The sequence below is a fragment of the Rhodanobacter sp. G2-10 genome, assembly GCF_055809185.1.
In genome coordinates this window covers 1,826,258-2,051,795 of sequence record NZ_CM147900.1, presented here as the reverse complement: position 1 = coordinate 2,051,795, position 225,538 = coordinate 1,826,258, and the positions used below count along the sequence as shown (strand labels likewise).

The window sequence follows — 225,538 nt, the reverse complement described above, 5'->3', positions numbered from 1 at the left end:
GTGAGGTTGGCGAGCAGGTCCAGCGGGAACACGGCGGCCAGCAACGCAATCATGCTGCCGGTGATCAGGGTGTTGATGTGCGGCGTGCGGTAGCGCGGATGCACCTTGGCAAACACCTTCGGCAGCATGCCGTCTCGCGCCATGATCATGAAGATGCGGGGCTGCGCGATGATCATCACCAGGATCACCGACGACAGGCCGATCATTGCGCCGATTTCCACGATCAGGCGCAGCCAGCCGAGCTGCGGAATGGCTGCCACCGCGGTGACCACGGGTTCGGCGGTATCCAGCATCGTATACGGAACCAGACCGGTCAGCACGGCAGCCATCGCCAGATACAGCACGGTGCAGATCACCAGCGAGACCAGGATGCCGAACGGCAGGTCACGCTGCGGCGTCTTGCATTCCTGGGCGGCGGTCGAGGTCGCCTCGAAGCCGATGTAGGCAAAGAACACCATCGCCGCGCCGCGCATGATGCCGGACCAGCCGTACTTGCCGTCACCCTGGGGCTCCGGAATGAACGGGTGCCAGTTTTCCGGGTTCACGTAACGGTAGCCGGCCACCACCACGATGATGATCAGACCCACCTTGACCAGCACCATCAGCGCATTCAGGGTGGACGATTCACGGATGCCGATGTAGCAGAGCCAGGTGAGTGCCATCACGATGCCGACAGCCGGCAGGTTGAACAGGTGGCCGGTGGCCACGAGCTGGCCATTGGTGAATGCCAGCGGCGCCTCGGTCAGCGCCTGGGGCAGATGCAGGCCCATGTGATCGAGCAGGCTGGTGAAGTAGCCCGTCCAGCTGGCTGCCACGGCCGAGGCCGAGATGCCGTACTCGGCGACCATGTTCCAGCCGATGAACCAGGCGGCCAGTTCGCCCAGCGAGGCGTAGGCGTAGGAGTAGGAACTGCCCGAGATCGGGATCAGGGTGGCGAACTCGGCATAGCACAACGCGGCAAAACCGCTGCAGATCGCCGCGATGATGAAGGAGATCAGCACGGCAGGGCCGGCATGTTCGGCGGCGGCCGTACCCGTGACCACGAAAATGCCGGTACCGATCACGGCGCCGATGCCCAGCGCGGTAATGCCCCATGGTCCCAGCGTGCGACGCAGCGCCGGGCCGTGCGCGTGGTCGTCGTTGCTGAAATCGGTCTTGCGCGCGAGTAGCTGATTGAGCATGGGCTGAAAGTCTTGGCGAGGCGGGGCGGAGCAGAAACGTTGCGGCCGGCGCTTGGGGCGTCGGCCGCGTTCGAGGTCAGTTGGCGTTCGTGCGCAACTTGCTGTTGCGATAGCCGTAGAAGCCGTAGATCAGGAACCCGATGGCAATCCAGCCGACCATCAGCGGCCAGCGTACCTCGAATGCCTGCCAGAACAGGAACAGGCAGGCGATGGCGCCGAGCGGGCATACCAGCCACGGTAGCGGTACGCGGAATGCGCGCGGAATGTCAGGGCGTGTGCGGCGCAGCACGAGCACGCCGATGCATACCGTCGCAAACGCCAGCAAGGTGCCCATGGAGACCAGGTCGCCCAGGACATCGACCGGAAACAGGCCTGCCAGCGCCGCCGCGATCACGCCAACCAGAATCGTGCCGACGTAGGGCGTGCGGTGTTTTGCATGCAAGCGCCCGAGTGCCGGCGGCAACAGGCCATCGCGCGACATCGAATAGAAGATGCGTGGCTGGCCCATCAACATCACCAGCACCACCGAGCTCAAGCCGGCAAGGGCGGCGAAGATCACCAGTATCTTCAGCGTGCTCAGGATGTAACTGGAGGCACCACCCGGGGTAATCGTGCCCATCACGTAATTGATGGCGGTGGCCACGGGTTCTGGCGTATTGAGCATGCGGAAGGGAGTGGTGCCCGTCATCACGGCAGCCATCGCGATGTACAGGATCGTGCAGATCAGCAGCGAGCCCAGGATGCCAATCGGCATGTCACGTTGCGGATTCTTGGCTTCGCCGGCAGCAGTGGAGACCGCATCGAAGCCGATGTAGGCAAAAAACACCAGGGTTGCTCCGCGATAGATGCCGCTCCATCCGAACTTCGAGCCGCCCTCGTTCGGCGGGATGAATGGATGCCACAGCTCGGGGTGGATGTAGTTGAACATCACGATCAGGAACAGCACGATCACGGTCACCTTGATCGCCACGATGATGGCGTTGACGGTGGCCGATTGGGTGATGCCGAGGTAGCACAGCCAGCTGATGGCGCCGACGATCAGGATGGCGGGCAGATTGATCAGTGCGCCGGTGAAAACCAGCTTGTGGCCGCCGTCGGCAAAAGTGAGCGGCGCCGAGGAAAGCGCCGCCGGCAAGTTGAAGTTGATGCCGGTTCCCGCGGTGAGCATGCGCAGCATTTCGCCGAAGTAGCCTGACCAGGCCACGGCGACAGTCGAGGCGGCGAACAGGTATTCGAGCACCAGCGCCCAACCGACGAACCAGGCAACCACTTCGCCGAGGGTGGCGTAAGAGTAGGAATATGCGCTGCCGGATACCGGCAGCATCGCGGCAAACTCCGCGTAGCACATGCCGGCCAGACCGCAGGCGACTGCGGCAATCAGGAAGCTGAGAATCAGCGCGGGCCCCGCGAACTGGGCGGCTGCCGTGCCGGTGATGGCAAAGATGCCGGCGCCGATGACCGCGCCGATGCCGAGCATGACCAGATGTCGTGCGGTCAAGACGCGCTTGAGGGTGACTTCACCCTCGGCACTGCCTTCGACCGGTTCGCCCGCGTCGACGTGAGGCATCGCCTCGATGGCATGAGTGGCAAAAAGACCTTTTGTCATCGAGCTCCCCTCGGGTGATTTCGTGTGCCGGCGTCCGCTCTGTGGCGGATGAATGGACGAGCCGGGCAATGGCGCGCCAACATATCCCATGCAGCAAAGGATGTACAAGCATCATTCATGTTGCGGCGAAACATGCCGCGACCGGTTCCATGCCAGGGCAACACAAACGCATGCAAACGTCCCGCGAGATCCTGATCGACGCATTCCAGCGCTACCGTGACCAATGGCATGGTGAGGCAGCGACCGTCGCAATGTTCAAGGACTTTCTCCATGCGCATCGGGATGCCTTCGAGCGCAGCAACCAGGCCGGCCATTTCACAGGCTCGGCATGGTTGGTCAGTGCCGATGGCATGCGCGTGCTGTTGATGCATCACCGCAAACTCGATCGCTGGCTGCAACCTGGTGGTCATGCCGATGGCGATACGGATCTCGCAGGCGTCGCCTTGCGCGAGGCGCAGGAAGAAACCGGCGTGACGGGTCTTTATCTGGACGGCGGCATTTTCGACCTCGACCGCCATCGCATCCCCGCTCGGGGCGGCGAGCCGGAGCACTGGCACTACGATGTGCGTTTCGTGATCCGTGCGACCGGGAGTGAATCGTTCGCGCCCAATGCCGAATCGCGTGCGCTGGCATGGCGACCGATAGCCGAGGTGGCCGAGGATCCGAGCCTGGATGTGTCGCTGCGACGCATGGCGCAAAAATGGATGGCGTAGGGCGGGCATCGCCCGCCGATTCCCGTGCGCCACTACGACGAATCGCGGGCGGAGCCCGCCCTACGTGTATTTTTCGGGGGCGGGGTGGAGGTGGCCGCAGGCGTTGCAGGTGCGGGCGTCGGTTGAACGATAGAAGCGTTCGAACACGGGCGGGAAATCGCTTTCGATGCTTTCGAGGGTGAAGTACTCCTCGTACAGCTTGTGATTGCACTTTTCGCAGAACCACATCAAACCATCCTTCTCGCCAGAAGTCCGGCGACGCTCGATGACCAGGCCGATCGAGCCGGCGGCGCGGTTGGGCGAGTGCGGCACGCGTGGCGGAAGATAGAAAATTTCGCCGGCGCGCAGCGGGATGTCGCGGGCAACGCCGTCGTCCTGCACTTTCAGCGTGATCTCGCCTTCGAGCTGGTAGAAGAACTCCGGCCCTTCGTCGTAGTGGTAGTCGGTGCGCGCGTTCGGGCCGCCGACGATCATGATGATGAAGTCACCGTCGACGATGCACTTGTTGCCTACGGGAGGTTTGAGCAGGTGGCGGTGTTCGTCGATCCAGCGCTCGAGGTTCAGGGGCGGCAGCAGGGCCATGCGGGTTGCTCATCGAAAGTCAGGGCAAACCATAGCGCTGCCATCACCACAAAAAAAGCCGCCCGACGATGAAGTGGGCGACTTGTTGTGGTTGTTGCAGGTTATGTGATTACGGCATCAGCACCTTGTCGATCACGAAGATCACACCGTTGGACTGCATGACGTCGGCAATGGTGATGTCAGCCACATTGCCCTTGGCATCGGTCACGGTCCAGTTGCCGTCATGTTTGGCGATGGTGATCGAGTCACCCTCGACCGTTTTCAGCATCGCCTTGCCGCCATGCGCCTTGGCCAGCTTGGCCAGGTCGTGCGCGGTGTATTTGCCCGGTACCACGTGGTAGGTGAGGATCTTGGTCAGCGTGGCCTTGTTGGCCGGCTTCAGCAGGTTGTCGACCGTGCCAGCCGGCAGTGCCGCAAATGCCTCGTTGGTGGGCGCGAACACCGTGAACGGGCCGGAGCCTTCCAGCGTGTCGACCAGGCCGGCGGCCTTCACGGCGGCGACCAGGGTGGTGTGATCCTTCGAGTTCACCGCGTTCTGGATGATGTTCTTCGACGGGTACATCGCGGCGCCACCGACCATCACGGTCTGCTGCATGCTCATCGAATCCATCTGGCCGGCCATGGCCATCGGCGCCACGGCAGCGGTGGCCAGAACCATCGACAGACCGAATGTGAGTGCGCGTGTGCGGGAATGAGTCTTCATAGGTGTTCTCCAGGATTTTCCGCTTCGCGGATTGGAAGCACCTGGAGATACGGCACCGGCATGGATATGGATGCATGGCGCTGCGTGGAGTTCAGCAAAATGAACTCCACGCGAAGACCCAAGACGGTCAGACTTCGAGCGTGGCCAGGTCGCCTTTCTCTTCCAGCCAGGCCTTGCGATCGCCCGCGCGCTTCTTGGCCAGCAACATGTCCATCAGTTTGCTAGTGCCTTCCTTGTCGTCGACGGTCAATTGCACCAGGCGGCGGGTGTCGGGATGGATCGTCGACTCGCGCAACTGTGGCGGGTTCATCTCGCCCAGGCCCTTGAAGCGCGTGGTGCTGACGGCGCCCTTCATCTTTTCGCGCTCCACCTGCTGCAGCATCGCCTCCTTCTCGCCCTCGTCCAGGCAGTAGAACACCTGCTTGCCCACGTCGACGCGGAACAGCGGCGGCATCGCCACGAACACATGACCTTCGCTGACCAACTTCGGGAAGTGCTTCAGGAACAATGCGGAGAGCAGGGTGGCGATGTGCAGGCCGTCGGAGTCTGCATCGGCGAGAATGATCACCTTGCCGTAGCGCAGGCCGGACAGATCGTCCTTGCCCGGATCGCAGCCGATCGCCACGGCGAGGTTGTGCACTTCCTCCGAAGCAAGCACCGAGGTCGACTCCACCTCCCAGGTGTTCAGGATCTTGCCACGCAGCGGCAGGATCGCCTGGAACTCCTTGTCGCGCGCCTGCTTGGCGCTGCCGCCGGCCGAATCGCCCTCGACCAGGAACAGCTCGGTGCGGGTCAGGTCGGTGGCGGTGCAGTCGGCCAGCTTGCCGGGCAGCGCCGGGCCCTGGGTGATCTTCTTGCGCACGATCTGCTTGGCGGCCTTCAGGCGCGCGCTGGCGCGCTCGATCGCCAGCTGGGCGATGCGTTCGCCGGTACTCACGTTCTGGTTCAGCCACAGGCTGAAGGCGTCGTGGATGACGTTTTCGATCAGTCCGGCGGCATGGCGCGAGGACAGCCGCTCCTTGGTCTGGCCAGCGAACTGGGGATCCTGCAGGCGGGCGGACAGTACGAAGGCAATACGCTCCCAGATGTCTTCCGGTGCCAGCTTCACGCCGCGCGGCAGCAGATTGCGGATGTCGCAGAACTCGCGGATCGCGGTGGTCAGCCCGGTGCGCAGGCCGTTGACGTGGGTGCCGCCCTGCATGGTGGGAATCAGGTTGACGTAGCTTTCCTGCACCAGCTCGCCTTCGGGCAGCCAGGCCAGCGCGACTTCCATGCCCTCGGTGTCGCGTGCCATCTGGTGCACGAACAGTTCCGGCGGCAGCAACTCGTTGCCACCCAGTTCGTCGCGCAGGTAGTCGCGCAGGCCGTCTTCGTAGTGCCATTCGACGACTTCACCGGTGGCTTCGTCGGTGAGCTTCACGTTGAGGCCGGCACACAGCACCGCCTTGGCGCGAAGCAGGTGCTTGAGCTTGCCCAGCGAGATCTTCGCGGAGTCGAAATACTTCGCCTCCGGCCAGAAGTGCAGCGTGGTGCCGCTGCGCTTCTTGCCCACCGTGCCGATCACTTCCAGCGGGCTGACGATGTCGCCGTGCTCGAACGCCATCGCGTATTCGGAGCCGTCGCGGCGGATGTTCACCTCGACGCGATCGGACAAGGCGTTCACCACCGATACGCCGACGCCATGCAGGCCGCCGGAAAAGCTGTAGTTCTTGCCACTGAATTTTCCGCCCGCGTGCAGCCGGGTCATGATCAGCTCGACGCCGGAAACACCTTCCTCGGGATGGATGTCCACCGGCATGCCGCGGCCATCGTCGCTGACCGAGACCGAGCCATCCGGATGCAGCGCCACCTCGATGGTTGTCGCGTAGCCGGCCAGTGCCTCGTCCACGGAGTTGTCCACCACCTCTTGCACCAGGTGGTTCGGGCGACTGGTATCGGTATACATGCCCGGGCGGCGTTTGACCGGGTCCAGGCCGGACAGGACTTCAATATCGGCGGCGTTGTAGCGACTGCTCATGCGTGAGTTTCGATCGGGTAAAGACGACGAAGCATGGAGCGCACAGGCGGGGCTGGTCAAGCCGACATGGCTGACTTACCGATATCCCTGCGCCTGCAACGAAAACAGATGGGCATAGTGTCCGTCCAGCGCCATCAGCTGCTCGTGGTTGCCGCGCTCGATGATGCGGCCGTCCTGGATCACGATGATCTGGTCGGCCATGCGCACGGTGGAGAAGCGGTGCGAAATCAGGATCGCGATGCGCCCGCCGGAGAGTTCGCGGAAGTGTTCGAAGATGGTGGCCTCGGCCTGGGCGTCCATCGCGGCGGTGGGTTCGTCCAGCACCAGGATGTCGGCGCGTGAGCGCATGAACGCGCGGGCCAGGGCGATCTTCTGCCACTGGCCGCCGGACAATTCGCGGCCATCGTTGAACCACTTGCCCAGTTGCGTATCGAAGCCGGCCGGCAGGCTGTCGATGAAATCGCTGGCCATGCCCTTGTCGCTGGCCTCGCGCCAGCGCACCTCGTCGTCGAAATGGGTGACGTCGCCGGCGCCGACGTTCTCGCCCACGCGCATCTGGTAGCGGGCGAAGTCCTGGAAGATCACACCGATGCGCTGCAGCAGCACCGCTTCGTCCCAGTCGCGCAGGTCGGTGCCGTCGAGCAGGATACGGCCGCTGTCGGGCGGATACAGGCGTGTCAGCAGCTTGATCAGGGTGGTCTTGCCCGAGCCGTTCTGGCCGACCAGGGCCAGCGATTCGCCGGGGCGGATGTGCAGGTCGATATCGCGCAATGCTGGCTCGCTGGCGCCGGGATAGCTGAAGCTGACCTGCTCGAAGCGAATGCCATCGTCGGGTTTTGCGCCTTTTTGAACGGTGCCGACCGCTGGCGGCACGGGTGTCTCCAGATATTCGTACAAGGTCGACAGATACAGGTTGTCCTCGTACATCCCGCCGATCGCGGACAGTATTGCCGACACCGCCGACTGGCCCTGGCGGAACAGGGCCAGGTACATCGTCATCTGCCCCAGGGTGATGCGCGCGACCACGGTGCTGGCGGCGATCCACGCGTAGGCGCCGTACAACGTCAGCGTGCCGAGCAGGCCCAGCACGAAACCCCAGCTGTCACGACGCACGGCAAGGTCGCGATCGGCGCGATAGAGGGTGTGGAAGATGTCGCGGTAGCGCTGCAGCAGCAAGGGACCGAGGCCGAACAGCTTCACTTCCTTGGCGTGATCCTCGCGCGCCAGCACGGTCTCCAGATACAGCTGCATGCGCGTCTCGGGCGAGCGCCAGCGGAACAGCCGGAACGCGTCGCCGGAAAATTTCGTCTCGGCGAAGAACGAGGGCAGGCCGGCCAGCAGCAATACGGCAACGGCCCACGGCGAGAACTGGTACAGCAGACTGCCGTAGCTGACCAGCGAGATCGCGTTCTGGCCCAGCCCGAACGTGCGGGTGACCAGCGACAGCGGGCGGCTCGACGCCTCGCGCCGGGCCCGGGTCAGCTTGTCGTAGAACTCCGAATCCTCGAAGTGCGCCAGCTCCAGGGTCAGCGCCTTCTCCAGGATCATCACGTTGACGCGCTGGCCGAGCTGGGCGCGCAGCAGCGACTGGCACAGCGACAGGCCACGCTGCGCACCGGCCAGTGCCGCGACCAGCACACCCTCCAGCGCCACCCATTCGAACAGCGCTCGCAGTGATGCCTGGCCGTCGGCTGCCCACAGACGGCTGGCGGCCACCACCGCGTCGACGATATGTGCCCCGACGAACGCCACGCCAGCCGGCAGCAGGCCGGCGATCAGGGTGAGCAAGGCCAGCGCGACGGTCAGCCCGCGGCTGGTGCTCCAGACCAGCTGCAATGCGCGTCCGCTGTAGCGGAATACGCCCAGGAAGCTGCGGCTTGGCCCGGTGGATGGATTGGCAGGAATGGTTGCGTGAGGCGGCACGTGGGGGTCATGTCAGGAGGCGCGCGGCAGGACGCGAAGTTCCCGACATGGGGGCCGTGCCGCCTCACGCAAGTCGAAGCTCGGTGCACTCCGGCAATTCGACGAACGCGCACTCGACCATGCAGTCAGCGGATCAATGCAGCGTGACCTCGACGAACTGCTGTTCGGGTCGGTAGAGCTTGGGAAACAGTTGTTGCAGGTGTTCCACTTTCGGCCGGTCGTTGTAGACGATGTACGGATTGTCCGGATGCAGGTCGTAGTAATGCTGGTGGTAGTCCTCGGCCGGGTAGAACGCCTGCAGTGGCACGACCTGGGTCACGATCGGCGCGGCGAAGGATGTCGCGCTGGTAAGTTGGGCGATGTAGCTGTCGGCGATCTTCTTCTGCTCGGCGTTGGCATAGAAGATCACCGAACGGTACTGCGTGCCGTAGTCAGGGCCTTGCCGGTTCAATTCGGTGGGATTCAGGGCGACCGAGAAGAACACCTGCAGCAAGGTGCCGTAACTGACCTGCGACGGGTCGAACTCGACCCTCACCGATTCCGCATGGCCCGTGCTGCCGGTGCCAACCATCCCGTAGTGGGCGGAGGCGGCGCTGCCGCCGGAATAGCCGGCCGTGACCTTGCGCACGCCTTTGACGTGCTCGAATACCGCCTCGACGCCCCAGAAACAGCCGCCCGCGAGCACGGCCACCTGATCGTGCCCGTCGGACGGTGTGCTGGCATCCACGATGGGATCAGGCAGCCGGCTGACTGCCCTTGCGCTTGCCACGGGCTGGCACGCGGCCAGGCCGACGAGCAGCATGGCGGCGACCAGGGGAAAGATCCGGAATACGCGATGGCGAATCATGGGTGACCTCGCTGGCGATGGGCCTGCACGAACCGTGGGCGTGCATGGCTGGTTACGTTGACGGGGCGAAGATGGATGCACCTGCATCGAAGTCCGCTCGTGGGGTTATTCGTCACCGCGTACCTGGCGGTTACCTGCAGCGCCTGGTGATGGATACCATGTGCGGGCGATTGCCCGGAGCACGACATGACTGACGAAATCGACCTGGATGCCTATTTGCGCCGTATTGGTTGGCGTGGCGCCGTGGCGACCGATCTGGCGACCCTGCGCGGATTGGCCATGGCACATGTCGCGACGATTCCTTTCGCCAACCTCAATCCGCTACTGGGCTTGCCAGTGGATCTGGAGCTGGTGGCACTGCAGCGCAGGCTGGTGCAGGAGGGGCGCGGCGGCTACTGTTTCGAGCAGAACCTGTTGTTCGAGGCGGTGCTGCGAGCGGTCGGCTTCGAGGTCACCGGCCTGATTGCGCGTGTCTTGTGGGGGCAGCCGGAGGATGCGCAGACCCCGCAGAGCCACATGTTGCTGCGTGTGGAGCTGGGTGGCGAAGGCTGGCTGGTCGATGTCGGATTCGGCGGTCATGTGCTCACCGGTGCGTTGCGGTTGCAGCCGGATATCGAGCAGGCGACCGGGCATGAACCGTTCCGCTTGCTCAGGCGTGACGCCGAGTGGCGCATGCAGTCGCTGACGCACGGCGAGTGGCGCACCTTGTACCGCTTTGAGCTGCGCCCCACGCCGATGATCGATTACGTGGTGGCCAACCACTACGTATCGACCCATCCCGCCTCGCGCTTCGTCAACAATCTCATGCTCGGGCGCACGCCGCGTGACAGTCGGTTGAGCCTGTTCAACCGCGAATTCACGCTGCGTCGGCGCGGACGCGAGCCTGAACATCGCATCTTGCGCGACGTGGCGGAGCTGCGCGAGGTGGTCGAGCAGGAGTTTCTGCTGCGCATCCCTGCCGGCGCGGAGATCGACCGGCGGCTGGAGAATCTGCCCTGAATCGGCCAGGCCAGCCCTCACGCTGGGTCAATGTGGCCGATGGCTCCCGGGACGGCCATCGTTCGAGCCCTCCGGGTCAGCCATGACGTGGATTTCGGTGTCGTCGATGACGACCACCTGTCCCGCATAGACCTTGCATGTCTTGCGCAGTTCGACCGCGCCACCGATCTTGACTGCACCGGTCGCGACGATCGCCTTGCCGGCGCCGCCGCTGTCGCAGAGCCCGACCAGTTTCAGCAGCATGTTGAGCTCGACGTAATCGCCTTCCAGTTCAAATTCGATGGTTTGCATGGTGTTCCCGTGTGGACGTGGTGGCCTGCGCGCGGCAGCCGGGCGCGGAGTGTCGAATGCCGCGTCGGGCAGGGCGAGGAAGGCGAACCACGGTTTGTCGTGGTCGCTGCCGAAGGTCGCGGCATCATCGAGGATGCCGAGCAGGATGTCATGTTCGATCGGCGCGGCCTGGCGCCATTCGTCGACGTGCTCGAACAGCAACACGTGGCCCCAGCCGGGCAACCAGCCCAGGTCGCGCAGGCAGTCGGCCAGTGCATCCCAGTTGTGGCCGAAGCTGGCGGGAAACCGCAGGGACGAGGCCAGCCGGTGCAACAGATCGTCCTTGTCGTGGCACCCGGCCAGATCGATGCGGGCTGCGTGCAGTTCATGGCGCGTGGCGTCGCGAGCCATACGATCCAGATCGCCGGTGCCGACGAAGTAGACGCCGTTCTGGCTGGGCCGGGTCAGGTCCAGCTCGGCGTCGCGCCGGCTCATCGGCTGGCCTCGATGCGGCGGAAGCTGCGGTAGTGGTCGTCTGTGTAATACCAGGTCACCGGTGGGGTGCCACCGGTAATGATGCGCTGTGCCCCGCGGCTGCGCAGTCCGGGAGTCTCCACCGTGTACTCGTGGTAGTAGCCGCGCGGCTGTTTCGGCAGCAGGCCTTCGTGGTTGCCGAACACGGTGCCATCCTGGCGGTGCTCGAATGGGCCGCCGCGGGCGATCCGTTGCAGCATCGCATGCGCTTCGGGTGGCAAGCCATCCTGTGTGGTGCCCGGTGGCTGGTGCTGAGTGGTCGGGGCTGGCGCATCCGTGATCGGCGGCGTACCGGAGTGGCGCTGCCAGGCGGTCACCGCCAGGGCGATGAAGACCAGCACCATCAGTGGTTTGAGCAGGCGCATGCGGTCTCGCGGTCGAAGGGGCGGGGCACGAGCTTAGGGCAACGTTGACCAAGTATCGACCGTGCAGAGCTGCGCAATCATGTGGCGGGGCGTGCGAGTTGCGTTGTTCCGGGGAGCTGCCCCCATCCGCCCTGTCGGGCACCTTCCCCCGCCTTGCGGGGGAAGGAACGTCTCGGGCGATCCGCGCCGCAAAAAAGCCGTCACGGCTTCCCCTTCCTCCGTTCACGGGGGAAGGTGCCCGACAGGGCGGATGGGGGCGCTTTGCGCTTCCCCCGCATCACTACCTCGGCCCGACGCAAAGATGCTTCGGTGCGAGCGGGGTTCCACGATCGCAAAAAATTGCGCACACTCCGGCATCCGCGTCTGCGCCGAGCGCTGCCACCCCGATCCCGGAGTCGAGATGAGCACCACCCCCGAGCACGCCGAGGGCCGTCTGCCGCGGCAGATTGGCTACATCATCGGCAACGAAGGTTGCGAGCGCTTCTCGTTCTACGGCATGCGCAACATCCTCACCCCGTTCCTGATCACCACGTTGCTGCTGTACATGCCCGAGGGGCAGCGCATCCTGGCGGCGAAGGATGTGTTTCACACCTTCGTGATCGGCGTGTACTTCTTTCCCTTGCTGGGCGGCTGGATCAGCGACCGCTTCTTCGGCAAGTACAACACCGTGCTGTGGATGAGCCTGATCTACTGCGCCGGCCATGCCTGCCTGGCGATCTTCGAAAATAACCGGCTGGGCTTTTTCACCGGGCTGGGTTTGATCGCGCTGGGCGCGGGCGGGATCAAGCCGCTGGTTGCGTCCTTCGTGGGCGACCAGTTCGACCAGTCGAACAAACACCTGGCGAAGATGGTGTTTGACGCGTTCTACTGGATCATCAACTTCGGCTCGTTCTTCGCGTCCCTGCTGATGCCGTTGTTCCTGCGCCACTACGGCGCCGCGGTGGCGTTCGGCATTCCGGGCGGCCTGATGTTCATCGCCACGGTGGTGTTCTGGCTGGGCCGCAAGCAGTACGTGATCGTGCCGCCGGGGCCGCCGGACCAGCACGCGTTCTCGCGCGTCATCCGAACCGCCTTGGTGACGCAGCGCCCGGGACAAAGGCGACCGGGTTTGTGGATGGCGGTGGCGGCGGTGGTGCTGGCGGTGGCTTCGTTTGTGCTGGTGCCTGCGCTCGGCTTTGTTATCTCGGCCTGCATCGCGCTGGTGGTGCTGATCGGTGGAGTCGGCGGTGGTGCCTGGATGCAAATGGACCGGGCGCGCGGGGTGCATCCGGATCATACTGTCGATGGCGCGCGCAACGTGCTGCGCGTGCTGGTGATCTTCGCGCTGACCACGCCGTTCTTCTCGCTGTTCGACCAGAAGGCTTCGACCTGGGTGATCCAGGGTGGCGAGATGACCATGCCGTCGTGGTTCGAGCCGGCGCAGATGCAGGCGCTGAACCCGATGCTGGTGATGCTGCTGATTCCATTCAACAACCTGGTGCTGTACCCGTTGTTGCGCAGGCTCGGCTACGAGCCCACCGCGCTGCGCCGGATGACCGCCGGCATCGCGTTCAGTGGCCTGGCGTGGATCGTGGTGGGCGGCTTGCAGATCGTCATCGAAGGCGGCGATCCGCTTTCCATCGTGTGGCAAGTGCTGCCTTACGCGCTGCTGACTTTCGGCGAGGTGCTGGTCTCGGCAACCGGTCTGGAGTTCGCCTACAGCCAGGCGCCTGCGTCGATGAAGGGCGTGGTGATGAGTTTCTGGAACCTCACCACGACGGTCGGCAACCTGTGGGTGCTGCTGGCCAATGCGGCGGTACGCAACAAGGCGGTGACGGGATCCATCGCCTCGACCGGCCTGAGCGTCACCGCCTTCCAGATGTTCTTTTTCGCCGCGTTTGCGCTGCTTGCCGCACTGGCCTTCGGTTTGTACGCGCGTCGTTATCGGGAAATGGACTACTACCGGCCAGGCTGAGTTCCCTGTCAGGCTCGGGGCGCGTAGGGCGGGCTCCGCCCGCCGCCTTCCCGCATCGCCGTGAAGCAAGAGCTGGCGGGCAGAGCCCGCCCTACGTGTCGAGGCGGAATTGCAGGGATTGGCGAATGAAATGCCCGGATCGTTCATGGCGAGGTTCCGCTCCTGGTGCGAAGCACTTCGGCGGCCCCGATGCACAGCACCAGCCAGGCTGTGCCGGCGGTATATCCCGCCAATACGTCACTGAAATAGTGCACCTGCAGCAAGATGCGGCTGATGCCGACCACGCCGATCAGGAGTACCGCGGTAGCAATGATGATTCGATGGTAGCGGGGCGACAAACGCAGCATCACGTAGGCGAGCATGCCGTAGAACACCACGGCACCAAAGGCATGGCCGCTGGGGAAACTCCAGCCAGGCTCGATGACAAAGCCGTGGTCGTGCAGCGGTCGCACGCGCTGAAAGAGCGCCTTGAGACCGCCGTTGATCGGCACAATGCCAGCCAGCGCCACCGCCCAGGCGAGCGCGAGCTGCCAGTGCCGTCGCAACAGCAGCGTCATCAATACCAGCACCGCCACCGAACCCACCCACAGCGAGTCTCCCAGGTGGGTGAGCGCGGCGACCGTCCGCAGCACGGAGGGCGGCATTTGATCGCGCAGACTTTCGGCCAGGCCGGCATCGAAGCCCGCCAGTACCGCGCCATGCCTCCCGAATATCGCCAGCGCGATCGCAGTGAAGAACAAGGCCAGCACCACCAGCAGGAATACGCCCACCTGCCAGCGCAGTACTGTCGGCGCCTGGCCGGACTGCGCCGCGCGACGATGCCAGCGTGCGTTATGCCGCCAGGCAAGATCGCCGCCGAGCAAGGCCAGCAACAGCAGCAGCGCCCACAGCAGCAGGGCGTGGGCAGCGATCCATTCCACCATGGGGTTCATCCGGGCTTTCGCTTTGTGGTCGTGAGCGGATGATCGGTGCTGGCACCGGCCGCGTCGAGTGAACCGCGCACATGACTTTCAGCGCTGGTCTTGCGCGCGGTTTGCCGCGATAGTTGGGGGATCGTCAACAGGGGAGCCTCCGATGTCTCAGCGATTCCTTTCCGCACGCCCGCTCTCGGTGAAGTTGGCCGGCTGCTGCACCCTGCTGATGGTCGCCACCGCGGCGCTGGCACAAGCGCCCGCACCGCAGCAGTTGCCGCCGCCGGTATCGACCGGCGACATCGTGCGACCGTTGCTGCCGGCGCAACTGAACGATTTCGATGCGTACATGGCGGACACCCTGAAGACGTTCGAGGTGCCCGGCATCGCCGTCGCCATCGTGAAGAACGGCAAGGTGATCATGGAACGCGGCTTCGGCGTGCGCGAGCTGGGCAAGCCGGCGAAGGTCGATGCGCACACCTTGTTTGCCATCGCCTCCAACACGAAGGCATTTACCGCGGCGGCACTGCAGCAACTGGCTGACGCGGGCAAGCTGAACATGGACGACCGGGTGATCGACCATCTGCCGTGGTTCCGCATGTCCGATCCCTATGTGACGCACGAGATGCGCATCCGCGACTTGCTGGCGCACCGCAGCGGACTGAGCCTGGGCGCGGGCGATCTCTTGTACTGGCCACCAACGTCCTACACCACGAAGGACGTGGTCGAGCGGCTGGCGCAGGTACCGCTGAAGAACGGTTTCCGCAGCCACTACGCCTACGACAACATCCTGTTCGCGGTGGCCACCCTGGTGATCGAACAAGCGTCCGGCCAGAGCTATGCCGATTACGTGCGTGAGCACCTGTTCAAGCCGGTCGGCATGGACGAGTCGCTGATCGACATGACCTACCTCCAGCCCGGCATGGACGTGGCCACCGGCCATGCGCCGTACGAATTCAAGGACATCAAGCCGGTACCGCCGATGGCCTGGCTCAATGACCCGGGTGCCGGCGGCATCTATGCCAGCGTGCACGACCTGGCGAAGTGGATGAACGTGCAGCTGGCTGGCGGCGCGCTGCCGAATGGCGGGCGCGTGTTTTCCGAGAAGAGCCACCACGAGATGTGGTCGATGCTGACTCCGATTCCGATCAAGAAGCCGTCGATTCCCGAGATGGCCCAGCTCACGCCCGATTTTTACGGCTACGGCGAGGGCTGGTTTCTCGGCGACTACATGGGCCACAAGCTGGTCTGGCATACCGGCGGCTGGCCGGGCTTCGTGTCGCGCGTGACGATGGTGCCGAAACTCAAGCTGGGCGTGGTCGTGCTGACCAACCAGCAGTCCGGCGCCGCGTTCAATGCGGTGACTTACCGCGTGCTGGATGCGTACCTGAATCCGTCGAACAAGACCGATTGGGTCGCGGTGTACCAGAAGGCCGTGAAACACGCCGAGGCCAAGGCCGACGACAGCGTGGCGAAGCACGAGAAGGCGCGCGACAAGCACAGCAAGCCGTCGTTGCCGTTGGCCGATTATGCCGGCACGTATCGCGACCCGTGGTACGGCGATGTCGTGATCAGCCAGGAACACGGCAAGCTGCGCCTGCGCTTCAGCAAGACCAAGCAGCTGGTGGGCACGATGACGCCGTGGCAGCACGACAGCTTCACCGTGCGCTGGGATGACCGCTTGCTGGATGCCGACGCGTTCGTCTATTTCTCGCTGGACATGGACGGCCATATCCGCGAGATGCGCATGCAGCCGATCTCGCCGCTGACCGATTTCAGCTTCGACTTCCAGGATCTGCGGCTGGTACCAGTGAGCACCGCTGAAGCCAAAGCGTCCAAAGAATGAATCACCACGGTGCCTTCCGCGGCACCCTCTGCAAGGGGAAGCTCATGGATTATCGTCGTCATGCGGTAGCTATCCTGCTGTCATTCGGTCTGCTGGCGGGTGTTGCCCAGGCGCGCACCGACAACGCCGTCGCGCACCGCTTCTTTCACGTCCAGCTCGGCGCGGCCAGTACGCAGCCAACTTCGGGGCGACTGCTGCTTTTTGCCACCGACGCAAAGACGGCGGAAGCGGTGGCAAAGGCTGCATCCGATGGCAAGAGCAGCGAGGTCGAGTCGGTCGATGCCGACCCGTTCCGCGCCACCGAGACCAGCGTGGCCGCACGCGAAGTGAGCCATTGGGTGCCGGGGCAGGGGGTCGATATCGACACCGACCGCATGGCGTTCCCCGCGAACTGGTCGACCCTGCCGCCGGGTGACTACATGGTGCAGGCGGTGCTGGATGTGAACCACGATTACAACTATGGCGGGCGCGGCGCGGGCGATCTGGTCAGTGACGTGGTCAAGATCCATCTGCCTGCCACGAGCATCCCGACGCTGACGCTGGTGAAAGCGTTGCCGGCTGATGGCGATCCCTGGGCCATGCCTTCTGCGTCGCAGGCTGTTCGCGATGGCCTGGCGGCGGCGCGTCCGCATGCGCACCTGGTCGATTTTGTCAGTCCCGCATTGAGTGCGTTCTGGGGGCGGCCCATCCACATGCGCGGCTGGGTGCTGACTCCCCCCGGCTACGATGCGAAGAGCGTCACGCGCTATCCGACCGTCTATTACACGCAGGGCTTTGGTGGCAGCAACGATCGTGTGATCGGACCGGTCTACAACGTCTACACCGCGATGACCAGGCACGAGATGCCGCCGATGATCTGGGTGTTCCTGGATGAATCCGGCCCCACCGGCACCAACGAATTCGCCGATTCGGTCAACAACGGCCCGTGGGGCCAGGCGCTGACCACCGAGTTGATTCCGCACCTGGAAGCGCAGTACCGCATGGATGGCAAGGTGACCGGCCGCTTCCTGAATGGCCATTCCTCCGGCGGCTGGGCCACGCTTTGGCTGCAGACGCGCTACCCGAAGGTTTTCGGCGGCACCTGGTCGACCTCGCCCGACCCCAGCGATTTCCATGATTTCACGGGCATCGATCTCTATGCGCCCCATGCCAACGTGTATCACCGACCGGATGGCTCGGCCTATCCGCTGGTGCGTGATCACGCCAAGGTACTCGGTACTTTCGAACAGTTCGCCAAGCTCGAACGCGTGCTCGGCAGCTACGGTGGCCAGCTGGCCTCGTTCGAGTGGGTGTTCTCGCCACGCGGCAAGGATGGCCGGCCCGAGCCGATGTTCAATCGCGACACCGGCGACGTCGATCCGGCGGTGGTGGCCTACTGGCGCGACCACTACGACATTGCGTACCGGCTGAAGCAACACTGGCCCGAGCTGAAAGCCGACCTCGACGGCAAGATCCATCTCTACGTCGGCACCGCCGATACCTTTTATCTCGACGGCGCCGCGCACAAGCTCAAAGCCGTGCTCGATGGCCTCGGCGCAAAATCGGACATCCGCTTCCTGCCCGATCGGACCCACTTCGACCTGTACAAGAACGGCAAGGACCGCCACGGTCTGCTCAAGCAAATAAGTTGGGCGATGTATGCCGTTGCGCGACCACACTCGAAACTCAAGCCACCCGCCGTGGCGCCGTGACCTGAAAGCCCGTAAGGCGGGCTCCGCCCGCCGGCTGTTCCAGGGGTGCGGGTGGCGGGCAGAGCCCGCCCTACGTATCAAGCGCTCGTGCGGCCCGCCTGAAGTGGGCACTGGAAACCGCCTGGAACCGGTAGGGCGGACTCTGCCCGCCGTTTCGGTCCATCAACGAGAGCAGGCCGGCATTGCCGCCCTGCGCGTCAAGGCGAACGTGACCATGTGGCGCCCTGCTACTCGGCCTGCCACGGGTCGTAGCTGCCGAAGTACCACAATCGACCTTCGAGGTCATGGCAGCTGTAGCCGCCGCCGCCGTAATCCTTCTCCGAATAATCGTTGACGATCACCGCGCCGGCGGCCTTGGCCTGCTCATAGTGCGCCTTGCAGTCGGCCACGATCACGCAGGCGCACTGGGTCTCGCGGCCGCCGATCTCGTCGGGCTGCGCAATGTGCTTGCCGAAATCGTCATGGCGTACGCCGCCGAGCATGATCATGCCATTGCCGTAGACCAGCTGGGCGTGTTCGACGCCCCCTTCATCGTTCTCGTAGACGGCGTTTTTCTCGAAACCGAACGCCTTGCAGAGCCAGGTGATGGCCGCATGCGGATCGCGATAGCGCAGGCAGGGGATGATGGTGCTGCCGCCAGGGTGGGACATGGTTGCCTCCTCGTGGTTGGACTGACGCCAGAATAAGTTGGCGATGACCCACGGTCTTGTAGATTTCTGTCGCTCAAGCCAGTGGCAGATGATTGATGTGCGGACCACGTGCGGCCATGAACGCGGAAGGGGTGACGCCCGCGAATCGCCGGAATTCGTGGGACAGGTGGGCCTGGTCGCAGTAACCGCAGTCCGCGGCCACGTGGCTCCAGTTCACCGACTGCGGGCCATGCGTTTGTGCCACCACGGCGCGAAAGCGCAGCAGCCTGGCGTAATGCTTGGGGCGCATGCCCACCTGGCGCTGGAACAACAGGCCAAGGCGACGTTCCGAAAGCCCGGTATCACGTGCCAGCTGCGCGATCCGCAGCACCTGTGGCTGCTCTGCCAGCGAGCGTAGTGCGTGGGTCACGACCGGGTGCAGTTGGCGCACGCGCATGCGCTGGCGCAGCCATTGCAACAGTATTATCAGCCGGACCCGTGGCTCGGGCGTCTCCAGCAATTGTTCGCGGAGCAGCCCTGCACTGCTGCCGAACAGATCCGCCAGGTCGATATCATTGCCCACCAGGCGATTCGCATCCTCGCCAGTCAGGGCGTGGGCGCCGCCCGGCAACAGCACGGCCCCCATCACGCGAATCTGTTCGGCCGTGTCGATGATCTCGCTGCGCAAGGACGGACCACCAAGCACGCTGCCGGAAGATCGAATGCAGCGACGGCTGTCGTCATCGGTATAGACCCGAGTCTCGTCCTCGTGCAGGTTGATGATCAGCTGTGCGCCTGGTTGCGGCAGCACCCGCTCGTGGCCATGGGCGGCCGGCGGCATGTCCCAGTCCCACACCTTCGCTATCAAAGCATTCAGCGGCGGCTCTGGCAGGTATTGCAGAAATCCCATCGGCTTTGCTCCGTGGATCGCCGGCAGTCTATCGCGCCGGCTCAGCCCGTGCGTTCGCCGTCTTCGGCCAGCGGCGGCAGGGTGCGGATCAGCTGCGCGCGGATCAGCGGCAGGTGTGCCGCGCGCAGGCGCTCGAGCAGGTCGAACAGCAGCTCGCTCTTCACGCCGCCGGCGTCGCGCGGACTGCTCACATAGGCCACGCAGTTGAATGTCATTGCGCCGTCGTCGAGGTTCTCCAGCCGCACATACGGAGCCGGCGCAGCCAGCGTGCCCGGGTGGGCGTTCAACACGTCCAGTACCAGCGTGCGCACCTTGCCGGCATCGGTATCCAGAGGCATTGGCAGCTTGACCTGCACACGTCCCAGCGCGTTGGGCTGGGTCACATTGCGCACGTTCTCGGTGATCAGCTGCGAGTTCGGCACGATCACGGTGGAGCGGTCCCACAGCTGGATTTCGGTGGCACGCACGTTGATCCGGCGGATGTCGCCCTCGACCGTGCCCAGACTGACCCAGTCACCGACTTTCACCGGCCGCTCGACCAGCAGGATCAGGCCGGAAATGAAGTTCTGCACGATCGCCTGCAAGCCGAAGCCGATACCCACCGAGAGCGCGCTGACGATCCAGGTGATGCTGGTGAGGTTGACGTTGAGCGTGGCCAGGGTCAGCACCAGCACCAGCAGCCCGCCGAGGTAGCCGAGCAGGGTGACGATGGAGTCCTGCATGCCCGGTTCCATCGTGGATTTCGGCAGCAGCTGGTCGCGCAGCCAGCGCTTGAGTATGCGCAGCAGCAGGATGCCGATCACCAGTACCAGCGCGGCCCGGAAGATGCTGCCGGGGTCGATCGACAGCGTGCCGAGCTTGAGGTTGCTCAGGGTGCGGCCGGCGCTGGCCAGCAGGTCGCCGGGGCCTGCACCGAACGGGGTCAGCACGGTGGCCAGTACCAGCAGGGTCAGCAGCACCCGACTCAGGCCGGCGAGCAGGGTCGCGGCCTGATCGAGCGTGTGCGGCGCCAGCTGGAAAGTGGCCTGCAGGCGCTGACCGCCGCGCCCGCGTGGTGACAGCACGGTATGGATCAGGTCATTCAGCAGGTGAAACAGCAGGTAGGTGCTGGCCACGATCACGCCGATCCACAGCATCTGCACTGCCACGAAAAATGCCAGCGCGATATAGCCCAGCGCCACGCCCAGCCAGCTCGTCAGCACGCCGAGCACTGCCGCCGCGCCGAGCAGGCCGATCCACAGCGGGTGATGCTCCACTTCGCCGTCGTCGGCCTGTTGCTGTCGCGCCTTGCGCAGGCGCAGCCAGGCGGAGCCGATCAGGCCACTGATCACCAGCGCCATCAGTCCGCGGGTGGCGACCGTGGCCGGCAGGCTCGAACCGATGGTGCGACTGATCCGCTCGATCAGGCCGAACAGCAGCGCAGCTGCGCCGAGCAGCCAGGGAATTCGGCGCAGACGCTGGGCGGCCAGATCGGACAGCGCCGGCAGACGCCATGACGGCCGTTTTACCGACAGCAGGGCACGGCCAAGACCGGTGACGAAGGCGGCAAAACACACCAGACGCACTGCCGAACTGGCCAGTGCATCAAGATCCGGGTCGAGGATGTCGTTCCAGTTGAGCCCCAGATAGACCAGTTCCGCGGCCAGTCCGGTGGTGAGCACGGCGGTCAGTGCCACCGCCGTCGCCATCGCGCTGCGACGCAGATGGCCGTCCGGTACGCGCCGCGTCGCCAGTTGCAGCAACAGCCGTTCGAGCAGCCAGCGACCGACGCCGAGCAGGAGTGCCGCGCCGAGCAGGCACAGCACCAGCGGCTGCCGATTCGATGGTTGCCAGGCTTCGCGCCACGCTGCCGCACCACGTCCGGCGAGTCGAGCCAGGCGGGCCTTGTCGTCCGGGAATGCGCGTGCCGGATCGGCCCAGAATGTGCGACTGAATGGCGTGGCCGTGCGCGAGGCCAGTCGCGCCTGGAACTCGTCGTTGCGCAGACCGGTGAGTTGTGCGGCCAGCTGCAGCGCGTTCTGGTCGAGCAGCTGCGCCTGCTTGATTTGCGCGTCGAGGTTGGCCTGCGCCTTGTCGAGCTGTCGCCGTTTCGTGGCGACCTCGGGTGCCTCCGGTGGGGCTCCCTTGCCCGGCGGCGGTCCGAGCACGGCCAGTTGTGCCTGCAGGGCAGCCATCTGCGGAGTGAGGCTGCCGGCCAGTTGACGGGCTTGATCCTGCACTCCCAGAGCCGCAGTGCGCAGCTCGGCCAGCGGGGTGTCCGCATGCTTGTCCTTCAGCGTGGCCCGGAGCGTGTCGAGGCGATCACCAAGTTGATCCAGTGCCTGTGCGGGGGTCGCGGCGGACACGGCGGATGCGGGCAAGGCATCGCTGTTCTGTGCATGTGCGGCAAGGCTGCCGAGGCTGAGCAGTGCGAGCAGGAGGATGCGAAGCGAGATGGGCATCCGGGCATGATCGGAGCGATGCGACAGGCGGTCAATCGCGTTGGCCACGGTGGCGTCATGTGGCATGGCAGCCGTTCAGATTGGCCGCGAGCCGGCAGTCAAGGCGAGAGTGCCTTGCGCCGGGCCAGACTGGCCGCCGGCCAGTGCGCCTCGCGGTCGTAGTATTCCTCCACTGCGGGAATGTTCGACGACAGCACCACCCACGGTTGTTTAGTGGAAGTGAAGATGTGTATGTCCGGCGGCAACCGGTACGGCTCGTTCAAGGTGCCTACACGCACGAAGGACACTGCCTTGCCGGCACCGGCGTAATGGCTCCACAACGCCACACGGCAGCGCGGGCAGCGCGCGATGAGTTGGCCCTTGCCGCTGTTCGATGGCGTGTCGACCAGTTCCGGTTCGCCCTGCAGCAGCTCCAGCCGGTCGCTCTCGATCATCGCGTTCAATGCAAACGCTGCACCGGATTCGCGCTGGCACCAGCGGCAGTGGCAGCAGTGCACGAACAGTGGCTTGCTGGTCATCCGGTAGCGGATCGCGCCGCAGGTGCAGGCGCCTTCGAATGTGCTGTTGACGGACATCGTGGGTTCTCCCGTGTATCGATCCGGCCGAGCCATGAGCGAGCCGGCGTTCGCCCGAAAGGGTCTGCGGATTCTGCCACGGCCGGATGGCCGCCCAAGGTGCTGAAGGCATCTCTCGACGGGTGCTTGACTCAATAAGGTTTGTACGGCAAACTAATTTGCACTTGACTGATTGGAGCGCACCCATGTCCCCGAAAATTCAAACTCGGCTCCAGGAACTGGAAGCGTTGACGCGAAGGTATGCGCGCTATTCGCGTAGTGCAGGTGGCATGTCGTCGGTACTCGGAGGCGTACTCTGTCTCGTCGCCTACTTCTGCGGCCCGTTGTTGCCGTCGACCCCATTGTCAAAGGCGATGCTGATCGCCATTCCGGCTGTTTGGTTGCTGGCCAAGGGTTTGATGATGCGTCGTTACTATCAGCAGTTGGGCCACGTCGAACAACAGGAAACGCCGCTGGAGCGGCGGATGCACCGACTCAACCTCGTCGTGGTCGTGCTGGTGGCGCTGGCGATCACCGCCGGCCTCGCCACGGCGGCATGGGAACACCAGGGGTCGCTTGACGCAGGTGCGCTCGGTTACCTTGCGTTGATATGGCTGCTCGTTCTGGCAACGTGGCGTTGGTTGCGCAGCCCACTGGATTTCATCGTCGGTGTGTTCCTTTTCTGTCAGGCGGCGATGGTCAGCGCCGGCAGCTCCTATCCGCTGGTGGGTATGACACACACCCATGAAGCGATGCTGATGTCGCTGGTGGCGTTGATATTCCCGCTGGCGGGGCTGGCCATGATCGCCAGCGGCATCGCCGAGCATCGCCAGTTCCGCGTCCTGCGCCAACACCTGGAGCAGCTGCGCCAGCCGGCATCGGCCGAATCATGAGCGCGCCGGGCCCCCTGGGTGAAGTGATGGCACTCGATCGGCTGGTGCACGAACCGGCTCGACTGCTGATCCTGGCCGTGTTGGCTGGCGCCAAGCAGGTTGAGTTCGGATTCCTTGAGAACATGAGCGGGCTGAGCAAAGGCAATCTGTCCAGCCACATGAGCAAGCTCGAAGCGGGCGGTTTGATTGCAGTGAAGAAGAGCTTCCGCGGCAAGCGCCCGTTGACCGAACTCAGCATTACCACGGCCGGCCGCAGCGCGCTGGCAGCGTATCGACAACAACTGGCGATGGTGATGCAGGAACTGCCTGAATCGACCGCCACCCCGAAAAGGAAGTGACGCCATGAATCACGCATTGAAACTGACATGTGGCGCTGCGTTGGCCATCTTGCTGCCCGCCGCTGCCATGGCCAACTCGCCGGTGTTGCCGACCCGCATCGCCAAGGTGGCGCAGCAGTACACCGACGACGGGGTCTACCCGGCGATGGTGGTGGCGATGGTGGACGATGGCCGTGTCCAGCTGGCCGGGTTCGGCAAATTGGCCGACGGCAAGGTTCCGGATGGCCGGACGGTGTTCGAGATCGGTTCGGTCACCAAGACCTTCACGGCGCTGTTGCTGGCGCAAGGTGTGCTGGCCAAACGCTGGACCCTCGACACGCCGGTGGCGACCTTGCTGCCGGGTTACGAAATTCCCACGCGCGATGGCAAGTCGGTCACCCTCGGCCTGCTTGCGGAGCAGTTTTCCGGTTTGCCGCGGCTGCCGGGCAATCTGCAACCGGCCGACCTGGGCAACCCTTATGCCGACTATGGAAGCGATCGACTGAAGGCGTTTCTTGCCAGCTACAGCCTGCCGCGCGATCCCGGTGCCTCCTACGAATATTCGAACCTCGGTTTTGGCTTGCTTGGCGAGGCATTGGCGCAGCGCGCGCATCTTTCCTACGGTGCGTTGATGCAACGCGACGTGCTGGCGCCGCTGGGCATGGATTCCACCGGCGTCCAGCTGACCGCGTCGATGCGCAAGCGCATGGCCATCGGCCACGACGAGGAAGGCAAGGCCGCCGGGCATTGGCAGTTTGATGTTCTGGCTGGTGCCGGTGCCTTGTCGAGCACGGGCGAGGACATGTCGCGTTACCTGCAGGCCAACATGGGCGTGATGAAGACGCCGCTGACGGCGGCGATGCAACTGGCGCACCAGCCGCGGCGTAACATCGGTGGCGGTGATCGCATCGGTCTGGCCTGGATGACCCACCACACGGCGCATGGCGACGTGGTGTGGCACAACGGGGAAACCGGCGGGTACAGCAGTTTCGTCGGCTTCACCAGCGACGGCCGTCGGGGCATCGTGATCCTGACCAATGGGACCGGTGCGCCGCAAGACCTGGGCTTTGCTGCATTGTTGCCGTCCTTGCCGCTGCCCGAAGTACACAAGGCGATCGCCGTGCCGGCAGCGCAGCTCGACGCGTATGCCGGCGAGTACACGCTTGCGCCGGGTTTCGTGTTGTCTGTGACGCGACAGGGCGATCAGCTGTTTGCCCAGGCAACCGGGCAGGGCGCGTTTCCCTTGTTTGCCAGCGGCCCGGATGCCTTTTTCGCCAAGGTGGCGCCGATCACGATCGACTTCGAGCGTGGCCAGACCGGCAAGGTCAGCGCGCTGGTGCTGCACCAGAACGGACACGACCAACGCGCGGCTCGCACGGGTGACGCCCACGCCCGCAACAGCGTCCAGCTCGACTCCGCGCTGCTGCGCGAATACGTGGGACGCTACACGTTGGCGCCGGGTGCGCAGTTCGCCGTCACCGTGAAGGACGATCAGCTATATGCGCAATTGACCGGCCAGGCGGCTTTTGCCGTATATGCGAAGTCGAAGGATCACTTCTTCTATACCGTGGTTGATGCACAGCTCGACTTCGAGCGGGATGCCAGCGGCAAGGTCAACGCACTGGTGCTGCATCAGAACGGACAGGAGCGACGCGCACCACGCGAACCGTGATGAGCGCAAGCTGGGCCATTCACAGCGATGGTTGCCGCCCGCTCCACGGCTGCGCCTGCTCCAGTTGGGCGGCGAGTTGGAGCAGGGTGGCTTCGTCGCCAAAGCGTGCCACGAACTGCACGCCGAACGGCAGCTCGGGACCGTCGGCTTCGACCGGTGCCCAGTGCAGCGGCACCGACATGCTCGGCGTGCCGGTGAGGTTGGACAGCTGGGTGAACGGCACGCGTTGCAGGCTGGTGGTCACCAGCTGGTCGACGATGCCGCTCTTGAGCAGCAGGCGGCCGGCATGCAGCGCCAGTACCACGCTGGCCGCGGCGCGCTGGGCAGGCGGGGTGGCAAGTTCACCGATGTGGTTCGGTGGCTGCGCCGTGGTCGGGGTGAGATACAGGTCCCAGGTCTGGTGGAACGTTCCGAGCGCGCGGGCGTAGTCGTTCCAGCGCAGCCGCTCGTCCACGTAGTCGCCGGCACTGAGAGTGCGCCCGAGCAGGGCGAGCACGCGCGTCTCCAGTTCGAATGCACGCTCGTGGGCTCCGGTGAGTCGACGCGCCTGTGCCATGGCGGCCGCGGTCTGGCCGAAGTACATGCTGATGTAGCTGCGCGCCAGCGCGTGGCCATCGTATGCGGGCGCCGCTGGTTCGACCGAGTGCCCCAGTCCCGCCAAAAGTTTCGCCGCGGCGAGCAGGGCCTGCACGCATTCGGCGTGTACCGGCGTGCCCAGCGGCGAGTCGGTGCAGTAGCCGATGCGCAATGGGCGAAGTGGTTGCCCGATGGCGTCTGCAAACGGTCGCTCCGGAGCGGCAATCGTGAACGGATCGCCGCTCTCGGCTCCGGCGATGGCGTCGAGCATGCGCGCGGAGTCGCGCACGCTGCGGCTCAGCACGTGTTGGCTGGAGGCGCCGTCCCATATTTCGCCTTGCCCGGGGCCACTGGGCACGCGGCCGCGCGACGGACGCAACCCGAACAGCCCGCAGTACGCCGCCGGAATGCGGATCGAGCCGCCGCCATCTGAGGCACCCGCCGCCGGCACGATGCCTGCCGCCACCGCCGCGGCGGAGCCGCCGGACGAACCGCCCGGCGTGCGCGTGAGGTCCCACGGGTTGCGGGTGGGCTGCTCCCAGATCAATGGCGCCGTCTCCGCACGCAAGGCGAATTCGGGCGTGGTGGTCTTGCCGAACACCACCAGGCCGGCGTCGAGGAAGCGTTGCACGATTGCCGCATGCTGTTGCGGCACCCAGTTGCGCAGAGCGCGGCTGCCCGAGGTGCTCGGCACACCGGCGTAATCCTGCCCGATGTCCTTGAGCAGGAACGGCACGCCGGCAAAGGGGCCTTGCAGTTTGAGCTGCGCGCGCTTCCGCGCGATCGCCTCCATCGGCAGGCAGACCGACGCCAGCTGCGGATCGACTTCCGCTGCCCGCGCCAGTGCTGCGTCCAGCACTTCACCGGCCGACACTTCGCCACGTTCGATCAGTTCAGCCAGCCCGGTGGCATCGTGGAGCCGGTATTCCTTGAACATCGCAGATCCTCTCAGTAGTGCCCGGGCCGGCGTCAGTACCCCGCCCGGCATGACCTCGCGGCGGCTACACGACGACGATGTGTTCGATCGGCACCTTGGCAGTCAGCTCGTAGATGTCGTGGCGGCGATCCAGCAGTGGACGCACCGAGGCGGACTGGCGCTGGATGTCGAGCGCGCCCAGGTCGAGATCGGCGATGACTACCGTTTGCGTGTTGACGATGCCTTCGGCGGCGACGCCATCCTTGGGAAAGGCAAAGTCGCTGGGCGTGCAGATCGCCGCCTGGCCGAAGTTGATCGTCATCGACGGGCTGTGCGAGAGCCCGCCGACGTTGCCGGACATCACCACATAGACCATGTTCTCCACCGCGCGCGCTTGCGCGCAGTAGCGTACGCGCAGGTAGCTCTTGCGCTCATCGGTGGCGAACGGGTTGAGAATGATGTCGACACCGTTCTCGACCAGCATGCGCACCAGCTCCGGAAACTCGATGTCGTAGCAGACCACGATCGCCAGCCGGCCCAGCGCGGTCTCGAACACCTTGACCCCGTCGCCCGGGGTGATGCCCCAGTATTCCCGCTCGGCCGGAGTGATGTGCAGCTTTTCCTGGGTGTAGCTGCTGCCGCCCGGGGTGTAGAGGTGGGCCACGTTGCGCATGCCTTCTTCCGTGCGCACCGGCGTGGTGCCGCCCACCACATGCAGCCGGTGTCGCACGGCCACGTCGCGGAACAGGGCGTCGATACGCGGCGCCAGCGCGGCAAGTTGTTCGACCGCATCGAGCAGGGCAATGCCGCGGGTGAAGGTGGAATACAACTGGGCGGTGACGAATTCCGGGAACAGCAACAGATGACTGTCGTAGGTCGCTGCGTTCTGCGCGAAGTACTCGATCTGGTCGGCGAAATCCTCGAACGAGCTGATCCTGCGCTGGTCGTACTGGGTGGCGCAGACGCGCACATGGCGCGCCATGCGGCGCACCGGTGCGCCTGCGATCAACCGCCGACGAGGATGAAAGTCCGGATTGGTCATCACCAGATGAGTGGCATAACCCAGGCTCTCCTGGTCGTCCAGGTAGCCGTAGTGCACGCCGTGCACCGCGTACCCGGCTCGCAGATGTGCATTCAACGCCGGGTCCGTCAGCTCCCCGGCCACCACCTTGTCCACGTACTCCTGCGCGGTCAGCTGGCCGCGATGCGACGCATAGCCGGGGATCCGTCCGCCCGCCACCATCTGCTTCAGGTTGTGCCGCTTCATCAGGGCGCGTCGAGCCTGGTACAGCGCGCGCGAAACACCTTTGCCTTGCCAGTCCGGGAGCACTGCGATGTCCGCGCCGTACAGGGTCTGGCCTGACGGATCGTGGGTGCGAAACGTCCCGTTGCCGGTGATCTCCGCGTGGTTGTACCAGGGACTGTCATCGTCGATCTGCACGATCAGGCTGGTGGCATAGCCGATGATCTGGCCGTTCGCCACGGCGACCAGCTGGCCGCTGGGAAAGGTGGCGATCTGCAGCGCATAGTTGCGCTCGTTCGCAATGCTGGTGGCCGGCCAGGCCGCGTAAGTGGCCTTGGCGACCGCGGCGATCGCCGCGGCGTCCTCCGCTTTGGCGGTGCGAACCTTGATCGGGGAAGTCTTGCCGGATGTAGGCATCAAACGGGCCTTGAAGTGATGGTTGGCCGGACTTGTCGGGTCGGACGAGGGAGTTGGTGTTGCGACACGACGGTCCGGCAGGGAAGTCTGTCTTCCCGATGTTGCGCAGGGATTGCCTGCGCAAATCCGGGGCGAGACGAGGTCGACGCGGGCAGGCTGGCGCGCCCGCCGCCAATCCCCCGACTCAGAGATCGACGAGGATCTTGAACCCGCCGAAAAACATGCGCTTGCCGTCGAACGGCATCGCCTTGGGGTCCATCATCGCCGCCAGCCTTGGATCAGCCATCACTTTCTTGTTGACGCGATTGCGATCGCGTTTCGAACGAAAAATGATCCACGAAAACACCACGACCTCTCCCTCCTTGAGCTTTACCGCCTGCGGGAACGAGGTGTGCTTGCCCGGCTGGACGTCTTCGGCAACGCACTCGACGTATTCCAGTGCGCCGTGCTCACGCCAGACCGTGCCCGCCTGACGCGCCATGCGGCGATAGGCAGTCAGGTTCTTCTGCGGAACGGGTACCACGAAACCATCGACGTAACTCATGCATGTTCTCCCGGGCGTTGAGGTGCTGCGGCGTGCCGCGGATTCGAGTCTAGCGAGGTTCGCGGGTACCGGGCGTGATGACTTGCCCAGCGGTTGGGCGGTACTGTGGGCCACCCCCTTTGAATGGAAGCGAATCCATGCCGACTCGCCTGATTCTCGCCATGCTGCTGGCCGGTCTTGCGTTTCCCGCACTGGCAAGAGCCGATGCGGTAGCCGACGTGCGGGCCACCCTGGCCCGACTTCAGCCCACCCAGCCGCTGGCGGCAACCTTGCGGGTCTCCAGTACCGTCAAGGACGACGAGGGCAAGACCACGCACGCCCAGTTGCAACTCAGCGTGGCCAGCGGCAGCGAAGGTCTGAACCTTGGCTTTTCACCCGCGCTCCTGCAGCGAGCTGCGCGCGAAGCGGCGATCAACGCCAAGAACAAGGACGCACCTACCCCGATCGGGGATCTGCTCGGCGAGCTCAGCCCGGTCAGCGTGCAGCCGATGGTCGATTTTGCGCCCGTGCTGTTGCGACAGCTCGATGGCGCCACGCTGGCCAGCCAAAGCGACGAGGCATATGACGGCAAACCGGCTCACCTGCTGCTCTTCGATGTGCCACTGCCGGCTTCGGCCAGCAAGCAGATGACGATCAAGCATTACACCGGCCAGATCAAGGTCTGGCTGGGTGCCGATGGCGTGCCGGTGGCGGTGCAGAGGGTGGTGCAGGTAAAAGGACGCAAGCTGCTGATCAGCATCGACATCGGCAACACTACCCGTTACACGTTGAAGGTCATCGGCACGCGCCTGTTTGCCGTGTCGCGTCACAGCGAGGAGAGCCACTCGGTTTTTGGCAAGGCCGGCAGCAGCGTCACCGACGCGGTGCTGGTGCCGGTGGCGTCGAAGCCTGCTTCCTGATTCGATGGGCACGCGTGTCGATGTTTCCTCTCATGCGGGCGCAAACGACGCCCCTAGGGGACGAAAAGCGTGCCGTGCATGCCGGAGTGTTTGGGGCCAACACCGCCAATCCAACAATGATATTTTTCGGCAAGAGATGGCCGTGGCGCAAAAGCTGGGACGCGCTTGCTATCACATGCTGCGCGAAGGCACGACGTTCGGTCTGACGCGCGCCTTTGGCTGATCATTCTGGCGGTGGCAGGCCGGCACCGGGGTTTGGCTTCGAGCCAGTCACTCTGAAAGGTCGCGACCTTCGGCACCCGTGTTGTACGCAGGACCGCGCGTGGACTCAGCCATCAAGGCCACGCACGACGTGCACTGGGACGGGATCCACTATGACCGATGAGTGTTTGGCAAGCAGCAAGGGCCGTTGACGAAGCTCTGACCAGAACGGTGACTGGTGCGATCTTAGCGCCGCGTGAGACACCGCGGCTGGTGGTCAGCGGCAGGACGGAAACATGCTCTTCGGCGTGGCCGGAGAAGAGCAAGTGCATGCCTATTGAATCCAGCGGCGAAATGGTGACTCCGTTTTTGCAGAGCCCTCAGCGAGAACGCTTCGGCGGTACCACACTGAGACCGCGGGGAAGTCCAAGGTCCTTCGGTCGTAGCAATTCTTCGACCATGTGGGGCTCCAACGGAAACGAATAGAGAAAGCCCTGTCCCTCGTCACAGCCCGCCAGACGCAGAAACTTGTCTTGCTCTTCCGTTTCTATTCCCTCGGCGACGGTTGCCAAGCCGAGGCTTTGAGCCATCGCCAAGATTGCTTTCACGATCGCTGCGTCGTTGAAATCTTTGGGCAATCCGGTCACGAACGAACGATCAATCTTGAGGTAAGCCACCGCCGGGAGCTTCAGGTACGCCATGGACGAATAACCCGTACCGAAGTCATCGATCGCGACGGCTACACCGTTTTTCTGAAGTATCTCCATGGTGCGTTCGACACTATCTCCGAGGCGCAGCATCGCGCTTTCGGTAATCTCCAGAACAATCCGGTTCGGCGGTATGCCACTTTCTTGCAAGGTACGAGTAACGCTTCGGACAAAGCCCGGATGGCCAAACCACCGGGCGGAAACGTTCACTGCTACGCGAATGGGCGGCATGCCACTGCTGTCCCATGCCTTGATCTGCGCGCAGGCTGCCCCCAACACCCACTCGTCGACGTTCCGGATCAGGCCAAGCTCTTCGGCTACGGCGATGAACTCGACAGGCATCAGCAGGCCGCGATCAGGATGCTGCCAGCGCACGAGCGCCTCACAAGCCACGATGCGCCCATGCTTCAGGTCTACGCTGGGTTGGTATACCACCCGCAATTCATCGCGTTCCAAACCTTGACGTAGCTCGGTTGCAACTTGCATGCGCCGCCGCGAATCGGCGTGCATTACGGGGGTGTACAACCGAACAGCATTGCGCTCTTCGGTCTTGGCTGCATACATGGCCGCGTCGGCATTGGCAATCAGTGATGGCGGGTCGGCGCCATCGAGTGGATAGGCCGCCGCGCCGATACTGGCGGTCAAGACGATCTCCTTGCCCTCAACGGTGATCGATTTCGCCAAAGCCGCCAGCAAGCGGTCTGCGATCACGCGCACGTCTTCGCGTGTGACAAGGCCCCGTATCAGGACAGTGAATTCGTCTCCTCCTATGCGTCCTGACACAGCGTTTTCGCCGAGCTCGCCGCTGATGCGCGCTGCCACGGCGACCAAGAGACGATCACCTACCGCATGGCTATAGCTGTCGTTGACGTTCTTGAATGCGTCCAAGTCGATGAAAAGTACAGCCACCGCTGTGCCATCCCGCTCGGCCTCGACAATGGCTTGGGCGCACAAACGTTCAAACTCGCCACGATTGACGAGACCAGTCAGTGGATCGTGGCGTGCCAAGTGTTCCAGTCGACGCTCGTTGGCCTTGGCCGATGAAACATCGGTGAATACCGCAACATAATGCTGGACATCGCCGTGCTCGTCGCGAATTGCGCTGATACTCAATTGCTCCGGATAGCGCGTGTTGTCAGCTCGGACAGTCTCCACTTCACCGCGCCAGTAGTCACCCTTGGCCACGCGTTCCCATACCGACGGCGGTATTGGTGAGCCATCGGGCATGGTGCGCATCGCGGCCCACGACCGCCCCAACATGGCATCGCGACTGTAGCCAGTAAGCAGCTCGTGCGCGGCATTCACGGATGTAACGCGATACTTGGCGTCGCTGATGATGACGGCTTCGGCGATGGAGGCCAGGGCCTCGGCGGCTACGAGGCGCTCCTGTTCCATCTTCACTCGTTCGGAGATGTCGCGAATGATCGTCTGGCGTATCGAGCGGTCAGCCCAGGTGACCAGGTTGCTTTGAATCTCCACCGGTCTGAACGAGTCATTCTCAGTCCACAACACGTTGATTGCCGCATGTCCCGGAACGTTGCGCAGCGGGTATTGGAATAGGTGCACGAAGCGGTCGCCGAGCAAGTCGGTGCGCGGACGTCCGGTCCAGTTCAACATGGTCTGGTTCGCGTCCACGATATAGCCTGTGGACTCATCGACCATCGCGATGGCGTCGGCGGCGCTATCAAAAAGCAGCCGATAGCGTTCCTCGGTCCCACGGACACTCGTCAAGATGCGCTTCGCCATGGTGAACCACAACAGCAACGCGGTCAGAGCGATAGTCACAACGCCGCCGTACAATATTGATCCGACCCACACCGCCCCCTCGGCAACCTCCACCGAAAACACCTTGGCGAGAGGTTCGATGTGGTTGTTGAGCGCCAAGATGCGTTGGCGCATTTTCAGTGAATAGCTGAGCGGAACCGTACCCGCGGCGTAGGCCGTTTGTAGCTCATTGGCGATCACATCCAATTCTGCGATGGCATCGTCCGATGCCTGCCAGGCTGCCAGGGCCTGTTTCATGTGGGGTGCCCAAGCGAAATGCCTGAACATGAAAATGATCCCTGGCACGGCGCTCGGAATGACGCCACCTTCGTGGAACGCGGCAGTCAAGTCGGAATTTTTATAATGACCCGCGGCGATGGTGTGTCGTATCCAGCTATCGGCCGCTAGAATCTTCGCGTTGCGGCGAAAAGCCTCGAGTTGCTCGGGATTTCCAGTCGACGCATAGGCTTCGAGGTCAATGATTTGCTGCTTTTGGGCTTTCGACCAAAGGCTCTCGCCGTTGAGAAAACCGGCGAGAGTGACTTGGACCTGCAGCGACACCCACGTCAACGTCAGGATCAGCCCGATCATCACCACCAGCGCATAGGCCAAGGGCATTAAGCGGCGTGATAGCGGCCGCTGCAAACCGGTCGGGAAGGTCTCCATTCGTCTCTTTCAACACCTCGGATATGGCTACATCCAATATCGACTGGCTGGGAGCCAACTTGAACTATGCCACTGCTCCGGCGGCCAGGGCCACTGGAAGCGAGTGTTCCAAGCAACGACTCACGCTCACGAGCTGGCTGGTGTAAGTGCGCTTGATGCACTCGTGGATGTGCTTGACCTCCTCTACCTTCGGGTTGCTTCCCATGGCCGTACAAACGATCTCCAGTGCTTCCCATGGGTGCACATCGTCGTAGACTGCATGCAATTCGAGCCAGCGCAAAGCCGCTTTGCGCTCGTTGTCCGGGAAACTGTCTTTATACACCTTGCTTTCGAAGACAAGTTTAGCCCATTCGCCGGCAACCCCTTCGACCGCGTAGTTGCTCGCCGCGACACTAGCCGCCAGGCTGTCCCTTGTGCAGACTTCTTCCAGCCAGTTGGCGAGCGTTTGAGTGCCCGCCGGGGTCCGCTGATGGAACACATCGTTACGCGCTATACCCTCGCCTTCGGCCCATTTCAGCCAGTACTCGGCATGGTTTTGTTCTACACGGATATTGCGAACCAACCAGCGCCGCGCCAGATCGTCAGCGGGGCTGCGGCCAAAACGTGTCTTGAGGAGGCTTAGCGCCATGTAGCCGGGAAAACGCTCAATCACCGGCCAGATACCGATCAGAAAATTGGCGGTTGAGTTATGGTCAAGCTCGGCCATCCGCATGAGTTGAAATAGCTCGTGCGTCACGCATTTCTCCTTGGCAGGCGCGCAGTCAGCCACGATGTCCTGCATCCATGACGGATAGCTGTTCAGCGAGGTCAGCGGTCCGGCAAGTTCAAAACTTTTGCTCATCTCTTTCTCCTAGGGTTGTGCGTTGCTGCTTTCAATGCCCAGCACCGAAATGATGCTTGGCAGTCTGGCGTACCGACAGGGGCACCAGAAATCCTTTAATAGTGTCGGCCTGTAAAGGCAATGCCCGCGCGGTCACATCAAATGGCCGTCCTTGAGCGTGAAACCAGGGTCTTCGTTCCGGCACACTCTGCGCGCGCGAAGAAAAAGGAAGGGTAAAAGCGGGGGGGATCCGACGCGCGGGCGCGCTTGCCGATCAATGATCCCTCTGTGCCCACCATCCGGAACATCATGCGGCGACCACTTCTGCATGGCGTGCACCCGTTGCTGGTTTCGGGCGCCCATATGCGACGCGGTTGATCGCTGGAAATCCTGGCGCTTACCCTGACCCTAGTGCTAGTGAACCACACCTCTTGTGTCCCCCGCGATCGGTCGCCTGACAGCGCGCATTACTCGCGCATCGTCGATCCCTCATCCCTGCATTTCGGTGCGGCGCCTTCGAGCGGCGTTAGTTTGACGACCCGGCGCGTGTGCCAGTAATTTGACGCCCGCCGCGCGGATTGATCGTAGTGGCGTGTTGCGCGGCTCGTCTAGTGCCAAAGTGCGTTTTTCATGGACTTCGTCACAGCCGCACTGGCCGCGGCTACGACTGGCCGGCTCGTGGGGGTCTCCACGCGCTCCAGATCTCGGGCAACGCCCGGCGCATGGGTGCGCGGCGAGGCGGAAGGCGTCGCTGCCAGGCGCGGGTTGCAGGACGTCAGGCTTGGCCTCGACGGCCCTGATATCTTCGGCCATCGCATCATCGAACTAGATGCTTTGCGCTTGATTCATCCTGGTGGTGTCGGCGTGGCGCTCAGTGATTGTTCGCTCGTCGCGGGATCGATAGCACCGCTGCCGAAATCCTCGCCGACATCCTCTTCAGCGTGCGCCGCCCGTAACCCAAGCTGGGAATGCTCAAACTATGCTCACGACAGTACGACGCGTGCGTCAGGTTACTGTTGCGCCACTCGACCAGATGACTATTCCAGAGATCCACCTTCACGCCCATGCCATCGCTCCACCATGAACAGGAAGGACGAATGGCGGCCGAGGCCCTCGCCAGTATCGCCTAAGACGCGATCGTTGCCGACGATGACACCCAGCGCACCATGCAGACGCTGTCTTTGCTGAAGGTCGACGTGGCCATCGATGATTTCGGTACCGGCTATTCCTCGATGGCCTACCTGAAGCTGCCGGCGGTGACCTACCTGAAGATCGACCGCTCCTTTGTCACGGGTCTGCCGGGTGACACGAACGATGCGGCGATTACCGAGGCGATGCTGGCGATGGCCAGAAGCCTGGACCTGATCACCATTGCCGAAGGTATCGAGACCGAGGCGCAGCATGAGTTCCTGCAGCGCGCCGGTTGCGCCGAGGGGCAGGGCTATCTCTACTCGTATCCGTTGAAGGCGGAGGAGATCCAGGCCTTGCTCAGCCCGCTTCAGCCCGGTGCATCCACCAAGCTGAGGCTGGCGCCGCCCAAACGCGGGTAGGCGCACTGCGCGGCGAGGGGACTCAGAGCGGTGCGCAGTGACGGTTCAACCATTCCCGATCGGCATCCTCGAGCAGCGGGCTGAGCGCGGCACGCACGGTGGCGTGGTAGTCGTCGAGCCAGGCACGCTCCTCCGGACTCAGCAGCCCGGGTTCCAGCGCGCGACGGTCGAACGGGCACAAGGTGAGCGTCTCGAACGCACGGAATTCGCCGAACTCCGATTGCTCCGCCTCGACCACCACCGCCAGGTTTTCGTGGCGAATCCCGTGCCGCCCGGGTTTGTACACCCCCGGTTCGATCGACGTGATCATGCCCGGTTCTAGTGGCACCAGGGCGCTGCCTTCCCGCGGTGGACGGATGCTGTGCGGTCCTTCGTGCACATTGAGGAAGTAGCCGACCCCGTGGCCTGTACCGTGGCCGTAATCCATGCCAGCAGCCCACAAGGGCGCACGCGCCAGCGCATCCAGCTGCGGGCCACTGGCGCCCTTCGGAAAGCGCGCCCGTGACAAGCCGATCATGCCTTTCAGCACCAGGGTGGCGTCCCGGCGCTGTTCCGCCGTGGTTTCACCCAGCGCAAGGACGCGGGTGATATCGGTGGTGCCGCCCAGGTACTGACCGCCCGAGTCCACCAGCAGCAGGCCCTTGGCCTGCAGCGTGCTGTGCGCTTCGGGCAGGGCGCGGTAATGCGGGAGCGCGCCATTGGCCTGATAGCCGGCAATCGTGGCAAAGCTCTCGCCGACCCAGCCGGGTTGGGCCGAACGCTCCTCATGCAGCAAGCTGTCGACGTCCAGCTCGGTGACAGTCATTCCGGCAGCCAGGCGTTGTTCCAGTCGACGGAAGCCGCGCACCAGCGCAGCGCCATCGCGGCGCATCACCTCGCGGATATGGTCGAGTTCGGCACCGGTCTTGACGGCCTTGAGCGCAGTGCTCGGATTGGCGCCCTGAATGCGCTGCACGGCAGGCGCGACGGCCGCCGCGATCGTGCTGACGACACGGCTCTCGTCCAGCAGCAGGCTGTCCGACTCACCCAGCTCGGCCAGGGTCGATGTAACCGAGGCATAGTCGGCGATGCCGATGCCGTCGGCAGCCAGGGCGGCAACCAGTGCGTCATCCAGCTTGCTGCGCTGGACGAACAACGTGGCGCGCTCGTGGGGTTGCAGCAGCAGATGGGCAAGGAAAACCGGATTGCACTCGACGTCGCTGCCACGCAGGTTGGTCAACCAGGCGATGTCGTCGAGACTGGACAGCAGATGATGACTGGCGCCGAGCTTGTGCATCGCCTGACGCACGCGCTTGAGTTTGTCGGCCCGGCGGGTGGTGGCGTAGGCGGGGTCGTGTGCCACCACCGGGGCCAGCGGCAGCGGTGGGCGATCAGGCCAGATCGCGCCAGGCAGATCCAGATCCGTGCGCAAGCTGGCACCGCAGGCAGCGAGCCGCTGCTCGATCTGCCGCTGCATGCCCAGCGCAAGACTGTCGCCGGCCACGGCCAGCACGTCGCCCTTGCGCAGCTGCTGCGCCAGCCAATCCATGTGCTCGGGTGTATGTGGCACGCGCAGCTTCATCAGTTTGATGCCGCTGTCGCGCAACTGATCCTCCGCCTGCGAGAAATAGCGCGAATCGGTCCACAGACCGGCGTAATTGGCGGTGACCACCAAGGTACCGGCCGAGCCGGTGAAGCCGGACAGCCACTCGCGCGCCGACCAGTGTGCCGGCAGGTATTCGGACAGGTGGGGGTCGGCGCTCGGGACCAGGACCGCGGCGACGCCATGTTGCTGCATGGCGCCGCGCAGGGCGAAGAGGCGGGGCGGGGCGGGGTTCGTCATGCGCGAAATGCTAGCAGAGCCAGCAGGGCCTGCATGGCGAGGGCGCGTAAATGAACCAACCACCGGAAATTTTCGCCTGCCATCTCGCAGTGGAACGCTTCTGCGGCTAAAATGCCAATTTCCAGCACGGCTGCTTTCCATGACCCCCCTGATTTTTGTCACCGGCGGTGTGGTGTCCTCGCTTGGCAAGGGCATTGCTGCGGCGTCGCTCGCTTCCATCCTCGAAGCGCGCGGCCTTTCGGTCACCATGATGAAGCTCGATCCCTATATCAATGTGGATCCGGGCACGATGAGTCCTTTCCAGCATGGCGAGGTCTATGTCACCGACGACGGTGCCGAAACCGACCTCGATCTTGGCCACTACGAGCGCTTCGTGCGTACCCGCCTGGCCGGCAAGAACTCGATCACCACTGGCAAGATCTACGAAGCGGTGATTCGCAAGGAGCGCCGGGGCGACTATCTTGGCGCCACGGTGCAGGTGATTCCCCACATCACCGACGAGATCAAGCACTGCATCCACGAGGCGACGCGGGGTTTCGACGTGGCGCTGGTGGAAATCGGCGGCACCGTGGGCGACATCGAGTCGCTGCCATTCCTGGAGGCGATCCGCCAGTTGCGCATCGAACACGGGCCGGAGAAAGTGGTGTTCATGCACCTTACGCTGGTGCCGTTCATCAAGGCCGCCGGCGAGATCAAGACCAAGCCGACCCAGCACTCGGTGAAGGAACTGCGCTCGATCGGTATCCAGCCGGACATCCTGTTGTGCCGCTGCGAGGAGCCGCTGCCCGAAGGCGAGCGGCGCAAGATCGCCTTGTTCACCAACGTGCCGGAGAAGGCGGTGATCAGCGCCGCCGATGTCGACGTCATCTACAAGCAGCCGTTGTGGTTGCATCAGCAGGGCCTCGACGAGATCGTGGTGAAGCAGCTGGGTCTGGACGCGAAGCCGGCGGATCTGTCCGAGTGGCAGCGCACGGTCGATGCGGTCGAGCATCCCAGGGACGAGATCACCGTGGCCATCGTCGGCAAGTATGTCGAGCACAAGGATGCCTACAAGTCGCTGGGCGAGGCCTTGCGCCATGGCGGCATCAAGCAGCAGGCACGGGTGAACCTGGACTGGATCGATTCCGAGCAGGTCGAGGCCGAAGGTGCGGCCAAGGTGCTGGGCAAGGCCGATGCGATCCTCGTGCCCGGTGGCTTCGGCAAGCGCGGCTTCGAGGGCAAGGTGCTGGCATCGAAGTTTGCCCGCGAGCATGGCGTGCCGTATTTCGGCATTTGCTACGGCATGCATGCGGCCGTGGTGGATTTTGCCCGTCACGTGGCTGGCCTGGCCGATGCCGACTCCAGCGAGAACGATCGCAATACGCCCAACCCCGTGATCGGCCTGATCACCGAATGGACCACCGCCAGTGGCGAGATCGAACAGCGCAGCGACCGCTCCGACCTCGGCGGCACCATGCGTCTGGGTGCGCAGGAGTGCCGCCTGAAGGCCGGTACCCTGGCGCGCGAGCTGTACGGCCAGGACGTGGTGCGCGAGCGGCATCGACACCGCTACGAGTTCAACAATCGCTACCGGCAGTCCTTCGAGGACCTTGGCCTGGTGATCTCCGGCAAGTCGATGGACGACCTGCTGGTGGAAATCGTCGAGCTGCCGCAAAAGGAGCATCCCTGGTTCCTCGGCTGCCAGGCGCATCCGGAGTTCACCTCGACCCCCCGCGATGGCCATCCGCTGTTCATCGGCTTCGTGCGTGCCGCGCGCGAGTACAAGGCGGTTCGCGAGGGCGAGCGACTGGCCGGCAAGCAGGCCACGGCGTGAACGCAAGGCTCGCAGGAACGCATCTTGTCCGCCAGGGACTGCGCCATGCTCTTCGGCCCGCGATCGCAATCGCGCACAGGGTGCGCTCCTACAAGCAAGGTGAAAGGGCATGAAGCTGTGTGGATTCGAGGTTGGACTGGACCAGCCGCTGTTCCTGATCGCCGGTCCCTGCGTGATCGAGTCCGAACAGCTGCAGGTGGACACGGCCGGCACCTTGAAGGAAATCACCAGCAGGCTCGGGGTGAATTTCATCTTCAAGTCGAGCTTCGACAAGGCCAACCGCTCCTCCGGTGAAAGCTTCCGTGGCCCGGGACTGGAGGAGGGACTGCGCATCCTCGGCGAAGTGAAGCGCCAGATCGGCGTGCCGGTACTCACCGACGTGCACGAATACACGCCGATGGACGAGGTCGCGGCGGTGGTCGACGTACTGCAGACGCCGGCGTTCCTGTGTCGCCAGACCGATTTCATCCAAAAGGTGGCGCGCGCCGGCAAGCCGGTGAACATCAAGAAGGGCCAGTTCCTCGCTCCCTGGGACATGAAGCATGTAGTGGCCAAGGCCCGCGCCGTGGGCAACGACGACATCATGGTGTGCGAGCGCGGCGCCAGCTTCGGCTACAACAACCTGGTCTCGGACATGCGCTCGCTGAGCGTGATGCGCGAGACCGATTGCCCGGTGGTGTTCGATGCCACCCACTCGGTGCAGTTGCCGGGCGGGCAGGGTGCCAGCTCCGGTGGCCAGCGCGAGTTTGTGCCGGTGCTGGCACGCGCCGCGGTGGCCGTGGGTGTGGCCGGGCTGTTTGCCGAGACACATCCTGATCCGTCCAGGGCGCTCAGCGACGGCCCCAACGCGTGGCCGCTGGACAAGATGGAAGCGCTGCTTGAAACCCTGATGGAGCTGGATGCCGTGACCAAGCGCCGTGGCTTCCTCGAACAGGACCAGTAACCTGCACGGCGCGCACCTGATGCGCCGTTGCAACGAGAGATACAGCAGTACCTCACCTCGTATGGGACCGATATGACGACCAACATCACACGCATCCACGCCCGTGAAATCCTTGATTCGCGCGGCAATCCCACGCTGGAAGCCGAAGTCACCCTGGCCGACGGAAGTTTCGGTCGCGCGGCGGTGCCCAGCGGCGCCTCTACCGGATCGCGCGAGGCGGTCGAGCTGCGCGATGGCGACAAGTCCCGCTACGGCGGGAAGGGCGTGAAGAACGCGGTGGCCAACGTCAACGGCGGCATTGCCGAGGCGCTGAAAGGCTTCGACGCGGCTGACCAGAAGGGCCTGGACGCGAAGCTGATTGCGCTGGACGGCTCGTCGAACAAGGGCAAGCTGGGTGCCAATGCCTTGCTCGGTGTATCGATGGCGGCCGCGCACGCCGTTGCCGCTTCACGCGATGAGCCGCTGTGGAAATACCTGTCGCACGGCAAGCCGGGCGCGCTGCCGGTGCCGATGATGAACATCATCAACGGTGGCGAGCATGCGGACAATAATATCGACGTGCAGGAATTCATGGTGCTGCCGGTTGGCCTGCCCACGTTTTCCGAAGCGTTGCGCGCCGGCGCGGAAATATTCCATGCGCTGAAGAGTGTGCTGAAGGGCCGTGGCTTGAGCACCTCGGTGGGCGACGAGGGTGGTTTCGCGCCGAACCTGCGCTCCAATATCGAAGCACTCGACACCATACTCGAGGCGATCCACAAGACCGGCTACAAGATCGGGCACGACATCCTGCTCGGCTTGGATGCGGCCAGCTCGGAGTTTTATCGCGACGGCAAGTACGATCTGGCCGGCGAGGGCAAAAAGTACAGTTCGGCCGAATTCGTCGACCTGCTGGCGGGCTGGGCGAAGCAGTACCCGATCGTCACCATCGAAGACGGCATGGCCGAAGGCGACTGGGACGGCTGGAAGCTGCTCACCGATGCGATCGGCGACCGCGTGCAGGTGGTCGGCGACGATCTGTTCGTCACCAACCCGGCGATTTTCCGCGAAGGCATCCAGAAGAAGATCGCCAATTCGATCCTGATCAAGGTGAACCAGATCGGCACGCTGTCCGAAACACTGGAGGCGATTGCGATGGCCGATGCGGCGAAGTATTCGGCGGTGATTTCGCACCGCTCCGGCGAAACCGAGGACACCACCATCGCGGATATTGCGGTCGCCACGACCGCCACCCAGATCAAGACCGGCTCACTGTGCCGCAGCGATCGGGTGGCCAAGTACAACCAGTTGCTGCGTATCGAGGAGCAGCTGGGCAGTGCTGCCCGCTATGCTGGTCGCGACGCGTTCCCCAACCTGACCCGTTTGCCCGTTTGAGCGGGACCATTGACTGCCCATGCTGCGTTGGCTTGCCCTGCTCTTGCTCCTGCTGCTGATCGGCTTGCAACTGAAGCTGTGGACAGGCAATGGCAGCATGCGCGAGGTGGACAGTCTGCGCGTGGCGGTGAAGAAGCAGTCGCAGGAGAACGACACGCTGCAGAAACGAAATCAGGCGCTGGCCGCCGACGTGCATGATCTCAAGCACGGCGATCAGGCGGTCGAGGCACGTGCACGTACCGAATTGGGGCTGATCAAGCCGGGCGAGGTGTTTTATCAGGTCGTTGATCCACCGGCCCGCCCGGCCAGTGCCGCCACGCCTGCAGCGTCGACCGGATCGCCATGACGGCGCCCGCGCTGTGGTGCGTGGTGCCGGCGGCGGGACGCGGCACGCGGGTCGGCGGCGATCGTCCGAAGCAGTATCAACTGCTGGCGGGGCGACCGTTGATCGAGCACACGCTGGCGCGCCTGGCCGCGCACTCTCGGATTGCCGGCTTGCTGGTCACTGTGGCGGCGGCGGATGCGTACTGGACAGGGTTGGAAACGCTGCACGACAAACCGGTGCTTGCCGTGGTCGGTGGCGCGGAACGCAGCGATTCGGTGCTTGCCGGGCTGGAGGCCTTGCCCGCAACGGTGGGCCCGGATGACTTCGTGCTGGTCCACGATGCAGCGCGCCCTTGCGTGCGCGATGCCGATATCGGCAGGCTGATCGAGCTTGCCGCGGCGGTCGATGGCGGTCTGCTCGGAGCGCCGCTCCGGGATACGCTCAAACATGCCGATGCGGCAGATCGGGTGGAACGGACTGAACCCCGTGAGCGCCGCTGGCGCGCGTTCACGCCGCAGATGTTCAGGCGTGGCCAGCTGTCGGCGGCGCTGCGCGAGGCCGCCCGGGACGGCGTGAATGTCAGCGACGAAGCGATGGCGATGGAGCGCGCCGGTTTCATGCCCTTGCTGGTCGAGGGTGCCGAGGACAATATCAAGGTGACCACGCCGGCGGATTTCGCGCTGGCCGAATTCCTTCTCACGAGAACCGCATGATGCGCATAGGCACCGGATTCGATGTACATGCCTTTGGCGACGGCGACCATGTCGTCGTCGGCGGCGTGCGTGTGCCGCATCGCCGGGGGGTGCTGGCGCATTCCGACGGCGATGTGGTGATTCACGCGCTGTGCGATGCAATCTTCGGGGCGCTGGCGCTCGGTGACATCGGCCAGCATTTCCCACCCTCTGATCCACGCTGGCGCGATGCCGACAGTCGACAGTTCCTGCGCCACGCGGCGTCGCTGGCCGCGCAGCACGGTTACGCGCTGGGCAATGCGGACGTCACGGTGATCGCCGAGGCGCCCAGGATCGGTCCGCACGCGCAAGCCATGCGGGAAATCCTGGCTGCCGATCTGGGTTGTGAAGTCGATCGCATCAGCGTCAAGGCCACCACGACCGAGCAGTTGGGCTTCTGTGGTCGCGCCGAAGGCATCGCCGCCCAGGCCTGCGTGTTGCTGGAGCGGGTGTGAACGAGACCGAGGCCAGGCGCACCACCCATCGGTTGCACGACCAGCTGGAAGCTGTCGTCGAACTGCTGCGCCGTCCTGACGACGAGGCCTTGTCGGCCACGGCGCAGGCAAAGTTGTGCGAGCAGCTCGACGAACTGCATCCGGCCGACATCGCCTTCATACTGGAATCGTTGCCGCTGGATGACCGCCTGGCGATCTGGCAGCTGGTCAGGGCAGATCGGGACGGCGAGATCCTGCTGGAAGTCTCCGACGCGGTGCGCGATTCGCTGATCGCGGACATGGATCGCCACGAGATTCTGGCCGCCGTCGAGCCGCTGGACGCCGACGAACTGGCCGACCTGGTCGAAGATCTGCCCACGGCGATGCTGCCCGAGCTGATGGCGAGCCTCGATTCGCAGCAACGCGAACAGGTGCAATCGGCGCTGTCCTATGAGGAGGATGAGCTCGGCGCGCTGATGGACTTCGAGATGGTCACCATCCGCGAGGACGTGAGCCTGGAAGTGGTCCTGCGCTACCTGCGCCGATGGGACGAGCTGCCGCCGCAGACAGACAAGCTGTTCGTGATCAACCAGGACAACCTGCTCACCGGGGTACTGCCGCTGCACTGGTTGCTGGTGAACTCGCCCGACAAGATGGTCAGCGAAGTGATGGCGCCGGACGTCAACACGTTCCACCCCACCGACGATGCCTACGAAGTGGCGCAGGCGTTCGAACGCTACGACCTCGTGACCGCGCCCGTGGTCGACTATCGGGGCCATCTGATCGGCCGCATCACCATTGATGCGATGGTCGACGTGATCCGGGAAGAAAGCGAGAGCGAGGCGCTCGGCCGCGTCGGCCTGCGCGAGGAAGAGGACATCTTTGCCTCCGTATGGGCTTCGCTGCGCAATCGCTGGATGTGGCTGGCGATCAACCTGATGACTGCCTTCATCGCCTCGCGCGTGATCAGCTTGTTCGAAGGTTCGATCGAGCGCCTGGTGGCACTGGCTGCGCTGATGCCGATCGTGGCCGGTATCGGTGGCAACTCGGGCAACCAGACCATCACCATGATCGTGCGCGCGATGGCGCTCAATCAGATCAGCCCTGACAGTGCCAAGCGACTGTGGCGCAAGGAACTGACCGTCTCGCTGCTGAATGGCGTTGTGTGGGGCGGTGTCATCGGCATCGTGGCGTGGCTCCTGTATGACAGCGCCTCGCTCGGCATGGTGATGACAGCGGCGATGACGCTGAACCTCCTGTTGGCGGCGTTTGCCGGTGTCGGCATCCCGATGCTGATGACCCGCTTCGGCCGCGACCCGGCGCTGGGTTCCAGCGTGCTGATCACGGCCATGACCGACAGTGGCGGGTTCTTCATCTTTCTCGGACTGGCTTCGATCTTCCTGATGTAGCGGGATACCGTTCTGGGTGGCGCGCCACGCGCAGACTGCGACTCATCCGTTGTTACGATAGGCGCCTGTTTTTCTCATCGTCACTGGATATCCATGTCCGAGCTCCCTCACGCCTGCGGCACGCCGTCCCTGACGGCACGCATGCGCGCCATCCCTGAAGATTTCCGGGTCGAGGAAATTCTTGGCTACGACGCCGATGGTGCGGGCGAGCATCTGTTGCTGTGGGTGGAGAAGCGCGGGGCGAATACCGACTGGGTGGCCCGCGAGCTTGCCAAATTTGCGGGGGTGCCGCAGGTCGCGGTCGGTTTTGCGGGCATGAAGGACCGCCAGGCGGTCACCCGTCAGACCTTTTCGGTACAACTGGCGGGTAAACCCGATCCGGACTGGTCGACTTTTCCGCATCGGGAGGTCAGCGTGCTGGCAGCCACCCGACATTCGCGCAAGCTCAAGCGCGGCGCCTTGCGTGGCAATCGCTTCGTGCTGGTGCTGCGCGAGGTCGAAGGCGATCGGGCGCAAGCCGAGCAGGTGTTGCAGCAGATCGCCACGCGTGGCGTGCCGAACTACTTCGGCGAACAGCGCTTTGGTCGCGAGGGTGGCAACGTGGCCCAGGCGCGGGCGATGTTCGAGGGACGCCGCGTCGACCGGAGCAAGCGTTCGTTGCTGTTGTCTGCGGCGCGTTCGCAAATCTTCAACGACGTGTTGGCGGCACGGGTCGAACGCGGTTGCTGGGACACGCCGCTGGAAGGGGAGGTCTGGTGCCTGGCCGGCTCGCGTTCGTGGTTCGGCCCCGAATCGTTCAACGACGCCTTGGCCGATCGCCTGGCGCGTGGTGACATCCACCCGTCCGGTCCGCTGTGGGGACGGGGTGAACCGCCGACCAAGGCAGATGCCGGCGCCCTCGAGCGCGAGATCGGTGCGACGCACGGCGACCTGACAGCCGGGCTGGCGGACGCGCGGATGGATCAGGATCGCCGCGCCTTGCGCCTGCTGCCAGAGCGCTTGCGTTGGCGCTGGCTGGGTGATGGTGCGCTTGAACTGTCGTTCGAACTGCCGGCCGGCGCGTATGCCACGGTGGTCGTGCGTGAGCTGGCCGCCATGATGTAGGAGAGCGCCCTGTGCGCGACTGCAGGTGCGGTCACGCCCTCAGCAACACCACGACCGCGCCTGTGCCCCCCAGCGCCGGTTGCGCCGAGGCGAAGGCAACGATGTCGTCGCGTCGACGCAGCATGCGGTCGGTGAGTCCCTTCAAGACCGGCCCGGCCGCCTTCGAGCGCAGGCCCTTGCCATGGATGATCCGCACGCAGCGAATGCCGGCACGTCGGGCTTCGGCCAGGAAGTCGATGATGCTGGCCTGTGCCGCTGCCGCATTCATCTGATGCAGGTCGAGATCGTCCTGGATGCTGAACTGACCGCGCTTGAGCTGGCGCAACAGCTTCGGTGGATAGCCATCGCGCAGGAAACTGAGTTCCTCGCCCACTTCGAGCAGAGCCGGATCAAAGACCATGTCCAGCAATTCGCCTGGCACGGCTGCTTCATCTGCATCGCGCATATGCGGATGCGGCACCGGTTTGGCGGCTGCCGGCGGCGGTGCCACGGCGGCGAATCGCTGGACCTCGCCGATCGCCTCACGGAACAGGCGGCGGTCGTCGTCGCTGATCATGGTGCGGGTGCGATGCTTCATGGCCCCATCCTAGCCAGAAGTCGGCGTCTCGTGGGATGAATCGAAGTGAAACAGTGGGCACGCTACGGTAGACTTGCAGCCATCATGCAGTTGCCACGATCAGGTCGTGTGGCGCAGGCAGGCAGTTTTCGACGGAGCATCATGCGAGTTCTGGTCAGCAACGACGATGGCGTGGATGCGCCAGGCATCCGCGTGTTGGCAGAGCGCCTCCGCGCCGTGGGTGAGGTCACCGTGGTGGCGCCGGACCGTGATCGCTCCGGGGCGAGCAATTCGCTGACTCTGGATGCGCCGATCAGGGTGCTGCCGATGGGCGACGGCTATTTTCGCGTTGCCGGCACGCCGACCGACTGCGTACATCTGGCCTTGGCCGGCCTGCTCGACGAAGAGCCGGACATGGTGGTTTCAGGCATCAACAACTCCGCCAATCTCGGTGATGACGTGATCTATTCCGGCACGGTGTCGGCGGCGATGGAGGGGCGCTTCCTCGGTCTGCCGGCGATCGCCGTGTCCCTGGTCAGCCGGGATCACAAGGGCGAGCACTACGATTCGGCGGCCCAGGCGGTGCTGCTGCTGATGCAGCGGCTGCTGGTCGATCCGTTGCCGGCCGACACCATCCTCAATGTGAACGTGCCGGATCGCCCCTGGGCCGATATCCAGGGGTTCGAGGTCACCCGGCTGGGGCGGCGGCACCGCTCCGGGCCATGCATCGCGCAGACCGATCCGCGCGGGCGGCCCATCTGGTGGATTGGTCCGGCCGGCGAGGTCGATGACGCCGGCCCGGGTACGGATTTCAACGCGGTGCGCCGCGGGTTTGTCTCGGTCACTCCCATCCACGTCGACTTGACGCGGTTCCAGGCGCTGGAGAAGGTGAGCAGCTGGATGCAGACATTGAGCGACGGCATGAGCCGGGCCAGCACCAGCGACGACGAGGCAGCCTGACCAATGAACACTTATCCTTTGCCACCGGCCGCCCTCAAGGGCGAGGGCATGACCTCCCAACGCGCACGCGACCGACTTGCAGCCGTGCTGCAGGAGGCAGGCATCCGCGATTCGCGCGTGATCGAGGTCATTCGCAACCTGCCGCGCCATCATTTCATCGATCAGGCCCTGCATTCGCGTGCGTACGAGAACGATGCATTGCCGATCGGCCATGGCCAGACCATCTCGCAGCCCTGGGTCGTGGCGCGCATGACCGAATCCATGCTCGAGCATTTCGAAGGCCAGCGGGAGATGCCGCGCAAGGTACTGGAGATCGGCACGGGCTCGGGTTACCAGGCCGCCGTGCTGGCGGCGCTGGTCGGTGAGGTTTACACGGTCGAGCGGATCGAAGCCCTGCTGCGCCAGGCGCGTCGCCGGTTCCGTCAGCTTGGGCTGACCAATCTGCGTTCGCGCCATGACGACGGCAAGCTGGGCTGGCCCGACGAGGCGCCGTTCGACGCGATCATCCTTACCGCGGCCGGCGACACCATTCCCAGCCGTATCCTCGATCAGCTCAGCCCCGGCGGCGTGCTGGTGGCGCCGGTGGGTTCGCCCAGCCGGCAGAACCTGATCCGCATGCGCGGCGATGGCCGGGGGGACTTCGCACTGGAAGAACTCGGTCCGGTCAGTTTCGTTCCCCTGCTTGGCGGTATTGGTTGATGCGCCTGTTCGGAACACTTTATGCGCGCGCACTGGTCTGGGCCCGCGCACCGCATGCCGTGTACTACTTGTGCGGGCTGAGTTTCGTCGAGGCATTCATCTTTCCGATCATGCCGGAGGTGATGCTTGCGCCGATGATGCTGGGCAAGCGCGCCAAGGCTTTCTTCTACGCCAACATCTCGCTGCTGTTTTCCCTGCTGGGCGCGCTGGTCGGTTACGCCTTGGGACACTGGGCGTACGAGGGGCTGAAGCCGCTGCTGAGCGTGCACATGCAGCAGGTCATCACGGTCTGGGTAGACACGTTGCGGGCAGACATGAACCAGCATTGGCTGGCCATGCTCGGTGCCTTGACGCTGGCGGCGCTGCAGCCGGTGATACCGATGAAGCTGGTGACCTGGGCTGCCGGCATCGTTGGCGTGCCGCTGCTGCCGTTTCTGGCCTGCATGGCGATCGGGCGGGGCAAGCGCGTCTGGCTGCTGGCGTTGCTGATTCGCCTGTTCGGCGAGCGCGCCGAGCGCATGTTGCACAAGCATATCGAATGGATCGGCTGGGTCGCGCTGGCGGTGCTGGCGTTGCTGCTGGCGTGGTGGCTGTGGTCGCGCTGAACATCCGGGCGAAGGGAGCGTGAGCATGAAAAAGACCAGCCGTCTGGTTATGCTCAGGCGCATGAATGGATCGTTTCGCTGGTTGTCCCTGCTTCTTGTATCGGTATGGCTCGCCGCCTGCGGCACCATGCGCAGTTCGGTGGTGGTTGAGCCTGCCGGCGGCGTGGCGGCCCGTGGTCAGGCGCACCCGATTCAGCAGGCGCGAACGCCGATCCCGGGCGGCAGCTATGTCGTGCTGAAGGGCGACACGCTTTACTCGATCGCCTTTCGCAAGGGCGTGGATTTTCGCGATCTTGCACACTGGAACGGTATCGCCGCGCCCTACACGATCTGGCCGGGTCAGCGTCTGACCTTGTCGCCAACCACGTCGGTGGCGACTGCGCCCAACACCGCGTCCCCATCTCATTCCGCGGTTCCTGCGGCGCCGGTATTCGAGCCCGTGGGCAAAGCCCCATCCGCATCGGCGGCGACCCCATCGGCCCAGGTGCCGGCGGCTCCTGTCGCATCCGCCGTGCCAGCGTCGCATCCGGTTGCGCCGGTCCCGGTCGAGTCGGTACCTGTGGCTGGTGTCTCCGCTGCCCCGCCACCGCCCGCTGCACCCGTTTCCAAACCGGCATCCGCAGGCCCTGCGCGCGCTGTGGGTGGGGTGAGTTGGAGCTGGCCGGTCGAGGGCAAGCTGATCAGCCGGTTCAACAGCAGCGATGCCATCCCCGGCATCGAGATCGCCGGGAACTCAGGCGATCCGGTCCGTGCGGCTGCCGATGGCGTGGTGGTGTACAGCGGCAATGGTCTGGTCGGCTACGGTGAGCTGGTGATCATCAAGCACAACGACAGCTTCCTGTCGGCCTATGGGCACAATCGCAAACGCCTGGTCAAGGAAGGGCAGCAGGTGAAGGCGGGGCAGCAGATCGCCGAGATGGGATCCACCGGCGCTACCCGCAACGAGCTGGAATTCCAGATCCGGAAGAACGGCAATCCGGTCGATCCGTTGAGCTACCTGCCGCCGCGCTGATCAGGATACGAGCGCTTTGCTGGATGGTGGTGATCAGGACGCTGCGAGGATGAACCCGGCAACCACGTGGCGATCTTCACTGGCCAGCAGGTTGTAGGTGCGCGCGGCGGCGGCATTGTCCATGACTTCGATGCCGATTCCCTGGCGCAGGAAGCCCGCCATGAAGGCGGCCGCGGGGAACACCTGGCGTTGGCCGGTGCCCAGGATCACCACTTCCGGTTTCAACGCGAGCAGGGCGTCGACGTGGTTGGCGTCCAGCGTGGTCGCCGCCTCGACGGGCCAGTGTTCGGTGATATGGGTCGGGGTGAGCAGGAAGCTGTCGTCGACCACGCGGTCGACCAGCGTGATGCTGCCCGGGGCGACGCGGCGTACGAACAGGTAGCCTTCGGGGAGATCGAGTGACAGGTCCATCCGGACGTCCTACCGCGGCAACGCGATCTTGGGCTCGTTGGCGTTGCGCCTGAACAACACCGCGACATGGCCGATCTGGTGGACTTGTTGCGCCTGGGTGCCCGCGGTAAGCACGGCGATCTGGGCCTGTCGACCGTCCTTGTCGCCGCCGGAAAGCTTCACTTTCACGAGTTCGTGGATGTCCAGCGCCTGGTTCAGCTCTTTCACGACGGCTTCAGTGGCGCCTTTGTTGCCGAGCAGCACCACCGGACTCAGGTCATGGGCGAGGCTGCGCAGGTAACGGATCTGCGAGGGAGTGAGGGGCATCTGACGGGGCTCGGTTCACGATCGATTGACTGCACAGGGTATCATGTAGCGATCCCGTCCCTTCGATTCATTCCAACGACATGGCACGCAGCAAGAGCAGCGCCGTCTGGCTGCGCGAACATTTCAAAGACGAATTCGTCAAGAAGGCCCAGGCCGAGGGCCTGCGTTCGCGTGCCGTTTACAAGCTGGAAGAGCTGATCGAGCGGGACCGGCTGCTGAAGCCCGGCATCAACGTGGTGGACCTGGGTGCAGCGCCGGGCAGCTGGTCGCAACTGGTACGCAACCGGCTGGGCGACAGCGGCAAGGTGTTTGCCCTGGATATCCTGCCGATGCAAAGCATCGCCGGCGTGGATTTCCTGCAGGGCGACTTCCGCGAGGAGTCCGTCCTGCGCGAGCTGGAGGCCCGGCTCGAAGGATGCCGGCTGGATCTTGTACTGTGCGATCTGGCCCCCAATATGAGTGGTGTGGCGCTGGCCGACCAGATCCGTGCGATGGCGTTGGCCGAGCTGGCGCTGGATTTCAGTCGGCAGTGGCTCAAGCCCGGCGGCTCCTTCTTGATCAAGTTGTTCCAGGGAGTCGGTTTTGACGATTATTTGCGCAGCTTGCGTGCAGACTTCAGTCGCGTGACCATGCGTAAACCCAAAGCCTCGCGCGCCCGTTCGCGCGAGGTGTATGCACTGGCGACCGGGCGCAAGCCCGGCGCGGTGCCACCGGCGAGAACCGTGCATGAATGAAACAGCGAAAAATGTGTTGCTCTGGGTGATCATTGCGGTGGTCCTGTTCACCGTGTTCGAGAGCTTCAATCCGCGGGACGGAGCTTCCTCCAACCTGCCCTACAGCGCGTTCGTGCAGAACGTGGAGAGCGGCAACGTCTCCAGCGCCAAGATCGGTGCCGATCAGCCCGCCACCATCAGCGGCAAGCTGAAGGATGGCAGTGCGTTTCGCACGGTCGTCCCCATGCTCGGCTATTCCACCAATGCGGTGGTCAAGGAAATGCAGAGCAAGGGCGTGGAAGTGCGCCAGGATCCTTCGGAAGGATTCTCATTGATCGGTTTGCTGATCAGCTGGCTGCCGGTATTGTTGATCGTGGGTGTTTTCATCTGGTTCATGCGCCAGATGCAGTCGGGCGGTGGTGGTCGTGGCGCGATGAGCTTCGGTCGGTCGCGCGCCAAGCTGCAGGGCGAAGACCAGATCAAGGTCAATTTCAGCGATGTGGCCGGTTGCGACGAGGCCAAGGAGGAGGTCGGCGAACTGGTCGAGTTCCTGCGTGACCCGTCCAAGTTCCAGAAGCTCGGCGGAAAGATTCCCCGCGGTGTGCTGATGGTCGGCCCGCCCGGCACCGGCAAGACCCTGCTGGCGAAGGCCATTGCGGGCGAAGCCAAGGTGCCGTTCTTTTCGATTTCCGGCTCGGATTTCGTGGAAATGTTCGTCGGTGTCGGTGCCAGCCGCGTGCGCGACATGTTCGAGCAGGCCAAGAAACACGCGCCGTGCATCATCTTCATCGACGAAATCGACGCGGTGGGTCGCCATCGCGGCGCCGGCCTGGGCGGTGGCCATGACGAGCGCGAGCAGACCCTGAACCAGTTGCTGGTCGAGATGGACGGCTTCGAGGGTACCGAAGGCGTCATCGTGATCGCCGCGACGAACCGTCCCGACGTGCTTGATCCGGCCCTGCTGCGCCCGGGCCGCTTCGACCGCCAGGTCGTCGTCGGCCTGCCCGATGTGCGCGGTCGCGAGCAGATCCTCAAGGTGCACATGCGCAAGGTGCCGATCTCCAGCGACGTCAATGCAATGACGATTGCGCGTGGCACACCGGGCTTCTCGGGTGCCGATCTGGCGAACTTGGTCAACGAGGCGGCATTGTTCGCGGCGCGCGAGAACGCCCGCGAGGTCCGCATGATTCACCTGGACAAAGCCCGCGACAAGATCCTGATGGGCAGCGAGCGTCGCTCGATGGCGATGAGCGAGGACGAGAAGAAGCTCACCGCCTACCACGAGGCAGGTCACGCCATCGTGGGCCGGCTCGTTCCCGAGCACGACCCGGTGTACAAGGTCACGATCATTCCGCGCGGTCGTGCGCTGGGCGTCACCATGTATCTGCCCGAGGGCGACAAATACAGCATCAACCGGGTGGCGATCGAGTCGCAGTTGTGCTCGCTGTATGGCGGTCGCGTTGCCGAGGAACTGATCTTCGGTGCGGACAAGGTCACCACCGGTGCCTCCAACGACATCGAGCGCGCCACCAAGATGGCTCGCAACATGGCGACCAAGTGGGGGCTGTCCGAGGAACTCGGTCCGATCACGTATGGGGAAGACGAGGACGAGGTGTTTCTCGGCCGTTCGGTGACCCAGCACAAGAGCATTTCGAACGAAACCGCCAGCAAGATCGACGAAGTGGTACGCGGCATCCTCGATCGGGCCTACGCCCGAAGCCGCGAACTGCTGACCGAGAATCTCGACAAGCTGCACACCATGGCCGAACTGCTGTTGCAGTACGAGACGATCGACGCGCACCAGATCGACGACATCATGGCTGGACGCGAACCGGGGCCGCCGGCGGACTGGAACAGGGATGCTCCAACTGGCTCGACGCCACCACCCCCGCCGCCCAAGGGCGGGGCAGGTGCACCGGTAGGCAAGGTCGGCGAACCGGCTGCTCAGAGTCGCGCGGGCCTGGACGATTGATGGATTTGGACGGCCATACCAGTTCCTTGGCCGGGTAGCGCAGGGCAAGCGAAAAGGGGCAGCCACGGCTGCCCCTTTCGTCTGATGGAGCAGGCAGGGCTCGATCCCGTCGGTACGATGTTGCAGGTTTCGATGAACAAATTTCACGAAAAGGGTTGACGCCTGCGCGCAGAGTCTGAATAATTCCGCTTCTTGCTTCAGCGCGGCGATGCCAAGGCATCAACGCATGGAGTGAGAGTTTTTTTTCAGTGCGCCCGTAGCTCAGTTGGATAGAGTACCTGGCTACGAACTAGGTGGTCGGGAGTTCGAATCTCTCCGGGCGCACCATTTTTATTCAATGAGGCGGGGTGCATGCACCCCGTTTCGTTTTCATCGAGACGGATGCTTCGTGACGATGGAAACAGTGGGTTCAGGTGGCATGGTGTGCTTCGACACGGATTGACTGAGCGAGGCGTCACCCGTAACATTTGAAGGCTTCGGTGGCGGAAGTGATCGAGGATTCGAAAGCGGGGTATAGCTCAGTCTGGTAGAGCGTTGCGTTTGGGACGCAAAAGTCGGGGGTTCGAATCCCTCTGCCCCGACCAGCAACACGTTCTGCCGGTAATGACTGCGCCTGTAGCTCAACCGGATAGAGCATCGGCCTTCTAAGCCGAGGGTTGCAGGTTCGATTCCTGTCGGGCGCGCCAGTATCAAACGATGGTGGATGTAGCTCAGCTGGTTAGAGTCCCGGATTGTGATTCCGGTTGTCGTGGGTTCGAATCCCATCATCCACCCCAGTTTCACCCCGGTTTTTCGGGTACATCCCAGTTCATGGGCCGTTAGCTCAGTTGGTAGAGCAGTTGACTCTTAATCAATTGGTCGAAGGTTCGAATCCTTCACGGCCCACCAACAGGCAAAACGCCGACCGCCAGACCAGCGGTCGGCGTTTTGCTTTGCGGCCTTTGAATCGGTCACGGCGCTTGTGCTTGAAGGCCTGGCAATCGTAAAATGGTCTGCTTTCGTACAAGGGAATCATTGACTTGGACGATGCCGCGAGTGGGGTGTGAGTGGTGATCCTCAGTATGGTCCGAGGGGTGCCCGCTACCAGGCTTCTGGCACGTCGGGTCGTGGCGACAACGCGAGAGTGGCGGAATTGGTAGACGCACCAGTTTTAGGTACTGGCGGTTAACCCCGTGGGGGTTCGAGTCCCCCCTTTCGCACCATGTTCGCCCGGGTTCCTCAATTTGGCAGGCGGCAATCCCGCCATGGCGCCTGTGGCAGGGCCACAACATCAAGCAGTACCAGGAGACGTCATGCAGGTTTCGGTTGAGAATGTCGGTTCGCTGGAGCGCAAGCTCACGGTGAAGTTCCCCGCGGAGCGGTTCGAGACGCAGGTCAGCGCGCGGATCGCGGAGATGGGCCGCACCGTGCGTTTGAAGGGTTTCCGTCCGGGGAAGGTGCCGGCGACGGTGATCAAGCAGCGCTTCGGCGAGCAGGTTCGTGGCGAGGTGTTGTCCGACCTGATCGGCAGCACGTTGCGCGAGGCGGTGGAGCAGGAAAAGCTGCAGCCGATCGCGAATCCGGCCATCAACACCACCGGCAAGCCCGAGAACGGCGAGATCGCCTATACCGCGACGTTCGAGATCATGCCGGAGCTGCCCGAAGTCGACGTGTCCGCGCTGGAGATCAATCGTGTCGTTGCCGAGGTGACTGACGGCGATATAGACCGGATGCTGGAGACGCTGCGCATGCAGCGGCGCAGTTTCGACGAAGTGGAGCGGGCATCGATCGAAGGCGACTTCGTGATGTTCGAGTACTCGGCGACGGCGGGTGATTATCGTTTCCCGGCCGAGGGGCTGGAGCGCGCCGGCAGCGTGCTGGGTTCGGGCACGCTGTTTGCGGCGCTTGACGAGGCTCTGACGGGCCATGTCGCCGGCGACACGTTCGATGCCGAGATCGCCTTTCCGCAGGACTTCCGCAACGAGCAACTGGCCGGCAAGACCGCCAGTGTCAGCTTCCACGTGATCAAGGTGCAGGAGCCGAAGCTGCCCGAGATCGACGGCGAGTTTGCCAAGCTGTTCGGGATCGAGGACGGTGATCTGGAGACCTTCCGCAAGGAAGTCCGGGCCAATCTGGAGCGCGAGCTCAAGGCGGCGCTGATGGCTCGCTTGAAGTCCGAAGTGGCCGAGAAGCTTGCCGAGACGCACGGTCAGCTGGATGTGCCGAAGATGATGGTGCAATCCGAAGCGCGCAGCCTGGCGGCCGGCAGCGTCCCGCAGGGTCAGCAGCCTCCGCAGCAGTTGATCGACTCCGCTATCCCGATTGCCCGCAAGCGCGTCATCGCCGGCCTGCTGATGGGCGAGATCGCGCGCAAGCAGGAGCTCAAGATCGACAGGAAGCGCATTGCCGAGCAGTTGGCTGCGATAGCTTCGACCTACGAAGAGCCCGAGAAGGTCATTGAACTCTACAATGGCGACCCCCAGTTGATGTCAGGGCTGCAGAATCGCGTGATGGAAGACCAGGTGGCCGAATGGGTGGCCGAGCATGCCAAGACCACCCGACAGGACCTGAGCTTCGACGACGTGATGCGTCCCGCCAACGCCTGACCAATGCCAGGCCACTCCATCCTTGAAGGCGCGAGCATGACCATGGACCCCATCACGAATCTCAACCTGGTACCGATGGTCGTCGAGCAGACGGCTCGCGGCGAGCGTTCCTACGACATCTACTCGCGCCTGCTGAAGGAGCGCGTGATCTTCCTGGTCGGCGAAGTCAACGACCAGGTCGCGAACCTGATCGTGGCGCAGATGCTGTTCCTGGAGTCGGAAAACCCGGACAAGGACATCAACTTCTACATCAACAGCCCCGGCGGCGCAGTGACGGCCGGGCTTGCGATCTACGACACCATGCAGTTCATCAAGCCGGCGGTCAGCACCATGTGCATCGGCCAGGCCTGCAGCATGGGCTCGTTCCTGTTGATGGCCGGTGCCGCAGGCAAGCGTTTCGCCTTGCCGAACTCACGCATCATGATCCATCAGCCATCCGGTGGTGCGCAGGGACAGGCGACCGATATCGAGATCCAGGCGCGCGAAATCCTTTACATCCGCGAGCGGTTGAACAAGCTCTACGTGCAGCACACCGGCCAGCCGCTGGAAAAGATCGAGTTGGACATGGAGCGGGACCGCTTCATGAACGCGCAGGACGCAAAGACCTACGGTCTGATCGACGAAGTACTCGACAAGCGCGCCGTCGATACGGTCAAGTCGGCCTGATTCACCGGTTTCACCCCAAGTTCGCGAGATGGGCTCTGCGTCTGCAGGCAGACGCGGGGCCCTGTGGTATTCTCGCGGCGCATCCAGATTGACCAGCGGGATCGAGAGTATGAGCGACGACCGGCAGGGGCGTTCCAGCGACAGCGGCAAGATTCTCTATTGCTCGTTCTGTGGCAAGAGCCAGCACGAAGTACGCAAGCTGATCGCGGGTCCATCCGTGTTCATCTGCGACGAGTGCGTGGAGCTGTGCAACGACATCATCCGTGAGGAGCTGGAGGAGAAGGCCGCCTCCGGCCGTACCCATTTGCCCAAACCTCGCGAGATCCGCGAGTCGCTGGATCAATATGTGGTGGGTCAGACTCGCGCCAAGAAAGCGCTGGCCGTGGCGGTCTACAACCATTACAAGCGCATCGAGTCGCGCCAGAAGAGCGACGACATCGAGCTGGGCAAGTCGAACATCCTGCTGATCGGTCCCACCGGTTCGGGCAAGACCCTTCTGGCCGAAACCCTTGCACGCCTGCTGAATGTGCCGTTCACCATCGCCGACGCCACCACGCTCACCGAGGCGGGTTACGTGGGCGAGGATGTCGAGAACATCATCCAGAAGCTGCTGCAGAAGTGCGACTACGACGTGGACCGGGCGCAATCGGGCATCGTTTATATCGATGAGATCGACAAGATCTCGCGCAAGAGCGAAAACCCGTCGATCACGCGGGATGTTTCCGGTGAAGGCGTGCAGCAGGCACTTCTGAAACTGATCGAAGGCACGCTGGCGTCGGTGCCGCCGCAAGGTGGGCGCAAGCACCCGCAGCAGGAATTCCTGCAGGTCGACACCAAGAATATCCTGTTCATTTGCGGCGGTGCGTTTGCCGGCCTTGAAAAGGTCATTCAGCAGCGTTCCGAAAACACCGGTATCGGTTTCGGGGCGGAGGTGCGCAGCAAGGAGCGCACCCAGAATCTGGGCAAGGTACTGGCCGACGTGGAACCGGACGATCTGGTGCGTTTTGGCCTCATCCCCGAGTTTGTAGGGCGGCTGCCGGTGGTGGCAACGCTGGACGAGTTGGACGAGACGGCGTTGGTGAAAATCCTCACCGAGCCGAAGAACGCCGTCACCAAACAGTTCAAGAAGCTGTTCGAGATGGAGGAAGTCGAGCTGGAATTCCGCCCGGAGGCGTTGCTGGCGATCGCGAAGAAGGCGCTCAAGCGCAAGACCGGCGCTCGTGGTTTGCGCACGATTCTGGAGCAGGTCCTGCTCGACACGATGTACGAGCTGCCCTCGCTGGAGCACGTCAGCAAGGTCGTGGTGGACGATGCGGTGATCGAGGGCCAGGCCGAGCCCTATCTGATCTATCGCGGCAACATGCAGCAGCGCGTGGCAGGCGAGGGTGGCGACGCCGCCGCCTGATCCATCGCGCGCCTTTGATCCGTGCGGCTCCGGTGAAATCACCGGAGCCGCTCTGTTTTGTGCGGCCCGCACACCTTGAGCCGCCAGCCCTTCGCCTCCACTTGACGTGTAGAGAGGCCCGGTGCAGTGTCGGGACAAAGCCAGGTTCGATTACGAGGAATTGATCTTTCATGCCCCAGCAAGCCCCCCTTCCCGTTGCGCTGGACGCCCTGCCGGTATTGCCGTTGCGCGATGTGGTGGTCTATCCGCACATGGTTATTCCTCTGTTCGTCGGCCGTGACAAGTCGATGCGCGCGCTGGAGCGCGCCATGGACGGCGAGCGGCAGATCCTTCTCGTGGCCCAGAAAAGCCCGGATATCGATGATCCGGAGATTTCGGATCTGCATGAGGTGGGTACGTTGGCCGGCGTGCTGCAGCTGCTGAAATTGCCCGATGGCACGGTCAAGGTGCTGGTCGAAGGACAATCGCGGGTGGCAATCGAGGATTTCAAGGAATCCGACGGCATGCTGACGGCACGATCGCGCCTGATTGAGCCGGCCTACAACGCCAAGGAGCGCGAGCTGGATGTGGTGTCGCGCACCTTGATCTCGCTGTTCGAGCAGCTGGTCAAGCAGAGCCGCAAGTTGCCGCCGGAGGTGCTGGCCAGCTTGTCGGGCATCGACGATCCTTCGCGCGTCGCGGACTCCATCGCGGCCCATCTTTCCGTGCGCATGGCCGACAAACAGAAGGTGCTGGAGACGGCCGATGTCGGCAAGCGGCTGGAGCTGTTGATCGGTTTGGTGGATGGCGAGATGGACCTGCAACAGGTCGAGAAGCGCATCCGTGGCCGGGTCAAGTCGCAGATGGAAAAGAGTCAGCGCGAGTATTACCTGAACGAGCAGATGAAGGCGATCCAGAAGGAGCTCGGCGACGGCGAGGATGGCCCGAACGAGATCGAGGAGCTGCAGAAGAAGATCGACGCCGCCGGCATGCCCAAGGCGGTGCTTGGCAAGGCGCGCCAGGAGTTCAACAAGCTCAAGCAGATGTCGCCGATGTCCGCCGAGGCTACCGTTGTCCGCAACTACCTCGACTGGCTGGTTGGCGTGCCCTGGAAGAAGCGCAGCAAGGTGCGCAAGGACCTGCAGATGGCGCAGGAAGTGCTCGACGCCGATCATTTCGGCCTGGAGAAGGTCAAGGAGCGCATCCTCGAGTACCTCGCCGTGCAGCAGCGCGTGTCGGTCATGAAGGGCCCGATCCTCTGCCTGGTCGGTCCCCCGGGCGTGGGCAAGACCTCGCTGGGACAATCGATTGCCAAGGCGACCAATCGCAAATTCGTGCGGATGAGCCTCGGTGGCGTGCGCGACGAGGCCGAGATTCGCGGGCATCGACGCACCTACATCGGGTCGATGCCCGGTCGTATCGTGCAGAACCTCAGCAAGGCTGCTGCCAGGAATCCGCTGTTCATGCTGGACGAGATCGACAAGATGTCGATGGATTTCCGCGGTGATCCTTCGTCGGCGCTGCTTGAAGTGCTCGATCCGGAACAGAACCACGCGTTCAACGATCACTATCTGGAAGTCGACCTGGACCTGTCCGAAGTGATGTGGATCGCGACGGCCAACTCGCTGAATATCCCCGGTCCGTTGCTGGACCGCATGGAGGTCATCCGCATTCCCGGCTACACCGAGGACGAAAAGCTCGGGATCGCCCAGAAGTACCTGTTGCCGAAACAGCTGAAGGCGAACGGCTTGAAGCCCGAGGAACTCAGCATTGCCGAAGATGCGCTGCGCGACATCGTGCGCTACTACACGCGCGAATCGGGCGTGCGAAATCTCGAGCGCGAAATTTCCAAGATCTGTCGCAAGGTGGTCAAGGAGTTGACCCTCGGCCAGGTGAAGAAGGCCAAGGCCAGGGCGTCGTCCGCGAAGGCTGCTGCCTCGAAGTCCTCCAGGAGCAGCACGAAGTCGGGACCGGACAGCGTCAAGGTCAAGTCAGCCAACCTTGACCAGTACCTCGGCGTGCGCCGCTTCGATTTCGGCCGCAAGGAACTGCAGAACGAAATCGGCTTGGTCACCGGACTGGCGTGGACCCAGGTCGGCGGTGAACTGCTCAGCATCGAAGGTTCGGTCGTACCCGGCAAGGGTCGCCTGGTGCACACCGGCCAGCTCGGTGACGTGATGAAGGAGTCGATCCAGGCGGCGCTTTCCGTGGTGCGCGCCCGCGCGGATCGGCTTGGCATCGATCCGGACTTCCACCAGAAGCTGGACGTGCACATCCACGTACCCGAGGGCGCCACGCCGAAGGACGGCCCGAGCGCAGGCATCGCCATGTGTACGGCGCTGGTGTCGGTGTTGACCAAGGTGCCGGTACGATCCGAAGTGGCGATGACCGGTGAGATCACCCTGCGCGGTCGCGTGCTGCCGATTGGCGGCTTGAAGGAAAAGCTGCTGGCGGCACACCGGGGCGGAATCACCACCATCGTCATCCCGGATGACAACAAGAAGGATCTGGTCGATATGCCGAAGAACATCACCTCGTCGCTGGACATCCATCCGGTGCGCTGGATCGACGAGGTGCTCGATATCGCCCTGGAACGACCATTGCAGCCGAGGTCCGCTGAAGAACCTCCTGCGGCCGGGATTCCGGAAAAGTCGGCAAAGGGTCCTTCCCTGACGCACTGATTGCCACGGTCAGGTCTGGCTGGTCGCGCCGCCTCGCGTGCGCGATCAGCCGGCATTCCGAGTTTTTCGCCGCTGGTCGGCGAAGTTGTCCAGTGGTCTTTCGGCACAGGTTCTGCTAGCAAGTTTGTGGGTCGCCAATCTGGCGAAAACGTTGCTGTGACTTGTGTTGCGGATTGCGGCAAGGCACTGGTATAAAGGCGTTGCCGCAGCCCCTGCATTGCCTGACAGCGCAGCGATGCGGAGTTGCGTTACGGTCCTGGCGACAGCCAACCATCCATGCCTGCGATGACCACCTCCGGGACCGGTCACGCGGGCGAAATCCGAACATGGGAGCTTCTCAATGAACAAAACCGATCTGATCAATGCCATTGCCGAGAAGGCCGAGCTGACCAAGGCTGATGCCGGGCGTGCGCTGGAAGCGTATCTGGAGGCCGTGCAGAAGTCGCTGAAGAAGGGCGAGGATGTCTCGGTGGTGGGCTTCGGTACGTTCACGGTGCGCAAGCGTGCTGCCCGTACCGGTCGCAACCCGCGTACCAATGAAACGATCAAGATCAAGGCCTCGAAAGTGCCTGCGTTCAAGGCTGGCAAGAGCCTGAAGGATGCCCTAAACTAAGCGGCTTGCGCTTGGTTTCGGGGTGCTTAGCTCAGCGGTAGAGCGTCGCCCTTACAAGGCGGTGGTCGTAGGTTCGATCCCTACAGCACCCACCAAATAGTGCGGAGTGGTAGTTCAGTTGGTTAGAATGCTGGCCTGTCACGCCGGAGGTCGCGGGTTCGAGTCCCGTCCACTCCGCCACATTTCGCAAGGGCGCCCGCGTGGCGCCCTTGTCATTTGAGTCATGCGTGCCCGGTGCTGCCCCAGGCGATCGGACATGCATTGGCGAGGCATTCCGGTGCCTCGCATGCATCATGCGCTTCACGCGCTTTCAACCACGTTGCGGGAAGATTTCAATGCTGCAGGCAATGCGTAACAAAATGCACGGATGGCCATCCATCATCGTGCTTGGCCTCGCCGTCATCGCGATGTCTCTGTTCGGCATGGAGAGTTATTTCAGGTCCACCAGTGATACGTATGTGGCGAAGGTCGGCAAGCGCGAGATCAGCCAGAATGCGTTTCAGGATCGCATGAACCAGTTGCGGCAGCAGGCCAGCGCCCAGCAGGGTGAGCACTTCGATGCGAAGATTTTCGAACAACCTGAAACCAAGATGCGCGTGCTGGATTCCATGATCGACCAGCAATTGCTGCTGCAGGCGAACGAAGACTGGGGCATGCGAGTGTCCAGTCAGGCACTGCGCGACACCATTGCGGGAATCCCCGCGTTTCAGGTGAACGGCAAGTTCGACGCCAACAGCTATCGTGCGTGGCTGACCAGCAGCGGCAAGACACCTGCGATGTTCGAGGACGAGATCCGCTCCTCGCTGGCCACCCAGTTGTTGCCCGAGGCGATTGCAGACAGCACCATCATCAGCAACGGCAGCGTTGATGCTTTCCTCGGTTTGCTTACGCAGCGTCGCGATCTGCGTTACTTCGTACTGCCCAAGCCGGACGTGTCCGACAAGGAGGTCACGGACGCCGAGATCGAGGCCTGGTACAAGTCGCACCAGGCCCAGTACATGAATCCGGAACAGGTCTCGGTAAAGTACATCGAAGTGGATGGCGCCAAGCTTCAGCCCAAGGCAGCGCCGAGCGACGAAGAGTTGAAGAAGCGCTACGAGGACGAAAAGCAGCGATTCGTGCAGCCAGAGCAGCGCCTGGTTTCGCATATCCTGGTTGACGTGCCGCCCAATGCCACGCCCGAACAGCAGAAGGCGGCGCTGGCGAAGGCTGACAAGATCGCGGCCGAGGCGACGCCCGCCAATTTCGCCAAGCTGGCCGAAAAGGATTCGCAGGATCTGGGCTCGAAGCGGCAGGGCGGCGACCTGGGCTGGCTGGAGAAGGGCGTCACCAATGCAGCGTTCGACTCGGCCATGTTCTCGCTGCAGAAGGGGCAGATTTCCAAGCCGGTGCTGTCGTCCGACGGGTATCACATCATCTGGCTGCGCGATATCCGCAGCGGGGAGTCGAAGCCGTTTGCCGAAGTACGCGATCAGCTGGTCAAGGAGGCGACCTCGGCCCAGCGCGATCGGCAGTACAACGAGCTGGCCGGCAAGATGGCGGACAACACCTATTCCAATCCGAGCTCGCTTGAGCCGGCATCGGTGGCGTTGGATCTGCCCATCAAGACCACGCCGTTGTTCTCGCGCACCAACGGCCAGGGCATCACGGCCAATCCCAAGTTTGTCGCTGCCGCGTTCAGCGATGACGTTCTGGTCCAGGGCAACAACTCCGGCTTGATCGATCTGGGTAACGACCACTCGGCGGTTATCCACGTTGACAAGCATGTGCCTGCCGCGGTCAAGCCGTTGTCAGAGGTCCAGGCCAAGATCAAGGTCAGTATTCTCGAGTCGCGCGTGGCGGCGGCCGCGAAGAAGGAGGCTGACGAGGCGCTGGCGCGGCTGCGCAAGGGCGAGGCCATGGCGGCGGTCGCCAAGTCGCTCGACGCGTCCGTGGTCACCGTACCCGAGGCGGTGCGCGAGCAGTCGCTGCAAGTGCCGGCGCCACTGCTCAAGGAAGCATTCCTGTTGCCACATCCGAAGTCGACTGACAAGCCGGAGTACGCGACAGTGGATATGGGCGACGGCGGCTTTGCGCTGTTGGCCGTGGACAAGGTCCAGGGTGGTGACTTGTCGAAGATTCCCGCGGATCAGCGTGAGGCCCTGAGTCACCAGATGTCCCAGGCCTACGGTTCAGAGGCAACGCGCGAACTCCTGGAGATGCTGCGCGCCAAGACCAAGATCGAGATCAGCAAGGACCGGATGTAGTCGAGTTCTTCGCGCGGTCGGCTGCGAAATGGATAGGTGAGAAAAGGAACGGGGCGGCCATGGGTCGCCCCGTTCCTTTTGGCGAGGGATCGCCGCTTGTCAGTGTAGTTGGAGTGGCCTGACCGATTCAGTCGTCGTCATCGAGCTGCAGCACCTCGCCTGGCTGGATCGAGTGTCCCTTCAGGTTGTTCAGTTGCTGCAGCGCTGCCACGCTTGTCGCGTTGTGGTGCGCAATTTGCCAAAGGCTTTCGCCACGCTTGACGACATGGGTTCGGTGTTGATGCTGGACACCCGGTGTCCGCTTGGTCGTGGTGGCCGGCGACGTCGGGCCGACGGCAGCGACGTCTGATGCTTCCCGTGCGGCAGTACGGAAACGTTCGGCACGGTTCGAGGGCAGAATCAGGTACGACGCATAAGCGGTGTCGATCGTTTTTCCGTGAAATGCCGAGTTGAGTTGCTTGAGCGGGGCTACCGGCATGTCGGCGAGCTCGGCGGCTCGGGCAAATGTCATGGACCGTGTCAGAGGTACCTGTACCAGACGTTCGGTATCCGGCAGCAGCGGCAACTGCACATGGAAGCGTTCCGGCTCGCGCACGACGCAGGCGATCGCCAGCAGTTTGGTCAGATGCTCACGCGTGATCCGGGGTACCGGCAGATCGGGAATCACCGGCTCGTCAGCTGGCGAACCGTATTGGCGGACAAGCTTGCGCAGCTTGAACTCGCCCGTGTTGTAGGCGTAATCGGCCATTCGCCAATCCTTGAAATGCTCGTGGTATTGCTCCAGCAACTTCATCACGGCATGAGTGGCGGCAGGTATGTCGAATCGACCGTCGTAGTGGCGATTCACCTGCAAACTCAGTGACCGGGCAGTGATCGGCATGATCTGCCACATGCCGGCAGAGTGATACCTGCGTCCCGGAGCGGGCCGGTAGTGGCTCTCGACCCACGGCAGCAGCACGAATTCGCCGGGTACATCGTATTGCGACGCCACCTGCTGCACGTAGTCGAGGCGCGGCAGCGCCTGACGCATTGTTTGCTCGAAAAGCTTGTGGTTTCGCGTGTAGCGGTTCGCCCACTTGAGCACCGACGGATCGGCGTTGCAGTCAGGCATGGCGAAACTGCGACGCAATCGGTCCCAGACGTCGGTGGCGGCTGCCGGCGCGGGCATGCTCTCCGTGGCAGGCGGCGCCGGGAGTTTCGCCGAGACGGGGGCAGCGGCGGCAGGAGGAGTGGAAGGTGTCTTTGGAGCGACACCGGCGCAGGCCGCCAGCAAGGCAGGAATGACCAACGGGAGAATAAGTCGCGTCGGCCTGTTCATGCGCGGTAGGCATCTTTTGCTGCACGTATGGCCGCAAAGCGGGCGACACGGTCGCCCGTGACTCCACGTTCGGTGCACCACTTGATCACGCCGGCGGAGTCGGCGCGCAGGAACGGATTGGTCGCCAACTCCTCGGCCAGTGCGATCGGCAACGTTGGCTGGTCGTTGTTGCGCAGGCGGGCAACTTGCTGTCGCCGTGATTGCAACCGGAGATTGTCCGGCTCCACCTCGTTCGCGAAGTGACCATTGGCTTCGGTGTATTCATGGCCGGCGCATACGAGAGTCGCGCCCGGCAGTGCGGCCAGGTGATCCAGCGAAGAGAGCATTTGCGCTGGCGTACCCTCGAACAACCGGCCGCAGCCGAGGCTGAACAGGGTGTCGCCGCACAACAACAACCCGGCACCGACGTAGCCGACGTGGCTGAGTGTGTGCCCGGGTATGGCCAGCACATCGAAACCGACCTCCGGCGCGGTCAGTTCGATGCGGTCGCCATCGGCTACCCGGTGTGTCGTACAAGCGGTGCGGTCGTCAGCGGGCGCGTAAACGGGGGCCGCATGGCGATGCTGCAGCGTGGCGGCGCCACCGATGTGGTCAAGATGGTGATGAGTCAGCAGGATGGCTCGCAATTGCAGCTGTCGAGCGCGCAGTGCGCGTTCCACCACCTCGGCGTCACCTGGATCGACGACGATGGCGTGGCCGTCATCGTCGTGAATCAGCCAGATGTAGTTGTCAGCCAGGGCCGGTAGCGGTATCAGTTGCAAAGCGGTTCCCGCGGTGTTCGATTGGCAATGGGCAGGATGTCCGATGCCGCCTCGATCAACGACAGATGAAGGCTTGTCGGTGCGCGTGAGGCGGTTGACTATAGACGGGCATCGGCGGCAGTTCGTTAGCGTGACGTTAACGTGCGACCTGGGTGTTCAGTTGCGTGCGGTAGTTCGCTTGCAACTGCGATCATGCGCAATGAGCCGCTAAACTGACGGTTCGCGAGCCAATCCGGAATTGCGTGAATGCATCAGCATGACAACGACCTCTATGTCAGTGCCCCGCTGCGCCAATTGCGGGCGGCACAGGCACGGGTGCTGATGCCCGAATTGCAGCGCTGTTTCGGTGAGCATGCGTTGCTGTTGAGTGCCGCGCGCGATGACACGCCGCCGCCATTGCCGATGTTGAGCTGCTGGACCCGGCTGTGCCTGGAGCGGGATCGCTATACGGGTGATTTGCGGGCGGCGGCAGATGAGCCCTTGCCGTTCGTCGACGATGCGTTCGACCTGGTACTGCTCAGGCACGCGCTGGAGGTTTCGGCGACGGCACCGGCATTGCTCACTGATGCGATCCGGGTGTTGGCACCCGGTGGTGTTCTCGCACTGACGGGTATTCACCCCGTCAGCGGGTGGACGCCGTGGTTACGCTGGCAGCCACAGGGACGATCACTCAGCCTGCAAATGCCGTTGCAACTGCAGCGGCATCTGCGGCAGGCCGGGCTTGATGTCGAACTGACACAGAGAGTGGGCCGGGGTTGGCCGGGACAACTGAAATCAGATGGGATGTCGCGGAACGTATTTGGTGGAGGCTATGTCTTGATCGCACGAAAGCACAGGCGGCAAGGCACGCCCCTGAGAATCAAGCCGATCAGTGTGGCAGTACCTGCCGCCCGCCAGTTGTCGCCGAGCACCCGGCGCAGTGCGGCCATGCAAACAACGGGAACAGCGTGAACAGCAATGAGTGAAGTGGAAGCATTTACTGACGGAGCATGCCTGGGCAACCCGGGCCCGGGCGGCTGGGCCGCGCTGCTGCGTGCAAAAGGCAATGAACGCCTGCTGGCTGGTGGCGAGGCCGACACCACCAATAACCGGATGGAGTTGATGGCGGCCATTGGCGCATTGGAAGCGCTCAAGCGCCCGTGTGTGGTGACCCTTACCACCGACTCGCGCTATGTCATGCAGGGCATCGAGCAATGGATGCCGAAGTGGCGCGCCAATGGCTGGCGCACGGCCGATCGGAAGCCGGTAAAGAACCAGGACTTGTGGCTGCGCTTGTCAGACGCCGTGGGCGCGCACCAGGTACGTTGGAAATGGGTCAAGGGACACAACGGCCATGTCGAGAACGAGCGCGTGGACCAGGCCGCTCGTGAGCAAGCAGAGCTGATCAGGGAAAGCGCATGAGGCAAGTCGTGCTTGATACGGAAACCACCGGTCTCGAAGTCCGTCAGGGGCATCGACTGGTGGAAATAGCCTGTGTCGAGATGGTCGAGCGCCGGCTCACCGGACAGACCTATCAGACCTACCTCAACCCGGATCGGGCGATCGACGAAGGGGCCCGTCAGGTGACCGGCATCGAGGATGAGTTCCTGCTCGACAAACCGCGTTTCGGCGATGTGGTGGATGAATTCCTGGCCTTCATCGAAGGCGCGGAGCTGGTGATCCACAACGCCAGTTTCGATATCGGGTTTCTCGATGCCGAGCTGGCGCGGCTGGGCCCCGCGCGCGGCTGCATTGGCGATCATTGCACCGTACTCGACACCCTTGCGATGGCTCGGGAACGTTATCCCGGCCAGCGCAACAGTCTCGACGCCCTGTGCAAGCGGCTTGGGGTGGACAGCTCGCGCCGCGAGCTGCACGGTGGTCTGATCGACGCCCAGTTGCTGGCCGATGTCTATCTGGCCATGACGTCGGGGCAGGTGGGCCTCGATCTCGGTTTCGATGCAGCCACGGAACAACGCGCCGCCGCCACGGTAGCTCCGGTCATCCTGCAGGTTCGTCCGCGCGTACTGCGTGCCTCGGTCGAAGAGCTGCGAACTCACGAGCAGCGCCTCGATGCGCTGGACAAGAGTGCCGGTGGTCAATGCCTTTGGCGTCGCCCAAACTGACCGATATCAGAGACCTTCGCGTTTGTCAGCGACAGCGGACGATGACAACCGTGATGTTGTCATCGCCGCCGGCATCGAGGGCCGCCAGCAACAGTTGATCGACACATTCCTGCGCAGCCAATTCAGAACGCGCGATGGTTCGCGCGATCGCTGCCTTGTCGACACACTCCGTCAGTCCGTCCGTGCACATCAGGAACGCCATGCCGGGTTCGATCGTGCCCCGGGCGATGCCGATCTGCAGTTGTTCGGTCGCAGTGACCCCGAGCGCCTGGGTGAGCAGGTTGCGTTGTGGATGTCGCGAGGCTTGTGCGGGATCGAGCTGTCCCGCTTCGACCAGGGCTTGCACCAGCGAGTGGTCGTGGCTGATCTGACGCAGGGTCTGCTTCCACAGGTAGATCCTGCTATCGCCGACCCAAGCCACTTCGTAGCTGTCACCGATGATGCGCAGGGCGGCGATCGTGGTCCCCATGGGCAGCATGTCGAAACTGGGTCGGGCATGCGCGAGCAGGCGATCGGCAGCGCCATTGACCGCCTCGATCAGCCCGCATCCCGATTCGACCAATTCGACCAGCGCGTCACGAACAAGCGCCGATGCCACTTCACCGTGCTGGTGCCCGCCCATGCCGTCAGCGACCAGAAACAGGCCGAGCGAGGCATCGGCGTAGTACGTATCCTCGTTGCGCGTACGGCGCAGGCCGACGTGTGTTCCGTGTCCGAGTTCGATCATTGGGCTTCAATCAAGACAAGCTGCCGCAGCATGCCGCAAGCTCGGGTTATTGTCACGATACTCAGGCTCGCGTATGATTCCCGGCTCGCATGCGCCACCATGCATCCCATCGGAGAGGTGGCAGAGTGGTCGAATGTACCTGACTCGAAATCAGGCGTAGGTGAATAGCCTACCGTGGGTTCGAATCCCACCCTCTCCGCCAGATACGCAAAGCGCCCCAGATGGGGCGTTTTGCGTATCTGGCGGAGAGGGTGGTGTGGACGAACCCACCGGTGACACGGCACCTCCTGTGCCTCGCCCTTCGGGCCATCGACTACGTCGATGCTCGCTCCGGCATCCTGCCTGCGCAGTCGACAAATTCGTCTGGAACGACAAGGCCAGCCGCAGGCTGGCCCCGGAGCGCGCAGCGCGTAGGGGTTTGGCCCATGGATGGGCCAAACAATCCCCGCAGACCCCACGCCGCCCCGCGCTCCATCGAAGCTCGCGTTTTGCGTATCTGGCCGAGAGGCTGGTGTGGACGATCCCGCTAGGCACGTCAGCCACCCCGCCTCCCAAAAATCAGGGGCCGCATTCGCGGCCCCTGCTCCTGTAACGGCTCACTCTATCTTCAGAACTTGTACGTACCCGTCAGGCTGACCACGTCGCCCTTGTCCTTGAACTTGCCATCCATGTGTCCGGCACCCAGACCAAGCTGGTTGGTCATGTGTACGCGAGCGTCGCTGACGAACTGGTGCTGGTAGCCGAAATCGATCGCCAGGTGGTTGGTGGGCTGGTAGCCGAAACCGAAGCCGAGCAGTCGACGATTGCCGTCGGGGATGCGCGGATCGCGGCTGACGATGTTGGTCGGTGACTGGTCGTAACCCACACCGGCACGCAAGGTCCACTGGTCACTCAGCTTGTAGTCGCCGCCCACCGAGTAGACCCAGGTGTTCTTGTACTTTTCCGGCAGGGTGATCAAGGTCTGCCCGTTGGATTTCAGCGTGAGGTTCTTGAAGTTTGACCAGCCGGTCCACTTGATCGACGCGGCCAAGCTGAACTGGTCATTGAATGCATGCAGCCAGTCCAGGCTGGCAAAGGCAGGCGTGTTGAGCGTCGCGCTCGCCTGGCCGCCGTTCGGATCGAGCACCGGCAGCCCCGCAGTCGGAGCGAGGAGCGGGCCCCCAACGATGAGCTGCTTGCCCAGGGAGCCACCGTAGATCGCGTAATCGCCACCCAAGGTCTGGTTGATCCTGGAGTGGTAGCTCAAGCCAATGCTGTCGGCAGCAGTCGGTTTGAACTCGAAGCCGGCAAAATAGCCGACCGCAGTTTTCTTGAGATTTACGTTGAGCTGCTCATCGGCGCCTTGCGGAGGTCCATACGGCGACGGCGCGCCCATGGCACCGAACAAGGCTGTCGCGGTGCCGGTGGTGTCCAGTACGGTGTTCAGTTGGGCCTTGGTGCGCTGGCCGACCACGCCCACGCCGATGGAGAACTGGTCGTTGACCTTGAAGCCGGCGGACAGGCTCAGGGCGATCGACTGCAGGCTGGTCTTGGTACCAAAGTAGCGTCCTTGCCAGGTGGGGCTGTATTCGCTGGCCAGGCCAAATGGCACGGAGAGGCTGCCGCCCACGCTCAGGCGATCGGTGATCGGCGCCACGAACGCGATATTGGGAAACGGGACGAACTTGCCGAAGCCGTCGGGGTTGTCGCCAGTGACGGGGGCGCCCGTCACGTCGGTGAAGCTGCCTTCGAATTTGGCGCTGGGCCGAATGCCGGTACCGGTGATCTGCAGGACTGGCGCGTCGAAGAAAGCCATCGCCGCCGGGTTGTTGTAGGCCGCGGTCGGGTCATTGGCGAACAGCGAACCACCGGCGTTGGCGCGAGCCCAGCCAGCGGCGTTGTCTGTCGGCAGTTGGAACGAACCGGCTTGCGCTTGCAGAGGCATGGCCAATGCGCCGGCAACTGCCAGGGCGAGGCTGGCCTGCGTTCCAAGTCGGACTAGGCGTTGTGGAATTTGACGGTTCAAGTGGATTCTCCTGTGACTTGATGATCCGATTCGTATGGTTGTCGTCGGATTGAGATGAGGCGTTGGTCGGGGTACTGCTTTCGATGATGATTGTCGTGTTACCGGTACGGGTTGTTCAGGAGGTCAGCCCTCCTTCTTTCAGCCACTCCAACGGGGTCGCTTGCTGGGGTGGTTCCTGCTCTGGCGAGACCTGGGCTTCGGCGCTGGCTTGGGCGGTGCTGCTGTCGAGCTCCAGCACGCGCTCGATCACGTTGAGCTGCTCCGGCGTGCCGAACGGTGCGGTGAGGATCGGCGCCAGCAGGGAAACCAGTCGGGCCAGCAATTCGGTGTCATTGATCTCTTCGCCCTGGCTGATGCTGGCGATCAGAGCTTGCATGTCCTCGCCGGCCAGCATTCCGGAGAGTGCCTTCAGCGCAAAGTGCAGGCGTAGTCCGAGCTCCTGACGCGGCAACGCGGGCAGGGCGCGTGAAAAGGCCTCGAAGAAGCGTCCGGAGATCGGGCGGTAGTGGGCTTCCAAGTAGGTACGGATGAATGGCGATGGGTCGCTGTAGACGCGCCCCAGCAGTCGCATGAAGGCCGGCCCGGAGGTATCGCCGTGACTGAGTCGAAATGCAGGGATGAACAGCATCGCAAGCACAGCAGCTGCGTCCAATCCGATCGCCGGTTCCTGCTCGCAGGCGCTGAGCAACTGCAGGCGTTCGCGGTTGAGTCGGTCCAGGCGCTGCGCCAGCACTTCCTGCATCAGCGCCTCCTTGCTGCCGAAGTGATAGTTCACCGCGGCCAGGTTGGCGCCGGCACGTGCCGTGATATGGCGTAGCGACATCGCTTCGTAGCCACTCTCGATGAACAGCCATTCGGTGGCTTCGAGCAGGCGCTTGCGCGTGTCGCTTTGGCTGGTGCGTTGAGTCCTGCCCAAAGTGTGCCCCCGTGACGCGCCGTGGAAACATCGTTCACTACCGCTTCAAATGCAAATTTGAAACATGTGTATGAACGTTAACTGGGGCCCACGACACAGGCAAGTTGCAGCGCAAGGTAGTTCCAGTGCCGTCAACTGCCCCGCGGGAGAAGAGGCCTTGACCCCCGGAAGTATTGCCCAGCCTGCAGGACGGCGCGACGTCCTGCCCTGCCGACAAGCAATAGGGCCGGATATGTTCGGCCCTATTGCTGCGATGCAACATCAATCGCTGGGGAGCTGTTCAGCCAAGTCGTATCAGCTGGCCTTCTTTTTCGCCAGTCGCAGCCAGGTATCGACCACCGTATCGGGATTGAGGGAAATCGACTCGATCCCCTGTTCCATCAGCCATTCAGCCAGATCGGCGTGATCGCTAGGGCCCTGGCCGCAAATGCCGATGTACTTGCCCTTGCTACGTGCCGCCTTGATCGCCATCGCCAGCAGCTTCTTCACCGCCGGATTGCGCTCGTCGAACAGGCTGGCGACGATGCTCGAGTCGCGATCCAGGCCAAGCGTGAGCTGGGTGAGGTCGTTGGAGCCGATCGAGAAGCCATCGAAGATGTCGAGGAACTCGTCGGCGAGAAGCGCATTCGAGGGTACCTCGCACATCATGATGACCTTCAGTCCGTGCTCGCCCTGCTTGAGGCCATTGCTGGCGAGGACGTCGATCACCTTGCGGCCTTCGTCCAGGGTGCGCACGAACGGGATCATCGCCCATATGTTGTCCAGCCCCATCACCTCGCGCACGTGCTTGAGGGCTTTGCATTCCAGGCTGAATGCCTCGGCAAAGCTGGGGTCGACATAACGGCTGGCGCCGCGGAAACCGATCATCGGGTTCTCTTCGTGCGGCTCGTATTTGGAACCGCCAAGCAACCCGGCGTATTCGTTGGACTTGAAGTCGGACAGGCGCACGATCACCGGCTTCGGATAGACCGACGCAGCGATGGTGGCAATGCCTTCACCCAGTCGCTGCACATAGAACTCGACCGGACCGGGGTAGCCGGCGATGCGCTCGTCGATCTTCGCCTTGATCTCGGCATCCTGCTTGTCGTATTCCAGCAGTGCCTTGGGGTGCACGCCAATGTGGCTGGCGATGATCATCTCGAGGCGGGCCAGGCCGATGCCGGCGTTGGGCAGTTGGCCAAAGTCGAACGCGCGCTCGGGGTTGGCCACATTCATCATGACCTTCAGTGGCGCCTCGGGCATGTCGCCCAGATCGGCGGTAATGCGCTCGAACTTCAGGATGCCCTCGTAGATGGTGCCGGTGTCGCCCTCTGCGCAGGATACCGTGACATCGACACCGTCGGGAATCAGTTCCAGTGCGTTGCCGGTACCCACTACAGCGGGTACGCCAAGCTCGCGGGCGATGATCGCCGCATGACAGGTACGCCCGCCACGGTTCGTGACGATGGCCGAGGCGCGCTTCATAACCGGCTCCCAATCGGGGTCGGTCATGTCGGCGATCAGCACGTCACCGGCTTGTACCTTGTTCATGTCGGAGAGCGAACGGATCACCCGCGCCTTGCCGGCGCCGATCTTCTGGCCGATCGAGCGACCTTCGGCCAGCACCTGGCCCTTTTCGCTCAGGTGGAAGCGCTCAAGCTGGGTGGCGTGCGAGCGGGACTTCACGGTTTCCGGGCGCGCCTGCACGATGTAGATCTTGCCGGTGTTGCCGTCCTTGGCCCACTCGATGTCCATCGGACGATCGTAGTGCTTCTCGATGATGAGGGCCTGGCGGGCAAGTTCCTGCACATCCTCGTCGTCGATGCAGAATTTGTTGCGTAGGTCGTTCGGCGTGTCTTCGGTGCGAACCCGTTCGCCGGGCGCATCGGAATACACCATGCGCAATTGTTTGGCGCCCAGGTTGCGACGCAGGACAGCTGGCTTGCCATCGCGCAGGGTCGGCTTGAACACGTAGAACTCGTCGGGATTGACGGCGCCTTGCACGACCATTTCACCGAGGCCGTAGGAGCCGGTGACGAATACCACGTCGCGGAAACCTGATTCGGTGTCCAGCGTGAACAGCACGCCGGAAGCACCGATATCCGAGCGCACCATCAATTGCACGCCGGCGGAAAGGAACACGTCCTCGTGCTTGAAGCCCTGGTGCACGCGATAGGCGATGGCACGGTCGTTGTACAGCGAGGCAAAGACTTCCTTCACCTTGTGCAGCACATCGTCGATGCCGACCACGTTGAGGAAGGTCTCCTGCTGGCCGGCGAACGAGGCATCGGGCAGATCTTCGGCCGTGGCCGAGGAACGAACTGCCACGGCGATGTCGTCGGCACCCGCGTCCTTGCACAACGCGACGTAGGCCTCCCGAATGGCTTGCTCGAGTTCGGCAGGCAAGGCGGTGTCGACGATCCAGCCGCGGATTTCCTTGCCGGCTGCCACCAGGGTGTCGACATCGTCGACATCGAGGTGTTCCAGGCGATCCTGGATGCGTTTGGCCAGGCCGCTTTTTTCCAGATACTGCTGGAACGCATCCGCCGTGGTCGCAAAGCCCCCGGGTACGGAGACGCCGAGCTTGGCCAGGTTGCCGATCATCTCGCCGAGCGAGGCGTTCTTGCCGCCGACCTTGCCCAGGTCAGTCATGCGCAGTTTGTCGAGCCACAGCACCAGATCGTTCAAGGGTGTCTCCTCGGGAATGCCTGAAGGTAGGGATGATGGAGGTGAAGCGCAGTCGCCGGGCGGCCTGCGAAGAACTGGTATTGTCCGCTGTCGATGGTGCATAGCACAAGAAGACCAATGTCAGGCGATGTCATTCCAACCCGATACCAGTCAGCGGGCGGTCAATCGGCGACAGCGTTTGATGCTTGCGCTAAGGTGCCGGAAAGTGCCCTCTGGTCGACGGAATTCCGCATGCAGCGAAACGTGTTTTTCATCTCCGATTCCACTGGTATTACCGCCGAGACGATCGGCAACAGCATCCTTGCGCAGTTCGAGGGCGTGAAGTTCGACAAGCATCGGCTGCCGTTCATCGACAATGCGCACAAGGCTGAGGTGGCCGCGCTGCGGATCAAGACCAATTACGCGCAAACCGGCAGGCGTCCCATCGTGGTCAACACCATGGCCGATCGCGCGCTGTGCGACATCGTAGCGACCAGCGGCGCCCTGATGCTGGATGTGTTCGCGCCGTTCATTGGTCCGCTGGAGGAGGAATTGGACACGCGGCGTTCCGGTGCGGTCAATCGGTCCCATGGCATGGTCGACTTCGACAAGTACGAGGCGCGCATCAACGCCACGAATTACGCCTTGTCGCACGACGACGGCATTGACGTGAATTACGAGGATGCCGACCTCATCCTGGTCGGCGTGTCACGCTCAGGCAAGACGCCTACCTGCCTGTACATGGCCTTGCATTACGGCGTCAGCGCCGCCAACTACCCCCTGACCGACGAGGATCTCGAAAAGCTGGAATTGCCCGCGCGACTCCGACCTTACAAGGATCGGCTTTACGGATTGACGATCGACTCGGTTCGCCTCGCGCAGATCCGCGAACAACGTCGCGCCGGCAGTCGCTATGCCACGCTCAAGCAGTGTCGCTGGGAGCTGGAGCAGGCGGATCGCCTGATGCGCCAGGCCGGCATTCCCAGCCTGAATACCACTCACGTGTCGATCGAGGAGATCGCCAGCAAGATCTTCGACCGCTTCGGAATCGAGCGGACGATGTTCTAGATAGCAGATTGGAGTTTTCGCACCACGCATGAGCGCCGTACTGGACAATCGCCACAGCCTTCTGCCGGGACGTTTCGAGTTCCTGATGGGGCTGTATGCGGAAAACTATCATCGGCTGAGCCGGTTGTTCGCGCCGCAGGAACTGGCGCCGGGTCGCTACGTTTCGCGCGTGGAGGACAGCCTCGACGTGCATCTGCATGTGCAGGAGCGCCACCCGTACACGCTGGAGCTTGAGCTGACCTACGACTTCGTCGATGCGCAAACGGGCAATCGGGCGCCGTCGGCGCAGTTGCGCATGTATACCGACGCGCATGTGGCCGAGGCTCTGCATTGCCATCCGGGCCGGCACCTGTGGCAGGTATTGGGGCCATTCTCGCCTGCGCATACGGTATTCGAGCATCGCTTGCGCATGAGCCGTTTCCTGTCGCGCTGGCTGGAGTATCTGGCCGGACAAAGGCACGGCATCGACACGCTGAAGCCCGTGGAATGATTCGCTGGTGAAGGCTGGTATTCGTGTGCTTGGCTCGGCGCCGAAGCGGCCGGTTTCGACATTCCAGACTCGAAAGGTTGAACGAAGCCGAACGAGAGCCGGCGGGCAGAGCCCGCCCTACGGCCGCGATGTCCGTGGGTTCCGTGCATCAGTGCAAAATGTGATCGCGAGAGAGCTTGGCCGCGGATCAACTGCAGGCAACAAAAAGCCCGCGCGAGGCGGGCTTCTTGTCTGGATAGTGGCGGAGTGGACGGGACTCGAACCCGCGACCTCCGGCGTGACAGGCCAGCATTCTAACCAACTGAACTACCACTCCGCAGTTGCAACTTGTCTTCCAGCTTTGCGAGCCAACTTGGCGTCCCCACGGGGATTCGAACCCCGGTCGCCACCGTGAAAGGGTGGTGTCCTAGGCCTCTAGACGATGGGGACAGATCAAGTTGGTGGAGCCAGGCGGGATCGAACCGCCGACCTCCTGCATGCCATGCAGGCGCTCTCCCAGCTGAGCTATGGCCCCGCCGCTGGAAGCCGCAAAGAATAGGTTGGACCTTGCTATCCGTCAAGCCTTTTTTCGCCAAACCGGACAATGGCGTCGTCGGGATCGTGCCGTGCCCATCGCCAGCGGAACAGGATCTTGCCCGGCACTCGTTTATGCTGCCACGACGAGCGTGACTGCATAAGGTGGACGATGCACGAAATCGGCTTCATCCGTGACCTGGCCCTGGTGATGCTGGTGGCAGGGGCTACCACGATCCTGTTCCAGCGCATGCGCCAGCCGGTGTTGCTGGGTTACATCCTTGCCGGCGTGCTGATCGGCCCGCATACGCCGGGCGTGCTGGTTGGCGATGCGCAGGCGATCGACGACATCTCCAATCTCGGCGTGGTGCTGTTGATGTTCACGCTGGGACTGGAGTTCAGTGTGCGCAAATTGCGCGAAGTCGGCATCGGGGTGCTTGCGGTCGCGGTGGGCGAAGTGGGGCTGATGCTGTGGATCGGCTTCGGCATCGGCAGCGCTTTCGGCTGGAAGGGCATGGATGCGCTTTTCCTCGGTGCCATCATTTCCTTGTCATCGACCATGGTGGCCACGCGCACCTTGTCCGAGAACGGCCAGCGCAGCCAGCCATTCGCGCAATTGGTAGTGGGCCTGCTGGTGGCCGAAGACATGCTGGCGATCGTGATGCTGACCCTGCTCACCGCCGTGGCGATCGGCGGCTCGGTACAGGCAGAGGCCGCCTTCACGCTGATCGGCCATCTGGGCCTGTTCGTGGTGGTGGGAATGATCCTGGGCTTGCTGCTGCTGCCGCGGCTTGTGGACTACGTGGCCGGGTTCGGACGTGATGAAACACTCCTGGTCAGCGTGCTGGGCATCTGTTTCGGCGCCAGCCTGATGGCCGTGTGGATGGGTTTCAGTGTTGCGCTGGGCGCCTTCCTGGCCGGCGCGGTGGTGGCCGAATCGCGCAGCGTGGGGCGCGTGATGCATCTGGTGGAGCCCTTGCGCGACATGTTTGCGGCGCTGTTTTTCGTGGCGATCGGGCTGAAGATCGATCCAGCCATGCTGCTGCAGTACGCCTTGCCGGCGCTGTTGATTGCCGGCGTGGTGATTGTCGGCAAGACCGTGGCATGCAGCCTGGGTTTCTTCGTGGTCGGACGCGAGCCGCGGACCGCCATGCGGGCCGGATTGGGGATGGCGCAGATCGGTGAATTCTCGTTCGTGATTGCCACGCTGGGGCTTTCGCTCGGCGTCATCAGCGACTTCATCTATCCGGTGGCCGTGGCGGTCTCGGTGTTGTGCATGGCCGTGTCGCCATACATGTCGCGTTCCGCCAACAGCCTGGTCTCGGGGCTCAGGGCAATAACGCCACGGCCCGTGCTGCTGCTGGCAAGCAGCTACAGCGGTTGGCTGGAACACCTGAAGCCGGTGAACGAGAATGCGGCGCTGGCAGCGATTTTCCGTCGGCTGCTGTGGCATATCGGGGTCAATATCCTGTTTGTCGTCACCCTGTTTATGGTCGGCGCCTACGTCAACGCGCACGGCTGGACCTGGTTTTCCACCATCGGCATCGGGCGCGAGATGCGCCATACCCTGATCTGGGCGTGCGCGCTGTTCCTTTCGCTGCCGATGCTGATTGCGGTGTACCGCAAGGCCGAGGCGCTGGGCATGCTGCTTGCCGAGATCGGCATCCGTGAGCGGTTTGCGCGCTCCTATACCCACGCCATTCGCAATGTGCTGGCGCGACTGATTCCGCTGGCAACGCTCGTGCTGCTGGCCATATTGCTGAGTGCGCTGAGCTCGGCCATCCTGCCGCCGCGCGGCATTGCGCTGTCCCTGATCGTGGCAGGCGTGGTCTTGGCCGTGGTGTTGTGGCGGGGGCTGGTACAGATGCACGCGCGCCTGCAGGCCGCCTTGAAGGAAACCCTGAGCAAGCCGGAGCTCCCTGGAGACGGGGAGGGCTGAACCTTTATCCCGAGTGACGGTCACAGCGTCCAGTCGTTGCCAAGAGAGGATTGGCACCGCACAATGCGTGGCCTGCCTCCACCGGGGGGCTCTGGCCGGTTCTGCCGGCGTTTCCATTTAATGAGGGAGTTACGAATGAAGCACTTTTCGCATCCCATGCTGACGGCGGTTGCGCTGACCGTTGCGCTGGGCATGACCGCGGGCGCTTACGCCCAGACTGCCAAGACCGGCACCGCCGCTCCCGTTGACAAAGCCAAGGCCAGTTACGTGTTCGGTTACTACAAGATGGGCGAGGCCGTGCCGCCGATCTTGCGTGAAGAGCTGGATCCAGCCGCCGTTGCTCGTGGTGTGCAGGCTGCACTGTCAAATCAGAAATCGACGGTGAGCGAGGACGACGCCAAGCAGGTGTACGAAGCGTTCATGACCAAGGTGCAGAACAAGTTCGAGGCCGAGCGCGCCAAGGAAGCAGCCAAGAACAAGGCCGAAGGCGACGCCTTCTTCGCCAAGAACAAGAAAGCTCCGGGTGTGAAAACCACGGCATCCGGCCTGCAGTACAAGGTGATCACTCCGGGTACTGGGGCGCGTCCGGGCCCGAACGACACGGTGGAGATCAACTACACCGGCTCCTTCCTCGACGGTCAGGTGTTCGATTCATCCGCCAAGCATGGCCCCAAGCCGGCGTCGATCCCCGTTGCGAACGTGATTCCCGGCTTCCGCGAAGGCCTGCAGCTGATGCAGGTTGGTGGGCATTACAAGCTGTTCATTCCGTCGTCGCTGGCCTACGGTGCCGAACCGCAGCCGCCAATGCCGCCGAATCAGACGCTGATTTTTGACGTGACCCTGGTCAAGACGGGCCCGACTCCGGCGGGCGCAGCGCCCGCGGACGGCCAGTAACTCCGCAGATTCCTAGCGGCACGCAGAAGGGCGCGAAGCGATTCGCGCCCTTCTGCTTTTCTTCGGCGGCGAGCCCCACGGTGCCCTTGCGGCGTTAGAATAGGCGGTTCAATTCCAAGGGAATCGTCACGAAGATGATGAAGGTCACGATCTTCGGCACTGGCTATGTGGGACTGGTAACCGGCGCTTGCCTGGCCGAGATGGGCAACCAGGTGCTCTGCGTCGATGTCGACAGCTCCAAGGTGGAGCGCCTGAGACGCGGTGAAATTCCGATCTACGAACCCGGCCTCGAATCCATCGTGCGTCGCAACCACGCGGACGGGCGACTGGACTTCACCACCGAACCGGAAGCAGCCATCACCCATGGAGAGCTGATCTTCATTGCAGTGGGTACACCCCCGGACGAGGATGGCAGCGCGGACCTCAAGTATGTCCAGGAAGTGGCCAGGACCATTGGCCGGCACCTGGATCGGTATGCCGTGGTGGTGAACAAGTCGACGGTGCCGGTCGGTACGGCCGACAAGGTGCGCGAGACGATCACCGCGGAGCTCGCCGCGCGTGGCGCCAGCGTCGAGTTCGACGTGGTGTCCAACCCCGAGTTCCTGAAGGAAGGCGCCGCCGTGGACGACTGCTTGCGTCCGGATCGCATCATCGTGGGGTCTTCAAGCGCGCGGGCGGTAGACGTGTTGCGCAAGCTGTACGCGCCGTTCAATCGCAATCACGATCGCATGGTAGTGATGGATGAGCGCTCGGCCGAACTGACCAAGTACGCCGCCAATGCGATGCTGGCCACCAAGATCAGCTTCATGAACGAGATCGCCAACATCGCCGAACGGGTGGGCGCCGATGTGGAGCTGGTGCGACAGGGTATCGGCTCCGACCCCCGCATCGGTTATCACTTCATCTACGCCGGTGCCGGCTATGGCGGCTCGTGCTTTCCCAAGGACGTGCAGGCGCTGGAGCGTACTGCGCACGGCCATGGCTACCAAGCGCGCTTGCTCGGTGCGGTCGAGGCCGTCAACCGCCAGCAAAAGGGAAAGCTGTTCGATTTGATCTCTCGCCACTTCGACGGGCAACTGGCGGGCAAGACGATTGCGCTGTGGGGTTTGGCGTTCAAGCCGAACACGGACGACATGCGCGAGGCGCCCAGCCGGCGGCTGATGGAGGCGCTGTGGGAGGCGGGGGCGAAGGTCCGCGCCTACGACCCGGAAGCGCGGCAGGAAGCGGGCCGGTTGTATGGCGAACGTCCGGACCTGGTGCTGTGCGATGAGGCTGCTGCGGCGCTGCAAGGTGCCGACGCGCTGGTTGTCGTCACGGAGTGGAAAGCCTTCCGCAGTCCGGACTTCGCCCGTATCCGCGCGGCTTTGTCGGTACCGGTGATCTTCGATGGTCGCAATTTGTACGATCCGGCCACGGTGGAAGAGGCCGGTCTGGCTTATTACGGAATCGGCCGCGGTCGCAGTTTGAGGGTGTCACGATGAGTAGTGGCCGCGAAGAGCTGGATCGGCGGTTCGATGAGATGGAGGTCAGGCTCACCTTCATGGACGATACCGTGCAAGCGCTGACGTCGGCCGATGCCGACCTGTCGCAGCGCATAGCGGCCCTGGAGCGCGCCTTGCGAGACTTGCGCGGCGAGATGGCTTCCATGCGCGTTGCCCAGGGCGGCGACCCGCATGACGAGCCACCTCCGCCACACTACTGACTAGGAGCCTGTCGGACTTTGGTGGTCGAGGCGAGAATTCGGCTGTGCGAGGATAGACTTTCGACGGTTCGCCGGCCCATGGTGGTTCCATGGGCCAAGAATCGGCGGAAATATAGACCGCACAGGCGGATTCGCAGGCCGGCCAACCAAAGTCCGACAGACTCCTGGGGTTCTCCTAACCATCGATCATGGAATACACGCATGGCTGAATCCCTGCGCGATCAATTGCTCAAGAGCGGTCTCGTCAAGAAAGTTCAGCAGGAGCGGATTCGCGAACCCAAGCGACCGACCGCTGGCGCATCAGGCAAGCCGGGGCGAGGCGGCGGCAAGCCGCGCGCCGCCGCGGCGCAGCCCCAGGACCAACAGGAAATCGACCTGGCCAAGGCCTATGCACTGCGCACCCAGGTCGAAGCGACCGAGCGCAAGCGCGCCGAGCGCGAGGCGGCCGAGCAGGCCCGGTTGCGACGCGAGCGCAAGCTGCGCCTGCAGAAGTTGCTGGATGGCAAGGCCTTGAACAAGACCGATGCCGACCAGGTGCGAAACTTCGAGTACTCGGCGAAGATCCGCCGCATCCATGTCGATACCGCGCAGCTGGCAGCGCTCAACGCCGGCGAACTTGCCGTGGTGCAGCACGCCGGCAGGTACCTGCTGGTGAGTCGGGAGATTGCCTTGCAAGTGCGCGACATCGAGCCCCGCCAACTGGCGCTGCTCGTCGAGCCCGGCGCAGCCAGCGCCGATGACGATGGCGTGCCGGACGACCTCATGTGGTGACACCGCCGGTTCTTGAATCTGCGGCAGGATTTTGCTTGGCGGCATACGCGCGGCGGGCGAAGCCCGCCCTGCGGTTCTCGCAAGGGTGTCGCGCGGGAGACCTTGATGTCGGCGTAGGGCGGGCTCTGCCCGCCGGCCCTTGAATGTGAGCGAGTTTTTCCTGCGCGGCAAACAAGCGGCGGGCAAAGCCCGCGCTACGTTTGGCGATCCGTCGTTTGCACGAGGGCAGGGTGATCCCAACCGCTTTTCGGTGTGAAGCGGTCGCCGTAGCGTTGGGCGAGCTCCTGCAGTTTCGACTTCAAGGTGTCGGCACCTTCGCTGCGCACGTACTGGATCGGGCCACCGCGGAATGGCGCAAAACCGGTGCCGAAGATCACGCCGGCGTCGAGCAGGTCGGCGTCGTCGACGACACCGTCCGCCAGGCAGGCGACCGCCTCGTTGATCATCATCAGGATCATCCGGTCCTGCAGGTCCGGTGGCGTGACGTACTCCTTGTCCACTTCAGGTTTCTGTGGCTTGCCGTCCTGCCAGGTGTAGAGGCCTTGGCCATCCTTCTTGCCGCGTTTGCCGGATTCCAGTGTGTCGTCCATGCCCGGCGGCAATTCAAGACCCAGGAAAGGCGCCAGTTCCTTGCCGACCGAAGCGCAGACATCGAGTCCGACGGTGTCGGCCAGTTCGATCGGCCCCATGGGCATCCCGAATTTCCTTGCTTCGCGATCAAGCACCGGGCCGGGGACACCCTCGCTGTAGAGCCGCATGGCTTCGAGCAGATAGGGCATCAGGATGCGGTTGACCAGAAAGCCCGGCGTTCCCTTGACGGCAACCGGCAGCTTGCCGATCGCCTTGCAGAACGCCAGTGCACGCTTTTCGATGGCCGGGTCAAGCTTGTCGTGGCGCACCACTTCGACCAGCGGCATTTGCGCCACGGGGTTGAAGAAATGCAGGCCCAGGAAACGCTGTGGCGCGCCGAGCTTGCTGCGCAACTCGTCCAGCGGAATGCTCGAGGTATTGCTGGCCAGGATCTGGTCAGCCTGGAATTGCGGCTCGATGGTGGCGTACAGCGACTCCTTCGCTTCGGCGTTCTCGTAGATCGCCTCGATCGCCAGGTCTGCCGAGGCGATACCCTTGCCCTCGACATCCGCACGCAGCCGCCTCATTGCGGCATCGACCTTTTCAGTGGTCTTCAGCTTTTTCTCATACAGCTTGCGCGCCCGATCCAGCGCGGGCTGGATGTATTTCATCTCGCGATCCTGCAGGGTCACGTCAAAACCCTTGAAGGCAGCCCACGCCGCGATATCGCCGCCCATCACGCCGGCACCGACCACGTGCACATGCTTGATCGCCGGATCGATCCCGCTGCCCTGGTTCTTCAGCTGCTCCTGCAGGAAGAAGATGCGGATCAGGTTCTGCGCCGTCGGGGTTTGTGCCAGCTTCGCTACCGAGCGTGCCTCAAGCTTCAGGCACTGCTCGATGTTGCCGCCGCCACGTTTCCATACATCAATCAGCGCAAATGGCGCCGGATAATGTTCCTTGCGCACCTTGGCAGCCGTCTGCTTCAGCATCACGGGGGCCAGGATCTGGCGTGCCAGCCAGGTATTGCTGGCCCAGGCCTTGGCGCGACGCGCGAACGGCCGCGCCGGTGCCCGGCGCAGGAGTATGCGTGCCTCGGCCAGCAGTTCCTGTGGACGTGCCACGGCATCGACCACGCCCAGACTGAGGGCGCGACGCGCGGAGAGCGGTTTGCCGGTCAACATCATCGGCATGGCCTCGGTCGCGCCGATCAGTCGTGGCAGCCGCGCCGTGCCGCCCCAGCCCGGATGGATGCCCAGCATTACTTCGGGCAGGCCGATACGGGTCTTTTCGTCGTCCGCCGCAATACGCTGACGGCAGGCCAGGATCAACTCGGTGCCGCCGCCCATGCAGGCGCCGTGCACGGCCGCCACCGTGGGGCAGGCCAGGCGTGCCAGCGCCTCGTAGACTCGTTGGCCGTGCTCGATGTTTTCGCGTACGGAATCCTGCTTGGCGAATTCCACGAACTCGTGGATATCCGCGCCCACCGCGAAGCCCGACGATTTGGCCGAATGGATGATGACTCCGAGCGGCATGTCGATCGCCAGCCGTTCGACAATCTGCTCCAGCTCATCCAGCACGGCCCGGCAGATCGCATTGACGCTGCTGTCCGCGCGGTCGAGCGTGAGCGTGACCACGCCCTCGTCGTCATGGGTTTGCCAGTGTTTGAATCGCAATCCTTCGAACATGGGGATAGAGGCATGAGGAGGAGGCCTGAACCATACCGTTCCGCCGCCACGAATGCGAGATATGAAGCCCGCGCTTGACCCGGCCGTGAAGGCGGTGTGAAATCGGGCTGCTGCGAAAGACATGCGCTGAAACCAGCCAGGTGTGGCGACACCGTGGTGATCACATACGGGAGGCTGGACACCTTGATTGCGAATTATCCGGATCCATCGAAGCCCAGGCGGCATCCCATGGGTGGCCGCGGCCATCTGCCGCGTCCGATTCCATCATCGCGCGAGCACCAGCGGCGCGGGACGGATACTTGATGAATATCGCGATGGCTTCCGCGCCGCCGCAAGCGGGCGCCGAAATTTTCGAGCGGATACTGACTGCATCAACCGGGCTGGTCGTGCTCGAAAGCAACGACGTGGAAGCGCTGATCGAGCAGATGCGCGCACTGGCCAGGCACAGTGGGCAAGCGGTGTATCTGTGGCAGCCCGACACCGGGCTTGGCAGCCTGCGCGACGCCCATGCGCGTGTGCCGGACTGCGATCGTCTGGGCAATGCCTTGCGCTACATGCAGCAAAGCATGCACTTCGGTGTCTATTTCCTGCGCGGCCTGGAGTTGCCACTGTCGGCCGTCGATGCAGCCGTCTTGCGACAGTTGGCGCGGGCGCCCAAGGGGCATTTGCGGCGAGTCGTGCTCATCGATACTCCGCCGGCACTGGTTGCCCATCTGGGCGATCTCGCCGCGCAACTGAGCAGCGAGGACGGCAAGCCACGAAAATTGCGCCTTCGCGATGGTCGCTGGCTTGCATGAAATGGCGGCCCGCATGAGTGCCGGGATCTTGCTGGTGGCCGCGGAGCGCGAGTTGCGTCGCCGTCTGTTCGACGTGCTCGATCAGGCGGGGTATTCGAAGATACACAGCGCACGCGATCTCTCCCACGCCGCGATCCTGATGGAAGGCGTGGCTTCGCAGCAGCCACTGCAATTGATCGTGCTGGTGCACGATGGCGACCAGAAGCAGGTATGCAGCCATTGTGAGCAATTGAGTCGTCTGCCAAATGCCTCCGAAGCGCCCCTGATCGTGGTGTTGGCCGACGGAGCCAGTTGCAGCCCTTCGGAGCTGCCGCCGCAAATCGCGGATTGGCTTTGCGCCGGACAGATCGGGACGGAACTGCTGGCGCGTTGGCGGCGCGTCCGTCCCGGTGGGACGAGAACGCAGGTGAGGGTGGTCGTCGACAGCGATCCGGATGAGGAGGACTGTCGCTGCGCTTTCGAGGAAGGCGACGGCGAGTGGTTGATGGTGGACGTGCAGACCGATTGTCTGCTCGAGGTGAGTCCCAGCGTCGCTCGTCACAGTCGCTTGCCGGCCAGCCAGTGGACCGGGATGGCATTGTCCGAAGCGATCAGTTTCGAGGGCGGTATGCCGCAGGGTATTTACTCCGAGGCCGACCGTCGCTGGCATCCGGCCCGACGCAAGTCCGCCCACGGATACGATGCCGGCCAGGTGAATGTGCGGCGTGTCCGACACGGCGGGCGTGGAGCGCTGGCAGTGCAGTTCCGCAGCGACCGCGCTGACCTCCGGGCCGAAGCGGCACTGTCGCTGTTGTCACGCTTCTTTGTGTCGAGCAGCGGGGTCGATGCCCCCGTAGCCGCGAGTCGGCTGTTGTTCGACGAACTGGCATTGGACTATCTCGCCGTATGGTCCTCGCGCAGCGACGCCGCCGACGCACCGGTACAGATGCTGCAGCTTTGCCGGAGTGAACCGGCGCAGTGGCCATCCTCCTATCTGCAGGGTTCTCTGCAGGTAGTGCTTGGCGGCAAGGCGATGCATTATCAGAACGATGCCGGCAAGCTGGCCGCAACGGACCCGCTGCTGCAGCAGCTGGATCTGGCCGGGTTTGTCGGGCTGCCCCTGTTCGACGAGCGGAATGCCGTGATCGGTGCGATGTTGGCCGGCAGTCGCCGTGGCTTTTCCGAAATGAGCGTGGTTGAACCCGTGTTGCGTTGCGCCGCTGCCCGCTTTGCGCGCGTGATCGAGCTGGAACGCACGCGCGAACAAGGGCGCGCCGAAGGCCTGGTCGATTCGCTCACCGGTCTGCCCAACCGGCTGCTGTTCAACGACCGCCTGGAGACGATCCTGCGCGAGGCGGTCCGCAACGGCGAATGCTTCGCTTTGCTGTTCGTCGACCTGGATCGCTTCAAGGCGATCAACGACACCTACGGTCATGCCACCGGCGACCAGGTCCTGCGAACCGTCACGCAACGGCTGCGCGGCAGTATCCGCGCGTCGGACACGGTGGCGCGCTACGCTGGCGACGAGTTCACCGTCGTATTGCGGCACATCGTGAAGAACGATGACGTATTGCGGGTCGCCGAGAAAGTCGTGCAAACGATGGAGTCGCCGATCTTCCTGGACGACGGCACCGAGTTGCAGGTCACCGTGTCGATGGGGTTGAGCTTTTTCCCCGACGATGCCGGCGACGCGGAAACGCTGCTCAAGCACGCCGATGAGGCGATGTATTCGGCCAAGCATCTGGGCCGCAACAACTTCCAGATCTACGAAGTCAGCCCGGAGTATGCCCGGGAGCACGGCATGGCGCTGAAGACCCGCCTGCGCCACGCCGAGGGCAACGGCGAGTTGCGGGTGGTCTATCAGCCGCAGGTGGACACCCAGACCGAGGACATCGTGGGGATGGAGGCGCTCGTGCGCTGGGAGCATCCCGAGCTGGGCATGATCAGCCCGGCGGTGTTCATTCCGCTGGCCGAGGAGACCGGTCTGATCGTGTCGATCGGCGAGTGGGTGATGCAAACAGCCTGTCGCCAGGCGCGGGAATGGGAACAGCGCTACGGCCTGCGGCTTAGGCTGGGCGTGAACCTCTCGGCGGTACAGCTGATGGAACCGCAGCTGCTGGACATGGTGGCCCGGGTGCTGCGCGAGACCGGCCTGGATCCAACCCTGCTGGAACTGGAAATCACCGAGAGCATCAGCATCAAGGCAGCGCCGAACCTGGTCGAGAACCTCAACGCGCTGCATCGCCTGGGAAGCCACATCGCGATCGACGACTTCGGGACCGGTGCCGCCTCGCTGGACTACCTGCGTCGACTGCCGGCGGACCGGATCAAGATCGACCAGAGCTTCGTGCGCAATATCGGCGTGGACCCTGACGACGAGGCCATCGTGCGTGCCACCATCGAGATGGCGCATCGCTTGAACCGTGCGGTAGTCGCCGAAGGGGTGGAGACCGAGCAGCACATGCAGTTCCTGCGCAATCATCACTGTGACGAGTTGCAGGGTTATCTGTTCTGTCGCCCGCTGCAGCCGGTCAGCTTCGACAAATTGCTGGCCGAGCGCCAGCGGCTGCTGGACGTGCGCCTGGCCGAACCGGCTTGAGCCGGAACCAGGCGACCCCATAACGGACAACGGCGCCCCGGTTTTGGCCAGCGGGCAACTTACGCAGTGTTCCGACAGGGCCTTGAGCATGAGTAAACTGAACTTGGGCGGTTCCCGGTGGTCTGAGCGCCGGGTTCAGTTCCCCTCAGGCACCCTCAGCGGATGACGGCATTGACGATGGACACAGCCCGCGTGGGCGAAAACGAACTGGACCGGGCGCTCGTGGAGCGGGTGCAGCAGGGGGACAAGCGCGCCTTCGATCTGCTGGTGCGCAAGTACCAGCACAAGCTGATCGGCCTGATTTCCCGTTATGTACGCAGTCATGCCGAATGCGAGGACATCGCGCAGGAGGCCTTTATCCGCGCCTGGCGGGCGATCGGCTCGTTCCGCGGGGACAGCGCGTTCTACACCTGGCTCTACAAGATCGCCGTGAATACCGCCAAGAATCACCTGGTGGCGATGAGTCGGCGGCCGCCGTCGGGCGACGTCGACGCCGACGATGCCGAGTTCATGGCCGGCGCCGAGCGCATGCATGACAGCGCCACCCCCGAACACGAACTGATGCGCCAGGAAATTGAACAATCGGTGTTTTCCACTGTCCAAGCCCTGCCCGAAGAGCTGCGGACGGCCATCACCCTGCGGGAAGTGGACGGCCTCAGCTACGATGAAATTGCCGAAGCCATGGGCTGCCCGATCGGTACGGTGCGTTCGCGCATCTTCCGGGCGCGCGAGGCGATAGATGAAAAGCTGCGGCCGCTTTTGCCTGGTCGCGAGGATCACACATGAAGCAGGCAGACATGAATCAGGACGCCCGTGAAAGTCTTTCGGCTGGCATGGACGGCGAGTTGCCGGTCGAACAGATGCGTTTCCTGTTGCGCCGACTCGACCACGATGACTCGCTGCGGCAGGCATGGTCGGGCTACCACATCACCCGCGATGGCTTGCGCCGGGAAGACGTGCGAATGGCGTCTGCCGGCTTTGCGGCACGGGTAATGCTGGCAATCGAGCAGGAGTCGCATGCGACCCCGGCCGTCAGCCGGCGCCATCATTGGCTGCGCTGGTCCGGTGGCGGCGTGATCGCAGCCAGCGTGGCCGCCGCCGCATTGATGATCAGTCAACCTGCCGGGGATCCCGGGCGAATGAACCCCGCGGCCAACTCCGGCGCCAGTCATATGGCTGTCGCCTCTCCGGCGGTGCAGCCGGCGGCGCCGCCGTCAGTGCCGCCATGGTTGAGTGGCAATTCCGCCGGGCTGCTGAGTCAGCAGGCTTCCGCCACGCTGGGAGATCCGCTGGACAACAGCCGTCCCCGGAACCTGCGCCGATTGTCGTCATACCCGGCCATACATCGCTACCGCACCCTCGACAACAACGATGGCAGCTATCTGCTGTTGCTGGATCCAGCGCAGCCCGGCATGCCGAATGCGCCACGTCAGGCGGGTGTCGGCGCGCAGCAGTAAGCCGATCCCGCATGTGACGGCATGCGGCGCTCCCGGTTGATCGTTCCCCTCGGCTGCGTGCATGTGCCGACGGTGAAGTGCGGGCGAGCGGCGCATGTCTCCGGCGAAGTCTTCCACGAGTCGGCCCGGCTGACTCGAGTACAACCCAAGGAGGAGTCATGAATCATTCCATCTTGCGTACCCTGGCATGCTGCGCGCTGCTGGGTCTGGCCGGAGTCGGCGGCGCGCAGGCGCAGCCCGCTGCCACGGTTGCGGCGTTGCCGGATTTCACCGGTATCGTGCAGAACAATGCTCCCGCCGTGGTGCACGTCGAGGCGAAATACACCGGTGAGCGCCAGCAGCAGGTGACGCAATCCATGCGCGGCCGGATGATGCCGGGTCCCAACGACCCGGGTGCGGAAATGCTCCGGCGCTTCTTCGGCATGCCGATGATGCCGTCACCCGAGGAGCAACGGCATACGTCGCTGGGTTCCGGCTTCATCATCTCCAAGGATGGCTACATCCTCACCAACAACCACGTGGTCGATCACGCCGACAAGGTGACCGTGCGGTTGCAGGATCGCCGTACGCTGACTGCCAAGGTGGTTGGCACCGATCCCACCTATGACATCGCCCTGCTCAAGATCGATGCGGGCGACGATCTTCCCGCCGTGAAGATTGGCGATTCCCGCAATCTCAAGCCGGGTCAATGGGTTTTGGCAATCGGTTCGCCGTTCGGTTTCGACTACACCGTGACGCAGGGCATCGTCAGCGCGGTGGGCCGCAACCTGGGCCAGCGTGACCAGCCCTATACCTCGTTCATCCAGACCGATGTGCCGATCAATCGCGGCAATTCCGGTGGTCCGCTGTTCAACCTGCAGGGCCAGGTAGTCGGGGTCAACTCGCAGATCTATTCCAACACCGGCGACTACATGGGCGTGTCGTTCTCGATCCCGATCGATGTGGCCATGAATGCTGTGCAGCAGCTGAAGACCAAGGGCTACGTGTCGCGCGGTCTGCTCGGCGTGACGGTGCAGCCGGTCAGCGATGACATCGTCAAGGCATTCAAGCTGGACAACGGGGTAGGCGCGGCAGTGGTCGACGTTGATCCGGCCAGCGGCGCCGGCAAGGCCGGCATCCAGGCCGGCGACATCATCCTGGCGTTCAACAACCATGTGGTGCAGCAGTCTTCCGATCTGCCGCCGCTGGTCGGCATGACCAAGCCGGGCAGCAAGGTGCCGGTCGAAGTGCTGCGCAATGGCAAGAAGCAGACTTTCCAGGTCACCATCGGTGAGGCCAAGCGTGACCGCGACGCGGTGGACAACCGCTCGGCCAGTTCGCCCTCGGCGCAAAGCGGGTCGGCAGCGCTGGGGATTGTCGTCGAGTCGCTGGACAATGACACCCGCAAGCAATTGGGACTCAAGTCCGGGCAGGGCGTGGTGATCAGCGATATCACCGGTCCGGTGGCGGGGCAGGCAGGCCTGCGCGCTGGCGACGTGATCCTGATGGTCAACCAGCAGAAGATCGGCAGCGTGCCCGACTTCGAGGCGGCAACCAAGGGCGTCAAGGCCGGCAGCACGGTCCTGCTGCTGGTGCGTCGCGGCGACCAGAGCCAGTTCATCGGACTGACCGTGCCAACTGACAAGTAGTTGAGTACCCCCTCACGGCAAGGGCGTCGTCGCCGGTACGGGACGATGCCCGCGCGGTTCCACGTGACCGGGTTCCGCGGCTGGATGCCAGTGGCCAGTTCCGTGCGATAATGTGGGGTTAGCGTCGCCCGAAGGTGACGCGTCGCCACGCATGGTGCGTGGTGGCGAACCCACGTCCGAAAGGCCGCCAACGCTCCATGGAATTGATCCGCAACTTCTCCATCATTGCCCACATCGATCACGGCAAATCGACCCTGGCCGACCGCATCATCCAGATTTGCGGTGGCCTGGCCGATCGCGAGATGGAAGCGCAGGTGCTGGACAACAACCCGATCGAGCGCGAGCGCGGCATTACCATCAAGGCGCAGTCGGTGTCGTTGCCGTACACGGCGCGTGACGGCAAGACCTACCAGCTCAACTTCATCGATACTCCGGGCCACGTCGACTTCTCCTACGAGGTCAGCCGCTCGTTGGCCGCGTGCGAAGGCGCACTGCTGGTGGTGGATGCCGCGCAGGGTGTCGAAGCGCAGTCGGTGGCGAACTGCTACACCGCGGTGGAGATGGGCCTGGAAGTCGTGCCGGTGCTGAACAAGATCGACCTGCCCACGGCCGACGTGGAAAAAGTCAAAGGCGAGATCGAAGCCGTGATCGGCATCGATGCCACCGACGCCGTCGCGATCAGCGCCAAGACCGGCCTGAATGTGGTCGAGGTGCTGGAAGCAATCGTGGCGCGCATCCCGCCGCCGAAGCCGCGCGACTCGGACCGCCTGCAGGCGTTGATCATCGACTCCTGGTTCGACAACTACCTGGGCGTGGTCTCGCTGGTGCGCGTGATGCAAGGCGAGATCCGGGCCGGCGACAAGTTGCTGGTGATGTCCACCGGGCGTACCCATGAAGTGGATGACGTCGGCGTGTTCACCCCCAAGCGCAAGAAGACCGAGGTGCTTGGCGCAGGCGAAGTGGGCTGGATCAATGCGTCGATCAAGAACGTGCACGGGGCGCCGGTGGGCGACACCCTGACGCACGCCGGCAAACCGGCCGACAAGGCGCTGCCGGGCTTCCAGCACATGCAGCCGCGCGTGTTCGCCGGCCTGTTCCCGGTGTCCTCGGACGATTTTCCCGCGATGCGCGAGGCGCTGGACAAGCTGCGCCTGAACGACGCGGCACTGTTCTTCGAACCCGAGTCTTCCGAGGCGATGGGCTTCGGTTTCCGCTGCGGCTTCCTGGGCATGCTGCACATGGAAATCGTGCAGGAGCGCCTTGAGCGCGAGTACGACCTGGACCTGATCACCACCGCGCCGACCGTGGTCTACGAGGTGCTCAAGAGCGACGGCACGATCCTGCAGCTGGACAACCCGGCCAAGCTGCCGACCAATTCCAGCCTGATCCAGGAAATCCGCGAGCCGATCATCGTCGCCAACATTCTCACGCCGCCGGATTACATCGGCAACGTGATCACCCTGTGCGAGGAAAAGCGCGGAGTACAGGTTTCGATCCACTATCTGGCCAGCCAGGTGCAGATCAGGTACGAGTTGCCATTGGCCGAGGTGGTGCTGGACTTCTTCGATCGCCTGAAATCCGTTTCGCGTGGCTATGCCTCGATGGACTACCAGTTTGATCGCTTCGAGGCGGGTCCGTTCGTGCGCACCGACGTGCTGATCAATGGCGATCGTGTCGACGCGTTGTCGCTGATCGTGCATCGCAGCCAGGCGGACCGCCGTGGTCGCGAACTGGTCGAGCGGATGAAAGACCTGATCCCGCGGCAGCAGTTCGACGTGGCCATCCAGGCAGCCGTTGGCGCCCAGATCATCGCTCGCTCCACGGTGAAGGCACTGCGGAAAAACGTGCTGGCCAAGTGTTACGGTGGCGATGTCAGTCGCAAGAAGAAGTTGCTGGAAAAGCAGAAAGAAGGCAAAAAGCGCATGAAACAGGTCGGTCGGGTGGAAATTCCCCAGGAAGCCTTCCTCGCGGTATTGAGAACGGATAAATAGTTTTGACCGGGAATGGGGAATGGGCAACCGGGAATGGTAGGGGCGCCACGCTCCGATTCCCGATTGCCCATTCCCCATTCCCGGCTCCCTAGGAGCCCCACATGGAATTTGATTTCGCGGCGATTCTGCTTGGCCTCACCGTGCTGTTTGGCGTGGTGTGGGGGCTGGACCGGCTGTTTCTGTACAAGAAGCGCAAGGCGCGCCTGGATGCGGCGGGTGAGGACTATCGCGATCCGATTCCGGTGGACTGGGCACGTTCGCTGTTTCCGGTGGTGCTGGTCGTGCTGCTGCTGCGTTCGTTCGTGGCCGAACCGTTCCGGATTCCCTCCGGTTCGATGATGCCTACGCTGGACGTGGGCGATTTCATCCTGGTCAACAAGTTCGCCTACGGCCTGCGGCTGCCGGCATTCAACAACAAGTTCCTTGATCTTGGCGAGCCCAAGCGCGGCGACGTGGTGGTATTCCGCTGGCCCGGCTTTACCTGTCACCGGGCGGACGGAACCGTGGTGCACGGTGGCAACGCCGACTGCAGCGTTCCGGTGCCGAACCAGAACTGGATCAAGCGCGTCATCGGCCTGCCGGGCGACACCATCCAGATTCACGACAGCGAGATCGTGATCAATGGCAAGCCGGTCAAGGCGGAGGAAATCGGTCCGTTCGTGGGCAATCACGCGCGTCCGGCCGATGAAGAACTGCTCGCGTATGGCGCCACCATCTGGAAGGAGCACCTGGGCAAGGTGACCCACCTGATTGCGCGCATGCCCGATCGCATGCCCACTCCTCCGGTGCCCAACCCGCGCATGCCGTCGGTGGTGCCGGACAATTGTTACCTGGTGATGGGCGATGACCGCGAGAACAGCGAGGACAGCCGCTGGTGGGGCTGCATGCCGGAGAAGAACCTGGCCGGCAAGGCGTTCCTGATCTGGATGAGCTGGAAGGGCTGGGGCACGGGTGGGGTCGATTTCTCGCGGATCGGCACGGTAATCCATTGAAACGATATCGGTGCGTGCCGCTGATGGCTGCGGAAAACGTGACGGAGTAGCAGTGGTTGGCCCCCGCATGTGGTCAACAAGTGCGAGAATCCGCAGGCATAATCAGCATGCGGGGCTTCGGCCCCGCGGACGCCGGCATGGCGCCAGTGGCACCAGGGGCAATCAACAGATCGACAGGCCGCCCGGGCGGCATAGCGAGGGGACTATGAAATCGAAACAGACCGGCGTCACCCTGATCGGCTTTCTGATCATCATTGCGGTGGTGGGCTTTTTCGCCTACATGGCGATGAAGTTGCTGCCCTCGTACTCCGAGTACATGGGCGTCACCAAGGCGATGAACCAGATCGCCACCGAAGGCACGAACGGCAAGTCGCTGGACGAGATTCGTCGCAACCTGATGTTCAAGATGGGCTTCCAGTACGTCGACGACTCCACCATCAAGCCCAAGGACATCACGATCAAACGCGATGCAGGCGGCACCAGCGAGCTGCGGGTGTCCTACGACAAGCAGATCCCGTTCATGTACAACATCGACTTCCTGCTGCACTTCAACAAGAGCGTGCCACTGCAGGGCAACGTTGGTCAGTAAGCATTGAAACTTCGTCACCGATTCCGCGACCCTGCGCTGGCGCAACTGGCTTTCACCCATCGCAGCGCGGGCAGGCCGAACAACGAGCGACTGGAATTTCTGGGTGATGCGCTGTTGGGCGCGATCATTGCCGAGTTGCTCTACGAAGTGCACCCCAAGGCGAACGAGGGCGAGTTGTCACGGCTGCGTGCGCAATTGGTCAATGGCCAGGCGTTGGCGGTGGTGGCCCGCGAGCTGGACCTCGGTGACGAACTGAAGCTTGGCCCGGGCGAGTTGAAGAGCGGCGGTTTCCGGCGCGATTCGATCCTCGCCGATGCGTTCGAGGCGCTGGTTGCTGCGGTTTACGTGGATGCCGGTTTCGAAGCCTGCCGTGACGTTGTGCGGGAACTGTTCGGCGAACGCGTAGCCGCGCTGCGGCGGTCGTCCAAGGATGCCAAGACGCGCTTGCAGGAACATCTGCAGTCTGGCGGCTGGCCGTTGCCGCATTATGAGCTGATCGCCAGCCATGGCGAGGATCACGCCAAGACCTTCGAGGTGCGTTGCGGCATCTGCGAACCCGTGCCGCTCACGTGCGAGGCGACCGCTGGCAGTCGCCGCGCCGCCGAGCAGGACGCCGCCGAGAGCGTGCTGAACCAGTTGCTCGAACACGCCCAGCAATCCTGAGTGCCGCGGCGTCGCCGGCGACGGCAGACAACCTGACCCGCCTTCAGGGCACTACACTTGCCCTCCAACCCGCTGATGCCCAATGCCATGAACCATTCCCCGGACGCTGCCGACGGCAGCCTGCCAGATGAAAATTTCCGCTGCGGCACGGTGGCGCTGGCTGGGCGCCCGAATGTGGGCAAGTCGACCTTGCTCAATGCGTTGATCGGTTTTCGCCTGTCGATCATCAGCCCGCGACCACAAACCACCCGCCATCGCATCCTCGGCATCCATACCGACGAGGCCGGGCAGATCCTGTACGTGGATACGCCGGGCCTGCATCGGGGCGCCAAACGGGCCATGAACCGCAGCCTCAACCGCGCCGCGCGTTCGGCGATCAGCGATGTGGATCTGGTGGTGCAGGTGATCGAGGCCGGCCGCTTCACCGACGAGGACGAGGCCTTGTATACCGCCCTGGTGGAGCAGTCCGCGCCGCGTCTGCTGGTGATCAACAAGGTCGACCTCAACAAGGACAAGACCGTGATGCTGCCCTTCGTGGCCGAGCTCATGCAAAAACACCACTACGACGAAGTCCACTATGTCAGCGCGTTGAAGAAGCAGGGGCTGAAGGAGCTGGAGCAGGCGATCCTGCAGCGCCTGCCGGTGCAGGCGCCGATCTACGGTGAGGACGAAGTCACCGACCGCAGTGAACGCTTCCTCGCCGCCGAGATGGTGCGCGAGCAGCTCATGCTGCGGCTGGACCAGGAATTGCCGTATGCCACGACGGTGGAGATCGAGCAGTTCAACGATCGCCCCGACGGCGTCGCCGAGATCCACGCCATCATCTGGGTCGAACGGGACGGCCAGAAGGCCATCGTGATCGGTCAGGGCGGCGCCCAGCTGAAGGCGATCGGCTCAGGCGCCCGTCGCCACATGGAGCGCATGTTCGAGCGCAAGGTGTTCCTGAAGCTGTGGGTGAAGGTGCGCCAGGGCTGGGTCGACGACGAGAACATGTTGAAGAAATTCGGGTATACCGACTAGGAGTGTGAGTTGAGGAGTGAGGAGTAAGAGAAGGACCAGGAAGCAAGAAGAGCAGGGTTATGACACGGGAAGCATCACTGCTCCTGCTTTCTCTCGCTACTCACTTCTCATGCCTCACTCCTGACTTTTCATGCGCATCGAACAGCAACCTGCCTACGTGCTGCATGCGCGAGCCTATCGCGAGACGTCGCTGTTGCTGGAATGCCTGACGCGTGAGCATGGCCGGCTTGGTGTGGTGGCGCGCGGGGTACGTGGCGAACGTTCGCGGTTGCGGCGTGCCCAGCTCGAGCCGTTCCAGCCGCTGGCCCTGGGTTTGTTGCTGCGTGGCGAGATGGCCACGCTCACCGCGGTCGAGGCGGTGGGTGCGCCGCAGCGGCTGAGCGGCGATGTCGCTCTGGCCGGGCTCTATCTCAATGAGCTGGTGGTGCGTCTGAGCGGCAGACAGGACCCGTTGCCGCCGTTGTTCGAGGCCTATGCCGTCACCTTGTCGCGTCTTGCCGCCGGGGAGTCACCGGGCTGGAGCCTGCGTCGTTTCGAGCGCGACTTGCTGGATGCCACCGGTTATGGCCTGCAGTTGCTGCATGAGGCCGACACGGGCGAGGCGATCGATCCGGAGGGCTGGTATCGCTACGTGGTCGAGCAGGGTGCCGTGCGTTGTGCCGCCGGCAGCCAGCACGCCCTGCGCGGCGGCGATTTGCTGGCGCTTGCACGCGACCACATGCCCGAGAGTGGTGGCCTCAAGTCGCTGCGCAACCTGATGCGCGAGGTGATCCGCTTTCATCTGGGTGGCGGCGAGCTGCGTGCCTGGCGCGTGCTGTCCATGGCAGTGTCGCGACGCGGCGACGCGCCACGCTAGTCTTCAAGCGCCTTCAGCGTCGCCACGATCGCGCGGCGGAAGCTGGCCAGTGCAGCGGGCGTGGCGCCGTCCCGCGACAGTTGCTGCTGCATCAGCACGGTCTGCTGGGCGAGGCTGGTGGCACCGCAGAACCCGCATGACGAGCGCAGCCGGTGCAGGCGGTCGGCAAAGGCAACCAGATCCTGGCTGAGTCCATCCAGTTCCCGTTGCAGCAGCGTCAGTTCGTCGTGCAACAGCAGGCGCAGCGCGCGCATCGTGGTGGGATCGCCGCTGCTGTAGAGGGCGGCGCCATCGTCAAGCACGCACGGATGCTGGCCCGCATGGACCAGCGACAGCACGCGCTGCAAGTCGGCCAGGCTGCAAGGTTTGAGCAATACCTCGCTGAAGCCGGCGGCGAGCAGGCCGCGCCGGTCTGCGGGCGCCAGTTCGGCGCTGGTGGCCACGGCGGCACTTTGCGCCGAGCTGGCCCCGGGATCCCCGCGCAATTGCGTCAAGATGTGCAACGCTCCACCATCGGGCATGCGGCAGTCGAGCAGCAACAGATCGAAGATCTCCGCGCGAGACCGAGCCAGCGCCGTTTCACCGCTGACGCAGGTTTCCACCGTGGCACCGAGCGAGCGCAGGCCGTCGCCGAGAAAGCGGCAACTGGCGGGATCATCGTCGGCGACCAGAACACGCGGATTGGCCGCCGGAGTCGGGCGAAACGAGGTAGTGTCCGGACGCTCATCCATGACGAAATCCTTGTCGTTCATCTTAGTTTGGCAGAATGGCCCGACATGCGCCTGACATCAAGCCATCTGTTGCTGTGCTGCGGACTCCTGCTGGGCCTGTTCTGGCCGGGGGCGGCGCGGGCGGATGTGGCGCTTTCGGCGAAGCTGATCAGCATGCCGGGGGTGAGCCTGCAGGGCGTGACCCTGACGCTGGCTGATGACGGCGCGGGGGCGATCAACGTGCAGATGCATGCCGATCGCGCGGACGTGCCGTCGATGGGCTGGCGGCGGTTGGCGGTGGATCTTGCCGGCAGCCTGCGACGCGACGATCGGCTCGCATGGGCACTGGACGGCAACGTGAAACTTGCCCGGGCCCCCGGTGGAGCGCTCAGCGATGCGCAGATGCAGGTCAGGATCAGTCCGGCCGCCAACACCTTGCTGATCGACCTGTCGCAGGGCAAAACCAGCATCAGTGGCGCATTGCCGCTGGATCAGCCAAGCCACGCCCAGATCCGCCTGGACAACCTGCCGGCAGGCTGGTTGCAGGGGCTGCTCGGCACCGTGTGGTCCGGTCGTCCGACCGGGGGGCAGCTGGATGCAGAGTTGGCGCTGGACATGCGCGACCCGGGCTTGCGTTCGTCCGGTCAGTTCAGCCTGAGCAAGGTGGGCTTCGATACCCCCGCCGGCACGCTGGCCGGCCAGGGGGTCGGCGGAAGCGGGCGTTTCAATCTCGACTCGACCGAGGGTCCGGTCCAGATCGATCTTGACGCGAGTCTGCGCGGTGGCGAACTCCTGCTCGGTCCGATCTACGCCAGGTTGCCCGACCACCCGGTTCAACTGGACCTGCATGCCCGCGCCCAGGGCGGGGCCGTCGAATTGAGTCGGTTGCGGATCAATGACGCCGACGCACTGCAACTGGACGGCGCACTGGCTTTCGATGCCCAGGGCGCGCTGAAAACGCTGCGGCTGGATCGCATGCACGCCAGCTTCCCCGCGGCCTATGACCGTTACGGAAAGGCCTGGCTGGATACGCTGGGTTTGCCAGGCCTGCAAATTGCGGGAGAGCTGGACGCCAGCCTCGAGCTGCGTGGGGACACACCGCGCCGCTTTTCCTTCAAGACGGACCGACTGGACCTGGCAGATGCCGACGGACGTCTGGCCATCGACAGTCTGCGCGGTGGTCTGGACTGGGCCGTGCAGGGTGAGCGACCCGCCACCACCCTGGCCTGGCAGAGCCTGAGGTTCTACCGGATCGACAACGGCGCGGCGCAATCCCATTGGCAAAGCCGCGATGGCACGCTGAGTCTGCAGCAACCGCTGCAGGTGCCGGTATTGCAAGGCCAGTTGCGCATTGGCCAGTTCGACTGGCAACCGGCGGCCGGCAAGGGACAGCGCTTGGCAACCTCGCTGGTGATCACCGGCGTCGACATGGCCGCGTTCAGCCGCGCCATGGGCTGGCCGGCGTTCCCCGGTACGCTGGCAGGGGCGGTGCCCTCCCTGCGCTGGGTCGATGACAGTCTGGTACTCGACGGTGGCCTCACCGCGAACGTCTTCGACGGTTTCGTCGACATCACCCGCTTGTCCTTGCAGCAGCCGTTCGGGCGCAGTCCTGCCTTGAACGCCGATATTTCGCTGAAGCAGTTGGACCTGGGCGCGATCACCAGCGTGTTCGATTTTGGCAGTATCACCGGGCGGCTGGATGGCTCGATCGACAACCTGCGTCTGGTCGACTGGAACCCGGTGGCTTTCAAGGCCAGCCTGTTGGCCGGCAGCGGCGGCCGGATCAGCCAGCGCGCGGTGAACAACCTCACCTCGGTGGGTGGTGGCGGCATCGCCGCGGGTTTGCAGGGGGCAGTGCTGAAGTTGTTCAAGACCTTCGGCTACAAGCGGATCGGCCTCAATTGCACGCTGCACGGCAGCGTGTGCAAGATGAGTGGTCTGGAACCGGCTGATGGTGGCTACACTATCGTTGAAGGCAGTGGCCTGCCGCACCTGCAGGTCATTGGTCACCAGTCCGAGGTCGACTGGCCCACCCTGGTGAAGCGTCTGCAGGACGCCATCCACGGAACGGCACCCGAGATCCATTGATTCACATTTCAATTTTCCCGCAACGGAGTCAAGTCATGCGCAAGCTCGTCTACGTCATCCTGACCACCATGGCCGTGGCGTTGGTCGGCTGCGTCACGATCAACGTGTACTTTCCCGAGGCAGCGGCACAGAAGGCGGCTGACCAGTTCATCGGCAACGTGCTGGATCAGGCCGGCCCCGACAGCAAGCCGGCACCGAAGGATCCGCCACCGGCACCGAAGAACAACGGCAGTCATCCTTCGGCGATGCTGCTCGACCTGCTGATTCCGGCCGCACAAGCTGCCGATACACCCAACATCCGCATCCAGACCAGCGCCACCGAAGCCATCCGCAGCCGCATGCAACAGCGCTTCGGCGGTGTGCTGGGCACGTTGCTCGACAGTGGCGCCGTGGGCTTCACCCACGATGGCATGGTGGCCATGCACGATGCATCCAAGGTGCCGCTGAGCCTGCGCGCGCAGGCCAACGCCGCAGTGGCCGATGAAAACCGCGATCGCGCCGCCCTGTATCGCGAGATCGCCGTCGCCAACAACCATCCGGAGTGGGAGTCGCAGATTCGCGCCACCTTTGCCAAGGGCTGGATCGAAAAGGCCCACGCTGGCTGGTACTACCAGAACGCCGCCGGCGCCTGGCAGAAAAAATAGGTGTAGGAGCGCACCCTGTGCGCGAACGCTCTTCGCAGAAGGGCCGTGTCGCCAACAGCCACCCGGGCCGGAAAGGGCAGATTCGCGCCACCTTGGCCAAGGGTTGGAACGAAAAGGCTGACGCCGTTCGCAGAAAAGCGGTCGCGCACAGGGTGCGCTCCTACAAGAGCGTGCCGCGGCGATTAGCCACCCGGACGGGAAAGGGCCGATTCGCGCCACGTTGGCCAAGGGTTGGAACGAAAAGGCTGACGCCGGCTGGTAGTACCAGAATGCCGCCCGCGCCTGACAGAAAAAGCAGGTGTAGGAGCGCACCCTGTGCGCGAACGCTCTTCGCAGAAGAGCCGTGTCGCCAACAGCCACCCGGACCGGAAAGGGCCGATTCGCGCCACGTTGGCCAAGGGTTGGATCGAAAAAGGCTGACGCCGTTGGCAGAAGAGCGGTCGCACACAAGGTGCGCTCCTACAAGAGCGTGCGGCGGCGATTAGCCACCCGGACCGGAAAGGGCCGATTCGCGCCGCCTTGGCCAAGGGTTGGAACGAAAAGGCTGACGCCGTTCGCAGAAGAGCGGTCGCGCACAAGGTGCGCTCCTACAAGAGCGTGCCGCGGCGACTGAACGTCATACCAGCCGATCTGTGATAATGGGCGGCCACCCTTCATCCTTTGGCGCCCATGTCCCGTTCCAACACCGTTTCTGCCAAGCCGTTCGAAGCCCACATCACCGACCTCGGCCACGATGGCCGCGGCGTGGCCCGGATTGACGGCAAGACGGTGTTTGTCAGTGGGGGTTTGCTGGGCGAGAAAGTGATGGCGAGGTTGCGCAAGCGCCATCGTCATTTCGACGAGGCCGAGGTGGTCGAAGTCCTCACCGCGTCGCCGCATCGGGTCGAGCCGCTGTGCCAGCACTTTTCGCAGTGCAGCGGCTGCTCCCTGCAGCATCTGGATGCCAGCTCGCAGATCGCCGCCAAGCAGCGCGTGCTGGCCGAGAATTTCGAGCGTATCGGCAAGGTCACGCCGCAGTCCTGGATGCCGCCGCTCACCGCCGAGCCATGGGGTTACCGCCGCAAGGGTCGGCTGTCGGTTCGCAACGTGGCCAAGAAGGGTCGCGTGCTGGTCGGTTTCCGCGAGGCGCAGAACCCCCGCTTCGTCACCGAGATCCTGCGTTGCGAGGTGATGCATCCCTCGCTCGGCCCCAAGGTGGGTTTGCTCGCCGAACTGCTCGCAACGATGGATGCGGTCGACACGATCCCGCAGATCGAATTTGCTGGTGGCGACGATCTGATGGCGCTGGTGTTCCGGCACATGGAGCCGCTGGGCGAGCGTGATCTGGCTGCGCTGAAGTCATTTGGACAGCAACACGGCTTCGCCATCTACCTGCAGCCGGGCGGTGTCAGCAGCGTGCATCCGTTGTGGCCGGAAAGCCCGCGCCTGGCGTTTCGCATCGCCAGCGATGATCCCCGGTACGCCGATGTGGAGCTGGAATTCGAGCCGCTCGACTTCGTACAGGTCAACGCCGGCATGAACCAGCTGATGATGTCGCGCGCCATGGAGCTGCTCGACCCCCAGCCCGCCGATCGCGTCCTCGACCTGTTCTGCGGCCTGGGCAACTTCACCTTGCCGATTGCGCGCCGGGTTGCGGAAGTTGTCGGGGTGGAGGGCGAGCATGGTCTGGTCGAGCGCGCCGCGCAAAACGCCGCGCGCAACGGCATCAGCAATGCGGCGTTCCATGTCGCCAACCTGTTCGAGGATCAGCGTCAGGCAGCGTGGGCGCGCCAGCCGTGGGACAAGTTGCTGCTGGACCCGCCGCGGGCCGGCGCCGACAAGGTGCTCGAATACCTCCCGCACCAGCAGACCCGCCGCATCGTCTACGTCTCCTGCCATCCCGCGTCGTTGGCACGCGACGCGGGTATCCTGGTCAACCAGCATGGCTTCAAGTTGAGTTCGGCCGGCGTGATGGACATGTTTCCGCATACCGCGCATGTCGAGTCGATCGCGCTGTTCGAGCGCGGGTGATCGGCATGGGCATCGAGATCGAACGCAAATTCCTGGTAAACGATGACAGCTGGCGCAGCCTCGTCGAACACAGCAAGCCCATGGCGCAAGGCTATCTGATTGGCGCGCAGGCATTGCGCCAGGGTGCTGCGCGCGTGTCGGTTCGCGCGCGCCTGGCGGGTGGTCAAGCCTGGCTCAACATCAAGGCAGCCACTCCCGACATCGCGCGAGCCGAGTTCGACTATCCGATTCCGGTCGAGGACGCCAAGGCGCTACTGGGCGAGCTTTGCGATGGAGTTCTGGAGAAGGTCCGCCATCATGTCCGCGTGGATGGTGTCCTGTTCGAGATCGACGAATTCAATGGCGACAACCAGGGTCTGATCGTGGCCGAGGTCGAGCTTCCCGCCGTCGATGCCGCGTTCCCGCGGCCGCCGTGGCTGGGCCGTGAGGTGAGTGCACTGACGCGCTACTACAACGTCAACCTGATCGAGCATCCCTACCGGCAGTGGACGCCGGCCGAACGCGCCGCGGAGGATGCCGCATGTTGATGATTGGTGTGGCCGGCCCGGAGCTGGCCAGGCACGAGAAAGCCTGGCTCGAATCCGCTGCGGTCGCCGGCGTATTGCTGTTTTCGCGCAACTACGCGTCGCGCGAACAGTTGAGCGCGCTTTGTGCCGCCATCCGTGACACCGGCGGCGACCATCTGCTGATCGCGGTCGATCAGGAAGGTGGCCCGGTGCAGCGTTTCCGCGAGGGCTTTACGCGCCTGCCGCCCCTGGCTGCGATCGGTGCGATCCACCAGCGCGATGCCGACGAGGCGATCCGCCTGGCCGAGGAGCACGCCTGGGTGATGGCCAGTGAGCTGCGCGCCAGCGGGGTCGATTTCAGTTTTGCACCGGTGGTAGATCTGGCGCGCGGCAATGCGGCCATCGGCCTGCGTGCGTTCCACGCCGATCCCGCGGTGACCGCCGAGCTGGCCGAGGCTTATGTGCGCGGCATGCATCTGGGCGGCATGGCGGCCGTGCTCAAGCATTTTCCGGGGCATGGCTCGGTCAGCGGAGATACCCACAAGATGGCGGCAATCGATCCGCGCAGCCTGGATGAGATTCGCCGCGACGATCTGCTGCCGTTCGCCCGATGTGTCGAGGCGCATGTCGAAGCCGTCATGATGGCGCATGTCACCTATCCGGCAGTGGACAGCCAGCCGGCCGGCTACTCGAAAATCTGGATCGGACAGATTCTGCGCAAGGAGCTGGGTTTTGCCGGCGCAGTGATCAGCGACGACATCAGCATGGCCGCTGCCGGTGCTGCAGGCAGCGTGGGCGAGCGGGTGAGGGCGCACCTCGATGCCGGCTGTGATCTGGTGCTGGCGTGCTTTCCCGACGTGGTCGAGGAGGCGCTGGCTTCCATGGCTGATGTCGAGCGACCCTTTCCCGAATCGCTGGCGAACCTGCGTGGCGCCGTCGGCGCCAGCTGGGACGGTCTTGCGCAAAATCCACAGCGTGACCGCTTTGTCGCGCGCATCACGGCGCTGAACGCCGAACAGGGAGCCGCATGAATACTTCAACCCCCGCATTGATCGACGCCCTGGCGCAGTCAGAATCTGCTGCATGATCGCACCGAACTGGAATCGGTCATCCAGGCGATGGGCAAACGCATCGACGCGGCGCTGGACGGCGAGCGCGCCGTCTTCCTGACCGTGATGAATGGCGCACTGATCTTTGCCGGACAGCTGGCCCTGGCGATGCGCACCGACCTCGAGTTCGACTACGTCCACGCCACCCGGTACCGTGGTGCCACCTCCGGCAAGGAGCTGCACTGGCTGCGCGAGCCGATGGTGTCGCTGCAAGGCCGCGTGGTGCTGCTGGTCGACGACATCCTCGACGAAGGCCACACGCTGAAAGAGGTGCGCGACGACTGCTATCGCCGCGGCGCGAAAAAAGTCTATATCGCCAGCCTGTGCACCAAGAAGCACGATCGTCTGATCGAAGGTGTCGCCTCCGATTTCAACGGCGTCGAACTGCCTGATCGTTTCGTGTTTGGTTACGGCATGGATTATTACGAGCAAGGCAGAAATTTGCCGGGGATTTATGCGTTGAAGGAAGACAACACATTGTAGGAGCGCACCCTGTGCGCGATGTCTTTCCGTCACGTCACGAGAGAGCTCGCGCACAGGGTGCGCTCCTACACCGGGTATCGGCATTGCGGTGATGCCCGGGCGCTCGACCACCCTATGGATCCGGACCACAACAATGTCTCATGCTGAGCCAACGTCCATCGACCTCGCCGTCATCGGCGGCAGCGGCCTGTACCAATTCCCGGGACTGGAAAACACGACGCGGCGGGCGCTGGATACGCCATATGGCGCCGCTTCGGGCGACGTGGTGCTGGGGGATTTTGCCGGCATGCGGGTGGCCTTCCTGGCCCGCCATGGCGAAAGCCACAGCCTGCCGCCGCACCGGGTCAATTACCGCGCCAACGTGTGGGCGCTGCACCAGCTTGGCGCGCGTCGCGTCGTCGGGGTCAATGCCGTGGGCGGTATTCGGGGCGACATGGGACCGCGGGCGATCGTGGTCCCTGACCAGCTGATCGACTATACCCATGGCCGTTACACCAGCTACTGCGATGTCGAAGGTGCCGAGGTGAAGCACATCGACTTCAGTGAGCCCTACACCGAATCGCTGCGCCAGCAGTTGCTGGCTGCGGCGCGGGCGGCCGGGGTCAGCATCATCGACGGCGGTTGTTACGGCGCCACCCAGGGGCCGCGTCTGGAGACCCGGGCAGAGATTGCCCGCATGAAGCGCGATGGTTGCGACCTGGTCGGCATGACGGGTATGCCGGAAGCCGTGCTGGCGCGCGAGCTCGGACTTGAATACGCCTGCCTGGCGCTGGTCGCGAATTTTGCCGCGGGCTGTGGCGACGAGGATGAAATCAGCATCGAGGAGATCTTCGCGCACCTGGCCGCCGCCACGGCCGAGGTGCCGCGCATCTTGGCCCGAATGGCCAATCCGTGACCACCTTTGGCGTCTCTGCTCGCCAACCAGACATATTCGTATTGCATTCAGGCTTCACCTCTTGTTACTTTTCCATGGGTCAGCGCGGCGAGCCGGGGGGAACAGCCGCACCCATGCTGGCGCACCACTCCATGGATCCAGAGGTTCACGCAATGAGTTTCGGTACGGTCAAATGGTTCAACGACGCCAAGGGTTTCGGTTTCATCGCACCCGAGGACGGGGGAGCGGACGTGTTCGTCCATTTTTCGGCCATCACCAGCAAGGGCTTCCGCAGCTTGCAGGAAGGCCAGCGGGTGAAGTTTGAAGTGACCCAGGGGCCAAAGGGGCTCCAGGCCTCCGCGGTGGAGGCCGCTGAAGCCACCGCCTGATCCTCCCGGCAGAGCAGTTCCGCAAACATTGAGCCCCGCATTCCATGCGGGGCTCTTTCTTGGTGCGGTGTGCGTGGTGCGGCCCTACGCCAGCGCATGGCCGTCGCCTTGGTTAATATGGCGAATTGCCGAACCCTGTGCAGGAGCTGCCCGAGTGATCATCAAACCCAAAGTCCGTGGATTCATCTGCATCACCGCCCATCCGGTTGGCTGCGAGCGCAACGTGCTCGAGCAGATCGAGATCACCAAGGCTGCCGGTCACGTGGCCGACAAGGGCCCGAAACGCGTGCTGGTGATCGGCGCATCGACCGGTTATGGCCTTGCCTCGCGGATCACCGCCGCGTTCGGCTACGGCGCCGCCACGCTCGGCGTGTTTTTCGAGAAGCCCAGCAGCGATACCAAGACCGGCACCGCCGGCTGGTACAACTCCGCCGCGTTCGACAAGGCGGCCAAGGCGGCTGGCCTGTACAGCAGGTCGATCAACGCCGACGCGTTCGCCCACGAAACCCGGGCCAAGGCGATCGAGATCATCAAGAACGAGATGGGCGGCCCGATCGACCTGGTCGTCTACTCGCTGGCCTCGCCCGTGCGCAAGTTGCCCGACACGGGCGAGGTGGTGCGCTCGGCGTTGAAGACCATCGGCGAACCCTTCCACAACACCTCGGTCGACACCAACAAGGACACCGTGATCGAAGCCAGCGTCGAGCCGGCCACCGAGCAGGAAATCAAGGACACCGTCACTGTCATGGGCGGCGAAGACTGGGCGCTGTGGATCGACGCGCTGAGCAAGGCCGGCGTGCTGGCCGACCAGGCCAAGACGATTGCCTACAGCTACATCGGTACCGAGATCACCTGGCCGATGTACTGGCACGGCACCCTGGGCCAGGCCAAGCAGCACCTGGACAACACCGCCAAGGAACTCAACAGCCGTCACCCGGGGCTGCAAGCCTATGTCGGCGTGATGAAGTCCGTCGTGACCCAGGCCAGCGCCGCGATCCCGGTCATCCCGCTGTACGTGTCGATCGCCTTCAAGATCATGAAAGAGAAGGGCATCCACGAAAACCCGATCGAGCAGGCCAACCGCCTGTTCCACGATCGGCTGTACCGCGCCGATGGCGTGGCACCGGAAACCGACGATGAAGGCCGCCTGCGCCTGGATGATTGGGAACTGCGCGACGACGTGCAGGTTCCCTGCCGGACGATCTGGCCCACCGTCACCACCGAAAACCTGCACGAGATCACCGACTACGCCGGCTACAAGCACGAGTTCCTGAAATTGTTCGGGTTTGATCGGGACGACGTGGATTACGACGCCGAGGTCGAGGCGGATCGGCGGTTTGATTGCATTGAGCTTTGAGTTGGCGCGCGGGGCGATTCAGGGACGCAGGATAGGTGAATGCGAGCAAAAGTGGTCAGAGATATTATGGGTAGAGCCCAGGTGTCTCTGACTCTTCATGTTCTGGACTGAGGAAGTTGGATGCCCTTGGGCTGGTCTTGGTCTGCTTCGGCCTTCCAGGCGGTCGCACACTCGCCAGCCAGTTTGAGGCCGCAAACGACAGGCACAACCGATAGGGGTCAGGATTGCTTGCTGCAGTGAGACAGTGAGCGTGACCCTGGTCTTGGAGCGGAGGCATTCATGCGATTTGCGGGTCGGATCACTGAGTGGAACGATGAGAAGGGGTTTGGCTTCGTCGTCCCCAACGGTGGAGGCACTCGCGCCTTCGTTCACATCAGCCAGTTCCAGGGTCGAATCCGTCGGCCCGCTGTGGGCGACCTCATCTCGTATTTGCCAGTAGTTGATGATCGCGGCCGCACGAAGGCACAGCAGATTCGCCCCGCGGGGACGAAGGTCAAGGCGGTTCGGCCTCCTTCGCGCGTGTCGCGCGGTGCGTTGGGGGCCTGTGTGCTTGCGTTGGCCTCACTTGCGTACGCAAGTGGTGCGCTTCCGGTCCCGCTGCTGGGAATCTATTGGGGCGCCAGCGTGCTCTCGTATCTGCTGTATGGATGGGACAAAGCTGCCGCGCAAAATGGTCGCAGGCGCGTGCCTGAGAGCAATCTGCACATCGCAGCTCTGCTTGGCGGCTGGCCCGGCGCGCTCGTTGCCCAGCAGCAGTTCCGGCACAAGACGATGAAGCAGTCGTTCCAGTTCATGTTTTGGGTGACCGTTGTTGTGAACCTGGCCGCTTGCGTCTGGTTCGTCAGGTCGGGACTGGCTGGCGAGTTGAGTCAATCGTTCGTGGCCTGACCGAGAATGGGGCTGTCCGCAAAGGTGTCACGGACGAACGGCTGGACTTTACACTCGAGTCAGCATCATTCGAACCTGATTCCTCGTTTGCCAGCGCGCGCCACGACCGAGAGCGGCCGAGCGCGAGCGAAATTCGAGGTGTCTGATCAGCCTTTTGCGCGGGTCATGCGATGCTCGATTGTCGCGATCCTGCCACGGCGTGCGCGCACGTGTGCGGGAATACATCCGGCTGGAACCTGGTGTCTGAAAGAGTGGCACCTATCTTCCGAAATTTGCTTGTGTCACACCCGATGTGATTGACTGACAGGTTATGGGTGCAAACTCGTGACTGTTGGAACCGGAGTTTTATGGCGATTGGTGTCTGGATCAGTTTGGGGCTTTATTTCGCGTTGATGCTGGCTATCGGCTTCTACGCCTACCGCAACTCGACCTCGTCTTCGGAGGAGTACATCCTCGGCGGACGCAAGCTATCACCGGCGGTGGCGGCGCTGTCTGCCGGGGCTTCGGACATGAGTGGCTGGTTGCTGCTGGGATTACCCGGAGCGCTGTTCATCAGCGGTCTGGTGTCGGCCTGGATCGGAATCGGCCTGACCTTGGGCGCGTTGGTGAACTGGATCGTGGTCGCACCGCGGCTGCGCGAGCAGACCGAGCGCTACGACAACAGCCTGACCATCCCGCAGTTTCTCGCCAACCGGTTTCCCAGCCGGGCGATGGCATTGCGCGTCGTTTCCGCGGTGATCGTGGTGGTGTTCTTTTCCGTGTACACGGCCTCGGGTCTGGTGGCGGGTGGCAAGCTTGCCGAAAGCGCGTTCAGTTCCGTACTGCAGTTCAGTCCGATCACGACCTACGCCACAGGCGTGACGCTGACGCTTGCGGTGGTGCTGGTGTACACCGTGATTGGGGGTTTTCTGGCGGTCAGCCTTACCGATTTCTGCCAGGGTGTGATCATGATGCTGGCACTGATCATCATGCCCGTGGTGGTGCTGTTCGGATCGGGCGGCGGTGGCCTGGAACAGGCGTCGGCCACGCTCGCGACGGTGGACCCGAACTATCTGTCCTGGTTTTCCGGGCTGTCGGTTGTGGGGTTTCTGTCGGCCATCGCGTGGGGCTTGGGCTACTTCGGACAGCCGCATATCATCGTGCGCTTCATGGCCATCCGCTCCATCAGGGAAGTTCCCAGAGCGCGCAACATCGGCATGTCGTGGATGGTGATTTCGGTAATCGGGTCACTCAGCCTTGGCATATTCGGGCGTGCCTATGCGGTGCGCAACGGGATTGAGGTTGCGGACCCGGAAACGATCTTCATCCTGCTGGCGGACCTGCTGTTCCATCCGCTGGTCACCGGCTTCCTGTTCGCGGCATTGCTTGCGGCCGTGATGAGTACGATTTCCAGTCAGTTGCTGGTGGCCTCATCCTCGTTGACCGAGGACTTCTACCGGTTGTTCCTGCGCAGGCATGCGAGCGAGAAGGAAGCGGTACTGGTCGGTCGCCTGAGCGTGTTGCTGGTCGGCATCGTTGCGGTCGTGATCGCATGGGATCCAGGGTCCAAGGTGCTTGGCCTGGTCAGCCACGCCTGGGCCGGCTTCGGCGCAGCGTTCGGTCCGCTGATCATTCTGGCGCTCACCTGGAGGCGAATGACCGGTGCAGGAGCGGTCGCCGGCCTGGTGGTTGGTGCGCTGACCGTGATGGCGTGGATTGCGATGGGCTGGAATGCGAGTTTCCTGGGCGGTCCGGGCGTCTACGAAATCATCCCGGGCTTTGCTGCCGCGTGGGTTGCCATCTATCTCGTCAGCGTGGCCACCGAACGACAAGGCGAATTCCGCCCGGTACCAGCGCAATAGGGGCCGAGAATGGGGTCGAGTTCACTTGGTCCCACTCTTTGGCGAGAAAATTGACGTCCGGAACAGTTTCTTCGACTTCAATGTAGTCGAACGAACGTCTGTCACGACATGCGCTCCGCAAGCGTGACAGGCGAGGCCCTGTATCAACTCCAAGAATGTCCATCCTCGTCACCCAGGAGCCGCCTATGCCTTCGCGCACTGCTTCCTGTTCTTGCGGCCAATTGGTCGCGACAACTTCGGTCGAGCCAATCCGCGTCTCGGTCTGTCATTGTCTCGCCTGCCAGCGCCGGACGGGCAGCGTGTTTGGCGTGCAGGCGCGGTTTCCGGCCAACGCGGTGATTGTCACGGGACGCGCGAAGCAGTTCGTGCGGGTCGGGGATGAAGGGGGGCGAGCCACGTTCAACTTCTGTCCCCATTGCGGTTCGACCATCTATTACACGATCGAAGGCACGGAGCAGACCATTGTCATCCCGGTCGGTGCCTTCGGGGATCCATCCTTCCCCGCACCCACCTCCTCGGTGTACGAAGACCGCAAGCACGCTTGGGTGAGCCTGCCGCAAGGCGTGGAGCATATGGTTTAGGGCGAAACTTGAGGACAAGCGATGACGTCAGGAACGATCGGCCCTGATTGGAGCGCAGAGGCGCGCTATTTCGTCATTCGTGCGGACGCAGGAATCCAGTGCCTCTGGTCTTCAGTGAGCACCAAAGACTTCCGGATGCTCCGCCTCCGCGAAGGTGACGAATTCAAGTCTGTGCCCTTCACTTCAGAAACCACGTTTCTGCCCGTCGCCTTCACCATAAAAAGACCACCTCCACGCTATGATCCGAGGTCAAGCAAAACCAACTAGAGGGCCTGACCATGATCGACCCCCGAAGCCTACCTCGCGGTAGCAATCCCGCCCCCATCAGCAATCCGGCCGCAGCCAGGAAGAAAGGGCATCCCTGGGCCTGGATCGTTGGCATCGTTGTCACGTTGCTGCTCATCTGGGGGCTGTTTGGCATGGACCATCTCAAGCTCGACGTGGAACCGGCAGCGGCACCCGCGACCACCTCCGCCATTCGCTAGGAGCGGACAGCATCGACCTGACAGGTTGGAGGTAGTCGGGTCCGCTTGACTACCTCTACCACTCACTGACGGGCGGCTCAATCTCGCCCATGCGCCCGTTGGGTTTCGCCGTGGCGGCGGCGCAAAAGTTCTGCCGGATCTGTTTAGGCGTCTTGGCGTCGATGCTCTTCCGGTAGTGGCAGACGCCAAGACGTTGAAGTCGACCGATGTGAGCTGACGTCCACTTTGCGCCTGAAGCACCAAGCGCACTCCAATGGAGATTTGTTTCACCCACGGATGGGCCTTGATGTGCATGCCCAAAGCGGCAAGAGAGCAGGGCGATCTACTGGTTCAACTTGCTGCGTGCTCTCTCGAGCTCCTCATTGCCTTCCAGATCCTCTCGGGACAGATCGGTCAGTATGCATCGGCCATCGATCACATGAAGTCCGTCCAGGCCGATGCATTGATCTGCCGTTGACGGCATTTCGCATCCGATGCCCGGTCGCCACACCGTATCAGCGGATTGCGCGCACAGGTGCGCTGTCATCCTGCAGTGGCCCGTATCTGCCAGCCATTGACCTTGGGCAGCCTGACATGTCCATGCAGCGTCGAGATCGATCGCGGAGAGTTCCGCGATCACGCACTGGCCGTTCGCTGCGGCAACACCGCTGGTGTTGCTGCAGCCATCATGTGCCGAGGTAGCTGTCGTGCAGCCGGTGTGTTTGTCCCACGAACCGCCTATCGCAGTGCAGGTCGACGGCGTGATCCTGCAGCCTCGGGGATCGCCCAGCCACTTTCCCTTCAGTTGCCGACATTGGAGCGCGCCTGTTTGTACCTGGCCCTCGCCCCGATTGATTGCCTCCTCACGCTTCTGGGTACGGTCGCAACCGGCCGACACGACCAAGGCCAGGCACAACGCTGCCAAGACCATCCGGAAATCTCTCATGTCCGCCCCTCGTTCTTGGGTGTCGCGTGCCCGGGAAAACGGTACCACGGCGCAAGGATGCGGTACCGAAGAGAGTTGACAAGGGCGAGGCATTCCGACGAGCCGAAGTATTCCGCCTTGTCCTCGTGCCGAACTTACCCTTCGCCGATCCCTTCCACGGGCTTCTTTGCGCTGCCGGCGCGGACCTTCTGTTCGATCTGCTGGCCCAGGCCGGCGTCGACGCTCTTCCAGTAATCGAAAGCACGTTCCAGTACCGGGCTGCGGACACCGCCGAGCAGACTGCCGGCGACCTGTTCGACGCATTGCGCCCGTTGGGCGTCGTTCCAGACTTCGCGCACCAGAGTTCCGGCCTGGCCGAAGTCGTCATCCTCGGCGTGCAAGGTATAGGCACTGCGCACCATTTCGCCGTCGGTTTCCCAGCCGTCCGCTACCGGGCCGGTTTCATCCGACCAGCCGCGGCCACCGCTGTTCGGTGCATGCACCGGCGCGTTGCCGCTGTGGTGATAAGTCATCTGGCCGTCGAACATGTACGTGTTCACCGGCACCTTGGGCTGGTTGACGGGCAACTGGTGGAAGTTGGTACCGATACGGTTGCGTTGGGCGTCGGCGTAGGCGAACGCGCGGCCGAGCAGCATCTTGTCCGGTGACAGCCCGATGCCGGGTACGGTATTGCCCGGCGAGAAGGCTGCCTGTTCGATCTGCGCGAAGAAGTTCTCCGGATTGCGGTTCAAGGTCATCGCGCCGACCTTGATCAGCGGGTAGTCCTTGTGCGACCAGGTCTTGGTGAGATCGAACGGATTGAAGCGATAGTCCTTCGCTTCGGCATACGGCATCACCTGCACCGACAGGTCCCACACGGGATGCTCGCCGCGCTTGATCGCCTCGAACAGGTCGCGTCGGTGATAGTCGGCATCCTGGCCTGCCATCGTGGCGGCTTCGGCGTTACTGAAAAACGCCATGCCCTGGCGCGTGTGGAAGTGGTACTTCACCCAGAACTTCTCGCCGGCGGCGTTGATCCACATGTAGGTATGCGAACCATAGCCCTGCATGTGCCGCCAGGTACGCGGCAAGCCGCGCTCGCCCATGAGATAGGTGACCTGGTGTGCGGTCTCCGGGTTGCTGGTCCAGAAATCCCATTGCATGTGGTTGTCGCGCAGGCCCGAATCCGGCAGGCGCTTCTGGCTGCGGATGAAGTGCGGAAACTTGATCGGGTCGCGAATGAAGAAGATCGGCGTGTTGTTGCCGACCAGGTCGTAGTTGCCTTCTTCGGTATAGAACTTCAGCGAGAAGCCGCGCACGTCGCGCCAGGTATCCGGGCTGCCCATTTCGCCGGCCACCGTCGAGAACCGCGCCAGCATGTCGGTGGATGTGCCCTTTTGAAACAGGGCGGCTTTGGTGTAGGCGGAGACGTCCTCGGTGATCTTCAGTACACCGAACGCGCCGGCGCCCTTGGCGTGCGGCTGCCGCTCAGGCACCTTCTCGCGGTTGAAGTGCGCCATTTGTTCGAGAAAGTGCACGTCATGCAGAAGGATCGGGCCGTTAGGGCCGATGGTCAGCGAGTTTCGATCGCTGATGGCGGGAGCACCGGAACCGGTGGTGGAACTGCCTTTGGGCTTGTTCGGGGAATCTGACATGGCTGCTTTCCTCTGGGGCTGACGGGGGAGGGAGGAGGAGTGCGTCGCCCCAGTCTGCCCGCAACGAGGCGCGCAGGCCATTTGATTCTTTCAATCGCCGCGATAGGCCGCAGGGTGGCTCGGAATGATGACGCCACTCACCCGTCTGGCTGGTGCGTATTCCTGCCGGACGGATGAGTGGCAATCAGCTGTACGCCATCCAGGGCACGTGACGGGTGAGGTCAATCTTGGGATTTGGCGATGACTTGCCCGTCATTCGGATCGACCAGCAGGTCGACATCGTCGCCATGGGCGTTCTTTGCGTCAGCACTCCACAAACCATCGTCGAATTCGACATCGGTGATGTTCTGATAGCCGGCTGCGGCGAGCTTGGCGCTGATCTCGTCCTTGTTGAGGTTGGAGGGTGCATCGGCCGGGTACACCGTGCCGTTCACCGGCCCCACGGCAATTTTCACCCATTTGTGGTTGCCGCCTCGGGCCTTGCTGCGCCAGACGCCGTCCTTGAACTCAAGGCCTTTCACTTCCTTGTAGCCGGCGCTGGCGATGGCGCCTTTGATCGCCTCTTCGCTGAGCGCGCCAGCTGGTGGTTCAGTGCTCCAGGTGGTGACGGTGGTCATGGTCTGGGCCGTGGGTGCCACTGACTGGTTGGTGGCAGGGGCTACTTGCGCCGCGGCGGCGCCGCAAACGGTCAGGCCAATCAGCAAGGGAAGGCTGCGTTTGATCATCGTGTACTCCTTGGAACGTTCAAGTGCGAGGGACTGGCGCCAGCTAGCGCAGGATCAGTTCGAATGCGTATCTGCGGTACCGCGCCGAGCGGATTTGCACGATTTCCATGGGAACATCCGGTCCGGGAGGAACGCGTGAAATCAGCCGCGATTCGTGGCCTTGCGTCGGCGGCGGTTCATGAAGGTGGACGTCGTGTCATCGAGTTTGCTGATCGCCAATTCTTCTGCTGCACGTGCCAGTCCGCCTTTTCGCCCGACATGTCCCCGTGTTGAGGATCCCTGCCGCGAAAAAGCGCCGACCCGCCATTCCGGACTCAGCCGCGCCAGTTCGCGTGCCGTTCCCAGAACTCCACGCTGCGACGGTACGATTCGCGCTCCAGTGGCACCCCGGAGCCGCCTTCGTCCACGCCCAGCGCGTTGCGCAGCATGGTGATCGGCACCATCGGGATCTCGGCCGGTTCGGCGGTGTAGAGGCAACCGACCACGCCCCAGTTGGCGTCGATGGGCGAGCCTTCCTTCGCCAGTTGTTCACGACTGTAGAGTATCGGCAACAGATAGTTCGCCTTCGGCGGGTCGATACCTTCGAACCAGCGCACCAGCACTGGCAGCTCTTCCGTGCTGCGCGCTTCATAAGCCGAGCGAAGCAGCTGCCGGTTGGCCTCCGTGATGGGCACGGCGGTGCAGCGGGTGCTGGTCCAGTTGCGGTGCACGTGCAGGCGGCAGAACGGCGCATAGCCTTGCAGCACCTCGAGCGGCGCCTCGTCGTTGAGGCGCTGCTCAAACTCCTCGGCGCTGCAATCCTGGATAGCGCTGCGTCGTCTGTCTTTGCGCGGAAACAGTCGGGTGCGGGCGAAGGGAGTCAGGACGATGGACATGGCGTTCAATGGGCGGCGTATAGACTCAAGAGATTAACGCGTGGGTTGCTGCAGGTCTGCCGCGATCCTCAGGCGACGAACTGCAACCGCGCCAACTCCGCATACAAGCCACCCTCGGCCAGCAGGCTCGCGTGCGTGCCCTGCGCCACGATACGGCCGCCGTCCAGCACCACGATGCGGTCGGCGCGTTGCACGGTGGCAAGGCGGTGAGCGATGACCAGGGTGGTGCGACCTTTCTCCAGGCGTTCGAGGGCTTGCTGGATCGCCGCTTCGGACTGCGCGTCGAGCGCGGAGGTGGCTTCGTCGAGCAGCAGCAGCGGGGCATCGCGCAGGATCGCGCGGGCGATCGCGATGCGCTGACGCTGGCCACCGGACAGGCGTACACCGCGTTCGCCCATTTCAGCGTCGTAACCCTTGTCCAGGTTGCTGATGAAGTCGTGCGCTTCGGCAGCCTGGGCTGCCTCGCGCACCTCCTCGTCGCTGGCGCCGTCGCGGCCGAATCGGATGTTGTCGGTGGCGCTGCCGCTGAACACCACGGTTTCCTGCGGCACGAGGGCGATGGCGCCGCGCAGGTCGGCGAGCGTCACGGCACGCAGGTCGATGCCGTCGATGCTGATGCTGCCGCGCTGCGGATCGTAGAAGCGCAGCAGCAGCGAGAATACCGTGCTCTTGCCCGCCCCGGAGGGGCCGACCAGCGCCACGGTTTCCCCGGGACGCACGTCGAGGGTGAAGTCGTGCAGCGCGGCCGCGTCCGGACGGGTTGGATAGTGGAAACTGACCTGGTCGAAACTCAACGCGCCACTGACCGGACGCGGCAGGGTGCGTGGCGGGATCGGGTCGACGATCTCGGCGCGTTCGTCGAGCAGTTCGCCAAGACGTTCCATCGCACCGGCCGCGCGCAGCACGTCACCCCACACTTCGGACAGTCCGGCCACCGAGCCGGCAGCAAAAACGGCATACAGCACGAACTGCCCGAGCACACCGGGGTCCAGCGTGCCGGCCAGCACGTGACGCGCGCCGGCCCACAGCACCAGGGTGATCGCACCGAACACCAGCACGATCACGGCCATCGTGAGCAAGGCGCGCATGCCGATGCGTCGCCGTGCGGTGGCCAGCGCGCGGGTGATGGCGCTGCTGTAGCGCGTGCTCTCGATGTCTTCGCGGGCGTAGGCTTTCACCGCGGTGGAGGCGTTGAGTGTTTCGTTGGCGATGGCGGCAGCGTCGGCCAGGCGATCCTGGCTGGCCCGCGACAGCTTCTGCACGCGTTTGCCAAAGACGAGAATCGGCAGCATGACCGCCGGAATGACCAGCGCGGTGAGTCCGGCCAGCGACGGTGCAGTCCACACCATCGCCACGGCGGCGCCGATCAGCATCACCGCGCTGCGCAACGCCACCGACACGCCGGAGCCGATCAGCGCCTGCACCACTTCGGTGTCGGCGCTGAGGCGCGACAGCAGCTCGCCCACGCGGCTGCGCTCGAAGAAGCCGACGTCGAGTCGGATCACCTGTGCGTAGAGCGTCTGTCGCAGCGAGGCCAGCGCGCGTTCGCCAAGCAAGGTGATGCAGAAGTAACGGGCTGCGGTGGCGACGGCGAGCACCAGGGCCACGCCGAACAGGGCGATGAATGTCTCGTTGATCGCGGTGTGGCTGGCGTGGCCGAAACCCTTGTCGATGATGTAGCGAAACGCCAGTGGCAGGCTCAGGGAGGCACCCGAGGACAGCGCCAGGAACACCAGCCAGCCAATCGCCAGCTTGCGATGCGGTTTGATGAAGGGCCAGAGTCCGCGCAGGGCGCCGATACGGCGGGCGGAGCGGGGCGTGTCGGCCGTGGTGTGGCTCATGAATTCTCGCAGGCTGCTGGGGAATGGCGCGGGTACCGCCTGGACGCGGGCCGAGCAAACCTAGGTGGGGCGTGGCACGGCTTATTCAATCCTCGTGTTTTGTTCGGGGGTGTGCAGAACAGAACCTCCAGTGCTTCCGCAGCGCGATTCTCTCGCCGGCACTTTGTGCCGGATCGGCGGGCGGAGCCCGCCCTACGCGTGGCGTCAATCCAGTCTGCGGGCCGTGCTGCGGCCGCGGCTGATGTCGCTGATCAGGGTGGTGGCCGCTTCGACGCGGTCGTCCGGCACGCACAGTTGCAGTGCCACGCCGTCGGCGCCGAAGTGTTCCTGTTCGACTTCGGCTTGCAATTCCTTGATGCGGGCCTTGAGCAGACCCAGCTCGGCGAACTCGACTTGCACGCTGAGCCGCGCCGTGGCCACGATCGCCACGCGTTCGGCCTGGCGCAGGCATTCGGCGGCGGTGCCACCGTAGGCACGTGCCAGGCCGCCGGCACCGAGCTTGATGCCGCCGTACCAACGCGTGACCACGACCACCACACGGTCCATGCCCTGGCCCTCGATCGCCTGCAGGATCGGACGCCCCGCCGTGCCACCGGGCTCGCCATCGTCGTTGAAGCGGTAGTCCAGGCCGATGCGGTAGGCCCAGCAGTTGTGGGTGGCATCGGGGTCGGATACGTCACGCACGAAACCCAGCGCCTGTTCACCCGATGCGACCGGGCCGGCGATGGCGAGGAAACGGCTCTTCTTGATCTCCTCCTCGTGCCGGCATGTTGCCGTCAGGGTCGAGAGGCGCTCACTCACGGGAGCCTCGATTCACTTGAACTTTCTCCGTCATTCCAGCGAAAGCTGGAATCCCGTGCCGTCTGAACTCGACGAGCTGGAGTCGCTGGATCCCGGCTTCCGCCGGGATGACGGTCGATTGAGGCTTTCGATACCCGCTCACGGTTCGCCCGAAAGTCTGCGCAGGTCCTCCGGGATATCCCATTGTGGATGGGCAAGGCGAAACGCCTGCAGGCGCTGCCTGGCTTCGGCTTCGTGGTGTTGTTGCACCAGCAATTCAATTTTGGCCAATTCCTGTGCCGGCGTGTCGTCGGGGTGAGCGGCGGTGAAGTTGTCTTTGCTTGCCGGGCCGGCGGGAGGCGCGCTCAGCGAGACTTCCATGACAGGCGGAGGGGGCGGGGCGGCCGAGAACTTGGCTGCGGCCTGTTTCGGTGCCGATGCCGCGCGCTTTTCGAGCACGGCTCTGCGCGTGGCGTTCATGGTCGCGGCATCGTCGTGCGCGAGCGGCTTGTCGCTCAATTTGTACGGTGGGGCTGCCGACGCGGGCGCGATGGGCTTCAGTCCCGGCAGGGCTGCTGGCGGTAGATGGTTTGCCTGCTTTTTCGTTCGCATGGGCGCAAGATCCTGTGTCTCCGCGGAGCTGGTCAGCGCGGACTGCCGCGCCTGACTTGTCTCTGGCGCGTCGGGTGGGGTGGCGGGTGCCGACGCCTGCATCGCGCCGGCGGCATCGGTGGCTGCCACAGCCTCGGGGCCGGATGTGGGCATGGCGCGCATGTGCCAGGCCAATCCGGCGACCAGCACCAGGCTGGCTGCGCTGCCCAGTGCAACCACCCAGCGCGGGACGTGTCGACGGCGACGGTGCGAGCCTGATTCGACCGAAGCGATGGCTCGCGAGCGGGCGGCGGAACGGGACGTGGGATGCACCCAGTCGCCCGACTCGCGTGGCCCCCGGCGTCGCTCGACCAGCGGCTTGTCGTCTTCTTCCAGCGCCTGCGCCGCAGCCCGCAGCACCGCCGCATCCAGCGCCGGGCCTGGCTCGCTCTGCGGCAGGTGCCGGTACAGCGCGACCAGCTCGGCTTCGCCGGGCAGTTTGTCGTCCGCGGTGGACGGGTCGGTCGGTGGCAAGGGCGTGGTCATTCGGTCAACACTTCACGTAGGCGGGTCATGGCGTAGCGCAGGCGCGATTTCACTGTTTCGCGGCCGGTGCCGGTCACCGTGGCAATCTCCTCCAGACTGAGTTCCTGCTCCAGCCGCAGCAGCACGGCGGTGCGTTGTTCCTGCGGCAACTGTTCGATGGCGCGCTGCAGATTGCGCCGACGCTCGAACTCGGACAGCGCATGATCGGGTTGTTCGCGCTCCGGGCTGGCCACCTGCGCCAGCACCACTTCGGCTTCGTCGCTGCCGGCCATCGGACGCTGGCGGCGCAGCCCGTCGATCATCAGGTTATGCGCGATTTGCAGCAACCAGGTGCTGAACTTCGCCTGCGGTTGGTAGCGTGCGCGGGCGCTGATCACCCGGCTCCAGGTTTCCTGGAACAACTCGTCGGTGCGATGCGGATCGCGCACGCTGCGCAGCAGGAACCGATACAGCATGCCGCGATGTTTCGCATACAGCGCCTCGAACGCGGCAAGATCGCCGTGTGCATAAGCCAGCATAAGCACCGCATCGGGGTCGACCGCAGCATCCATGGGGTGCGAGGGTAAGCCAAATCGCAGTTGATCGGGTAGGTTGCGTGGCTCGGGCAGGGTGGGTTCCAACCCCGCCGCGTGCCTGCAGCGGGGGAAGAGGGCAGCAGGGAGGTTGGCTGCGATCATCGCTGCGATCCACGCGACGGGGTCGGAATGCTCACCGGATGGCGGTGTTGCGGGCTGGTTGACCCGGCGTCGCCAGGCCTTCGGCCAGTTTGACCAACTGCACGAAGCCGGCCCGGTAGCCATCGACGTCGTTGCCGCGCGCGCCATGGGCGAGTCGGGCGATCTGCTGGTAATCGAAACCATCCAGGTACTTGCCACCGCGCAAGGCGTCGGCAAACGCGGCCACCGCGGCGGCATAGCGCAGTCGTTCACTCGGCCGCGATTCGGGCTGCGCGGCGATCGGTCGTTCGATCAGCTTGCTCTGCGACTGCCCCGGCAGCTTGTAACGCAGGCGCAGGAAGGCCAGTTCGTTGCCGCGCGTGGCCGGCTCGGCGTGATCGCCGTAGCGCAACGGGTCGATGCGCGCGGCAGTCGATCCGGTCGGCGTGATCTCGTAGATCGCGGTGACATTGGCACCGGCGCCGATCTCGCCGGCGTCGACCTTGTCGTTGTTGAAGTCTTCGCGCTTGAGCATGCGCTTCTCGTAGCCGATCAGGCGATACTCCTGCACCTGCGCCGGGTTGAACTCGATCTGGATCTTCACGTCCTTCGCGATGGTCAGCAAAGTCGCCGACATCTCGTCGACCAGCACGCGGCGCCCCTCCTGCAGGCTGTCGATATAGTGGTGGCTGCCGTTGCCGGCATCGGCCAGCATCACCGCCATGGCGTCGTTGTAGTTGCCTTGGCCGAAACCCAGCGTGGTCAGCGCCACGCCGCTCTTGCGGTGGTCTTCGATCGTGGTCTTCAGCGCTTGCTGGTTGACCGTGCCGACGTTGAAGTCGCCGTCGGTGGCCAGAATCACCCGGTTGACGCCACCCTTGATGAAGCCTTGTTCGGCCTGTGCGTAGGCCAGATTGATGCCGGCACCGCCATTGGTGGAACCGTTGGCGCCGAGACTGTCGATGGCGGCATCGATGGTGGCGTGCTGGTCGCCGGTCGTGGAGGGCAGCGCCACACCCGCGTAGCCGGCGTAGGTAACGATCGCGACGCGATCCTGCTGGCGCAGTTCGCGCACCAACTGCTTCAGCGAGGCTTGCAGCAGCGGCAGTTTGTCAGGCGAGTTCATCGAGCCCGAAGTGTCGATCAGGAACACCAGGTTCGAGGCGGGGATCCCGGCCTTCGGCACGCGATAACCCTGGATGCCGACCAGCAGCAACTGGCGTTTCGCATTCCATGGTGCCGGTGCCAACTCGGTGGTGATGCTGAAAGGTTGCTCACGGCCGGCTGGCGGCGTGTAGCCGTAATCGAAGTAGTTGATGAACTCCTCGGCGCGCACCGCATCGGCCGGCGGCAACATGCCCGCGTTCAACATGCGTCGCACATTGGTGTACGAGCCCGTATCGACGTCGATGCTGAACGTTGACACCGGCTGCTCGCTGACCCGTTGCACCGGGTTGGTGTCGCGGTGGGTGTAGTTCTCGCTGTTGATGGTGCCAGGCATGGGCTGCACCGGCATGGGCATTGGCATGTAGCCCATGTTTGTCATCTGACGCTTCGCGACGGCCTGCATGACCATCGGGGCAGGTCGGGGCGGTACAGTGGTGCTGAATTCGCTCAGCACCGGCGGTGCCGACGTCTCCTGCAGGTCGTCCGTCTTGTCGGTTCGTTTGTCCTGCCCATCTTTCTCGGTCGGGGCAGCTGCCGGTTTCACTGGCGGAGGTGTGGCGCCTGGGACCTGGCCGCGCCTGTCTTGGTGGACGGCGGGCTCGGATCCGGGCCTGGACGTACTGCAGCCGGTGATGATCACCAGCAAGGCCAGCAGCAGGCTGCGCAGCAGGGCTTTCAGTTTCACGGGGCGTTTCTCCTCTTCGGTGGTGAAAGGTGAAACGTCGCGGGAAGGGAAACGGGGTCAATCGCCGGGCGTCGCGGTAGCATGGCGTCCCTGTACACCATTCCGCGGAACCCCATGATCAACAACGACGTACTGCGCGCCATCCGTTACATGCTCGATCTCAGTGACGGCAAGGTGGCCGAGATCATCCAGCTCGCGGATCCGGCCGCGACTGTCACCAAGGATGACGTGCAGGCGATGTTGCGGAAGGACGACGACCCCGGCTATGTCGAATGCAGCAACAAACAGCTGGCCGTGTTTCTCGACGGACTGGTGTTCTACCGGCGTGGCAAGGACGACAGTCGACCACCGCGTCCGCTGGAAAAGCGCGTCACCAACAACGTGGTGTTGAAGAAGTTGCGTGTGGCATTCGAGCTCAGGGACGTGGACATGCACCAGATCATGGAGGCCGCCGACTTCCCGGTGACCAAACCCGAACTGAGTGCGCTGTTCCGCCAGCCCGATCACAAGAACTTCCGCCTGTGCGGCGATCAGTTGCTGCGGAATTTCCTGAAGGGGCTGACGATGCGCGTGCGCGGGGTGGAGTGAAGACGCCTCCCGTGAATTCCGCGGCGTGCCGGCAGATGTTCCGTAGGCCACTCAGGGGATAAGCGAACCAGGCACCGGATTGCGGAAATCTTGCGGCGCGAGGTTCTGCGTCAGGCGGAACACGCCTTCGTGGACTTTGCGCGACAGCACCACGTCGAGCACGGTGGTCTGGTGCGCGCCGAGGGTGGTGAGCAGGTTGTCGCCGGGTTTGCTCTGCGCCACAGCGTGATGTACCAGACCGGTCAGGTCGACCGGGTGCACGCTCGCACCGTAGGGCGCGTGGCTTGCCACGGCGGGGCGCAGCGTTTTGCGGCTGTTGCGTGGGTCGGCCACCCGGTCATCGCCGGCGAGCAAGCTGTAGTCGAGGAACAGCGACACGGTGGTGCGTTGTTTGGAATTGGCTTGGCGATCAAGCATGAAGCCTGCCGGCATCAGGTCGGCGCTCGCCTGCATTCCGGCGGTGAGCAGGAAGCCGGCGCCGGTCAGTGGTTCGCCGGCTTCGTCGGTGAGTCGCACGATCAACATGCTGCGCGGGTCGTGGATGTGAACGCGTGGTGCGAAGGGACCGGCTGGTTCGAGTTCCACCTTGTTGGCGTCGCGCGTGGCGTTTTCGGCATCGAACGCGTCGCACAGGGCGGTGTAGCTGGCTGCATCACGAATCGACAGGCAGCGCAGGATCGCCTGGACTGTCTGCGCTGCGGCATGAGCCATGATTCCGTGCGCGTCACCGGAGTGCGAGGCGCCCGCAATCATCTTGAAGGCGCAGCGTGGGCCGCGACTGACGTTGAGCATCAGCGTGTCGCCGTCGCCATCGCCCGGTGGTGACAGCACCGCATGGCGGGCGTTGAGGTTGGCCGCGGCGATGCGCACCACGCCGTCGGAGCCGTCCTCGCCGGTGTAGCTGTTGAGGTGGTCGTACAAGGCCCGGTCGGGGCGATCGCCGATCAGCACGAACTGGAACTGTCCGTGGGTCAACGGGTCCGCGCTGTGGATGTAATCCAGATTGAGCGACAGTGAGGCGGCGCTGCCCAACTCCAGCCAATCCAGGATGCGCTGCCCGGGCTCTACCCCGGAGAACCAGGATTTCAGGCGGCCGAACACGCCCTTGCCCAGTTGTGCCAGGGCGGAGCCGAAGTTTGCCGGTGCCAGCATCACCAGGTGGCTGAGCCGTATCGTGCTGTAGACCGCCGGTTTGTCGCGTTGCGCGCGCAGCCACTCGCGCACTACCGGGCCGCCGGTGGAATGGGTGATGCAGGCGAAGCTGGCGTCGAGCAGATGCAGGTCGCGCAGCGCGTGGTCGAACCCGCGCACCAGGTCGGCCATGGTCACGGCGTCGTCGAAACTGACGTACTCGGACAACCAGATGTCGGCCAGGGTCAACGACAGGCCGGCCGCGGCAGCCTGCTGTTGCAATTGCTGCGGCATCTGGCCGTAGGTCGAGGTGTTGGTGACGCTCCAGCCGTGGACGAACACGAGGGTGGTCATGGCTCAACTCCGATGCAGTGGTCCGATTCCGCCGGGGTTTGCACGCTATGTCGGCATAATGGCACCGACATCACCCGCGCTCCAGAGACCCCGTTGATGACCGTGAACGTATTGCTGATCCTGCTTGCACTGGCAGTCGTGCTGGCACTGTTGAAGTGGCGACGCTGCAGTCGCGCGCTGCTGGCGCTGGCAGTGATCGTGTTGCTGGCGGTCGGTTGCGGCCCGCTGCCGAACTGGCTGCTGGCTCGACTGCAGGCCGATGTCGCGGTGGAGGCGCCGGTAGCGTGGGGCCAGCGCAATGCCATCGTGCTGCTGGGCGCGGGCACGGTGCGGGTGGCGACAACCGGCAAGGTCGAGCCCAGCCTGTTTGCCTACGGCCGCATCGACAAGGCCGCGGCCATGTATCACGCATGCCGGCTGCAAGCCGCACGCGCATGCAAAGTCGAAGTCAGTGGCGGCGATGCACGCGGGCTGGGCCAGCCGGAGGCGTCGGTCTACGCCGCGGTCCTGCGGCGACTCGGTGTCGATGCCGGGGATTTGCTGCTTGAGCCGCGCAGCATGAACACCTGGCAGAACGCGCAGTTCAGCGGCCCTTTGCTGAAGGCCTATGCTGCGGATCGGGTGTTGCTGGTGTCCTCGGGCTTCCACCTGCGCCGCGCGATGTTGTATTTCACGCATTTCGGCATTCACGCCACGCCGGTGCGCGCCGACTACGTGAGCGCGATCACCTCATGGAAGCCGCTGTCGTACAACTTCACCATGGCCGACCTGGCCTTGCACGAATATGTCGGCATCGCCCGCTACCACTGGTACAACGCGATGGGCTGGAACGTGCAGGCGACCAAACCCGGCGCATTGTAGGGCGGGCACTGCCCGCCGCCCCTCACCTCGGGTGTCGTCCCGGCCTCAGGACTCCCGCATCACCATCAGCCGTACCTCGGTCATGTCCTCGATGGCGTAGCGCAGCCCTTCGCGGCCCAGACCGGAGAGCTTGATGCCGCCGTAAGGCATGTTGTCGACGCGGAAGCTGGGGATGTCGTTGACGATCACGCCACCTTGCTCCAGCTCGTTCCAGGCGCGCATCGCGTGGTCGAGGCTGTCGGTGAAGATGCCGGCCTGCAGGCCGTAGTCGGAATCGTTGACCGCCGCGATGGCTTCGTCGAATTTCTCGAACGGTGAGAGCAGGGCGAACGGGCCGAAGGCTTCCATGCGGTTGGCGTTCGCGTCGACGGGAACATTTTCCATCAACGTTGCCTCAAGCATGTTGCCGTCGCGCTTGCCGCCGCACAGGATCTTGCCGCCGGCCTGTTTCGCCTCCAGGATCCAGCCGTGCAGGCGCTCGGCGGCGGCTTCGTCGATCATCGGGCCGAGAAACACATCCTTGTCCTTGGGGTCGCCAGCCTTGAGCTTCTTGGTGGCCGCCACCAGCTTGCGCTTCAACGCCTCATAGACGTCGGCGTGGGCATAGATGCGTTGCACGCCGATGCAGCTCTGGCCGGATTGATAGAACGCGCCGAACACCAGTCGCTTGACCACCCGGTCGAGGTGCGGCCCCTGATCGGCATCGACGATGCACGCCGCGTTGCCGCCCAGTTCCAGCACCACCTTCTTGCGTCCCGCGTGTGCCTTCAGCTCCCAACCGATCTGGCCACCGGTGAAGGAGAGCAGCTTGAAGCGTTCGTCCTCGACCAGCGGCGCGGCGTGCTTGCCGTCCAGCGTGAGAATGGAGAACGCACCCTTGGGCAGGTCGGTCTCGGCCAGCACCTCGCCGATGATCAGCGCACCGATCGGGGTCTTCTCCGCCGGTTTCAACACGAACGGGCAGCCGGCAGCAATTGCCGGAGCCACCTTGTGCGCCACCAGGTTCAGCGGAAAGTTGAACGGTGTGATGAACGACACCGGCCCCAACGGCACTCGCCGGGTGTAGCCGTGATAGCCATCCAGGCGGCTGGCCAGTTCCAGGTTCAGTGTCTCGCCGTTGATGCGCACCGCTTCCTCGGCGCCGATCTGGAACGTCTCGATCAGACGGGTGACTTCGCCCGCCGCATCCTTGATGGGCTTGCCTGCCTCGATGCAAAGCGCCTCGGCCAGTTCGTCCCGGCGTTCCGCGAAACGCTTCGCGCAATGCTGCAGCACGGCCTGGCGTGCCCACGGCTTGAACCGGCGCATCGGACCCGTCGCTTTCACCGCGGCGGCAATCGCCTTCTCGACGGCCTTCGCGTCCGGCACGGCCACGCGCGTGGCGGGTTTGCCGCTGTACTTGTCGCGCACGACCAGATCGGTGTTGGGCTGCTGCGCCTGGTTGGCGAGGTAGTAGGGGTAGGCTTTCTTGAGCATGATGGGGCTCACCGACGAAATGACATCAAGGATAAGCACGCCGCACGTTCAGCGAATGTGTTCGATCAGCTTTTGTCGACCACGAGCGGCAGTTCGCCATCGGCCAATCGCGCGCGCAGCGAAGTGCCCGCGGCGACGTTTATTGCCGAGCGCAGCACGTGCCCGTCCGCGTCGAAGATGATCGCGTAACCCCGCTCCAGCGTGGCCAGCGGGCTGACCGCGTGCAGTGCGTGGCCGGCGTGGCGCAGCGTGGTGCGGCGACGTTCCATGAACTGTGCGATGGCTCGCCGCAGGCGCTGGTCCTGTTCGGCGAGCTGGCGTGTCAACAGCGACAGCCGGTTGCGCGGATGCTGGCCCAGCAATCGGGCGTGGAGGCGTTCGAGACGGCTGTGACGAAGCTGGTTCTGCTCGCGCAGGGTGGCCGACAGACGCTGCCGCAGATGCAGCAGGCGTTCGTGATCGCGGGCCAGTCGCGCCTGCGGTCGCTGCGCTTGCAATCGTGCCAGCAAGTGGTCGACGCGTTGTGCATGTGCTTGCAGTTTTCGCTGCTGCAGCGTGAGCAGGCGTTGTTGCACCTGGCGCAGGTGATGACCGATCGCCACGGCATCGGGTACCAACAGCTCGGCGGCAGCCGAAGGCGTGGGTGCGCGCAGGTCGGCGACGAAGTCGGCGATGCTGAAGTCGATCTCGTGCCCCACCGCGCTCACCACCGGAACCTTGCTGGCGTGGATCTGGCGTGCCACCGCCTCGTCGTTGAACGCCCACAGGTCCTCCAGCGAGCCGCCGCCGCGCGTCAGCAGGAGCACGTCGTAGCGTCGGCTGGCTGACGCCTTGCGCAGCATCGTGACGATGGCTGGTGGTGCCTCGCGTCCCTGCACCGGCACGGGCAGCACTTCGACATCGGCCAGCGGCCAGCGCCGTGCCAGCACGCTCAGCACGTCGCGTATGGCGGCGCCGGTGGCCGAGGTGATCACGCCGATGCGGCGTGCATAAGCGGGCAGGGCACGCTTGCGCGCCGCATCGAACAGGCCTTCGGCGTCCAGCCGCGCCTTCAGTTGCTCGAATTCGCGTTGCAGGGCGCCTTCGCCGGCCGGCTCCATGTATTCGGCGACCAGCTGGAACTCGCCGCGGGCTTCGTACAGGCCCACCTTGGCGCGCAGCAACACCTGCATGCCGTCAGCCGGACGGAAGCGCAATGCCGCGGCTTTCATCCTGAACATCGCGCAGCGCACCTGGGCGGCGTTGTCCTTGAGCGTGAAGTACAGATGGCCCGAGGCCGGCTTGGACACGTTCGACAGCTCGCCCTCGATCCAGACTTGCGGCAACGCATCGCCCAGCAGGTCGCGGACCAGCCGGTTGAGCGCGCTGGGAGTCAGGACATGCCTTGGCGTGGTGTCGTCAATGGAGGCGGGCATAGGGCTGCGAGCCTATCATGTCGGCAAGGGGAAGTCGTGCAAAAACATCCGTTTGGGACACTAAGCGGAGAAGTGCTCTGAGGTAACGGCGGTGGCGATCAGGGCTTTCCCGAGTCCATTTCGTCACGTATGCGCTGTTTGCGCACGCGCCATCCGCGAATACCCAGATTCAGCGCGAACCAGGCGCACAGCAGCGCGAACGGCCAGCCGATCCAGGCCGGCCAGAGGATGGCCACCACGGCCAGGGCCGCAAGCACCAGCGTGGTGACGAACAGCGGCCTGGCCGAGGTGTAGCCGAGCACGCGTCGATGGGTCAGTGCGGCACCCACGCTGTTGGCGATTCGCAGTGCGCCGGCGGCCGCGCGACCGGAACTGCCGCCGCCATGGCGCACCCGCGGCGGCCGCGTTTCGCTGCTGCGCACCCGCTCGCCGCGGCCGCGTCGACGGCGTGGCGCCAGCACGATCTCGGTGGCATGGGCCAGGTCGCGTTCGTACTGGGCGGCGAGTTGGCCGGCAAAATCGGCGTCCTCGATCGCCACGTCCAATTCCTGGTTGCTCAGCCAGCTGGCGATGTTGAGGTTGGAGGACCCCACGCGTGCCCATTGCCCGTCGGCCACGGCGGTCTTGGCGTGCAGCATCGAACCGTTCCACTCGAACACCCGGATGCCGGCCTTCAACAAGGGTCGGTAGCCCGAGCGCGACATCGCCGCCACGGCAGGGATGTCGCTGCTGCCCGGCACCAGCAGGCGCACGTCGACGCCGTCGCGTGCGGCTGCCACCAGTGCCTGCACATACGGAGCAATGCCCACGAAGTAGGCGTCAGTCAGCCACAGCGTCTTGCGGGCCAGCGACGCGATCAGCTGGTCCAGCCGGTACATGCCCGCGGTCGAGGGCTGGGTGGCGATCAAACGCAGGGACACCTCGCCCGGCGCCACGGAAGACCCGGTCGACGTCGGAAATTCGCGCAACGGTTCGCCTGTCTCGCTCCATGTTTGTGCGAACGCGGCCTCCAGCTCGGCCACGACCGGGCCACGCAGTGCCACGCCGGTATCGCGCCAGGGCGGCACGTTGCGTTCGGGATCACCCAGCCATTTCGCGCTGATGCACACGCCCGACAGAAAACCGATGTTGCCATCGACCACCAGTGACTTGCGATGGTCGCGGCTGAGCCAGCCCAACGGATGGCCGAGTTGCGGCGGGTTGTAGATGCGCACTTCGCCACCGGCGGCGCGCAGGGGCGCCCAGAAGCCGTTGCGTGATTGGCCCAGGCAGCCGACCCAGTCCACCACCACGGCGACGAAGACGCCTGCCTGTGCCCGTTCCACCAGTGCATCGCGGAACTCGCGGCCCACGGCATCGTCGCGCACGATGTAGTTCTCCAGCAGCACGTGTTGCCGCGCGCCGCGAATGGCTTCCAGCCATGCGGCGTAGTTGGCGGGCGCATCGATCAACAGCTCCACCGCGTTGCCACTGAGCAGCGGCGCGCCTGCGGCGCGACTGAGCGCCTGCTGGGCAAGCAGCCGGCTGGAGGACGAGGAGGGCAGCAGAGGGGTGGGCATGCCAGGAAGTGTAGGCGATGGTCGGTCGATGCGCCGTCGTCGTGGCTTCTGGCATGATCGGGCTCATGTCCGCCAAGCCGCACTACAGCGACACCGACGCTTGTGCCAACGACCTCGCCGATGCGCTGGGGCCGGACCTGCGCATCGCCGCGCCGCTGGGCCTGGGCAAGCCGCATGGCTTGCTCAACGCGCTGTGCCGGCTCACCGCGGCCGATCCGACGCGCTCCATGCGGCTGTACACTGCGCTGTCGCTGACCCGGCCGCAGCCGAAGCCGGGCTTGGAACAGCGCTTTTTGCAGCCGTTTCTCGATCGCCATTTCGGCGTCGACGCCGTCGATCCGCAGTACGCGCTGGATCAGTCGCGCGACGCGCTGCCGCCCAACGTGGCGGTGCACGAGTTCTATCTGCAATCCGGCGCGCTGCTGCACTCGGGTAGCGCCCAGCGCAGCTACATCAGCCAGAACTACACCCACGTCGCACGTGACCTGGCGGTGCAGGACATCAACCTGCTGGTGCAATTGGTGGCCCGGCGCGAGGGCAGCGACGGCGTGCATTACAGCTTGTCCTGCAACCCGGACCTGACCCTGGATTTCCTGCGCCAGCTGCAGCTCGCGGGTTTGCCGCGGCCATTGTGCGTGGCCGTGGTGCATCCGGATCTGCCCTATCTCAGCGGTAACGCGGAAGTGCCGGCGGACTACTTCGACGTGGAGCTGCGCACGGAGACCGCGCCGCGCCTGTTCGCGGTACCGAAATCGCCGGTGGACCTCACCGAGTATGCGATTGGTCTGCATGCCAGCGCCCTGATCAAGGATGGTGGCTGCCTGCAGATCGGCATCGGCGCACTCTCCGATGCCCTGGTCAAGGGATTGTTGCTGCGCCAGCACGAGAACACCGCGTGGCGCTGCATGCTGGTCGCGCTCGATCCGGCGGGAAGCACGCACGCGCACGCCGGCTGGCTGGGTGGGCTGGCCCCGCTGGAGGGCGGCCTGTACGGCGCCAGCGAAATGGTGATGGATGGTTTCATGCACCTGCAACGTGGCGGCATTCTCAAACGGCGCAGCTGGGACAATCTGGCGCTGGAGCGCGCGTCGGCCGCCGGGCGGCTGAACCCGGCCACGCCGGGGGGACACTACCTGCGTGGTGCGTTCTTCCTCGGTTCGCGCGAGCTATATGAGTGGCTGGACACCACCGAAGCTGCCGAGCCGAATGCGATCGACATGTGCGCGGTCTCCAACGTCAACCAGTTGTATGGTGATCATCAGGCGCTGTCGACGTTGCAGCGGCGCGATGCGCGTTTCTTCAATACGTGCATGATGGCGACCCTGCTCGGCGCGGCGGTCTCCGATACGCTGGAAGACGGCACGGTGGTCAGCGGGGTGGGTGGGCAATACAACTTCGTGGCGATGGCGCATGAGTTGCCGGGCGGACGTTCGGTATTGCTGCTGCGCGCCACCCGCAAGCGGGCGGGCGGGATCGAAAGCAATATCCGCTGGAGCTATGGCCAGACCACCATCCCGCGCCACCTGCGTGACATCGTGGTGACCGAATACGGCATCGCCGACCTGCGTGGCAAGAGCGACAGCGAATGCATCGAGGCGATGTTGTCGATCTGCGATGCGCGCTTCCTCGATGCGTTGTGCGCAGAGGCCAAGTCGCACGGCAAGCTCGCTGCGGATTTCGTCATACCGGCGGCATGGCGGCGTCATTTGCCGGGCTGGTTGCAGGAGTCGCTGACACCGTTCCGGCGCAAGGGTTTGTTGCCGGTATTTCCGTTCGGCAGCGATTTCGACGAGGTCGAACAGCAACTGCTGCCCGCGCTGGAATGGTTGAAAGCCTGCAGCGGCAACTGGCGCGGCCGCTGGCGACTGCTGCGTGCAGTCCTTCGTCCCGGCGACGCAGCCGGCGGCGAGGACAAGGCCCTGGCGCGGATGGGGCTGGACGCGCCATCCGGCCTGTCCAGCCGAATGCAGCGACGCCTGCTGCAAGCCGCCCTGCGCCGCAACCCATCGCCGTAGGGTGGGCTTTGCCCGCCGGTTCTTGAAACGCGCGTCGCAGGAATGGCGGCGGGCAGAGCCCGCCCTACGATTTTCGAAGCATTGTTTGCACTTGGGGACGTCGTGCAAGATGACTTGAGGTCGGCGTAGGGCGGGCTTTGCCCGCCGTTCTTGATGGTCGTGCGCCAGGAAGCGGCGGGCAGAGCCCGCCCTACGAGATGCGGAAGGTTCGATCGTTTGGATGTGGGTGGGACGCGGGGTAGCTACGCTGGTTTGGCGGGATTGTCCGCGGGTTCCTCGGCGGGATCAGGGCGGGCTCTGCCCGTCGGCTTTTTTCATGGGCGTTGCATGAATGGCGGCGTTCGGAGCCCGCCATACGATTTTCGAAGCATTGTTTGCACTTGGGGACGTCGTGCGGGATGACTTGAGGTCGGCGCAGGGCGGGCTTTGCCCGCCGTTCTTGGTGGTCATGCGCCAGGAAGCGGCGGGCGGAGCCCGCCCTACGAGATGCGAAAGATTCGATCGTTTGGGTAGCTACGCTGGTTTGGCGGGATTGTCCGCGGGTTCCTCGGCGGGATCAGGGCGGGCTCTGCCCGTCGGCTCTTTTCACGGGCGTTGCATGAGTGGCGGCGTTCGGAGCCCGACATACGATTTTCGAAGCACTGTTTGCACTTGGGGACGTCGTGCGGGATGACTTGAGGTCGGCGTAGGGCGGGCTTTGCCCGCCGTTCTTGGTGGTCATTCGCCAGGAAGCGGCGGGCGGAGCTCGCCCTACGAGATGCGGAAGATTCGATCGTTTGGGTCGCTACGATGGTTTGGCGGGATCGTCCGCGGACTCCTCGGCGGGATCAGCCGGCTCGGCCGGGTCGTCCATCAGCGGCAGTACCGCGGGGCTGTCGAGATCGTCGAACTGCTGGTGGTTCACTGCCCAGAAGAACAGCGCCACGGCGACTGCGATAATCAGCAGCGTTACCGGAATCAGTACCAGCAGGATATTCACGCCGACACCTCGCTGGCGTGCGTGGGCCCGCCATGATCCCGACCCGGCTCCGGAGCGCGATCGCGGCCTACGCGCATCGCGTTCAACACGACCACCAGCGAGCTCAGGGACATGCCGATGGCAGCCAGCCACGGCGGCACCATGCCGAACGCCGCAAACGGCACGGCGATCAGGTTGTACAGCAGGGCCCAGCGCCGGCTCTGCGCTACCACCTCTCGCAGGCGCACGGCGATGGTGCGTGCCTGCAGCAGCCCTTCCAGCCGGCCGTCCAGCAGCAACAGATCGGCCTGCGCCTGGGCCAGGTCGGTGCCGCTGGTCAAGGCGGCGGATACGTCGGCAGCGGCCAGCAGCGGAGCGTCATTGCTGCCGTCACCCACCGCCAACACGGTGTGTCCAGCGGCCTGCAACGAGCGCAACAGGGCGAGTTTGCCGGCGGGCAGCTGGCGGGCGTGCCAGTCGTCGATGTCGAGCTGCGCGGCCAGCGCGGCGACGCGATCGGAAGTGTCGCCGCTGGCAATACACAGTCCGACGCCCTGGCGCCGCAATTGCTCCAGGGTGGAGCGCGCGTCCCCGCGTGGCTGTTCGTGGAAGTGGAAGCGCGCCAGCGCACCTTCATGGTCGGCAAGCACCAGCGCGTCATCAGCCAGCCCGGCATCGAGCGAGCCGGCCGGGAGCGCGAAGCCTGCGCGGCCGAGGCGCAAGCTTCGTCCGTCCACCTCGCCTTCGATGCCGGCAGCCATGGTCACCCGCACCTCGTGTGCCCGCACCGGCGGCACTTGCCGACGGGCGGCTGAGGCCAGCGCGCGCGCCAGCGGGTGCGAGCTTTCACTCGCCAGGGCCATGGCCCAGATCAGGACCTGTTCGCGGGAGTCGCCGCGCAAGGGTTCGGTGGCGTCGATGTCGAGTCGCGGCACGGCCAGGGTGCCGGTCTTGTCGAACAGCGCACGGTCGATGTTGGCCAGCGCCATCAGCGCGTTGCCGTCTGTGACCAACACGTGGTGACGAGCCAGTTGACCCAGCGCGCGGGTCAAGGTGACCGGCAAGGTCAGAGCAAACGCGCAGGGGCAGGCCACCACCAGCACCGCGATGGCGGCATCGAAAGCGCGCGAAGGATCGACCAGCAACCAGCCCAGTGCAGTCAGCACGGTCAGCGCCAGCACGCGACGCACGAAACGCGCGACATCCCGGTCGCTGCCCGTGATCAAGGCGCGTGCCTGGCGAGCACGCTTGGCGAGGGCTCCCAGTCGGGCCACGCCGGTGTCGGTGCCGCCGTGTTCGACCCGCAGTTCCGCCGGACCGGTCAGCAGCACGCTTCCGGCAATCAGCCGTTCACCACGCAGGCGCTGCTGCGGCCGCGATTCACCCGAGAGCAGCGCCTCGTCGACCTGCACCGACGTGCTTTCCAGCACGCCGTCCGCGGGTACCGTGCCGCCGTCCGGGATATGCACGCGGTCACCGCTGGCGAGATCCAGTGCAGCCACGGTTTCCAGTTCGCCGTCGGCGCGGCGCCGTTGGGCCAGCAGCGGGGTGGCATCGATCAGCGCGTCGCCCTGCGCGCCGCCGCGATGGCGCGAGCGCAGTTCCAGGTAGCGTGCGCCAAGCAACAGGAACACGAACATGCTGACCGAGTCGAAATAGACTTCGCCGCTGCCACGCAAGGTATTGATCACGCTAGCGGAAAATACCAGGATGACGGCCAGCGCCACCGGCAGGTTGATGCCGAGCCGACGTCCGCGCAGTTCACGCAGTGCGCCGGCGAAGAAGGAGCGCGACGAATAGAACACCAGCGGAATCGTGGTCAGCAGGCCCAGCCAGCGGAACAGGTTGCGCGTGCTGTAGTCCACGAAATCGACCACGCCGATGTAGATGACGAAGGCGTAGGTCATTACCTGCATCGCACACATGCCGGCGACCAGCATGCGCTTCAGCGCATCGTGCATCTCGGCGGCGCGGGCATCCTCGATCTCGTCGTTGCGCAGCGGGCGCGCCGTGCAGCCGGCGGCAGCGAAGCTTTCCAGCAAGGCCGGCAGCGAGGTGCGTTGGGTCTGCCAGACGACCCGCACCCGCTGCGCCGGGCGATCGATGGCGACGCGCTTTACACCGGGGAGTGCGTTGATGCGCTGCTCCAGCCAGAGCACCTGGCGCGCGTCATGCAGGACATCGACGTGCAGTGCGATCTCGCTGCAACCGTCGCGGCGCTCGCGCAACACCTGGGTGGCAAGCCGGGGGTCCGCCCAGGCCGCAGCGGTATTCATGGCTTAGGATCGGGCGGCGATTCGGCTGGTGCGCGCGGAGCACTGTGCGCGCTGGCCGGCACGCCGAGCACCGCGTGCGACGTACTCAGTGGCGTATCGGCATAGCGAATACTGACCACGATGAGCCAGACGCAACCCGCCAGCGATGCGACGAACACCGCGATGCCCAGCCACAACACCGGCTGGTGATACCACGCCGACCTGGCGTGGACGGTGTTGTCATTGCTTGTCGTCATTTGTCGGGTGCGACCAGTGATAGACGTAGGCGGCGACCACGTGGATCTGGTCGGCGGTCAACCGGGTGTCCCAGTTCGGCATGTGTCCCTGGCGGCCGTCGTGGATGGTCTTGTGGATGTCCGCGGCAGTCCCGCCGTAGAGCCAGATGTCGTCCGTGAGGTTGGGTGCGCCCAGGGCGTGGTTGCCTTTGCCCTCGGCACCATGGCACGCCGCGCAGGTGGCAAACAGGGGCTGGCCCGCGGCAGCCATGGCCGCGTCGTGCTTCGCGCCGGACAGGCTCAGCACGTATTGCACCAGATTGTTGACGTTGTCCTCGCCGAGACTTGCCCACGGCGGCATCACACCGCTGCGACCGTCATGGATCGTGGTGGTGATGTCCTTGCCGGTGCCGCCGTAGAGCCAGTCGCCGTCGGTGAGGTCGGGTGCGCCAAGCAGGGTGTTGCCCTTGCCGCTGCGCTCGTGGCAGGCGGCGCAGTTGTCCTCGAACAGGACCTTGCCCATCTGCCGCGCCTGCGGGTCGTCGGCAAGTTGCTCCACCGGATACAGCCGGAAGCGCTCCAGCAGCGGATCGAGCTTGGCGTCGTTGGCGGCCACGTCGCGCGCCAGCTGGCCGTGCGAGGTCCAGTTCAGCGCACCCTTGTGGTTGCCGAAGCCGGGGTACAGGTACAGGTAGACGAAAGCGGCCGCGAACATCGCGCCGGAGAACCAGACCCACCAGCCCGGCAACCGCTTCAGGCCTTCGAGAATGGTTCCGTGCGCCCACACATGGCCGGTAGTGCCGTCCGGCCGGGTGGGGATCTTGGCGCGCGGCGCCCACAGGTACAGAAAGAACGTGATGCCCAGGTTGAGCGTGACCAGGAACATCACCCATAGCGACCAGCCCGTGCTCATGGACGATTCTCCTTCGTGTCAGCCTGCGTTTCGGATTTTTCGGTGACAGGTTCTTCGTCGAGTTCCAGCGGCAGCTTGGCCATCTGGTCGAAGACGCGCTTGTGCTTCTTGCGCCAGGCCCAAATCCAGATGCCGATGAAGGTGGTCATCATCAATACGATGAAGACGCCGGCGATATGACCCCAGATGGGGTTCATCGGTGTCATGGCGTGCCTCCGTTGCCGGCCGTAGCCGCATCGGTTGCCGCCGTCTTGGCCGCCTGCGGCCTGGGTTCGTTGTCTATGCCCAATCCCTGCAGATAGGCGATCAGCGCGTCCATCTCGGTCTTGCCGGCCACGGCGGCCGGCGCGGCGGCAATCTGCGCATCTGTGTACGGGTCACCCAACTTGCGCAGCGTGCGCATGCGCGCCTGCACGTCCTTGGCGTCGATCTTGTTGTGCGCCAGCCATGGATAGGCCGGCATGTTCGACTGCGGAACCAGCTGGCGTGGATCCATCAAGTGCAGGCGTTGCCATTCGTCCGAATATTTGCCGCCGACGCGTGCCAGATCCGGCCCGGTGCGCTTGGAACCCCACTGGAACGGACGGTCGTAGACCGACTCCGCGGCGGTCGAGAAATGTCCGTAACGCTGGGTTTCGAAGCGCAGCGCGCGAATCATCTGCGAATGGCACAGGTAGCAGCCGTTTTCGACGTAGACGTCCTTGCCGATCAAGCGCAGCGGGTCGTACGGCTTCACGCCCGGAGCCGCCTTGACCGAGTGCGCCTCCATGAACAGCGGCGTGATCTCGGCCAGGCCGCCCAGCGAGACCATGATCGCGGTCAGGACGGCAAGCAGCCCGACATGCTTCTCGATGAGTTCGAAATGTTTGTAAGCCATGTCTGGATTTCCTCAGCCGGCCGCAGGCAGTGGGGCGGGTACCTGGTGCGGTACCGGCTCGGGGATCGGCACCGGGATCGGCTTGATCAAGCGGGCGCGTGCATCGGCGGCGGTGTGCCACAGGTTCCAGGCCATCACCCACATGCCGGACAGGATGAACACGCCACCGGCCCAACGGATCAGGTACATCGGCTTGATCGCGATCAGGCTGTCAAGGAAGCCGTAGGTGAGCGCGCCATCGGGTTGCGTCGCGCGCCACATCAGACCCTCGGTGACACCAGCCGCCCACATCGAGCCGATGTACAGCAAGGTGCCGATCATGTGCAGCCAGAAGTGCAGTTCCATGCCCTTGCGCGAATGCATTTCCGGTCGACCCAGCGCCCGCGGCGCCATCGCGTACAGCGAGCCGATCGTGATCATCGCCACCCAGCCGAGCGAGCCCGAATGCACGTGGGCAATGGTCCAGTCGGTGTAGTGCGACAGCGAGTTCACGCTCTTGATCGCCATCATCGAGCCTTCGAAGGTGGCGGCGCCGTAGAACACCAGCGACATCACCATGAACTTGGCCGCGGGATCGGTCTTCAGTCGATGCCAGGCGCCGTTGAAGGTGAGCAGGCCATTGGCGGCCGAGCCGAGGCTCGGCATCAGCAGCACCAGCGAGAACGCCATGCCGACCGACTGCACCCAATCGGGCAGGGCGGTGTACATCAGGTGGTGCGCGCCGGCCCACATGTAGACCGAAATCAGCGCCCAGAAATTGACGATCGAGAATCGATAGCTCCACAACGGCTGCTTGGCCTGCCGCGGCACGAAGTAATACATCATGCCGAGGAAGCCGGCGGTGAGGAAAAACGCCACCGCGTTGTGGCCGTACCACCATTGCACCATCGCATCGACCACGCCCGAATAAATCGGGTAGGACTTGGTCCAGGACACCGGCAAGGCCAGGTTGTTGACGATGTGCAGCAGTCCCACGGCAATGATGAACGCGCCGTAATACCAGTTCGCCACATAGATGTGCTTGATGCGCCGGCGCGCCAGGCTGCCGAAGAACACCACGCCGAAGCTGACCCAGACGATGGCGATCAGGATGTCGATGAACCATTCCGGTTCGGCGTATTCCTTGCTCTGGGTGATGCCCAGCGGCATCGTGATCATCGAAAGCACGCAGACCAGTTGCCAGCCCCAGAACGTGAATGCGGCCAGCTTCCTGAACGCCAGTCGCGCATGGCCGGTGCGCTGCACCACGTAGTAACAGGTGCCCATCAGCGCCGAGCCACCGAACGCGAAGATCACCCCGAAGGTATGATCCGGACGCAGTCGGCTGAAAGTGATGAAGGGGATGTCGAAGTTGAGCGCTGGCCACATCAGCTCGGCGGCGATGTAGACGCCGACCGACATGCCGATGATGCCCCACACGGCGGCGGCCAGCAGGAACTGGCGCACGACTTTGTCGTTGTAATATTCGGTGTTCGGCATGGGCGTTCCCGGCTGGACAGCTGCGTATTTTGGGGCGAAGCATGCAGTGTCGTCTTGATCCTGATCAAGCGGCTGCGGCAATCCGTCCCCTCGTTACAAGGCCGGCGAATGCGTAGTGCCATCGCCACGCCCGGCTCACCTTGCCACAAGCCGGGTGGGTCAAGCGAGTATCCTTGTCTTTGTTGACGTCGCCAATCAGCGCGACCTGGCTTCCTGGTTGAATTCATGAGTGAAATTGATCCGCAACACCCACGTCATGCAGGCCCGGCCTTGCGTCGGTCCAGCGTCGGCGTCCAGATTGGCAAGGTGAAGGTCGGCGGTGGCGCTCCGATCGTGGTGCAGTCGATGACGAACACCGACACCGAAGACCCGGCCAGTACCGCGAAACAGATTGCCGAGCTGGCCCGTGCCGGCTCTGAACTGGTGCGCATCACGGTCAATACGCCGGCCGCGGCCGCGGCGGTGCCGCGGATTGCCGAACGGCTGGCGATGATGGGCGTGGACGTGCCCATCATCGGCGACTTCCACTACAACGGCCACCAGTTGCTGGAGCGCGAGCCAGCCTGTGCCGAGGCGCTGGCCAAGTACCGCATCAACCCCGGCAATGTCGGGTTCGGCAAGAAGCACGAAAGCCAGTTTGCCTCGATCATCGAGAAGGCGCTGCGCTACGACAAGCCCGTCCGCATAGGCGCCAACTGGGGCTCGCTCGACCAGGCCATGGTCACCGCCTTGATGGACGAGAACGCGCGGCGCGCCGAGCCATGGGATGCCTCGCATGTGGCGCGCGAAGCACTGCTGCGCTCGGCACTGGATTCGGCCGCGCGCGCCGAGGAGCTCGGCCTGCCGCGCGAGCGCATCATCCTGTCGTGCAAGGTTTCCGGCGTGCAGGAGCTGATCGCGGTGTATCGCGACCTGGCCGTGCGTTGCGACTATGCACTGCACCTCGGCCTGACCGAGGCAGGCATGGGTTCCAAGGGCATCACCGCCTCGGCCGCGGCGCTGGCCGTGCTCTTGCAGGAAGGCATCGGCGACACGATCCGTATCTCGCTCACGCCCGAGCCCGGCGCCTCGCGTACCGGCGAGGTGATCGTGGCGCAGGAACTGCTGCAGACCATGGGCCTGCGCTCGTTCACCCCGCTGGTTACCGCCTGTCCCGGCTGCGGTCGCACCACCAGCGAGTTCTTCCAGGAGCTGGCGCAGACGGTGCAGGCGCACGTGCGCGAACAAATGCCCTTGTGGCGGGTGAAATACGACGGCGTGGAGAATCTCACGCTGGCGGTGATGGGCTGCATCGTCAACGGCCCCGGCGAATCCAAGCATGCGAACATCGGCATTTCCTTGCCCGGCAACGGCGAGGCGCCGGCCGCCCCGGTATTCATCGACGGCGAAAAGGCGATGACCCTGCGCGGGGACAACATCGCCAACGAGTTCGTCGGCATTCTGGACGATTACGTGGCGCGCAAATATGCGGTCAGGGCCGGCTGATCGCAGCGTCTCGAACTGCCGAGTCTCTCCATTTTTCGTATCGACACGACGCGGAAACCATGCGATGAATATTCCGGTCTGCTGACAGCACTGGAGCCGTGCCTTGCGATCAAGTCCACAATTGCGAATCGTGTCCGTCTACGTGATTGTGGCTGCGCTCTGGATCTGGTTCTCGGATCGTGCACTTGATCTTCTGACCCACAGCCGGGTCGAGCTCAGCGACTTGCAAAGCATCAAGGGCTGGCTGTTCGTGCTGGTGACCGGCATGGTGCTGTACTGGATGATTGGCCGCGACATGCGTCGGCTCAAGGCTGTCAACCGGTCGCTCTGGCGCGGTCATTCGCAGACGCTGCGCGTGCTGGTGTCGGCGATGGACATCCGGCACAAGGAAACGGGCGATCATTCCGACCGGGTGATGCGCATGGCGGTGGGGCTGGCCAGGCACGCCGGCGTGAGCGGGAAGGCGTTACGCAGCCTGGGCTTTGGTGCGCTGTTGCACGACATCGGCAAACTGGCCATACCTGATGCCGTGCTGATCAAGCCGGGCAAGCTGGACGACGACGAGATGGCGGTGATGCGCCAGCACACGAAAATGGGCAACGACCTGCTGCAGCAGGTCGATTTCCTGCGCGACGCCAGCGACATTCCCTACAGCCACCACGAACGCTGGGATGGCGGCGGGTACCCGCGCGGATTGCGTGGCGAAGAAATTCCGCTGGCGGCGCGGATATTCAGCGTCGTGGACGTCTGGGACGCGTTGATCACGCCCCGGGTATACAAGCCAGCCTGGCCAGAGGCGGACGTCTTGAACTATCTGCGTGAAGCCGCCGGCAGCCAGTTCGACCCGCACCTGGTGGACTTGTTCCTGCAGCACTATGACGAGTTGAAGTCACTGGGCCGGGGGACGGGTTTTGACGTGCTGGAAGCTCAGATTCCGGTGCGCGGCTGAAGCGGCGACGGGGCGAGCTCGCTCCAGTTGCCGACGCGCCCGGGCAAGCAGACCAGGCCGCTGATCCGTTTCAGGTAGTGGGCGCGTGGCATCTCCACCGCGCCCAATTGCAAGGTGTGCGGGTTGGCGACCTGGGCGTCGAGCAGCGGATAGCCAAGATCACGCAGCAACTGGCCCAGCGCCATCAGCGCGACTTTCGAGCCGCCGCTCTCGACACTGAACATCGACTCGCCGCAAAAAAGTTTGCCCACCGCCACGCCGTACACGCCGCCAATTAGCCGATCGCCGTCCCAGGTTTCCACGCTGTGCGCATGCCCCGCCTGATGCAGGCGCACGTACGCGTCAATCATGCTCGGCACGATCCAGGTGGAGCCATGGTTGTCACGTGGCGCCGCACAGCCGCGGACGACGGCCTCGAATGCCCGGTCGACCGTGACGTGCCAGTGCTTGCCGGCGAGCTGTCGACGCAGGCTGCGGTTGGGCCGCAGGGTTTCGGTGTCGAACACGCAACGCGGATCGGGTGACCACCACAGGATCGGTTCGCCTTCCCCAAACCACGGGAAGATGCCAGTTCGGTACGCGGCGAGCAGTCGCGCCAGCGACAGGTCGCCGCCGAAAGCCAGCAGTCCGTTGGGTTCGATCTGGGAGGTTGCCGGATCGGGAAATTGCTCCGGTACGTCCGGGTCGAGCAAGGGCAGGCGGATCATGGCGTGCGGTAAGGGCTGTGCTGAAACAGTTCGTCGACATAGGCATCGACGGCCGGGCCTTCCTGCGCGAGGGACTCCGCCACGGCCGCGCGGAAGCCTTCGTGGGCCAGCCAATGGCGGGAGTGCGTGCGCACCGGCAGGAAGCCCCTCGCCAGTTTGTGTTCGCCCTGGGCGCCCGGTTCGAAGCGCTCCAATGCCTGGGAGATGGCGTATTCGATGCCGCGGTAATAGCACAGTTCGAAATGCAGGCCCGGCACATCGATCGATGCTCCCCAGTAGCGACCGTAGAGCACGCCGTCACCGCGCAAGAACAGCGCCATCGCCACGATCGCTCCGTCCTGACGCGCCAGCGCCAATTGCGCGAGCGTACCCAGTTCACCCAGCCGGCGGAAGAATTCGGCGGTCAGCACGGCCTGATTGCCCTTGGCGTCAAACGTGGCTTGATACAGGCCGTGGATGCGCTCCCATTCAGCGCGATTCAAGGTGTCTCCCGCCCGCCATTCCACCATCAGCCCGCTGGCTGCGACGTGCTCGCGTTCGCGCAGGATGTTCTTGCGCTTCTTGTGGCTCAGCGAGGCCAGGAAGGCCGGGAAATGCCGGTAGCCGTGATTGTGCCAGTGGAATTGCACATCCGAGCGAACCAGCCAGTCGTCACCGAACGCATCCAGCTCCGGTGTGAGCAGGAAGTTGGAGTGCACCGAAGACAATCCGAGTCGTACGGCCTCGTCGTGCATGGCTGCGACCAAGGCGCGCTGCAGCTCGGCACTGTGTTCGTGGTCGCCCGCCAGCAGGCGCGGACCCGGCACGGGCGAGTAGGGCACGGCGTTGAGAAGTTTCGGATAGTACTCGCCCCCGGCGCGCTCCCACGCGCGCGCCCAGCCCCAGTCGAAGACGAACTCGCCGTGCGAGTTGCCCTTCAGATACAGCGGTGCGGCAGCGACCAGGCGGTCGTCTTCATACAGACCCAGATGGTGCGGCTGCCAACCCCAGTTCGCGCGAATGCAGCCGGTTTCCTCCAGCGTGTGCAGGAAGGCATGCGAAACGAACGGATTGTCGCTGGCGCGCAAGCCGTCCCAGCTGGTGGCGTCGAGCGTGTCGATGGCGGGATGGAAGCGTGCCATCAGGCTGGAGGTCGCGACGTTCATTACGAGTCGGTGCGCCAGCGTGCGATCTCCAGCAATTTTTGCTGGTCGGCGGCGAGCGGCAGGGCGGCTTCGCTCAATTTCAGCGCCCGATCGGCGTGTTCCCGGGCGGCCTCCCGGTACTCGGGACAATTCTGCCGGCCCAGCGTTTCCAGCGAATGCTGCAGATAGGTTGCGACTTCCAGCAGGCCGGCGCCGTCGCGGGCCAGTCGCGCGTACACGTCCTCGAAGAAGTGACGTTCATCCAGCGCCCGCACATGCACACGCGGATATTTGATGTCCAGCTCCCGCACCGATTGGCGTGCCTGTGCCCAGCCACACATCAAGCGGGTGGTGGTGCCAATGACATCGATCGCCGTGCCGGGGTCGTTGACCGCAGGCGAGAGTGCGCGCTGCGCGATTTCGGTCAGTACCACCAGTCCGAAGCGCGGATCCTGTCGGAAGTCGGGCCGGTCCTCGATCACGAAGGCGTCGGCGATCCGCCGGGCCATTTTCGCATCGACCTGCCGGGACGATCGCGCGACATTCTGGTTCGGCGTGATGAAATCACCCGCCGCTGCATCCGCCCACAGAGCGATGTCGGCTTCCTCGGTGAGTTCGTGCAACCGGCCTGCGTCGATATAGGTCACATAACCGATGGTTGCGCTGAATATCGATGAAGCATCAGGTGGCGGCTCCTTCCATGGCGATGCGTGGAGGTAGGGCGCCGCGGCGAGTGTCTTCATGGCCTCGCGCGTGGCACGCTCGACCCGGTCGATGGTTTCGCTGACCCGCCCGAGGCGTGATAGCTGGTTGATCCAGCGCAGCAGGGTGACCACGATCATCACGATCATCAGGATCGTGGCGGCGAACAGGATCAGTCGACCGCTGTTGCCGTAGATTCCGGTGCTGAGCGCGATCAGGCCGACGATGCTGAACAGGAAAGCACCGATGAAGGTCGCCAGCGCCCCTTGTGAGCCGGAGTCCTCGATCAACAGCGTCGAGGCGCGGGGCGTGGCGTTGCTGCTGGCCGCCGCGTACGCCGCGACCATGGTGGACAGGGAGAACGTGGTGACCGCCAGCATGCTTGAGGCCAGGATGCCGAGGATGTTGCCTACCGACGACACGCCGATCTGCGCGGCGACACTTTCCGGAATCAGCGGCTTGGCAACCGCCCCGATCAGTGCACTGACCACGCCGAACGCACCGTACAGGGCCGAGCGGAACCACAATTGCCGGGTGATCCGAAGCAGCAGGATCCGCCATTTCGCATTCATCGTCTGGCTCCGTCATCGACGAGGCGCCATGGCGTCCCGGGTAGCAAGTCAGCCTGCCGGCGTCTGCTGATCGAGCCAGCGTTCGGCATCCAGTGCGGCCATGCAGCCGAAGCCGGCCGAGGTTACGGCCTGGCGATAGACGTGATCAGCCACGTCGCCGGCGGCAAACACGCCGGGTACCGAAGTCATGGTGGCCATGCCGTCCAGGCCGGACTTGATCCTGATGTAACCATCGCGCATGTCCAGCTGGCCCTCGAAGATGCCGGTGTTCGGCGTGTGGCCGATCGCCACGAAGAAGCCAGTGGCGGCAATCTCGCGGGTGGCGCCGGAATTGACATCCTTCACGCGCACCCCGGTCACGCCGGTATCGTCGCCCAGCACTTCGTCGATGGTGTGGTTCCAGACCAGTTCGATCTTGCCCGCGGCCTCTTTCTCGAACAGCTTGTCCTGCATGATCTTTTCGGCACGCAACTTGTCGCGACGATGCACCAGATACACCTTGCGACCGATGTTGGCCAGATACAGCGCTTCCTCGACCGCGGTGTTGCCGCCGCCGATCACCACCACGTCCTGATCGCGGAAGAAGAATCCGTCGCAGGTGGCGCAAGCGGAGACGCCCTTGCCCTTGAACTTCTCCTCGCTGGCAATGCCCAGGTACTTGGCGGTGGCGCCGGTGCTGATGATCAGCGCATCGGCGGTGTACTCGCCCGAGTCACCCGTCAGCCGGAACGGACGTTGCTTGAGGTCCGCCGTGTGGATGTGGTCGAAGATCATCTCGGTGTGGAAGCGCTCGGCGTGCTCGGCCATGCGTTGCATCAGCGCCGGACCTTGCAGGCCTTCCACGTCGCCGGGCCAGTTGTCGACATCGGTGGTGGTCATCAGCTGGCCACCCTGTTGCAGCCCGGTGATCATGGTCGGCTTGAGGTTGGCGCGGGCCGCGTAAACCGCGGCAGTGTAACCGGCGGGACCGGAGCCGAGAATCAGCAGGCGACTGTGCTTGGGGGTGGGCATGACGGGTATAATCCTTGGGTTTGCTGGTGACTTGAGCAGTTATTCGCTGCACCTGCCGTCCGGGTTTCACTGGAACCGTGCCTGCAGGTGGCAAGAATGCGTGCGACCCCCGGAGAATGGGGAATCCGCGCGGCCGATTCAAGTCGACGGCAGACCGGCCCCCACCGCGGCAGTTGCGCGATGGACTTACAAACGTGTTCCCACAGGATTCTTTTGCCATGCGTATCGGTATCCCCTCCGAAACCAAGACCCTCGAAGGTCGTGTTGCCCTTGTTCCCGCCGCTGCTGCCGACCTGGTGCGTCGTGGCCACGAAGTGTTCATCCAGTCCGGCGCCGGCGAGAAGAGCGGCTTTTCGGACCAGGCCTACGTGGACGCAGGCATCAAGATTGCGGCCGACGCCGCTGCGCTGTACGAGGCCGGCGAGTTGATCGTCAAGGTGAAGGAGCCGATTGCGGGTGATCTGGCGTTGCTGAAGAAGCACCACCTGTTGTTCTGCTACCTGCATCTGGCGGCCGAGCCCGCGTTGACCCGAAGCCTGCTGGACATCGGCCTGACCGGCGTGGCGTTCGAGTCGGTGGAGGAGCACGGCGGTCTGCCGCTGCTGCACCCGATGTCGGTGATCGCCGGCCGCATTGCGACCCAGGTCGGCACCACGCTGCTGCATCGTCCGCAGGGCGGCAAGGGCAAGCTGCTGGGCGGCATGGCATCCACGCCGCGCGGCAAGGTGGTGGTGCTCGGCGCCGGTGCTGCCGGCGGCAATGCGGCTCATCTGGCTGCGTCCGCAGGCGCCAACGTGGTGGTATTCGACAAGCGCCAGGATCGCATGGCCGAGATGATGGCGATGGGCCCGAACGTCACCGCCCTGTATGCCTATGAATCCAGCGTCGCCGAGGAAATCCGCACCGCCGACCTGGTCGTCGGCGCCGTGCTGGTACCCAGCGCTAAGGCGCCGCATGTGGTTACCGAGGCGATGGTCAAGTCGATGGAGCCGGGCAGTGTGCTGGTGGATATCGCCATCGACCAGGGCGGTTGTTTCGAGACCTCGAAGCCGACCAGCTGGAAGGATCCGACCTACGACGTGCACGGCGTGACCCACTTTTGCGTCACCAACATGCCCGGCGCGGTGCCGCAAACCTCCTCGCTGGCGATCTCCGCCGCGATCCTGCCTTACGTGCAGCGTCTTGCGGCAGGCAAGGAATGGCGTGAGTTCGAGCCGCTGAAGGTCGGCATCAATGTCGATGGCGGCAAGCTGGTGCATCCGGCATTGCAGGGTATGCTCTGAGCTTGTCGGGAAAAAGGAAGGCTTCCAAGGTGGCGCGCAGCGCGAACGTCAAACAAAAACCAAGCGAAGGCCTCAGTGACGAGTTGAAGCGCCGGCTGCGTGAAGCCGGCGCTTTGCTGCTGCTGCCGCTGGCGCTGTACCTGCTGGTCTGCCTGTTCAGCTACAACCCGCACGACCCCAGCTGGACCAATGCGGGCCAGCTGGAGCATGCGCGCAATTTCGGCGGCACTGTCGGAGCGTATATCGCCGATCTGCTGCGCTGGATTTTCGGCCTGGTGGCTTATTGCTTCCCGTTGCTGCTGTTGCTGCTGGGCGTGCAGGTGTTGCGCCAGCGCGGTCAGCAGTCGCTGCATCCGTGGGAGCCGGCGCTGCGCCTGATCGGCTTCGTGTTCTTCTTCATCACCGGCCCGGCACTGCTGTATCTCAACTTCGCCGAGGAGCCGATCCAGCCGCAAGGGGTCGGCGGCATCATCGGGGTGTGGGTGGGCCATGCCGTGCTCTCGGCGTTCGGATCCACCGGCGCGCCATTGTTGTTGCTGGCACTGTTTCTGGTGGCGGTGACGCTGGCCACGGGGTTGTCCTGGTTCGGGTTGATGGATTGGACCGGGCGTACCGTGCTGCAACTGGTCGCCTGGCTCAAGCTCAAGCTGCGCGAGGCGCCGCAGGTGCTGGCCGCGCGCCAGGCTCGCAACGAGCGCGAAGTGATCAAGAAGGCCGATGCAGTGAAGCAGGCCCGGCGCGAGCCGGTGCGCATCGAGGCGGCGCCCACACCCGTGAAGAAAAGCGAGCGTGCGCGACTGGAAACGCAGATTCCGCTGTTCACCGGCGCCGCGGCGCCGGGCGAATTGCCGCCGCTGTCGCTGCTGGACGAAGCCCCGGAGCAGGGGCCTGGCTACACCGACGAAACCCTGGAAGTGCTCTCGCGCCAGGTCGAGTTCAAGCTCAAGGACTTCAAGATCGACGTGAAGGTGGTCGGTGCCTACCCGGGCCCGGTGATCACCCGTTTCGAGATGGAGCCCGCGCCCGGCATCCGTGGTTCGCAGGTCTCGAGTCTGGACAAGGACATTGCGCGCGGCCTGTCGGTAGTCAGTGTGCGCGTGGTCGACGTGATCCCCGGCAAGAACGTGATCGGGCTGGAGATCCCCAACACCCGCAAGCAGATCGTCTACCTGTCCGAGATCCTGCGTTCGGACAAGTACGACCAGATGAAATCGCCGCTGGCATTGGCGCTGGGCAAGGACATCGGTGGCAAGCCGATCGTGGTCGATCTTGGCAAGATGCCCCATCTGCTGGTGGCCGGCACCACCGGCTCGGGCAAGTCGGTGGCCGTCAATGCGATGGTGCTGAGCCTGCTGTACAAGGCCAGCCCGAAGGACGTGCGCCTGATCATGATCGACCCGAAGATGCTGGAGCTCTCGGTCTACGAGGGTATCCCGCACCTGCTGGCGCCGGTGGTCACCGACATGAAGGAGGCAGCCAATGCCCTGCGCTGGTGCGTGGCCGAAATGGAGCGCCGCTACAAGCTGATGGCCGCGGTCGGCGTGCGCAACCTGGCCGGCTTCAACAAGAAGGTGAGGGACGCCGAGAACGCCGGGCAGCCGCTGCTCGACCCGCTGTTCCAGCCCAATCCGGAAATGCCGAACCTGGCCGCGGATCCCCTGGAGCCGCTGCCGAACATCGTGGTGATCATCGACGAATTCGCCGACATGATGATGATCGTCGGCAAGAAGGTGGAGGAGTTGATCGCGCGCCTGGCGCAGAAGGCCCGTGCTGCCGGCGTACACCTGATCCTGGCTACCCAGCGCCCGTCGGTGGACGTGATCACTGGCCTGATCAAGGCGAATATCCCCACCCGCATCGCGTTCCAGGTATCCAGCAAGATCGACTCGCGCACGATCCTCGACCAATCGGGCGCCGAAGCCCTGCTCGGCCATGGCGACATGCTGTACCTGCCGCCGGGCACCGCCACGCCCGAGCGCGTGCACGGCGCGTTCGTCGACGATCATGAGGTGCATGGCGTGGTGAACTGGCTGAAATCGCAGGGTGAGCCGAACTACGTCGAGGGCGTGCTGGAGGAAGTGCAGGCGACCAGTGACGGCAAGTTCATCAACGACTCCGGCCTGCCGCAGGATGGCGAGGAGGGCGGCGACGCCGATGCCCAGCTGTACGACAAGGCAGTGGCCGTGGTCACGCAGACGCGTCGCGCGTCGATTTCCGGCGTCCAGCGCCACCTGCGCATCGGCTACAACCGCGCCGCGCGGCTGGTCGAGCAGATGGAGCAGGACGGCGTGGTCAGCCCACCGCAGCACAACGGCAGCCGCGAAGTGCTGGCGCCGCCACCACCGAAGGATTGAGACCAAACCAGCTCGTGCCTTCGCGCGATGTTTGCAGCAAGGGCGGCGGGCAGAGCCCGCCCTACAGCTCGGTTAAGCCTTGGCTGTCCACAATTGCAGCCTTCATCACGTTTCGGGAAATCCTATGAAACGCTTCATGTTCGCCCTGTCTGCCAGCGTGCTGATGTTGTCGCTGAGTGCCATGGCGCAAGCCGCCAGCGGTCCCGCGCGGGCCCGGCTCGACGCCTTTGCCACCGGGCTGCATTCGCTCACCGGGCATTTCACCCAGACGCTGACCAACGCCAACGGCCAGGCGGCCAAGACCAGTTCCGGCACGCTGGCGCTCGAGGCACCGCGGGAGTTCCGCTGGGATACGCTGACGCCGTACAAGCAGACCATCGTGGCCGATGGCGGCCGGGTCTGGATGTACGACCCCGAGCTTGAGCAGGTCACCGTGCGCAAGCAGAGCACCGAGGAGGCGCACAGCCCGTTGACCGTGCTGACTGACATCAAGCAGCTCGACAAGGAGTTCAAGGCCAGCGAGCGCGGTGAGCGCGATGGTCTGCTCTGGCTGCGCCTGACCTCGACCAGTCAGGACCCGCAGTTCGCGTATGTCGATCTCGGCTTCAACGACAAGGGTCTTGCGCGCATGGTGTTCCGCGACCAGCTCGGCTCGACCACCGACATCCGCTTCTCGGACTGGCAGCGCAACCCGTCGCTTCCACCGGGTACGTTCACCTTCGTGCCACCGGAAGGTGCCGATGTGATCGGCGACGTGCCGGACATCTCGATCCGGCCGATCCGGAACTGATCCGGCCATGGCGGTGCTGCGACAACTGCCGCGTTGGGCCTGGATCGGTGGCGGCATGCTCGCGTTCGTGGCCGGCATCGTCAACGCGGCGGGTTACCTGGGCTTCCGCCACCAGGCGATCACCAATCTGACCGGATCGACAACCCTGCTGGGTGCGTCGGTGGGTCTGGGTGATGGTCCCGAGGTTGTGCACTGGGGGTTGTCGGTCGCCGCTTTCGTGGCTGGCGCGGTGCTCAGCGGATTGATCATCCAGCAGCAGACGTTGAAACTTGGCCGTCGCTACGGGGCTGCCTTGGTCCTGGAGTCGATTCTGTTGTTTGCCGCCGTTCCGCTGCTGGAGGCGAACCAGTCCAGCGGCATTTATCTGGCATCGATCGGCATCGGGTTGCAGAACGGCATGGCCAGCACCTTCAGCGGCATGGTGTTCCGTACCACCCATGTGTCGGGGATGTTCACCGATCTGGGCATCTACATCGGGCAGCGGCTGCGCGGCCTTGAAGTGGACAATTTGCGTATCGGCGTGTGCCTGCTGGTGGTGACCACGTTCACCCTGGGTGGCGCGGCTGGCGCGCTGTTGTTCCAGTGGCTCGGCGAACGTGCGCTGCTGGTGCCCGCGGCGCTCACCGGCCTGTGCGGCGTGGGCTACGGCATCTATCGCCAATACACGATGAGCAGGGACCGTGGAGCTGGCAACGCCTGATCGCGGCGGGTTCAGCTCGCTACCGCGCAACGGTTGCGGCCATCGCGTTTGGCCTGGTAGAGGGCCTTGTCGGCGCGCGAAAGCCACTGTTCTATGGATTCGCCGGGGCGCAATGCGGCCAGGCCGATGCTCACGGTGACGCGGATCGGGCGATCGTTGTGGGTCACGGCATTGCCGGCCATCGCCACGCAGATCCGGTCGCCGATCTCTTGCGCCTGCGACACGCTGGTGTCCGGCAGGCACAACACGAACTCCTCGCCGCCGTAGCGTCCGAGCAAGTCGCCCTGGCGGCAATGCCGCTTGATGATCTCGATGGCACTCAGGATCACGCTGTCGCCAGCCTGGTGCCCGTGGGTGTCGTTGATCAGCTTGAAGCGGTCCAGGTCGAACAGGGCGATGCAGATGGAGCGCCCTTGCGCCTGCTCGCGCTCCGCCCGGGCAAGCTCCAGGAAGCGGCGGCGGTTGTAGATGCCGGTAAGGCCGTCGGTACTGGCGAGCTCGTCGAGGCGCTGGTTGGCGGCACGCAACTCGCGGGTGTGCTCGTTGATCTGCTGCTGCAGTTGGGTCGCCTGTCGGCGCAGGTACAAGGTGCGCAGGTGTACAAGCAGGGCAATCAGGCCAACCAGCAGCGCGATCGCCGCCAGTTTGCTGAACCAGGTTTCGTACCAGCGTGGTGCGACCTCGACTCGCATATGGGTCTCGATCGTGGCTGGATGCATGCCGTGCGTGGTGGCGCGCAGGTACAAGGTGTAGTCACCATGCCCGAGGCTGGTGTAATTCGCGCTGGGCATGGCACCCTTGGATATCTCGGTCCAGTTGTCCTCCAGACCTGCCATCCGGTAGCTGTAGGTAGTTTCTCCGGGGGATCGATAATCGAGCAGGGCGAAATCGATGCGCAGACTGCGATTGTGCGGATCCAGCTTGATGATGGCGCCGTCGCGCGGCAGTTTGCCGAACGGCAGCGCGACCTTGCCGACGACGGCCTGGGTAACGGCCAGCGGCGCTTCGGGGGGCGATGCGGCAGTTTCGTCGGGCCGGATCACGGTCAGGCCGCCCAGGCCACCGAACATCAACGCACCACCCGGTGCCCGGGCGGCGGCGTCGGCATAGTGGTAACTGCGGATATGCAGGCCGTCGCGCGGTCCCAGGTTGTGCACCGCGTGGGTGCGCGCATCGACCACTGAAATGCCGTTGGACGTGGTGGCCCAGATGCGGTCGTGGTTGTCGCTCAGCGCGCTGTTGACCTTGTCGCTGGTCAGGCCTTCGGCCATGCCGATGGCAGAGAAATGCCATGGGGCCTTCTCTGGACTCACCGCCAACCCGCCGGAACTGCTTACCCAGATTTGTCCCTGCCTGTCCACGGTCACGGCGTTGACCGAGTCGCCGGGCAGGCTGGAGGGGTCGTCTTCGCGCCGGGTCAGATTGTGGAAGCCGCTCCGCTGACGGGTGTTGTCGGCGATGCTTATGCCACGTGTGGTGCTGTACCACCACTGGTCCCCGACGCGAACAATCTGCCGCACGGTGTCACTGGCCAGGCTGGTCGGATCGTTCGGGTCGTGCTTGATGTGGTCGAGTGCATGGGTGCGCGTGTCGTAGCGATACAGTCCGTCGTAAGTGCCGATGAGCAGGCGCGCGCCGTCGCGCGCCAGGCTGAGCACCGGCACGTTCTCCAGCGCCGGCAGGACCGACGCGTGGACGGTAAGGGTGGTGGGGTCGATCAGTGCCAACCCCTGGGTGCCGACCCAGATCGAACCATCTGCGCCCTCGACGAAAGACTGGACGTCGCGATGGGTCTGGCTGCCATCCAGTTGCAGATGATTCATCCGGCCCGACTTGAGGTCAATCATGTCGATGCGGCCGGCGCCCAGCCCGATCCAGATCAGACCGCGGCTGTCGACGTAGATGCCGCGTACGCTGGTATCGCGCAAGGTGTTCTGTTGCAGGGGTGACGGCAGCACCGCAAAGGCCGTGCGCGCTTCCGGATAGGTGCGTGCCAGGCCGAGGTCGGTGGCTACCCAGACGTTGCCCGAACGGTCGTGCAGCAGCGCGCGCACGGCGTCGCCCGGCAGCGATGATTCAATGGCCGGGTCGTGCTCGATGCGGTGCGGTGAGGTGTCGCCCGGCGTATAGGCAAGCACGCCACTGCCATCTGTCGCAATCCACATCGTTTCCGGTGCTGCCTGCACGAAGGCGCGCACCGTGGCGTGCTGCGCTCCCTGGGGATAGCCGCTGAATTCGGGGATGACATGCCAGTGGCCGTCGCGGTCGCGATACGCGGCGCCGGCCTGACCGCTGCCGGCCCACAGTCGGCCGGCACTGTCTTCGGCAATGGCCCAGATCTGGTTTTCCAGCACGGTGGCTACCGTGCCGCCGGCGTAATCCGGACGTACGAAATCCTTGCTGCCGACGCGACGCACGAACAGGCCGTTGTCGTTGCCCAGCCAGAGATTGCCGGCCCGATCCTGCATTACGCTGAAATCGCGAGCTGCCGTCTTGCTGCCGGTGTCCACGTGGCGTATCGCGTTCGAGCGCAGGTCGATATGGTCCAAACCCTGCTCGGTGGCGATCCAGGCACCTCCGGCATGATCGTCGGCCAGCGCGAATATCTTGCGGTCCGAGGTTCCGCCCTGGCCCGTGGGGTAGCTGTGGAATCTGTTGGTTGCCGGGTCGAACCGAAGCAGGCCACCCGCATTGGTGCCGACCAGCAGGCCGCCATCGGGCAGGGCCAGCAGGCAACGCACGTAGGCATCGGGCAGGCTCTTGCCGTTCTCGCCGCGCATGTCGAACATCTGGGTGCGGTAACCGTCGAAGCGGCCCAGTCCGACCATCGTGCCGACCCAGATCAGGCCACTCCGGTCTTGCGCCAGTGCGGTGCCGATCGAAGGCGGCAGCCCTTCGGCGGTGGAAACCTTGTCGAACCAGGGCGCCTCGAACGGCGCCCAGGGATCCGCGCTGGCAGCGCAGCTGGCACCCGTCCGGAAAACCAGCAGCAGCAGTCCGAACAGACCCAGCCACGGTCGGCGCGCCAGCGAGATCACACAAACCACCGACAATGGCAGTCCGCCATGCAGCGCCGACTGGCACTTCCAGTTCCCTTGGTGCAATGACTAGTCCTGCGCACGATCACTTGCAGCTCGCCCCCCGGCGTGCCCTGTAGAGCAAATCCACATCTCAGGCAAGCCCATGATAGCGGGAATTTGCGAGGTTTCGGCATGCCGTATCATGCCCGCATGTCCCGTACCGTCACCTCGCCCGGTCCTGGTTTGTTTGCCGAGCCAGACGCCCTCAAACCGCTGGCCGAGCGCATGCGCCCGCGCAGCATCGACGAGATCGTCGGTCAACAGCGCCTGGTCGGGCCGGATCGGGCCCTGCGCCGCGCGCTGGAAGCCGGCAAGATCCACTCGATGGTGCTGTGGGGTCCGCCGGGCTGCGGCAAGACCACGCTGGCGTTGCTGGTGGCGCGTCATGCCGAGGCGGAATTCCGCGCGATCTCCGCGGTATTGTCCGGCCTGCCGGACGTGCGCAAGGCCTTGGCCGAGGCCGAGCTCAACTTTGCCCAGGGCCGCCGCACCGTATTGTTCGTGGACGAGGTGCACCGCTTCAACAAGACCCAGCAAGACGCGTTCCTGCCGCATATCGAACGCGGCGTGATCATCTTCATCGGCGCCACCACCGAGAACCCCTCGTTCGAGTTGAACTCCGCATTGTTGTCGCGCTGTCGCGTGCACGTGCTGGAGCCGGTCTCGACCGACGACATCATCGCGGCGCTGAAGAGCGCGCTCACCGACAGCGAGCGTGGCCTGGGCGAGTTGCAACTGCAGGTGGATGATGACGCACTGGGCCTGATCGCCCAGGCCGCCGACGGTGACGTGCGCCGCGCGCTGACCTTGCTGGAAATCGCCGCCGAGCTCGCCGACGAGCGCCAGATCGACGAAGCCACCCTGGCCCAGGTGCTGGCCGATCGCACCCGTCGTTTCGACAAGCAGGGCGAGCAGTTCTACGACCAGATCTCGGCGCTGCACAAATCGGTGCGTTCGTCCGACCCCGATGCGGCGGTGTACTGGTTGTGCCGCATGCTCGATGGCGGCGCCGACCCGAAGTATCTGGCGCGGCGCATGACCCGCATGGCGGTGGAAGACGTGGGTCTGGCCGAGCCGCGTGCCTGGCGCATGGCGCTGGACGCCTGGGACACCTACGAGCGGCTGGGCAGCCCCGAGGGCGAGTTGGGCCTGGCCCAGCTTGCCATCTGGCTGGCGATCGCGCCCAAGAGCAACGCGGCCTACATGGCGTACAACAAGGCGCGCGCCGCGATTCGCGAAGGCGGCACGCTGGAAGTGCCGATGCACCTGCGCAACGCGCCAACCAAGTTGATGAAGGGCCTGGGCTACGGCAAGGGTTACCAGTACGACCATGACGCCGAAGGCGGCGTGGCGCTGGATCAGCAATGCCTGCCGGAAGGGCTCGAAGGCACCGTATTTTACGAGCCAGTGGAGCGTGGCCTGGAACTGCAACTGCGTGAAAAGCTGTTCGGCCTGCGCGCGGCCCGGGAGCGAGCGCGGCGCAAATAGGCGCCCCGTGCATGGCGCCCCTGTTGCAGGCATCCTTGCGCTGGCTTCCGCGCCCGACATAGATTCGGTGTCGTCCCACGGTTGAGGAACTGAGTCATGCGCATACTGGTGGCGGGTCTCATCGGCGGCATCGTGATGTTTCTGTGGGGTGTGGCCGCGCACACGGTGCTGGGCCTGGGCGAGGTAGGTACGCGACTGCCGACCAACGAAAACGTGGCCCTGAGCGGCTTGCAGCAGGGGTTGGGCGATCGCGCCGGCATCTACCTGCTGCCCTCGCTCGACCCCAAGCAGATGCATGATCCTGCCGTGGTCCGGGCCTATTCGATCAAGGCCGTGCGCTCACCGTATGCCTGGGTGGTGTATCAACCACAAGGCACCGACCTGATGCAGATGGGGCCGCAGATCGGACGGCAATGGGCCTCGGACACGCTGGCGGCGCTGGCGCTGGCCTTCGTGATGGGGTTGGCCGCGCTCGGATTCCGGCGACGCCTGGCAATCGTGGCCGCCGCAGCAGTATTTGCCTGGCTAAGCACGCTGTTGCCGTACTGGAACTGGTATCGCTTTCCGCTGGATTTCACCCTGGCCGCGCTGGGCGAGCAGTTGATCGGCTGGTTGCTGGCCGGGGCCGCGATGGCCTGGTGGCTTGGTCGCGAAAGGCGCCAACCGGCAGGCTGACGTCCTTGCTCGTGCCGTGTTGGCCAGCTGCCGCGTTGCGGCAAGCGGCATCCGGCGGCGATAATTCGCGGTTCAAGCCTTTATCTGGACTCGCTCATGCTCGATCCCGCCCTGTTGCGTTCGCACCTCGCCGATACGGCCGCACGCCTCCAGCAGACCCGCGGCTACGCGCTCGACGTGGCCGCGGTCGAGGCGTTGGAGCATTCGCGCAAGCAATTGGCGATGCAGACGCAGGAACTGCAGAACCTGCGCAACACCCGCTCCAAGGCGATCGGGCAGGCCAAGGGCAGGGGTGAGGACGTGGCGCCACTGCTTGCCGAAGTCGCCGGCCTCGGTGATCAGCTCAAGGCCAACGAGCAGGCGCTGGCCGAAGTGCAGGCCAAGCTGGCCGACATCGCCCTGGGCATCCCGAATATCCCGCACGAATCCGTGCCGGTGGGCAAGGACGAAACCGACAACCTCGAAGTCAGCCGTTGGGGCACGCCGCGCGAGTTTGCCTTCGGCGTGAAGGATCATGTGGAACTGGGTGAGCGCCACGGCTGGCTCGACGGCGACGCCGGGGCCAAGCTCTCCGGTGCGCGCTTCACCGTGCTGCGCGGGCAACTGGCACGCCTGCACCGGGCGCTGGGCCAGTTCATGCTCGACCTGCACACCGGCGAGCACGGCTACCTCGAATGCAACGTGCCGGTCATCGTCAACGCCGACAGCATGCAGGGCACCGGTCAGCTGCCGAAGTTCGAGGACGACCTGTTCGCCACCGAGATCGGTGAGACGAAGCGCTACATGATTCCCACCGCCGAAGTGTCGTTGACCAACCTTGTGCGCGACACCATCCAGGAAGCCGATGCGCTACCGTTGCGCCTGGCCGCACACACGCTGTGCTTCCGCGCCGAAGCCGGCAGCTACGGCCGTGACACCCGCGGCATGATCCGCCAGCACCAGTTCGAGAAAGTCGAGATGGTGCATGTCGCCCGCGCCGACCAGTCGCACGCGCAGCTGGAGGAGATGGTCGGCCACGCGGAAGCCGTGCTGAAAAAGCTGGGGCTGCCGTACCGCAAGATGCTGTTGTGCTCCGGCGACATGGGCTTTACCGCGGTCAAGACCTACGATCTCGAAGTGTGGCTGCCCAGCCAGCAGACCTACCGCGAAATTTCCAGCTGCTCCAACTGCGAAGACTTCCAGGCCCGCCGCCTGCAGGCGCGCGTGCGCAACCCCGACACCGGCAAGCCCGAACTGGTGCACACCTTGAACGGCTCCGGCCTCGCCATCGGACGCACCCTGATCGCGGTGATGGAGAACTACCAGAACGAGGACGGCTCGATCGACATCCCCGAGGCCCTGCGCCCATACATGGCCGGGCTGGACCGCATCGCATGAACGCCGCGCCGTCGGCGCCCGGCGCATGGAACAAGGTAGAGCGCGTCACCAGCATCACCCTGATCAGCTGCCTGCTGGCCTTCATCGCAAGCCGGCTGGCCTTCGCCGTCTGGTGGCCGATGCACCCTGTCGACTTCATCTTATCGTCCGTCGCCGTGGCGCTGCTCATCGTCAGCTACTGGTTCGGCGCTCAACGCCGCAACTGGCGCATCGCCGTCATCGTCTTCGCCAGTGCCAGTCAGCTGGTGCCGATGGTAGTTCGCGAACCCGTACTGCTGTTGCCACTCCTCGGCGCACTGATTCCCTTGGCCATCCTGTTCGGCTGTCTGCTGGCGCTGTCGAAGAAAGGCGCCTCCGTGTAGGAGCGCACCCTGTGCGCGATGCCTCTTCTTGGGGAATCGGGAATGGGGAATGGGGAATCGGAAAAGCATTGCGCACGGGGTGCGCTCCTGCAATGCGCGGCATCCGGTGTTATCGGTAGCCACGCTTCGCAGCGTTCCTGATAGCATTACGGCCCCCGCCGTCTGGACGTTCAGGCAGGAAGTCGGAGAGGACAGCGGCAATGCCGCTGGCCCCGAAGGGTCGAAGGGCAGGATGCCCGTAGCAAAACTGCCGTAGTGGCGCGCAGGGCGCGCCTAGCAGCAGCGACAAAGTTTCATGGAGAGATGGCCGAGTGGTTTAAGGCAGCAGTCTTGAAAACTGCCGTAGGTGCAAGCCTACCGTGGGTTCGAATCCCACTCTCTCCGCCAGAAACGCAAAACGCCCCCGCGTGGGGCGTTTTGCGTTTCCGGTGGTGACGACGGGGATGAGAACCCACCGACTAGCGTCCGTCGTCAACTTGCGCAACAGCGTCAGTTTCACCTACCCAACGTCCATGACGACGCGAAGCGCGAAAAGGCCTCAGCGACGAATAACACCTGCCTAAACCCGTCATCCCCGCGAACGCGGGGATCCAGCGCCTCTGACAGCCTGCAGTCACTGGATTCCTGCTTTCGCAGGAATGACGGAATTTGGGGGTTCGCGCCTTGGACAAGTGTTGTTCGTCTCAGCGACCAAGGCTTCGCGCACCCACACTCAGGCGGCGCGCGAACGCCCGGATTTCTGACTACTTCGCCGCCGCAGACTCAGAGTCATTGGTTGCCACCTCATCCTTCGTCCACAACTTCGCCTCCACCTTCCTACCCAGCATCTGCTGCCTTACCAACGGAATCGGCGGGCCGCCATAGCTGAGGAACTGGTCGTTGAAGGCTTTCAGCGCGTGCGGACCTGGATGCGTGGCGATCCAGTCTTGGCGCAGCTGCATGATCATCAACTTGCCCATGGTGTAGTTGAGGTAGGCCGGGTCGTAGGTGCCGCGGGCGGCTTGCTGGCGGGCGTTGCCGGGATCCTGGAAGGCCTTGTCGCGGAACATCTGTTCGGATTGGGCGATGGTCATGCCGCCGGTGTGCAGGCCGATGGCGGAGATGAAGCGCACATCGCGCAGCAGGGCGTTGGTGAGCTGGCCGATGTGGACTTCCGGGGTGGCGCCATCGACGCCGGCGTCGAACATCATTTCCTCGACGTAGTGCGCCCAGCCTTCGGCGTAGGCATAGCCGACGAACAGCTGGCCGAATTTCCAGTGGGCACGATTGGCGTGCAGGAACTGCAGGAAGTGGCCGGGCCATACTTCATGCGCCGACACGAACAGCAGGGCGGCCTTGCCGGGGATGTAGGCCAGCTGGTCGGCTTTGCTCCACTTCGGGTTCGGTGGCGCGATGTAGTAAACCGACGGCAGGTTCTTCTCGTACGGGCCGGGGATTTCGATGTACGCAAAGTTCCAGCGGTTGAAGGGTGGTGCTTCCTCGACCTTGGCCTGTTCGGTGCCGGGAATGCTGACCAGATCCTTGTCGATGATGAACTGGCGCAGGCTTGCAAGCTGCTTGCGCGCGCCTTCCACGGCGCCGCCGACCGGTTTGTCGGCGCTTTCCTTGGCTACGCACGCCTTCAGCGTCTTGCCGGGGGAAAACTGGTCACAGGCTTTCTTGAGCGCATCAAGGTTGCGCTGCAAGTCGGATTCACCGATCGCCTTGAGCTTGTCCAGCGGCATATCAACCAGCTCGGTGGCGTGCAGCATTTCCGAGAACTTTTTCGCGCCGAGCGCAAAATCCTGGGTGGCATGCGGTTTTTGTGCCTTCAGCCAGTCAGCCAGGTCTTGTGACGCCTTGATGGCCGCTGCGTTGCTGGCCCTGAAGCGCGCCTGCAACGCGTCGTCCTTGACGCTGGCGAATATGCCGGGGACGTCCTTCTTGAAGAAGCTGGCGTAGCCGCCGAACGAATTGACGCCGAGGTCGATGTACGACTCGGGTAGCGGCAACTTGAGGTTGGCCTTGATCTGGGCCAGCGCCTTGGGCAGGGCCTCCTGGTAGCTGACGAAGGCGGCCATGCGCTGCGCCAGCGGCGCGTAAGGCCGGGTGAGGTACATGCTGGGCGACAGGTCGCCGGTATAGAAGGAGGGGTTCTTGTAGGGCGCGCCGGAATCCTCCAGCCAGAACAGCTGACCGTCGATCACCGCCAGTACGTAGTCGCGGTGAAAGCGGCCCTGGGCATCGAGTTGGGAGTCGGTGAATGCAGCGAACGTGTTGCGCTGGGCATGCAACCAGTCGGCCGTGGCCTTCAGGCCCGCCGGGCTGTAATCGGGCAGCTTGCCGTCGAATTCGTGCTTGCCGGCATTGGCGGCGAACACCGGGTTGTGCTGGAACGCACCGTCGATGAAGTTGTCCACCGCGGTAGCCAGCGCCGCGTCTTGATTGGCATCGGCTATCGGACTGGCCGAGGCGGCGGGTGAAGGCGCCGAGGTGGCGGCAGCGGGTGTGGAGTCCGACGGGCTTTTCGAACACCCGGCCAGCACTGCGGAGGCGATGACGGCGGACAGGATGACAACGCGGTATGAACGCATGATCGATTTTCCCCAGGACGGAAACCCGAGCCTAACTCAAAACCGCGTTGCCTCGTTCATCTGCTTTGCTACGGCCCAGGCTCCGGCAGGTTCCGGACCCGGCCGGCAATGCGCGAGTCGGATAAGCGTCGCGCTCCTGCCATGTGCCGGCCCATAGGTGTCTTGATGCCCTGCAGTTCAGGCCGCTTCGGCGGCGCGTGACTCGTTGCGCTCGCGCCAATGCGGAACCCGCTGCCAGGCGGGGTCCGGCGGATCGCCCGCCATCACCCGGGTCACTTCGCGTCGCCCGAGGTGCGGGGCGAACAGGTGGATGAAGGCGAGCATGTATTCGCGCAGCACGCAGTCCCGGCGCACCACCACCCAGGTCGTGCACGGCGCAAACAACTGGTCGGCGGGCAGGGTCTGCAGGTCGGCATCGCCGTCGAGCATGGCCATCTCGGCCAGGATGCCCACACCCAGGCCCGCGCGCACGTAGGTCTTGATCAGGTCGGCATCGCCGGCGGTCATCGCAATCTGCGGAGTCAGATCGGCAGCGGCGAAGGCGCGGCGCAGGGATGATTCGGGCCTCAGCGACGAGTCGTAGCTGATCAGGGGCAGTTGGGCCAGCTCGGCCAGCGTCGGTGCCGTGCGGCGCCGAGCCAGTGCATGGTCGGATAGCGTGACGATCACTCGTTGCCAGTGATAGGCCGGAAACGCCACGCCGGAAGAGGGTGCGACGCCCGCGCTGCTGATGATGGCCATGTCGACCTGTCCGGCCTCCAGCCGAGCCAGTACGTCGGCATCACGGGTCGGCTCCAGGTGCACGCTGACCTCGGGGTAGCTCGTCGCGAGTGCGGCGATCGCGGTGGGCAGGGCAAAACGCGCCTGGGTGTGGGTAGTGGCGATGCGCAGCTCCCCACAGGCTTCGTTGCGCAGGTTTGCGGCGATCGACCGGATATTGGCGGCTTCGGCCAGGATGATCCGCGCCCGCTCGATCACCTGCTCGCCAGCGTGGGTGATCGCGTCAAGGCTTTTGCCCTTGCGCAGGAACAGCTGGAAGCCCAGTTCGTCTTCAAGCTGCCTGAGTTGCTTGCTCAGGCCAGGCTGGGTGGCATACACGCGCTCGGCGGCCAGGGTGATGTTGAGGCCCGAGTCGGCGATGGCGATGAGATAGCGCAGTTGGGCAAGCGTCATGGTGGGCGGTCCGTAGGCGTTCGTGGTCGATGCGTGGATATGCGGAGGAGTCGCGCATACATCGCGGAACATTCGCTTGCCGGGTTTGGCGAACGCTTGCCGGGTGGACCTGACGTGATGGCTCGTTGAGGCGGATTGATTTCATATATGGACGTCTATACGTCTATTTGCTTGTTATGTCAAACGTTTTCCTGCTAATGCCGTCTCGGCATATGGGTCGTGCGGTAAATCATTTGCCGTCGCGCGGGCTGGTTCGTAGCGTAGCCGAACGTCCATCGACCCCACATCCAGGTTCGCCGCATGAAGCTTTACCCGATCTTTGCCTCGCTGTCGCAGCGCGCCGTGCTGGTGGTTGGCGGCGGCGCCGTGGCAGAGCGCAAGGTTGCCGCCTTGCTGGATGCGCAGGCGCAGGTGACGGTGAACGCGCGCACGTTGACAAGGCAGCTGCAGCAATGGGTGCAGCAGGGACGAATTGCACATCGTCCCGATCCGTTCCGTGAGAGCTGGCTGGAGCGGGTGTGGCTGGTGGTGGCGGCGACTTCCGATCGGGACATGAATGCACTGGTCGCCACCCTGGCCGGATTGCGACGGATCTTCGTCAACGTGGTCGACGATGCGGAACTGTCGAGCTTCCACGTGCCGGCGGTGATCGATCGTTCACCATTGACCATAGCCATTTCTAGCGGTGGCGATGCACCGATGCTGGCGCGGTTGGTGCGCGAGCGGTTGGAGAGCTTGCTTGATCAATCGCTCGGCACCCTGGCCACGCTGATGGCCAGGTTGCGCCAGCGCGTCCGGGCGCGCCTGCCCGAGATGGCGGCCCGACGAAGTTTCTACGAAAGCCTGCTGACGGGACCGGTCGCGGCCCTGCTTCGCAGCGGGCGGCCCGATGAGGCATCGGCAGCGGCGGAGCAGGCCTTGTCGAGCGCCGGAATTCCGGCTGCCGGCTCGGTGGTGCTGGTTGGCGCGGGCCCGGGCGATCCGGGGCTGCTGACGCTGCGCGGACTGCGCGCGCTGAACGAGGCCGACGTGATCCTGCACGACCGGCTGGTCGGTGCCGGCGTGCTTGCGCTGGCGCGACGCGATGCCGAGCGGATCGAAGTCGGCAAGCAGGCGGGCAACCACCATACGACCCAGGACCGCATCCATGCCCTGTTGCTGGAGCATGCGCAAGCGGGCAGGCGGGTGGTGCGGCTCAAGGGCGGCGATCCATTCGTGTTTGGTCGCGGTGGTGAGGAGCTGGAATTTCTCCGCGCCCATGGCATTCCTTACGAGGTGGTGCCCGGCATCACGGCGGCGCTGGCTTGCGCCGCCTATGCGGGCGTGCCGCTGACACATCGTGATCACGCACAGTCGGTGCGCTTCGTCACGGCACATTGCCAGGCGTCCCGCGACACTCTGGACTGGGCCGCTCTGGCGCAGGAGCGGCAGACCCTGGCGGTCTACATGGGTGTGGGCGAGCTTGGCACGCTTCAATCGCGCCTGATCGAACACGGGCGCGCCGCATCCACGCCGTTTGCCTTGATCGAGAACGGCTCGCACACCAGCCAGCGCGTGGTCAGCGGAACCCTCGCCAACCTTGCCGAACGCGCGAAGGCGCACGCCGTGCGTTCGCCGGCCCTGTTGATTCTGGGTGAGGTGGCCGCGCTGGCGCCTCCACTGGCCTGGTTTGGCGCCGCGCCGCTTGGCGCCACCGTGCACGAGCTGCCGACCGATATTCCGGTCGAATCGACGACTCCGGGAGTAGCTGCACGCGATGGATTGCTTGAAGCCATCCATCGCGTGGCCTGTTGAATCTTCCCTGCTGGGCGCATGATTTGCGACGTTCGTGCGCCCGTTGATCTCTCCCGGCCTCATTCTTTCCAAGGAGTCACCCATGATCCACGACAGCATTCTCGACACGATTGGCAACACGCCGATCGTGAAACTCCATCGCCTGGCACCGAAGCACGTGACGATTTACGTGAAGGTGGAGGCGTTCAATCCGGCCGGCTCGGTCAAGGATCGACTCGCCCTGGCGATCATCCTGGACGCCGAGCAGCGCGGTGTGCTGAAGCCCGGCCAGACCGTGGTCGAAGCGACCTCGGGCAATACCGGTGTGGCGCTGGCGGCCGTGTGCGCCGCGCGCGGCTACCCGTTCGTGGCGGTGATGGCCGAGTCGTTCTCCATCGAACGACGCAAGTTGATCCGCGCCTACGGCGGCAAGGTCGTGCTGACTCCGGCCGCGGGCCGTGGCACCGCAATGGTGGTGAAGGCGGCCGAGCTGGCGAAGAAGCACGGCTGGTTCCTCGCCGACCAGTTCGAGAACGAGGCCAACCCCGCCTACCACCGCAACACCACGGCGCCGGAGATCCTGAGCGACTTTGCCGGGCGCCGGCTGGACTACTTCGTGAGCGGTTGGGGTACCGGCGGTACGCTGACCGGCGTGGGCGAAGTGCTGAAGGTGGCGCGCCCGGAAGTGAAGGTCGTCGCCAGCGAGCCCGTGGTGGCGGCATTGCTCTCCGGCCAGGAATGGCAGTCGCACAAGATCCAGGGTTGGACTCCCGACTTCGTACCGGGCGTACTCAACCGCGACATCGTCCAGCGGATCGTGCTGATCGATGACGTTGTGGCCCGCGACACCTCGCGTGCGCTGGCACAGAAGGAGGGCATCTTCGTGGGCATTTCCGCCGGCGCCACGCTGGCGGCTGCGCTGGAAGTGGCCAAAGATGCACCCGAAGGCTCGGTGCTGCTCGCGATGTTGCCCGATACCGGCGAGCGTTACCTGTCGACGTTCCTGTTCGAAGGTGTGAACGAGGGATCCGACGAGGTCGAGTGAGTGCGGTTGGGTCTGATGCGGAAGAGACGGCGGGCGGAGCCCGCCCTACGGCGCGGCGATTGCAGGGCGGGCTCTGCCTGCCGGCTGTTGCCGCGTCGAGGTTTGAGCGGGCCTGCGCTTGGCTGGCTTGTATTTGTCGGAGCCGCCCCATTGGGTGATCAGCTTCTGCCCGACATTGGCCAGCGCATGTATCGCTGGCAGCAACTCGCGGCCAAGCGCCGTCAACGCGTATTCCGCCGAGGGCGGCGAGGTGTCGAGCAACTGCCGAGTCACCAGGCCACGAGCTTCCAGTTCGCGCAGCCGCGTGCTCAATACGCGCGCAGAAATGCGCGGAATGTCGTGGCGCAACTCACCGAAGCGGCGCGGCTCGGCGCTGAGATACCAGATCACATTGGGTGCCCACGCTCCGCGCAGCAGCGCCAGGCTCTCGGTCAGAGGGCAGGCGGGCGGCGGCGTGGCAACCTTGCTCTTGCGTACTTTCAGACTCATGTGCGAGTTCCTCCGAGCTGCTGCAGTAACCATGAGGTAACCACATTTTGCACTATCTGAAGGTTAGATAGTATCCATGAGTAACCATGCGCGACTATGATGCGTGGAGTGCGCGGTGCGGTTGATCCATGGCCCGCACGGTGAATCACCCCATTCCCCTGGAGGAAGCTCATGAAGCTGTATTACATGCCCGGTGCCTGTTCGCTCTCACCCCACATCGTGGCGCTGGAGGCAGGCATTGCGCTGGAACTGGTCAAGGTCGACGGCAAGACCAAACGCACCGCGAGCGGTGAGGACTACCTGCAGATCAATCCGAAGGGCTACGTGCCCGCCCTGCAACTGGACAGCGGTGAACTGCTGACCGAGGGCCCGGCCATCGTGCAGTACCTGGCCGACCAGAAGCCCGAGAGCAAGCTGGCCCCTGCCAATGGCAGCCTGCCGCGTTACCACTTGCAGGAATTCCTCGGCTACATCAATTCCGAGTTGCACAAGTCCTACAGCCCGCTGTTCAACCCGGCGACTTCCGACCAGGCGCGCGAGGAGCGCAAAACCTATTTGCGCAAACGGTATGCGCTGCTGGATGCGGTGCTGGCAAAGCAGGACTGGCTGGTTGGCGACCATTTCACCGGTGCCGACGCCTACCTGTTCACCATCACCAACTGGGCCCCGAAAGTGGGCTTGGACCTGTCGGAGTTCAAGGCGTTGGCGGCGTTTCAGCAGCGCGTGGCCGCCCGACCCAAGGTGCAGGCCGCGATGCACGCAGAGAGTCTGACCGCAAAGTCGGCGTAAGCATTGGTCAGGTGATCCATGTCGTCGACATGGGTGGCATGCCGGTGGCTTCCTGTCATGCAAAGGGCGCGCTGCAATGCGGCGCGCCCTTTCCTGGCTTGGACGACGCCCTGATCGTCAGATGTCTCTTGCCAGTTGTTCGGCCAGGCCGATGTAGCTTCCCGGCGTGAGCTCGAGCAGACGCTGCTTCGCTTCGGCGGGAAGCTCGAGCCCGTCGATGAATCCGCGCATCGAATCGCGCGTGATGCCGTGGCCGCGGGTCAGGGCCTTGAGCTGCTCGTAGGGCTGCGGCAGACCATGACGACGCATCACGGTTTGCACGGCTTCGGCGAGCACTTCCCAGCTTGCATCGAGGTCCGCACCGATGCGTTCGGCGTTGACGTTGAGTTTGCCCAGGCCCTTCTTCAGGGATTCCAGGGCAACCACGCCGTGCCCGAACGCGGTGCCCAGTGCGCGCAACACGGTGGAATCGGTGAGGTCGCGCTGCCAGCGGCTGATCGGCAGTTTCTCGGCGAAATGCCCCAGCAATGCGTTGGCCAGCCCGAAGTTGCCTTCGGCGTTCTCGAAATCGATCGGGTTGACCTTGTGCGGCATGGTCGAGGAGCCCACCTCGCCGGCCTTCAAGGTCTGCTTGAAATAGCCGAGCGAGATATAACCCCAGATGTCGCGGGCCAGGTCGATCAGGATGATGTTGGCGCGGCGCACGGCGTCGCAGAATTCGGCGATGTTGTCGTGCGGTTCGATCTGCGTGGTGTACGCGTTGTAGTCCAGGCCGAGGCTTTCCACGAAGCGTTGCGAAAATGCGCGCCAGTCCACTTCCGGGTAGGTGATGAGGTGGGCGTTGTAGTTGCCCACCGCGCCGTTTATCTTGCCGGAGACCTCGACCGCCACCAGTTGTTTGCGCTGACGCTCCAGGCGCGCCACCACGTTGGCGATTTCCTTGCCCAGCGTCGTCGGCGAGGCGGTCTGACCATGGGTGCGCGATAGCAACGGCAGGGCAGCATTGGCATGGGCAAGTTCACGCAGGCTGGCAATCACCGCATCAAGTTGCGGCAGCAGCACGTGACTGCGCGCGTCGCGCAGCATCAAGGCGTAGGACAGGTTGTTGATGTCCTCGCTGGTGCAGGCGAAGTGCACGAACTCCTTGGCCTGGGCCAGTCCGGCGTCGGCGCCGATCTTCTCCTTGATGAAGTATTCCACCGCCTTGACGTCGTGGTTGGTGGTGGCCTCGATCGCCTTGATCCGCTCGCCGTCGGCCTCTCTGAAGTTCTCCGCGATGGCTTTCAAGGTGGCGACCTGACCGGCATCGAACGCGGGAAGTTCGGCAATCGCGGGTTCGGCAGCCAGCGCCAACAGCCATTCGATTTCCACCTGCACGCGACGATGCATCAGTCCGAACTCGCTGAAAATAGGACGCAGCGATGCGACCTTGCTGGCGTAGCGGCCATCCAGTGGCGACAGGGCGGTAAGGGCGTGCGAGGACATCGGCAAGTTCCGGCGAGGCGAAACCGCCATTTTACATGGTGCGGGCGCGTCCGGCCCGGGATGGGTTGTGGCCCATGGAAAGGCTGCGTGACCGCCCTGAATTGTAGGAGCGCACCCTGTGCGCGAGGCTTTCCGTCACGTAACGAAGAGCGTCGCGCACAGGGTGCGCTCCTACAGTCGGGGTCAGCGAACTATAGTGGGGCATTCTCCAAACGCAGGAACCTGGACATGAGCAACTTCCGCATCGAACACGACAGCATGGGCGAACTGCAGGTGCCCGCCGATGCGTTGTACGGCGCGCAGACGCAACGCGCGATCGACAATTTTCCGATCTCCGGCCTGCATGTGCCGCGCCAGTTCATTCGTGCGCTGGGCCTGATCAAGGCGGCGGCGGCTGACGTCAATTTTTCGATGGGCCATCTGAAGAAGCGGCAGGCCACGACGATCCGCAAGGCCGCACTGGCCGTGGCCGAGGGCGAATATGACGCGCAGTTCCCGATCGACATTTTCCAGACCGGTTCGGGGACCAGCACCAACATGAATGCGAACGAGGTGATCGCGCACCTTGCCGTGGCCGCGGGTGCCAAGGTGCACCCGAATGACCACGTGAACTACGGCCAGAGTTCGAACGACGTGATCCCCACCGCGATCCACGTCAGCGCCACGCTGGCCACCGGCGAGAATCTGCTGCCGGCGCTGAAGCATCTGAAGAAGGCGATCGACAAGCGCGCACGCGAGCTGAAGAACACGCCCAAGACTGGCCGCACGCACTTGATGGACGCGATGCCGATCACCTTCGGGCAGGAGCTCTCCGGCTGGGCCGCCCAGATCGCTGCGGCGATCGAGCGCATCGAGGACGCGTTGAAGCGGATGCGCCGGCTGCCGCAGGGCGGCACCGCGGTGGGCACCGGCATCAATGCCGATCCGAAGTTCGGCCCCGCGATGGCAGTGCAGCTGCAGAAGCTGACCGGGGTGAAATTCGAGTCGGCACAAAACTATTTCGAGGGCATGGCGGCGCAGGACGCGGCGGTGGAGTTGTCCGGCGCACTGAAGACGCTGGCGGTGGCCTTGATGAAGATCGCCAACGATCTGCGCTGGATGAATTCCGGTCCGCTCGCCGGCCTGGGCGAGATCGCGCTGCCCGCGCTGCAGCCCGGTTCGTCGATCATGCCGGGCAAGGTCAACCCGGTGATTCCCGAGGCGGTGGCGATGGTGGCGGCGCAGGTGATCGGCAATGACGCGTCGATCACCGTCGCCGGTCAATCCGGCAACTTCCAGCTCAACGTGATGCTGCCGCTGATTGCCTACAACCTGCTGCAGTCGATCGAGATCCTCGGCAACGTCAGCGTGCTGCTGGCAGACAAGGCGATTGCCGGTTTCACCGTCAACAAGGCACGGGTGGCCGAGGCACTGGCGATGAACCCGATCCTGGTCACCGCGCTGAATCCGGTGATCGGTTACGAGAAGGGGGCCGCCACTGCCAAGCAGGCCTACAAGGAACAGCGGCCGATCATGGATGTGGCGCTGGAGACCACCGGACTGTCGAGGAACGAGCTGAAGAAACTGCTCGACCCGATGACCTTGACCCGTGGCGGAATTCACGGCGAATAGCCAGCCTGCAACAATACACGCAAGCGCAGGAGGCCCGTTGCTGGGCGATATTTTTCAAGCACCGCCCAGCAGCGTTCTCCAGTGACGCAGGTTCGTTACGGCCCATTGCAATGCGCGTCCGGATCGCCACTGATGATGCGGGCATAGGGCTTGAAGGCGGGCAGTTGGGTGGCCAGCTCATCCTGTGCCTGCTTGATCTGCGCGATATCCAGGCAGATCTTGTTGGCGGCTGCGTCGACCTGTTTCGCCTTGGCGTCGACATGCTTGTCGATCTGGTTGCTGTCGCCACTCGCGATACTGGCCACCACGCCTTGGACGGCTGCTCCGGCGACGGCCGCGCCGGCCTTGCCGGTGGCGATACCGTGTTCGCGAACGGCAACGGCGGAGGACACGTAGCGCTTGAGTAACGCTTGTTGTTCCGGTGTCGTTGCGACCGCCTTGCCGTCGATACTCAGCTCGCCATCGGCGGAGATCACTGCATCGGGGGCGCCGCTGACGTGCAGCGTGGCGATTCCGTGCTTGACCCGGATGCCGCCATTGGCGATCGAGGTGCTGCCGAAATCACTCATGTTCGAATCATTGCCGCAGCCAGCCAGCAGCAAGGCGGCCAGTAGTGCGAAGAACAAGAGACGAAGTGACATGGATACTCTCCGGTCGAGCGCTGCATTGAAGGTCTTGCCGGGCGCCGATGAAGGCGCGAAGACTTGGCGGGCAAATGAAGACGGATGGGCCAGCGACGGCCCATCCGTTGCGTCACTCAGCTGTCGTCGCGCCAGCGGCGGAACCAGATGGCGCCGGCAAGCAGGGCGGCGCCAACCAGCACCCCGATCCACAGGTCGGTCGAGCCCAGCAGCTGGTAGGTTGAGCCCAGATCCAGCACATTCAGGCCGTTGATGCTGGAGATGTCGTGCGGTGTGCCGCCGAACAGGCTGCCGGTGCCGGGGAACACGCTGAACAAGCTGCGCTGCACGACGTTGCCCCAGAACCAGCTGGTGGGCAGGTTGAACAGCCCCATGATGCCGAACCAGCTGATCAGCAGGCCGGTAGCGACCGGCAAAGCCACCGCCCACAGGAACGGCTTGCTGCGAGCCCAGGCTGAGCAGAGCAGCAGCCAACCGACCGACGGCAGCGCCCACAACACGTACAAGGGAATGTAGCCGATCAGGTTGAACATCACCTTGAACGGGTGCGCCAGCACCAGCAGTTGCCACACGTTGATGCCATGGAAGGACAGCGTCATCGCCAGGATCAGCAATTGCAGCATGCCGACGACGATACCCACGATGACGGCAATGATCGGGGCGAGCACGGTGGCACTGACCACCTTGGACAGAACCGTGCTGGCGTCAGAAATCGGCAGCGACTTCCAGAACAGTATGCTGCGATCGCGGCGGTCGTCGTACAAGGCGCCGAGACAGTAGAAGAACACCACGAAGCCGAGAACCACGATCAGCAAGCCCATCGCCGAATACATCGCGACATCCAGCGCGAGGCCGACCTTGCTCATGTCACCGGCATCCATCTGGCCGATGAGTTGTTTCAATCCGCCACTGGCACCGATGCTGATGCCGTGGGTGACACCAAGTACCTCGGCGGTGATGATGCCCATGATGTTCAGCAGCAGAAAGATGCCGCCGGTAATGACCGGGGCCCAGAAAAAGCCGCCCCGGTGCTCCCAGAACTCGCGCTTCACCAGCCAGTAGAAGGTTTTCATGCGTAGGTTCCCTTCATGGTGGCGACGAACAGGTCGCTGATGGATGGCCGGCGGGTTTCACCCATCGCCTCCAGTTGCGCGCGTCCGACGCCGTCAAACAGAAAAATGCTCTTGCCGAAGACCTTGCGCTCGTCCAGCGGTTTCAGTGCGCGGGCGGCGTCGGCCTGGTCGGCGTTCACCATCACCTCGATGAAGCGTTCGCCGACGGCATCCATGTCCGCGTCCAGCACGATCTTGCCGTCGCGGATGAACATCAGGTCGGTGAGGATGTGCTCGACTTCCTCGACCTGGTGCGTGGTGACGATGATCGTCTTGTTCTCGTCGAAGTAATCTTCCAGCAGGTTCTGGTAGAACTGCTTGCGGTAGAGGATGTCCAGGCCCAGCGTGGGTTCGTCCAGGATCAGCAGCCTGGCGTCGATCGCCATCACCAGCGCGAGGTGCAGCTGCACGATCATGCCTTTGGACATCTGCCGCACGCGCTGATTCGGCTGCAGCTTGGTACGCGCCAGAAAGGCCTCGCACTTGCTGCGGTCGAATCGCGGATGCACGCTGGCAACGAAGTCGACCACCTCGTGAACGCGGATCCAGCGCGGCAGTACCGCCACGTCGGCGATGAAGCACACCTCGCCCATCAGCTTGTCGCGCTGCTTGCGCGGATCAAAGCCCAGCACGTTGAGCTCGCCGGTGAAATCGGTCAGCCCGAGGATGGCTTTCAAGGCGGTGGTCTTGCCGGCGCCGTTGGGGCCGATCAGTCCCACGATGCGGCCCGGTTCGATCTGGAAGCTGGCCTGGTCCAGTGCCAACGTCGTTTTGTACCGCTTGGTCAGGCCGTTGGCCGAAATCACCGCGCTCATGACTTGCTCTCCGGGTGGGTGGCGGCTTCGCGCATCAGGGTCTTCAAATCCAGCCCCAGGCGCTGCAGGCGGGCGTACAGCACCGGCCATTCCTCGCGCAGAAAGCGCTCGCGTTCCGATTTCAGCAGCGCAGCATGCGCGCCCTCGATGACAAACATGCCCAGGCCCCTCCTTTTTTCAACCAGTTGTTCATCGACCAGTTCCTGATACGCCTTCGATACGGTCAGCGGGTTGATCTGGTAGTCCGCTGCGACCTGGCGTACCGACGGCAGCGGGTCGCCTTCATTCAAGGCGCCGTCCAGGATCATCGCCACCACACGTTGGTGCAGTTGGCGATAGATCGGGACGCTGTCGTTCCAGGTGATGGTCATGGCTTATTCCTTGGTCATGCGGCCGAACTTCTTGCCAAACGAATAGTAGGGCATCACCAGCTGCGACCCGAGCAGACCGATCGGCTGGAGCGATGCGTCGGCTTGCAGGTCCGAACTGGCCGGCAGGGTCATCAGGCTGGCCGTGTCGGTGTACAGCGCAGCCTCGCGCCGCTGGGCGGCAGTGGGATGAACCACAACCGGTGCCAGGTTGGTGACATGGGTGGCTGGAGCGCTGCTGGCACTGTTGGTCGGCTGCCAGTCATTCACGTTGTAGAGCACAGCACGCAGGCTGGCGAAGGTGAGCAGGACGGCTGCAGCGCCGGCGATCAGTTTGTAAGCTTTCATGGCGAACCTCCTCGGTGATGTCGTTGGGTGGTGTTGTAGTGAACTATAACACCGAGTTTCGGGTCGTCAATAGGAAAAACTGCAATTCGCAACATGACTGATGGCCTATACGGAGCGAGCCAGGCGTTCGGGGCACGACGACGCAAGGCCGCCGAATATCAGGCGTAGCCGGCGTCGGGTGTCTGGCTGCTGCCGTGTGGAGGCGCTGGCGGTGGCTTCTCGCCCACGGATTGCGACCACACGCACACGCAACCCGCGTGGCGGGATGCGTGGCGTCTGCTTGATGTTTTTCGGGTCGCGGGGCGACTTACTCGGGGCTGGCGTAAACCTGCCTGCCGCCGACCCAGGTCTGCAACACGCGCGTGTTCCAGAGGCGACTCGGCGGATCCTTGAAGATGTCGTGGTCGACCAGGATGAAGTCCGCCCACTTGCCCGGCTCGAGCGTGCCGAGGGTCTTCTCCGCATGCTGGGCAAAGGCCGCATCGAGGGTGAAAGCGCGGAATGCTTCGACCAGGGTCATCGCCTCATCCGCGTACCAGCCGCCCGGCGGCTGGCCGTTATGATCCTGGCGCGTCACGGCGGAATACAGGCCGTAGAACGGATTGGGCGATTCCACCGGGAAGTCCGAGCCTGCCGCGACCTCCGTGCCTTGATCGAGAAAGCGCCGCCAGGCATAGGCACCCTTGATGCGCTGGGCGCCGATGCGATCCTCGGCCATGTTCATGTCGGACGTGGCGTGGGTGGGCTGCATCGAGGCGATCAGGTTCAGGGTCTTGAAGCGGGGGATGTCCTTGAGCGACACGATTTGTGCGTGCTCGACGCGGTTGCGCAGGGCGCTGGCTTCCGGATGCGATTTGTACGCGGCGGCGTAGCTGTCCAGTACCTCGCGGTTCGCCCGGTCGCCGATGGCGTGGATGGCCACTTGATAGTGCCTGGCAAAGGCCTTGTCGATTTTTGCGGTCATCACCTTGGGTGGCATGAACAGCAAACCCCGGTTGTGCGGATCGTCGGAGTAGGGCGCCAGCATCGCGGCGCCGCGGCTGCCCAATGCCCCGTCGGCGAACAGCTTGACCGCGCGCACGGTGAGGTGGTCGTTGCCGTAGCCGATCAGCGGGCCGTCCTTGCTGACCGCGTCGAATGCGTCGCCGGTGTCGCGGATCATCGCGTAGATGCGCGCCGTGAGCTTGTTCGCGTCGGCGTATTGGCGATAGAGCTGGTAGTTCGCAAGGTCGATGCCGGCGTCGCCGACGCCGGTAAGGCCGACGCGCGCCATCTCGGCCAAAGCGGTATCCAGCGCGGCGGTTCTTTCCTGCGCGGTGGGATCGGGGACTTTCGCGTCCACCAGGGCGGTGGCGCCGTCGACAAACACGCCGGCCGGGTTGCCGTCAGCATCGCGCTCGATGCGTCCGCCGCTGGGATCGCGGGTGGCGCGGGTGACACCTGCCAGCTTGATCGCCGCGCTGTTGGCCCACGCGGCATGGCCATCGATGCGGCTCAGCCAGACCGGACGATCCGGGACGACGGCGTCCAGTTCCTTGGCGGTAGGGAAACGGCCGAGTTTCCATATCTCCTGGTTCCAGCCGCCCCCGCGTATCCACGGCGCGTCCGGATGGGCGTCGGCGTACGCCTTCACTTTCGCCAGGGCTTCGTCCAGCGTTTGCGTGCCGGTGAGGTCGACGCTGTTGCGCGCGTAGCCCAGCTCCAGCACGTGACCGTGGGCGTCGATCAGGCCCGGGAGCAGGGTGTGGCCATGGCCGTCAATTATCTTGGCGTCGCCCGCACGCGCTGCGAGTTCGGCAGCGCGGCCGGTGGCAATGACCTTGCCCTGATCAATCAGCAATGCCTGGAACTGCTGCAACTTGCCGTGACTGTCCAGCGTGTAGCCGTTGACGTGGGTGACCAGCAGATCGGCCGCGCGGCCGAGTGGAGCGATCATCAGCAGCAGGGTGAGCAAGAGCGTGCGCGAGGTGAGGTTCATGCGTTGGCGTCCTGGGCTCGGGGTACGCCAGTGTGTCGCCATGCGATGTTGATTTCCAGCACGGCAGGGACGGCCCCCGTCGTGGGGCCGTCCCTGCGGACCATGCTTGCGCTCAGGCCACCTCGGCCAGCACCGGGGCGAGCTGGCTTATGGATTGGCGTGCCGAAGCAATCGCCGCAGCCTTCTGCTCGTCGCCGATGGCGAGACCTTCGGCGCGAACGAAGCTCACATCGTTGATACCGATGAAGTTGAATACCGCGCGCAGGTAGTTTTCCTGAAAATCCATCGCCGCGATCGGCGTGTTGCGGTAAGCACCGCCCCGGCTGGAAGCAATGATGACCTGCTTGCCGGTGGCGAGCCCTTCGGGTCCGTTGGCGGTGTAGCGGAAGGTCTTGCCGGCGACCAGTATGCGATCGATCCATGCCTTGAGCTGGCTGGGGATCGTGAAGTTGTACATCGGCGCGCCAATCACCACGATATCCGCGGCCTGGAACGTTTCCATCGTCTGGTTGCCCAGCTGGGCGGCCGGGTCGCTGGCGTCGGTCACCGGCGTCCAGTGCGGCAACGGTTCGGCGGCCAGGTCGTGATAGCGGATGTCGAGGCCGGGCGTCTGGCGCCTGAGCTGGCTCACGATCTCGGCAGTAAGCTGGCGTGAGACCGAATGGCTACCCAGGGCGCTTGAATCAAGATGCAGCAGTTTCATGATGAGGTTCCCGATCAGGCCGGCTAACCGGCGACCTGAGTAGCGTATATTCAGAACAATATGGCGATAAGTCGGGTATATTTGAACTCATTGTTCATAAATGGAAACGACGATGGCTCTACCGGGCGGTGCATTGCAGGACCTCAATGATTTGTATTTCTTTGCGGCCGTTGTCGAACATGGCGGTTTTTCTGCAGCAGGTCGTGCGTTGGGGGTGCCCAAATCCCGCTTGAGCAAACGTGTGGCACATTTGGAGGAACGCCTCGGTGTGCGTCTGCTGCAGCGGACCACGCGTCGCTTCGTGGTGACGGAGGTCGGTGAGCGCTTCTATGCGCATTGCCGCGCCGTGCTGGAGGAAGCGCAGGCCGCGCAGGATGCCGTGGACGAACTGCGTGCCGAGCCGCGCGGGGTAGTGCGATTGAGCTGTCCGGTCTCGCTGGCGCAGACCGTGCTGGCCTACCTGCTCCCGGATTTTCTGGCGCGCTACCCGAAGATGCAGGTGCGCGTACTGTCGAGTGACCGTCGCGTCGATGTGATCGGCGAAGGCTATGACCTGGCCATCCGCGTGCGCAGCAAGCTGGATACCGACGCCAACCTGGTGATCCGCAGCTTCGGCCACTCGGCCACGACGCTGGTGGCAAGCCCGGCCTTGCTGAAGGCGCATGGCCGCCCGGGCACACCGGACGAATTGGCGGGATTGCCCGCACTCTCCATGCGCGAACATGAGGGTGCCCAGGTGTGGGAGTTGGTGGACGCGAACGGCGCACAGGCCAACGTCGAGGTAAAGGCGCGCCTGATTACCGGGGATTTCGCCGTGCTGCTCGAATCGGCCCGGTGTGGCCTGGGCGTGGCGCTGCTGCCGGAATTCGTCTGTGCGCCGGCAATCGGCGCGGGCGAGCTGGAAGTGGTGCTGCCGGAATGGAGTGTGCCGCAGGGCATCATGCATTTCGTCTACCCCAGCCGACGCGGCATGCTGCCGGGGGTGCGGGCGCTGGTGGATTTTCTGGCAGAGCGGCTTCCGGAAACCACCTTGCTCAAGCATCAGCAGTGCAGGGAACGCCCGCTGGATGCCTTGCCTGGTCGCTGATGCATGGCGCGAGGTCAATGCGCTAGGCTGACGGTTTCATGAAACTGCAGATGGCCGGACGACGATGATCGAAACCAAGCTGCCCAAGGTGGGCACCACCATTTTCAGCGTGATGAGCCAGCTGGCGCTGCAGCACAAGGCCGTCAACCTGGGCCAGGGCTTTCCCGATTTCGAGCCGCCGCAGGCACTGCGTGACGCATTGACCCGCGCGATGAACGAGGGTCGGAATCAGTACGCGCCGATGCACGGCACGGCGGCGCTGCGTGAACAGATCGCCATCAAGACCGAGCGCCTGTACGGTCGCAAGCTCGACGTGGATACCGATATCACGGTCACCTCCGGCGCCACCGAGGCAATTTTCGCCGCAATCGCCGCGACCGTGCGTGCCGGCGAAGAGGTCATCGTGTTCGACCCTGCTTACGATTGCTACGAACCGGCCATCGAGCTGCAGGGCGCGCGGGCGGTGCACATCCCATTGACCGTGCCGGCGTTCTCGATCGACTGGCAGCGTGTGCGCGATGCAGTGACGCCCAGGACCCGCATGATTCTGATCAACAGCCCGCACAATCCGTCCGGCGCCGTGCTTTCTGCCGCGGACCTGGATGAGCTGGCGGCGATCGTGCGCGACACCGATATCGTGGTGCTGTCCGACGAGGTCTATGAGCACATCGTGTACGACGGTGCGCACGAGAGCGTGCTGCGCCACCCGGAACTGGCCGAGCGCAGCTTCGTGGTCTCCTCGTTTGGCAAGACTTATCACTGCACCGGCTGGAAGCTGGGTTATGCGGTGGCGCCGGCGGTCTTGTCGGCCGAGTTCCGCAAGGTGCACCAATACCTGACCTTCTGCACATTCCATCCGGCGCAGGTGGCGCTTGCGCAGTTCATGGCCAGTGACCCCCAGCACTATCTGGAGCTGCCAGAGTTCTACCAGGCCAAACGTGACCATTTCCGGACGCTGCTGGCTCCGTCGCGGCTCAAGCTGCTCGACGTGCCGGGCGGCTATTTCCAGCTGGTCGACTACTCGGCGATCCGCGACGATGACGACCTGTCTTTCAGCCGCTGGCTGGTCGAGCAGGGTGGCGTGGCGGCGATTCCGTTGAGTCCTTTCTATGCGAAGGCTCCGGGGACGCATCTGTTGCGACTGTGTTTCGCCAAGAGCAACGCCACCATGGAGGCTGCCGCCGAGCGGCTGTGCCGGCTATGACAATGGAGCCACTGCGTGTATCGCTGGTGCAAGCTGCCACGCGCTGGCACGACGCGCCGGCCAATCGCGAGTATTACGCCAGCCTGGTGCGCCAGGTGGGGCGCAGCGATCTGATCGTGCTTCCCGAAACCTTCCTGTCCGGGTTCAGTAACGACACCCGCAGTGCGGCCGAGAGCATGGATGGCGAGGGCGTGGCGTGGTTGCGCGCGTTGGCGAGCGAGGTCGACGCGGTGATCTGCGGCAGTCTGGCGATTCGGGAAAACGAGGTCGTCTACAACCGGTTGCTGTGGGTACGTCCGGACGGAAGCTTCGAGCAGTACGACAAGCGCCACCTATTCCGCATGGCTGGCGAGCACACCCGTTACGGTGGCGGCAGCGAGCGCCTGATTGTGACATTGAAAGGTTGGCGGATTCTTCCGCAGGTCTGCTACGACCTGCGGTTTCCGGTGTGGTTGCGCAATCGCCGACTGGAATCCGCCGCCGGTGGCATGGACTACGACCTTGCCTTGTTCGTGGCGAACTGGCCGGCAGCGCGACGGCAGCCATGGCGCACGCTGCTACGGGCGCGAGCGATCGAGAATCTCAGTTGCGTGATCGGCGTGAACCGGGTCGGCGTGGATGGCAACGACATTCCCTATGCCGGCGACAGTGCGGTAATCGACCCGGTAGGCGAGCCGCTGGTGGAGCTGGGCGCCCAGGAGCAGGTGGTGACGGTGATGCTGGATCCGGCCCCGCTTCTCGCGCATCGCGAACGCTTTCCGGCGTGGATGGACGCCGATGCGTTTTCGCTGGATCGGGGTTGATGCTCCAGACCGTCGGATAGTCTCGAGCGTACGGCATGCCGGCGAAAGCCTGGATGACGCGGAAAACCGCGACATTCGATGTTCCCTGTAGGAGCGCACCCTGTGCGCGATGCTCTTCGTCACGTAGCCAGGAGCGTTCGCGCACAGGGGGCGCTCCTGCACGCGTATGGAATCAGAGTATCGCCAACACGGCCTCGGGTGGCCGGCCGATGGCCGCCTTGCCGTTGGCAACCACGATCGGACGCTCGATGAGTTTCGGATGGGCGACCATGGCGGCGATCAACGCGTCGTCGTCCAGTGACGGATCGGCCAGGCCGAGCGTTTGATACTCAGCTTCGCCCGTGCGCATCAGTTCGCGCGGACGCATGCCCAATTGCTTCAGCAGCACGCCAAGCTCGTTGGCGTTCGGCGGGGTGTCGAGATAGTTGATGACCTCGACCGGGGCGCCATGCTCCTCCAGCAGCGCCAGCGTGGCGCGGGATTTCGAGCAGCGGTTGTTGTGGTAGATGCGGATCATGCTTCGGTGTCTTCTCAGCGATTGCCGGAACGATTGCCGCCACGCCCGGGTGGACGACCACCGCCGTGGCCTTTGGGACGCGGGCCACTGCCGGGCGCGCGGTTGCCGCCGCGACCTGGCGGCGGACGTTTGCCACCCGGATTGGCACCTGCCGGCTTGCCGCCGGCGGCGTGCCGATTGCCCGTGGTGGCGCCGGCTTGTCCGCGCTGACCACCGGTACGGGCGCCGTCGCGGTTTTCGCCCGCGAACCAGGTGCGCACCGAGGGCAGCTCCTGGCCGGGTGCCACGCGACGTCCCTTGCCACGCTTGCCGCCGGCACCCGCGCCGCGTTCCGGACGGGCGACGTTGCCGTTTACTTCCTTGCCGCCATTTCTCGGTGGCTTGCGGCCGCGCGCGGGCTCCTCGCGGATGCGGTCGTAGGCGCGCAACTCGCGCGCTTCATCCTGTCCGCCGGTCCAGGCCGTGCCGGCACCGCGCTCAGGGCGATATTCGACGACGCTGCGACTGGCGCGACGCTGGTGCAGGATCGGACTCAAGGTCAGCACGGTCTGGGCGGCGCCCAGGCCCGAGCTCTGGCGCAACTGCTTGATGCTCTCGGCGTCCAGCGATTCGCACTCGCCGCGGCGCAGGTTGCGTGGAAGCTCGATCTTGCCGTAGCGGATGCGCTTGAGCCGGCTGACCAGGAACCCCTGCGAGTCCCACAGCCTGCGTACTTCGCGGTTGCGGCCCTCGCGGATCACCACACGGAACCAGCTGTGGCTGCCGCCTCGACTGATCACGGCGATTTCGTCGAAGCGGGCGGGACCATCGTCCAGTTCCACCCCGGCCTTCAGTCGTTCGATGATCTCGTCGGGCACTTCGCCGTGCACGCGGCACAGGTACTCGCGCTCCATGCCGCTCTTGGGATGCATCAGGCCATTGGCCAATTCGCCGTCGGTGGTCAGCAGCAGCAGGCCGGTGGTGTTGATGTCGAGCCGGCCCACGGCGACCCAGCGCGCGCCTTTCAGTCGCGGCAGCTGCTCGAACACGGTGGGGCGGCCTTCGGGGTCGTCACGGGTGGTCAGCACGCCCTCGGGCTTGTGGTAGATCAGCACTTCGGCGTCGTCGCGGTTGTCGGTGGCCACCACGAACTGCTTGCCGTCCATGACCACGCGGTCGCCGGCTTTCACGCTCATGCCGATTTCGGCGGGTGCACCGTTGAGTTCGATTTCGCCGGACTGGATGCGTTGCTCCAGCATGCGGCGCGAACCCAGGCCGGCATTGGCCAGCACCTTGTGCAGACGCTCTTCCAGCGCGGGGCTGTTGGAGTCAGGGCGCGATTCGCGCTTCAGGGTCAGAACGGATTTTTGCGGCGCAGTCATGCGCGGTACTCCTCGGTATCTTGTTCGGCGGCGCCGGGTTCGGCGTCCGCTGTGGGGGTCGCTGCCTCATCGGCAGTGGTCGTCGGGCTGGTGGAAGCCTGGCTCGGATCGGAGTCGGCTTCGTCGTGCCCGGATGAAGCAGCGCCCGCTTCTGCGTCGGCTGCTGTGGGGGTGTCGTGGGTATCGGCAGTGGTTGCAGATACGTCGGTTTCGCTGTCGGTTGGCGCGGACTCGGGTTCACCCGAGATCTCCGCGTCCTGATCGACCGCGTCGGGATCGATCGGCAAGTCGCGCGTGACGTGGGCGGGCAGGGGCTCCGGCTCGAAGCGCATCTGCGGATCCTCCATGTCGCGGATTTCCGACAGCGGCGGCAACTGGTCGAGCGATTTCAGGTTGAAGTAGTCGAGGAAGGCACGGGTGGTACCGAACAGCGCCGGTTTGCCGGGCACGTCGCGGTGGCCGACGACGCGAATCCACTCGCGCTCCTCCATCGTCTTGATGATGTTGGAAGACACCACCACGCCGCGGATCTGCTCGATCTCGGGCCGGGTGATCGGCTGCCGATAGGCGATCAGCGCCAGGGTTTCCAGCAAGGCGCGCGAGTAGCGGCTGGGCCGTTCCGTCCACATCCGCGAAATCCACGGATGCACGTGCTGGCGCACCTGATAGCGAAAGCCGGAGGCGACTTCCTTCAGTTCGATGCCGCGGCCATCGCAATCCTCGGCCAGCGATTCGAGTGCCTGCGCAATCTGCTGCGAACCGACTTCCTCGTCTTCGTTGAAGAGGTCGCCCAGCTGATGCACGGTCATCGGCTGGGAGGAGGCAAGCAGGGCGGCCTCGATGATGGGTTTGAGTTGGTCGATCTGCATGGCCTTGGATTCGGATGCCGATTCAATGGGGGCGGTCATCGGGTCTGGTTCATTCGCCGGAGGATTCGAGCAGGGTCGATTCACCCGTGGATGTGTCGTCCGCCGGCAATTCGGCGGGTTCTTCGCTGTGGCCGCTCTTGGCCTTTACGTAGATCGGCGCAAGCGGTTCTTCCTGCACGATCTCGATCAACATTTCCTTGGCCAGCTCCAGCATCGCCAGGAAAGTCACCACGATCCCCGGGCGACCTTCGGCCAGGTCGAACAGGTCCTCGAAGTTATGGAAGGTGTCGTCTTCCAGCTTGCTCAACAGTTCACCCATGCGCTGGCGCACGCTGAGCGCCTCGCGCTTGATGGCGTGGTGGCCGAACAGTTCGGCCCGGTGCATCACGTCCTTCAGCGCCAGCAGCAGTTCGGTCAGCTCGAGCGGCGGCGGAAGCCGGATCACGTTGCGCTCGCCGACCTCGGCATGCACCACGACGCTGTCGCGTTCCATGCGGGGCAGGGCTTCGATGTCCTCGGCCGCGCGCTTGAACCTTTCGTACTCCTGCAATCGACGCACCAGTTCGGCACGCGGATCTTCTTCCAGCCCTTCCTCGATCGGCGGTCGCGGCAGCAGCAGCCGCGACTTGATCTCGGCCAGGATCGCGGCCATCAACAGGTACTCGGCGGCCAGTTCCAGCCGCATCACCTCCCGCATCAACTCGATGTAGGCCATGTATTGCCGGGTGATCTCGGCAACCGGGATGTCCAGGATGTCGAGGTTCTGCCGGCGGATCAGGTACAGCAGCAGGTCCAGCGGTCCCTCGAATGCCTCCAGGATGACCTCGAGCGCGTCCGGCGGAATGTACAGATCCTGCGGCATCTGCAGCATCGGCTCACCGCGCACGATAGCCAGCGGCATCTCCTGCTGTTGCGGTACCGAGGCAAACGCATCGGGTACGTTGGCGCTCTGGCCGGGCTGCTCGACAACGGGTTCAGTGCTCATCGAGGCCTGTCATGGGCGCCGTTTTCTACGGCTGGCTGTAAATTCAGCATGGTCAAGATTTTCATCTGCAGGCACAACGTGTATGTCCGTGCTCGGGATGTCCGGGCTCGAACGCGGCGTTGAGGCGGCGTTCCCGGGTGTCGCGTTCCTGTGCATCTTCAAAACCGAGGCGCGGTCAACGCCATCGTCACGACGGGCATGATGAAGCCACGGGCTGTGGTTCGGTCAGGCGGGTCGTTAGCGACCATTGCGCACCTGCTGCGGGTTGTCGGCCACGGCAACGGTGCAGGTCAGTGGGGTGAACAACATCACGCCGCTGGCTCTTCACTGGTCGGTCTGAATACTTCGGTGGGAATCCGTGGCGTACCGGGCGCGCCGGCAGCAAACACGTTCCACGGAACCACGCGTGATCAAAGAGTAACGGCAAGCCGGGAACAAGTCCAGCCAGAAGTCAACGGCAACATGAACCGCGCCCAAGCCGACGGCGTGCCCGATTCGGGTTCATGTCGCGCGTTGGCGCAGGCACAATACAAGTCCTGTTTCGATCAGACAGGTCATGGCGACATGTGTGGCAGCGGATGACCCAATGTGACGTTTTGGGACAGCAAAGCAGTCAACGACCATCGTGGACAGGTTCAGGCGTGATTCCTGCGTCGGGGTCTCCGAATGACTGCGGATTTTGCTGGAAATTCGACGCGACAACGGTCTTGCAGTGAAGTGATCGGAGTCTGGTTTGTTCGGGTGGCATGGCAATTGCTTTTACCCGTTTGTCGAGCCGACAAGGTGGTTCGGGAGAGCCTGGCGATGAGGTGAAGTCCTGACGTTGACAGGTGGTGCGGTACAACTGAAGTCGTACAGATATTGGATATCGCGTCTCTGCCGAAAGCAGGCGCAAACGCAAACGGGCGGTACAGCTGATGGCGATCGACAAACAGGGACATGAAGGTGCCGAACCGGAGAAGTTGCGACCGGCGCGCATGCAGATCGAGACGACGGTGCTGATGAGCCACCATGGCGAATCGCACCCCACCGAACTGGTGGACATTTCCGCCACGGGCGCGCTGTTGCGGCGGCCGCTGGGTTGGTCTGGCAAGGCGGGACAGAGCTGGGTGCTCGACATGATCTTCGGGCACAACCTGCACATTCACCTGGAAGCCACGGTTGCGCGGATTTCGGACCATCACATCGGGTTTTCCTACAGCCGCATTCCCGAAGACAAGCAGGTGCCGCTGTGGAACCTGCTGGGCGGTTACGCCGATATCCTGGAGTACTGGAAAGACAGTTGATGCGCACGTCAGCCGTCTGGACGAGACGCGCGCATGACGAAACGCCCGCATGATCCATGCGGGCGTTCTTGTTTGGTGCGCGTCGGGGCCTCAGGCGGCGGGTTTCTGTTCGTCGCGCAATTTGCGGCGCAGAATCTTGCCGACGTTGCTCTTGGGCAGTTCGTCACGGAACTCGATCTGCTTCGGTCGCTTGTAGCCGGTCAGCCGGTCATGGCAGAACTGCTTCAGGTCGTCCTCGGTCAGTTTCGGATCCTTGCGCACTACAAACAGCTTCACCACTTCGCCGGAGTGTTCATCGGGCACACCGACAGCAGCTACCTCAAGCACGCCGGAGTGCTCCATCACAACGTCCTCGACCTCGTTCGGATACACGTTGAAGCCGGAGACCAGGATCATGTCCTTCTTGCGGTCGACGATGTAGAAGTAGCCTTTTTCGTCCATTCTGGCGATATCACCGGTGTGCAGCCAGCCGTCGTTGCCCAGCACCTTTGCGGTCTCCTCCGGCCGCTGCCAGTACCCTTTCATGACCTGCGGGCCACGAACCATCAGTTCGCCGACTTCGTCGACCGGCAGAGGCTGGCCATCCTCGGACCAGATGGCGACGTCAGTGGAGGGCACCGGCAAGCCGATCGAGCCGTTGTATTCCTTCAGATCCAGCGGATTGATGCACACCGCCGGCGAGGTCTCGGTAAGGCCGTAGGCTTCGGCCAGGGTGCAGCCGGTCACCTTTTTCCAACGTTCGGCCACCGCGCGTTGCACCGCCATGCCGCCGCCAAGCGTCATGTGCAAGCGCGAAAAGTCCACGTCCTCGAATCCCGGCGTGTTGAGCAGGCCGTTGAACAGGGTGTTGACGCCAGTGAGTGCGGTAAAACCGGAGGCTTTCAGCTCCTTGACGAAACCGGGCATGTCGCGCGGATTGGTGATCAGCCAGTTCAGGCCGCCCAACCGGCAGAACACCAGGCCGTTCGCCGTCAACGAGAAGATGTGATACAGCGGAAGCGCGGTGATGATGACTTCCTCGCCAACCTTGGTACCCGAACTGATCCAGGCGTCCGCCTGCAGCATGTTCGCCACCATGTTGCCGTGGGTCAGCATGGCGCCCTTGGCCACGCCGGTGGTGCCACCGGTGTACTGCAGAAAAGCGATGTCATCGTGGGTGAGCGATACCGGCGGCAGCGGGTGCGCTGCTCCTCGTGCGAGCGCGTCGCGGAAGCGCACCGCCTGCGGCAGGCTGAATGCCGGCACCATCTTCTTGATGTACTTGAGCGCGAAGTTGATCAGCGCGGCCTTGGGGAAACCCAGCATGTCGCCCAGACCGGTGGTGACAATGTGCTGGATCTTGGTTTCCGCCACCACCTGCTGCAAAGTCGCGGCAAAATTGTCGAGCACCACGATCGCCTTGGCGCCGGAATCCTCCAGTTGATGCTTGAGCTCACGTGCGGTGTACAGGGGGTTGGTGTTGACCACCACCAGCCCGGCGCGCAGGGCGCCAAACAGCGCAATCGGGTACTGCAACACGTTGGGCATCATGATCGCGATGCGGTCACCCTTGGTGAGCTTGAGCACGCCGGTGAGGTAGCCGGCGAACTGACGGCTCATGTCGTCGATCTGGCCGTAACTGAGTTTGCGACCGAAATTGGCGAAGGCCGGATTGTCGCGAAAACGACCGAATGCCTCCTCCAGCACCGCCGGTACCGACGCGTATCTGTCGACGTCGATCTGCTCGGCCACACCGGCTGGATAATTGGCCAGCCACGGACGGTCATTGCTCATGCTCGGGTCCCCTGGATCATCATGGATCGTGTTCAGCGAAGGAAACATCATGGTTGCCGTTCCATGGCGGCCATGTGTTAAACCATTGGAGCATACGCCCGCGTATAGCGGCAAGTTGCAAACCGGAGGTCACGGTGATGAATCGAACGGGAAAGGTCGTGCGTCTGCTGATCGGACTGCTGGTGTTGGCGCTCGCCGTTTCGTCTTGCCGTCACACCCCGGACGAGGAGCAAGTCCGGCAGTCGATTGCGGCGGTGTCGAAGGCCGCAGAAGCGGGTTCGGCCAGTGGAGTCACCAAGCCGCTCAGCGAGGACTTCGATGGCAATGGCGGTGAGCTGGATCGCCGCTCGCTGGGCAACATGGTGCGGCTCGTCGCGCTGCGCGGAGAACATATCGGGGTGACCACCGGGCCGGTGACCATCGAGCATCGCGGAGCGCGAATCGTGGCCACGTTCACGGTGGGGCTAAGCAGCGGCAGCGGTGGACTGCTTCCCAGCCAGCTTGGCTTCTACCGGGTGGAGTCGGCGTGGCGCCAGGAAGATGGCACGTGGCGCTGTTACTCGGCGAGCTGGAAGCGTGCTGTATCCGGATAGCAAAAGGCCGCCCCGGAACCGGGGCGGCCTTGCTCATTGCGACAGCGTCGCGTTGGAACTTCAGGCCGCTTTCTTGCCGGCCAACTGACGAAGCACGTACTGCAGGATGCCGCCGTGACGGTAGAAGTCACGCTCCTTCGGAGTCAGCAGCATCACGTTGACGGTGAACTCCTTCTTGCTGCCGTCCCCGGCGGTGGCCGTGACCTTGGCTTGCTTGGCGTTGCCATTGTCGAGGCCGCTGATGTCGAAGCTCTCGTTGCCGTCGAGCCCCAGCAACTTCGCGTTCTCGCCTGCCTTGAACTGCAGTGGCAGCACGCCCATGCCGACCAGGTTGGAACGGTGGATGCGCTCGAAGCTTTCGGCGATGACGGCCTTGATGCCCAGCAGCAAAGTGCCCTTGGCAGCCCAGTCGCGTGACGAGCCGGTGCCGTATTCCTTGCCAGCCAGCACCACCAGTGGAGTTTTCTCCTGCTTGTACTTCATCGCCGCGTCATAGATCGCCATCTGCTCGCCGGACGGCACGTGGCGGGTGAAGCCGCCCTCGACGCCGTCCAGCATCTGGTTCTTGATGCGGATGTTGGCAAACGTGCCGCGCACCATCACGTCGTCGTTGCCGCGGCGCGAGCCATAGGAGTTGAAGTCGACCGGCTTCACGCCACGCTCGATCAGGAACCGGCCAGCAGGCGAGTCCTTCTTGATCGAACCGGCCGGGGAGATGTGGTCGGTGGTGATCGAGTCGCCGAACAGGCCCAGGCAGCGTGCGCCGTGGATGTCCTCGACCTTGTCCAGTTCCATCGTCATGCCGTCGAAGTAGGGCGGATTCTTGATGTAGGTGGAGTCCTTGTCCCAGGCGTAGAGTTCGCCATCGGGCGAGGCGATCGCGTTCCAGCGCTCGTCGCCCTTGAACACGTCGGCATAGTTCTTCTCGAACATTTCCGAGGTGACCGCGCCGGCCATCAGGTCGCTTATCTCCTTGTTGGTCGGCCAGATGTCCTTCAGGAACACGTCTTTGCCGTCCTTGTCCTGGCCCAGCGGCTGGGTGGTCAGGTCGATGTCCAGCGAACCGGCCAAGGCGTAGGCGACCACCAGCGGCGGCGACGCCAGGTAGTTCATCTTCACCTCGGCATGCACGCGGCCTTCGAAGTTGCGGTTGCCGGAGATCACGGCACCGACGGTGAGGTCACCGGCGCTGATCGCTGCGCTGATCTCTTGCGGCAGGGGGCCGGAGTTGCCGATGCAGGTGGTGCAGCCGTAGCCGACCAGGTAGAAGCCCAGCTTGTCCAGTTCGGTGAGCAGACCGGTCTTTTCCAGATAGTCGGTGACCACCTTGGAGCCAGGCGCCAGCGAGGTCTTGACCCACGGCTTGGACTTCAGGCCCTTTGCGGCGGCCTTCTTGGCCAGCAGGCCGGCACCCAGCATCACCGCAGGATTGGAGGTGTTGGTGCACGAGGTGATCGCGGCGATGACCACCGAGCCGTCATGGACGCGGAATTCCTGGCCGTTCATCGACACGTGCTGGCCAGGTGTCGCCTCGCTCTTGTCGTGACCGACGGCGGTGCCGCCGCCCTCGTTGGCGAAACGCGCTTCGGCACCGTTGCGATTGGCGGTGGTGGCGCCGACGTTGTCGTTGTAGTTCTTCTTGACGTCGCTGAGCAGCACCCGATCCTGCGGGCGCTTCGGGCCGGCCATCGACGGCTTGACGTCGGCCAGGTCCAGTTCCAGCGTGACACTGAAGTCGGCGTGCGGGGTGTTTTCGTCGTGCCACATGCCCTGGGCCTTGGCGTAGGCCTCGACCAGTGCAACCTGGTGTTCGCTGCGGCCGGACAGGCGCAGATATTTCAGCGACTCGGCATCGACCGGGAAGATGCCGCAGGTGGCGCCATACTCCGGCGCCATGTTGCCTATCGTGGCGCGGTCCGCCAGCGGCAGGTGCTGCAGGCCCGGGCCGAAGAACTCGACGAACTTGCCGACCACGCCCTGCTTGCGCAGCATCTGGGTCACGGTGAGCACCAGGTCGGTGGCGGTGGCGCCCTCGGGCAGCTTGCCCGAGAGCTTGAAGCCGACCACCTGCGGAATCAGCATGGAGGATGGCTGGCCCAGCATGGCGGCTTCCGCCTCGATGCCGCCGACGCCCCAGCCGAGCACGCCCAGGCCGTTGATCATGGTGGTGTGCGAATCGGTGCCGAAGACGGTGTCGGGGTAGGCCCACAACTGGCCGTCGACTTCATTGCCCATCACCACGCGACCCAGGTGTTCCAGGTTCACCTGGTGCACGATGCCGGTGCGCGGCGGCACCACCTTGAAATCGGCCAGCGCTTTCTGACCCCAGCGCAGGAAGCTGTAGCGGGCCTGGTTGCGCTCGAACTCGATCGCCACGTTCTTTTCCAGCGCGTCTTCGCTGCCGAACACGTCGACCTGTACCGAATGGTCGATGACCAGTTCCGCCGGCGACAGCGGGTTGATCAGCTTCGGATCGCCGCCGAGTGCCTTCATCGCGTCGCGCATGGCGGCCAGGTCGACCACGCAGGGAACACCGGTGAAGTCCTGCAGCAGCACGCGTGCCGGCATGAACGAAATCTCGGTGTCGGGCTCCTTCTTCGCGTCCCAGTTGGCGACCGCCTCGATTTCCTTCGACGTCACATCGGTGCCGTCCTCGTGGCGCAACAGATTCTCCAGCAGGATCTTCATCGAGTACGGCAGCCGCTTCAGGTCGAAGCGCTGGCCCAGCTTGGTCAGGCTGGCATAGGCGTAGCTCTTGCCGTTGACTTCGAGGGTATCGCGGACGGAAAAGGTGTCTTTCATGTGTAGCTCCTGGCTGAATCCTGCGGCTGGGATGTAATGGTGAGCGCAACGGGAGGGTTCACCAACCCGGCTTGAAGGCTTAAAACGGGGATTATCGCTCAAACGCCGTATGCTCGGCGTCGAGGGGCCGGGTTGGAACGACAATGTCCGTCGCATCGCTGCGCCGGTTAGACTTCCACCCGCGCCTACAGGCCGCGCTGTTCGCCAGACAGCATGCGCGTGTTTCCTGCCCCACACAAACGCCTTTGACGACATGCAGCGTTCGATGATTTCGACCAACCTCGCCGCCGTTTCGCTGCGCGACCTCGCGCTGGTGCAGGCGGTGCATCGCCAGGGCAGCTTCAACAGTGCCGCGCGTGCCATGCACATCAGCCCGTCCGGGCTGTCGCACCAGGTGCAGAAAGTCGAGCAGGCGATGGGCGCGCCGCTGTTTGAACGGGGCGGTCGACGGGTGGTGCCCACCGCCGGTGGCCAGCGCCTGCTGCAGCAGATCGAAGCCGTGCTAGCTGCCGCCGAACACTTGCAGCAACTGGCCCGCGCCGGCGAAGTGGCTTTTGGCGGTGCGTTGCGACTTGGGGTGCCGGCCTCGCTCGGGCCTTATCTGCTGCCGCACCTGATCGCACCGTTTCCGCAGCATTTTCCGGGAGCCAGCCTGGGCATTTCCGAAGGCAAACCGCGTGGTTTGCTGCGCCGTCTGCACGAAGGCGAGCTGGACGCCGTGCTTGCCCCGTCCACGGCAACCGTCAGCGGGATCTCGTCGCAGCCGCTGTTCTTCGAGCCCTGGGAGCTGATGCTGCGCTCGGATCATGCTCTGGCCGGCCGGCGCAGCATCGCGCTGGAGCAGCTTGACCCGGCCGAGGCCTCCTTGATGGCGGAGAGCCACGCCGACGGTCTGGATGGAGATCAGCACGGTCATGTGCAGGATGTCAGCCTGGAAAGTCTGGCCGCACTGGTCAGCTTGCGCGGCGGCTATGCGCTGGTTCCCGCGCTGGCGCACGAGCGGTTGGCCTCCATGCCGGGCATCGTGCTGGCCAAGGTCAGGGGGCAGGCCAGTGGGCGCGAGATCGCCTTGTACTGGCGCGACGCGTCGCCCTGGCACGACGACCTGCAAGCGTTCGCCGAGCTGCTTCGAAAGCTGGCGCGGCAACGTCCGGGTTTGCGCGTGCGCAGCAGCAAGGCTTGAATCGCTGCACACGGCTCCGCACTTCGCGGGTTCGCACGGAACCTGAAAGGCACGGCGCCTACCAAAGCTCGTCATCCTCGCGAAAGCGAGGATCCAGCGCCCCTTGATGGTCCGGAGAAAACTGGGGGCACTGGATTCCTGCGTTCGCAGGAATGACGGAATGGCGGGGCTTCAAGCTTGAGCAAGTAGCGTTCGAATCTGCCAAGGGCATGTGGCGTTTCGCAACTCCGTCAACAAGGTAGTTGCATATCGCGTGCGACTGCCTCGAAACGATCGATCACCTCATCGGCCTCGATCAAATCCATCACGCCCGGCTTCTCGATCTTGCTGCCCCAGGCAATCTCGCTGGCTGGCTTGCCCAGGTACTTGCGGGCGGCGGCATCGTATTTGTTCACGCACCAGCGCCGGTCGGAGTAGGGGCCGGAACGGTCCGGATTGCTGGCCGCATGCAGGCCGAGCACGCGGGTGCCCACGCTGTTGGCCATGTGCATCGGCCCGGAGTCGGGGCTCAACAGCAATTGCGCCCGCGTGAACATCGCCATCAACTTTTTCAAGGTGTCCTTGCCGGTGAGATCGAGCGGTTGATGGCGACAGGCTGCCAGCACGGCGTCGGCCATCGTCCGCTCGATCGCCGACGGGCCGCCGATCAACACCACGCGCCAGCCGCGACTGGCAACCCGGTCCATGACCGCGGCGTAGCGCTCGGCTCGCCAGTTGCGCAATGCGTGGCTGGATGTCGGACTGACCAGCAAGGTGGGCCTGTCGCCGGGTAATTGTTGGGCAGCCCAGGCATGCGCGTCGTCGGGGATGGGGATATCCCAACGCACGGTCGTCTGCTTCAGCCCCAGCGGTTCGCAAAAGCTGCCGATCGCGTCCAGGACGTGCTCGCCGCTACGAGCCGGAATGCGTTCATTGATGACCAGGCCGTGCAGGTCTTTGGCGCGGGCCCGGTCATAGCCGATACGGCGATTGGCCTTGATGCCCAGGCTAAGCAGGTTCGAACGCATCGCCACCTGCATCTGCAACAAGGCATCAAAGCGGTGTCCCTGCAGCGCAGCGTGGACCGCACGCATGCCGTTCCAGCCCGCCGCCTTGTCGAAGGTGACGAACTCCACACCAGGAAGGTCGCCGACCAGTTTGCGTTCGAGCTTGCCGACGATCCAGGTCAACGATGCTTGCGGCCACGCCTGCTGGAGCGTGCGCAGCAGAGGCACGACGTGGGTGACATCGCCGATGGCCGACGTGCGCAACAGACAGATGGAGGAAGGATGAGTCATGGGCCTGGGGTAGAATCCGTGGTCGATCACCAGGCATGATGATGCACGAACACATGCACCAAGACGCCCGAGGCGCGATTCTGTGCGACGCAGCGGCGTTGCCACAAGTCGAAAAGGAGTGGTTCACGCCGGATTACTGGCGCGAGCGTGGGGCGCTGCACGTGCAGGCCGGCGGTCGCGGCGGCGTGGCAATCATCGACAGTCCGGTGGGCGACTGTGTGTTGCGCCACTATCGGCGGGGCGGTCTGGTCCGTGCGCTCATGGGAGATCGCTACCTCTGGACGGGTGCCGACCGCAGCCGGCCCTTCAGGGAGTTTCGACTACTGGCGGAAATAAGCCGCCTGGGCTTGCCGGGGCCGTCCGCGGTCGCAGCGCGCTACCGGCGCCAGGGACTGTTTTATCGGGCCGACCTGATCACCCGCCGCATTGCCGACGCGCGGACACTTGCGGATTGTCTGGCCGCAGGGCGCCTTGATCGCGAACTGGCCGAGAGCGTGGGGGCAGTGGTCGGACGTTTTCACCGCGCCGGTATCTGGCATGCAGATCTGAACGCACACAACATCCTGGTCTCGTCGGCTGGTGTGCATCTGATCGACTTCGATCGCGGTCGGAAACGCGCGCCAGCTCCAGCGTGGCAGCAAGCCAACCTGCAACGGTTGCGTCGATCATTGCTCAAGCTGGGCGCTGCCGACGATGGCGAGGCAGCCTTCGAAGCGGAGATCTGGCAACCCCTGTTGCACGGCCATGGGCGCACACTGAGCTCATGAACTGGCATCTGCAATTTCTCGGCGTGGGAGCGGCGCACGCCACGGCGCTGGGTTCTTCGGCCGTGGTGCTGGAGCGCGACGGCCAGCCTGTGCTGCTCGTCGATTGCGGGCCGGATACGCTCGACCGCTACATGGCGACATATCAGACCTTGCCGTCGGCAGTGTTCATCACCCATACCCACATGGATCACGTGGCGGGTCTGGAACAGCTGTTCTTCAAGCTGTGGTTCGACCCCGACCGCCGCGGTACCACCCGGTTGTTTGCCCATGCCGCGCTGATTCCCTGGTTGCAGGCGAGGGTGGCCGACTATCCGGGCGCCCTGGCCGAAGGCGGCGTCAATTTCTGGGAGGCATTCCGCCTGGTGCCATGCACGCGCGGTTTCTGGCTGGACGGCGTGTGGTTCGACGTCTTCGCCACCCGCCACCACGCGCCAGGTACATCCTATGGGCTGGCACTGGATGGATGCTTTGCCTACACCGGCGACACCCGACCCATCCCGGAAGCGCTTGCGCGTTACGCTGGCGGAAGCATGTTGATCGCGCATGACTGCAGTCTGGTCGGCAACCCTTCACACACGGGGGTCGACGACCTCGAGCGTGAGTATCCCGACAACCTGCGCTCGCAGCTGTTGCTGTACCACTACGGCAGCGTCGCCGATGGTGAGGCGCTGGCGGCAGGCGGCTATCGCGTCGCAAAACCGGGTGAGCGCCTCGCGCTGGCTGCCCCGGTCGCACCACGCGCCGACGCCGGTTGAATGGCACCAGTCCGCTTGCCTGTATCCAGACCTGCAGCTATCCTTCCGCTTCTTTGTCGGGCAGCGATGTTCGACAGAGCCAGTTTCACCGATGCGGAGAGGTGTCCGAGTGGTTGAAGGAGCACGCCTGGAAAGTGTGTATAGGGTAAAACCTATCGCGGGTTCGACCATTTCGTCTGGAACGAAATGGGACAGCCGCAGGCTGGCTCCGTAGCGCGCAGCGCGGAGGGGTGAGGCCCAGGAAGGGCCGAACAATCCCGCTCCGGGGTGGTCATACGAAAAGGTTGTACGGAGAGGTGTCCGAGTGGTTGAAGGAGCACGCCTGGAAAGTGTGTATAGGGTAAAACCTATCGCGGGTTCGAATCCCGCTCTCTCCGCCATATTTCCAAAAAAAGCCCTGCAAAAGCAGGGCTTTTTATTGTCCGCTTGGTCGCTCACCATGCGCGGATCGCAACTGTGCGTTGTAGTCATGGGTCGGACGGCAGGATGGCGAGGATGGCGCGATGTTCGGTGTCGCACCAGGCGAACAACCGTCCGTGATTTCGGGGTAGAACCCCAAGGCGGCAACCGCACAAACCGAATACCGCAGACAGACTTGCAGATCAGTAGCGAACAACAGACAATGAGCGGCTGGCGGACGCGCTTTCCGCCAATGTTTGAAGTATTCGGGCTAAGCAGCCCACGTCCATGGTGGCCCCGTCGGTCCCCCCGCGACGATAGTTCGTAAACTCCGCCAGGTCCGGAAGGAAGCAACGGTAGCGAATGATTCGGGTGCCGGGGTGTGGCTGGCGGGGCCGCCGCCATTTCGGGCAGGCCATTGCAGGATGCGCTCCTACCGAAATCGGCGCCGACTTGGCACAATCGACCTTTGCCCCCACGTTGGTAGCCATGTCCTATCAAGTACTCGCCCGCAAGTGGCGCCCGCGCAAGTTCGCCGAACTGGTCGGGCAGGAACACGTGGTGCGCGCGCTGACCAATGCGCTGGATACCGGGCGCATGCACCATGCCTATCTGTTCACCGGCACCCGCGGCGTCGGCAAGACCACGATTGCGCGCATCTTTGCCAAGTCGCTGAACTGCGAGCGGGGTCAGTCGGCGGATCCCTGTGGCGAGTGCTCGGTGTGCACCGCGGTGGACGAGGGGCGTTTCGTCGACTTGCTGGAGATCGATGCGGCCAGCAATACCGGTGTGGACGATGTCCGCGAGGTGATCGAGAACGCGCAGTACGCGCCGTCGCGCGGTCGTTTCAAGGTGTACCTGGTCGACGAGGTGCACATGCTGTCGAAGAACGCGTTCAATGCGTTGCTGAAGACACTGGAAGAACCGCCGCCGCACGTGAAGTTCCTGCTGGCCACCACCGACCCGCAGAAGCTGCCGGTGACGGTGTTGTCGCGCTGCCTGAAGTTCAACCTGAAGCGATTGCTGCCTGATCAGATCTCCGGCCAGATGCGGCATATCCTGGGTGCGGAGAACATCAGTTTCGAGGACGTTGCGATCACCGAACTGGCCCGCGCGGCCGACGGCTCGCTGCGTGATGGACTGTCGCTTCTTGACCAGGCCATTGCTTACGGCGGTGGCGCCCTGCATGCGGATGATGTGCGCACCATGCTTGGCAGTGTGGCGCGTGGCCAGGTACTTGGCGTGCTCGATGCACTGGCTGCCGGTGACGGTGATCGACTGTTGGCCGAGTGCAGCCAGATTGCCTCCTATTCCCCCGATTTCGGTGGCGTGCTGGACGATGTCGCCAGCGTGCTGCACCGCATGCAGTTGATTCAGCTGGTGCCCGGCTATCGGCCGGAGGATGGCGGCGACGACGATGCCGCGCTGGCCGCACTGGCCGAACGAATTCCTCCTGAAGACGTGCAGTTGTACTACCAGATTGCGACGTCGGGCCGTCGTGATCTGCTGTTGGCGCCGGATGCGCGCACGGGTTTCGAGATGGCGCTGTTGCGCATGCTGGCGTTCAGGCCGGGCGATGGTGCTCCGTCGGAGCGCGCCGCGCGACCGACGCCTGCGAGCCATGCAGCGGCGAGCTCGTCATCGCGTACGGTGTCCCCGCCGGCACCTCCCGCTGCCGCACCACGCCAGCAAACCTCGCCCGCGAAGGCGCCGGCAGCTCCCGTGGCGGAACGCCCTGCGCCAGCACCGATCGCCCGTGGCGCCAACGGTCTGCCGGATTGGGAGGCGTTGATCGAGCGCGCCGACCTGCGCGGCCCGTTCAGCGTGCTGGCGCAGAACGCCGTGCTGCGCGAGCGCGATGGCCAGACCCTGGTACTGGCGTTGCAGCCGACCCACATGGGCATGGCGGTGGAGCCGATGGTCAGCCAGATGGAGGAACGCATCGGCCAGGCGCTTGGCGAGCGGATCCGACTGCGTTTCGTCAGCCAGAGCGAGGCCGCGGCAGAACGTACGCCGGCAGCACGCGCGGCACAGGCGCGCGACAGCGCGCAGTCCGCCGCCGAACAGGCGATCGAGGACGATCCACTGGTGCAGACCTTGAAGCGTGATTTCGGCGCGCGCGTCGTGCCGCAATCCGTCAAACCCCTTGGACAATGAATCCGGAGCCATGTGATGAGAGGACAGATCGGTCAGATGATGCAGCAAGCCCAGCGCATGCAGGAAGACATGAAGCGCGCGCAGGAAGAGATCGCCAAGCTCGAAGTCACCGGTAGCGCCGGCGGCGGCCTGGTCAGTGTGGTGATGACCGGCGCCCACGAAGTGCGTCGGGTGCAGATCGACCGGCAGACCTTCGCCGACGACCCGGAGATGGCCGAGGATCTGGTTGCCGCGGCCGTCAACGATGCGGTGAACAAGGTCGCCCAGGTCAGCAAGGACAAGCTCGGTAGCGTCACGGCCGGGATGAATCTGCCGGCTGGCTTCAAGTTGCCGTTCTGAAAGCAGGAGTGAGTGGGGAGGAGTGAGAAGCGAGAGACTGCACCAGTCTGCCGCTCTTCGCTTTTTCTCTCATTTCTCACTCCTCTTCACTCACTTCTCGGATCATCCATGTCATCCGGTTCCCCTCTCCTTGCCGAACTGATCGAAGCACTGCGCTGCCTGCCTGGCGTGGGCGGCAAGAGTGCGCAGCGGATGGCGTTTCATCTGCTGGAGCGCGAGCGGGAGCGGGGATTGAAACTTGCCAGCGTGATGGCGCAGGCGATGGAGCAGATCGGCCGTTGCGAGCGCTGCCGCAATTTCAGCGAGGATCCGGTGTGCACGCTGTGCGCAAGCAGCAGCCGCGATCGTCAGGTGATGTGCGTGGTGGAGTCGCCGACCGAGCTGGCGGCGATCGAGCAGGCCACCGGTTATCGCGGCCAGTATTTCGTATTGATGGGCCGGCTGTCGCCGCTGGATGGACTGGGGCCGGAGGAACTGGGCCTGGCGCAGTTGACCCAGCGCCTGGGCGAGGGCGAGATCGAGGAGTTGATCATTGCCACCAATCCCACGGTGGAGGGCGATGCGACTGCCCACTACCTGGCCCAGTTGGCGCGGGCGGGCGGAGTGCGGCCGACCCGGCTGGCCTACGGCGTACCCTTGGGCGGAGAACTCGAGTACGTCGATCGCGGGACGCTGGCGCATGCGTTCGGTGGCCGACAAGTGCTGGACTGATTCAGTGGGCGTGGATTCGAATCATCGAGGGAACAGAAATGAACGAGACCATTTTCAGCAAGATCATCCGTCGCGAGATTCCCGCCGACATCGTTTTCGAGAATGATGACGTGCTCGGATTCCGTGATGTGAACCCCCAGGCGCCGGTGCATGTGTTGTTCATCCCCAAACAAGCGCTGGCCACGCTCAACGATGCCACCCCGGAACAGGCGGCCCTGCTTGGCAAGCTGCTGTTGGCCGCGGCGGATTATGCCCGGCAGGAAGGCTTTGCCGAGCAGGGCTACCGCACCGTGATCAATTGCAACGAGGACGGTGGCCAGACCGTGTTCCATATCCACGTGCACTTGCTGGCGGGGCGGCGGCTGCATTGGCCGCCAGGCTGACGCGAGCGCAATCCACACAAGAAAACGCCGGCTTTGCGCCGGCGTTTTCTTTTCGCAATGCGGTTACTTCTTCGGCGGCGGCGGTGGTGGCGCTGGTGGCCGCACCACGATCACGCGTGGGCCACCCCAGTATGGATAGCCCCATGGACCGCCCCAGTACGGACCGAAGCCCGGGCCCCAGAACGGGTCGTAGAAAGGTGCCGGGCGCTCCACGTAACGCGGGCGCCTCGGCCAGAGGTAGACCACGTTGGCTTCGACCCGAGGGTAGGCGTAATCGTAATCGCCGACCTTCTTGGAAACGGTACCGTGCAAGGTGCCGGTCACGGTCAGCTCGCGACCGCGGGTGAACACCTCCGGGTCGTAGAAGCCAGCGCGGCAGGCGACGAAGCGCCCTTCGCTCTCACCAGCATTGCCCGATTCCGGGCGTGCCTGACTGTCCAGCGGGCGGGAAAGCACGTAGAAGCAGGTTTGCTGCGGGCCGGGTTCGGTCTTGATGATCTCGCCGCCCCAGCGCACCTGGGTTCCGCCCGCGCCACCTTGCTGCGCGCTGCTGGTGGTGATGTTGGCGTAGTTGCCCTCCAACGGCTTGGGGATCGTCGCGCAGCCACCCAGCACGGCAATGGCAGCGACGAGAGTGAGCGGACGATAAAGGGACATGAAGGCTTCTCCGTCAGGCTTGATGGCGTGTGCCATCGCGTTGATATTCATTTGACCACGTTCCTTGCCCGAAAATCCCGCACTGCACGTCGAAACGCGTGGACCGATTCAGGCGGCGGTTCATCATGAGCGTAGCGCAGATCCAGGTAACGCCTCGTCAATGCCGTCAGTTCCTCGCGCTGCGCCGGCAAGGCTCGCGCCGCACGACCCAGGTAATGCTGCGGACCTTCGCCGACGCGACGCGCAATGCCTCGGCGCGCCAGCTTTCGCTCCAGTTCGCGCAGCGCATCGCGCAACGGATCAGGTGGCTTCCGTCGCAGCAAGGCCCACGCCAAGCCGATCGCGATGAACAGAACGCTGCCGATAGCCAGCAGCACACCAAGCGTCGCGGTATCGGTGTCGCGGATGCCGAACGGGGTCAACAAGCCGCGTTGACGAAGCGCGTCAAAACCTACAACGCCCTGGTCCCACCATCGGTTGACAACGTCCCAGCGATTCCGCAAACCCTGAAGCCAATCCCTGCGATACCAGTCAAGCTGGTCACCCGCCGCCGCTTCGGCGCCCAGGCTGACCCGTTCCGGACGCACGGCGCCGGTGGGGTCGGCCCGCACCCACCCGCGACCGGCCAGCCAGACCTCGCTCCAGGCGTGCGCGTCGGAGTTGCGAACCAGCAGATAATTGCCGAGCTTGTTCCAGTAGCCGCCCTGGTAGCCGGTCACGACCCTCGCGGGGATGCCTGCGGCACGCATCAGCACCGTGAACGCCGACGAATAGTGTTCGCAGAAACCTTCCCGCGTATCGAACAGGAAATCGTCCATGGCGTCGCGACCCAGTGGCGCGGGCGCCAGCGTGTAGCGAAAGCCGCCGTCGTGAAACAGGGCGAGTGCGGCATGCACGATGGCTGCATCGTCATTGCCGTAGCGCTGTCGCCATGAGCGGCCCAGTGCCAATGTGCGCGGGTTGAAGCCGGCGGGGAGTTGCAACCAGCGCTCGTGGTGGATGCCGAGCCGGGGCTCCAGCTGGTACGCGGTGGCGGAGTTCAGGCTGTAGCTGACCGCATCGTTGACCGGTTTGGCCGCGATCACGACCCGATCGCGACGCATCGTGGCGTCTGCAGGCGCGTCGATGGGCACGTCGAGCGTGGGCAGCACGCGGCGGTGGGTCGGCAACAGCCTGATCTGGTAGTGGATGCTGTGCGCCACGTTCAGCGCCACGGGCGGCTGGTGGCCGGTGTCGCGATAAGTCCAGCTGACGCCATCGTAGTAAGCCATCACGAAGGCGCGGAAATAGCGTTGGTCGGGCGGCGGTGGCGCACCGTCGAATGTCACCCGCATGGCCGGGTGGTCGTCGATCAGCAGTTCGGTAAAGCCACCCGGACTCATGCGCTCGCTGAGCCCGGTACGGGCCTGGTCCTGCGAGGGAGCACCCCACAACGGCGAGCTCAGGCGCGGCACCAGCACGAAGGCCAGCAGCGCCAGCGGCAAGGCCGATGCCAGCAAAGTGAGTGCGGGCAGCAAGGTGCGCGGCAGGTTGGCCGTTGCCTGCGCCGGCTCCAGCGAGCGCAGGGTCGCCAAAGTCGGTAACAACCCCAACGCGATCACCACCGTGCTGATCAGTCCCTGATCGAACAGCAGCGCGGTCATCAGCGTGAAACAGGCAAAGCTGACGCCGACGCGTACATCGCGCTGGGACTCGGTTTCCAGCAATTTGAGAACCAGCAGCCCGATCGCCAGCGCCGTCCCCGGCGCGCGTCCGAACAGGTTGCCGTACTGCACGATCACCGCCAGGGTCAGCAGCACCAACAAGGGCAGCTTGATCCAGCCCGGGACCCGGCCGCTGCGCTGACGTCGTTGCCACCAGCGCCAGCCCAGGATGAACGCCAGAGCCACGCTGAGCCACCACGGCAAGTGCGCGGCGTTGACGACGAGCACGAAGGCCATGCTCAAGCTCAACAGGTCGAAACTGCGCTGACCCACGGCAGCGGGCGGAGGTTTGCGTGACTGAAGCAGGCTCACGGCAGACCCGCCAGCGCGTCCATGCAGCGCGCATAGTGCAACGGACCGCTGCCGCTGCCGATCTCGTTGCCCGGCAGCCACAAGCTGTAGCTGCAGCGCCTCGACTGCGCCTCGTTCAACCAGCGGGCCAGCCGCGCGATGCGCGACTCATGGTCCATCCCGTGCAGTTGGCGCCAGTCCAGTTGCCACTGGGGTTGGCTGCGGGGTTGTTCGAAATCCTTGACCAGCAAGTCATCGTGGCGGGCGCTGGCTTTCCACGCGATATGGCGTTGCAGGTCGCCCGGCCGGTAGTCACGCAGCGAGGCCAGTTCCTCACCACGGTGCAGGCGCATGTGGCGGGCATCCTCAGCCAGCGCCCCCGGTGCGGGACCCGCCGCTTCGGCGCGGGGCCACACCAGCACCGCCTGATCGGGATGCAGCCAGCTCCAAGCGCGGAACATGCCCAGTGGCCAACTGCTCCACATTCGCAGCCGGGGCAGGGGTTGCCACCCGCGCCGCTCGGTAGGCAGCCGAAGCTTCACGTGAGTGGCATCGCGGCCATCCAGTGCGTAGGCGGCGGAACTGTTGCCCAGATCCAGCCGGATCGCGCTGCGTGCGCGGGTGGACTGGATCGTGAGGGTCAGCTCGATCGGCTCGCCCGCAATGGCATGAGCGGCGCGCACATGCTCCAGGCGCAAACCATCGAGTGCGTGAAATGCCAGCAGCATGCTGGCCGCACTCGCGGCGCCGAGCAGGCAGGTGAGCAGCAGCGCCGCATTGTTGGTGTAGTTCAGCGCGCCGACCAGCATCACCAGCAGCAACATGGAAAAGCCGAGCCCGAATCCGGTCGGCACGATATAGATGCGGCGTCGGTGCAGTTCGATCGGCAGGTGCTCGGCGCGGCGGTAGCGGGTGAGCGCGGGCAGGCGCCCTTCTGCCCAGCGTTGCAGTCGCTGCAGCAGGCCAGGCATCAGTCCACCGCGACCTCGGTGAGCAGTTGCCGGGCCAGCGTCGTGCCTTCGGCGCCGCGAGTCGGCAACAGGCGATGCGCGGCCAGCGGGACGAACAGTGCCTGGAGGTCTTCGGGCAGCACATGACCGCGACCACTGAGCATGGCCCAGGCGCGCGCCGCGCCAAGCAGGGCAAGTCCCGCGCGTGGCGACAGGCCTGCGCGAATATCGGCGTGGCGCCGGCTGGCCGCCAGCAAGGCCTGCAGGTAGTCGAGCAGGGCGCCGCTGGCAGTGATCGCTTGCGCCCGGCCATGCAGGGCGACCAGCGCGCTGGCATCGAGTTGCGGAGTGAGCTGGGCCAGCAGGTCGCGGCGGTCGCTGCCGGTCAGCAGGGCGCGTTCGGCGCTGGCGTCCGGGTAGTCCAGCGACAGGCGCAGCATGAAGCGGTCCAGCTGCGAATCGGGCAGCGGAAAGGTGCCGTTGAGATCGAGCGGATTCTGCGTGGCGACGACGAAGAACGGTCGTGACAGCGCGTGCGTCTGGCCATCCATGGTGACCTGGTTCTCGGCCATCGCCTCAAGCAGGGCGCTCTGTGTCTTCGGACTGGCGCGGTTGATCTCGTCGGCCAACAGCAAGCCGGTGAAGATCGGCCCGGGGTGGAAGCGGAACTGACCCGTTTCGCGCTCGTACACGCTGACACCGATGATGTCGGACGGGAGCAGGTCGCTGGTGAACTGGACGCGTTGGAATTCCAGCGAAAACGTGGCAGCCAGCGCATGCGCCAGCGTGGTCTTGCCCACACCGGGCACGTCTTCCAGCAGCAGGTGGCCGCCGGCGATCAGGCAGGTGAACGCCAGTTTCACCTGGTGCGGCTTGCCCAGCAGCACGCGGTTGACCTGCGCGATCGCGGCGCCCAGCCGCTGGGACAGGGGGTCATCGTGGAGCTGGCTGATGGCGGAGGCGGTGCGTTCGGTCATGGGATCGATTCGTGGGCGCGAAGCTGAGCAGTGATGGCTGCAGTGTAGCCGCGGCCCTCACGGCACGGCGACGCCTGCGTCACGCAGCAGGCGGGCCAGTGCGATCAGCGGCAAGCCAATCAGCGCACTGGGGTCGTTGCTGTCGATTGTCGAGAACAGGCTGATGCCGAGACCCTCGCACTTGAAGCTTCCGGCGCAATCCAGTGGTTGTTCGCGTTCGACGTAACGCGCGATTTCGGCCGGCGCCAGGTCCCTGAAACGAACCCGGGTGTCGTCTAGGTACGTCTGTTTCCGACCCTGGCGTGTATCGAGCAGGCACAGCGCGGTGTGAAAGCGCACGCTACGGCCCGAGCTGGCGGCAAGCTGGGCGCAGGCGCGTTCGCTGCTGCCGGGTTTGTCCAGGACCACGCCATCGACCTCGGCCACCTGATCGGAGCCGATGACCAGCGCGTCGCCGCATGACCGGGCGACCGCTTCGGCCTTGGCGATGGCGAGTCGCAATGCTCGTGCGGACGGGGCTTCGTGCGGCAGTGGCGACTCGTCGGTACGGGGTGCCACCTGTTCGAAATCGGGCAGCAGCCGTCGCAGCAGCTCGGCACGATAACGTGAGGTCGACCCCAGCACGATGCGCAATGGTGCGGATGGAGGGGGCATCAGTGGTCGGGTTCGCGGCGAATCTGTTCGCGCATGGCGTTGTTCAGGTCGGTCTGTGCCTGGCCAAGGGCCTGCAGCAGGGGCTGCAGGCGGGCGCGGGCATCGCGCATCGACGTGGCGGCGCGGTCAAGCTCACTCTGGCTGGCGTGGGCAGCGCGGTCGCGGATCCACAGACGCTGTTGCAGCAGCGCGCGCAGGCCGGCGTCGACGGCATGGCGTGCCTCCTCTTCGCTGGCGGCCGGCAGATCCGGATTGAGCGACATCACCGCATGCGCCTGCTGCAGCCCGGAGCGACAGGTCTTCAGGTCGGTTTCGAGGCTGTCGGCCAGGTCGAGCAGATCGCGGAGGCAGCCGGCGCGGCGGTTCTGGCGGCGGCGCAACAGCATGGCTCCGGCGGTCAGAACGACGAGGATGACGAAGCACGCGGCCACGCCGAAGGTCAGATAGGAATTCAAGAGCAGGGGTTCCAGGAGCCTGTCGGTCGCGGGGGGCCAGTCTGCCGCATCGGGGCGGGATCAGGCAAAATATGGGCGAAGGCGTCGGCTGTCGGCCCCTGCGCCATCTATCGGGTTGGTTGACTTCCAGGCCCGGCAAACCTACCATTCCGCGATTATGTCCGTGACGCTGCCAGAGTCCGTGGACGCTTGGCGCATGGTCTCGGCGCGGCGTTCATTCGAAGGAACGCTTTCCATCGCAAGCCTGCGACGCCTCTGCGAGGCGCTTGCAAGCCCCGATGGCGAGGTGAGTTTCGAGCTGGATTTCGGGCGTGACAACCTTGGCACGAGCTATGTGGAAGTTCGCGCGAGTGCGCCGTTGACCCTGATCTGTCAGCGAACACTCGAGCCTTTCGCGCTGCCGGTGGCGGTGCAGACCCGGTTGGGACTGATCAGCCAGGAGCGCGACGAGGCGGGCTTGCCGCCGGAGTACGAGCCGTTGCTGGTGGCTGAGGATGGCCGCCTGTGTCCGGCCGATGTGATAGAGGACGAATTGTTGTTGGCGCTGCCGCTGGTTCCGGTCAATCCGGAAAGCAGCCTGCCCGACGAAGTGACAGGTCTGGATCCGGGTGGGGAACCCGCCGGCGAAGGACGCTCCGAAAATCCGTTCGCGGTGTTGCGCGAACTGAAGAGATAGCCGCTGGCCCGGGTCGCTGAGATCCGGGTCGTTTGATGCAAGATCATCCCGATTTACCACCACGTTTCAGTTGGAGAACTACCATGGCCGTTGCCAAGAGCCGCCGTACCCCTTCCACCCGCGGTATGCGTCGTGCGCACGACTCGCTGAAGACCGTGCAGCTGTCCACCGATCCGACCAGTGGCGAGGTGCATCAGCGCCATCACGTCACCAAGGACGGCTACTATCGTGGCAAGAAAGTGATCGAGACCAAGGCCGCGGTGTCGGTCGAGGATTGACCGGCTTGCGGGGGTTCCACCCTGGAGCTTCCGCTGGACGATCACCCCAGACGGCGCGGCAACGCGCCGTTTTGCGTTCCGGCGCACGGGAACGTAACGTACCGTTTACTGCCGCCGGCTGCAGGCCGGTGCCGAAGTTCTTGCCGATGGACAGTTGAATGACCCAGATCTATACCCGCATCATCGCCACCGGCAGCGCCTTGCCCGAGCGCGTCGTGACCAATGCCGATCTGGAAAAGATCGTCGATACCAGTGACGAATGGATACGCACCCGCACCGGCATCCGCCAGCGACACATCGCAGCTGATGGCGAGACCACCGGGGACCTGTCCTTCCGTGCCGCGCAGAACGCGCTTGAAGCAGCTGGCGTGAAGGCGTCCGAACTCGATCTGATCGTGCTGGGCACCACCACTCCGGATCTCATTTTTCCGTCCACTGCCTGCCTCGTGCAGCACCGTCTCGGTGCGAACGGCTGTGCGGCGTTCGACGTCAACGCGGCGTGCTCGGGCTTTGTCTACGCGCTGGGGGTGGCGGACAAGTTCATTCGCAGCGGGCAGTCGAAGAAGGTATTGGTGATCGGTGCCGAGACGCTGACCCGGATGGTCGACTGGAGCGAACGCGAGACTTGCGTGCTGTTCGGTGACGGCGCCGGTGCGGTGGTGCTGGAAGGTTCCAGCGAGCCCGGCATCTATGCCACGTGCCTGCATGCGGATGGTGGTCACAAGGAGTTGCTGTACAACCCCGTAGGTGTGTCCGTCGGCTTCACTGACGAGCCCAACCATGGCGTGCGCATCCGCATGGCTGGTCGGGAGGTGTTCAAAGTGGCGGTGAAGACGCTCGACTCGCTGGTGGGCGAGACGCTCGCAGCCGCCGGCATGCAGGAGTCGGATATTGACTGGTTGATTCCGCACCAGGCTAATCTGCGCATCATTGACGCCACGGCCAAGCGGCTGAAGATGTCGATGGACCGCGTGATCGTCACGGTCGACAAACACGCCAACACCTCTTCCGGTTCGGTGCCGCTGGCGCTGGATTACGCGGTGCGATCGGGCAAGGTGCAGCGAGGCCAGAACTTGTTGCTGGAGGCATTCGGTGGCGGCTTCACCTGGGCTTCGGCGCTGTTGCGCTACTGAGATTCAGGCGCTTCCATGCGATTTACCGATGCCGCCCGCAAGGCGGCATCGTGTTTTCCGTGACCGGGATCGGTGTATACAGCTGCGTATGGCTCGCGATGCTGGCACCATGGTGGCTTTCGCCTCAGGAACCAGCGTGCCCATGAGCTCAAATTCCACTTCGCTTGCCTTCATCTTTCCCGGCCAGGGTTCGCAATCGGTCGGCATGCTGGCTGACCTGGCCGCAGTGCATGGCGAGGTGCAAGCCGCCTTTGACGAGGCGTCGCAGGGGGCCGGGCTCGATCTGTGGGCGCTGAGCCAGCAGGGGCCGGACGAGCAGCTCAACCGCACCGAGAACACGCAGCCGGCGTTGCTGGCGGCCAGTGTGGCGGTGTGGCGGGTATGGCAGAAGCTGGGCGGCGCGCAGCCGGCGCAGTTGTCCGGGCACAGTCTTGGTGAATACAGCGCTCTGGTGTGTGCTGGCGCCTTGTCGCTGCATGACGCGGCGGCGCTGGTGGCCGAGCGTGGTCGCCTGATGCAGGCAGCCGTACCTGCCGGTGTCGGCGCCATGGCGGCAATCCTGGGCGGTGATGACGCGCAGATTGCGAGCGTCTGCGAGGACATGGCGCAGGGGCAGGTGGTGGCGCCGGCCAACTTCAATTCGCCCGGTCAGCTGGTGATTGCCGGCCATGTCGAGGCGGTCGATCGCGTGATTGCGAAGCTGGCCGAACTGGGTGTGAAGAAAGCGATCAAGCTGGCGGTATCGGTGCCATCGCATTGTGCCTTGATGCGCGAGGCGGCCGATCGGCTGGGTGAGCGCATGATTGCGGTTGACTGGCAGCTCCCGGCGATCCCGGTGATCCAGAATGCCGAGGCGCGCAGCTACGCCACCATCGAGGAAATCCGCGGTGCATTGCAGCAGCAGCTGTATATGCCGGTGCGCTGGACCGAGTGCGTCCAGGCGCTGGCGGCGGCGGGTGCCACACGGGTGGTCGAGTGTGGTCCTGGCAAGGTGCTCTCCGGCTTGATCAAGCGTATCGACAAGAGCATCGAGGCACGCCCGATCGGTACGCCCGCCGAGCTGGATGCGGTGCGCGCAGAGTGGCTTTGATGCCAGGATTGCAGGTTCGCTGGCTCCCGGCGTCCCCATTTTCGTTTCCCGAGGATTTTGAACGATGAACAAGTCCCTGCAAGGTGAAATCGCGCTGGTCACCGGTGCCAGTCGCGGTATCGGTGCGGCGATCGCTGACGAGTTGGCTGCGTTGGGCGCTACCGTGATCGGCACGGCGACCAGTGAGGGTGGTGCTGCCGCCATCGGCGAGCGCTTGGCTGCCCACGGCGGACATGGCCGCGAACTGAACGTCACCGACGGCCAGGCGGTCGAGGCGCTCATGGATGGCATCGCGAAGGAATTCGGTGCGGTGTCGATCCTGGTCAACAACGCCGGCATCACCCGCGACCAGTTGCTGATGCGCATGAAGGACGAAGACTGGCAGGCGATCATCGACACCAACCTCACCTCGGTATACCGCATGTCCAAGGCGGTGATGCGCGGCATGATGAAGGCGCGCAAAGGCCGCATCATCTCGATCGCCTCGGTGATCGGCCTTACCGGCAATCCCGGTCAAGCCAACTATGCCGCGGCCAAGGCCGGCGTGATCGCGTTCTCGAAGTCGTTGGCGCGTGAAATCGGCACACGCGGCATCACGGTCAACGTCGTGGCACCCGGCTTCATCGACACGGACATGACGCGCGCCTTGCCCGAGGAATCGAAACAGGCCTTGCTGGGACAGATCGCGCTGGGGCGTCTGGGCGAGGCGGTGGACATTGCCAAGGCAGTGGCCTTTCTGGCTTCACCGGCGGCCGCCTATATCACTGGTGAAACCCTGCATGTCAACGGTGGCATGTACATGGCTTAGCAGTGCATCGGATTCGTGGGCTGCGCAGGCACATTTGCAGCCGATTTCTCGCAACTCCGACAAGATCCCGGAGGCCATGCAGAAAAATTGTCGCCAGCGGCCGCGTTTTAGGCGACAATTGCGCTTTCGCGTCGGCGCCAACGGCACGAGTGTCGTGTCATCACCGACGGATCGTGGCGGCCTGCGGGTTTAGCCACTACAATGCGGCCGGTCTTTTGCAGGCATCCGGCCGGCACCGACAAACAATCACTCCTTGAGAGGTATGGGCAACATGAGCACCATCGAAGAGCGCGTCAAGAAAATCGTCGTCGAGCAGTTGGGCGTGAAGGAAGATGAAGTCACGGCGAACGCGTCGTTCGTGGATGATCTGGGTGCGGATTCGCTGGACACCGTGGAACTGGTCATGGCACTCGAGGAAGAGTTCGAGACCGAGATTCCCGACGAAGACGCCGAGAAGATCACCACCGTGCAGCAGGCCGTCGATTACATCAAGGCCCACTCCAAGGACTGATCAGTCCGGTGGCGACACACCATCCAGTCTGGCGCGCCACAAGCGGGCCGGTCTGGATGGGTGGTATTGAATGCTGCGCCAGTTTGGCGCAGTTTTCGTTTCTGCAATCCGTAACGTCCGACTCCGTATGGTGCGTGTGCTGCACTCTCGGTTGGACTGGATGATCTTTTCAGGAACCTTGTTGTCGGACCGTCCGGCGCCGGGGTTCCAGGGAATCACGAAGGAACAAAGCATGAGCAAGCGTCGAGTAGTAGTGACCGGCATGGGCATCATTTCGCCGGTCGGCAACGACATCGCCAGCGCCTGGAGTCGTGTGGTCAAGGGCGAAAGCGGTATCGGCCCGGTCACCCACTTCGATACCTCTGCCTACACCACGCGCATCGCCGGTCAGGTCAGTGGCTTCGATCCGGCCGAATGGATGGCGGCCAAGGACGTGAAGAAGATGGACCCGTTCATCCACTACGGCGTGGCGGCGGGTACCCAGGCGCTGCGTGATTCCGGGTTGGAGATCACCGAGTCGAATGCGCCGCGCGTCGGCGTGGCCGTGGGTGCCGGCATCGGTGGCCTGTACACGATCGAGGCGACCACGCTGGAACTGGCGGCCAAGGGGCCGCGCCGCGTGTCGCCGTTCTACGTGCCCAGTTCGATCATCAACATGGTGTCCGGACAACTGTCGATCATGTTCGGCCTGAAGGGCCCGAACATCGCCTGCGTCACGGCTTGCACCACCGGCGCCCACAACATCGGGCTGGCCGCACGGATGATCCAGTATGGCGATGCGGATGCGATGATCGCCGGTGGCGCGGAATTCGCCACCACCGGTACCGCGATGGCCGGCTTCTGCTCGGCCAAGGCCATGTCCACCCGCAACGATGAGCCGACCAAGGCCAGCCGCCCATGGGACAAGGATCGCGATGGCTTCGTGTTGTCTGACGGTGCCGGCGTGCTGATGCTGGAGGAGTACGAGCACGCCAAGGCGCGTGGCGCACGCATCTACGCCGAGCTGGTCGGTTTCGGCATGAGCGGCGATGCATTCCACATGACCGCGCCGAGCGAAGGGGGTGAGGGCGCCGCGCGCTGCATCCAGACCGCGCTCGATGATGCAGGTGTCAATCCCGCCGAAGTCCAGTACGTCAATGCACACGGCACGTCCACGCCCCTGGGCGACCTTGGCGAGGTCATGGCGGCGAAGAAAGTGTTCGGCGAGCACGCACACAAACTGGCCATGAGCTCGACCAAGTCCACCACCGGCCATCTTCTCGGCGCCGCGGGTGGTGTCGAAGCGATCTTCAGCATCCTGGCGCTGCGCGACCAGGTCCTGCCACCGACGATCAACCTCGACGAGCCGGGCGAAGGCTGTGATCTCGACTTCGTGCCGAACACGGCACGCGAGGCAAAGCTTGATGTGGCGATTTCCAACTCGTTCGGCTTCGGTGGTACCAACGGCACGCTGGTCTTCCGCCGCGCCTGATCGATAGATCGGGCATGAGTGGCCATCGCCGTCTGGACGGCCGGCGCGACCTGCTCGCGCCGGCCGCGGTCTTTCCGGAACGCTACCCCTGCCTGTTGCAGAGCGTCCTGCATGGCTCGGCCCAGTCGCGTTACGACATCCTGTTCGCATTTCCCGGCGATCGACTTGTCCTTGCCGCCGATGGCGTGGTGCGCGACGGCAGGGGTGCCGTGTGTCACGGCGGATTTCTCGATGCGCTGGACCATGCATGGCGTTCCGAGCGTCAGGTCAGCAGTGACGATGGCTTGCCGTTTCATGGCGGCTGGGTGCTGTTGCTTAGCTACGAGCTCGCTGGCGAGATCGAGCCGAGCCTGGTGCTGTCGGCGTCAGTGGAATTGCCGGTGGCGCTGGCCGTGCGTTGTCCGGCCGCGATCATCATCGACCACCTGCTTGACTGCACGATCCTTGTAGCCGAGGCGGGCCACGAACACCTGCTCGACGTGCTTGAGGCTGATCTTGCAGCGCCAGCGACATGGCCGGGCTTGCCGGCGCTCGAGTCGTGCCACGAGGACGCGCCTGACGATTTTCTCCAGGGTGTCGGACGCATTCACGAACACCTCTACGCGGGTGACATTTTCCAGGTGAACTTGTCGCGCGGCTGGCGTGCCCGCTATGCCACGGCTCCGGAGCCCGCATCGCTTTACGACGCCTTGCGTCAGGCCAATCCGGCGCCGTTCGCCGGACTTCTGCAGCAGCCGGGTTGGGCCGTGCTCAGTTCTTCGCCGGAACGGCTGGTCGAAGTGCGTGACGGCTTCGCGCAGACGCGTCCGATCGCCGGCACCCGCGCCCGCCTGCCGGACGATGACGAACCGGCACGCATCCGCGAACTGAGCGCGCACCCCAAGGAACGCGCCGAACACGTGATGTTGATCGACCTGGAGCGCAACGACCTGGGCCGCGTCTGCGTGCCGGGTACGGTCGAGGTCAACGAACTGATGATGGTGGAGAGTTACGCCCACGTTCACCACATCGTGTCCAATGTACGCGGGCGACTGCGGCCCGAGGTCACGCCGGGCCGGGTGATCGCGGCGACGTTCCCCGGTGGCACCATCACCGGTTGTCCCAAGGTGCGCTGCATGGAAATCATCGCCGCGTTGGAGCAGACGCCGCGTGGCGCCTATACCGGTGCGCTGGGTTACCTGGACTGCAATGGCGAGCTGGATTTGAACATACTTATTCGCACACTGACCCTGGTCGGCAACGAGGCAAGCCTGCGCGCCGGCGCTGGCATCGTCGCCGATTCGGTGGCCAGCAGCGAGCTGGACGAGACCCGCGCCAAGGCGCGGGGACTGCTGCGGGCACTGGGGGCGAAGGCGTGACGGCGGCGCGGATGCTGGTCAACGGTATCCCCACGGATCAGGTGAGTGCACTGGATCGCGGCCTCACCTATGGCGACGGCTTGTTCGAGAGCCTTCGCGTGGTGAACGGACAGGCGCCGTTGTGGCCACGCCACATGCAGCGCCTGCTTGAAGGCTGCGCGCGCCTGCGCATTCCTGCGCCGAGCGCGGCGCAGCTCTGGCGCGAGGTGCAATACACCAGCGACGGCATGGCGCAGGCGGTGGCGCGGATCACCGTGACCCGGGGCGTCGGCGAGCGTGGCTATGCCTTGCCGAGTTCGCCGCAGCCGGGTCGCATCGTCGCCGCGTTCGCCCCGCCTGCGACAAGTGCCGAGGTTTATTCCAGTGGCTTGCGCATGCGTGTGTGCGAATTGCGCCTGGCCGAGCAGCCGCTGCTCGCCGGCATCAAGCACCTGAACCGGCTTGAGCAGGTGCTGGCGCGTGCCGAGTGGAGTGACCCGGCGATCGCCGAGGGGCTGCTGCTCGATCGCGGGGACAGGGTCATTTCTGCGACCATGGCCAATGTGTTCGCCGTCATCGATGGTGTGCTGCTCACGCCCGCACTGGAGCGCTGTGGCGTGGCCGGGGTGGCGCGAGCCGAGGTGCTGGCAGCGCTTCCGCAGACGCGGGTTGTCGAGCTCAGCGTGCGGGACCTGCTCGCCGCCAGCGAAATCTTCCTCACCTCGAGCGTGCGAGGCATTCTGCCGGTACAGTCAGTGGATGGTTGCTGCCTGGTGCCGGGCGCCGTGACTCGGCAGTTGCAACAATATTGGCGCAACCTGGGATTTCCGATGGAGCAGGGTGGATGATTGAAAGTTCGATGCGTGGGCGCGTCTGGTTGCGCATGTTGCTGCTGCTGGTCCTGCTGGCGGCCGTGGTGGCGGCGGTTTTCGGCTGGAACGACTACCACCGGTTCAGCGTGACGCCGCTGAACGTGACGCAGCAGCGCAGTATCGATGTCAGTCGGGGCACCAGCTTCAAGGGCGTGGTTGCCGAATTGCAGCGGCAGGGTTTGACCACGGCCAACCCGTGGTACTGGCGCCTGCTGGCCGAGCAGATGCACGTGGCCGGCAAGCTGCATGCCGGCGAATACGCGCTCAAGAGTGGCATCACGCCGCGTCAGTTGCTTGCCAACATGGCCACCGGCAAGGTGCTGCAACGCAACTTCACGATCGTGGACGGGTGGACCTTCGCCGAGCTGCGCCAGGCGCTGGCGCATGCCGAAATGCTCAAGCATGAAGGCACGGGACTGGACGACGCGGCGGTGATGCAGAAGATCGGCGCGGCTGGCGAGGCTCCCGAAGGTCGTTTCCTGCCCGAGACCTACGCCTACGTGAAGGGTGACAGCGACCTGGACATCCTTCGCCGCGCCCATGTCGCGATGCAGGAGACCCTGGCCGCGCTGTGGCCAACCCGCGACAAGGATCTGCCGCTGGCCACGCCATACGATGCGCTGATCCTGGCCTCGATCGTGGAAAAGGAAACGGGTCGGGCCGATGAGCGGGCGAGGATTGCCGGCGTATTCGTGCGACGCCTGCGCGATCACATGCTGCTGCAGACCGATCCCAGCGTGATCTATGGCATGGGCGCGCGCTACTCCGGCAATATCCGCAAGAGTGACCTGACCACCGATACGCCATACAACACCTATACGCGCCCGGGACTTCCGCCGACCCCGATTGCCCTGCCGGGCAAACCGGCGATCGAGGCGGCGCTGCATCCGGCACCGGGCGATGCGCTCTATTTCGTGGCGCGCGGCGACGGCAGCCACGTATTCGCCAGTTCGCTGGCCGAGCACAACCGCAACGTCGACTGCTATCAACGGAAGCGCTGCCGATGACTGCGTCTCGCGGCAAATTCATCAGTCTGGAGGGTGGCGAGGGTGCCGGCAAAAGCACCTTGCTTGCCGGAGTACGGGAATCTCTTGAAGCGCGCGGCATCGAGGTGGTGCAGACCCGTGAGCCCGGCGGCACGCCCGTAGGCGAGGCGGTGCGGACCATCGTGCTGGATCCGGCGCTGCGCGGACTGGCGGCGGAGACGGAGTTGCTTTTGATGTTTGCCTCGCGCGCCCAACTGGTGCGCGAGGTAATCGAGCCGGCGCTGGCAGCCGGCCAATGGGTGTTGTGTGACCGCTATGCCGATGCCAGCTTTGCCTACCAGGGCGGCGGCCGCGGCCAGCCGTCGACGCGCATTGCGGAACTGGAGCGTTGGGCATGTGATGGTGTCCGGCCTGACCTGACGTTCCTGCTCGACCTGCCGGTGGCCACCGGCAGGGCGCGGGCGGCTGGTCGGGGCGAGGCGGACCGCATCGAGGTCGAGGCGGACGCGTTTTTCGAGCGTGTGCGCGCGAGCTATCGTGAACGCGCGGCTGGCGAGCCGCAGCGTTTTCGCGTGATTGATGCCAGTCAACCCGCTGCCGTGGTGCTGCAAACGGCAACCCGCGCCTTGACCGCATGGTTGAACGGACTGCCGGCATGAATGTGCAGCCCTGGCACGCGGAGCAGTGGTCGCGGCTGCAGGCGCGTCGCCAGAGGGACGCATTGCCGCATGCCCTGTTGTTGTGCGGTGCGGCTGGGCTGGGCAAGCGTGCGTTCGCCCAGCGCTTCATCCATGGTCTGATGTGCAACGACAGCGTGGGCGGCGAGGCTTGCGGGCGCTGCCGCAGTTGCCTGCTGATCGAGGCGGGATCGCACCCGGATCTGGTCGGGCTCAGTTTCGGTCTGCGCCGGGACGGCACGCCGCGCACGGAAATCGTGGTCGACCAAATCCGTGAACTGTCGGCCCGACTGGCCATGCGCAGCCAACTGGGTGGCTGGCAGGTCGCCACGATTGATCCTGCCGACGCCATGAATGCGGCGGCAGCCAATGCCTTGCTGAAGACCCTGGAAGAACCAGCAACGCAGACCATGCTGATCCTGCTGGCAGACTCGCCCTGGCGTTTGCCGCAGACCATTCGTAGCCGCTGCCAGCGGATCGAGTTTCACTTGCCGGAAACTGCCGCTGCGCTGGGCTGGTTGCAGGGCGAAGGCATTGACGATGGGCAGGCCGCTCTGGCGGCGGCGGGTGGCAATCCAGGCCTGGCTGCGGCGTGGGCGGGCCAGGGCGCGCTCGAACAGCGTGCGGAAGTGCGCAAGGACCTGGCGGCGCTGGCGGCGGGGCGCGGTCAGCCGATCGAAGTAGTGAAACGCTGGCTGGACGACGAGCCGGTGCAGCGACTGTGGTTTGCCGCACAGGCAGTGGCGGACGAGTTGCGGGCGCGCTCGCGGCAAAGCGCCCCGCCATTGGGGAGCGCGCTGGATGCCGAGGCACTCGCCGGGTGGTATGGCGCAGTGAATCGCACCCGCGAGGGCCTGCGCGGCCCCTTGCGCGCCGATCTGTTGTTGTTGGAATTGCTGGCTCGGTGGCGCTGATGGGCACGCCGGCGGGCATGCCGGCGATTTCCGCGCACACCCGACTGTTGGTGGTGGCGCCGCACCCGGATGACGAAACGATCGCTACCGGACTGTTGATTCAACAGGTTCGAGCCGCCGGCGGCGAGGTGCGCATCCTGCTTCTGACCGCGGGTGACAACAATCCATGGCCACAGCGCTGGCTGGAGCACCGATGGCGCATTCGGAGCGGGGATCGCCAACGCTGGGCGCGGCGGCGCCACGGAGAGCTGCAGGAGGCATTGGCAACCCTGGGGATTGCGCCCTCGGGTCTGCAAGCACTTGGTTGGTCCGACCTGGGCGTCACCGAAATGTTGTTGCAGGCGACCGACGAGGCGGTGGCAGTCATCGGCGAAACCATGGCGCAGTTCGGGCCCGACCTGATCGCGTTGCCGTCGCTGAGCGACCGTCACCCCGATCACAGCGCCGCTCACGTGCTGGTGCGACTGGCGCTGACCAGGCACCCCACCGTACCGACACTGCTCGCGTACCTGGTGCATGGCAGTCCGGGTGAAGGCGATTTCGTCGAGATCTCGCCCGTGCCTGCGCAGCAAGCGACCAAGATTGAGGCGCTGGGGGCACACAGCAGCCAGACTGCGCTGAGCTGCAAGCGACTGCATCGACTGGCGGCCCGGCCCGAACGCTACACGGACCCAGGTGACGGATCATTGGCGCTGGCCAGCTTGCCGTGGCGGCCTCCGCGCTGGTTGCGACGATGTTTGCGGCTGAGCGTGGTCGACGCGAGCGGTGCCCGGGATTGGTCCTGGCCTGAAGCCCCCCTGCAGGAGGCCGCGGACGGAAGGTTTCAGCTGTTGCTGCCCGGCCCCGGGCCGGCGGCACCACGCTTCGTCAGGCTGTCGTTCAAGCTGCCTTCGCCGTGGATCTTTGATCACTGGGGTTGGTGCGAATTGCAGACACAGACTTCTCCCCCCAGCAATCCGGTTGCATAGCCCGGGTGACCAAGCTAGCTTGCAGGCCGGGGTACGCAGAACATGATCATTCTTGCGCCTCTGCCGCTGCTGCGCGGCAGTGGACGCGGGTCGACGATCCGGCTGGAGTGGGTTGGTCGGTAGTGCATGGCTCGTGCCCGCGTGGCAACTGATCACAGACTCAGGGTCCGAATTCGATGCAGGTCAACACGGAGGCAAAAGCTGCATCCAGCGAGAGTCACTACGCTGCGCTGGCCGATATTGGCCAGTTGCTCGTTCGCGCGGTTGAGCCGCCTGAGTTGTACGAAGCGATCATCGAAGTGCTGGAGCGGCGACTTGGCGCCGTATTGGTCATGGTTGGCGAGGTCGATCACGAGGCCGGTTGGTTCCGGCGGATTGCCCCGGCGGTGGTGCCTGCCGAGTTGCGGGACCTCTATCCCGAACAGACACCCCTGTCGCTGGTGCGGCCATCGTTCTGGCGCGGGATGCCGCAGATGGAGGCGGACTTGCGCAGCGTGCCCGGCCTGGAGAAGCTGCGTGCCGCCTATGTTCGGCACGAGGTGACTTCGGCGCTGGCGATCCCGGTGACGGTTTCCGGCCAGGTGCGTGCCGGATTGGTGATGCGCGCGGCCGATCCCGGGTTCTTTTCCGAGGCGGTGACCGAACTCTTGCAGCAGGCGGCGGCAAGTATCGGGCTGGGGCTGGAAGCACAGGCGCAACGTCGTCTGTTGCTGCAATCCGTGCAGGAGGAGGGGCGCCAGCGGCGTGCCTTGCGCTTGCTCAGTGAATTGATCAAGGTGGTTTCTCACAGTGCGGATGAGGCGGCACTGCTGGCAGGCAGCAGCGACGTGGCATGTCGCGTCGGTGGCTATCGTTTTGCCTGGATCGGGCTGTTGGAGGGCGACGACACGACGACTCTGCGATTGTGTGCCCATGCCGGTCTCGACGACGTCGTCGCGCCAGGTGCCCAGCTGAGGCTGGCTGGGCCGGCACACAAGACGGATGCGGTCGTCACTGCATTGGCTCGTGGTGAATTGTGTATTGCGCATTGCAACCCTGGCGTGTCGCCGGGTTGGCCGCTGCAGGACAGCGATGTGGAAGTGGGCGCGGTGCTGGCGCTGCCGTTGCGCGTGAATGACGCCATCGTGGGGGCCCTGGTGATCGGTGCTGCACAGGCTGACGCCTTCACGCCGGTCGAGTCCCGGGTATTCCTGGAAATGGCAGTCGAGATCGGTCTGGGCATGCAGATGCAGCGCGCGCAGGCTGCCAGGCTTCTGGCCGAACGAGACCTGCGCTTCAACCTTCAACATGTCCGCACCATCCTCTCCAACCAGTATTCGGGCGTACTGGTGGTTGCCGAGGATGGTCTGGTGAAGTTCGCCAACGAGGCGTTCTGCGAGCTGTTCGGGCTGAAAGAGACACCGGCTGAACTGGAGGGTCAGGCTTCCGACGCCCTCCATGCCCGAATCAGTCATGCCTATCAGGACCCGGTCAGGGAGCTGGCGCGCGTCACCGATATCGTCGCTCGCAACGAGATGCTGAGGGGCGAGGAAGTGCGCCTGGCTGGCGGGCGCATCCTCCTGCGCGACTTCATGCCGATCCGGATCGATGGCGCGGCACGTGGGTGGATTTGGCAGCAGCACGACATCACTGAACGAAAATTGCACGAGGCCAACGTGGAACGGCTCGCGTTCTATGACGTGGTCACCGGCCTCCCGAATCGCCGCCTGCTGTTTGATCTGCTGGAGCGGGCAAGAACCCGCGCGAAACAGGAGCATTCGCTGCTGGCGGTTGGCGTGCTCGACCTGGACCGATTCAAGAGCGTCAACGACAGCGCCGGACATAGTGGCGGGGACCAGATTCTGGCCGAAGCATCCTCCCGCATTCGGGGCATGCTGCGTGAGGCCGATGTGCTGGCTCGTTTCGGAGGCGACGAGTTTGCCCTGCTGATTCCCGGTCTGGACAGTCGCGAGCAATTGGACGTGATCAGCCGGTGCATCCTGCAGGCATTGCGGGCTCCCTTCAATCTGATGGACGAGCAGATTCTGCCTGTCCGCCAGCATAGGCTGGACTCTTTTTCCGATCGACGAATCGGATTGCGAAGGCCTGGTCCGGCATGCCGACATGGCGATGTACGAGGCCAAGGAAGAGGGCAAGGACAGGGGGTCGCTGTATGAGCCGGCGATGGAGTTGGAACAGGTGCGCTTGCAGGCGATGCGTGAGCGGATCGCGCAGGCCCTGCAACAGTCGCGCCTTCAATTGCTGTTTCAGCCGATTGTCTACATCGATGGTCTGCCCGGAATCAACGGGGTGGCAGGGATGGAGGCGCTGCTGCGCCTGAACGACCGCGAGCAGGACCTGATCAGTCCCGTCAACTTCATGCATGTGCTGGACGATCCGCAGCTGGCCCGGCCGATCGGTCGCTATGTGCTGGACGAAGCGCTGCGATGTTGCCAGGGGTGGTTGCGCACCGGTGTGCCGGTTCCGGTTTCGGTGAACATCAGCACGCGTCATCTTTTGCACCCGGCCTTTTTCGCCGATATCGACTCTGCGCTCGACGCCTATCCGGAAGTGATGGATGTGGGGTTCGGCATCGAGGTCACCGAGACCGGGCCGAGCATGGATCATGCGCGGGCCAAGGTAGTCATCGAGGAATGCCGGCGGCGCGGCATCCGGGTCAGCCTGGATGATTTCGGTACCGGGTCGGCATCACTGAGCCACATCCAGCAACTCGACATCGAACACATCAAACTGGACCAGAGCTTCGTGCGCGACATAGTTCACGATGATCGCAACATGGCGATTGCGGCAGGCGTGATCACCACTGCGCGCATGCTGGCCAAGGCGGTGATTGCAGAGGGTGTGGAAACCCCGCTGCAGGGCGACCTGCTGGCATCGCTGGGCTGCCACCAACTGCAAGGTTTCTCCATATCACGGCCGATGGCGGCTTCGGCGGTACCTGCATGGGTGGCCGGTTGGGTGCCTCCCGCGTCGTGGGGCAATCTGGTGGATGAACGTCAATTGCTGCTCTCCAGTCAGACTGCCGGCGAATGACGCCCCCGATTACCGCCAGCAGTGCCCCCAGTGGTGCAGTGACCGCGCAGCCTTTAAGATCATCATCGTGGACCGGGCTTCGTGTACGCCCGGGCAGGAGTCAGGCATGAAACCGATGGCAGCCCGTCAAGGCATCATTTCGCTGAAAATCAAGGATGCGGCAGCGCTGTACAACGCGTACATGCCGTTTCTGAAGCACGGTGGGCTGTTCGCGCCAACCGCCCAGCCTTATGCGCTGGGTGATGAAGTGGTGCTGCTGGTGACCCTGGCCGACGAAACCGAAAGGTTGTCGGTGGTCGGCAAGGTGGTCTGGATCAGCCCGGTCGGCGCGCAGGGCAACCGTACGGCGGGCATCGGCATTCATTTCAACGAATCCAGCGATGCCGAGGCTGCCCGCAGCCGGATCGAGAACATCCTTGCCGGTACGCTGAACTCGGAACGCCCCACCCAGACCATGTGACGCAGCGGCCTGCGGACGGTCCGTCGCGGTGCGCTAGTTGGCAACGCGGCGATCGTCAAGGCTTGTTGTACCCCTGCGCGCTGATACAATGCGTCGATTCGCGAGATCGCTTCGTGAAACATCGGGCGCTTGCGGATCCCATCCACCAGCGTGGCCGAGCGGCACGTCGCCGCGCCGGCCTGCCGAATTGAAGTCGCCGGACCGTAAGTTCTTGATCCAAGTTCCCATCGGTCACTGATGCGCCTTGTGGCGCGGAGGTACGTTGCATCGTGCTTGCCGAATACTGGCCTGTTCTCTTGTTTATCGGCGTTGCCACCGGCCTGGGCCTGGTGCTGCTGGTGATCGGCCTGCTGGCCGGTCCGCGTCGTCCCGAGGCGGAAAAACTTGCGCCCTACGAGTGCGGCTTTGAGGCATTCGAGGATGCCCGCATGCGCTTCGACGTGCGCTATTACCTGCTCGCCATCCTGTTCATCATCTTCGATCTGGAAATCGCCTTCCTGTTTCCGTGGGCGGTGGTGTTCCAGCAGATCGGCATGATCGCCCTGATCGAGATGGGATTGTTCCTGCTGCTGCTGATCATCGGCTTTGCCTACGTCTGGAAGAAGGGAGCGCTGGAATGGGAGTGATCGATTCCATCAGCCGGGTGATGCACAACCCGCAGCCGTTGAACGTGGTCGACGACATCCTGCGTCCGGCCGGTGACAACCCGGTGGTGCAGCGTGGTTTCGCCACCGCGCGCATGGACGAGCTGATGAACTGGGCGCGTACCGGCTCGATGTGGCCGATGACGTTCGGCCTGGCCTGCTGCGCGGTGGAAATGATGCACGCCGGCGCGGCACGTCTGGATCTGGATCGCTATGGCGTGATTTTCCGTCCCAGCCCGCGCCAGTCCGACGTGATGATCGTGGCCGGCACCCTGGTCAACAAGATGGCTCCGGCCCTGCGCAAGGTCTACGACCAGATGCCCGAGCCGAAATGGGTGATCTCGATGGGGAGCTGCGCCAATGGCGGTGGTTATTACCACTACTCCTATTCGGTGGTGCGCGGTTGCGATCGCATCGTGCCGGTGGATATCTACGTGCCGGGCTGCCCGCCGACGGCCGAGGCGTTGATCCACGGCATCCTGCAGTTGCAGAAGAAAATCCGCCGCACCAGCACCATCGCGCGTTCGTGAGGCTCTGACATGTCTGATACATCCGCGACCTCGCTGGCCGATCAGCTTGCTGCCCGATTCGGCGACACGCTCGACATCGGCACGGTACGCCGTGAAATCACCGCCGAACTGGCTGCGGCCGATCTCGTCGCGGTGGCGACGGCGCTGCGTGACGAGCCGGCGTTTTCGTTCGGTGAGCTGACCGACCTGTGCGGCATCGATTACCTCGGCTATGGCCAGACCGAATGGGACACCGAAACGGTTTCCGGCACCGGCTTTTCGCGTGGCGTCGAGGGCCAGGCGCAGGGGCGTTTCAGCTGGGCCGAACGCCCGCGTGGTGGTCATCAGCCGCGTCGCTTCGCCGTGGTGATCCACCTGCTTTCGATCGAGCACAACCGACGCCTGCGTTTGCGTGTGTTTTGCGAGGACGATGGCTTGCCGCTGTTGCCGTCGCTTACGTCGGTCTGGCCGGGCGTGAACTGGTTCGAGCGTGAGACCTTCGATCTATTCGGCATCATCTTCGATGGCCATCCGGATCTGCGCCGGATCCTTACCGACTACGGTTTCGTCGGTCATCCGTTCCGCAAGGACTTCCCGCTGATCGGCAACGTCGAAGTGCGCTACGACCCCGAGCAGAAGCGTGTCATCTATGAACCGGTGTCGATCGAACCGCGGGTGCTGGTCCCGCGCACGATTCGTGACGATGCCGACCTGATGCAGGCCGAGGCCGAAGCCGCCGACAAATGGCGGGAGAACTGAGATGGCGCAGGAAATCCGCAATTACACGATGAACTTCGGTCCGCAGCATCCCGCTGCGCATGGCGTGCTGCGTCTGATCATGGAGATGGATGGCGAAACCATCGTCCGCTGTGATCCGCATGTGGGCCTGCTGCACCGGGGCACCGAAAAGCTGGCCGAGTCCAAACCGTTCAACCAGTCGATCGGTTACATGGATCGTCTGGACTACGTCTCGATGATGTGCAGCGAGCACGCCTATGTGCGTTCGATCGAGACCTTGCTGGGGATCGAGCTGCCGGAGCGTGCGCAGTACATCCGCACCATGTTCGACGAGATCACCCGCATCCTGAATCACCTGATGTGGATTGGTTCGAACGGTCTGGACCTGGGTGCGATGGCGGTATTCCTTTACGCGTTCCGCGAGCGTGAGGAGCTGATGGACGTGTATGAGGCGGTCTCCGGTGCGCGCCTGCATGCCACCTACTATCGTCCCGGCGGCGTCTATCGCGACTTGCCCGCGCAGATGTCGCAGTACCGCGAGTCGCCGTGGCACAAGGGCAACGACCTCAAGCGCATCAACAGCTGGCGCGAGGGTTCGCTGCTGGATTACCTCGATGCGTTCACCGCCGATTTTCCGACCAAGGTGGACGAATACGAGGAACTGCTTACCAACAACCGCATCTGGAAGCAGCGTACCGTCGGCATCGGCGTGATCTCGCCCGAACTGGCGCAGCAGTGGAGCATGACCGGCGTGATGCTGCGTGGTTCCGGCGTCGAATGGGATCTGCGCAAGAAGCAACCCTATGCGAAGTATGCCGAGATGGACTTCGACATTCCGGTCGGCGTCAACGGCGATTGTTATGACCGTTACCTGTGCCGCGTCGAAGAAATGCGCCAGTCCAACCGGATCATTCGCCAGTGCGTGCAATGGCTGAAGGCCAATCCCGGCCCGGTGATGGTCAAGAACTTCAAGGTGGCGCCACCGTCGCGCGTCGAGATGAAGGAGAGCATGGAAGCACTCATTCACCACTTCAAGCTGTTCACCGAAGGCTATTGCGTGCCGGCCGGCGAAACCTATTGCGCAGTCGAGGCACCCAAGGGCGAGTTCGGTTGCTACCTGGTTTCAGATGGCGCCAACAAGCCGTTCCGCGTGCACCTGCGCGCACCAGGTTTTGCCCACCTCTCGTCCATGGACACCATCGTGCGCGGCCACATGCTCGCCGACGTGGTGGCCATGATCGGAACCTATGACCTCGTGTTCGGCGAGGTGGATCGGTGAGCAAGGGAATCGGGAATCGGGAATCGGGAATGGGTGGAGCGCGTCGCGGCGGCTTCAGTCAAGACGTCTTGAACAGCCGCGACTGCTGCAGTGAAGTTGGAATCGTCGTGATGCGGGTTGGCTTTGGCCCACTCCCCATTCTCCATTCTCGATTCCCGGAGTTCAAAGCATGAAGTCCACCGGAAATTTCGAACAGGTCAGGCACGTCGATCCGAAGGTCGTGCTGACCGAGCAAACCCGTCACCACATCGACAAGTGGGTGGCCAAGTTTCCGCCGGACCGCAAGCGCTCGGCGTTGATCCAGGCGTTGTTCGGTGCGCAGGAGCAGAACGGTGGCTTCCTCACCGACGAGCTGATCACCGCGGTCGCGAAGTATCTGGACGTGCCGGCGATCTGGTCATACGAGGTCGCCAGCTTCTATTCGATGCTCGAGATCAAGCCGGTGGCCCGCAACAACGTGGCGATCTGCACCAACATTTCGTGCTGGCTGAACGGCGCGGAGGAGCTGGTGCGCCATTGTGAGAAGAAGCTCGGCATCAAGCTCGGCGAGAGTACACCGGATGGCCGCGTCTATCTGAAGAACGAGGAAGAGTGCATCGCGGCCTGCGTTTACGCGCCCGTAGCCACGATCAACGGTCACTACCACGAACACCTCACCACCGAGAAGCTGGACGCCATCCTCGATGGTCTGAGCATCGACGGGCCCGGTCACGGGCACGATGCAGGGGAGAAGCACTGATGGCTGTTGGAGCCGCACCGCAGGACCACCAGGTCGTCTATACCACCTTGCACTTCGACAAGCCGTGGGCGATGGCCAGCTATGAACAGGTGGATGGCTACAAGGCATGGCGGAAGATCCTTGCCGAAAAGCCCGATCCGGCATCGCTGGTCGAGGAGATCAAGAAGAGCAGCCTGCGCGGTCGTGGCGGCGCGGGTTTCCCGACGGGCTTGAAGTGGTCCTTCATGCCCAAGGGCGACATGCAGAAGTACATCCTGTGCAACTCGGACGAGTCCGAACCCGGTACGTCCAAGGATCGTGACATCCTGCGCTTCAACCCGCATGCGGTGATCGAAGGCATGGCGATTGCCTGCTACTGCACCGGCTCCACCGTGGCCTACAACTACCTGCGCGGTGAATTCCACCACGAGCCGTTCGAACACTTCGAGGAAGCGTTGGCCGAAGCCTACGCCGCCGGCCTGCTGGGCAAGGACGTGCAGGGCACGGGCATCGATGTGGACATTTACGCCGCGCTGGGCGCCGGTGCCTACATCTGCGGCGAAGAGACCGCGATGATGGAATCGCTGGAAGGCAAGAAGGGCATGCCGCGCTTCAAGCCGCCGTTCCCGGCGAACTTCGGCCTGTATGGCAAGCCGACCACCATCAACAACACGGAAACCTATGCGTCGGTGCCGGCGATCATCCGCAACGGCGCGGACTGGTTCCTCAATCTCGGCAAGCCCAACAACGGCGGCCCGAAGATTTTCTCCGTGTCGGGTCACGTCAATCGGCCGGGCAACTACGAGGTGCGCCTTGGCACGTCGTTCAAGGACCTGCTCGAACTTGCCGGTGGCGTACGCAACGGCCACAAGCTGAAGGCGGTGATTCCCGGCGGTTCGTCGATGAAGGTGCTGCCGGCTGACGTCATGCTGGAAAGCACGATGGACTATGACTGCCTGCAGAAGGCGGGGTCGGGCCTGGGCTCCGGCGCCGTCATCGTGATGGACGAGACGACCTGCATGGTCAGGGTCTGCCACCGCATCGCGCGTTTCTACAAGGCGGAATCGTGCGGTCAGTGCACGCCATGCCGCGAAGGTACCGGCTGGATGTATCGCGTGCTCACACGCATCATCGAGGGCAAGGGTACGCAAGAGGATCTGCACCGACTGAAGGCCATCGCCGGCCAGATCGAGGGCCACACCATCTGCGCCTTCGGTGAAGCGGCGGCCTGGCCGGTGCAGGGCTTCCTCGGACGCTTCTGGAACGAATTCGAGTACTTCGTGCAGCACGGCCACTCGATGATGGACACTCGCGAGGAAGTGAAGGCATGAGTGCGCAGCCAGGCAACAACGCGACCGACATGGTCAACATCGAGATCGACGGCAAGCCGGTCCAGATCCGCAAGAACGCGATGATCATCGAGGCAGCGGATACGGTCGGCATCACGATTCCGCGCTTCTGCTATCACCGCAAGCTGCCGATCGCCGCCAACTGCCGCATGTGCATGGTCGAAGTGGAGATGGGCGGTCGCCCGGTGCCCAAAGGTCTGCCGGCCTGCGCCACGCCGGTCACCGACGGCATGAAGGTGCAGACACGCTCCAAGCTCGCGTTGCAGTATCAGCGCGACGTGATGGAGTTCCTGCTGATCAACCATCCGCTGGATTGCCCGATCTGCGATCAGGGTGGCGAGTGCGAACTGCAGGACGTGGCTCTGGGTTTCGGCCGGGGTGTGTCACGTTTCACCGAGCGCAAGCGCACCGTGGCCGACGAGAACATCGGACCACTCGTCGCCACCGAGATGACGCGCTGCATCCATTGCACGCGTTGCGTGCGCTTCACCAGCGAAATCGCCGGCACTTACGAGCTCGGCGGGATGAGCCGTGGCGAGAACCTGCAAATCGGCACGTACATTGGCAAGACGGTGGAAACCGAATTGTCCGGCAACATCATCGATGTATGCCCGGTGGGCGCACTGACCAACAAGCCGTTCCAGTTCCAGGCGCGTGCCTGGGAACTGATCGCCAAGCCGTCGATCGGTTATCACGACGCGCTGGGCTCCAATCTGTGGCTGCATACGCGCCGCGGTGAAGTGCTGCGCACGGTGCCGCGCGACAATGAGGCGGTCAACGAATGCTGGCTGTCCGATCGCGATCGCTACAGCCACCAGGGCATGTATGCGGACGATCGCCTCACTCATCCGGAGGTGAAGCGCGAGGGGCAGTGGCAGGCGACCACCTGGGAAGACGCGTTGTCGTTTGCCGGTGAGGCGCTCAAGAAAGCGCCCGGCAACGAGCTTGGCATCCTGGTGCATCCGGCCACTTCGAACGAGGAGGGCGATCTGCTGATGCGCTTGGCGCGCGGCCTGGGGAGTGCCCATGTCGATCACCGGCTGCGTCTGCTCGATTTTGCGGACAATGCCGTGGCCACGACCTTCGGCACGCCGGTGACCAGGGTGGAGCAGGTGAAGGCGGCTTTGCTGGTCGGCTCGAACCTGCGCCTGGAAATGCCGCTGCTCAACCATCGCCTGCATCAGGCCGTGAAGAAGGGCGCCCGGGTCTACGCCGTCAATCCGGTACAGTTCGACTTCAATTACAAGCTGGCCGGTGAGGCCATCGCCGCCCCGCAGGCATTGGTGGATGCCTTGCTGGCATTGGCCAAGGCGGCAGTGGGCGCCGGTGCCACGGCACCGGAGGCGCTGGCCGGGGCCATCGGCGCCGCGCAAAGTGACCAAGGCGACAGTGACGCCATCGCAGCCTTGAAATCGGGCGAAGCCGTGGTGATCCTCGGCGAAGCCGCCGTCACTCACCCGCAAGCGTCATGGTTGCGCGCGATTGCTCGTTTCATTGCCGATGCCACCGGTGCCGGCTATGACGAATTGCCGCTGGGGGCCAATGCGGTGGGCTTGGCACAGCTGGGCGTGGTGCCGGGCAACGGCGGGCTGGATGCGCAGGCGATGCTGAGCCAGCCACGCAAGAGTTTCCTGCTGTACGGTGTCGAGCCGCCACATGATTTCGCCGACGGCGCCGCGGCGCTGAAGGCGTTGCGTGATGCGAATCAGGTGGTGGCGTTCAGCGCCTATGCCAGCGAGGCGCTGCGCGAGGTGGCCGATGTGATCCTGCCGATCGCCTTGCTGCCCGAGATCGATGCCACCCTGGTCAATGTGGATGGTCTGGCCCAGGGCGTGGCCGCCGGCGCCAAGGCGCCGGGCGAGGCACGCGCAGGCTGGAAAGTATTGCGCGCCCTAGGTGGGTCGCTGCAGTTGGCCGGATTCGAGTTCGATGATATCGCCGGCTTGCGCGAAGACATCGCCGAACGGGCGCCCGTTTCGCGAAGCGGTTTGGCCGAGCGCTCGACGACCGCGGGTCTGACCCGCATCGCCACCTGGCCGATCTATCGCAGCGATGCCGTGCTGCGCAGGGCGACCGCGTTAAACGCGCATCCACTCAACCGTGCGCCGGCGGTCCGGCTCAACGCTGATGAAGCGGCACGACAGGGGGTGGCCGACGGGGACCAGGTGCGCGTGGGTGAAGCGTTGTTGCCATTGCGGATCGATGTGGCGGTTCCTGATGGCAGTGCCTGGATCGAAGCAGCCCAGGACCTCACCGCCACGCTGCCGCCGTATGGCGCGTCCATTACCTTGAGCAAGGCTTGAGCATCATGGCTGATCAACTCATCAACCAGGTCTTGTGGCCGTTGATCTACATTCTTTGCATCGTGCTGCCGCTGGTCATCGCGGTCGCCATGTTCGTGTACTGGGAGCGCAAGGTCATCGGCTGGATGCACGTGCGTCTGGGGCCGAACAAGATTGGCCCGTTCGGCATCCTGCAGGCGTTTGCCGACGTGGTGAAGTTGCTGATCAAGGAGGTGATCCTGCCGACCAGGGCCAATCGCTTCCTGTATTTCCTTGCGCCTCTGCTGGCCCTGATCCCCGCGCTGGCGGCGTGGGCGGTCATTCCGTTCAGCGCCAAGATGGTGCTGTCCAATGCGAACGCCGGCATCCTCTACCTGCTGGCGATGACCTCGCTGGGCGTGTACGGCATCATCATCGCCGGCTGGGCTTCCAACTCGCGTTATGCCTTGCTTGGCGCGATGCGCTCCGCCGCGCAGGTGATCTCCTACGAGCTGGCAATGGGCTTGTGTCTGGTCTGCGTGATGGTGCTGGCCGGCAGCCTGAATCTCAGCGAGATCGTCAATGCGCAGGCCGGTGGCAAGGGGCTGTTCGACTGGTTCTGGTTGCCGCTGCTGCCGATTTTCGTGATCTATTTCATCTCGGGTGTCGCCGAGACGAACCGGCTGCCGTTCGATATGGCCGAAGGTGAGTCGGAGATCGTCGCGGGATTCCACGTGGAGTATTCCGGTTCGGCCTTTGCGATCTTCTTCCTGGCCGAATACGCCAACATGATCCTGGTCAGTTTCCTGTCGGCCATCTTCTTTCTCGGCGGCTGGCTCAGCCCGCTTAACGGCTGGATCCATGCCGACGCACCAGGCTGGATCAACTGGATCTGGACCGGCGGGTTCATCTGGCTGTTCATCAAGGCGTTCGTGATGTCGTTTCTGTTCCTGTGGTTCCGCGCGACGTTCCCGCGCTACCGCTATGACCAGATCATGCGGCTGGGCTGGAAGGTCTTCATTCCGATCGCCATTGCCTGGGTCTTCGTCGCCGGCCTGATGAAGTACTACGGTGTGGTCAGCATCGGTGTGGGAGCGTAATCCATGAAAGTGATAACCAGCTACCTCAAAAGCCTGATGCTCGCGGAGTTGTTTGCGGGCATGGGGGTGACGATGCGCTACATGTTCAAGCCCAAGTACACCATGCGCTATCCAATGGAGCACATTCCGAAATCCAATCGCTTCCGTGGCCTGCATGCGCTGCGCCGCTACGCCAATGGCGAGGAACGCTGCATTGCCTGCAAGCTGTGCGAGGCGGTGTGCCCGGCGTTGGCCATCACCATCGACTCGGCACCGCGCGAGAGTGACGGCCAGCGTCGCACCACCCGCTACGACATCGACCTGTTCAAGTGCATCTACTGCGGCTTCTGCGAAGAGAGCTGCCCGGTGGACTCGATCGTCGAAACCTCGATCCACGAGTATCACTTCGAACACCGCGGCGAGAACGTGGTGACCAAGTCGCAGCTGCTGGCCATCGGCGATCGCTTCGAACAGCAGATTGCCGCCGACCGTGCGCAAGATGCGGCTTATCGCTGAGGTTTTTCGATGAATCCCCAAACACTGCAACTCATCTGCTTCTATGCCTTCGCCACGGTCACCGTGATCGCGGCACTATCGGTGATCACGCTGAAAAATACCGTGCATGCCGTGCTCGCCCTCGTGCTCACCTTCTTCAGCGCGGCTTGCCTGTGGATGTTGATCGACGCCGAATTCCTGGCGCTGGCACTGGTGGTGGTCTACGTCGGCGCGGTGATGGTGCTGTTCCTGTTCGTGGTGATGATGCTCGACATCGACCTGGAGAAAATGCACGAGGGCTTCGTGAAGTTTCTGCCGGTCGGCGTGATCGTGGCCGTCGTGATGCTGGTCGAGATCCTCGGCCTGATCGGCGTGCACGTGATGCATTCCCAGAATACGAACGTCGATCCGGCTGCGGCGGCCGGTCTGTCCAACACGGAGTGGCTCGGTCAGGCGCTCTACACCAAGTTCCTGCTGCCGTTCGAGGTAGCTGCGTTGATCCTTACCGTGGGCCTGGTGGCGGCAGTGGCTCTGACCCTGCGCGAGCGCCGCGATGCGCGTTACGAGACGGCCAGCCAGCAGGTCAAGGTCAATCCGCGCGATCGTGTGCGTGTCGTGAAGATGGCATCCGTGCGCCCCGAGCCACCGGCTGCCGCCGACGAAAACAATGCAGGAGAACCTCAGTCATGATCTCGCTTGCACACTACATCGTGCTCGGCGCGGTGCTGTTCTGCATCGCCGTCGCCGGGCTGTTCATCAACCGCAAGAACGTGATCGTCCTGCTGATGTCGATCGAGCTGATGCTGCTCGCCGTGAACATGAACTTCGTGGCGTTCTCGCGTTTCCTCGGCGACGTCTCCGGGCAGGTGTTCGTGTTTTTCATCCTCACCGTGGCTGCGGCGGAAGCTGCCGTCGGCCTGGCGATCCTGGTCCTGCTGTTCCGTACGCGGGACACGATCAACATCGCCGACATCGACAGCATGAAGGGCTGAACCCATGGGTCTTTCCACAAGCGTTCTGTTGCTCATCGCACTGGCGCCGCTGGCCGGCTCGCTGGTAGCCGGCTTCGTCAGCCCGTTCATCGGGCGTGCGGGTCGTGTGGTGGCGCATACCTTCACCATCGCGTGCATGGTGATTTCGGTGGTGCTGTCGTTCCACGTGCTGTATCAGCTCACCCTGGGCGGTGCCGAGAACTACAACCAGAACCTGTACACCTGGTTCCAGATCGGGCACGTCAACGCCAGCGTCGGTTTCATGGTCGACCGGCTGACCGCCATGATGCTGGTGGTGGTGGGTTTCGTGTCGCTTGTCGTGCACCTGTACACCATCGGCTACATGCGCGACGACCCGGGTTACACCCGCTTCTTCAGCTACATCTCGCTGTTCACCTTCTCGATGTTCATGCTGGTGATGAGCAACAACTTCATGCAGCTGTTCTTCGGCTGGGAAGCGGTGGGTCTGGTGTCCTACCTGCTGATCGGCTTCTGGTACAAGCGCCCGACCGCGATTTTCGCGAACCTGAAAGCATTCATGGTCAATCGCGTGGGCGACTTCGGCTTCCTGCTCGGCATCGCCGCGGTGCTGACCTTCCTGCACACGCTGGATTACGCCACGGCATTCAGTGCGGCGCCGACCCTGATCGGCCAGCACGTGCAGATCACGGCGAATACGCAGTGGGATGCGGCGACGGTGATATGCATCCTGTTGTTCATTGGGGCGATGGGCAAATCGGCACAGGTTCCGCTGCATGTGTGGCTGCCTGACTCGATGGAAGGTCCGACTCCGATCTCGGCGCTGATTCATGCCGCAACCATGGTCACGGCCGGCATCTTCATGGTGGCGCGCATGTCGCCGATGTTCGAGCTGTCGTCCACCGCGCTGAGCTTCGTGCTGGTGATCGGCGCCACGACGGCATTGTTCACCGGCCTGATCGGTATCGTGCAGAACGACATCAAGCGGGTGATCGCCTACTCGACGCTGTCGCAGCTTGGCTACATGACGGTAGCGCTTGGCGTGTCGATGTATTCCGGTGCCGTGTTCCACCTGATGACGCATGCGTTCTTCAAGGCATTGCTGTTCCTGGGCGCCGGCTCGGTGATCATCGCGATGCACCATGAGCAGGACATGCGTTACATGGGCGGCCTGCGCAAGTACATGCCCATCACGTGGATCACCATGTGGATCGGCTCGCTGGCGCTGGTGGCGGTGCCCTTCACCTCGGGCTTCTATTCGAAGGACGCCATCATCGAGGCCGTGGGCCTGTCGCATCGCTGGGGCGCCCACTACGCGTACTTCTGCGTGATGGCAGGTGCCCTGGTTACCGGTCTGTACACGTTCCG

203 protein-coding genes, 14 tRNA genes, 1 other RNA gene and 2 pseudogenes (2 of these 220 cut by a window edge) are annotated in these 225,538 nt (G+C 64.0%); 134 read left to right on the top strand and 86 right to left on the bottom strand.

Going from position 1 to position 225,538, the window contains the following annotated elements; all coding sequences use genetic code 11:
• Together AC0L58_RS09455 and AC0L58_RS09450 are read right to left on the bottom strand one after the other, a co-directional pair.
• Positions 1-1,181, bottom strand: partial view of an amino acid permease gene (locus AC0L58_RS09455; RefSeq protein ID WP_473682755.1) — the 5' portion only. It extends 286 nt beyond the left edge of the window; 1,181 of the gene's 1,467 nt are visible here — the first part of the coding sequence; the start codon lies at positions 1,179-1,181; its stop codon lies beyond the left edge, outside the window.
• Between the two features lie 76 nt (positions 1,182-1,257).
• Positions 1,258-2,787 (bottom strand): amino acid permease, encoded by a 1,530-nt coding sequence (locus AC0L58_RS09450; RefSeq protein WP_473682753.1) that lies wholly within the window; start codon positions 2,785-2,787, stop codon positions 1,258-1,260.
• 170 nt (positions 2,788-2,957) lie between these two features.
• Here AC0L58_RS09450 and AC0L58_RS09445 point away from each other — a divergent pair, with 170 nt between their 5' ends.
• Complete coding sequence (locus AC0L58_RS09445) at positions 2,958-3,500, top strand: NUDIX hydrolase (protein ID WP_473682751.1); 543 nt, start codon at positions 2,958-2,960, stop codon at positions 3,498-3,500.
• A 60-nt stretch (positions 3,501-3,560) separates the two neighbouring features.
• Here AC0L58_RS09445 and AC0L58_RS09440 read toward each other — a convergent pair whose 3' ends face one another.
• The 5 genes from AC0L58_RS09440 to msrA form a co-directional block, all read right to left on the bottom strand.
• Positions 3,561-4,082, bottom strand: a complete 522-nt coding sequence (locus AC0L58_RS09440; RefSeq protein ID WP_473682749.1) for a 3-hydroxyanthranilate 3,4-dioxygenase — start codon at positions 4,080-4,082, stop codon at positions 3,561-3,563.
• Positions 4,083-4,191: 109 nt separating this feature from the next.
• On the bottom strand, positions 4,192-4,785 hold the full coding sequence (locus AC0L58_RS09435; protein ID WP_473682747.1) for a fasciclin domain-containing protein: 594 nt from the start codon (positions 4,783-4,785) through the stop codon (positions 4,192-4,194).
• A gap of 127 nt (positions 4,786-4,912) precedes the next feature.
• Positions 4,913-6,802, bottom strand: coding sequence for a DNA topoisomerase IV subunit B (parE, locus tag AC0L58_RS09430; protein ID WP_473682745.1), 1,890 nt, complete (start codon positions 6,800-6,802; stop codon positions 4,913-4,915).
• A 75-nt stretch (positions 6,803-6,877) separates the two neighbouring features.
• Positions 6,878-8,725, bottom strand: a complete 1,848-nt coding sequence (locus AC0L58_RS09425) for an ABC transporter ATP-binding protein (protein WP_473682743.1) — start codon at positions 8,723-8,725, stop codon at positions 6,878-6,880.
• 133 nt (positions 8,726-8,858) lie between these two features.
• Positions 8,859-9,572, bottom strand: coding sequence for a peptide-methionine (S)-S-oxide reductase MsrA (gene msrA, locus AC0L58_RS09420; RefSeq protein WP_473682741.1), 714 nt, complete (start codon positions 9,570-9,572; stop codon positions 8,859-8,861).
• A gap of 186 nt (positions 9,573-9,758) precedes the next feature.
• Between msrA and AC0L58_RS09415 the strand changes: the two genes are divergently transcribed.
• Entirely contained in the window at positions 9,759-10,571 is an 813-nt protein-coding gene (locus tag AC0L58_RS09415; RefSeq protein WP_473682739.1) for an arylamine N-acetyltransferase family protein, read from the top strand.
• Positions 10,572-10,598: 27 nt separating this feature from the next.
• Here AC0L58_RS09415 and AC0L58_RS09410 read toward each other — a convergent pair whose 3' ends face one another.
• The 3 genes and pseudogenes from AC0L58_RS09410 to AC0L58_RS09400 all read right to left on the bottom strand — a co-directional run bounded on the left by AC0L58_RS09410 (position 10,599) and on the right by AC0L58_RS09400 (position 11,740).
• Positions 10,599-10,862, bottom strand: a complete 264-nt coding sequence (locus AC0L58_RS09410) for an RNA-binding S4 domain-containing protein (RefSeq protein ID WP_473688668.1) — start codon at positions 10,860-10,862, stop codon at positions 10,599-10,601.
• Between the two features lie 90 nt (positions 10,863-10,952).
• Positions 10,953-11,252: pseudogene (locus AC0L58_RS09405) on the bottom strand (barstar family protein); the annotation flags it as partial.
• 80 nt (positions 11,253-11,332) lie between these two features.
• Complete coding sequence (locus AC0L58_RS09400) at positions 11,333-11,740, bottom strand: guanyl-specific ribonuclease (protein WP_473682737.1); 408 nt, start codon at positions 11,738-11,740, stop codon at positions 11,333-11,335.
• 400 nt (positions 11,741-12,140) lie between these two features.
• Between AC0L58_RS09400 and AC0L58_RS09395 the strand changes: the two genes are divergently transcribed.
• Complete coding sequence (locus AC0L58_RS09395; protein ID WP_473682735.1) at positions 12,141-13,694, top strand: POT-type proton-dependent oligopeptide transporter; 1,554 nt, start codon at positions 12,141-12,143, stop codon at positions 13,692-13,694.
• 143 nt (positions 13,695-13,837) lie between these two features.
• Here AC0L58_RS09395 and AC0L58_RS09390 read toward each other — a convergent pair whose 3' ends face one another.
• Positions 13,838-14,617, bottom strand: a complete 780-nt coding sequence (locus AC0L58_RS09390) for a phosphatase PAP2 family protein (protein WP_473682733.1) — start codon at positions 14,615-14,617, stop codon at positions 13,838-13,840.
• Positions 14,618-14,768: 151 nt separating this feature from the next.
• Between AC0L58_RS09390 and AC0L58_RS09385 the strand changes: the two genes are divergently transcribed.
• Both AC0L58_RS09385 and AC0L58_RS09380 read left to right on the top strand, forming a co-directional pair.
• Positions 14,769-16,451 carry a serine hydrolase gene (locus AC0L58_RS09385; protein ID WP_473682731.1) on the top strand — a complete coding sequence of 561 codons (1,683 nt, stop codon included), beginning with the start codon at positions 14,769-14,771 and terminating at the stop codon, positions 16,449-16,451.
• 44 nt (positions 16,452-16,495) lie between these two features.
• Entirely contained in the window at positions 16,496-18,142 is a 1,647-nt protein-coding gene (locus AC0L58_RS09380) for an alpha/beta hydrolase (protein WP_473682729.1), read from the top strand.
• Between the two features lie 227 nt (positions 18,143-18,369).
• On the opposite strand, the gene AC0L58_RS09375 is transcribed toward AC0L58_RS09380, so the two are convergent.
• The 4 genes from AC0L58_RS09375 to AC0L58_RS09360 form a co-directional block, all read right to left on the bottom strand.
• Entirely contained in the window at positions 18,370-18,792 is a 423-nt protein-coding gene (locus AC0L58_RS09375; RefSeq protein ID WP_473682727.1) for a VOC family protein, read from the bottom strand.
• Between the two features lie 73 nt (positions 18,793-18,865).
• Positions 18,866-19,681, bottom strand: a complete 816-nt coding sequence (locus tag AC0L58_RS09370) for a helix-turn-helix domain-containing protein (RefSeq protein WP_473682725.1) — start codon at positions 19,679-19,681, stop codon at positions 18,866-18,868.
• A gap of 41 nt (positions 19,682-19,722) precedes the next feature.
• The gene (locus AC0L58_RS09365; protein WP_473688666.1) at positions 19,723-22,122 is read right to left on the bottom strand and encodes a DUF3772 domain-containing protein; all 2,400 of its coding nucleotides are present in this window, start codon (positions 22,120-22,122) and stop codon (positions 19,723-19,725) included.
• A 98-nt stretch (positions 22,123-22,220) separates the two neighbouring features.
• On the bottom strand, positions 22,221-22,697 hold the full coding sequence (locus AC0L58_RS09360) for a GFA family protein (RefSeq protein ID WP_473682723.1): 477 nt from the start codon (positions 22,695-22,697) through the stop codon (positions 22,221-22,223).
• Positions 22,698-22,783: 86 nt separating this feature from the next.
• Here AC0L58_RS09360 and AC0L58_RS09355 point away from each other — a divergent pair, with 86 nt between their 5' ends.
• From AC0L58_RS09355 to AC0L58_RS09345, 3 genes are read left to right on the top strand one after another with little or no spacing between them, the layout of a single operon-like run.
• On the top strand, positions 22,784-23,569 hold the full coding sequence (locus AC0L58_RS09355; RefSeq protein WP_473682721.1) for a hypothetical protein: 786 nt from the start codon (positions 22,784-22,786) through the stop codon (positions 23,567-23,569).
• Complete coding sequence (locus AC0L58_RS09350) at positions 23,566-23,907, top strand: transcriptional regulator (protein WP_473682719.1); 342 nt, start codon at positions 23,566-23,568, stop codon at positions 23,905-23,907. The genes AC0L58_RS09355 and AC0L58_RS09350 overlap by 4 nt, the downstream gene beginning before the upstream one ends.
• A gap of 4 nt (positions 23,908-23,911) precedes the next feature.
• A complete protein-coding gene (locus AC0L58_RS09345; protein ID WP_473682717.1) occupies positions 23,912-25,558 on the top strand; it encodes a serine hydrolase in 1,647 nt (548 codons plus the stop codon).
• A 19-nt stretch (positions 25,559-25,577) separates the two neighbouring features.
• Here the strand turns inward: AC0L58_RS09345 and AC0L58_RS09340 are convergent, their stop codons facing one another.
• The 3 genes from AC0L58_RS09340 to AC0L58_RS09330 all read right to left on the bottom strand — a co-directional run bounded on the left by AC0L58_RS09340 (position 25,578) and on the right by AC0L58_RS09330 (position 29,254).
• Positions 25,578-27,071, bottom strand: a complete 1,494-nt coding sequence (locus tag AC0L58_RS09340; RefSeq protein WP_473682715.1) for an amidase — start codon at positions 27,069-27,071, stop codon at positions 25,578-25,580.
• Between the two features lie 64 nt (positions 27,072-27,135).
• Positions 27,136-28,710: a GNAT family N-acetyltransferase gene (locus AC0L58_RS09335; RefSeq protein ID WP_473682713.1), complete on the bottom strand. Its 1,575-nt coding sequence runs from the start codon at positions 28,708-28,710 to the stop codon at positions 27,136-27,138.
• Between the two features lie 184 nt (positions 28,711-28,894).
• Positions 28,895-29,254: a DUF1428 domain-containing protein gene (locus tag AC0L58_RS09330; RefSeq protein WP_473682711.1), complete on the bottom strand. Its 360-nt coding sequence runs from the start codon at positions 29,252-29,254 to the stop codon at positions 28,895-28,897.
• A 137-nt stretch (positions 29,255-29,391) separates the two neighbouring features.
• Here AC0L58_RS09330 and AC0L58_RS09325 point away from each other — a divergent pair, with 137 nt between their 5' ends.
• Positions 29,392-30,153 (top strand): hypothetical protein, encoded by a 762-nt coding sequence (locus AC0L58_RS09325; protein ID WP_473682709.1) that lies wholly within the window; start codon positions 29,392-29,394, stop codon positions 30,151-30,153.
• Positions 30,154-30,734: 581 nt separating this feature from the next.
• Here the strand turns inward: AC0L58_RS09325 and AC0L58_RS09320 are convergent.
• The 3 genes from AC0L58_RS09320 to tnpA form a co-directional block, all read right to left on the bottom strand.
• Positions 30,735-33,491: a putative bifunctional diguanylate cyclase/phosphodiesterase gene (locus AC0L58_RS09320; RefSeq protein WP_473682707.1), complete on the bottom strand. Its 2,757-nt coding sequence runs from the start codon at positions 33,489-33,491 to the stop codon at positions 30,735-30,737.
• A gap of 64 nt (positions 33,492-33,555) precedes the next feature.
• A complete protein-coding gene (locus tag AC0L58_RS09315; protein WP_473682705.1) occupies positions 33,556-34,332 on the bottom strand; it encodes a TenA family transcriptional regulator in 777 nt (258 codons plus the stop codon).
• 850 nt (positions 34,333-35,182) lie between these two features.
• Positions 35,183-35,377, bottom strand: a complete 195-nt coding sequence (gene tnpA / locus AC0L58_RS09310; protein WP_473682703.1) for an IS66 family insertion sequence element accessory protein TnpA — start codon at positions 35,375-35,377, stop codon at positions 35,183-35,185.
• Between the two features lie 70 nt (positions 35,378-35,447).
• Between tnpA and AC0L58_RS09305 the strand changes: the two genes are divergently transcribed.
• Complete coding sequence (locus tag AC0L58_RS09305) at positions 35,448-35,861, top strand: EAL domain-containing protein (protein ID WP_473688664.1); 414 nt, start codon at positions 35,448-35,450, stop codon at positions 35,859-35,861.
• A gap of 22 nt (positions 35,862-35,883) precedes the next feature.
• Here the strand turns inward: AC0L58_RS09305 and AC0L58_RS09300 are convergent, their stop codons facing one another.
• Positions 35,884-37,683, bottom strand: a complete 1,800-nt coding sequence (locus AC0L58_RS09300) for an aminopeptidase P family protein (RefSeq protein WP_473682701.1) — start codon at positions 37,681-37,683, stop codon at positions 35,884-35,886.
• Between the two features lie 139 nt (positions 37,684-37,822).
• On the opposite strand from AC0L58_RS09300, the gene AC0L58_RS09295 reads away from it, so the two are divergent.
• The 8 genes from AC0L58_RS09295 (at position 37,823) to truD (ending at position 45,813) form a co-directional block, all read left to right on the top strand.
• Complete coding sequence (locus AC0L58_RS09295; RefSeq protein WP_473682699.1) at positions 37,823-39,496, top strand: CTP synthase; 1,674 nt, start codon at positions 37,823-37,825, stop codon at positions 39,494-39,496.
• A gap of 109 nt (positions 39,497-39,605) precedes the next feature.
• Positions 39,606-40,439 (top strand): 3-deoxy-8-phosphooctulonate synthase, encoded by an 834-nt coding sequence (gene kdsA / locus AC0L58_RS09290; RefSeq protein WP_473682697.1) that lies wholly within the window; start codon positions 39,606-39,608, stop codon positions 40,437-40,439.
• 72 nt (positions 40,440-40,511) lie between these two features.
• Positions 40,512-41,810, top strand: coding sequence for a phosphopyruvate hydratase (eno, locus tag AC0L58_RS09285; protein ID WP_473682695.1), 1,299 nt, complete (start codon positions 40,512-40,514; stop codon positions 41,808-41,810).
• Between the two features lie 19 nt (positions 41,811-41,829).
• Positions 41,830-42,156, top strand: a complete 327-nt coding sequence (gene ftsB / locus AC0L58_RS09280) for a cell division protein FtsB (protein ID WP_473682693.1) — start codon at positions 41,830-41,832, stop codon at positions 42,154-42,156.
• Positions 42,153-42,848, top strand: coding sequence for a 2-C-methyl-D-erythritol 4-phosphate cytidylyltransferase (ispD, locus tag AC0L58_RS09275; RefSeq protein WP_473682691.1), 696 nt, complete (start codon positions 42,153-42,155; stop codon positions 42,846-42,848). Before ftsB ends, ispD begins: the two co-directional genes overlap by 4 nt.
• Positions 42,848-43,321 (top strand): 2-C-methyl-D-erythritol 2,4-cyclodiphosphate synthase, encoded by a 474-nt coding sequence (gene ispF / locus AC0L58_RS09270; protein ID WP_473688663.1) that lies wholly within the window; start codon positions 42,848-42,850, stop codon positions 43,319-43,321. Before ispD ends, ispF begins: the two co-directional genes overlap by 1 nt.
• Positions 43,318-44,709 (top strand): magnesium transporter, encoded by a 1,392-nt coding sequence (gene mgtE / locus AC0L58_RS09265; RefSeq protein ID WP_473682689.1) that lies wholly within the window; start codon positions 43,318-43,320, stop codon positions 44,707-44,709. Before ispF ends, mgtE begins: the two co-directional genes overlap by 4 nt.
• A 93-nt stretch (positions 44,710-44,802) precedes the next feature.
• Positions 44,803-45,813 (top strand): tRNA pseudouridine(13) synthase TruD, encoded by a 1,011-nt coding sequence (gene truD, locus AC0L58_RS09260; RefSeq protein ID WP_473682687.1) that lies wholly within the window; start codon positions 44,803-44,805, stop codon positions 45,811-45,813.
• Positions 45,814-45,844: 31 nt separating this feature from the next.
• Here truD and AC0L58_RS09255 read toward each other — a convergent pair whose 3' ends face one another.
• The gene (locus AC0L58_RS09255) at positions 45,845-46,390 is read right to left on the bottom strand and encodes a Smr/MutS family protein (RefSeq protein ID WP_473682685.1); all 546 of its coding nucleotides are present in this window, start codon (positions 46,388-46,390) and stop codon (positions 45,845-45,847) included.
• Between the two features lie 141 nt (positions 46,391-46,531).
• Here AC0L58_RS09255 and surE point away from each other — a divergent pair, with 141 nt between their 5' ends.
• From surE to AC0L58_RS09235, 4 genes are read left to right on the top strand one after another with little or no spacing between them, the layout of a single operon-like run.
• Complete coding sequence (gene surE, locus AC0L58_RS09250) at positions 46,532-47,329, top strand: 5'/3'-nucleotidase SurE (protein ID WP_473682683.1); 798 nt, start codon at positions 46,532-46,534, stop codon at positions 47,327-47,329.
• Positions 47,330-47,332: 3 nt separating this feature from the next.
• Complete coding sequence (locus AC0L58_RS09245) at positions 47,333-48,028, top strand: protein-L-isoaspartate(D-aspartate) O-methyltransferase (RefSeq protein WP_473682681.1); 696 nt, start codon at positions 47,333-47,335, stop codon at positions 48,026-48,028.
• Positions 48,028-48,633, top strand: coding sequence for a YqaA family protein (locus AC0L58_RS09240; protein WP_473682679.1), 606 nt, complete (start codon positions 48,028-48,030; stop codon positions 48,631-48,633). Before AC0L58_RS09245 ends, AC0L58_RS09240 begins: the two co-directional genes overlap by 1 nt.
• A 49-nt stretch (positions 48,634-48,682) precedes the next feature.
• Positions 48,683-49,645: a peptidoglycan DD-metalloendopeptidase family protein gene (locus AC0L58_RS09235; protein WP_473688661.1), complete on the top strand. Its 963-nt coding sequence runs from the start codon at positions 48,683-48,685 to the stop codon at positions 49,643-49,645.
• 33 nt (positions 49,646-49,678) lie between these two features.
• Here the strand turns inward: AC0L58_RS09235 and AC0L58_RS09230 are convergent, their stop codons facing one another.
• Complete coding sequence (locus AC0L58_RS09230; protein ID WP_473682677.1) at positions 49,679-50,056, bottom strand: Mth938-like domain-containing protein; 378 nt, start codon at positions 50,054-50,056, stop codon at positions 49,679-49,681.
• Positions 50,057-50,065: 9 nt separating this feature from the next.
• Positions 50,066-50,362 (bottom strand): ribosome assembly RNA-binding protein YhbY, encoded by a 297-nt coding sequence (gene yhbY / locus AC0L58_RS09225; RefSeq protein ID WP_473682675.1) that lies wholly within the window; start codon positions 50,360-50,362, stop codon positions 50,066-50,068.
• Positions 50,363-50,442: 80 nt separating this feature from the next.
• Here yhbY and rlmE point away from each other — a divergent pair, with 80 nt between their 5' ends.
• From rlmE to AC0L58_RS09145, 16 genes are all read left to right on the top strand, one after another.
• Positions 50,443-51,096 (top strand): 23S rRNA (uridine(2552)-2'-O)-methyltransferase RlmE, encoded by a 654-nt coding sequence (gene rlmE, locus AC0L58_RS09220; protein WP_473682673.1) that lies wholly within the window; start codon positions 50,443-50,445, stop codon positions 51,094-51,096.
• Positions 51,089-53,047, top strand: coding sequence for an ATP-dependent zinc metalloprotease FtsH (gene ftsH, locus AC0L58_RS09215; RefSeq protein ID WP_473682671.1), 1,959 nt, complete (start codon positions 51,089-51,091; stop codon positions 53,045-53,047). Before rlmE ends, ftsH begins: the two co-directional genes overlap by 8 nt.
• A gap of 250 nt (positions 53,048-53,297) precedes the next feature.
• A tRNA-Arg gene (locus tag AC0L58_RS09210) sits at positions 53,298-53,374 on the top strand.
• 180 nt (positions 53,375-53,554) lie between these two features.
• Positions 53,555-53,631 (top strand) — tRNA-Pro (locus AC0L58_RS09205).
• 25 nt (positions 53,632-53,656) lie between these two features.
• A tRNA-Arg gene (locus tag AC0L58_RS09200) sits at positions 53,657-53,733 on the top strand.
• 13 nt (positions 53,734-53,746) lie between these two features.
• Positions 53,747-53,823, top strand: a tRNA-His gene (locus tag AC0L58_RS09195).
• A 36-nt stretch (positions 53,824-53,859) separates the two neighbouring features.
• Positions 53,860-53,935 (top strand) — tRNA-Lys (locus tag AC0L58_RS09190).
• A gap of 229 nt (positions 53,936-54,164) precedes the next feature.
• Positions 54,165-54,249, top strand: a tRNA-Leu gene (locus tag AC0L58_RS09185).
• A gap of 90 nt (positions 54,250-54,339) precedes the next feature.
• Positions 54,340-55,632, top strand: coding sequence for a trigger factor (gene tig, locus AC0L58_RS09180; protein ID WP_473682669.1), 1,293 nt, complete (start codon positions 54,340-54,342; stop codon positions 55,630-55,632).
• 42 nt (positions 55,633-55,674) lie between these two features.
• Positions 55,675-56,298, top strand: a complete 624-nt coding sequence (clpP, locus tag AC0L58_RS09175; RefSeq protein WP_473688659.1) for an ATP-dependent Clp endopeptidase proteolytic subunit ClpP — start codon at positions 55,675-55,677, stop codon at positions 56,296-56,298.
• 109 nt (positions 56,299-56,407) lie between these two features.
• Positions 56,408-57,703: an ATP-dependent Clp protease ATP-binding subunit ClpX gene (gene clpX, locus AC0L58_RS09170; RefSeq protein ID WP_473682667.1), complete on the top strand. Its 1,296-nt coding sequence runs from the start codon at positions 56,408-56,410 to the stop codon at positions 57,701-57,703.
• A gap of 170 nt (positions 57,704-57,873) precedes the next feature.
• A complete protein-coding gene (gene lon, locus AC0L58_RS09165; protein WP_473682665.1) occupies positions 57,874-60,363 on the top strand; it encodes an endopeptidase La in 2,490 nt (829 codons plus the stop codon).
• Between the two features lie 340 nt (positions 60,364-60,703).
• The gene (locus tag AC0L58_RS09160; protein ID WP_077511405.1) at positions 60,704-60,976 is read left to right on the top strand and encodes an HU family DNA-binding protein; all 273 of its coding nucleotides are present in this window, start codon (positions 60,704-60,706) and stop codon (positions 60,974-60,976) included.
• 20 nt (positions 60,977-60,996) lie between these two features.
• Positions 60,997-61,071, top strand: a tRNA-Val gene (locus tag AC0L58_RS09155).
• 8 nt (positions 61,072-61,079) lie between these two features.
• Positions 61,080-61,156 (top strand) — tRNA-Asp (locus AC0L58_RS09150).
• 155 nt (positions 61,157-61,311) lie between these two features.
• Positions 61,312-63,222 carry a SurA N-terminal domain-containing protein gene (locus AC0L58_RS09145; protein ID WP_473682663.1) on the top strand — a complete coding sequence of 637 codons (1,911 nt, stop codon included), beginning with the start codon at positions 61,312-61,314 and terminating at the stop codon, positions 63,220-63,222.
• 127 nt (positions 63,223-63,349) lie between these two features.
• Here the strand turns inward: AC0L58_RS09145 and AC0L58_RS09140 are convergent, their stop codons facing one another.
• The gene (locus tag AC0L58_RS09140; protein WP_473682661.1) at positions 63,350-64,390 is read right to left on the bottom strand and encodes a transglycosylase SLT domain-containing protein; all 1,041 of its coding nucleotides are present in this window, start codon (positions 64,388-64,390) and stop codon (positions 63,350-63,352) included.
• Positions 64,391-64,536: 146 nt separating this feature from the next.
• Positions 64,537-65,301 (bottom strand): hydroxyacylglutathione hydrolase, encoded by a 765-nt coding sequence (gloB, locus tag AC0L58_RS09135; protein WP_473682659.1) that lies wholly within the window; start codon positions 65,299-65,301, stop codon positions 64,537-64,539.
• A 321-nt stretch (positions 65,302-65,622) separates the two neighbouring features.
• Between gloB and AC0L58_RS09130 the strand changes: the two genes are divergently transcribed.
• From AC0L58_RS09130 to dnaQ, 3 genes are read left to right on the top strand one after another with little or no spacing between them, the layout of a single operon-like run.
• Positions 65,623-66,252 carry a class I SAM-dependent methyltransferase gene (locus tag AC0L58_RS09130; RefSeq protein ID WP_473682657.1) on the top strand — a complete coding sequence of 210 codons (630 nt, stop codon included), beginning with the start codon at positions 65,623-65,625 and terminating at the stop codon, positions 66,250-66,252.
• A 6-nt stretch (positions 66,253-66,258) separates the two neighbouring features.
• The gene (gene rnhA / locus AC0L58_RS09125) at positions 66,259-66,702 is read left to right on the top strand and encodes a ribonuclease HI (protein WP_473682655.1); all 444 of its coding nucleotides are present in this window, start codon (positions 66,259-66,261) and stop codon (positions 66,700-66,702) included.
• The gene (gene dnaQ, locus AC0L58_RS09120) at positions 66,699-67,406 is read left to right on the top strand and encodes a DNA polymerase III subunit epsilon (protein WP_473682653.1); all 708 of its coding nucleotides are present in this window, start codon (positions 66,699-66,701) and stop codon (positions 67,404-67,406) included. The genes rnhA and dnaQ overlap by 4 nt, the downstream gene beginning before the upstream one ends.
• A gap of 25 nt (positions 67,407-67,431) precedes the next feature.
• Here dnaQ and AC0L58_RS09115 read toward each other — a convergent pair whose 3' ends face one another.
• Positions 67,432-68,133, bottom strand: a complete 702-nt coding sequence (locus AC0L58_RS09115; RefSeq protein ID WP_473682651.1) for a PP2C family protein-serine/threonine phosphatase — start codon at positions 68,131-68,133, stop codon at positions 67,432-67,434.
• A 111-nt stretch (positions 68,134-68,244) separates the two neighbouring features.
• On the opposite strand from AC0L58_RS09115, the gene AC0L58_RS09110 reads away from it, so the two are divergent.
• Positions 68,245-68,335: transfer RNA gene (locus AC0L58_RS09110), tRNA-Ser, on the top strand.
• Between the two features lie 405 nt (positions 68,336-68,740).
• Here AC0L58_RS09110 and AC0L58_RS09105 read toward each other — a convergent pair.
• The 3 genes from AC0L58_RS09105 to ppsA form a co-directional block, all read right to left on the bottom strand.
• Positions 68,741-70,057 carry an outer membrane protein transport protein gene (locus tag AC0L58_RS09105; protein WP_473682649.1) on the bottom strand — a complete coding sequence of 439 codons (1,317 nt, stop codon included), beginning with the start codon at positions 70,055-70,057 and terminating at the stop codon, positions 68,741-68,743.
• Positions 70,058-70,253: 196 nt separating this feature from the next.
• Entirely contained in the window at positions 70,254-71,054 is an 801-nt protein-coding gene (locus AC0L58_RS09100; RefSeq protein WP_473682647.1) for a TetR/AcrR family transcriptional regulator, read from the bottom strand.
• 294 nt (positions 71,055-71,348) lie between these two features.
• Entirely contained in the window at positions 71,349-73,721 is a 2,373-nt protein-coding gene (ppsA, locus tag AC0L58_RS09095; protein WP_473682645.1) for a phosphoenolpyruvate synthase, read from the bottom strand.
• 231 nt (positions 73,722-73,952) lie between these two features.
• Between ppsA and ppsR the strand changes: the two genes are divergently transcribed.
• The gene (gene ppsR / locus AC0L58_RS09090) at positions 73,953-74,768 is read left to right on the top strand and encodes a posphoenolpyruvate synthetase regulatory kinase/phosphorylase PpsR (RefSeq protein WP_473682643.1); all 816 of its coding nucleotides are present in this window, start codon (positions 73,953-73,955) and stop codon (positions 74,766-74,768) included.
• 28 nt (positions 74,769-74,796) lie between these two features.
• Entirely contained in the window at positions 74,797-75,258 is a 462-nt protein-coding gene (locus AC0L58_RS09085) for a DUF1249 domain-containing protein (RefSeq protein ID WP_473682641.1), read from the top strand.
• Positions 75,259-75,497: 239 nt separating this feature from the next.
• Here the strand turns inward: AC0L58_RS09085 and AC0L58_RS09080 are convergent.
• From AC0L58_RS09080 to AC0L58_RS09070, 3 genes are all read right to left on the bottom strand, one after another.
• Positions 75,498-75,574 (bottom strand) — tRNA-Asp (locus AC0L58_RS09080).
• A 37-nt stretch (positions 75,575-75,611) separates the two neighbouring features.
• Positions 75,612-75,687 (bottom strand) — tRNA-Glu (locus AC0L58_RS09075).
• A gap of 9 nt (positions 75,688-75,696) precedes the next feature.
• Positions 75,697-75,772, bottom strand: a tRNA-Ala gene (locus tag AC0L58_RS09070).
• 171 nt (positions 75,773-75,943) lie between these two features.
• Between AC0L58_RS09070 and AC0L58_RS09065 the strand changes: the two genes are divergently transcribed.
• The 5 genes from AC0L58_RS09065 (at position 75,944) to AC0L58_RS09045 (ending at position 81,077) form a co-directional block, all read left to right on the top strand.
• Positions 75,944-77,710, top strand: coding sequence for a cation:proton antiporter (locus tag AC0L58_RS09065; protein WP_473682639.1), 1,767 nt, complete (start codon positions 75,944-75,946; stop codon positions 77,708-77,710).
• A 135-nt stretch (positions 77,711-77,845) separates the two neighbouring features.
• A complete protein-coding gene (locus tag AC0L58_RS09060) occupies positions 77,846-78,604 on the top strand; it encodes an FKBP-type peptidyl-prolyl cis-trans isomerase (RefSeq protein WP_473688657.1) in 759 nt (252 codons plus the stop codon).
• Between the two features lie 137 nt (positions 78,605-78,741).
• Positions 78,742-80,085 (top strand): UDP-glucose dehydrogenase family protein, encoded by a 1,344-nt coding sequence (locus tag AC0L58_RS09055; protein ID WP_473688655.1) that lies wholly within the window; start codon positions 78,742-78,744, stop codon positions 80,083-80,085.
• Entirely contained in the window at positions 80,082-80,306 is a 225-nt protein-coding gene (locus AC0L58_RS09050) for a SlyX family protein (protein ID WP_473682637.1), read from the top strand. Before AC0L58_RS09055 ends, AC0L58_RS09050 begins: the two co-directional genes overlap by 4 nt.
• A gap of 201 nt (positions 80,307-80,507) precedes the next feature.
• Entirely contained in the window at positions 80,508-81,077 is a 570-nt protein-coding gene (locus AC0L58_RS09045) for a DUF2058 family protein (RefSeq protein ID WP_473682635.1), read from the top strand.
• A gap of 194 nt (positions 81,078-81,271) precedes the next feature.
• Here the strand turns inward: AC0L58_RS09045 and AC0L58_RS09040 are convergent, their stop codons facing one another.
• Positions 81,272-83,335: a 3-hydroxyacyl-CoA dehydrogenase NAD-binding domain-containing protein gene (locus tag AC0L58_RS09040; protein ID WP_473682633.1), complete on the bottom strand. Its 2,064-nt coding sequence runs from the start codon at positions 83,333-83,335 to the stop codon at positions 81,272-81,274.
• 302 nt (positions 83,336-83,637) lie between these two features.
• Between AC0L58_RS09040 and AC0L58_RS09035 the strand changes: the two genes are divergently transcribed.
• The 11 genes from AC0L58_RS09035 to recO all read left to right on the top strand — a co-directional run bounded on the left by AC0L58_RS09035 (position 83,638) and on the right by recO (position 95,906).
• The gene (locus AC0L58_RS09035; protein ID WP_473682631.1) at positions 83,638-84,132 is read left to right on the top strand and encodes a hypothetical protein; all 495 of its coding nucleotides are present in this window, start codon (positions 83,638-83,640) and stop codon (positions 84,130-84,132) included.
• Positions 84,133-84,145: 13 nt separating this feature from the next.
• A complete protein-coding gene (locus AC0L58_RS09030) occupies positions 84,146-86,710 on the top strand; it encodes a putative bifunctional diguanylate cyclase/phosphodiesterase (protein WP_473682629.1) in 2,565 nt (854 codons plus the stop codon).
• 177 nt (positions 86,711-86,887) lie between these two features.
• Complete coding sequence (rpoE, locus tag AC0L58_RS09025) at positions 86,888-87,496, top strand: RNA polymerase sigma factor RpoE (RefSeq protein ID WP_473682627.1); 609 nt, start codon at positions 86,888-86,890, stop codon at positions 87,494-87,496.
• An 11-nt stretch (positions 87,497-87,507) separates the two neighbouring features.
• Complete coding sequence (locus AC0L58_RS09020; protein WP_473682625.1) at positions 87,508-88,167, top strand: sigma-E factor negative regulatory protein; 660 nt, start codon at positions 87,508-87,510, stop codon at positions 88,165-88,167.
• Positions 88,168-88,325: 158 nt separating this feature from the next.
• Entirely contained in the window at positions 88,326-89,795 is a 1,470-nt protein-coding gene (locus AC0L58_RS09015; protein ID WP_473682623.1) for a Do family serine endopeptidase, read from the top strand.
• Positions 89,796-89,992: 197 nt separating this feature from the next.
• The gene (gene lepA / locus AC0L58_RS09010; protein ID WP_473682621.1) at positions 89,993-91,786 is read left to right on the top strand and encodes a translation elongation factor 4; all 1,794 of its coding nucleotides are present in this window, start codon (positions 89,993-89,995) and stop codon (positions 91,784-91,786) included.
• 101 nt (positions 91,787-91,887) lie between these two features.
• A complete protein-coding gene (gene lepB, locus AC0L58_RS09005) occupies positions 91,888-92,778 on the top strand; it encodes a signal peptidase I (RefSeq protein WP_473682619.1) in 891 nt (296 codons plus the stop codon).
• A 205-nt stretch (positions 92,779-92,983) separates the two neighbouring features.
• Positions 92,984-93,367 (top strand): DUF4845 domain-containing protein, encoded by a 384-nt coding sequence (locus AC0L58_RS09000; protein ID WP_473682617.1) that lies wholly within the window; start codon positions 92,984-92,986, stop codon positions 93,365-93,367.
• 3 nt (positions 93,368-93,370) lie between these two features.
• A complete protein-coding gene (rnc, locus tag AC0L58_RS08995; RefSeq protein ID WP_473682615.1) occupies positions 93,371-94,030 on the top strand; it encodes a ribonuclease III in 660 nt (219 codons plus the stop codon).
• An 87-nt stretch (positions 94,031-94,117) separates the two neighbouring features.
• Positions 94,118-95,050, top strand: coding sequence for a GTPase Era (gene era, locus AC0L58_RS08990; RefSeq protein ID WP_473682613.1), 933 nt, complete (start codon positions 94,118-94,120; stop codon positions 95,048-95,050).
• Positions 95,051-95,180: 130 nt separating this feature from the next.
• The gene (gene recO, locus AC0L58_RS08985) at positions 95,181-95,906 is read left to right on the top strand and encodes a DNA repair protein RecO (RefSeq protein WP_473682611.1); all 726 of its coding nucleotides are present in this window, start codon (positions 95,181-95,183) and stop codon (positions 95,904-95,906) included.
• On the opposite strand, the gene AC0L58_RS08980 is transcribed toward recO, so the two are convergent.
• Entirely contained in the window at positions 95,903-96,637 is a 735-nt protein-coding gene (locus AC0L58_RS08980) for a response regulator (RefSeq protein ID WP_473682609.1), read from the bottom strand. The two genes, recO and AC0L58_RS08980, sit on opposite strands and share 4 nt — an antisense overlap.
• A 45-nt stretch (positions 96,638-96,682) precedes the next feature.
• On the opposite strand from AC0L58_RS08980, the gene AC0L58_RS08975 reads away from it, so the two are divergent.
• The 13 genes and pseudogenes from AC0L58_RS08975 to AC0L58_RS08915 all read left to right on the top strand — a co-directional run bounded on the left by AC0L58_RS08975 (position 96,683) and on the right by AC0L58_RS08915 (position 109,871).
• Positions 96,683-98,704, top strand: coding sequence for an AsmA family protein (locus AC0L58_RS08975; protein WP_473682607.1), 2,022 nt, complete (start codon positions 96,683-96,685; stop codon positions 98,702-98,704).
• A gap of 35 nt (positions 98,705-98,739) precedes the next feature.
• Entirely contained in the window at positions 98,740-99,348 is a 609-nt protein-coding gene (locus AC0L58_RS08970; RefSeq protein ID WP_473682605.1) for a YdbL family probable chaperone protein, read from the top strand.
• A gap of 669 nt (positions 99,349-100,017) precedes the next feature.
• Positions 100,018-101,358 carry a 23S rRNA (uracil(1939)-C(5))-methyltransferase RlmD gene (rlmD, locus tag AC0L58_RS08965; protein ID WP_473682603.1) on the top strand — a complete coding sequence of 447 codons (1,341 nt, stop codon included), beginning with the start codon at positions 100,018-100,020 and terminating at the stop codon, positions 101,356-101,358.
• 5 nt (positions 101,359-101,363) lie between these two features.
• The gene (locus tag AC0L58_RS08960; protein WP_473682601.1) at positions 101,364-101,885 is read left to right on the top strand and encodes a CYTH domain-containing protein; all 522 of its coding nucleotides are present in this window, start codon (positions 101,364-101,366) and stop codon (positions 101,883-101,885) included.
• Positions 101,879-102,895 (top strand): beta-N-acetylhexosaminidase, encoded by a 1,017-nt coding sequence (nagZ, locus tag AC0L58_RS08955; RefSeq protein WP_473682599.1) that lies wholly within the window; start codon positions 101,879-101,881, stop codon positions 102,893-102,895. Before AC0L58_RS08960 ends, nagZ begins: the two co-directional genes overlap by 7 nt.
• Positions 102,892-103,456 (top strand): annotated as a pseudogene (locus AC0L58_RS08950) (hypoxanthine-guanine phosphoribosyltransferase). Before nagZ ends, AC0L58_RS08950 begins: the two are co-directional and overlap by 4 nt.
• Before the next feature lie 133 nt (positions 103,457-103,589).
• Positions 103,590-104,351, top strand: coding sequence for an S-methyl-5'-thioinosine phosphorylase (locus AC0L58_RS08945; protein ID WP_473682597.1), 762 nt, complete (start codon positions 103,590-103,592; stop codon positions 104,349-104,351).
• 152 nt (positions 104,352-104,503) lie between these two features.
• Positions 104,504-104,719: a cold-shock protein gene (locus AC0L58_RS08940; protein WP_473688653.1), complete on the top strand. Its 216-nt coding sequence runs from the start codon at positions 104,504-104,506 to the stop codon at positions 104,717-104,719.
• A 154-nt stretch (positions 104,720-104,873) separates the two neighbouring features.
• Entirely contained in the window at positions 104,874-106,076 is a 1,203-nt protein-coding gene (gene fabV / locus AC0L58_RS08935; RefSeq protein ID WP_473682595.1) for an enoyl-ACP reductase FabV, read from the top strand.
• A gap of 279 nt (positions 106,077-106,355) precedes the next feature.
• Positions 106,356-106,964 carry a DUF1294 domain-containing protein gene (locus AC0L58_RS08930; protein ID WP_473682593.1) on the top strand — a complete coding sequence of 203 codons (609 nt, stop codon included), beginning with the start codon at positions 106,356-106,358 and terminating at the stop codon, positions 106,962-106,964.
• 347 nt (positions 106,965-107,311) lie between these two features.
• A complete protein-coding gene (gene putP / locus AC0L58_RS08925) occupies positions 107,312-108,805 on the top strand; it encodes a sodium/proline symporter PutP (RefSeq protein WP_473682591.1) in 1,494 nt (497 codons plus the stop codon).
• A 185-nt stretch (positions 108,806-108,990) separates the two neighbouring features.
• Positions 108,991-109,386 (top strand): GFA family protein, encoded by a 396-nt coding sequence (locus AC0L58_RS08920; RefSeq protein ID WP_473682589.1) that lies wholly within the window; start codon positions 108,991-108,993, stop codon positions 109,384-109,386.
• 278 nt (positions 109,387-109,664) lie between these two features.
• Positions 109,665-109,871 (top strand): hypothetical protein, encoded by a 207-nt coding sequence (locus AC0L58_RS08915; RefSeq protein ID WP_473682587.1) that lies wholly within the window; start codon positions 109,665-109,667, stop codon positions 109,869-109,871.
• 322 nt (positions 109,872-110,193) lie between these two features.
• On the opposite strand, the gene AC0L58_RS08910 is transcribed toward AC0L58_RS08915, so the two are convergent.
• The 9 genes from AC0L58_RS08910 to AC0L58_RS08870 all read right to left on the bottom strand — a co-directional run bounded on the left by AC0L58_RS08910 (position 110,194) and on the right by AC0L58_RS08870 (position 120,296).
• Complete coding sequence (locus tag AC0L58_RS08910; protein WP_473682585.1) at positions 110,194-110,796, bottom strand: hypothetical protein; 603 nt, start codon at positions 110,794-110,796, stop codon at positions 110,194-110,196.
• Between the two features lie 134 nt (positions 110,797-110,930).
• Positions 110,931-112,430, bottom strand: a complete 1,500-nt coding sequence (locus AC0L58_RS08905) for a catalase (protein WP_473682583.1) — start codon at positions 112,428-112,430, stop codon at positions 110,931-110,933.
• A gap of 221 nt (positions 112,431-112,651) precedes the next feature.
• Positions 112,652-113,155: a PepSY domain-containing protein gene (locus tag AC0L58_RS08900; protein WP_473682581.1), complete on the bottom strand. Its 504-nt coding sequence runs from the start codon at positions 113,153-113,155 to the stop codon at positions 112,652-112,654.
• Positions 113,156-113,469: 314 nt separating this feature from the next.
• Entirely contained in the window at positions 113,470-114,030 is a 561-nt protein-coding gene (locus tag AC0L58_RS08895) for a DUF3228 family protein (protein WP_473682579.1), read from the bottom strand.
• Between the two features lie 68 nt (positions 114,031-114,098).
• The gene (locus AC0L58_RS08890) at positions 114,099-115,871 is read right to left on the bottom strand and encodes an ABC transporter transmembrane domain-containing protein (RefSeq protein WP_473682577.1); all 1,773 of its coding nucleotides are present in this window, start codon (positions 115,869-115,871) and stop codon (positions 114,099-114,101) included.
• A 204-nt stretch (positions 115,872-116,075) separates the two neighbouring features.
• The gene (locus tag AC0L58_RS08885) at positions 116,076-116,672 is read right to left on the bottom strand and encodes an IMPACT family protein (RefSeq protein ID WP_473682575.1); all 597 of its coding nucleotides are present in this window, start codon (positions 116,670-116,672) and stop codon (positions 116,076-116,078) included.
• 138 nt (positions 116,673-116,810) lie between these two features.
• Positions 116,811-117,788: a hypothetical protein gene (locus AC0L58_RS08880; protein ID WP_473682573.1), complete on the bottom strand. Its 978-nt coding sequence runs from the start codon at positions 117,786-117,788 to the stop codon at positions 116,811-116,813.
• Complete coding sequence (locus AC0L58_RS08875; RefSeq protein ID WP_473682571.1) at positions 117,785-118,339, bottom strand: RNA polymerase sigma factor; 555 nt, start codon at positions 118,337-118,339, stop codon at positions 117,785-117,787. The genes AC0L58_RS08880 and AC0L58_RS08875 overlap by 4 nt, the downstream gene beginning before the upstream one ends.
• A gap of 157 nt (positions 118,340-118,496) precedes the next feature.
• Positions 118,497-120,296 (bottom strand): vWA domain-containing protein, encoded by a 1,800-nt coding sequence (locus tag AC0L58_RS08870; RefSeq protein WP_473682569.1) that lies wholly within the window; start codon positions 120,294-120,296, stop codon positions 118,497-118,499.
• A gap of 114 nt (positions 120,297-120,410) precedes the next feature.
• Here AC0L58_RS08870 and AC0L58_RS08865 point away from each other — a divergent pair, with 114 nt between their 5' ends.
• A complete protein-coding gene (locus AC0L58_RS08865; protein WP_473682567.1) occupies positions 120,411-120,884 on the top strand; it encodes a YehS family protein in 474 nt (157 codons plus the stop codon).
• Positions 120,885-120,935: 51 nt separating this feature from the next.
• On the opposite strand, the gene AC0L58_RS08860 is transcribed toward AC0L58_RS08865, so the two are convergent.
• A complete protein-coding gene (locus tag AC0L58_RS08860; protein ID WP_473682565.1) occupies positions 120,936-122,369 on the bottom strand; it encodes a phospholipase in 1,434 nt (477 codons plus the stop codon).
• Between the two features lie 117 nt (positions 122,370-122,486).
• Here AC0L58_RS08860 and AC0L58_RS08855 point away from each other — a divergent pair, with 117 nt between their 5' ends.
• A complete protein-coding gene (locus AC0L58_RS08855) occupies positions 122,487-123,230 on the top strand; it encodes a YdcF family protein (protein ID WP_473688652.1) in 744 nt (247 codons plus the stop codon).
• A gap of 45 nt (positions 123,231-123,275) precedes the next feature.
• Here the strand turns inward: AC0L58_RS08855 and AC0L58_RS08850 are convergent, their stop codons facing one another.
• The 3 genes from AC0L58_RS08850 to AC0L58_RS08840 form a co-directional block, all read right to left on the bottom strand.
• Positions 123,276-124,706 (bottom strand): aldehyde dehydrogenase family protein, encoded by a 1,431-nt coding sequence (locus AC0L58_RS08850; protein ID WP_473682563.1) that lies wholly within the window; start codon positions 124,704-124,706, stop codon positions 123,276-123,278.
• A gap of 65 nt (positions 124,707-124,771) precedes the next feature.
• The gene (gene xseA, locus AC0L58_RS08845; RefSeq protein WP_473682561.1) at positions 124,772-126,121 is read right to left on the bottom strand and encodes an exodeoxyribonuclease VII large subunit; all 1,350 of its coding nucleotides are present in this window, start codon (positions 126,119-126,121) and stop codon (positions 124,772-124,774) included.
• A gap of 98 nt (positions 126,122-126,219) precedes the next feature.
• On the bottom strand, positions 126,220-127,680 hold the full coding sequence (locus AC0L58_RS08840) for a phospholipase D-like domain-containing protein (RefSeq protein WP_473682559.1): 1,461 nt from the start codon (positions 127,678-127,680) through the stop codon (positions 126,220-126,222).
• A gap of 65 nt (positions 127,681-127,745) precedes the next feature.
• Here AC0L58_RS08840 and AC0L58_RS08835 point away from each other — a divergent pair, with 65 nt between their 5' ends.
• A complete protein-coding gene (locus AC0L58_RS08835) occupies positions 127,746-129,695 on the top strand; it encodes an acetyl-CoA hydrolase/transferase C-terminal domain-containing protein (RefSeq protein WP_473682557.1) in 1,950 nt (649 codons plus the stop codon).
• 784 nt (positions 129,696-130,479) lie between these two features.
• Here the strand turns inward: AC0L58_RS08835 and ccoS are convergent.
• From ccoS to ccoN, 7 genes are read right to left on the bottom strand one after another with little or no spacing between them, the layout of a single operon-like run.
• Positions 130,480-130,674 (bottom strand): cbb3-type cytochrome oxidase assembly protein CcoS, encoded by a 195-nt coding sequence (gene ccoS, locus AC0L58_RS08830; protein WP_473682555.1) that lies wholly within the window; start codon positions 130,672-130,674, stop codon positions 130,480-130,482.
• Positions 130,671-132,929 (bottom strand): heavy metal translocating P-type ATPase, encoded by a 2,259-nt coding sequence (locus tag AC0L58_RS08825; protein ID WP_473682553.1) that lies wholly within the window; start codon positions 132,927-132,929, stop codon positions 130,671-130,673. Before AC0L58_RS08825 ends, ccoS begins: the two co-directional genes overlap by 4 nt.
• Entirely contained in the window at positions 132,926-133,165 is a 240-nt protein-coding gene (locus AC0L58_RS08820) for a hypothetical protein (protein WP_473682551.1), read from the bottom strand. Before AC0L58_RS08820 ends, AC0L58_RS08825 begins: the two co-directional genes overlap by 4 nt.
• Positions 133,149-134,057, bottom strand: a complete 909-nt coding sequence (gene ccoP, locus AC0L58_RS08815; RefSeq protein WP_473682549.1) for a cytochrome-c oxidase, cbb3-type subunit III — start codon at positions 134,055-134,057, stop codon at positions 133,149-133,151. Before ccoP ends, AC0L58_RS08820 begins: the two co-directional genes overlap by 17 nt.
• Complete coding sequence (locus AC0L58_RS08810; RefSeq protein WP_473682547.1) at positions 134,054-134,263, bottom strand: cbb3-type cytochrome oxidase subunit 3; 210 nt, start codon at positions 134,261-134,263, stop codon at positions 134,054-134,056. The genes ccoP and AC0L58_RS08810 overlap by 4 nt, the downstream gene beginning before the upstream one ends.
• Positions 134,260-134,934, bottom strand: coding sequence for a cytochrome-c oxidase, cbb3-type subunit II (ccoO, locus tag AC0L58_RS08805; RefSeq protein WP_473682545.1), 675 nt, complete (start codon positions 134,932-134,934; stop codon positions 134,260-134,262). Before ccoO ends, AC0L58_RS08810 begins: the two co-directional genes overlap by 4 nt.
• Positions 134,935-134,946: 12 nt before the next feature.
• Positions 134,947-136,413 (bottom strand): cytochrome-c oxidase, cbb3-type subunit I, encoded by a 1,467-nt coding sequence (ccoN, locus tag AC0L58_RS08800; protein ID WP_473682543.1) that lies wholly within the window; start codon positions 136,411-136,413, stop codon positions 134,947-134,949.
• A 225-nt stretch (positions 136,414-136,638) separates the two neighbouring features.
• Between ccoN and ispG the strand changes: the two genes are divergently transcribed.
• The gene (gene ispG, locus AC0L58_RS08795) at positions 136,639-137,898 is read left to right on the top strand and encodes a flavodoxin-dependent (E)-4-hydroxy-3-methylbut-2-enyl-diphosphate synthase (protein ID WP_473682541.1); all 1,260 of its coding nucleotides are present in this window, start codon (positions 136,639-136,641) and stop codon (positions 137,896-137,898) included.
• 103 nt (positions 137,899-138,001) lie between these two features.
• Positions 138,002-138,847, top strand: coding sequence for an HD-GYP domain-containing protein (locus tag AC0L58_RS08790; RefSeq protein WP_473682539.1), 846 nt, complete (start codon positions 138,002-138,004; stop codon positions 138,845-138,847).
• Here AC0L58_RS08790 and aat read toward each other — a convergent pair.
• Genes aat through trxB form a run of 4 tightly spaced genes read right to left on the bottom strand, consistent with a single transcriptional unit; the run spans position 138,826 to position 142,963 of the window.
• Positions 138,826-139,554 (bottom strand): leucyl/phenylalanyl-tRNA--protein transferase, encoded by a 729-nt coding sequence (gene aat / locus AC0L58_RS08785; protein ID WP_473682537.1) that lies wholly within the window; start codon positions 139,552-139,554, stop codon positions 138,826-138,828. The genes AC0L58_RS08790 and aat overlap by 22 nt on opposite strands.
• Positions 139,551-140,699 carry a GNAT family N-acetyltransferase gene (locus AC0L58_RS08780; RefSeq protein WP_473682535.1) on the bottom strand — a complete coding sequence of 383 codons (1,149 nt, stop codon included), beginning with the start codon at positions 140,697-140,699 and terminating at the stop codon, positions 139,551-139,553. The genes aat and AC0L58_RS08780 overlap by 4 nt, the downstream gene beginning before the upstream one ends.
• Positions 140,699-141,952, bottom strand: a complete 1,254-nt coding sequence (locus AC0L58_RS08775) for a DUF2254 domain-containing protein (RefSeq protein ID WP_473682533.1) — start codon at positions 141,950-141,952, stop codon at positions 140,699-140,701. The genes AC0L58_RS08780 and AC0L58_RS08775 overlap by 1 nt, the downstream gene beginning before the upstream one ends.
• Positions 141,953-142,000: 48 nt before the next feature.
• Positions 142,001-142,963, bottom strand: coding sequence for a thioredoxin-disulfide reductase (gene trxB / locus AC0L58_RS08770; RefSeq protein ID WP_473682531.1), 963 nt, complete (start codon positions 142,961-142,963; stop codon positions 142,001-142,003).
• A 218-nt stretch (positions 142,964-143,181) separates the two neighbouring features.
• Between trxB and ald the strand changes: the two genes are divergently transcribed.
• The 4 genes from ald to AC0L58_RS08750 all read left to right on the top strand — a co-directional run bounded on the left by ald (position 143,182) and on the right by AC0L58_RS08750 (position 148,090).
• The gene (ald, locus tag AC0L58_RS08765; protein WP_473682529.1) at positions 143,182-144,246 is read left to right on the top strand and encodes an alanine dehydrogenase; all 1,065 of its coding nucleotides are present in this window, start codon (positions 143,182-143,184) and stop codon (positions 144,244-144,246) included.
• Positions 144,247-144,275: 29 nt separating this feature from the next.
• Positions 144,276-146,600: a DNA translocase FtsK gene (locus AC0L58_RS08760; protein WP_473682527.1), complete on the top strand. Its 2,325-nt coding sequence runs from the start codon at positions 144,276-144,278 to the stop codon at positions 146,598-146,600.
• 124 nt (positions 146,601-146,724) lie between these two features.
• The gene (lolA, locus tag AC0L58_RS08755; protein WP_473682525.1) at positions 146,725-147,390 is read left to right on the top strand and encodes an outer membrane lipoprotein periplasmic chaperone LolA; all 666 of its coding nucleotides are present in this window, start codon (positions 146,725-146,727) and stop codon (positions 147,388-147,390) included.
• A gap of 7 nt (positions 147,391-147,397) precedes the next feature.
• Entirely contained in the window at positions 147,398-148,090 is a 693-nt protein-coding gene (locus AC0L58_RS08750; protein WP_473682523.1) for a YoaK family protein, read from the top strand.
• An 11-nt stretch (positions 148,091-148,101) separates the two neighbouring features.
• Here the strand turns inward: AC0L58_RS08750 and AC0L58_RS08745 are convergent, their stop codons facing one another.
• The gene (locus tag AC0L58_RS08745) at positions 148,102-151,194 is read right to left on the bottom strand and encodes a diguanylate cyclase (RefSeq protein WP_473682521.1); all 3,093 of its coding nucleotides are present in this window, start codon (positions 151,192-151,194) and stop codon (positions 148,102-148,104) included.
• Between the two features lie 126 nt (positions 151,195-151,320).
• On the opposite strand from AC0L58_RS08745, the gene AC0L58_RS08740 reads away from it, so the two are divergent.
• From AC0L58_RS08740 to AC0L58_RS08720, 5 genes are all read left to right on the top strand, one after another.
• A complete protein-coding gene (locus tag AC0L58_RS08740; protein WP_473682519.1) occupies positions 151,321-152,658 on the top strand; it encodes a replication-associated recombination protein A in 1,338 nt (445 codons plus the stop codon).
• 96 nt (positions 152,659-152,754) lie between these two features.
• A complete protein-coding gene (locus AC0L58_RS08735; protein WP_473682517.1) occupies positions 152,755-153,333 on the top strand; it encodes a hypothetical protein in 579 nt (192 codons plus the stop codon).
• A 96-nt stretch (positions 153,334-153,429) separates the two neighbouring features.
• Positions 153,430-154,710 carry a serine--tRNA ligase gene (gene serS, locus AC0L58_RS08730; protein ID WP_473682515.1) on the top strand — a complete coding sequence of 427 codons (1,281 nt, stop codon included), beginning with the start codon at positions 153,430-153,432 and terminating at the stop codon, positions 154,708-154,710.
• Positions 154,707-155,072, top strand: a complete 366-nt coding sequence (locus AC0L58_RS08725; RefSeq protein WP_473682513.1) for an LrgA — start codon at positions 154,707-154,709, stop codon at positions 155,070-155,072. Before serS ends, AC0L58_RS08725 begins: the two co-directional genes overlap by 4 nt.
• Before the next feature lie 297 nt (positions 155,073-155,369).
• Positions 155,370-155,459: transfer RNA gene (locus AC0L58_RS08720), tRNA-Ser, on the top strand.
• Positions 155,460-155,815: 356 nt separating this feature from the next.
• On the opposite strand, the gene AC0L58_RS08715 is transcribed toward AC0L58_RS08720, so the two are convergent.
• Both AC0L58_RS08715 and AC0L58_RS08710 read right to left on the bottom strand, forming a co-directional pair.
• Entirely contained in the window at positions 155,816-157,645 is a 1,830-nt protein-coding gene (locus AC0L58_RS08715; protein WP_473682511.1) for a DUF885 domain-containing protein, read from the bottom strand.
• Positions 157,646-157,822: 177 nt separating this feature from the next.
• On the bottom strand, positions 157,823-158,818 hold the full coding sequence (locus AC0L58_RS08710) for a LysR substrate-binding domain-containing protein (RefSeq protein ID WP_473682509.1): 996 nt from the start codon (positions 158,816-158,818) through the stop codon (positions 157,823-157,825).
• Positions 158,819-159,118: 300 nt separating this feature from the next.
• On the opposite strand from AC0L58_RS08710, the gene cysG reads away from it, so the two are divergent.
• Positions 159,119-160,612, top strand: a complete 1,494-nt coding sequence (gene cysG, locus AC0L58_RS08705; protein WP_473682507.1) for a siroheme synthase CysG — start codon at positions 159,119-159,121, stop codon at positions 160,610-160,612.
• 82 nt (positions 160,613-160,694) lie between these two features.
• A complete protein-coding gene (cysK, locus tag AC0L58_RS08700; protein ID WP_473682505.1) occupies positions 160,695-161,636 on the top strand; it encodes a cysteine synthase A in 942 nt (313 codons plus the stop codon).
• A 45-nt stretch (positions 161,637-161,681) separates the two neighbouring features.
• Here the strand turns inward: cysK and AC0L58_RS08695 are convergent, their stop codons facing one another.
• Positions 161,682-162,125, bottom strand: a complete 444-nt coding sequence (locus tag AC0L58_RS08695; RefSeq protein ID WP_473682503.1) for a winged helix-turn-helix transcriptional regulator — start codon at positions 162,123-162,125, stop codon at positions 161,682-161,684.
• Between the two features lie 171 nt (positions 162,126-162,296).
• On the opposite strand from AC0L58_RS08695, the gene gstA reads away from it, so the two are divergent.
• Positions 162,297-162,914, top strand: coding sequence for a glutathione transferase GstA (gene gstA / locus AC0L58_RS08690; protein WP_473682501.1), 618 nt, complete (start codon positions 162,297-162,299; stop codon positions 162,912-162,914).
• Between the two features lie 117 nt (positions 162,915-163,031).
• Here the strand turns inward: gstA and purB are convergent, their stop codons facing one another.
• Positions 163,032-164,399, bottom strand: a complete 1,368-nt coding sequence (gene purB, locus AC0L58_RS08685) for an adenylosuccinate lyase (RefSeq protein WP_473682499.1) — start codon at positions 164,397-164,399, stop codon at positions 163,032-163,034.
• Between the two features lie 228 nt (positions 164,400-164,627).
• Between purB and AC0L58_RS08680 the strand changes: the two genes are divergently transcribed.
• Positions 164,628-166,010, top strand: coding sequence for a class II fumarate hydratase (locus tag AC0L58_RS08680; RefSeq protein ID WP_473682497.1), 1,383 nt, complete (start codon positions 164,628-164,630; stop codon positions 166,008-166,010).
• A 95-nt stretch (positions 166,011-166,105) separates the two neighbouring features.
• Here the strand turns inward: AC0L58_RS08680 and AC0L58_RS08675 are convergent, their stop codons facing one another.
• From AC0L58_RS08675 to AC0L58_RS08645, 7 genes are all read right to left on the bottom strand, one after another.
• Positions 166,106-166,651, bottom strand: coding sequence for a hypothetical protein (locus AC0L58_RS08675; protein WP_473682495.1), 546 nt, complete (start codon positions 166,649-166,651; stop codon positions 166,106-166,108).
• Between the two features lie 116 nt (positions 166,652-166,767).
• The gene (locus AC0L58_RS08670; protein WP_473682493.1) at positions 166,768-167,724 is read right to left on the bottom strand and encodes a hypothetical protein; all 957 of its coding nucleotides are present in this window, start codon (positions 167,722-167,724) and stop codon (positions 166,768-166,770) included.
• Positions 167,721-168,578: an ABC transporter ATP-binding protein gene (locus tag AC0L58_RS08665; protein WP_473682491.1), complete on the bottom strand. Its 858-nt coding sequence runs from the start codon at positions 168,576-168,578 to the stop codon at positions 167,721-167,723. The genes AC0L58_RS08670 and AC0L58_RS08665 overlap by 4 nt, the downstream gene beginning before the upstream one ends.
• A complete protein-coding gene (locus AC0L58_RS08660) occupies positions 168,575-168,949 on the bottom strand; it encodes a GntR family transcriptional regulator (protein WP_473682489.1) in 375 nt (124 codons plus the stop codon). Before AC0L58_RS08660 ends, AC0L58_RS08665 begins: the two co-directional genes overlap by 4 nt.
• A gap of 3 nt (positions 168,950-168,952) precedes the next feature.
• Complete coding sequence (locus tag AC0L58_RS08655; protein WP_473682487.1) at positions 168,953-169,294, bottom strand: hypothetical protein; 342 nt, start codon at positions 169,292-169,294, stop codon at positions 168,953-168,955.
• 307 nt (positions 169,295-169,601) lie between these two features.
• Entirely contained in the window at positions 169,602-171,272 is a 1,671-nt protein-coding gene (locus AC0L58_RS08650) for an amidohydrolase (RefSeq protein WP_473682485.1), read from the bottom strand.
• A 112-nt stretch (positions 171,273-171,384) separates the two neighbouring features.
• On the bottom strand, positions 171,385-171,975 hold the full coding sequence (locus AC0L58_RS08645; RefSeq protein WP_473682483.1) for an FMN-dependent NADH-azoreductase: 591 nt from the start codon (positions 171,973-171,975) through the stop codon (positions 171,385-171,387).
• A 112-nt stretch (positions 171,976-172,087) separates the two neighbouring features.
• Between AC0L58_RS08645 and AC0L58_RS08640 the strand changes: the two genes are divergently transcribed.
• From AC0L58_RS08640 to AC0L58_RS08630, 3 genes are all read left to right on the top strand, one after another.
• The gene (locus AC0L58_RS08640) at positions 172,088-173,062 is read left to right on the top strand and encodes a LysR substrate-binding domain-containing protein (RefSeq protein ID WP_473682481.1); all 975 of its coding nucleotides are present in this window, start codon (positions 172,088-172,090) and stop codon (positions 173,060-173,062) included.
• A gap of 64 nt (positions 173,063-173,126) precedes the next feature.
• Positions 173,127-174,266 (top strand): pyridoxal phosphate-dependent aminotransferase, encoded by a 1,140-nt coding sequence (locus AC0L58_RS08635; protein WP_473688511.1) that lies wholly within the window; start codon positions 173,127-173,129, stop codon positions 174,264-174,266.
• A gap of 2 nt (positions 174,267-174,268) precedes the next feature.
• On the top strand, positions 174,269-175,069 hold the full coding sequence (locus tag AC0L58_RS08630; RefSeq protein WP_473688510.1) for an amidohydrolase: 801 nt from the start codon (positions 174,269-174,271) through the stop codon (positions 175,067-175,069).
• A gap of 172 nt (positions 175,070-175,241) precedes the next feature.
• Here AC0L58_RS08630 and arsC read toward each other — a convergent pair whose 3' ends face one another.
• From arsC to AC0L58_RS08610, 4 genes are read right to left on the bottom strand one after another with little or no spacing between them, the layout of a single operon-like run.
• Positions 175,242-175,586 (bottom strand): arsenate reductase (glutaredoxin), encoded by a 345-nt coding sequence (gene arsC / locus AC0L58_RS08625; RefSeq protein ID WP_473688509.1) that lies wholly within the window; start codon positions 175,584-175,586, stop codon positions 175,242-175,244.
• Positions 175,587-175,600: 14 nt separating this feature from the next.
• A complete protein-coding gene (locus AC0L58_RS08620; RefSeq protein WP_473688508.1) occupies positions 175,601-176,947 on the bottom strand; it encodes a pseudouridine synthase in 1,347 nt (448 codons plus the stop codon).
• A complete protein-coding gene (gene scpB / locus AC0L58_RS08615; protein WP_473688650.1) occupies positions 176,944-177,816 on the bottom strand; it encodes an SMC-Scp complex subunit ScpB in 873 nt (290 codons plus the stop codon). Before scpB ends, AC0L58_RS08620 begins: the two co-directional genes overlap by 4 nt.
• Positions 177,817-177,865: 49 nt before the next feature.
• Positions 177,866-178,801, bottom strand: a complete 936-nt coding sequence (locus tag AC0L58_RS08610) for a segregation and condensation protein A (RefSeq protein ID WP_473688507.1) — start codon at positions 178,799-178,801, stop codon at positions 177,866-177,868.
• A gap of 150 nt (positions 178,802-178,951) precedes the next feature.
• Here AC0L58_RS08610 and AC0L58_RS08605 point away from each other — a divergent pair, with 150 nt between their 5' ends.
• Both AC0L58_RS08605 and AC0L58_RS08600 read left to right on the top strand, forming a co-directional pair.
• Positions 178,952-179,383, top strand: a complete 432-nt coding sequence (locus AC0L58_RS08605) for a hypothetical protein (protein WP_473688506.1) — start codon at positions 178,952-178,954, stop codon at positions 179,381-179,383.
• A 335-nt stretch (positions 179,384-179,718) separates the two neighbouring features.
• A complete protein-coding gene (locus AC0L58_RS08600) occupies positions 179,719-180,087 on the top strand; it encodes a PilZ domain-containing protein (RefSeq protein WP_473688505.1) in 369 nt (122 codons plus the stop codon).
• Between the two features lie 90 nt (positions 180,088-180,177).
• On the opposite strand, the gene AC0L58_RS08595 is transcribed toward AC0L58_RS08600, so the two are convergent.
• Positions 180,178-181,860, bottom strand: a complete 1,683-nt coding sequence (locus AC0L58_RS08595; RefSeq protein WP_473688504.1) for an AMP-binding protein — start codon at positions 181,858-181,860, stop codon at positions 180,178-180,180.
• Positions 181,861-181,997: 137 nt separating this feature from the next.
• Here AC0L58_RS08595 and AC0L58_RS08590 point away from each other — a divergent pair, with 137 nt between their 5' ends.
• Positions 181,998-182,453 carry a hypothetical protein gene (locus tag AC0L58_RS08590; protein ID WP_473688503.1) on the top strand — a complete coding sequence of 152 codons (456 nt, stop codon included), beginning with the start codon at positions 181,998-182,000 and terminating at the stop codon, positions 182,451-182,453.
• Positions 182,454-182,513: 60 nt separating this feature from the next.
• Here AC0L58_RS08590 and acnA read toward each other — a convergent pair whose 3' ends face one another.
• Complete coding sequence (gene acnA / locus AC0L58_RS08585; RefSeq protein ID WP_473688502.1) at positions 182,514-185,255, bottom strand: aconitate hydratase AcnA; 2,742 nt, start codon at positions 185,253-185,255, stop codon at positions 182,514-182,516.
• Positions 185,256-185,508: 253 nt separating this feature from the next.
• Here acnA and AC0L58_RS08580 point away from each other — a divergent pair, with 253 nt between their 5' ends.
• On the top strand, positions 185,509-186,438 hold the full coding sequence (locus AC0L58_RS08580; protein WP_473688501.1) for a LysR family transcriptional regulator: 930 nt from the start codon (positions 185,509-185,511) through the stop codon (positions 186,436-186,438).
• Between the two features lie 230 nt (positions 186,439-186,668).
• Here AC0L58_RS08580 and AC0L58_RS08575 read toward each other — a convergent pair whose 3' ends face one another.
• The gene (locus tag AC0L58_RS08575; protein ID WP_473688500.1) at positions 186,669-187,715 is read right to left on the bottom strand and encodes a glycosyltransferase family 9 protein; all 1,047 of its coding nucleotides are present in this window, start codon (positions 187,713-187,715) and stop codon (positions 186,669-186,671) included.
• Positions 187,716-187,750: 35 nt separating this feature from the next.
• Between AC0L58_RS08575 and AC0L58_RS08570 the strand changes: the two genes are divergently transcribed.
• The 8 genes from AC0L58_RS08570 (at position 187,751) to AC0L58_RS08535 (ending at position 193,226) form a co-directional block, all read left to right on the top strand.
• Positions 187,751-188,482: a 3-deoxy-D-manno-octulosonic acid kinase gene (locus tag AC0L58_RS08570; protein WP_473688499.1), complete on the top strand. Its 732-nt coding sequence runs from the start codon at positions 187,751-187,753 to the stop codon at positions 188,480-188,482.
• Entirely contained in the window at positions 188,479-189,237 is a 759-nt protein-coding gene (locus AC0L58_RS08565; protein ID WP_473688498.1) for an MBL fold metallo-hydrolase, read from the top strand. The genes AC0L58_RS08570 and AC0L58_RS08565 overlap by 4 nt, the downstream gene beginning before the upstream one ends.
• A 290-nt stretch (positions 189,238-189,527) precedes the next feature.
• A tRNA-Ser gene (locus tag AC0L58_RS08560) sits at positions 189,528-189,617 on the top strand.
• Positions 189,618-189,934: 317 nt separating this feature from the next.
• An RNA gene (gene ffs, locus AC0L58_RS08555) (signal recognition particle sRNA small type) lies at positions 189,935-190,031 on the top strand.
• A gap of 94 nt (positions 190,032-190,125) precedes the next feature.
• Positions 190,126-191,793: a DNA polymerase III subunit gamma/tau gene (gene dnaX / locus AC0L58_RS08550; RefSeq protein WP_473688497.1), complete on the top strand. Its 1,668-nt coding sequence runs from the start codon at positions 190,126-190,128 to the stop codon at positions 191,791-191,793.
• Positions 191,794-191,808: 15 nt separating this feature from the next.
• Positions 191,809-192,132 carry a YbaB/EbfC family nucleoid-associated protein gene (locus AC0L58_RS08545; protein ID WP_473688496.1) on the top strand — a complete coding sequence of 108 codons (324 nt, stop codon included), beginning with the start codon at positions 191,809-191,811 and terminating at the stop codon, positions 192,130-192,132.
• 108 nt (positions 192,133-192,240) lie between these two features.
• Positions 192,241-192,843, top strand: coding sequence for a recombination mediator RecR (gene recR, locus AC0L58_RS08540; protein WP_473688495.1), 603 nt, complete (start codon positions 192,241-192,243; stop codon positions 192,841-192,843).
• A 38-nt stretch (positions 192,844-192,881) separates the two neighbouring features.
• Positions 192,882-193,226 (top strand): histidine triad nucleotide-binding protein, encoded by a 345-nt coding sequence (locus tag AC0L58_RS08535; RefSeq protein WP_473688494.1) that lies wholly within the window; start codon positions 192,882-192,884, stop codon positions 193,224-193,226.
• Between the two features lie 63 nt (positions 193,227-193,289).
• On the opposite strand, the gene AC0L58_RS08530 is transcribed toward AC0L58_RS08535, so the two are convergent.
• From AC0L58_RS08530 to AC0L58_RS08505, 6 genes are read right to left on the bottom strand one after another with little or no spacing between them, the layout of a single operon-like run.
• Positions 193,290-193,883 (bottom strand): Slp family lipoprotein, encoded by a 594-nt coding sequence (locus tag AC0L58_RS08530; protein WP_473688648.1) that lies wholly within the window; start codon positions 193,881-193,883, stop codon positions 193,290-193,292.
• A gap of 47 nt (positions 193,884-193,930) precedes the next feature.
• Positions 193,931-195,898, bottom strand: coding sequence for a transglutaminase TgpA family protein (locus tag AC0L58_RS08525; RefSeq protein WP_473688493.1), 1,968 nt, complete (start codon positions 195,896-195,898; stop codon positions 193,931-193,933).
• Positions 195,895-196,848 (bottom strand): DUF58 domain-containing protein, encoded by a 954-nt coding sequence (locus AC0L58_RS08520; RefSeq protein ID WP_473688492.1) that lies wholly within the window; start codon positions 196,846-196,848, stop codon positions 195,895-195,897. The genes AC0L58_RS08525 and AC0L58_RS08520 overlap by 4 nt, the downstream gene beginning before the upstream one ends.
• A complete protein-coding gene (locus AC0L58_RS08515; protein ID WP_473688491.1) occupies positions 196,848-197,804 on the bottom strand; it encodes an AAA family ATPase in 957 nt (318 codons plus the stop codon). Before AC0L58_RS08515 ends, AC0L58_RS08520 begins: the two co-directional genes overlap by 1 nt.
• Positions 197,805-197,861: 57 nt before the next feature.
• The gene (locus tag AC0L58_RS08510; RefSeq protein WP_473688490.1) at positions 197,862-198,458 is read right to left on the bottom strand and encodes a Maf family protein; all 597 of its coding nucleotides are present in this window, start codon (positions 198,456-198,458) and stop codon (positions 197,862-197,864) included.
• Complete coding sequence (locus tag AC0L58_RS08505; RefSeq protein WP_473688489.1) at positions 198,458-198,913, bottom strand: hypothetical protein; 456 nt, start codon at positions 198,911-198,913, stop codon at positions 198,458-198,460. Before AC0L58_RS08505 ends, AC0L58_RS08510 begins: the two co-directional genes overlap by 1 nt.
• 196 nt (positions 198,914-199,109) lie before the next feature.
• On the opposite strand from AC0L58_RS08505, the gene AC0L58_RS08500 reads away from it, so the two are divergent.
• From AC0L58_RS08500 to AC0L58_RS08440, 13 genes are all read left to right on the top strand, one after another.
• Complete coding sequence (locus AC0L58_RS08500; protein WP_473688488.1) at positions 199,110-199,589, top strand: YceD family protein; 480 nt, start codon at positions 199,110-199,112, stop codon at positions 199,587-199,589.
• Positions 199,590-199,672: 83 nt separating this feature from the next.
• Positions 199,673-199,867, top strand: a complete 195-nt coding sequence (gene rpmF, locus AC0L58_RS08495) for a 50S ribosomal protein L32 (protein ID WP_473688487.1) — start codon at positions 199,673-199,675, stop codon at positions 199,865-199,867.
• 158 nt (positions 199,868-200,025) lie between these two features.
• The gene (locus AC0L58_RS08490) at positions 200,026-201,000 is read left to right on the top strand and encodes a beta-ketoacyl-ACP synthase III (protein WP_473688486.1); all 975 of its coding nucleotides are present in this window, start codon (positions 200,026-200,028) and stop codon (positions 200,998-201,000) included.
• Positions 201,001-201,142: 142 nt separating this feature from the next.
• A complete protein-coding gene (fabD, locus tag AC0L58_RS08485; protein WP_473688485.1) occupies positions 201,143-202,090 on the top strand; it encodes an ACP S-malonyltransferase in 948 nt (315 codons plus the stop codon).
• A 64-nt stretch (positions 202,091-202,154) separates the two neighbouring features.
• Positions 202,155-202,898, top strand: coding sequence for a 3-oxoacyl-ACP reductase FabG (gene fabG / locus AC0L58_RS08480; protein ID WP_473688484.1), 744 nt, complete (start codon positions 202,155-202,157; stop codon positions 202,896-202,898).
• Between the two features lie 271 nt (positions 202,899-203,169).
• The gene (gene acpP, locus AC0L58_RS08475; RefSeq protein ID WP_007513179.1) at positions 203,170-203,409 is read left to right on the top strand and encodes an acyl carrier protein; all 240 of its coding nucleotides are present in this window, start codon (positions 203,170-203,172) and stop codon (positions 203,407-203,409) included.
• Positions 203,410-203,641: 232 nt separating this feature from the next.
• Positions 203,642-204,880, top strand: coding sequence for a beta-ketoacyl-ACP synthase II (fabF, locus tag AC0L58_RS08470; protein ID WP_473688483.1), 1,239 nt, complete (start codon positions 203,642-203,644; stop codon positions 204,878-204,880).
• A 14-nt stretch (positions 204,881-204,894) separates the two neighbouring features.
• Positions 204,895-206,238: an aminodeoxychorismate synthase component I gene (locus AC0L58_RS08465; RefSeq protein WP_473688482.1), complete on the top strand. Its 1,344-nt coding sequence runs from the start codon at positions 204,895-204,897 to the stop codon at positions 206,236-206,238.
• Between the two features lie 11 nt (positions 206,239-206,249).
• The gene (gene pabC / locus AC0L58_RS08460) at positions 206,250-207,065 is read left to right on the top strand and encodes an aminodeoxychorismate lyase (protein ID WP_473688481.1); all 816 of its coding nucleotides are present in this window, start codon (positions 206,250-206,252) and stop codon (positions 207,063-207,065) included.
• Positions 207,062-208,096, top strand: a complete 1,035-nt coding sequence (gene mltG, locus AC0L58_RS08455) for an endolytic transglycosylase MltG (protein WP_473688480.1) — start codon at positions 207,062-207,064, stop codon at positions 208,094-208,096. Before pabC ends, mltG begins: the two co-directional genes overlap by 4 nt.
• Complete coding sequence (gene tmk, locus AC0L58_RS08450; RefSeq protein WP_473688479.1) at positions 208,093-208,734, top strand: dTMP kinase; 642 nt, start codon at positions 208,093-208,095, stop codon at positions 208,732-208,734. The genes mltG and tmk overlap by 4 nt, the downstream gene beginning before the upstream one ends.
• Positions 208,731-209,666 carry a DNA polymerase III subunit delta' gene (holB, locus tag AC0L58_RS08445; protein WP_473688478.1) on the top strand — a complete coding sequence of 312 codons (936 nt, stop codon included), beginning with the start codon at positions 208,731-208,733 and terminating at the stop codon, positions 209,664-209,666. Before tmk ends, holB begins: the two co-directional genes overlap by 4 nt.
• Entirely contained in the window at positions 209,666-210,634 is a 969-nt protein-coding gene (locus tag AC0L58_RS08440; RefSeq protein ID WP_473688477.1) for a PIG-L deacetylase family protein, read from the top strand. The genes holB and AC0L58_RS08440 overlap by 1 nt, the downstream gene beginning before the upstream one ends.
• 152 nt (positions 210,635-210,786) lie before the next feature.
• On the opposite strand, the gene AC0L58_RS08435 is transcribed toward AC0L58_RS08440, so the two are convergent.
• Positions 210,787-210,987, bottom strand: coding sequence for a hypothetical protein (locus AC0L58_RS08435; protein WP_473688476.1), 201 nt, complete (start codon positions 210,985-210,987; stop codon positions 210,787-210,789).
• Positions 210,988-211,128: 141 nt separating this feature from the next.
• On the opposite strand from AC0L58_RS08435, the gene AC0L58_RS08430 reads away from it, so the two are divergent.
• From AC0L58_RS08430 to nuoL, 15 genes are all read left to right on the top strand, one after another.
• Complete coding sequence (locus tag AC0L58_RS08430; protein WP_473688646.1) at positions 211,129-212,790, top strand: sensor domain-containing diguanylate cyclase; 1,662 nt, start codon at positions 211,129-211,131, stop codon at positions 212,788-212,790.
• Positions 212,738-213,667: an EAL domain-containing protein gene (locus AC0L58_RS08425; RefSeq protein ID WP_473688475.1), complete on the top strand. Its 930-nt coding sequence runs from the start codon at positions 212,738-212,740 to the stop codon at positions 213,665-213,667. The genes AC0L58_RS08430 and AC0L58_RS08425 overlap by 53 nt, the downstream gene beginning before the upstream one ends.
• Before the next feature lie 106 nt (positions 213,668-213,773).
• Positions 213,774-214,127 carry a PilZ domain-containing protein gene (locus AC0L58_RS08420; protein WP_473688474.1) on the top strand — a complete coding sequence of 118 codons (354 nt, stop codon included), beginning with the start codon at positions 213,774-213,776 and terminating at the stop codon, positions 214,125-214,127.
• Positions 214,128-214,396: 269 nt separating this feature from the next.
• Positions 214,397-214,753, top strand: a complete 357-nt coding sequence (ndhC, locus tag AC0L58_RS08415; protein ID WP_473688473.1) for an NADH-quinone oxidoreductase subunit A — start codon at positions 214,397-214,399, stop codon at positions 214,751-214,753.
• A complete protein-coding gene (locus tag AC0L58_RS08410; RefSeq protein WP_473688472.1) occupies positions 214,744-215,301 on the top strand; it encodes a NuoB/complex I 20 kDa subunit family protein in 558 nt (185 codons plus the stop codon). The genes ndhC and AC0L58_RS08410 overlap by 10 nt, the downstream gene beginning before the upstream one ends.
• A 9-nt stretch (positions 215,302-215,310) precedes the next feature.
• Positions 215,311-216,039, top strand: coding sequence for an NADH-quinone oxidoreductase subunit C (locus AC0L58_RS08405; RefSeq protein WP_473688471.1), 729 nt, complete (start codon positions 215,311-215,313; stop codon positions 216,037-216,039).
• Between the two features lies 1 nt (position 216,040).
• On the top strand, positions 216,041-217,297 hold the full coding sequence (locus tag AC0L58_RS08400; protein ID WP_473688470.1) for an NADH-quinone oxidoreductase subunit D: 1,257 nt from the start codon (positions 216,041-216,043) through the stop codon (positions 217,295-217,297).
• A gap of 169 nt (positions 217,298-217,466) precedes the next feature.
• Positions 217,467-218,036 carry an NADH-quinone oxidoreductase subunit NuoE gene (gene nuoE / locus AC0L58_RS08395; protein WP_473688469.1) on the top strand — a complete coding sequence of 190 codons (570 nt, stop codon included), beginning with the start codon at positions 217,467-217,469 and terminating at the stop codon, positions 218,034-218,036.
• Positions 218,036-219,346: an NADH-quinone oxidoreductase subunit NuoF gene (gene nuoF, locus AC0L58_RS08390; protein ID WP_473688468.1), complete on the top strand. Its 1,311-nt coding sequence runs from the start codon at positions 218,036-218,038 to the stop codon at positions 219,344-219,346. Before nuoE ends, nuoF begins: the two co-directional genes overlap by 1 nt.
• The gene (gene nuoG / locus AC0L58_RS08385; RefSeq protein ID WP_473688467.1) at positions 219,343-221,667 is read left to right on the top strand and encodes an NADH-quinone oxidoreductase subunit NuoG; all 2,325 of its coding nucleotides are present in this window, start codon (positions 219,343-219,345) and stop codon (positions 221,665-221,667) included. The genes nuoF and nuoG overlap by 4 nt, the downstream gene beginning before the upstream one ends.
• Positions 221,668-221,672: 5 nt before the next feature.
• A complete protein-coding gene (gene nuoH / locus AC0L58_RS08380; protein WP_473688466.1) occupies positions 221,673-222,725 on the top strand; it encodes an NADH-quinone oxidoreductase subunit NuoH in 1,053 nt (350 codons plus the stop codon).
• 3 nt (positions 222,726-222,728) lie between these two features.
• Positions 222,729-223,220 carry an NADH-quinone oxidoreductase subunit NuoI gene (gene nuoI, locus AC0L58_RS08375; RefSeq protein WP_473688465.1) on the top strand — a complete coding sequence of 164 codons (492 nt, stop codon included), beginning with the start codon at positions 222,729-222,731 and terminating at the stop codon, positions 223,218-223,220.
• 9 nt (positions 223,221-223,229) lie between these two features.
• On the top strand, positions 223,230-223,889 hold the full coding sequence (locus AC0L58_RS08370) for an NADH-quinone oxidoreductase subunit J (RefSeq protein WP_473688464.1): 660 nt from the start codon (positions 223,230-223,232) through the stop codon (positions 223,887-223,889).
• Positions 223,886-224,191 carry an NADH-quinone oxidoreductase subunit NuoK gene (nuoK, locus tag AC0L58_RS08365; RefSeq protein ID WP_473688463.1) on the top strand — a complete coding sequence of 102 codons (306 nt, stop codon included), beginning with the start codon at positions 223,886-223,888 and terminating at the stop codon, positions 224,189-224,191. Before AC0L58_RS08370 ends, nuoK begins: the two co-directional genes overlap by 4 nt.
• A 4-nt stretch (positions 224,192-224,195) precedes the next feature.
• Positions 224,196-225,538 carry the 5' portion of an NADH-quinone oxidoreductase subunit L gene (nuoL, locus tag AC0L58_RS08360; RefSeq protein WP_473688462.1) on the top strand. The gene runs 745 nt beyond the window's last position, so only the first 1,343 of its 2,088 coding nucleotides appear in the window; it begins with the start codon at positions 224,196-224,198; the stop codon falls past the right edge of the window.

What these genes read in the sequence shown, in the direction of transcription:
- era (WP_473682613.1), top strand. Translation starts at nt 94,118, where the DNA reads ATGAACCATTCCCCGGACGCTGCCGACGGCAGCCTGCCAGATGAAAAT.
- AC0L58_RS08510 (WP_473688490.1), bottom strand. Translation starts at nt 198,458, where the DNA reads ATGCCCCCTCCATCCGCACCATTGCGCATCGTGCTGGGGTCGACCTCA.
- AC0L58_RS08725 (WP_473682513.1), top strand. Translation starts at nt 154,707, where the DNA reads ATGAACGCCGCGCCGTCGGCGCCCGGCGCATGGAACAAGGTAGAGCGC.
- AC0L58_RS08945 (WP_473682597.1), top strand. Translation starts at nt 103,590, where the DNA reads ATGTCTCATGCTGAGCCAACGTCCATCGACCTCGCCGTCATCGGCGGC.
- AC0L58_RS08655 (WP_473682487.1), bottom strand. Translation starts at nt 169,294, where the DNA reads ATGAAAGCTTACAAACTGATCGCCGGCGCTGCAGCCGTCCTGCTCACC.
- ccoN (WP_473682543.1), bottom strand. Translation starts at nt 136,413, where the DNA reads ATGCCGAACACCGAATATTACAACGACAAAGTCGTGCGCCAGTTCCTG.
- AC0L58_RS09060 (WP_473688657.1), top strand. Translation starts at nt 77,846, where the DNA reads ATGAAGCACTTTTCGCATCCCATGCTGACGGCGGTTGCGCTGACCGTT.
- AC0L58_RS08575 (WP_473688500.1), bottom strand. Translation starts at nt 187,715, where the DNA reads ATGACTCATCCTTCCTCCATCTGTCTGTTGCGCACGTCGGCCATCGGC.
- AC0L58_RS08610 (WP_473688507.1), bottom strand. Translation starts at nt 178,801, where the DNA reads ATGAGCACTGAACCCGTTGTCGAGCAGCCCGGCCAGAGCGCCAACGTA.
- AC0L58_RS09255 (WP_473682685.1), bottom strand. Translation starts at nt 46,390, where the DNA reads ATGAAGCATCGCACCCGCACCATGATCAGCGACGACGACCGCCGCCTG.
- cysG (WP_473682507.1), top strand. Translation starts at nt 159,119, where the DNA reads ATGAAGCTTTACCCGATCTTTGCCTCGCTGTCGCAGCGCGCCGTGCTG.
- AC0L58_RS08440 (WP_473688477.1), top strand. Translation starts at nt 209,666, where the DNA reads ATGGGCACGCCGGCGGGCATGCCGGCGATTTCCGCGCACACCCGACTG.
- ftsH (WP_473682671.1), top strand. Translation starts at nt 51,089, where the DNA reads ATGAATGAAACAGCGAAAAATGTGTTGCTCTGGGTGATCATTGCGGTG.
- AC0L58_RS09065 (WP_473682639.1), top strand. Translation starts at nt 75,944, where the DNA reads ATGCACGAAATCGGCTTCATCCGTGACCTGGCCCTGGTGATGCTGGTG.
- rpmF (WP_473688487.1), top strand. Translation starts at nt 199,673, where the DNA reads ATGGCCGTTGCCAAGAGCCGCCGTACCCCTTCCACCCGCGGTATGCGT.
- putP (WP_473682591.1), top strand. Translation starts at nt 107,312, where the DNA reads ATGGCGATTGGTGTCTGGATCAGTTTGGGGCTTTATTTCGCGTTGATG.
- AC0L58_RS08400 (WP_473688470.1), top strand. Translation starts at nt 216,041, where the DNA reads ATGGCGCAGGAAATCCGCAATTACACGATGAACTTCGGTCCGCAGCAT.
- ispF (WP_473688663.1), top strand. Translation starts at nt 42,848, where the DNA reads ATGCGCATAGGCACCGGATTCGATGTACATGCCTTTGGCGACGGCGAC.
- AC0L58_RS09020 (WP_473682625.1), top strand. Translation starts at nt 87,508, where the DNA reads ATGAATCAGGACGCCCGTGAAAGTCTTTCGGCTGGCATGGACGGCGAG.
- AC0L58_RS09030 (WP_473682629.1), top strand. Translation starts at nt 84,146, where the DNA reads ATGAGTGCCGGGATCTTGCTGGTGGCCGCGGAGCGCGAGTTGCGTCGC.
- AC0L58_RS09440 (WP_473682749.1), bottom strand. Translation starts at nt 4,082, where the DNA reads ATGGCCCTGCTGCCGCCCCTGAACCTCGAGCGCTGGATCGACGAACAC.
- AC0L58_RS08880 (WP_473682573.1), bottom strand. Translation starts at nt 117,788, where the DNA reads ATGACCACGCCCTTGCCACCGACCGACCCGTCCACCGCGGACGACAAA.
- AC0L58_RS08875 (WP_473682571.1), bottom strand. Translation starts at nt 118,339, where the DNA reads ATGGATGCTGCGGTCGACCCCGATGCGGTGCTTATGCTGGCTTATGCA.
- ppsR (WP_473682643.1), top strand. Translation starts at nt 73,953, where the DNA reads ATGCAGCGAAACGTGTTTTTCATCTCCGATTCCACTGGTATTACCGCC.
- AC0L58_RS08595 (WP_473688504.1), bottom strand. Translation starts at nt 181,860, where the DNA reads ATGAGCAATGACCGTCCGTGGCTGGCCAATTATCCAGCCGGTGTGGCC.
- nuoH (WP_473688466.1), top strand. Translation starts at nt 221,673, where the DNA reads ATGGCTGATCAACTCATCAACCAGGTCTTGTGGCCGTTGATCTACATT.
- AC0L58_RS08535 (WP_473688494.1), top strand. Translation starts at nt 192,882, where the DNA reads ATGAACGAGACCATTTTCAGCAAGATCATCCGTCGCGAGATTCCCGCC.
- ccoO (WP_473682545.1), bottom strand. Translation starts at nt 134,934, where the DNA reads ATGGCTTACAAACATTTCGAACTCATCGAGAAGCATGTCGGGCTGCTT.
- AC0L58_RS09140 (WP_473682661.1), bottom strand. Translation starts at nt 64,390, where the DNA reads ATGCCCGCGCCGGCAGCCGCCACCGACGTCTGGGACCGATTGCGTCGC.
- ispG (WP_473682541.1), top strand. Translation starts at nt 136,639, where the DNA reads ATGAGTGAAATTGATCCGCAACACCCACGTCATGCAGGCCCGGCCTTG.
- scpB (WP_473688650.1), bottom strand. Translation starts at nt 177,816, where the DNA reads ATGCAGATCGACCAACTCAAACCCATCATCGAGGCCGCCCTGCTTGCC.
- kdsA (WP_473682697.1), top strand. Translation starts at nt 39,606, where the DNA reads ATGAAGCTGTGTGGATTCGAGGTTGGACTGGACCAGCCGCTGTTCCTG.
- AC0L58_RS09315 (WP_473682705.1), bottom strand. Translation starts at nt 34,332, where the DNA reads ATGAGCAAAAGTTTTGAACTTGCCGGACCGCTGACCTCGCTGAACAGC.
- nuoI (WP_473688465.1), top strand. Translation starts at nt 222,729, where the DNA reads ATGAAAGTGATAACCAGCTACCTCAAAAGCCTGATGCTCGCGGAGTTG.
- AC0L58_RS08735 (WP_473682517.1), top strand. Translation starts at nt 152,755, where the DNA reads ATGCGCATACTGGTGGCGGGTCTCATCGGCGGCATCGTGATGTTTCTG.
- AC0L58_RS08960 (WP_473682601.1), top strand. Translation starts at nt 101,364, where the DNA reads ATGGGCATCGAGATCGAACGCAAATTCCTGGTAAACGATGACAGCTGG.
- AC0L58_RS08780 (WP_473682535.1), bottom strand. Translation starts at nt 140,699, where the DNA reads ATGAACGTCGCGACCTCCAGCCTGATGGCACGCTTCCATCCCGCCATC.
- pabC (WP_473688481.1), top strand. Translation starts at nt 206,250, where the DNA reads ATGCTGGTCAACGGTATCCCCACGGATCAGGTGAGTGCACTGGATCGC.
- AC0L58_RS08980 (WP_473682609.1), bottom strand. Translation starts at nt 96,637, where the DNA reads ATGGATGAGCGTCCGGACACTACCTCGTTTCGCCCGACTCCGGCGGCC.
- rlmE (WP_473682673.1), top strand. Translation starts at nt 50,443, where the DNA reads ATGGCACGCAGCAAGAGCAGCGCCGTCTGGCTGCGCGAACATTTCAAA.
- cysK (WP_473682505.1), top strand. Translation starts at nt 160,695, where the DNA reads ATGATCCACGACAGCATTCTCGACACGATTGGCAACACGCCGATCGTG.
- AC0L58_RS09380 (WP_473682729.1), top strand. Translation starts at nt 16,496, where the DNA reads ATGGATTATCGTCGTCATGCGGTAGCTATCCTGCTGTCATTCGGTCTG.
- AC0L58_RS08650 (WP_473682485.1), bottom strand. Translation starts at nt 171,272, where the DNA reads ATGAACCTCACCTCGCGCACGCTCTTGCTCACCCTGCTGCTGATGATC.
- AC0L58_RS09160 (WP_077511405.1), top strand. Translation starts at nt 60,704, where the DNA reads ATGAACAAAACCGATCTGATCAATGCCATTGCCGAGAAGGCCGAGCTG.
- AC0L58_RS08970 (WP_473682605.1), top strand. Translation starts at nt 98,740, where the DNA reads ATGCGCAAGCTCGTCTACGTCATCCTGACCACCATGGCCGTGGCGTTG.
- AC0L58_RS08840 (WP_473682559.1), bottom strand. Translation starts at nt 127,680, where the DNA reads ATGCCCACCCCTCTGCTGCCCTCCTCGTCCTCCAGCCGGCTGCTTGCC.
- AC0L58_RS08370 (WP_473688464.1), top strand. Translation starts at nt 223,230, where the DNA reads ATGAATCCCCAAACACTGCAACTCATCTGCTTCTATGCCTTCGCCACG.
- eno (WP_473682695.1), top strand. Translation starts at nt 40,512, where the DNA reads ATGACGACCAACATCACACGCATCCACGCCCGTGAAATCCTTGATTCG.
- AC0L58_RS09300 (WP_473682701.1), bottom strand. Translation starts at nt 37,683, where the DNA reads ATGACGAACCCCGCCCCGCCCCGCCTCTTCGCCCTGCGCGGCGCCATG.
- AC0L58_RS09000 (WP_473682617.1), top strand. Translation starts at nt 92,984, where the DNA reads ATGAAATCGAAACAGACCGGCGTCACCCTGATCGGCTTTCTGATCATC.
- AC0L58_RS08520 (WP_473688492.1), bottom strand. Translation starts at nt 196,848, where the DNA reads ATGCCTGGCCTGCTGCAGCGACTGCAACGCTGGGCAGAAGGGCGCCTG.
- parE (WP_473682745.1), bottom strand. Translation starts at nt 6,802, where the DNA reads ATGAGCAGTCGCTACAACGCCGCCGATATTGAAGTCCTGTCCGGCCTG.
- AC0L58_RS08810 (WP_473682547.1), bottom strand. Translation starts at nt 134,263, where the DNA reads ATGACACCGATGAACCCCATCTGGGGTCATATCGCCGGCGTCTTCATC.
- truD (WP_473682687.1), top strand. Translation starts at nt 44,803, where the DNA reads ATGTCCGAGCTCCCTCACGCCTGCGGCACGCCGTCCCTGACGGCACGC.
- dnaQ (WP_473682653.1), top strand. Translation starts at nt 66,699, where the DNA reads ATGAGGCAAGTCGTGCTTGATACGGAAACCACCGGTCTCGAAGTCCGT.
- AC0L58_RS09390 (WP_473682733.1), bottom strand. Translation starts at nt 14,617, where the DNA reads ATGGTGGAATGGATCGCTGCCCACGCCCTGCTGCTGTGGGCGCTGCTG.
- AC0L58_RS08910 (WP_473682585.1), bottom strand. Translation starts at nt 110,796, where the DNA reads ATGAGAGATTTCCGGATGGTCTTGGCAGCGTTGTGCCTGGCCTTGGTC.
- AC0L58_RS08580 (WP_473688501.1), top strand. Translation starts at nt 185,509, where the DNA reads ATGCAGCGTTCGATGATTTCGACCAACCTCGCCGCCGTTTCGCTGCGC.
- AC0L58_RS08975 (WP_473682607.1), top strand. Translation starts at nt 96,683, where the DNA reads ATGCGCCTGACATCAAGCCATCTGTTGCTGTGCTGCGGACTCCTGCTG.
- nuoK (WP_473688463.1), top strand. Translation starts at nt 223,886, where the DNA reads ATGATCTCGCTTGCACACTACATCGTGCTCGGCGCGGTGCTGTTCTGC.
- AC0L58_RS09295 (WP_473682699.1), top strand. Translation starts at nt 37,823, where the DNA reads ATGACCCCCCTGATTTTTGTCACCGGCGGTGTGGTGTCCTCGCTTGGC.
- AC0L58_RS09145 (WP_473682663.1), top strand. Translation starts at nt 61,312, where the DNA reads ATGCTGCAGGCAATGCGTAACAAAATGCACGGATGGCCATCCATCATC.
- ftsB (WP_473682693.1), top strand. Translation starts at nt 41,830, where the DNA reads ATGCTGCGTTGGCTTGCCCTGCTCTTGCTCCTGCTGCTGATCGGCTTG.
- AC0L58_RS08630 (WP_473688510.1), top strand. Translation starts at nt 174,269, where the DNA reads ATGGAGCCACTGCGTGTATCGCTGGTGCAAGCTGCCACGCGCTGGCAC.
- nuoG (WP_473688467.1), top strand. Translation starts at nt 219,343, where the DNA reads ATGAGTGCGCAGCCAGGCAACAACGCGACCGACATGGTCAACATCGAG.
- yhbY (WP_473682675.1), bottom strand. Translation starts at nt 50,362, where the DNA reads ATGCCCCTCACTCCCTCGCAGATCCGTTACCTGCGCAGCCTCGCCCAT.
- lon (WP_473682665.1), top strand. Translation starts at nt 57,874, where the DNA reads ATGCCCCAGCAAGCCCCCCTTCCCGTTGCGCTGGACGCCCTGCCGGTA.
- AC0L58_RS08420 (WP_473688474.1), top strand. Translation starts at nt 213,774, where the DNA reads ATGAAACCGATGGCAGCCCGTCAAGGCATCATTTCGCTGAAAATCAAG.
- AC0L58_RS09320 (WP_473682707.1), bottom strand. Translation starts at nt 33,491, where the DNA reads ATGGAGACCTTCCCGACCGGTTTGCAGCGGCCGCTATCACGCCGCTTA.
- AC0L58_RS09365 (WP_473688666.1), bottom strand. Translation starts at nt 22,122, where the DNA reads ATGCCCATCTCGCTTCGCATCCTCCTGCTCGCACTGCTCAGCCTCGGC.
- AC0L58_RS08915 (WP_473682587.1), top strand. Translation starts at nt 109,665, where the DNA reads ATGATCGACCCCCGAAGCCTACCTCGCGGTAGCAATCCCGCCCCCATC.
- tig (WP_473682669.1), top strand. Translation starts at nt 54,340, where the DNA reads ATGCAGGTTTCGGTTGAGAATGTCGGTTCGCTGGAGCGCAAGCTCACG.
- AC0L58_RS08710 (WP_473682509.1), bottom strand. Translation starts at nt 158,818, where the DNA reads ATGACGCTTGCCCAACTGCGCTATCTCATCGCCATCGCCGACTCGGGC.
- AC0L58_RS08500 (WP_473688488.1), top strand. Translation starts at nt 199,110, where the DNA reads ATGGTCTCGGCGCGGCGTTCATTCGAAGGAACGCTTTCCATCGCAAGC.
- AC0L58_RS09385 (WP_473682731.1), top strand. Translation starts at nt 14,769, where the DNA reads ATGTCTCAGCGATTCCTTTCCGCACGCCCGCTCTCGGTGAAGTTGGCC.
- AC0L58_RS08850 (WP_473682563.1), bottom strand. Translation starts at nt 124,706, where the DNA reads ATGCTCAAGAAAGCCTACCCCTACTACCTCGCCAACCAGGCGCAGCAG.
- recO (WP_473682611.1), top strand. Translation starts at nt 95,181, where the DNA reads ATGCGCATCGAACAGCAACCTGCCTACGTGCTGCATGCGCGAGCCTAT.
- AC0L58_RS09325 (WP_473682709.1), top strand. Translation starts at nt 29,392, where the DNA reads ATGCCGACTCGCCTGATTCTCGCCATGCTGCTGGCCGGTCTTGCGTTT.
- AC0L58_RS08820 (WP_473682551.1), bottom strand. Translation starts at nt 133,165, where the DNA reads ATGACGACAAGCAATGACAACACCGTCCACGCCAGGTCGGCGTGGTAT.
- AC0L58_RS09240 (WP_473682679.1), top strand. Translation starts at nt 48,028, where the DNA reads ATGCGCCTGTTCGGAACACTTTATGCGCGCGCACTGGTCTGGGCCCGC.
- AC0L58_RS09085 (WP_473682641.1), top strand. Translation starts at nt 74,797, where the DNA reads ATGAGCGCCGTACTGGACAATCGCCACAGCCTTCTGCCGGGACGTTTC.
- AC0L58_RS08515 (WP_473688491.1), bottom strand. Translation starts at nt 197,804, where the DNA reads ATGACCGAACGCACCGCCTCCGCCATCAGCCAGCTCCACGATGACCCC.
- AC0L58_RS08645 (WP_473682483.1), bottom strand. Translation starts at nt 171,975, where the DNA reads ATGAAACTGCTGCATCTTGATTCAAGCGCCCTGGGTAGCCATTCGGTC.
- nuoF (WP_473688468.1), top strand. Translation starts at nt 218,036, where the DNA reads ATGGCTGTTGGAGCCGCACCGCAGGACCACCAGGTCGTCTATACCACC.
- tnpA (WP_473682703.1), bottom strand. Translation starts at nt 35,377, where the DNA reads ATGGGCGTGAAGGTGGATCTCTGGAATAGTCATCTGGTCGAGTGGCGC.
- AC0L58_RS08405 (WP_473688471.1), top strand. Translation starts at nt 215,311, where the DNA reads ATGTCTGATACATCCGCGACCTCGCTGGCCGATCAGCTTGCTGCCCGA.
- AC0L58_RS08410 (WP_473688472.1), top strand. Translation starts at nt 214,744, where the DNA reads ATGGGAGTGATCGATTCCATCAGCCGGGTGATGCACAACCCGCAGCCG.
- nagZ (WP_473682599.1), top strand. Translation starts at nt 101,879, where the DNA reads ATGTTGATGATTGGTGTGGCCGGCCCGGAGCTGGCCAGGCACGAGAAA.
- fabD (WP_473688485.1), top strand. Translation starts at nt 201,143, where the DNA reads ATGAGCTCAAATTCCACTTCGCTTGCCTTCATCTTTCCCGGCCAGGGT.
- serS (WP_473682515.1), top strand. Translation starts at nt 153,430, where the DNA reads ATGCTCGATCCCGCCCTGTTGCGTTCGCACCTCGCCGATACGGCCGCA.
- AC0L58_RS08775 (WP_473682533.1), bottom strand. Translation starts at nt 141,952, where the DNA reads ATGAATGCGAAATGGCGGATCCTGCTGCTTCGGATCACCCGGCAATTG.
- AC0L58_RS08890 (WP_473682577.1), bottom strand. Translation starts at nt 115,871, where the DNA reads ATGAGCCACACCACGGCCGACACGCCCCGCTCCGCCCGCCGTATCGGC.
- AC0L58_RS09055 (WP_473688655.1), top strand. Translation starts at nt 78,742, where the DNA reads ATGAAGGTCACGATCTTCGGCACTGGCTATGTGGGACTGGTAACCGGC.
- AC0L58_RS08600 (WP_473688505.1), top strand. Translation starts at nt 179,719, where the DNA reads ATGGCGATCGACAAACAGGGACATGAAGGTGCCGAACCGGAGAAGTTG.
- nuoE (WP_473688469.1), top strand. Translation starts at nt 217,467, where the DNA reads ATGAAGTCCACCGGAAATTTCGAACAGGTCAGGCACGTCGATCCGAAG.
- AC0L58_RS09050 (WP_473682637.1), top strand. Translation starts at nt 80,082, where the DNA reads ATGAGTAGTGGCCGCGAAGAGCTGGATCGGCGGTTCGATGAGATGGAG.
- AC0L58_RS09360 (WP_473682723.1), bottom strand. Translation starts at nt 22,697, where the DNA reads ATGTCCGTCAACAGCACATTCGAAGGCGCCTGCACCTGCGGCGCGATC.
- acpP (WP_007513179.1), top strand. Translation starts at nt 203,170, where the DNA reads ATGAGCACCATCGAAGAGCGCGTCAAGAAAATCGTCGTCGAGCAGTTG.
- AC0L58_RS09235 (WP_473688661.1), top strand. Translation starts at nt 48,683, where the DNA reads ATGCTCAGGCGCATGAATGGATCGTTTCGCTGGTTGTCCCTGCTTCTT.
- AC0L58_RS09350 (WP_473682719.1), top strand. Translation starts at nt 23,566, where the DNA reads ATGAGCGCGCCGGGCCCCCTGGGTGAAGTGATGGCACTCGATCGGCTG.
- AC0L58_RS08465 (WP_473688482.1), top strand. Translation starts at nt 204,895, where the DNA reads ATGAGTGGCCATCGCCGTCTGGACGGCCGGCGCGACCTGCTCGCGCCG.
- AC0L58_RS09230 (WP_473682677.1), bottom strand. Translation starts at nt 50,056, where the DNA reads ATGGACCTGTCACTCGATCTCCCCGAAGGCTACCTGTTCGTACGCCGC.
- rnhA (WP_473682655.1), top strand. Translation starts at nt 66,259, where the DNA reads ATGAGTGAAGTGGAAGCATTTACTGACGGAGCATGCCTGGGCAACCCG.
- AC0L58_RS09035 (WP_473682631.1), top strand. Translation starts at nt 83,638, where the DNA reads ATGAATATCGCGATGGCTTCCGCGCCGCCGCAAGCGGGCGCCGAAATT.
- AC0L58_RS09335 (WP_473682713.1), bottom strand. Translation starts at nt 28,710, where the DNA reads ATGCCTACATCCGGCAAGACTTCCCCGATCAAGGTTCGCACCGCCAAA.
- AC0L58_RS08530 (WP_473688648.1), bottom strand. Translation starts at nt 193,883, where the DNA reads ATGTCCCTTTATCGTCCGCTCACTCTCGTCGCTGCCATTGCCGTGCTG.
- AC0L58_RS09345 (WP_473682717.1), top strand. Translation starts at nt 23,912, where the DNA reads ATGAATCACGCATTGAAACTGACATGTGGCGCTGCGTTGGCCATCTTG.
- AC0L58_RS09045 (WP_473682635.1), top strand. Translation starts at nt 80,508, where the DNA reads ATGGCTGAATCCCTGCGCGATCAATTGCTCAAGAGCGGTCTCGTCAAG.
- AC0L58_RS08635 (WP_473688511.1), top strand. Translation starts at nt 173,127, where the DNA reads ATGATCGAAACCAAGCTGCCCAAGGTGGGCACCACCATTTTCAGCGTG.
- AC0L58_RS08425 (WP_473688475.1), top strand. Translation starts at nt 212,738, where the DNA reads ATGGCGATGTACGAGGCCAAGGAAGAGGGCAAGGACAGGGGGTCGCTG.
- AC0L58_RS08940 (WP_473688653.1), top strand. Translation starts at nt 104,504, where the DNA reads ATGAGTTTCGGTACGGTCAAATGGTTCAACGACGCCAAGGGTTTCGGT.
- AC0L58_RS09445 (WP_473682751.1), top strand. Translation starts at nt 2,958, where the DNA reads ATGCAAACGTCCCGCGAGATCCTGATCGACGCATTCCAGCGCTACCGT.
- ald (WP_473682529.1), top strand. Translation starts at nt 143,182, where the DNA reads ATGCGTATCGGTATCCCCTCCGAAACCAAGACCCTCGAAGGTCGTGTT.
- arsC (WP_473688509.1), bottom strand. Translation starts at nt 175,586, where the DNA reads ATGATCCGCATCTACCACAACAACCGCTGCTCGAAATCCCGCGCCACG.
- AC0L58_RS08675 (WP_473682495.1), bottom strand. Translation starts at nt 166,651, where the DNA reads ATGTCACTTCGTCTCTTGTTCTTCGCACTACTGGCCGCCTTGCTGCTG.
- AC0L58_RS08490 (WP_473688486.1), top strand. Translation starts at nt 200,026, where the DNA reads ATGACCCAGATCTATACCCGCATCATCGCCACCGGCAGCGCCTTGCCC.
- surE (WP_473682683.1), top strand. Translation starts at nt 46,532, where the DNA reads ATGCGAGTTCTGGTCAGCAACGACGATGGCGTGGATGCGCCAGGCATC.
- AC0L58_RS09415 (WP_473682739.1), top strand. Translation starts at nt 9,759, where the DNA reads ATGACTGACGAAATCGACCTGGATGCCTATTTGCGCCGTATTGGTTGG.
- AC0L58_RS09370 (WP_473682725.1), bottom strand. Translation starts at nt 19,681, where the DNA reads ATGGGATTTCTGCAATACCTGCCAGAGCCGCCGCTGAATGCTTTGATA.
- AC0L58_RS08570 (WP_473688499.1), top strand. Translation starts at nt 187,751, where the DNA reads ATGATGATGCACGAACACATGCACCAAGACGCCCGAGGCGCGATTCTG.
- AC0L58_RS09330 (WP_473682711.1), bottom strand. Translation starts at nt 29,254, where the DNA reads ATGAGTTACGTCGATGGTTTCGTGGTACCCGTTCCGCAGAAGAACCTG.
- aat (WP_473682537.1), bottom strand. Translation starts at nt 139,554, where the DNA reads ATGATCCGCCTGCCCTTGCTCGACCCGGACGTACCGGAGCAATTTCCC.
- fabF (WP_473688483.1), top strand. Translation starts at nt 203,642, where the DNA reads ATGAGCAAGCGTCGAGTAGTAGTGACCGGCATGGGCATCATTTCGCCG.
- AC0L58_RS08895 (WP_473682579.1), bottom strand. Translation starts at nt 114,030, where the DNA reads ATGTCCATCGTCCTGACTCCCTTCGCCCGCACCCGACTGTTTCCGCGC.
- lepB (WP_473682619.1), top strand. Translation starts at nt 91,888, where the DNA reads ATGGAATTTGATTTCGCGGCGATTCTGCTTGGCCTCACCGTGCTGTTT.
- AC0L58_RS08695 (WP_473682503.1), bottom strand. Translation starts at nt 162,125, where the DNA reads ATGAGTCTGAAAGTACGCAAGAGCAAGGTTGCCACGCCGCCGCCCGCC.
- msrA (WP_473682741.1), bottom strand. Translation starts at nt 9,572, where the DNA reads ATGATTCGCCATCGCGTATTCCGGATCTTTCCCCTGGTCGCCGCCATG.
- AC0L58_RS09015 (WP_473682623.1), top strand. Translation starts at nt 88,326, where the DNA reads ATGAATCATTCCATCTTGCGTACCCTGGCATGCTGCGCGCTGCTGGGT.
- rlmD (WP_473682603.1), top strand. Translation starts at nt 100,018, where the DNA reads ATGTCCCGTTCCAACACCGTTTCTGCCAAGCCGTTCGAAGCCCACATC.
- AC0L58_RS08930 (WP_473682593.1), top strand. Translation starts at nt 106,356, where the DNA reads ATGCGATTTGCGGGTCGGATCACTGAGTGGAACGATGAGAAGGGGTTT.
- clpX (WP_473682667.1), top strand. Translation starts at nt 56,408, where the DNA reads ATGAGCGACGACCGGCAGGGGCGTTCCAGCGACAGCGGCAAGATTCTC.
- AC0L58_RS08750 (WP_473682523.1), top strand. Translation starts at nt 147,398, where the DNA reads ATGGCGGTGCTGCGACAACTGCCGCGTTGGGCCTGGATCGGTGGCGGC.
- AC0L58_RS08640 (WP_473682481.1), top strand. Translation starts at nt 172,088, where the DNA reads ATGGCTCTACCGGGCGGTGCATTGCAGGACCTCAATGATTTGTATTTC.
- AC0L58_RS08670 (WP_473682493.1), bottom strand. Translation starts at nt 167,724, where the DNA reads ATGAAAACCTTCTACTGGCTGGTGAAGCGCGAGTTCTGGGAGCACCGG.
- purB (WP_473682499.1), bottom strand. Translation starts at nt 164,399, where the DNA reads ATGTCCTCGCACGCCCTTACCGCCCTGTCGCCACTGGATGGCCGCTAC.
- AC0L58_RS08835 (WP_473682557.1), top strand. Translation starts at nt 127,746, where the DNA reads ATGTCCGCCAAGCCGCACTACAGCGACACCGACGCTTGTGCCAACGAC.
- AC0L58_RS08665 (WP_473682491.1), bottom strand. Translation starts at nt 168,578, where the DNA reads ATGAGCGCGGTGATTTCGGCCAACGGCCTGACCAAGCGGTACAAAACG.
- AC0L58_RS08920 (WP_473682589.1), top strand. Translation starts at nt 108,991, where the DNA reads ATGCCTTCGCGCACTGCTTCCTGTTCTTGCGGCCAATTGGTCGCGACA.
- AC0L58_RS09245 (WP_473682681.1), top strand. Translation starts at nt 47,333, where the DNA reads ATGAACACTTATCCTTTGCCACCGGCCGCCCTCAAGGGCGAGGGCATG.
- acnA (WP_473688502.1), bottom strand. Translation starts at nt 185,255, where the DNA reads ATGAAAGACACCTTTTCCGTCCGCGATACCCTCGAAGTCAACGGCAAG.
- AC0L58_RS09130 (WP_473682657.1), top strand. Translation starts at nt 65,623, where the DNA reads ATGCCCGAATTGCAGCGCTGTTTCGGTGAGCATGCGTTGCTGTTGAGT.
- AC0L58_RS08860 (WP_473682565.1), bottom strand. Translation starts at nt 122,369, where the DNA reads ATGACCACCCTCGTGTTCGTCCACGGCTGGAGCGTCACCAACACCTCG.
- AC0L58_RS08905 (WP_473682583.1), bottom strand. Translation starts at nt 112,430, where the DNA reads ATGTCAGATTCCCCGAACAAGCCCAAAGGCAGTTCCACCACCGGTTCC.
- AC0L58_RS09375 (WP_473682727.1), bottom strand. Translation starts at nt 18,792, where the DNA reads ATGTCCCACCCTGGCGGCAGCACCATCATCCCCTGCCTGCGCTATCGC.
- AC0L58_RS09355 (WP_473682721.1), top strand. Translation starts at nt 22,784, where the DNA reads ATGGCCGCCCAAGGTGCTGAAGGCATCTCTCGACGGGTGCTTGACTCA.
- AC0L58_RS09395 (WP_473682735.1), top strand. Translation starts at nt 12,141, where the DNA reads ATGAGCACCACCCCCGAGCACGCCGAGGGCCGTCTGCCGCGGCAGATT.
- rpoE (WP_473682627.1), top strand. Translation starts at nt 86,888, where the DNA reads ATGGACACAGCCCGCGTGGGCGAAAACGAACTGGACCGGGCGCTCGTG.
- recR (WP_473688495.1), top strand. Translation starts at nt 192,241, where the DNA reads ATGTCATCCGGTTCCCCTCTCCTTGCCGAACTGATCGAAGCACTGCGC.
- AC0L58_RS09435 (WP_473682747.1), bottom strand. Translation starts at nt 4,785, where the DNA reads ATGAAGACTCATTCCCGCACACGCGCACTCACATTCGGTCTGTCGATG.
- clpP (WP_473688659.1), top strand. Translation starts at nt 55,675, where the DNA reads ATGGACCCCATCACGAATCTCAACCTGGTACCGATGGTCGTCGAGCAG.
- tmk (WP_473688479.1), top strand. Translation starts at nt 208,093, where the DNA reads ATGACTGCGTCTCGCGGCAAATTCATCAGTCTGGAGGGTGGCGAGGGT.
- gstA (WP_473682501.1), top strand. Translation starts at nt 162,297, where the DNA reads ATGAAGCTGTATTACATGCCCGGTGCCTGTTCGCTCTCACCCCACATC.
- AC0L58_RS08545 (WP_473688496.1), top strand. Translation starts at nt 191,809, where the DNA reads ATGAGAGGACAGATCGGTCAGATGATGCAGCAAGCCCAGCGCATGCAG.
- AC0L58_RS09340 (WP_473682715.1), bottom strand. Translation starts at nt 27,071, where the DNA reads ATGTTCAAGGAATACCGGCTCCACGATGCCACCGGGCTGGCTGAACTG.
- trxB (WP_473682531.1), bottom strand. Translation starts at nt 142,963, where the DNA reads ATGCCCACCCCCAAGCACAGTCGCCTGCTGATTCTCGGCTCCGGTCCC.
- AC0L58_RS08620 (WP_473688508.1), bottom strand. Translation starts at nt 176,947, where the DNA reads ATGACTGCGCCGCAAAAATCCGTTCTGACCCTGAAGCGCGAATCGCGC.
- AC0L58_RS08660 (WP_473682489.1), bottom strand. Translation starts at nt 168,949, where the DNA reads ATGACCATCACCTGGAACGACAGCGTCCCGATCTATCGCCAACTGCAC.
- AC0L58_RS09410 (WP_473688668.1), bottom strand. Translation starts at nt 10,862, where the DNA reads ATGCAAACCATCGAATTTGAACTGGAAGGCGATTACGTCGAGCTCAAC.
- AC0L58_RS09040 (WP_473682633.1), bottom strand. Translation starts at nt 83,335, where the DNA reads ATGTTCGAAGGATTGCGATTCAAACACTGGCAAACCCATGACGACGAG.
- mltG (WP_473688480.1), top strand. Translation starts at nt 207,062, where the DNA reads ATGATTGAAAGTTCGATGCGTGGGCGCGTCTGGTTGCGCATGTTGCTG.
- ispD (WP_473682691.1), top strand. Translation starts at nt 42,153, where the DNA reads ATGACGGCGCCCGCGCTGTGGTGCGTGGTGCCGGCGGCGGGACGCGGC.
- AC0L58_RS08900 (WP_473682581.1), bottom strand. Translation starts at nt 113,155, where the DNA reads ATGATCAAACGCAGCCTTCCCTTGCTGATTGGCCTGACCGTTTGCGGC.
- AC0L58_RS09450 (WP_473682753.1), bottom strand. Translation starts at nt 2,787, where the DNA reads ATGACAAAAGGTCTTTTTGCCACTCATGCCATCGAGGCGATGCCTCAC.
- fabG (WP_473688484.1), top strand. Translation starts at nt 202,155, where the DNA reads ATGAACAAGTCCCTGCAAGGTGAAATCGCGCTGGTCACCGGTGCCAGT.
- AC0L58_RS08740 (WP_473682519.1), top strand. Translation starts at nt 151,321, where the DNA reads ATGTCCCGTACCGTCACCTCGCCCGGTCCTGGTTTGTTTGCCGAGCCA.
- AC0L58_RS08680 (WP_473682497.1), top strand. Translation starts at nt 164,628, where the DNA reads ATGAGCAACTTCCGCATCGAACACGACAGCATGGGCGAACTGCAGGTG.
- xseA (WP_473682561.1), bottom strand. Translation starts at nt 126,121, where the DNA reads ATGCCCGCCTCCATTGACGACACCACGCCAAGGCATGTCCTGACTCCC.
- AC0L58_RS08715 (WP_473682511.1), bottom strand. Translation starts at nt 157,645, where the DNA reads ATGCGTTCATACCGCGTTGTCATCCTGTCCGCCGTCATCGCCTCCGCA.
- AC0L58_RS08590 (WP_473688503.1), top strand. Translation starts at nt 181,998, where the DNA reads ATGAATCGAACGGGAAAGGTCGTGCGTCTGCTGATCGGACTGCTGGTG.
- holB (WP_473688478.1), top strand. Translation starts at nt 208,731, where the DNA reads ATGAATGTGCAGCCCTGGCACGCGGAGCAGTGGTCGCGGCTGCAGGCG.
- AC0L58_RS08825 (WP_473682553.1), bottom strand. Translation starts at nt 132,929, where the DNA reads ATGAATACCGCTGCGGCCTGGGCGGACCCCCGGCTTGCCACCCAGGTG.
- AC0L58_RS08565 (WP_473688498.1), top strand. Translation starts at nt 188,479, where the DNA reads ATGAACTGGCATCTGCAATTTCTCGGCGTGGGAGCGGCGCACGCCACG.
- AC0L58_RS09105 (WP_473682649.1), bottom strand. Translation starts at nt 70,057, where the DNA reads ATGCCTCTGCAAGCGCAAGCCGGTTCGTTCCAACTGCCGACAGACAAC.
- lolA (WP_473682525.1), top strand. Translation starts at nt 146,725, where the DNA reads ATGAAACGCTTCATGTTCGCCCTGTCTGCCAGCGTGCTGATGTTGTCG.
- ccoP (WP_473682549.1), bottom strand. Translation starts at nt 134,057, where the DNA reads ATGAGCACGGGCTGGTCGCTATGGGTGATGTTCCTGGTCACGCTCAAC.
- dnaX (WP_473688497.1), top strand. Translation starts at nt 190,126, where the DNA reads ATGTCCTATCAAGTACTCGCCCGCAAGTGGCGCCCGCGCAAGTTCGCC.
- lepA (WP_473682621.1), top strand. Translation starts at nt 89,993, where the DNA reads ATGGAATTGATCCGCAACTTCTCCATCATTGCCCACATCGATCACGGC.
- AC0L58_RS09115 (WP_473682651.1), bottom strand. Translation starts at nt 68,133, where the DNA reads ATGATCGAACTCGGACACGGAACACACGTCGGCCTGCGCCGTACGCGC.
- AC0L58_RS08865 (WP_473682567.1), top strand. Translation starts at nt 120,411, where the DNA reads ATGATCAACAACGACGTACTGCGCGCCATCCGTTACATGCTCGATCTC.
- AC0L58_RS09400 (WP_473682737.1), bottom strand. Translation starts at nt 11,740, where the DNA reads ATGCGCCTGCTCAAACCACTGATGGTGCTGGTCTTCATCGCCCTGGCG.